204 protein-coding genes, 2 pseudogenes and 1 riboswitch (1 of these 207 cut by a window edge) are annotated in these 226,136 nt (G+C 65.0%); of the genes and pseudogenes, 107 read left to right on the forward strand and 99 right to left on the reverse strand.

Going from position 1 to position 226,136, the window contains the following annotated elements:
• Window positions 1-94: 94 nt before the first annotated feature.
• The 6 genes from P7F60_RS08090 to P7F60_RS08115 all read left to right on the forward strand — a co-directional run bounded on the left by P7F60_RS08090 (window position 95) and on the right by P7F60_RS08115 (window position 6,098).
• The gene (locus P7F60_RS08090) at window positions 95-1,450 is read left to right on the forward strand and encodes an IS1380-like element IS1247 family transposase (RefSeq protein ID WP_006473457.1); all 1,356 of its coding nucleotides are present in this window, start codon (window positions 95-97) and stop codon (window positions 1,448-1,450) included.
• A gap of 238 nt (window positions 1,451-1,688) precedes the next feature.
• Window positions 1,689-2,762: an extracellular solute-binding protein gene (locus tag P7F60_RS08095; RefSeq protein ID WP_277917220.1), complete on the forward strand. Its 1,074-nt coding sequence runs from the start codon at window positions 1,689-1,691 to the stop codon at window positions 2,760-2,762.
• Window positions 2,752-3,669 carry an ABC transporter permease gene (locus P7F60_RS08100; protein WP_277917221.1) on the forward strand — a complete coding sequence of 306 codons (918 nt, stop codon included), beginning with the start codon at window positions 2,752-2,754 and terminating at the stop codon, window positions 3,667-3,669. Before P7F60_RS08095 ends, P7F60_RS08100 begins: the two co-directional genes overlap by 11 nt.
• The gene (locus P7F60_RS08105; protein ID WP_277917222.1) at window positions 3,666-4,445 is read left to right on the forward strand and encodes an ABC transporter permease; all 780 of its coding nucleotides are present in this window, start codon (window positions 3,666-3,668) and stop codon (window positions 4,443-4,445) included. The genes P7F60_RS08100 and P7F60_RS08105 overlap by 4 nt, the downstream gene beginning before the upstream one ends.
• A complete protein-coding gene (locus P7F60_RS08110; protein WP_277917223.1) occupies window positions 4,432-5,499 on the forward strand; it encodes an ABC transporter ATP-binding protein in 1,068 nt (355 codons plus the stop codon). Before P7F60_RS08105 ends, P7F60_RS08110 begins: the two co-directional genes overlap by 14 nt.
• Window positions 5,496-6,098 carry a cysteine hydrolase gene (locus P7F60_RS08115; RefSeq protein WP_347276858.1) on the forward strand — a complete coding sequence of 201 codons (603 nt, stop codon included), beginning with the start codon at window positions 5,496-5,498 and terminating at the stop codon, window positions 6,096-6,098. The genes P7F60_RS08110 and P7F60_RS08115 overlap by 4 nt, the downstream gene beginning before the upstream one ends.
• A gap of 72 nt (window positions 6,099-6,170) precedes the next feature.
• Here P7F60_RS08115 and P7F60_RS08120 read toward each other — a convergent pair whose 3' ends face one another.
• The 7 genes from P7F60_RS08120 to P7F60_RS08150 all read right to left on the reverse strand — a co-directional run bounded on the left by P7F60_RS08120 (window position 6,171) and on the right by P7F60_RS08150 (window position 14,613).
• Entirely contained in the window at window positions 6,171-6,986 is an 816-nt protein-coding gene (locus P7F60_RS08120) for a ferredoxin--NADP reductase (RefSeq protein WP_277917224.1), read from the reverse strand.
• A gap of 39 nt (window positions 6,987-7,025) precedes the next feature.
• Window positions 7,026-8,783, reverse strand: coding sequence for a hydantoinase B/oxoprolinase family protein (locus P7F60_RS08125; protein WP_277917225.1), 1,758 nt, complete (start codon window positions 8,781-8,783; stop codon window positions 7,026-7,028).
• A 3-nt stretch (window positions 8,784-8,786) separates the two neighbouring features.
• Complete coding sequence (locus P7F60_RS08130) at window positions 8,787-10,829, reverse strand: hydantoinase/oxoprolinase family protein (RefSeq protein ID WP_277917688.1); 2,043 nt, start codon at window positions 10,827-10,829, stop codon at window positions 8,787-8,789.
• A 192-nt stretch (window positions 10,830-11,021) separates the two neighbouring features.
• The gene (locus tag P7F60_RS08135) at window positions 11,022-11,606 is read right to left on the reverse strand and encodes an amino acid synthesis family protein (RefSeq protein WP_277917226.1); all 585 of its coding nucleotides are present in this window, start codon (window positions 11,604-11,606) and stop codon (window positions 11,022-11,024) included.
• Window positions 11,603-12,187 carry an amino acid synthesis family protein gene (locus P7F60_RS08140; protein WP_277917227.1) on the reverse strand — a complete coding sequence of 195 codons (585 nt, stop codon included), beginning with the start codon at window positions 12,185-12,187 and terminating at the stop codon, window positions 11,603-11,605. Before P7F60_RS08140 ends, P7F60_RS08135 begins: the two co-directional genes overlap by 4 nt.
• Window positions 12,180-13,106 carry a UPF0280 family protein gene (locus P7F60_RS08145; protein WP_277917228.1) on the reverse strand — a complete coding sequence of 309 codons (927 nt, stop codon included), beginning with the start codon at window positions 13,104-13,106 and terminating at the stop codon, window positions 12,180-12,182. The genes P7F60_RS08140 and P7F60_RS08145 overlap by 8 nt, the downstream gene beginning before the upstream one ends.
• Window positions 13,107-13,119: 13 nt before the next feature.
• On the reverse strand, window positions 13,120-14,613 hold the full coding sequence (locus P7F60_RS08150) for a 6-hydroxynicotinate reductase (RefSeq protein WP_277917229.1): 1,494 nt from the start codon (window positions 14,611-14,613) through the stop codon (window positions 13,120-13,122).
• A 183-nt stretch (window positions 14,614-14,796) separates the two neighbouring features.
• Here P7F60_RS08150 and P7F60_RS08155 point away from each other — a divergent pair, with 183 nt between their 5' ends.
• From P7F60_RS08155 to P7F60_RS08170, 4 genes are all read left to right on the forward strand, one after another.
• The gene (locus P7F60_RS08155; protein ID WP_277917230.1) at window positions 14,797-15,249 is read left to right on the forward strand and encodes a MarR family winged helix-turn-helix transcriptional regulator; all 453 of its coding nucleotides are present in this window, start codon (window positions 14,797-14,799) and stop codon (window positions 15,247-15,249) included.
• Window positions 15,250-15,530: 281 nt separating this feature from the next.
• A complete protein-coding gene (locus P7F60_RS08160) occupies window positions 15,531-16,031 on the forward strand; it encodes a (2Fe-2S)-binding protein (RefSeq protein WP_277917231.1) in 501 nt (166 codons plus the stop codon).
• Complete coding sequence (locus P7F60_RS08165; RefSeq protein WP_277917232.1) at window positions 16,028-19,576, forward strand: molybdopterin cofactor-binding domain-containing protein; 3,549 nt, start codon at window positions 16,028-16,030, stop codon at window positions 19,574-19,576. Before P7F60_RS08160 ends, P7F60_RS08165 begins: the two co-directional genes overlap by 4 nt.
• 141 nt (window positions 19,577-19,717) lie before the next feature.
• Window positions 19,718-19,951: a DUF4189 domain-containing protein gene (locus P7F60_RS08170; protein ID WP_277917233.1), complete on the forward strand. Its 234-nt coding sequence runs from the start codon at window positions 19,718-19,720 to the stop codon at window positions 19,949-19,951.
• 21 nt (window positions 19,952-19,972) lie between these two features.
• Here P7F60_RS08170 and P7F60_RS08175 read toward each other — a convergent pair whose 3' ends face one another.
• The 3 genes from P7F60_RS08175 to P7F60_RS08185 all read right to left on the reverse strand — a co-directional run bounded on the left by P7F60_RS08175 (window position 19,973) and on the right by P7F60_RS08185 (window position 21,333).
• Window positions 19,973-20,608 (reverse strand): trimeric intracellular cation channel family protein, encoded by a 636-nt coding sequence (locus P7F60_RS08175; RefSeq protein WP_277917234.1) that lies wholly within the window; start codon window positions 20,606-20,608, stop codon window positions 19,973-19,975.
• Window positions 20,609-20,681: 73 nt separating this feature from the next.
• On the reverse strand, window positions 20,682-20,996 hold the full coding sequence (locus P7F60_RS08180; RefSeq protein ID WP_277917235.1) for an XRE family transcriptional regulator: 315 nt from the start codon (window positions 20,994-20,996) through the stop codon (window positions 20,682-20,684).
• A 19-nt stretch (window positions 20,997-21,015) separates the two neighbouring features.
• Complete coding sequence (locus tag P7F60_RS08185; RefSeq protein WP_277917236.1) at window positions 21,016-21,333, reverse strand: hypothetical protein; 318 nt, start codon at window positions 21,331-21,333, stop codon at window positions 21,016-21,018.
• Window positions 21,334-21,516: 183 nt separating this feature from the next.
• Here P7F60_RS08185 and P7F60_RS08190 point away from each other — a divergent pair, with 183 nt between their 5' ends.
• Both P7F60_RS08190 and P7F60_RS08195 read left to right on the forward strand, forming a co-directional pair.
• Window positions 21,517-21,720, forward strand: a complete 204-nt coding sequence (locus tag P7F60_RS08190; protein WP_277917237.1) for a CsbD family protein — start codon at window positions 21,517-21,519, stop codon at window positions 21,718-21,720.
• Window positions 21,721-21,942: 222 nt separating this feature from the next.
• Window positions 21,943-22,662 (forward strand): hypothetical protein, encoded by a 720-nt coding sequence (locus P7F60_RS08195; RefSeq protein ID WP_277917238.1) that lies wholly within the window; start codon window positions 21,943-21,945, stop codon window positions 22,660-22,662.
• Window positions 22,663-22,696: 34 nt separating this feature from the next.
• Here P7F60_RS08195 and P7F60_RS08200 read toward each other — a convergent pair whose 3' ends face one another.
• Window positions 22,697-23,455, reverse strand: coding sequence for an IclR family transcriptional regulator C-terminal domain-containing protein (locus P7F60_RS08200; protein WP_277917239.1), 759 nt, complete (start codon window positions 23,453-23,455; stop codon window positions 22,697-22,699).
• 167 nt (window positions 23,456-23,622) lie between these two features.
• On the opposite strand from P7F60_RS08200, the gene P7F60_RS08205 reads away from it, so the two are divergent.
• Both P7F60_RS08205 and P7F60_RS08210 read left to right on the forward strand, forming a co-directional pair.
• Window positions 23,623-24,330 carry a 3-oxoacid CoA-transferase subunit A gene (locus P7F60_RS08205; protein ID WP_277917240.1) on the forward strand — a complete coding sequence of 236 codons (708 nt, stop codon included), beginning with the start codon at window positions 23,623-23,625 and terminating at the stop codon, window positions 24,328-24,330.
• A complete protein-coding gene (locus P7F60_RS08210) occupies window positions 24,327-25,022 on the forward strand; it encodes a CoA transferase subunit B (protein WP_277917241.1) in 696 nt (231 codons plus the stop codon). Before P7F60_RS08205 ends, P7F60_RS08210 begins: the two co-directional genes overlap by 4 nt.
• Window positions 25,023-25,057: 35 nt before the next feature.
• Here the strand turns inward: P7F60_RS08210 and P7F60_RS08215 are convergent, their stop codons facing one another.
• From P7F60_RS08215 to P7F60_RS08240, 6 genes are all read right to left on the reverse strand, one after another.
• Complete coding sequence (locus tag P7F60_RS08215) at window positions 25,058-26,128, reverse strand: helix-turn-helix transcriptional regulator (protein ID WP_277917242.1); 1,071 nt, start codon at window positions 26,126-26,128, stop codon at window positions 25,058-25,060.
• A 110-nt stretch (window positions 26,129-26,238) separates the two neighbouring features.
• Window positions 26,239-27,159 (reverse strand): ABC transporter permease, encoded by a 921-nt coding sequence (locus P7F60_RS08220; RefSeq protein WP_277917243.1) that lies wholly within the window; start codon window positions 27,157-27,159, stop codon window positions 26,239-26,241.
• A complete protein-coding gene (locus P7F60_RS08225) occupies window positions 27,159-28,226 on the reverse strand; it encodes an ABC transporter permease (RefSeq protein ID WP_277917244.1) in 1,068 nt (355 codons plus the stop codon). The genes P7F60_RS08220 and P7F60_RS08225 overlap by 1 nt, the downstream gene beginning before the upstream one ends.
• A complete protein-coding gene (locus P7F60_RS08230; protein ID WP_277917245.1) occupies window positions 28,210-29,760 on the reverse strand; it encodes an ABC transporter ATP-binding protein in 1,551 nt (516 codons plus the stop codon). Before P7F60_RS08230 ends, P7F60_RS08225 begins: the two co-directional genes overlap by 17 nt.
• A 305-nt stretch (window positions 29,761-30,065) precedes the next feature.
• Window positions 30,066-31,160, reverse strand: a complete 1,095-nt coding sequence (locus P7F60_RS08235; protein WP_277917246.1) for a BMP family ABC transporter substrate-binding protein — start codon at window positions 31,158-31,160, stop codon at window positions 30,066-30,068.
• Between the two features lie 48 nt (window positions 31,161-31,208).
• A complete protein-coding gene (locus tag P7F60_RS08240) occupies window positions 31,209-31,976 on the reverse strand; it encodes a GntR family transcriptional regulator (protein WP_277917247.1) in 768 nt (255 codons plus the stop codon).
• Between the two features lie 204 nt (window positions 31,977-32,180).
• Between P7F60_RS08240 and P7F60_RS08245 the strand changes: the two genes are divergently transcribed.
• The 5 genes from P7F60_RS08245 to msuE all read left to right on the forward strand — a co-directional run bounded on the left by P7F60_RS08245 (window position 32,181) and on the right by msuE (window position 37,148).
• Entirely contained in the window at window positions 32,181-33,047 is an 867-nt protein-coding gene (locus P7F60_RS08245) for an aromatic ring-hydroxylating dioxygenase subunit alpha (RefSeq protein WP_277917248.1), read from the forward strand.
• A 34-nt stretch (window positions 33,048-33,081) separates the two neighbouring features.
• Window positions 33,082-33,987, forward strand: a complete 906-nt coding sequence (locus P7F60_RS08250; protein ID WP_277917249.1) for an aromatic ring-hydroxylating dioxygenase subunit alpha — start codon at window positions 33,082-33,084, stop codon at window positions 33,985-33,987.
• A 33-nt stretch (window positions 33,988-34,020) separates the two neighbouring features.
• Window positions 34,021-35,784 (forward strand): Rieske 2Fe-2S domain-containing protein, encoded by a 1,764-nt coding sequence (locus tag P7F60_RS08255; protein ID WP_277917250.1) that lies wholly within the window; start codon window positions 34,021-34,023, stop codon window positions 35,782-35,784.
• Between the two features lie 10 nt (window positions 35,785-35,794).
• Window positions 35,795-36,442, forward strand: a complete 648-nt coding sequence (locus P7F60_RS08260; RefSeq protein ID WP_277917251.1) for a glutathione S-transferase — start codon at window positions 35,795-35,797, stop codon at window positions 36,440-36,442.
• A gap of 136 nt (window positions 36,443-36,578) precedes the next feature.
• A complete protein-coding gene (gene msuE, locus P7F60_RS08265) occupies window positions 36,579-37,148 on the forward strand; it encodes an FMN reductase (RefSeq protein WP_277917252.1) in 570 nt (189 codons plus the stop codon).
• A gap of 7 nt (window positions 37,149-37,155) precedes the next feature.
• On the opposite strand, the gene P7F60_RS08270 is transcribed toward msuE, so the two are convergent.
• Entirely contained in the window at window positions 37,156-37,821 is a 666-nt protein-coding gene (locus P7F60_RS08270) for a 4'-phosphopantetheinyl transferase superfamily protein (RefSeq protein WP_277917253.1), read from the reverse strand.
• Complete coding sequence (locus tag P7F60_RS08275; protein ID WP_277917254.1) at window positions 37,818-41,885, reverse strand: Pls/PosA family non-ribosomal peptide synthetase; 4,068 nt, start codon at window positions 41,883-41,885, stop codon at window positions 37,818-37,820. The genes P7F60_RS08270 and P7F60_RS08275 overlap by 4 nt, the downstream gene beginning before the upstream one ends.
• 643 nt (window positions 41,886-42,528) lie before the next feature.
• Here P7F60_RS08275 and P7F60_RS08280 point away from each other — a divergent pair.
• From P7F60_RS08280 to P7F60_RS08360, 17 genes are all read left to right on the forward strand, one after another.
• Window positions 42,529-44,400, forward strand: coding sequence for a heparinase II/III family protein (locus tag P7F60_RS08280; protein WP_277917255.1), 1,872 nt, complete (start codon window positions 42,529-42,531; stop codon window positions 44,398-44,400).
• A 4-nt stretch (window positions 44,401-44,404) separates the two neighbouring features.
• Window positions 44,405-44,842 (forward strand): hypothetical protein, encoded by a 438-nt coding sequence (locus P7F60_RS08285; protein ID WP_277917256.1) that lies wholly within the window; start codon window positions 44,405-44,407, stop codon window positions 44,840-44,842.
• The gene (locus tag P7F60_RS08290) at window positions 44,839-47,058 is read left to right on the forward strand and encodes a glycosyltransferase (RefSeq protein ID WP_277917257.1); all 2,220 of its coding nucleotides are present in this window, start codon (window positions 44,839-44,841) and stop codon (window positions 47,056-47,058) included. Before P7F60_RS08285 ends, P7F60_RS08290 begins: the two co-directional genes overlap by 4 nt.
• Window positions 47,055-48,197 carry a hypothetical protein gene (locus P7F60_RS08295; RefSeq protein WP_277917258.1) on the forward strand — a complete coding sequence of 381 codons (1,143 nt, stop codon included), beginning with the start codon at window positions 47,055-47,057 and terminating at the stop codon, window positions 48,195-48,197. The genes P7F60_RS08290 and P7F60_RS08295 overlap by 4 nt, the downstream gene beginning before the upstream one ends.
• 132 nt (window positions 48,198-48,329) lie before the next feature.
• The gene (locus tag P7F60_RS08300; RefSeq protein ID WP_277917259.1) at window positions 48,330-49,583 is read left to right on the forward strand and encodes a twitch domain-containing radical SAM protein; all 1,254 of its coding nucleotides are present in this window, start codon (window positions 48,330-48,332) and stop codon (window positions 49,581-49,583) included.
• Between the two features lie 99 nt (window positions 49,584-49,682).
• On the forward strand, window positions 49,683-51,758 hold the full coding sequence (locus tag P7F60_RS08305; RefSeq protein WP_277917260.1) for a caspase family protein: 2,076 nt from the start codon (window positions 49,683-49,685) through the stop codon (window positions 51,756-51,758).
• 125 nt (window positions 51,759-51,883) lie between these two features.
• A complete protein-coding gene (locus tag P7F60_RS08310; protein WP_277917261.1) occupies window positions 51,884-52,414 on the forward strand; it encodes an OmpA family protein in 531 nt (176 codons plus the stop codon).
• Window positions 52,415-52,605: 191 nt separating this feature from the next.
• Window positions 52,606-53,937 carry a type VI secretion system ImpA family N-terminal domain-containing protein gene (locus P7F60_RS08315; RefSeq protein ID WP_277917262.1) on the forward strand — a complete coding sequence of 444 codons (1,332 nt, stop codon included), beginning with the start codon at window positions 52,606-52,608 and terminating at the stop codon, window positions 53,935-53,937.
• Between the two features lie 73 nt (window positions 53,938-54,010).
• The gene (gene tssB, locus P7F60_RS08320; protein WP_277917263.1) at window positions 54,011-54,553 is read left to right on the forward strand and encodes a type VI secretion system contractile sheath small subunit; all 543 of its coding nucleotides are present in this window, start codon (window positions 54,011-54,013) and stop codon (window positions 54,551-54,553) included.
• 20 nt (window positions 54,554-54,573) lie between these two features.
• Window positions 54,574-56,064, forward strand: coding sequence for a type VI secretion system contractile sheath large subunit (gene tssC, locus P7F60_RS08325; protein WP_277917264.1), 1,491 nt, complete (start codon window positions 54,574-54,576; stop codon window positions 56,062-56,064).
• A gap of 170 nt (window positions 56,065-56,234) precedes the next feature.
• Window positions 56,235-56,723, forward strand: a complete 489-nt coding sequence (locus tag P7F60_RS08330; RefSeq protein WP_277917265.1) for a type VI secretion system tube protein Hcp — start codon at window positions 56,235-56,237, stop codon at window positions 56,721-56,723.
• Window positions 56,724-56,946: 223 nt separating this feature from the next.
• Window positions 56,947-57,492, forward strand: coding sequence for a type VI secretion system baseplate subunit TssE (gene tssE / locus P7F60_RS08335; protein WP_277917266.1), 546 nt, complete (start codon window positions 56,947-56,949; stop codon window positions 57,490-57,492).
• The gene (gene tssF / locus P7F60_RS08340) at window positions 57,489-59,429 is read left to right on the forward strand and encodes a type VI secretion system baseplate subunit TssF (RefSeq protein ID WP_277917267.1); all 1,941 of its coding nucleotides are present in this window, start codon (window positions 57,489-57,491) and stop codon (window positions 59,427-59,429) included. Before tssE ends, tssF begins: the two co-directional genes overlap by 4 nt.
• Window positions 59,426-60,421: a type VI secretion system baseplate subunit TssG gene (gene tssG, locus P7F60_RS08345; protein ID WP_277917268.1), complete on the forward strand. Its 996-nt coding sequence runs from the start codon at window positions 59,426-59,428 to the stop codon at window positions 60,419-60,421. The genes tssF and tssG overlap by 4 nt, the downstream gene beginning before the upstream one ends.
• A gap of 64 nt (window positions 60,422-60,485) precedes the next feature.
• Window positions 60,486-63,101, forward strand: a complete 2,616-nt coding sequence (gene tssH / locus P7F60_RS08350) for a type VI secretion system ATPase TssH (RefSeq protein WP_277917269.1) — start codon at window positions 60,486-60,488, stop codon at window positions 63,099-63,101.
• Between the two features lie 395 nt (window positions 63,102-63,496).
• Window positions 63,497-65,809, forward strand: coding sequence for a M23 family metallopeptidase (locus P7F60_RS08355; protein WP_277917270.1), 2,313 nt, complete (start codon window positions 63,497-63,499; stop codon window positions 65,807-65,809).
• A 201-nt stretch (window positions 65,810-66,010) separates the two neighbouring features.
• A complete protein-coding gene (locus P7F60_RS08360) occupies window positions 66,011-66,226 on the forward strand; it encodes an I78 family peptidase inhibitor (protein ID WP_277917271.1) in 216 nt (71 codons plus the stop codon).
• A gap of 44 nt (window positions 66,227-66,270) precedes the next feature.
• Here P7F60_RS08360 and P7F60_RS08365 read toward each other — a convergent pair whose 3' ends face one another.
• Window positions 66,271-66,714, reverse strand: coding sequence for a PPC domain-containing DNA-binding protein (locus P7F60_RS08365; RefSeq protein WP_277917272.1), 444 nt, complete (start codon window positions 66,712-66,714; stop codon window positions 66,271-66,273).
• A gap of 127 nt (window positions 66,715-66,841) precedes the next feature.
• Between P7F60_RS08365 and P7F60_RS08370 the strand changes: the two genes are divergently transcribed.
• From P7F60_RS08370 to P7F60_RS08385, 4 genes are read left to right on the forward strand one after another with little or no spacing between them, the layout of a single operon-like run.
• Entirely contained in the window at window positions 66,842-67,354 is a 513-nt protein-coding gene (locus P7F60_RS08370; protein WP_277917273.1) for a 2Fe-2S iron-sulfur cluster-binding protein, read from the forward strand.
• Window positions 67,351-68,367 carry a xanthine dehydrogenase family protein subunit M gene (locus P7F60_RS08375; protein ID WP_277917274.1) on the forward strand — a complete coding sequence of 339 codons (1,017 nt, stop codon included), beginning with the start codon at window positions 67,351-67,353 and terminating at the stop codon, window positions 68,365-68,367. The genes P7F60_RS08370 and P7F60_RS08375 overlap by 4 nt, the downstream gene beginning before the upstream one ends.
• Window positions 68,368-68,380: 13 nt before the next feature.
• Window positions 68,381-70,633, forward strand: a complete 2,253-nt coding sequence (locus tag P7F60_RS08380) for a xanthine dehydrogenase family protein molybdopterin-binding subunit (RefSeq protein ID WP_277917275.1) — start codon at window positions 68,381-68,383, stop codon at window positions 70,631-70,633.
• A complete protein-coding gene (locus P7F60_RS08385; RefSeq protein ID WP_277917276.1) occupies window positions 70,630-71,805 on the forward strand; it encodes a catalase family protein in 1,176 nt (391 codons plus the stop codon). The genes P7F60_RS08380 and P7F60_RS08385 overlap by 4 nt, the downstream gene beginning before the upstream one ends.
• Before the next feature lie 117 nt (window positions 71,806-71,922).
• Here P7F60_RS08385 and P7F60_RS08390 read toward each other — a convergent pair whose 3' ends face one another.
• Together P7F60_RS08390 and P7F60_RS08395 are read right to left on the reverse strand one after the other, a co-directional pair.
• Complete coding sequence (locus P7F60_RS08390; protein ID WP_277917277.1) at window positions 71,923-72,510, reverse strand: cysteine hydrolase; 588 nt, start codon at window positions 72,508-72,510, stop codon at window positions 71,923-71,925.
• 13 nt (window positions 72,511-72,523) lie between these two features.
• Window positions 72,524-74,629 carry a catalase gene (locus tag P7F60_RS08395; RefSeq protein ID WP_277917278.1) on the reverse strand — a complete coding sequence of 702 codons (2,106 nt, stop codon included), beginning with the start codon at window positions 74,627-74,629 and terminating at the stop codon, window positions 72,524-72,526.
• A 123-nt stretch (window positions 74,630-74,752) separates the two neighbouring features.
• Here P7F60_RS08395 and P7F60_RS08400 point away from each other — a divergent pair, with 123 nt between their 5' ends.
• A complete protein-coding gene (locus P7F60_RS08400) occupies window positions 74,753-75,466 on the forward strand; it encodes a DUF72 domain-containing protein (RefSeq protein WP_277917279.1) in 714 nt (237 codons plus the stop codon).
• A 10-nt stretch (window positions 75,467-75,476) separates the two neighbouring features.
• Here the strand turns inward: P7F60_RS08400 and P7F60_RS08405 are convergent, their stop codons facing one another.
• The 4 genes from P7F60_RS08405 to P7F60_RS08420 form a co-directional block, all read right to left on the reverse strand.
• The gene (locus tag P7F60_RS08405; RefSeq protein WP_277917280.1) at window positions 75,477-77,486 is read right to left on the reverse strand and encodes a methyl-accepting chemotaxis protein; all 2,010 of its coding nucleotides are present in this window, start codon (window positions 77,484-77,486) and stop codon (window positions 75,477-75,479) included.
• 301 nt (window positions 77,487-77,787) lie between these two features.
• On the reverse strand, window positions 77,788-77,937 hold the full coding sequence (locus P7F60_RS08410) for a DUF1127 domain-containing protein (protein ID WP_277917281.1): 150 nt from the start codon (window positions 77,935-77,937) through the stop codon (window positions 77,788-77,790).
• Window positions 77,938-78,145: 208 nt separating this feature from the next.
• Window positions 78,146-78,331 carry a hypothetical protein gene (locus P7F60_RS08415; RefSeq protein ID WP_277917282.1) on the reverse strand — a complete coding sequence of 62 codons (186 nt, stop codon included), beginning with the start codon at window positions 78,329-78,331 and terminating at the stop codon, window positions 78,146-78,148.
• A 70-nt stretch (window positions 78,332-78,401) separates the two neighbouring features.
• Complete coding sequence (locus P7F60_RS08420; protein ID WP_277917283.1) at window positions 78,402-78,860, reverse strand: low molecular weight phosphatase family protein; 459 nt, start codon at window positions 78,858-78,860, stop codon at window positions 78,402-78,404.
• Between the two features lie 273 nt (window positions 78,861-79,133).
• On the opposite strand from P7F60_RS08420, the gene P7F60_RS08425 reads away from it, so the two are divergent.
• Window positions 79,134-79,355, forward strand: a complete 222-nt coding sequence (locus tag P7F60_RS08425; protein WP_277917284.1) for a DUF2061 domain-containing protein — start codon at window positions 79,134-79,136, stop codon at window positions 79,353-79,355.
• Window positions 79,356-79,423: 68 nt separating this feature from the next.
• Window positions 79,424-79,954, forward strand: a complete 531-nt coding sequence (gene tsaA / locus P7F60_RS08430; RefSeq protein ID WP_277917285.1) for a tRNA (N6-threonylcarbamoyladenosine(37)-N6)-methyltransferase TrmO — start codon at window positions 79,424-79,426, stop codon at window positions 79,952-79,954.
• Here tsaA and P7F60_RS08435 read toward each other — a convergent pair.
• Together P7F60_RS08435 and P7F60_RS08440 are read right to left on the reverse strand one after the other, a co-directional pair.
• Window positions 79,912-80,802 carry a LysR substrate-binding domain-containing protein gene (locus P7F60_RS08435; protein WP_277917286.1) on the reverse strand — a complete coding sequence of 297 codons (891 nt, stop codon included), beginning with the start codon at window positions 80,800-80,802 and terminating at the stop codon, window positions 79,912-79,914. The genes tsaA and P7F60_RS08435 overlap by 43 nt on opposite strands.
• Complete coding sequence (locus tag P7F60_RS08440) at window positions 80,802-81,716, reverse strand: LysR substrate-binding domain-containing protein (protein WP_277917287.1); 915 nt, start codon at window positions 81,714-81,716, stop codon at window positions 80,802-80,804. Before P7F60_RS08440 ends, P7F60_RS08435 begins: the two co-directional genes overlap by 1 nt.
• A 113-nt stretch (window positions 81,717-81,829) precedes the next feature.
• Here P7F60_RS08440 and P7F60_RS08445 point away from each other — a divergent pair, with 113 nt between their 5' ends.
• The 5 genes from P7F60_RS08445 (at window position 81,830) to P7F60_RS08465 (ending at window position 85,258) form a co-directional block, all read left to right on the forward strand.
• On the forward strand, window positions 81,830-82,504 hold the full coding sequence (locus tag P7F60_RS08445; RefSeq protein WP_277917288.1) for an isochorismatase family cysteine hydrolase: 675 nt from the start codon (window positions 81,830-81,832) through the stop codon (window positions 82,502-82,504).
• Entirely contained in the window at window positions 82,501-82,803 is a 303-nt protein-coding gene (locus P7F60_RS08450) for a GYD domain-containing protein (protein WP_277917289.1), read from the forward strand. Before P7F60_RS08445 ends, P7F60_RS08450 begins: the two co-directional genes overlap by 4 nt.
• Before the next feature lie 128 nt (window positions 82,804-82,931).
• The gene (locus P7F60_RS08455) at window positions 82,932-83,765 is read left to right on the forward strand and encodes a transporter substrate-binding domain-containing protein (protein ID WP_277917290.1); all 834 of its coding nucleotides are present in this window, start codon (window positions 82,932-82,934) and stop codon (window positions 83,763-83,765) included.
• Entirely contained in the window at window positions 83,762-84,448 is a 687-nt protein-coding gene (locus tag P7F60_RS08460) for an amino acid ABC transporter permease (protein ID WP_277917291.1), read from the forward strand. Before P7F60_RS08455 ends, P7F60_RS08460 begins: the two co-directional genes overlap by 4 nt.
• A 99-nt stretch (window positions 84,449-84,547) precedes the next feature.
• Window positions 84,548-85,258 (forward strand): MBL fold metallo-hydrolase, encoded by a 711-nt coding sequence (locus P7F60_RS08465; RefSeq protein WP_277917292.1) that lies wholly within the window; start codon window positions 84,548-84,550, stop codon window positions 85,256-85,258.
• 56 nt (window positions 85,259-85,314) lie between these two features.
• Here the strand turns inward: P7F60_RS08465 and P7F60_RS08470 are convergent, their stop codons facing one another.
• Window positions 85,315-86,883: an NAD(P)/FAD-dependent oxidoreductase gene (locus P7F60_RS08470; protein WP_277917293.1), complete on the reverse strand. Its 1,569-nt coding sequence runs from the start codon at window positions 86,881-86,883 to the stop codon at window positions 85,315-85,317.
• A 141-nt stretch (window positions 86,884-87,024) separates the two neighbouring features.
• Here P7F60_RS08470 and P7F60_RS08475 point away from each other — a divergent pair, with 141 nt between their 5' ends.
• Window positions 87,025-88,611 carry an NAD(P)/FAD-dependent oxidoreductase gene (locus tag P7F60_RS08475; RefSeq protein ID WP_277917294.1) on the forward strand — a complete coding sequence of 529 codons (1,587 nt, stop codon included), beginning with the start codon at window positions 87,025-87,027 and terminating at the stop codon, window positions 88,609-88,611.
• A 20-nt stretch (window positions 88,612-88,631) separates the two neighbouring features.
• Here P7F60_RS08475 and P7F60_RS08480 read toward each other — a convergent pair whose 3' ends face one another.
• The 8 genes from P7F60_RS08480 to P7F60_RS08515 all read right to left on the reverse strand — a co-directional run bounded on the left by P7F60_RS08480 (window position 88,632) and on the right by P7F60_RS08515 (window position 96,533).
• A complete protein-coding gene (locus P7F60_RS08480; RefSeq protein ID WP_277917295.1) occupies window positions 88,632-89,294 on the reverse strand; it encodes a DUF2625 family protein in 663 nt (220 codons plus the stop codon).
• Between the two features lie 401 nt (window positions 89,295-89,695).
• Window positions 89,696-90,289, reverse strand: a complete 594-nt coding sequence (locus tag P7F60_RS08485; RefSeq protein ID WP_277917296.1) for a VOC family protein — start codon at window positions 90,287-90,289, stop codon at window positions 89,696-89,698.
• 98 nt (window positions 90,290-90,387) lie between these two features.
• Window positions 90,388-91,200, reverse strand: coding sequence for an ABC transporter ATP-binding protein (locus P7F60_RS08490; RefSeq protein WP_277917297.1), 813 nt, complete (start codon window positions 91,198-91,200; stop codon window positions 90,388-90,390).
• Window positions 91,201-91,210: 10 nt separating this feature from the next.
• Window positions 91,211-92,071: an ABC transporter ATP-binding protein gene (locus P7F60_RS08495; RefSeq protein WP_277917298.1), complete on the reverse strand. Its 861-nt coding sequence runs from the start codon at window positions 92,069-92,071 to the stop codon at window positions 91,211-91,213.
• Window positions 92,068-92,973, reverse strand: coding sequence for an ABC transporter permease (locus P7F60_RS08500; RefSeq protein ID WP_277917299.1), 906 nt, complete (start codon window positions 92,971-92,973; stop codon window positions 92,068-92,070). The genes P7F60_RS08495 and P7F60_RS08500 overlap by 4 nt, the downstream gene beginning before the upstream one ends.
• Window positions 92,966-93,973 (reverse strand): ABC transporter permease, encoded by a 1,008-nt coding sequence (locus tag P7F60_RS08505; RefSeq protein ID WP_277917300.1) that lies wholly within the window; start codon window positions 93,971-93,973, stop codon window positions 92,966-92,968. The genes P7F60_RS08500 and P7F60_RS08505 overlap by 8 nt, the downstream gene beginning before the upstream one ends.
• Window positions 93,974-94,181: 208 nt before the next feature.
• Window positions 94,182-95,714 carry an ABC transporter substrate-binding protein gene (locus P7F60_RS08510; protein ID WP_277917301.1) on the reverse strand — a complete coding sequence of 511 codons (1,533 nt, stop codon included), beginning with the start codon at window positions 95,712-95,714 and terminating at the stop codon, window positions 94,182-94,184.
• A 384-nt stretch (window positions 95,715-96,098) separates the two neighbouring features.
• Window positions 96,099-96,533, reverse strand: a complete 435-nt coding sequence (locus tag P7F60_RS08515; protein WP_277917302.1) for a GNAT family N-acetyltransferase — start codon at window positions 96,531-96,533, stop codon at window positions 96,099-96,101.
• Window positions 96,534-96,665: 132 nt separating this feature from the next.
• Between P7F60_RS08515 and P7F60_RS08520 the strand changes: the two genes are divergently transcribed.
• From P7F60_RS08520 to P7F60_RS08535, 4 genes are all read left to right on the forward strand, one after another.
• The gene (locus P7F60_RS08520) at window positions 96,666-99,581 is read left to right on the forward strand and encodes a DUF1217 domain-containing protein (protein ID WP_277917303.1); all 2,916 of its coding nucleotides are present in this window, start codon (window positions 96,666-96,668) and stop codon (window positions 99,579-99,581) included.
• A 108-nt stretch (window positions 99,582-99,689) separates the two neighbouring features.
• The gene (locus P7F60_RS08525; RefSeq protein ID WP_277917304.1) at window positions 99,690-100,454 is read left to right on the forward strand and encodes a 5-oxoprolinase subunit PxpA; all 765 of its coding nucleotides are present in this window, start codon (window positions 99,690-99,692) and stop codon (window positions 100,452-100,454) included.
• A 5-nt stretch (window positions 100,455-100,459) separates the two neighbouring features.
• Entirely contained in the window at window positions 100,460-102,055 is a 1,596-nt protein-coding gene (locus P7F60_RS08530) for a 5-oxoprolinase/urea amidolyase family protein (protein WP_277917305.1), read from the forward strand.
• Window positions 102,052-103,767 carry a biotin carboxylase N-terminal domain-containing protein gene (locus tag P7F60_RS08535; RefSeq protein ID WP_277917306.1) on the forward strand — a complete coding sequence of 572 codons (1,716 nt, stop codon included), beginning with the start codon at window positions 102,052-102,054 and terminating at the stop codon, window positions 103,765-103,767. Before P7F60_RS08530 ends, P7F60_RS08535 begins: the two co-directional genes overlap by 4 nt.
• A 60-nt stretch (window positions 103,768-103,827) precedes the next feature.
• Here P7F60_RS08535 and P7F60_RS08540 read toward each other — a convergent pair whose 3' ends face one another.
• Window positions 103,828-105,327 (reverse strand): DegQ family serine endoprotease, encoded by a 1,500-nt coding sequence (locus P7F60_RS08540; RefSeq protein WP_277917307.1) that lies wholly within the window; start codon window positions 105,325-105,327, stop codon window positions 103,828-103,830.
• Between the two features lie 157 nt (window positions 105,328-105,484).
• Window positions 105,485-105,910: a hypothetical protein gene (locus tag P7F60_RS08545; protein WP_277917308.1), complete on the reverse strand. Its 426-nt coding sequence runs from the start codon at window positions 105,908-105,910 to the stop codon at window positions 105,485-105,487.
• A gap of 341 nt (window positions 105,911-106,251) precedes the next feature.
• Here P7F60_RS08545 and P7F60_RS08550 point away from each other — a divergent pair, with 341 nt between their 5' ends.
• The 4 genes from P7F60_RS08550 (at window position 106,252) to P7F60_RS08565 (ending at window position 111,591) form a co-directional block, all read left to right on the forward strand.
• Window positions 106,252-107,505 carry an efflux RND transporter periplasmic adaptor subunit gene (locus tag P7F60_RS08550; protein WP_277917309.1) on the forward strand — a complete coding sequence of 418 codons (1,254 nt, stop codon included), beginning with the start codon at window positions 106,252-106,254 and terminating at the stop codon, window positions 107,503-107,505.
• The gene (locus tag P7F60_RS08555) at window positions 107,502-110,657 is read left to right on the forward strand and encodes an efflux RND transporter permease subunit (RefSeq protein ID WP_277917310.1); all 3,156 of its coding nucleotides are present in this window, start codon (window positions 107,502-107,504) and stop codon (window positions 110,655-110,657) included. The genes P7F60_RS08550 and P7F60_RS08555 overlap by 4 nt, the downstream gene beginning before the upstream one ends.
• A 62-nt stretch (window positions 110,658-110,719) precedes the next feature.
• Entirely contained in the window at window positions 110,720-111,070 is a 351-nt protein-coding gene (locus tag P7F60_RS08560) for an antitoxin Xre/MbcA/ParS toxin-binding domain-containing protein (RefSeq protein ID WP_277917311.1), read from the forward strand.
• A 2-nt stretch (window positions 111,071-111,072) separates the two neighbouring features.
• On the forward strand, window positions 111,073-111,591 hold the full coding sequence (locus P7F60_RS08565; RefSeq protein WP_277917312.1) for an RES family NAD+ phosphorylase: 519 nt from the start codon (window positions 111,073-111,075) through the stop codon (window positions 111,589-111,591).
• Window positions 111,592-111,594: 3 nt separating this feature from the next.
• Here P7F60_RS08565 and P7F60_RS08570 read toward each other — a convergent pair whose 3' ends face one another.
• Window positions 111,595-112,164 carry a histidine phosphatase family protein gene (locus tag P7F60_RS08570; RefSeq protein WP_277917313.1) on the reverse strand — a complete coding sequence of 190 codons (570 nt, stop codon included), beginning with the start codon at window positions 112,162-112,164 and terminating at the stop codon, window positions 111,595-111,597.
• A gap of 99 nt (window positions 112,165-112,263) precedes the next feature.
• Window positions 112,264-112,326: riboswitch (cobalamin riboswitch) on the forward strand.
• A gap of 52 nt (window positions 112,327-112,378) precedes the next feature.
• Between P7F60_RS08570 and P7F60_RS08575 the strand changes: the two genes are divergently transcribed.
• From P7F60_RS08575 to P7F60_RS08585, 3 genes are all read left to right on the forward strand, one after another.
• Window positions 112,379-112,588, forward strand: a complete 210-nt coding sequence (locus P7F60_RS08575; protein ID WP_277917314.1) for a CbtB-domain containing protein — start codon at window positions 112,379-112,381, stop codon at window positions 112,586-112,588.
• A 12-nt stretch (window positions 112,589-112,600) separates the two neighbouring features.
• Window positions 112,601-113,344, forward strand: coding sequence for a CbtA family protein (locus P7F60_RS08580; protein WP_277917315.1), 744 nt, complete (start codon window positions 112,601-112,603; stop codon window positions 113,342-113,344).
• A 99-nt stretch (window positions 113,345-113,443) separates the two neighbouring features.
• Window positions 113,444-114,064, forward strand: coding sequence for a hypothetical protein (locus P7F60_RS08585; protein ID WP_277917316.1), 621 nt, complete (start codon window positions 113,444-113,446; stop codon window positions 114,062-114,064).
• A gap of 22 nt (window positions 114,065-114,086) precedes the next feature.
• Here P7F60_RS08585 and P7F60_RS08590 read toward each other — a convergent pair whose 3' ends face one another.
• The 5 genes from P7F60_RS08590 to P7F60_RS08610 form a co-directional block, all read right to left on the reverse strand.
• Window positions 114,087-114,596, reverse strand: coding sequence for a cupin domain-containing protein (locus P7F60_RS08590; protein ID WP_277917317.1), 510 nt, complete (start codon window positions 114,594-114,596; stop codon window positions 114,087-114,089).
• Between the two features lie 14 nt (window positions 114,597-114,610).
• Window positions 114,611-114,904 (reverse strand): DUF3175 domain-containing protein, encoded by a 294-nt coding sequence (locus P7F60_RS08595; protein ID WP_277917318.1) that lies wholly within the window; start codon window positions 114,902-114,904, stop codon window positions 114,611-114,613.
• Window positions 114,905-114,969: 65 nt separating this feature from the next.
• Window positions 114,970-117,222: a xanthine dehydrogenase family protein molybdopterin-binding subunit gene (locus P7F60_RS08600; protein WP_277917319.1), complete on the reverse strand. Its 2,253-nt coding sequence runs from the start codon at window positions 117,220-117,222 to the stop codon at window positions 114,970-114,972.
• On the reverse strand, window positions 117,212-118,270 hold the full coding sequence (locus P7F60_RS08605) for a xanthine dehydrogenase family protein subunit M (protein WP_277917320.1): 1,059 nt from the start codon (window positions 118,268-118,270) through the stop codon (window positions 117,212-117,214). The genes P7F60_RS08600 and P7F60_RS08605 overlap by 11 nt, the downstream gene beginning before the upstream one ends.
• Window positions 118,267-118,764: a (2Fe-2S)-binding protein gene (locus P7F60_RS08610; RefSeq protein WP_277917321.1), complete on the reverse strand. Its 498-nt coding sequence runs from the start codon at window positions 118,762-118,764 to the stop codon at window positions 118,267-118,269. Before P7F60_RS08610 ends, P7F60_RS08605 begins: the two co-directional genes overlap by 4 nt.
• Before the next feature lie 143 nt (window positions 118,765-118,907).
• On the opposite strand from P7F60_RS08610, the gene P7F60_RS08615 reads away from it, so the two are divergent.
• Window positions 118,908-119,486 (forward strand): TetR family transcriptional regulator, encoded by a 579-nt coding sequence (locus P7F60_RS08615; RefSeq protein WP_277917322.1) that lies wholly within the window; start codon window positions 118,908-118,910, stop codon window positions 119,484-119,486.
• A 106-nt stretch (window positions 119,487-119,592) separates the two neighbouring features.
• Here the strand turns inward: P7F60_RS08615 and P7F60_RS08620 are convergent, their stop codons facing one another.
• Both P7F60_RS08620 and P7F60_RS08625 read right to left on the reverse strand, forming a co-directional pair.
• Window positions 119,593-121,056: a sorbosone dehydrogenase family protein gene (locus P7F60_RS08620; protein WP_277917323.1), complete on the reverse strand. Its 1,464-nt coding sequence runs from the start codon at window positions 121,054-121,056 to the stop codon at window positions 119,593-119,595.
• Window positions 121,056-121,493 (reverse strand): DUF2231 domain-containing protein, encoded by a 438-nt coding sequence (locus P7F60_RS08625; protein WP_277917324.1) that lies wholly within the window; start codon window positions 121,491-121,493, stop codon window positions 121,056-121,058. Before P7F60_RS08625 ends, P7F60_RS08620 begins: the two co-directional genes overlap by 1 nt.
• A 279-nt stretch (window positions 121,494-121,772) precedes the next feature.
• Here P7F60_RS08625 and P7F60_RS08630 point away from each other — a divergent pair, with 279 nt between their 5' ends.
• From P7F60_RS08630 to P7F60_RS08640, 3 genes are all read left to right on the forward strand, one after another.
• The gene (locus tag P7F60_RS08630) at window positions 121,773-122,783 is read left to right on the forward strand and encodes an ABC transporter substrate-binding protein (protein WP_277917325.1); all 1,011 of its coding nucleotides are present in this window, start codon (window positions 121,773-121,775) and stop codon (window positions 122,781-122,783) included.
• Window positions 122,784-122,918: 135 nt separating this feature from the next.
• The gene (locus P7F60_RS08635) at window positions 122,919-123,704 is read left to right on the forward strand and encodes an ABC transporter ATP-binding protein (RefSeq protein ID WP_277917326.1); all 786 of its coding nucleotides are present in this window, start codon (window positions 122,919-122,921) and stop codon (window positions 123,702-123,704) included.
• Between the two features lie 20 nt (window positions 123,705-123,724).
• Complete coding sequence (locus P7F60_RS08640; RefSeq protein WP_277917327.1) at window positions 123,725-124,570, forward strand: ABC transporter permease subunit; 846 nt, start codon at window positions 123,725-123,727, stop codon at window positions 124,568-124,570.
• A gap of 17 nt (window positions 124,571-124,587) precedes the next feature.
• Here P7F60_RS08640 and P7F60_RS08645 read toward each other — a convergent pair whose 3' ends face one another.
• From P7F60_RS08645 to P7F60_RS08685, 9 genes are all read right to left on the reverse strand, one after another.
• Complete coding sequence (locus P7F60_RS08645; protein WP_277917328.1) at window positions 124,588-124,806, reverse strand: hypothetical protein; 219 nt, start codon at window positions 124,804-124,806, stop codon at window positions 124,588-124,590.
• Between the two features lie 49 nt (window positions 124,807-124,855).
• Window positions 124,856-125,854, reverse strand: a complete 999-nt coding sequence (locus P7F60_RS08650; protein WP_277917329.1) for an ABC transporter permease — start codon at window positions 125,852-125,854, stop codon at window positions 124,856-124,858.
• Between the two features lie 52 nt (window positions 125,855-125,906).
• The gene (locus P7F60_RS08655) at window positions 125,907-127,421 is read right to left on the reverse strand and encodes a sugar ABC transporter ATP-binding protein (RefSeq protein ID WP_277917330.1); all 1,515 of its coding nucleotides are present in this window, start codon (window positions 127,419-127,421) and stop codon (window positions 125,907-125,909) included.
• Window positions 127,422-127,512: 91 nt separating this feature from the next.
• On the reverse strand, window positions 127,513-128,598 hold the full coding sequence (locus tag P7F60_RS08660; protein WP_277917331.1) for a substrate-binding domain-containing protein: 1,086 nt from the start codon (window positions 128,596-128,598) through the stop codon (window positions 127,513-127,515).
• Between the two features lie 229 nt (window positions 128,599-128,827).
• A complete protein-coding gene (gene rpiA / locus P7F60_RS08665; protein ID WP_277917332.1) occupies window positions 128,828-129,550 on the reverse strand; it encodes a ribose 5-phosphate isomerase A in 723 nt (240 codons plus the stop codon).
• Between the two features lie 20 nt (window positions 129,551-129,570).
• The gene (locus P7F60_RS08670; RefSeq protein WP_277917333.1) at window positions 129,571-130,413 is read right to left on the reverse strand and encodes a MurR/RpiR family transcriptional regulator; all 843 of its coding nucleotides are present in this window, start codon (window positions 130,411-130,413) and stop codon (window positions 129,571-129,573) included.
• Complete coding sequence (locus tag P7F60_RS08675) at window positions 130,410-131,096, reverse strand: HAD-IA family hydrolase (protein WP_277917334.1); 687 nt, start codon at window positions 131,094-131,096, stop codon at window positions 130,410-130,412. Before P7F60_RS08675 ends, P7F60_RS08670 begins: the two co-directional genes overlap by 4 nt.
• A 10-nt stretch (window positions 131,097-131,106) precedes the next feature.
• Window positions 131,107-132,636 carry a xylulokinase gene (xylB, locus tag P7F60_RS08680; protein ID WP_277917335.1) on the reverse strand — a complete coding sequence of 510 codons (1,530 nt, stop codon included), beginning with the start codon at window positions 132,634-132,636 and terminating at the stop codon, window positions 131,107-131,109.
• 3 nt (window positions 132,637-132,639) lie between these two features.
• On the reverse strand, window positions 132,640-134,115 hold the full coding sequence (locus tag P7F60_RS08685; RefSeq protein WP_277917336.1) for an NAD-dependent succinate-semialdehyde dehydrogenase: 1,476 nt from the start codon (window positions 134,113-134,115) through the stop codon (window positions 132,640-132,642).
• Between the two features lie 278 nt (window positions 134,116-134,393).
• Here P7F60_RS08685 and P7F60_RS08690 point away from each other — a divergent pair, with 278 nt between their 5' ends.
• The 3 genes from P7F60_RS08690 to P7F60_RS08700 are packed head-to-tail and all read left to right on the forward strand — an operon-like array spanning window position 134,394 to window position 137,261.
• The gene (locus P7F60_RS08690; protein WP_277917337.1) at window positions 134,394-135,539 is read left to right on the forward strand and encodes a fumarylacetoacetate hydrolase family protein; all 1,146 of its coding nucleotides are present in this window, start codon (window positions 134,394-134,396) and stop codon (window positions 135,537-135,539) included.
• Window positions 135,536-136,489, forward strand: a complete 954-nt coding sequence (locus P7F60_RS08695; protein ID WP_277917338.1) for a C-terminal binding protein — start codon at window positions 135,536-135,538, stop codon at window positions 136,487-136,489. The genes P7F60_RS08690 and P7F60_RS08695 overlap by 4 nt, the downstream gene beginning before the upstream one ends.
• A 10-nt stretch (window positions 136,490-136,499) precedes the next feature.
• Window positions 136,500-137,261 (forward strand): SDR family oxidoreductase, encoded by a 762-nt coding sequence (locus P7F60_RS08700; protein ID WP_277917339.1) that lies wholly within the window; start codon window positions 136,500-136,502, stop codon window positions 137,259-137,261.
• Between the two features lie 272 nt (window positions 137,262-137,533).
• Here P7F60_RS08700 and P7F60_RS08705 read toward each other — a convergent pair whose 3' ends face one another.
• Both P7F60_RS08705 and P7F60_RS08710 read right to left on the reverse strand, forming a co-directional pair.
• Window positions 137,534-138,181, reverse strand: coding sequence for a 3-oxoacid CoA-transferase subunit B (locus tag P7F60_RS08705; RefSeq protein WP_277917340.1), 648 nt, complete (start codon window positions 138,179-138,181; stop codon window positions 137,534-137,536).
• Window positions 138,181-138,897: a CoA transferase subunit A gene (locus P7F60_RS08710; RefSeq protein WP_277917341.1), complete on the reverse strand. Its 717-nt coding sequence runs from the start codon at window positions 138,895-138,897 to the stop codon at window positions 138,181-138,183. The genes P7F60_RS08705 and P7F60_RS08710 overlap by 1 nt, the downstream gene beginning before the upstream one ends.
• A gap of 76 nt (window positions 138,898-138,973) precedes the next feature.
• Here P7F60_RS08710 and P7F60_RS08715 point away from each other — a divergent pair, with 76 nt between their 5' ends.
• Complete coding sequence (locus P7F60_RS08715) at window positions 138,974-139,573, forward strand: PAS and helix-turn-helix domain-containing protein (protein ID WP_277917342.1); 600 nt, start codon at window positions 138,974-138,976, stop codon at window positions 139,571-139,573.
• 17 nt (window positions 139,574-139,590) lie between these two features.
• On the opposite strand, the gene P7F60_RS08720 is transcribed toward P7F60_RS08715, so the two are convergent.
• Window positions 139,591-140,451 carry a DMT family transporter gene (locus P7F60_RS08720; protein ID WP_277917343.1) on the reverse strand — a complete coding sequence of 287 codons (861 nt, stop codon included), beginning with the start codon at window positions 140,449-140,451 and terminating at the stop codon, window positions 139,591-139,593.
• Between the two features lie 149 nt (window positions 140,452-140,600).
• Between P7F60_RS08720 and P7F60_RS08725 the strand changes: the two genes are divergently transcribed.
• From P7F60_RS08725 to P7F60_RS08750, 6 genes are all read left to right on the forward strand, one after another.
• Window positions 140,601-142,016: a PLP-dependent aminotransferase family protein gene (locus P7F60_RS08725; RefSeq protein WP_277917689.1), complete on the forward strand. Its 1,416-nt coding sequence runs from the start codon at window positions 140,601-140,603 to the stop codon at window positions 142,014-142,016.
• Between the two features lie 98 nt (window positions 142,017-142,114).
• Window positions 142,115-143,161 carry an acyltransferase gene (locus P7F60_RS08730; RefSeq protein ID WP_277917344.1) on the forward strand — a complete coding sequence of 349 codons (1,047 nt, stop codon included), beginning with the start codon at window positions 142,115-142,117 and terminating at the stop codon, window positions 143,159-143,161.
• A gap of 222 nt (window positions 143,162-143,383) precedes the next feature.
• A complete protein-coding gene (locus tag P7F60_RS08735; protein ID WP_277917345.1) occupies window positions 143,384-144,832 on the forward strand; it encodes an NCS1 family nucleobase:cation symporter-1 in 1,449 nt (482 codons plus the stop codon).
• A gap of 211 nt (window positions 144,833-145,043) precedes the next feature.
• Window positions 145,044-146,915 (forward strand): sigma-54-dependent Fis family transcriptional regulator, encoded by a 1,872-nt coding sequence (locus tag P7F60_RS08740; protein ID WP_277917346.1) that lies wholly within the window; start codon window positions 145,044-145,046, stop codon window positions 146,913-146,915.
• Window positions 146,916-147,077: 162 nt separating this feature from the next.
• On the forward strand, window positions 147,078-148,151 hold the full coding sequence (locus P7F60_RS08745) for a 2,3-butanediol dehydrogenase (RefSeq protein WP_277917347.1): 1,074 nt from the start codon (window positions 147,078-147,080) through the stop codon (window positions 148,149-148,151).
• Window positions 148,152-148,217: 66 nt separating this feature from the next.
• A complete protein-coding gene (locus tag P7F60_RS08750; protein WP_277917348.1) occupies window positions 148,218-150,017 on the forward strand; it encodes an NAD(P)/FAD-dependent oxidoreductase in 1,800 nt (599 codons plus the stop codon).
• A gap of 97 nt (window positions 150,018-150,114) precedes the next feature.
• Here the strand turns inward: P7F60_RS08750 and P7F60_RS08755 are convergent, their stop codons facing one another.
• The 7 genes from P7F60_RS08755 to P7F60_RS08785 form a co-directional block, all read right to left on the reverse strand.
• A complete protein-coding gene (locus P7F60_RS08755; RefSeq protein ID WP_277917349.1) occupies window positions 150,115-151,086 on the reverse strand; it encodes a quinone oxidoreductase in 972 nt (323 codons plus the stop codon).
• A 190-nt stretch (window positions 151,087-151,276) separates the two neighbouring features.
• Window positions 151,277-151,951 carry a 2-oxo acid dehydrogenase subunit E2 gene (locus P7F60_RS08760; RefSeq protein WP_277917350.1) on the reverse strand — a complete coding sequence of 225 codons (675 nt, stop codon included), beginning with the start codon at window positions 151,949-151,951 and terminating at the stop codon, window positions 151,277-151,279.
• Window positions 151,952-151,964: 13 nt separating this feature from the next.
• Window positions 151,965-152,828 (reverse strand): class II fructose-bisphosphate aldolase, encoded by an 864-nt coding sequence (locus P7F60_RS08765; RefSeq protein WP_277917351.1) that lies wholly within the window; start codon window positions 152,826-152,828, stop codon window positions 151,965-151,967.
• Between the two features lie 30 nt (window positions 152,829-152,858).
• Complete coding sequence (locus P7F60_RS08770; RefSeq protein ID WP_277917352.1) at window positions 152,859-154,523, reverse strand: glycerol-3-phosphate dehydrogenase/oxidase; 1,665 nt, start codon at window positions 154,521-154,523, stop codon at window positions 152,859-152,861.
• A 77-nt stretch (window positions 154,524-154,600) separates the two neighbouring features.
• The gene (locus P7F60_RS08775; protein ID WP_277917353.1) at window positions 154,601-154,843 is read right to left on the reverse strand and encodes a biotin/lipoyl-containing protein; all 243 of its coding nucleotides are present in this window, start codon (window positions 154,841-154,843) and stop codon (window positions 154,601-154,603) included.
• Window positions 154,840-155,862: a transketolase C-terminal domain-containing protein gene (locus P7F60_RS08780; RefSeq protein WP_277917690.1), complete on the reverse strand. Its 1,023-nt coding sequence runs from the start codon at window positions 155,860-155,862 to the stop codon at window positions 154,840-154,842. The genes P7F60_RS08775 and P7F60_RS08780 overlap by 4 nt, the downstream gene beginning before the upstream one ends.
• A 5-nt stretch (window positions 155,863-155,867) precedes the next feature.
• A complete protein-coding gene (locus P7F60_RS08785; RefSeq protein WP_277917354.1) occupies window positions 155,868-156,872 on the reverse strand; it encodes a thiamine pyrophosphate-dependent dehydrogenase E1 component subunit alpha in 1,005 nt (334 codons plus the stop codon).
• Between the two features lie 264 nt (window positions 156,873-157,136).
• Here P7F60_RS08785 and P7F60_RS08790 point away from each other — a divergent pair, with 264 nt between their 5' ends.
• The 3 genes from P7F60_RS08790 (at window position 157,137) to lipA (ending at window position 160,663) form a co-directional block, all read left to right on the forward strand.
• Entirely contained in the window at window positions 157,137-158,096 is a 960-nt protein-coding gene (locus P7F60_RS08790; protein WP_277917355.1) for a sugar-binding transcriptional regulator, read from the forward strand.
• 124 nt (window positions 158,097-158,220) lie between these two features.
• Window positions 158,221-159,678 carry an FGGY-family carbohydrate kinase gene (locus P7F60_RS08795; RefSeq protein WP_277917356.1) on the forward strand — a complete coding sequence of 486 codons (1,458 nt, stop codon included), beginning with the start codon at window positions 158,221-158,223 and terminating at the stop codon, window positions 159,676-159,678.
• 25 nt (window positions 159,679-159,703) lie between these two features.
• Window positions 159,704-160,663: a lipoyl synthase gene (gene lipA / locus P7F60_RS08800; RefSeq protein ID WP_277917357.1), complete on the forward strand. Its 960-nt coding sequence runs from the start codon at window positions 159,704-159,706 to the stop codon at window positions 160,661-160,663.
• Between the two features lie 44 nt (window positions 160,664-160,707).
• Here lipA and P7F60_RS08805 read toward each other — a convergent pair whose 3' ends face one another.
• Window positions 160,708-161,637: a LysR substrate-binding domain-containing protein gene (locus P7F60_RS08805; protein ID WP_277917358.1), complete on the reverse strand. Its 930-nt coding sequence runs from the start codon at window positions 161,635-161,637 to the stop codon at window positions 160,708-160,710.
• Window positions 161,638-161,755: 118 nt separating this feature from the next.
• On the opposite strand from P7F60_RS08805, the gene P7F60_RS08810 reads away from it, so the two are divergent.
• From P7F60_RS08810 to P7F60_RS08845, 9 genes and pseudogenes are all read left to right on the forward strand, one after another.
• Window positions 161,756-162,802 (forward strand): aromatic ring-hydroxylating dioxygenase subunit alpha, encoded by a 1,047-nt coding sequence (locus tag P7F60_RS08810; protein WP_277917359.1) that lies wholly within the window; start codon window positions 161,756-161,758, stop codon window positions 162,800-162,802.
• A 12-nt stretch (window positions 162,803-162,814) separates the two neighbouring features.
• Entirely contained in the window at window positions 162,815-163,903 is a 1,089-nt protein-coding gene (locus tag P7F60_RS08815; protein ID WP_277917360.1) for a 2Fe-2S iron-sulfur cluster-binding protein, read from the forward strand.
• Window positions 163,904-163,935: 32 nt separating this feature from the next.
• Entirely contained in the window at window positions 163,936-165,045 is a 1,110-nt protein-coding gene (gene hisC / locus P7F60_RS08820; protein WP_277917361.1) for a histidinol-phosphate transaminase, read from the forward strand.
• A 111-nt stretch (window positions 165,046-165,156) separates the two neighbouring features.
• Window positions 165,157-166,206: pseudogene (locus P7F60_RS30820) on the forward strand (DUF2817 domain-containing protein); the annotation flags it as partial.
• 114 nt (window positions 166,207-166,320) lie between these two features.
• Window positions 166,321-167,121: an ATP-binding cassette domain-containing protein gene (locus P7F60_RS30825; RefSeq protein WP_347276865.1), complete on the forward strand. Its 801-nt coding sequence runs from the start codon at window positions 166,321-166,323 to the stop codon at window positions 167,119-167,121.
• Between the two features lie 53 nt (window positions 167,122-167,174).
• The gene (locus P7F60_RS08830; RefSeq protein WP_277917363.1) at window positions 167,175-167,972 is read left to right on the forward strand and encodes a transporter substrate-binding domain-containing protein; all 798 of its coding nucleotides are present in this window, start codon (window positions 167,175-167,177) and stop codon (window positions 167,970-167,972) included.
• A 78-nt stretch (window positions 167,973-168,050) separates the two neighbouring features.
• Window positions 168,051-168,758 carry an ABC transporter permease subunit gene (locus P7F60_RS08835; protein WP_277917364.1) on the forward strand — a complete coding sequence of 236 codons (708 nt, stop codon included), beginning with the start codon at window positions 168,051-168,053 and terminating at the stop codon, window positions 168,756-168,758.
• A 3-nt stretch (window positions 168,759-168,761) separates the two neighbouring features.
• Window positions 168,762-169,472: an ABC transporter permease gene (locus P7F60_RS08840; protein WP_277917365.1), complete on the forward strand. Its 711-nt coding sequence runs from the start codon at window positions 168,762-168,764 to the stop codon at window positions 169,470-169,472.
• A 119-nt stretch (window positions 169,473-169,591) separates the two neighbouring features.
• Entirely contained in the window at window positions 169,592-170,998 is a 1,407-nt protein-coding gene (locus P7F60_RS08845) for an FAD-binding oxidoreductase (protein ID WP_277917366.1), read from the forward strand.
• Between the two features lie 126 nt (window positions 170,999-171,124).
• On the opposite strand, the gene P7F60_RS08850 is transcribed toward P7F60_RS08845, so the two are convergent.
• Window positions 171,125-171,298: a hypothetical protein gene (locus P7F60_RS08850; RefSeq protein ID WP_277917367.1), complete on the reverse strand. Its 174-nt coding sequence runs from the start codon at window positions 171,296-171,298 to the stop codon at window positions 171,125-171,127.
• A gap of 207 nt (window positions 171,299-171,505) precedes the next feature.
• Here P7F60_RS08850 and P7F60_RS08855 point away from each other — a divergent pair, with 207 nt between their 5' ends.
• Entirely contained in the window at window positions 171,506-171,976 is a 471-nt protein-coding gene (locus P7F60_RS08855) for a MarR family transcriptional regulator (RefSeq protein WP_277917368.1), read from the forward strand.
• Between the two features lie 39 nt (window positions 171,977-172,015).
• Here the strand turns inward: P7F60_RS08855 and P7F60_RS08860 are convergent, their stop codons facing one another.
• The 11 genes from P7F60_RS08860 to P7F60_RS08910 all read right to left on the reverse strand — a co-directional run bounded on the left by P7F60_RS08860 (window position 172,016) and on the right by P7F60_RS08910 (window position 183,202).
• Window positions 172,016-173,203 (reverse strand): M24 family metallopeptidase, encoded by a 1,188-nt coding sequence (locus P7F60_RS08860; protein ID WP_277917369.1) that lies wholly within the window; start codon window positions 173,201-173,203, stop codon window positions 172,016-172,018.
• Window positions 173,200-174,210 carry an NAD(P)-dependent oxidoreductase gene (locus P7F60_RS08865; RefSeq protein ID WP_277917370.1) on the reverse strand — a complete coding sequence of 337 codons (1,011 nt, stop codon included), beginning with the start codon at window positions 174,208-174,210 and terminating at the stop codon, window positions 173,200-173,202. The genes P7F60_RS08860 and P7F60_RS08865 overlap by 4 nt, the downstream gene beginning before the upstream one ends.
• A 67-nt stretch (window positions 174,211-174,277) precedes the next feature.
• Window positions 174,278-174,601, reverse strand: coding sequence for an antibiotic biosynthesis monooxygenase family protein (locus P7F60_RS08870; protein ID WP_277917371.1), 324 nt, complete (start codon window positions 174,599-174,601; stop codon window positions 174,278-174,280).
• 76 nt (window positions 174,602-174,677) lie between these two features.
• A complete protein-coding gene (locus P7F60_RS08875) occupies window positions 174,678-176,333 on the reverse strand; it encodes an ABC transporter ATP-binding protein (protein WP_277917372.1) in 1,656 nt (551 codons plus the stop codon).
• Window positions 176,334-176,365: 32 nt separating this feature from the next.
• The gene (locus tag P7F60_RS08880; RefSeq protein WP_277917373.1) at window positions 176,366-177,277 is read right to left on the reverse strand and encodes an ABC transporter permease; all 912 of its coding nucleotides are present in this window, start codon (window positions 177,275-177,277) and stop codon (window positions 176,366-176,368) included.
• The gene (locus P7F60_RS08885) at window positions 177,274-178,272 is read right to left on the reverse strand and encodes an ABC transporter permease (RefSeq protein WP_277917374.1); all 999 of its coding nucleotides are present in this window, start codon (window positions 178,270-178,272) and stop codon (window positions 177,274-177,276) included. Before P7F60_RS08885 ends, P7F60_RS08880 begins: the two co-directional genes overlap by 4 nt.
• A 42-nt stretch (window positions 178,273-178,314) precedes the next feature.
• Window positions 178,315-179,898 carry an ABC transporter substrate-binding protein gene (locus tag P7F60_RS08890; protein WP_277917375.1) on the reverse strand — a complete coding sequence of 528 codons (1,584 nt, stop codon included), beginning with the start codon at window positions 179,896-179,898 and terminating at the stop codon, window positions 178,315-178,317.
• 354 nt (window positions 179,899-180,252) lie between these two features.
• Window positions 180,253-181,032: an acetoin reductase gene (locus P7F60_RS08895; protein WP_277917376.1), complete on the reverse strand. Its 780-nt coding sequence runs from the start codon at window positions 181,030-181,032 to the stop codon at window positions 180,253-180,255.
• 24 nt (window positions 181,033-181,056) lie between these two features.
• Window positions 181,057-182,109 (reverse strand): FUSC family protein, encoded by a 1,053-nt coding sequence (locus tag P7F60_RS08900; protein ID WP_277917377.1) that lies wholly within the window; start codon window positions 182,107-182,109, stop codon window positions 181,057-181,059.
• A 3-nt stretch (window positions 182,110-182,112) separates the two neighbouring features.
• The gene (locus tag P7F60_RS08905) at window positions 182,113-182,802 is read right to left on the reverse strand and encodes an LrgB family protein (RefSeq protein WP_277917378.1); all 690 of its coding nucleotides are present in this window, start codon (window positions 182,800-182,802) and stop codon (window positions 182,113-182,115) included.
• Entirely contained in the window at window positions 182,795-183,202 is a 408-nt protein-coding gene (locus P7F60_RS08910; RefSeq protein ID WP_277917379.1) for a CidA/LrgA family protein, read from the reverse strand. Before P7F60_RS08910 ends, P7F60_RS08905 begins: the two co-directional genes overlap by 8 nt.
• An 89-nt stretch (window positions 183,203-183,291) precedes the next feature.
• Between P7F60_RS08910 and P7F60_RS08915 the strand changes: the two are divergent.
• From P7F60_RS08915 to P7F60_RS08930, 4 genes and pseudogenes are all read left to right on the forward strand, one after another.
• A pseudogene (locus P7F60_RS08915) lies at window positions 183,292-184,149 on the forward strand (LysR family transcriptional regulator); the annotation flags it as partial.
• A gap of 249 nt (window positions 184,150-184,398) precedes the next feature.
• Window positions 184,399-185,379, forward strand: coding sequence for an ABC transporter substrate-binding protein (locus P7F60_RS08920; RefSeq protein ID WP_277917691.1), 981 nt, complete (start codon window positions 184,399-184,401; stop codon window positions 185,377-185,379).
• Window positions 185,380-185,470: 91 nt separating this feature from the next.
• Window positions 185,471-186,289: an ABC transporter ATP-binding protein gene (locus P7F60_RS08925; protein ID WP_277917381.1), complete on the forward strand. Its 819-nt coding sequence runs from the start codon at window positions 185,471-185,473 to the stop codon at window positions 186,287-186,289.
• A 13-nt stretch (window positions 186,290-186,302) separates the two neighbouring features.
• The gene (locus P7F60_RS08930) at window positions 186,303-187,172 is read left to right on the forward strand and encodes an ABC transporter permease (protein ID WP_277917382.1); all 870 of its coding nucleotides are present in this window, start codon (window positions 186,303-186,305) and stop codon (window positions 187,170-187,172) included.
• Between the two features lie 45 nt (window positions 187,173-187,217).
• On the opposite strand, the gene P7F60_RS08935 is transcribed toward P7F60_RS08930, so the two are convergent.
• The 3 genes from P7F60_RS08935 to P7F60_RS08945 all read right to left on the reverse strand — a co-directional run bounded on the left by P7F60_RS08935 (window position 187,218) and on the right by P7F60_RS08945 (window position 190,468).
• Window positions 187,218-188,618, reverse strand: a complete 1,401-nt coding sequence (locus P7F60_RS08935) for a sensor histidine kinase (RefSeq protein ID WP_277917383.1) — start codon at window positions 188,616-188,618, stop codon at window positions 187,218-187,220.
• A 2-nt stretch (window positions 188,619-188,620) separates the two neighbouring features.
• Window positions 188,621-189,286: a response regulator gene (locus tag P7F60_RS08940; protein ID WP_277917384.1), complete on the reverse strand. Its 666-nt coding sequence runs from the start codon at window positions 189,284-189,286 to the stop codon at window positions 188,621-188,623.
• A 162-nt stretch (window positions 189,287-189,448) separates the two neighbouring features.
• Window positions 189,449-190,468: a LacI family DNA-binding transcriptional regulator gene (locus P7F60_RS08945; RefSeq protein ID WP_277917385.1), complete on the reverse strand. Its 1,020-nt coding sequence runs from the start codon at window positions 190,466-190,468 to the stop codon at window positions 189,449-189,451.
• Window positions 190,469-190,764: 296 nt separating this feature from the next.
• Between P7F60_RS08945 and P7F60_RS08950 the strand changes: the two genes are divergently transcribed.
• The 7 genes from P7F60_RS08950 to P7F60_RS08980 all read left to right on the forward strand — a co-directional run bounded on the left by P7F60_RS08950 (window position 190,765) and on the right by P7F60_RS08980 (window position 199,241).
• Window positions 190,765-191,811 carry a sugar ABC transporter substrate-binding protein gene (locus tag P7F60_RS08950; protein WP_277917386.1) on the forward strand — a complete coding sequence of 349 codons (1,047 nt, stop codon included), beginning with the start codon at window positions 190,765-190,767 and terminating at the stop codon, window positions 191,809-191,811.
• A 69-nt stretch (window positions 191,812-191,880) separates the two neighbouring features.
• Window positions 191,881-192,702 carry an ATP-binding cassette domain-containing protein gene (locus P7F60_RS08955; RefSeq protein ID WP_277917387.1) on the forward strand — a complete coding sequence of 274 codons (822 nt, stop codon included), beginning with the start codon at window positions 191,881-191,883 and terminating at the stop codon, window positions 192,700-192,702.
• Complete coding sequence (locus tag P7F60_RS08960; RefSeq protein ID WP_277917388.1) at window positions 192,699-193,943, forward strand: sugar ABC transporter permease; 1,245 nt, start codon at window positions 192,699-192,701, stop codon at window positions 193,941-193,943. The genes P7F60_RS08955 and P7F60_RS08960 overlap by 4 nt, the downstream gene beginning before the upstream one ends.
• Window positions 193,944-193,967: 24 nt before the next feature.
• Window positions 193,968-194,696 carry an SDR family oxidoreductase gene (locus tag P7F60_RS08965; protein WP_277917389.1) on the forward strand — a complete coding sequence of 243 codons (729 nt, stop codon included), beginning with the start codon at window positions 193,968-193,970 and terminating at the stop codon, window positions 194,694-194,696.
• Window positions 194,697-194,789: 93 nt separating this feature from the next.
• On the forward strand, window positions 194,790-196,421 hold the full coding sequence (locus tag P7F60_RS08970; protein ID WP_277917390.1) for an FGGY-family carbohydrate kinase: 1,632 nt from the start codon (window positions 194,790-194,792) through the stop codon (window positions 196,419-196,421).
• A 390-nt stretch (window positions 196,422-196,811) separates the two neighbouring features.
• Window positions 196,812-197,663, forward strand: coding sequence for an alpha/beta hydrolase (locus tag P7F60_RS08975; RefSeq protein WP_277917391.1), 852 nt, complete (start codon window positions 196,812-196,814; stop codon window positions 197,661-197,663).
• Between the two features lie 33 nt (window positions 197,664-197,696).
• Window positions 197,697-199,241, forward strand: a complete 1,545-nt coding sequence (locus P7F60_RS08980; RefSeq protein ID WP_277917392.1) for an ABC transporter substrate-binding protein — start codon at window positions 197,697-197,699, stop codon at window positions 199,239-199,241.
• A gap of 101 nt (window positions 199,242-199,342) precedes the next feature.
• On the opposite strand, the gene P7F60_RS08985 is transcribed toward P7F60_RS08980, so the two are convergent.
• The 6 genes from P7F60_RS08985 to P7F60_RS09010 are packed head-to-tail and all read right to left on the reverse strand — an operon-like array spanning window position 199,343 to window position 205,553.
• Window positions 199,343-200,080, reverse strand: a complete 738-nt coding sequence (locus P7F60_RS08985) for an MOSC domain-containing protein (protein ID WP_277917393.1) — start codon at window positions 200,078-200,080, stop codon at window positions 199,343-199,345.
• A 3-nt stretch (window positions 200,081-200,083) separates the two neighbouring features.
• Window positions 200,084-200,917 (reverse strand): alpha/beta hydrolase, encoded by an 834-nt coding sequence (locus tag P7F60_RS08990; protein ID WP_277917394.1) that lies wholly within the window; start codon window positions 200,915-200,917, stop codon window positions 200,084-200,086.
• Between the two features lie 32 nt (window positions 200,918-200,949).
• On the reverse strand, window positions 200,950-202,611 hold the full coding sequence (locus P7F60_RS08995) for an ABC transporter ATP-binding protein (protein ID WP_277917395.1): 1,662 nt from the start codon (window positions 202,609-202,611) through the stop codon (window positions 200,950-200,952).
• Between the two features lie 4 nt (window positions 202,612-202,615).
• On the reverse strand, window positions 202,616-203,449 hold the full coding sequence (locus tag P7F60_RS09000) for an ABC transporter permease (protein ID WP_277917396.1): 834 nt from the start codon (window positions 203,447-203,449) through the stop codon (window positions 202,616-202,618).
• Window positions 203,446-204,387, reverse strand: a complete 942-nt coding sequence (locus P7F60_RS09005; RefSeq protein ID WP_277917397.1) for an ABC transporter permease — start codon at window positions 204,385-204,387, stop codon at window positions 203,446-203,448. The genes P7F60_RS09000 and P7F60_RS09005 overlap by 4 nt, the downstream gene beginning before the upstream one ends.
• Window positions 204,369-205,553, reverse strand: a complete 1,185-nt coding sequence (locus P7F60_RS09010) for a C45 family peptidase (protein ID WP_277917398.1) — start codon at window positions 205,551-205,553, stop codon at window positions 204,369-204,371. The genes P7F60_RS09005 and P7F60_RS09010 overlap by 19 nt, the downstream gene beginning before the upstream one ends.
• Before the next feature lie 167 nt (window positions 205,554-205,720).
• Here P7F60_RS09010 and P7F60_RS09015 point away from each other — a divergent pair, with 167 nt between their 5' ends.
• Window positions 205,721-206,620 carry a GntR family transcriptional regulator gene (locus tag P7F60_RS09015; RefSeq protein ID WP_277917399.1) on the forward strand — a complete coding sequence of 300 codons (900 nt, stop codon included), beginning with the start codon at window positions 205,721-205,723 and terminating at the stop codon, window positions 206,618-206,620.
• A gap of 87 nt (window positions 206,621-206,707) precedes the next feature.
• On the opposite strand, the gene P7F60_RS09020 is transcribed toward P7F60_RS09015, so the two are convergent.
• A complete protein-coding gene (locus tag P7F60_RS09020; RefSeq protein WP_277917400.1) occupies window positions 206,708-207,211 on the reverse strand; it encodes a hypothetical protein in 504 nt (167 codons plus the stop codon).
• Between the two features lie 103 nt (window positions 207,212-207,314).
• Window positions 207,315-207,701 carry a hypothetical protein gene (locus tag P7F60_RS09025; protein WP_277917401.1) on the reverse strand — a complete coding sequence of 129 codons (387 nt, stop codon included), beginning with the start codon at window positions 207,699-207,701 and terminating at the stop codon, window positions 207,315-207,317.
• Window positions 207,702-207,996: 295 nt separating this feature from the next.
• Between P7F60_RS09025 and P7F60_RS09030 the strand changes: the two genes are divergently transcribed.
• Together P7F60_RS09030 and P7F60_RS09035 are read left to right on the forward strand one after the other, a co-directional pair.
• The gene (locus P7F60_RS09030; protein ID WP_277917402.1) at window positions 207,997-208,860 is read left to right on the forward strand and encodes a hypothetical protein; all 864 of its coding nucleotides are present in this window, start codon (window positions 207,997-207,999) and stop codon (window positions 208,858-208,860) included.
• Window positions 208,861-208,870: 10 nt separating this feature from the next.
• A complete protein-coding gene (locus P7F60_RS09035) occupies window positions 208,871-209,449 on the forward strand; it encodes a HutD family protein (RefSeq protein ID WP_277917403.1) in 579 nt (192 codons plus the stop codon).
• A gap of 44 nt (window positions 209,450-209,493) precedes the next feature.
• Here the strand turns inward: P7F60_RS09035 and P7F60_RS09040 are convergent, their stop codons facing one another.
• From P7F60_RS09040 to P7F60_RS09070, 7 genes are all read right to left on the reverse strand, one after another.
• A complete protein-coding gene (locus P7F60_RS09040) occupies window positions 209,494-210,666 on the reverse strand; it encodes a LysR substrate-binding domain-containing protein (protein ID WP_277917404.1) in 1,173 nt (390 codons plus the stop codon).
• A 140-nt stretch (window positions 210,667-210,806) separates the two neighbouring features.
• The gene (locus P7F60_RS09045; RefSeq protein ID WP_277917405.1) at window positions 210,807-211,751 is read right to left on the reverse strand and encodes a LysR family transcriptional regulator; all 945 of its coding nucleotides are present in this window, start codon (window positions 211,749-211,751) and stop codon (window positions 210,807-210,809) included.
• Between the two features lie 46 nt (window positions 211,752-211,797).
• Window positions 211,798-212,250, reverse strand: coding sequence for a hypothetical protein (locus P7F60_RS09050; protein ID WP_277917406.1), 453 nt, complete (start codon window positions 212,248-212,250; stop codon window positions 211,798-211,800).
• A 132-nt stretch (window positions 212,251-212,382) separates the two neighbouring features.
• Window positions 212,383-213,060, reverse strand: a complete 678-nt coding sequence (locus P7F60_RS09055) for a DUF1028 domain-containing protein (protein WP_277917407.1) — start codon at window positions 213,058-213,060, stop codon at window positions 212,383-212,385.
• A gap of 11 nt (window positions 213,061-213,071) precedes the next feature.
• Window positions 213,072-213,491 carry a RidA family protein gene (locus P7F60_RS09060; RefSeq protein ID WP_277917408.1) on the reverse strand — a complete coding sequence of 140 codons (420 nt, stop codon included), beginning with the start codon at window positions 213,489-213,491 and terminating at the stop codon, window positions 213,072-213,074.
• Window positions 213,492-213,576: 85 nt separating this feature from the next.
• On the reverse strand, window positions 213,577-215,097 hold the full coding sequence (locus tag P7F60_RS09065; protein WP_277917409.1) for a 4-hydroxyphenylacetate 3-hydroxylase family protein: 1,521 nt from the start codon (window positions 215,095-215,097) through the stop codon (window positions 213,577-213,579).
• Window positions 215,098-215,264: 167 nt separating this feature from the next.
• Entirely contained in the window at window positions 215,265-216,398 is a 1,134-nt protein-coding gene (locus tag P7F60_RS09070) for a branched-chain amino acid ABC transporter substrate-binding protein (protein ID WP_277917410.1), read from the reverse strand.
• Between the two features lie 266 nt (window positions 216,399-216,664).
• On the opposite strand from P7F60_RS09070, the gene P7F60_RS09075 reads away from it, so the two are divergent.
• The 5 genes from P7F60_RS09075 (at window position 216,665) to P7F60_RS09095 (ending at window position 221,770) form a co-directional block, all read left to right on the forward strand.
• On the forward strand, window positions 216,665-217,582 hold the full coding sequence (locus P7F60_RS09075; RefSeq protein ID WP_277917411.1) for a branched-chain amino acid ABC transporter permease: 918 nt from the start codon (window positions 216,665-216,667) through the stop codon (window positions 217,580-217,582).
• 3 nt (window positions 217,583-217,585) lie between these two features.
• On the forward strand, window positions 217,586-218,776 hold the full coding sequence (locus P7F60_RS09080) for a branched-chain amino acid ABC transporter permease (protein ID WP_277917412.1): 1,191 nt from the start codon (window positions 217,586-217,588) through the stop codon (window positions 218,774-218,776).
• Entirely contained in the window at window positions 218,773-219,564 is a 792-nt protein-coding gene (locus tag P7F60_RS09085) for an ABC transporter ATP-binding protein (protein WP_277917413.1), read from the forward strand. Before P7F60_RS09080 ends, P7F60_RS09085 begins: the two co-directional genes overlap by 4 nt.
• Complete coding sequence (locus tag P7F60_RS09090) at window positions 219,557-220,258, forward strand: ABC transporter ATP-binding protein (RefSeq protein ID WP_277917414.1); 702 nt, start codon at window positions 219,557-219,559, stop codon at window positions 220,256-220,258. The genes P7F60_RS09085 and P7F60_RS09090 overlap by 8 nt, the downstream gene beginning before the upstream one ends.
• A gap of 120 nt (window positions 220,259-220,378) precedes the next feature.
• Window positions 220,379-221,770: an aspartate ammonia-lyase gene (locus P7F60_RS09095; protein ID WP_277917692.1), complete on the forward strand. Its 1,392-nt coding sequence runs from the start codon at window positions 220,379-220,381 to the stop codon at window positions 221,768-221,770.
• Window positions 221,771-222,347: 577 nt separating this feature from the next.
• Here P7F60_RS09095 and P7F60_RS09100 read toward each other — a convergent pair.
• Together P7F60_RS09100 and P7F60_RS09105 are read right to left on the reverse strand one after the other, a co-directional pair.
• Window positions 222,348-224,393, reverse strand: coding sequence for a S8 family serine peptidase (locus P7F60_RS09100; RefSeq protein ID WP_277917415.1), 2,046 nt, complete (start codon window positions 224,391-224,393; stop codon window positions 222,348-222,350).
• The gene (locus tag P7F60_RS09105) at window positions 224,383-225,285 is read right to left on the reverse strand and encodes a trypsin-like peptidase domain-containing protein (RefSeq protein WP_277917416.1); all 903 of its coding nucleotides are present in this window, start codon (window positions 225,283-225,285) and stop codon (window positions 224,383-224,385) included. The genes P7F60_RS09100 and P7F60_RS09105 overlap by 11 nt, the downstream gene beginning before the upstream one ends.
• 270 nt (window positions 225,286-225,555) lie before the next feature.
• Between P7F60_RS09105 and P7F60_RS09110 the strand changes: the two genes are divergently transcribed.
• Window positions 225,556-226,136, forward strand: the 5' end (the start) of a protein-coding gene (locus P7F60_RS09110; RefSeq protein WP_277917417.1) for a hypothetical protein. The gene runs 6,649 nt beyond the window's last position; only the first 581 of its 7,230 coding nucleotides appear in the window; it begins with the start codon at window positions 225,556-225,558; its stop codon lies off the right edge, out of view.

Genomic DNA, 226,136 nt, shown 5'->3' on the forward strand with positions numbered 1-226,136 from the left:
CCCACATTTCCCAAGTAAGGCGCTGATTTCGCTGTCCTGACCATTATATTTCCTATATAAAACATGGTGTTGAAGGCTGCGAGGGGCGCGTTTCATGGATCACCCAGAGGGTGCGGGCTTGCAACGGGCAGATCGGGTGGATTTCGACCCTCGCGTGCGGCTGGAATTTCGCGGCACGCAGCTCAGTTCCGACGGCGGCCTTCTGGTGATGCGCGAGCTTGATGACGCGCTCGGGTTGTCCGATTTGGCGTCAGCGGCGCTGCGCGATACTCGCTCTGGCAAGAACACGGTCCATCGGCTCGACGGCCTGTTCCGGCAATCAGTCTTTGGGCGGCTGGCCGGATACGAGGATGTCAACGACGCCAACCGTCTCGCCTGCGATCCGGTCATGCGCCAAGTTGTCGGCGGCAGAGCGGTCGATGCACAAGCGGCCTCGGCATCGCAGATGGGACGGTTCGAGACCGAGACGCTGGCTCTGGCCGGGAACCGTGCCGCGCTGGCCGACCTGAACGGGCAATGGATCGACCGGTTCCATGACCGTAACGGGCTGAAGTACATCGTTCTGGACATGGACAGCTCGGTCAGCCCGACCCATGGCGACCAGGAAGGGTCCGCCTGGAATGGCCATTTCGACTGTAGCTGCTATCACCCCAACTTTCTGTTCAACCAGTTCGGGATGCTGGAACGCTGCGCCCTGCGCCATGGCAACGTCCACAGCGCCGATGGCTGGCGTGATGTTCTCGACCCCGTAATTGCGCGCTACGCGGAGCGCGACCTTGGTGGCAGGTTCTTCCGGGCCGATGCTGCCTACGCGATCCCGGCGATCTATGAGCGATTGGAAGAAGCGCGGTTCTTCTACGCCATCCGGCTGCCCGCAAACGCGGTCCTCAAGGACAAGATCGCGCATCGGCTAACGCGCCCTGTCGGGCGGCCGTCACTGACCAAGGTCAAGCGGTTCTTCGAGGAATTCGAGTATCAGGCGGCGTCCTGGGACAAGGAACGCCGGGTGATCGCCAAGATCGAATGGCATCCGGGCGAACTGTTCCCGCGTGTCGGCTTCATCGTCACCAACCTGCCGATGGAGCCGGACTGGGTGGTGCGGTTCTACAACCAGCGCGGCACCGCCGAGCAGCACATCAAAGAGGGCAAATACGCCTTTCGCTGGACGCGGCTGTCGTGCCGGAAGTTCCGCGACAATGAGGTGCGGCTGCAACTGCACGCCCTGGCGTACAACCTGGCCACCTTCTTGCGCTGCATCGAGCTGCCCGAGGCCATGGCCGACTGGTCGTTGACCAGCCTGCAACTGAAGCTGATCAAGATCGGGGCACGTGTGGTCCGTCACGCCCGCACCATCACCTTCCAGCTGGCCGAGGTCGCTGTCACCGGCACGATGGTACGCGCCATCCTCGCCGCTATCCGCCGATTGCGAGCGCCACCGCTATGCGCATGATCGCGATCCACGCTCAAACTGAACGAAAGCGGCTGGACAGATCTGTCCGCTGCGCTGAAAAACGCCGCCCCTGGGCAAGGAAACAGCGGCTTCGCGGTCTGATCCGTCCAGATCCAGCAGTCTGCGCGACCGCAGGTGCCGCTTGCGGCAGAAAATCCTTGTCTAGCGCTCGGATACAGGCGATCTTCACCTCAAACGACACGCCACTTGGGGAATGCAGGATGAGAGGGAGATTGCAATGAAAACGACACGTCGTCAGACACTTGGGCTTATTGGCGCCGGCGCCTTGGCCGCCGCCCCGCTGCCCTTCCTGGCGCGCCCGGCCCGGGCGGCAACCAAGATCACGGTGCTGAACTGGCAGGGCTACGGCACCGACGAGAAATGGGCGCTCGAAGCCTTCCAGAAGAAGACCGGCATCGAGGTCGTTCACGACTATTTCAGCTCCGAACCGGAAATGCTGACCAAGCTGCGCACCAATCCCGGCGCCTATGACGTGGTGCTGATCAACAGCGCCCGCACCCAGCAGGCCGCCGGCGAAGGGCTGATCGAGCCGATCGATTTCGCCAAGGTGCCGAACGCCGCCAACCTGTCGCCGGAACTGAAGGACCACCCCAACATCAGGTTCGAGGACAAGACCTTCGGCGTCGCCTGGGTCTGGGGCATCACCTCGCTTGCCATCACCGAAGGCGCCGCCAGGCCGGACAGCTATGCCGCGCTGGGCGATCCCGCCTACAAGAACAAGGTGGCGCTGTTCGACGACGCCGTGACGGCCGTCGCCATCGGCGCGCTTCTGACCGGCCAGGACATGAACAACCCGTCCGATCTTGCCGCCGTGACCGAAAAGCTGAAAGGCTTCAAGGACGACGTCAAGCTGCTCTGGTCGAGCGAGGACCAGTGGAACAAGTCCTTCGCCGCCAAGGAATTCGATCTGTCCGTCTATTGGTCGGGCGCGGCCGTGCGCTCCAAGCGCAACAGCAAGCTGCCGGTGGAATTCGTCGTTCCGAAGGAAGGCGGCATCGGCTGGCTCGACAATCTCTGCATTCCGGCGAGCGCGCCGAACGCGGATGCGGGCCTGGCCTTCATCAACCACATGATCGACCCCGACTTCTATGTTGAATGGGCGACCAAGGTCGGCGCGCCGGCTTCGGCCAACGCCGCCGCCATGGAGAAGCTGCCGGCCGACGACCTCAACCGCAAGATCCACGATCCGAGCTACCTGAAGACCATGACGATCCAGTCGGCCCTGCCGGACGATCGCCGCGAGGCTTTCAACAATCTCTGGCAGGAAGTCAAAGCCTTCTATGCCGGCTGATACGCTCGTCCGTCCCGCAGCTTCGCCGCCCGGCGCGGCTGCGGGGCACCGCCTTCCGTCCTGGTTTTCGACGGCGGCCCTGCTCCTGCCGACCTATGGCTGGTTGCTGATCGCGATCTTCCTGCCGCTCTGCACCATGCTCGCCTTCAGCTTCATGAACGCGACGCCCATGGGCCGCGCGCCCGTCGTCTTCACGCTGAAACATTACAAGGCCTTCGTCACCCAGCCCTATCTCGTCGGCATCGCCTGGGATTCGCTGGTCATCGGCTTCTGGACGACGTTTCTGTGCGCCGTGCTTGGCTTCTTCGCCGCGCTGGCGCTGGCGCGGGCGACGGCGGGGCGGGCGCGCGAGACCTTGCTGATCCTCATTCTCCTGCCTTTCTGGACGAACGGGCTGGTGCGCGTCTTTTCCTGGACGATGGTGCTGCGCGAGGGTGGTTTCCTCGATGTGCTGTTGCATTCCGTCTGGCCGGGCGCGGGCTCGATCGGTTTTCTTTATACGCGGCCGGCCATCGTGCTCGGCCTCGTCCACGGCTACCTGCCCTATATGATCCTCACCTGCTATATCGCGCTGGTCACCATCGACGACGCGATCATTGAGGCGGCGCAAAGCCTGGGCGCCCGCTGGTGGACGATTCTGACCCGCGTGCTGCTGCCGATGGCGCTGCCAGGGCTGACGACCGGGGCGATCCTCACCTTCGTGCCGGTGATCGGCTCATTCATGGAGCCGCGCATCCTCGGCGGGCGCGTCGGCGTCACCATGGGCACGGTCATCGAGGACCAGTTCACCCAGGCGTTCAACTGGCCGCTGGGGGCGGCGCTGTCCTTCACCATGCTGGCGGTCATCCTGGCGATCTTCGCCACCTTTTCCGGCGTCCTGCGCCGCAGCACGGGAGGGATGGCATGACGGCGCTGGCCCGCTTCTATCTCCTGGCGATCCTCGTCTTCCTCTATCTGCCCATCGTGGTGATGATGGCGATGGGCTTCAACGAGTCGGCACTCTATGAACTGCCTTTCCGCTTCTCTACCCGCTGGTACGAGGCGCTATCGGGCAACGGTCAGCTGATTTCCGCCGGCGTCAATTCGGTGGTGATCGCGCTGATCACGGCGGTGATCGCGACGCTGGCCGGCACCATGGCCGCCGTCGCGCTCGACCGGCACGCGGTGCGCGGGCGCACGCTGCTGCAATTGCTGCTGCTGCCGCCGATCGCCATTCCCTGGCTGATCACCGGCACGGCCATGCTGGTCTTCTTCTTCTGGACCGGTATCGGGCGCGGGATGCATGCGCTGCTGATCGGCCATGTGGCGCTCGCCATTCCCTACGTCGTGCTGGTCGTCGGCACCGGGCTCAAGACCATTCGCTCCGATCTGGAGGAGGCCGCCGTCAGCCTCGGCTCGACGCCGCTGCACGCCTTCTTCGCGGTGACGCTGCCGCTTCTGGCGCCCAGCATTCTTGGGGCGGCGCTGTTCGCCTTCGCGGTGTCGCTCGACCAGTTCGTCATCTCCTACTTCCTGTCGACACCCGGCTTCGCGACGCTGCCGGTGCAAATCTACTCGGCAATCCGCAAAGGCTTCACGCCGGAGATCAACGCCATCTCCACCATCCTGCTTCTCGGCTCGATGAGCGTCATCGTCGTCTTTGCGATCTTTGCCCGCCCCGGAGGCAGCCGTGACAAACGTTGATATCACTTCCGTCGCCAAGACCTACGGCCAGACGCCGGTTCTGGCCGACATCACCACCCATTTCGCCGAGGGCTCGTTCACCAGCCTGCTCGGGCCCTCGGGTTCGGGCAAGACGACGCTGCTGCGCATCGTCGCCGGCTTCATCACCCCAGACAGCGGCAAGGTAGCCATCGGCGGCGCCGACGTCACCGATACCCCTGTTTATGCCCGCAATATCGGCATGGTCTTCCAGTCCTACGCACTGTTTCCGCATATGACGGTGGCGCAGAACGTCGCCTTCGGCCTTGCCCGGCGCGGCATTCGCGGCGCCGAGGCCCGCAAGCTGGTCGACCGGGCGCTCGAGATGGTGCGGCTTCCCGGTTTCGGCGAGCGCCGCCCGAAACAGCTTTCGGGCGGCCAGCAGCAGCGCGTGGCGCTGGCCCGCGCCGTGGTCATCCAGCCGAGCGTGCTGTTGCTCGACGAGCCGCTCTCGGCGCTCGACCGCCGGCTGCGGCAGGAAATGCAGGTGGAACTCAAGCGCATCCAGCGCGAGACCGGCCTGACCACCATCTTCGTCACCCACGACCAGGAGGAGGCACTGGCGCTCTCCGACAAGGTCGCCATTCTCGACCGGGGCCGCATCGTGCAGATGGGACCGCCGGCCGAGGTTTACGAGCAGCCGAAGACCCGCTTCGCCGCCGAATTCCTCGGCGACACCAATTTCCTGAAAGGCACGGTCATCGATGGGGCCCTGCGGCTCTCCGACGGCACGCTCATCCGCACCGGCGCGCCCCTGCCGGCGACGGGCGCGGCGGCTATGGTCGCCGTGCGGCCGGAAAAGATGCGCATCGTCGCAGCGGACGGCGCGGGCGACGGCGCGGAAAACCGTCTCTCCGCCCGCATCGACCATGTCATCTATGCCGGGCCGGCGCTCACCTATGCGCTGACCGCCAGCGACGGCACGGCGCTCAAAATCTTCGCCCAGAACAGCACCGGCGCGATCCATGCCGAGGGCAGCGACGTCTCGCTCGTCTGGCAGCCGGCCCATACGATCCCGATGGAGGACGCGGCGTGAACGACGGCCGGACGATGCATGTGGTCATCGACATGCAGCGGCTCTTCGCGGAGGACACGGTCTGGCACACACCTTCCCTCCACGACATCCTGCCGAACGTGCTGCGCCTGTGCGCGGCCTTTGAGGCGCGGACGCTGTTTGCCAAGTTCATGCTGCCGGAGACGCCGGATCACGCGCCGGGCCGCTGGCAGGCCTATTACCGGCGCTGGTCGATGCTCACCGGATCGGCCGTCGATCCGGCCTGCCAGGATCTCGTCGCGCCGCTGGCCGCGCTCGCCGCGCCGGAAGTGCAGGTGGAGAAATTCACCTATTCGGTGTTCAAGGCGCCGGGCTTTGCCGAGCGCCTGCGGGCGGACGGCATCGAGCGGCTGGTGTTCAGCGGTGTCGAGACCGACGTCTGCGTGCTCGCCAGCGTCTTCGACGCCGTCGATGCCGGCTTCCACGTCGTCGTTGTGTCCGATGCGGTCGGCAGTTCCGACCCCGCCGCCCACCGCGCCACCCTCGACCACATCCTCGCCCGCCTGCCGGAGCAGATCGACATCCTCAGCACGGCCGACATTGTCGCCGGGCGGTCGGCGGTGCAATCGGCCTTGGAATAAAGGCATTGCCCCAAAATCCCTTCTCCCCGAAGGGAGAAAGGGTTTTGGGCACCGGCTGGCGCCGCAGCCATTCTATCCCACGAAGGCCCGTTCCACGACGAAACTTGCCGGGGCGTTGTTGGCACCTTCGACGAGGCCGAAGCTTTCGAGGACGGATTTGGTCTCGTTCAGCATCGCCATCGAACCGCAGATCATCGCGCGGTCGGTCTCGGGGGCGATCGGCGGCAGGCCAAGATCGGCGAAGAGCTGGCCGGAGCGCATCAGATGGGTAATCCGGCCCATGCGTGGGGAGGTTTCGCGCGTGGTGGTGGTATAGAGGCGCAGCTTACCGGCGGCGGCGTCGCCGACCAGCGGGTCGTCCTTCAGGCCCGCGACCAGTTCGGTGATATAGGTCAGCTCCGCGACCTCCCGACAGGTCTGGACGAGGATGACCTCCTCGAATTTCTCGTAGGTCTCGAGATCGCGCACCAGGCTGGCGAAGGGCGCGACGCCGGTGCCGGTCGACAGAAGATAAAGCCGCCGGCCGGGCATGAGCGCATCGAGCACCAGAGTGCCGGTCGGCTTCCTGCGCATCAGTACGGTGTCGCCGGGCACGATCTTCTGCAGATGCTCGGTCAGGGGCCCGTTTTCCACCTTGATCGAGAAGAACTCGATTTCCTCGTCCCAGGCAGGACTGGCGATGGAATAGGCGCGGAACACCGGCTTTTCCGCATTCGGCAGGCCGATCATCACGAATTCGCCGGAGCGGAAGCGGAAGCTCGCCGGCCGGGTGATGCGGAAGGCGAACAGCCGTTCCGTATAGTGCCGGACGCTGACGACCGTCTCGGCAAAGACGTTTTCGGGGATGGGATAGGCCGGCCGGGCGACGTGGGTTGCAGCTGCGTCCATTGCGGTCTCCTTGATCGTTGCTCGTCTGTGGCTGGCGTATCAGGCGGCGCTGGCCGGCGCGCGTATTGAGGCGGTGCCGGCCGCATCGACGCCGCCCGCCGCGTCCAGCACGACGCCGAACATGGCCTGCGCGGCGGCGCGGCTGTAGCGGCCGAGGCGCACGTCCTCGGCGACCGCCTGCGGATCGCGGGCCAGCGGATCGCCGTAGCCGCCGCCGCCCGGCGTCTCGACGCGCACGCGGTCGCCCTGCTTCAGCGGAATGTCCTGCGCCTTCGACAGATGCTCCGGCGTCATCGCGACGCCGTCGCGGGTGACGGTGACGCGGTTGGGCGCGCCGTCGCGACCGCCGAGCGCGCCGGGCGGGCCGAAGCGGCCGTGATCCATGACGAAGCTCGCCGTCGCCTGGCCGCGCCGCAGCTCGATCTCGTAATCGAGCCCGAAGCCGCCGCGATGGCGCCCGGCCCCACCCGAGCCCTCGCGCAGCGCATAGCGATGATAGAGCACCGGATATTGCTGCTCCATGATCTCGATCGGCGGCGCCTTGGAAATGCCGATGGTCGAGCAGCCGTTGGCAAGGCCGTCGTGATCGGCATTGCCGCCATAGCCGCCGCCGGAGATCTGGTACATGACATAGCCCTGGCCGCGCTCGGGATCGAAGCCGCCGAGCGCAAAATTGCCCGACGAGCCCGCCGGCGAGGCGGTGACGCGCTCGGGCAGCGCCGCCACCAGCGCGGCGAACACAGCCTCGGCGATGCGCTGGCTGACCTCCGCCGCACAGCCGGAGACGGGGCGCGGATAATGGGCGTCGAGAAACGTGCCTTCCGGGCGGATGACGGTCAGCGGCTCGAAGGCGCCGGCCGAGATCGGCACGTCCGGGAAAATGTGGCGCATGGCGAGATAGACCGAGGACAGCGTCGTCGCCAGCACCGAGTTCATCGGCCCCATGCAGGGCTTCGAGGAGCCGGTGAAATCGAAGGTCAATTCGCCGTCCTCGGCGGTCACCGCCAGGCGGATCTCCAACGGCTCGTTGACGACGCCGTCGCTGTCGACATAGGCGGTGGAGCGATAGACGCCATCGGGGATCAGGCGGATATTGGCGCGCATCTGCTCGGCGGCGCGGCGGCGCAGCTCCGCGATGGCATCGGTCACGGTGGCGTCGCCGTAACGGTCGAGCAGGCGGCACAGGCGCTTTTCGCCGACGAGAAGTGCTGCGGCCTGCGCCTTCACATCGCCGATGCGCTGGTCGGCGACGCGGATGTTGGAGCAGATGATGGCGTAGATTTCCGTATCGAGCACGCCCTGCTTGAACAGGCGCACCGGCGGCAGGCGCAGGCCCTCCTGCTCGACCGCCGTGGCCGAGGCCGAAAAGCCGCCCGGCACCGCGCCGCCGGTATCGGGCCAGTGGCCGGTGTTCGAGAGCCAGCAGAAGATGGCGCCGTCGCGATAGACCGGCATGGCGAAGCGCACGTCCATCAGATGCGTGCCGCCGAGATAGGGATCGTTGACGATATAGATGTCGCCGGGCTGCGGCGCGGCGGCCTTGGCCGTAGCGATCATTTCGATCAGCACTCGCGTCGAATATTGCATCGTGCCGACGAAGACCGGCAGGCCGCTCGCCCCCTGGGCGATCAGCGCGCCGTCGTCAGCCGAATAGATGCCGTCCGAGCGGTCGTTGGCCTCGGCGATGACCGGCGAGAAAGCGGCGCGGGAAAAGGTGAGATCCATCTCGTCGCAGACCTGCTGCAGGCCGGACTGGATGACCGACAGCGTGATGGGATCGATGCTCGCGGTGCCCATTCCTCAGCCTCCGATGGCGATGATGATGTTGCCGTCGCCGTCCTGGCGGGCGACGTCGCCGGGCTCGATGACGATGGTGGTGTCCATCTGCTCGACGATCGCCGGGCCGTGGATGACGGCGTCGGCCGGCAGGTGGTCGCGCCAGTAGACCGGCGTTTCGATAAAGCCGCCGAACCAGACCGGCCGGCGACCGGTCTCGGCCTCGGCCAGCGTCGCCTTGCGCCCGGCGGCGTCGATCAGCGCCGAAAGATCGATCTCGGCGCGGCGGCCGATCACCGAAGTGTTGACGTTGACGAGATTGGCGCGGATTTCCGGCAGCTCCACATGGAAACGGGCGAAATAGGCGTCCTCGAAGCGGCGCTGGAGGTCTTCCCGGCTCGGCTTGCCGTCGGGCAGGGCCACGCGCAGCACATGCGTCTGTCCGATGAACTGCATGTCGACGGAGCGGATCTCGCGGACCTCGCGGATGGCGACCGCCTCCTTGGCGATCAGGCGGCGGCCCTCCGCGCTCTGGCGCGCAAACAGCGCATGCACGGCCTCGATATCGGCGACGGCCAGCGGCCGGTTGACCGTCTGCACGAAATCGTGCCTGAGATCGGCGACGACGCAGCCGAGCGCATTGGTGATGCCCGGCCGCGACGGGGCGAGCACCCGGGGAATGCCGAGCTCGCGGGCGATGGCCGAGGCATGCAGCGGGCCTGCGCCGCCGAAGGCGAACAGCGCGAAATCGCGCGGATCCTCGCCGAGGCTGACCGAGACCATGCGCACCGCATCCGACATGCGGGCATTGGCGACGCGGATGACGGCCGCGGCCGCGCCGATGGCGTCGAGTCCGAGGGGCTCGCCGAGGTCGCGGCGGAAGATCGCCTCGACGTCCTGAAGCGTGATGCCGCCCGGCACCCTGGCGAGGCGGGCCGGATCGAGCCGGCCGAGCAGCAGGTTGGCGTCGGAGATCGTCGGCTTCGCGCCGCCGCGCCCGTAGCAGATCGGGCCGGGCGTGGCGCCGGCGCTGTCCGGGCCGACCTGCAGCAGGCCGGCGGCGGTGATGCGGGCGATGGAGCCGCCGCCCGCCCCGACCGTGCGCACGTCGACCATCGGCACATGGATCGGCATGGCGTATTCGACCTCGATCTCGTTGGAGACGGTCGGCTCGGCATTGCGGATCAGCGCGACATCGGTCGAGGTGCCACCCATATCGTAGGTGATGAGATTTTCCATGCCGGCGCGCCGGCCGGTATAGGCCGCCGCCATGACGCCGGAGGCCGGGCCGGACATCACCGTCTTGGCCGCCTCGTTCGCCACATGCCGGGCCGAGACCATGCCGCCATTGCCGTTCATCACCAGCACGTCGTGGCGATAGCCGCGCCCGGCCAGCGTATCGGCAAGCCGCTCGACATAGCGGCGCAGCAGCGGCTGCACCGAGGCATTGACGGCGGCGGTGACGCCGCGCTCGTATTCGCGGCTTTCCGACAGCAGCGCATGGCCGAGGGTCACGTTGCCGTTCGGCCAGAGCGAACGGGCGATCTCGCCGGCGCGCAGCTCATGCGCCGGATTGGCATAGGCATGCAGGAAATGGATGACCAGCGCCTCGCAATCCTGGTCGATCAGTGCGGCGATGGCGTCGCGCAGCGCCGCCTCGTCCAGCGGCGTCACCACCGCGCCGCGCGCATCCATGCGCTCGGGGATTTCGAGGCGCAGGTCGCGCGGGATGATCGGGCGGAAATCGCCCTTCATGCCGTAGGCTTGCGGGCGCGTGCGCCGGCCGAGCTCCAGCACGTCGCGAAAGCCCATGGTGGTGATCAGCCCGGTCTTGCAAAGCCGGCGCTCCAGCACCGCATTGGTGGTGGTCGTCGTGCCGTGGACGATGAGGTCGAGCGCGGCGAAATCCGCCTCAGCCGCCTCCAGCGCATGAATGACGCCATGCGACTGGTTGTCGAGCGTCGTCGGCGTCTTGGCCAGCCGCACCGTGCCCCGGCCGGCATCGAACAGCACCAGATCGGTAAAGGTGCCGCCGACATCGACGCCCGCGACCACCGACTGGGCCACGCCCGGTTGCGGGGCGGCGGGCGGAGTCCGGACGTCTGTCGCCGAAGCGGGAGGCTGTGACACGGCTGTTCCTCGGTATTTTTGTTTGTATACAAATGATATTGTCAGCGCGTCCCGCGCCTGTCAAGCGCGGGTCTTTTTCCATGGCCGGCACGTTTCCCTGACGTTATGGCCGCGCCCGCAGGCCAAGCCTCAGCGAAGCCCGTCCTTGCCCTGCACCTCGGAGACTGTCAGGCCGCCGATGCGCGGGAGGGGGCGGCCGCTGTCGGTGACCGCCACGGCGACCATGATTTCGTCGGCGCGCGGGCTGTCGTTGAGCCAGACTTCCATGCCGTCGAAATGCGAGCGGACATAGGCGGCGTCCTTGTGCCCCAGGGGAATGTCAAGCACCTGTCCCGGCCCGCCGCGCTTCTTGGAGGAGGGCACCAGCGCTGCGCCCTTGTCCACCGCTTCGCGCAGCGGCTTGCCGAGCGCGGGATGCAGGATGGCGGCGGCATGTTCCAGCTCGCCGTCCTCGCCGACCATCGCCGCCTTGCCGTAGCTTTCGGCCGCCTGCGGGGCGATGTCCAGCGCCTCGACGCAGCGTCGGCCGAGCAGGCTGCCGAGCTCGGCGCCGATCTCGATCAGCTCGGACAGGTCCTCGACATAACGGCCTGCGAAGGGATTGCGGATGACGGCGACGGCCGCCGCCTTGCGGGTCGGCGGATCGACCGGCCGGTCCATCTCGCGCCGGGTCTCCTCCACGAAGACGGTGAGCTTGCGGATGCGCGCCTTCACCGCAGCCCGTCCTCGCCCTTGACGTCCTCGGCCTTCAGGCCGCCGATGCGGGCATGGATGCGCGCGCCTGTCGTCATCACCAGCGCCAGCACGAGTTCATTGGCGCGCGGCGCATCGGCGACGCCCACTTCCATGGCGTCGAAATGGCTGCGCACATAGGAGGCGTTGATATGGGTGACGGGAACATCCAGCCGCGTGCCCGGCCCGCCGACCTTTTTGGTGGAGGGCACGATGGCCTTGGCTTCGCCCAGCGCCCCGCGCATGGCATAGCCGCCCGGCACATGCCAGAGCGCGCCATGCTCGAGCTCGCCGCCCTGGCCGACGATGGCGCCCTTGCCGTATCCCTCGATCGCGCCTGCTTCGCCGCCGAGCGCATCGATCAGCCTGCGGGCCATGTCGAGGCCGAGCGGTTCCAGATCTGTCATGAAGCCGGCGATGTCCGCCTCGTAGCGGCCGGCGAAGGGGTTTTCGATGACGGCGAGCACGGCGCCGCGCTTCAGTGGTGTGTCGCGGACCGGGCCACCTTCGTGGAAGACGTCCTCGACGATGGTGACGAGCTTGCGCAGCTTGGGTTCAGGCATGATGTCCGGTCTCCGGTTTGGGAAGGGCTGGGGAAGCGGCAGGCGCTACGATGCGCCCCTGTCCGCGCAGGAAAAGCGCGGCGCGGTCGATCAGCCCGCGACGGCGCAGGGTCTCGGCGCGGTCCGCGCCGGCATCGAGGGCTTCGGCGACCGTGTCGTCGTCCAGCCGGCCGAGGCCGGTGACGACCGGCAGGTCGCCAAGATCGCTGCCGTCGATGACGCTGCGCGCCGGCCGGCGCTCGACTGCGGGATGGCCGGGCAGGTCGACGCCATTGGCGACGATGCTGGCGGCGGCATCGGCCTCGGCCGCCGTCGCGGCCAGCACGGTGACGGCATCGGCGATGCCCAGCGATAGCGACCGTCCGCCCCGGCCTGATGTGGCAATGCCGCGCACGGGCGAACCCGTATCGATGGCGAAAGCGCCGAGATCGGCGCCGTCCTCGCGGGCGATGGCGATGCGGTATCCGGCGCCGGGGCCAAGATGCAGCGCGATGTCGCCGCCATTGTTGACATAAAGGCGGGCGGGGCGCTCGTCCGGCGCAAACCCGGAAAGCATGGCGGCGAGCATTTCGTCGGCCACCGCCCCGGCCACGGCCGCCATCGGCGTGATGAAATGTTCGGCGGCAAACGGCAGCACGGCATGGTGCATGCGCCGGGCAATCGCACCCTCGGGAACCGGCGAGGTTGCGGTCACCGGCGTTTTCAGCAGCGGCAATTCGCCGACCAGTTCATCGAGCACGCTTTGAAAGCGCCGGCGGGCCATCGCGAAGGCATGGGCGCGCAGGGCGGTTTCCCGCTCCGGCGCGGGCGCGCCGCCTCGACTTCCGTCAAGACCTATAACGAGATCGATGGGGCCGTGCTGCAGATGCAGCCGGCCGTCCGCATGTCCATCGAGATAGGCCGCGACGGGTCCCGTCATGCCGTTTCCGCCCTCAGGCGCCCCATTTGAAATTGCGCCCGGCCGTCGGCCAGGGGCTGGCGGTTATCGGGGCGATATGGCGCTCGGCCAGCGCCACCGCCCGTTCGACCGGAACGATCGCCTCCATATGGCCGCCGAGGGCGCGATAATCCTCCAGGCGCATGGTGAATTCGATCGGCGCGACGATGGCGGGCGTCGGCACGTAGCCGAAGCTGTTGGTCGGCATCTGCGTCACGTCCACCATCACGGTGATGCCGCCGCCCGGCCAGACATAGGCCGGCGCGCCGCCGCAGGAGACATGGGTCAGCGCCGCCTTGACCGAGCGCGTCAGCCGCACCGGATTGGTGGTGACCCCGGCGCGCAGGCTGCCGCCCGCCCCGCCGATGAACAGCACGGAGACCATGGCCGGCTCGCAGTTTTCCGCGACGATGCCGACGCTTTCCAGCACCGGCGCGGGCAAGGTCGTCTGCAATTGCGGCTTCAGATCCTCGTCCAGGATGTAATAGCCATATTGCTCGCCGGTGGTCGAGACCATCAGCAGCCTCAGGCCCGGATAGGCGGCCTTGGGGTCGAAATCGCCGAGGATGGCGAGCGGATCGGAAATATCGGTGCCGCCCCAGCCGGTGCCGGGCGCGGCCACCTGGAAATAGCGCCCCGGCGTCGAGCGCCGGCCCTTGATGCGGATACCTGTCGGGGGAATGCCGAGCAGCTTGCCGGCCTGATGCTCCGACAGCACGCCGGTGATGTGATCGTCGACCACCACCACCTCGTCGACCATGTCGCGCCATTGCCGGGCGAACATGCCGATGGTCGCCGAGCCACAGCCGACGCGCATGCGGCTTTCCTCGACGCCGTCGATGACCGGCGGCCGGCCGGCCTGCAGCGACAGGGCCGCGCCGCCATCGACCGTCATCTCGACGCGCTCGCGATTGCAAAGCCGCATCAGCGCCTCGCAGGTGATCCGGCCTTCCTTCTTGGAGCCGCCGGTCAGGTGATGCACGCCACCGAGCGACAGCATCTGCGAGCCGTATTCGCCGGTTGTCACATGGCCGACCGGCTCGCCCTCGACGCGCACCGCCGCCGCTTCCGGGCCGATGAAGCGGTCGGTGTCGATCTTCACCTTGGCGCCGCAATAGGAAAATATTCCCTCGGTGACCACCGTCACCATATCGATGCCGTCATGGGTCTGGGAGACGATGAACGGCGCCGGCTTGTAGTCGGGATAGGTGGTGCCGGCACCGACCGCCGTGACGAAGGGCGTGCCGGCATGGACGATGTCGCCGTCCCATTCGTTGTCGGCCTGGCCGGGCATGAACGGGACGACTTTGCCGCCGGCCGTCGCCGTGTTCTCGATCACGGTCAGCGGATCGACCCGGATCAGCTCACCGGCGATATTGGCGTAACGGTCGCAGGCGCCCGAGCGCCCGTCGGCGATGTAACACATCACGGGACAGGCGTCGCAACGGATTTTGCCGTTGACAGCACTTTCGACTGGCTGCTTGACCATGGCGACATTCCCCTTCGGCTCAGACGATCGCCGTTCTTGTTTATTTGTATACAAACAATTATCGGAGCCTTGGAGCGAGCTGTCAAGCGGGCTGCGCCCTTCATGGCGCCGTTGACAAACGATGCGCGCGAATTAAACCGGAGGGCGAGGGCAGGGTGACGCTGTCTTTCGATGGGAGCGCAGATGCCGGCGGAAACAGACAGGAAAAAGACATCCGGGGAGCCGGCGGCCTATCGTGTCGACCAGCAGATCGGCTTTCTGCTGCGTCAGGCCAACCAGCGCCATGTGGCGATTTTCAACGCACGGATGGGCGACCGCTTGACGACGACGCAATGGTCGGCCCTCACCAAGCTGCAGGACATCCAGCCGACCTCGCAGAACCACCTCGGCCGCGAGACCGCCATGGATGCGGCGACGATCAAGGGGGTCATCGATCGGCTCGTGGCGCGCGGTTACGTCGAAACCTCGCCTGACCCGGAGGACGGCCGCCGGCTTATCCTGTCGCTGACCGAGGAAGGCGATGCCGTCATCGCGCGCAATCTGGATGCCGCCCGCGCGGTATCGGAAGAGACGCTTGCCGCTCTCGATCCCGGCGAGCGGCGCTTGCTGCTCGATCTCATCCGCCGGCTCTCCTGAGGCTTGCTCATTCGGGCATGACCAAAGGAAGCGGTGCCCGTTTCCGATCAAAACGTCGAAAAAACAGAAGGTTGGCGATTCTTCGCCGCATGGGAGAAACGGCGGCGCAGGCGCAGGGCGCGCGATAATTCATTTGCACGCGAATGAATTATCGCTATCATCCGCCACATGGATGCGATCGACAAAAACCAAAAGGGGAACGCCGCAATCCTGACCCACGCCCGATTTGCGGGCGGCAGGGCCAGTCCTGCGCGATGTCCCGCCGCAATGGCAGGCATAAGATGGCCGCGCCTTTCCTGACCCTTTCCGTCAACGGCGCGCAGCGTCGCTTCGACCTGCCGGGCGATACGCCGCTTCTCTATCCGCTGCGCAATGATTGCGGCCTGAATGGGCCGAAGTTCGGCTGCGGTCTCGGCGAATGCGGGGCCTGCGCCGTGCTGGTCGATGGCCGGCCGGTGCGGTCCTGCACCACGCCGCTCGCCGCCGTCGCCGGGCGGGCGGTCGTCACGCTCGAGGGCCTGTCGCGCGATGGCGTGCCGCACCCCGTCCAGCAAGCCTTCACCGAGATGCAGGCCGCCCAGTGCGGCTATTGCCTGAACGGCATGATCATCGCCACGGTCGGTCTGCTGTCCCGCAAGCCGAATGCCAGCGAAGCGGAAATCCGCGCCGCCTTGCGCCGGCATCTGTGCCGCTGCGGAACGCATGTGGAGATTCTTGCCGCCGTGCGCCGCGCCCGCGCGCTGATGACGGTGTCCACTGGCAAGGAGGCGGGTGCTGCATGACCGGACCGCGCGAAACCAGCCGGGAGCTCTACCTCGAGCAGCCCGACGTGCTGCTCGTCCTGAAACCCGGCGGCGCGAACGCGCCGGAGATCTATCTGGCCGTGACGGCGGACGGCGAGGCTGTGGCGTTCAACGGCCATGTCGATCTCGGCACCGGCATCCGCACGGCGCTGGCCCAGATCGTCGCCGAGGAACTCGACCTGCCGCTGGAGCGGGTGCGCATGGTGCTGGGAACCACCAGCGCCGCGCCCGATCAAGGGCCGACGATCGCCAGCGAGACCATCCAGGTCACCGCCGTTCCGTTGCGGCTGGCCGCCGCCACCGCGCGCCGCCATCTCGTGGCGCAGGCGGCTGCGCTGTGGGCCGTTGCGGCCGATGAAATCGCCGTCGCGGACGGCGTTCTCAGCCATGGCGCGAACCGGATCGGCTATGGCGACCTCGTTCGCGGGCAGCACCGCCGCATCGATATCGACACGACGGCTCCGGTCAAGTCCGTTGAAGCCTATCGCATCGTCGGCAAATCGCTTGCGCGCGCCGATATCGCCGCCAAGTCGACGGGCGACTGGACCTATGTCCATGACGTGCGCGTACCCGGCATGCTGCATGGCCGGGTCGTGCGCCCGCCCTATGTCGGCTACGATCACGGCGAGGGGGTCGGCAGCAGCCTGATCTCCGTCGATCCCGGTCCGGTCTCGCATATGCCTGGCTTCGTCGCCGTGGTTGCCATCGGCGATTTCGTCGGTGTCGTCGCCGAGCGCGAGGAACAGGCGGCCGCGATCGCACGGTCTCTCAAGCCCGTCTGGCACGCGCCGCCGCGCCGGCCGGATCTCAATGCGCCGGAGCAGGCGCTGCGCGACAATCCGGCCATGCGACGCGTGCTGAAAGAGGAGGGCGACGTCGAGCGCGCCCTGGCTGCGGCTTCGCCGCGCATGGACCGGACCTATGTCTGGCCCTACCAGATGCATGGTTCGATCGGGCCGTCCTGCGCGGTCGCGGACTGGAGCGCGCAGCGCCTGATCGTCTGGTCCGGCACGCAGAATCCGTACTTCATGCGGCGCGACCTTGCCCGGCTGCTGGATATGCCGGAGGAGGCGATCGTCGTCGAGCGCCATGAAGCGGCGGGCTGCTATGGGCGCAATTGCGCCGACGACGTCACCGCCGACGCGGCCTTGCTTTCCCGCGCGGTGGGCAGGCCGGTGCGCGTGCAATTGACGCGTGAGCAGGAGCATGGCTGGGAACCGAAAGGCGCGGCGCAGGTCGTCGATGTGCGCGGCGGGCTCGACCTTGCCGGCGGTCCGATCGCCTATGATTTCGAGACGCGCTATCCCTCGAATCTTGCACCGACGCTGGCCCTGGTGCTGACCGGCAAGGTAACGACCAACGAAACGGTGGAGATGGGCGACCGCACGGCGATCCCGCCCTATGCCGTTCCCAGCATGCGCATCGCCGTCCAGGACATGCCGCCGATTGCCCGCGCCTCGTGGTTTCGCGGCGTTTCCGCCATGCCGAATTCCTTTGCCCATGAGAGCTTCTTCGACGAGCTGGCCGCCGCCGCAGGCGTCGATCCGGTGGAATATCGCCTGCGTTATCTGACGGATCCGCGCGCCCGCGATCTGGTGCGCGCCGTTGCCGACCGCGCCGGCTGGCATGCGCGAACGCGCTGGGGCAGCGAAGGCGGCGAGGGCGAGCTGCTGTATGGCCGCGGCTTCGCCTATGCCGTCTATGTGCATGGCAAGTTTCCGGGAACGCCGGCGGCCTGGTCGGCCTGGGTCGCCGATGTCGCGGTCAACCGACGCACCGGCGAGGTGACGGTGACGCGGGTCACGGTGGGGCAGGATTCCGGGTTGATGATCAATCCCGATGGCGTGCGCCATCAGATCCACGGCAATGTCATCCAGTCCGTCAGCCGGGTCCTCAAGGAAAAGGTGAGCTTCACCGAAACGGCGGTGGAAAGCGCCGAATGGGGCGGCTATCCGATCCTCACCTTCGAGGAGGTGCCCGATATCGACGTCCTGATGGTGCCGCGTCCGCACGAGCCGCCGTTGGGCGTCGGCGAATCCGCCTCCGTGCCGAGCGCGGCGGCGATCGTCAATGCCGTCTATGACGCGACCGGCCTGCGTTTTCGCGAATTGCCGTTGACGCCGGATCGAATCCTCGCCGGCCTCGAAGGCCGGTCGGAAAAGGAGGACGGAAAGGCCGGACAGGCGGGGCGCAAACGGCGCCGCTGGCTCGGCGGTTTCGGGCTGGCCGGCCTTGCGGGCATCGCGGCCTGCGGGCTGGCGACGCTCTCGCCGCTGCGCCCGTCCGTTGCCGCGATAGAGCGGCCGGACCCGGCATCGTTCGGTGCGGCGGCCATCGAGCGCGGCCGGCTCGTGGCTGCCGCCGGCGCCTGCGATGCCTGTCACGCCGGAGCCGGGGGCCAGCCTCTGGCGGGCGGACGGGCGTTTACGACGCCGTTCGGAACGGTATTCGCCGCCAATATTTCGCCTGACGAAAGCCATGGCATCGGCAACTGGTCCTATCCGGCCTTCGTCCGGGCGATGCGCGAAGGCATCAGCCGAAACGGGACGCATCTTTATCCCGTTCATCCATATACGTCCTTCGTGAACGTATCCGAGGGCGATCTCCAGGATCTCTATGCCTATCTCATGGCCTCACCAGCCGCGAAAAGCCCGGCGCCGCCGGCCCGGATGACGCCTCCCTTCAACATGCGTGGCCTGATGGCCGGCTGGAATGCGCTGTTTCTCGGCTCGAACGCCATTGCCTACGACCCCGCCAAGGGCGAGGCGTGGAATCGCGGCGCCTATCTGGTCGAAGGGCTCGGACATTGTTCGGCCTGCCATACGCAACGCAACCGCTTCGGAGCGGAAAAGTCCGGCGCGGCGCACCTGTCGGGCGGTCTTGCCGACGGCTGGGAAGCGCCCGCGCTCGGACATGCCGCGAAAGGCCCTGTCGCCTGGACGCAAACGGCTTTCTTCGACTATCTGCGAACCGGTCATTCCGCCGATCACGGCAGCGCCGGCGGGCCGATGGCAAAGGTCGTCGCTTCGCTTTCGGCATTGCCGGATGCCGATATCCAGGCGATGGCGACCTATCTGGCCAGTCTTTCGGGCACGCCCGCAGCCGCCGGCGGCATCGCCGAGCAACGACGCGCGGCGCTGGCCAGTGCGCAGGCGGCGGCATGGCCGGCGGCGCGCCTATCCCCACGCGGCGAGCGCCTGTTCGAAGGCGCCTGTTCGGCCTGCCATGGTCCCGACAGCCCGCTTGCCGATCTCGCGCTCAACACCAATCTGCATAGCGACCGGCCCGACAACCTGCTGCAGACCATTCTCGCGGGAGCGCCGGCCCCGGCAAGCCTTGCCCGCCGCAATCCCGGTGAAGTCATGGCGATGCCGGCCTTCGGCGATACGCTCTCGGATCGCCAGATCGAAGACCTCGCGCATTATCTGCGTGCGCGCTTTGCACCGGAAAAGCCGGCCTGGAGCGATGTTTCCAGCGTGCTATCCCATCTGCGGCAAACACCTTCCCCGACCGGCGGCCATTAGGCGGTATCCAGCCGGAAGGGGATTGCACGATGCCGCCTGTGAGTATTTTTGGGCAGGCGCAGACCGGGCTTGCAATCTCGGCCGGGATTGGTCCTATCTGGGGCATGGTGCGTTTCGCACCGGCTTCAGAGGGGATTATTCATGACGACCAGGATTCGCGTGGCTTTGGCCGCGCTGAGCTTTTCGGCTGCGGTGACCGCGTCGAGTTCCGTTTTCGCATGGGGATGCGCGGCGGTTTCCGACCAGGGGACATATGGCTACAGCTACTCCTATGCCGACGAGGACTCGGCGCGGGAGCGGGCCTTGAACGAATGCGCCAATCGGACGAGCGAAGACAGCGTCTGCGAGATCACCGAATGCGAGGAAGGCTCCTGATCGGGCGCGGATGATTTTTCGTTACATGAGGTCGTCGGGATGACGGCCGGGGCGGGGCTTGTAGACGGGGAAGCGCCAGGCAAAAAGCAGGGCGCCGCCCCGCACGGCAAAGGCCGCCCCGGCGCCGATCGCCGAGGCTGCCGGCAGCGGCACGCCGGCAACCGTCGCCGCCGTGAAGGCGGCGGCGCCGATGAGCGCGGCAGTGATATAGATTTCCGGCCGCAGCAGCACGGAAGGCTCGTTGGCCAGCAGGTCGCGCAGGATGCCGCCGAAGCTGGCGGTCAGCACGCCGGTGGTGATCGCCACGGTCGGCGAGCCGGTGGCGACGAAGCCCTTGGCCGCGCCCATCACGCAATAGGCGGACATGCCCATGGCATCCAGCCAGAGCAGCAGGCGATAGCGCGATTCGATGCGGTGCGCGCCGACGAAGACGACGAGCGCGGCGGCGACGCAGACGATCAGATAGGTGGGGTTCACCACCCAGAAAACCGGCGTGGCGCCGAGGACGACGTCGCGGAACGTGCCGCCGCCGATGCCGGTCGCCGCCGCCAGGAACAGGAAGCCGATGAGATCGAGCTGCTTGCGCGAAGCCGAAAGCGCCCCGGTGGCGGCAAACACCGCCACGCCGGTGTAATCCAGCAATTCCAGGATCGACACGTTTCCCTCCCTTGCCGGCCATGCAGCGCCCTGCATAGGGCGGATCGCTTGCCGGAGCCTTGCGTGGCGCGCGTCAGCCGCCCGAGCCGGTCGAGGCTTCCGGGGAGAGGAATTCGGGGTATTGCACATAATCCTTGAGCGTCCCCTTCGGCGTGGCGGCGGACAGGCGCAGGCCAGGCCCGCCGGCAGGCGAGGTTTCGGCCTCGGCGATGAAGATCACGCCGGCATTTTCGAGCGCGGCGCGCAGCGTCGCGCCGATCTCCGCCGGCATGTCCTCGCCATCCTCGAAGGCGGCAAGCGTGGCGGGCGCGACGGCGGCCTGCGCGGCGAACTCTTCCCGCTCGAGGCCGAGCATGGCGCGGGCGGCTCTGCATTGGGCTGGGGTCATGGGGCGCGCCTTTCTGTGTCTATACGCGGATACGGATGTCGAAGAAGGATTTCAGCGCATGCTCCTGCTCGATCGGCCCGAAATAGCACAGCGACATGTCGCCGGGATCGAAGGCGACGAGAATGTCATGGGCGCGGCTGAGATCGGCGGTGACATGCGCGCCGAATTCGGGCGTCAGCATGGTCGATTGCGTCATGAAGAACGACAGGGATTCACCCCAGAAGGCGGCCTGACCGCGCGCGCGTTCGATGACCGAGCGGTGCCTGTCTTCCGGCCGCAATCCGGCGATGGTGAGGGGAGCGATGCGAAATGAAACGAAGTAAGTCGAAAACGTCACCGTTCACTCCTTCAGCAGAACGCCTCGCGATCGCTGCCACGAAAGAAGTCACGACAGATCCGGCGTTGCATTGTGAAGTTATGGCGTCGAAGAACTTGCGCAATATGCAAAGCAGACTTGTGTGAAACATTTTTGGTGCGCAAGCGTTCCTTCCCCGGTGTCAAAAATTCGAAGGAGGATACCATGGACTGGAATCGTGTCGAAGGAAACTGGAAACAGGTTAAAGGCAAGATCAAGGAGCAGTGGGGCAAGCTGACTGACGACGATCTTGACCGCATCGACGGCAAGCGCGATCAGCTCGAAGGCAAGATCCAGGAACGCTACGGTCTCGCCAAGGATCGCGCCCGCCAGGATATCGACGACTGGTACGGCCGCCAGGACTGGTAAGGCCTGTCATCGAAAATGCGCCGCCTGCCCGGAGGGGTGGGCGGTTTTTCTTTGCCTGCACGCGGCGGACATGTCCCGGAACGATGCAAGCCCCGCACGCTTTTCCCGTCATTGTAACCATTACCTAACCACCGCACGCACTTCCAGCGTGCGTCCGGAAACGCTTGCTCGCTTTCGCGATTTTCCAAATACCCGGCACGTCGCCGGAAACAGGAGGAAGTCATGAAAAACATCAAGCTTGGATTGTTCCCGGTGTTGATCGCCGCCAGCCTCGTTCCGTTTTCTCTTGCGCAGGCGCGTGACGGGGTCGGCGTCGGTGTGTCGCTCGGCGGCGACCGGGGCGTGAATGCCGGGGTCGGCGTATCGCTGGGCGGACGTGATGGCGTCAATGCCGGGGTCGGCGCGTCGGTTGGCGGCGGGCGGGGCGTGAATGCCGATGTCGGCGCCAGTGTCGGCGGCAGCCAGGGCGTCAACGCGGGTGTCGGTGCCAATGTCGGTGGCAGCCAGGGCGTGAATGCGGGCGTCGGCGCCAGTGTTGGCGGCAGCCAGGGCGTCAATGCCGGTGTCGGCGCGTCGATCGGCAATGGTGTCAATGCCAATGTCGGCGCTTCGGTCGGCGGCAATGGCGGCACGGGCCTTGGTCTCGGCCTCGGCCTTGGCGGCACCGGCCGCACAGGCGGCGGCACCGGTGGCGGTACACCCGGCGGCGGCTCCACCGGTCCGGGGGGCAATTCCGGCACCGGTGGCGATACGCCGACCGCGACCGGCCCCGGCGATGACGGCGGCAAGGTATCACCGCGCACACCGCCCACCCGCAGCTTCAACCGCCTGTCGGCGAGCGACCAGCGCAAGCTGAAGGTGCGCTGCCGCGACATCGCCAGCTCCGGCAATTACGACGCGCAACTGGTGATGCTCTGCAAGATGCTGCAGGCCAGCCGATAAACCATGCCCGGCCGCATCCGGAAACGGGTGCGGCCTAAAGCAGGATCTTGCGCAGCTCGGCTTGCGTAGATTGCAGCGCCGGAAGGTAGCGCGCCACCAAGTCGCCGACACTGGCCTCGGCGGCGGCGAGGCCGAGATTGAGGGCGGCGATCGCGCGGCCGCGGGAGGTGAACAGCGGCACCGCGATGGAGCGCAGGCCGATTTCCACCTCCTGGTCGTTGATCGCATAGCCCTTCGTCCGGACATCGGCGAGGATCGTCATCAGGGCGTCGAGATCGGTCACGGTGTTTTCGGTGCGGGGTGCGCGATCGGCCTTTTCCAACTGCCGGCGGGCATCCTCGGGAGCGAGCGCCGCTAGCAGGATGCGGCCCATAGAAGTACAGAAAGCCGGCAGGCGAGAGCCAGGCATCAGGTTGATCGACATCACTCGCCGTTGAGCGGCGCGCGCGACATAGACGATCTCGCTTTCGTCGAGGATCGACACCGACGTGCTCTGGCCGACCTCTTCCGACAATGTATCGAGCCAGGGCTGGACCAGGCGCGGCAGCGGCATGGCCGCCAGGCAGCCGGTGCCGAGACGCAGCACCCGCGGCGTCACCGTGAAATACTTGCCGTCGTAATCGGCATAGCCCAGCTCGGCCAGCGTCAGCAGGCAGCGGCGCGCGGTGGCGCGGTCGAGGCCGGTGATGGCGGCCGCGTCGGCGATGCTGAGGCGTGGATGCTCGGCCGTGAACGCCTCGATCACCTTCAAACCCTTGGCAAGGCCGCCCATCAGGTCGCGCTGTTGCGTCATGTCTCTGTCTCCAGATCATCTTCGCGTTGAAAAATCGGTGCGTTCGGCTTCAAGGCAGGATCTTTCGTGCGATAATCGAACAAAGTGACGATATCGCACAATTCGATTGCGGTCCAGTCGAGCCTTGGCTTAGATCCGCGCCCAAGGGGCTTTCGAAGGAGGTTCGGATGGACAAGAGACTGGAGAGCGCACACGCAGCGGTCGCCGAGATCGGCGATGGCGCCACGGTCATGATCGGCGGGTTCGGCGGCGCGGGTGCGCCGATCGAACTGATCCACGCGCTGATCGACAAGGGATCGCGCGAACTGACGGTGATCAACAACAATGCCGGCAACGGCCATATCGGCATCGCCGCGATGATCGATGCCGGGCGCGTCGCCAAGATGATCTGCTCCTTCCCGCGTTCGTCCGATCCGCGCGCCTTCACCGAGGCCTATCTCGCCGGCAAGATCGCGCTGGAACTGGTGCCGCAGGGAACGCTGGCCGAGCGCATTCGCGCCGGCGGCGCCGGCATTCCCGCCTTCTACACGCCGACCGCCTATGGCACGGAGCTGGCAGAGGGCAAGCCGGTCGCCGAATTCGATGGCCGCATGTATGTGCAGGAGCGCTGGCTGAAGGCCGATTTCGCGCTGATCAAGGCGCAGCTCGGCGATATCAACGGCAACCTCACCTACAACAAGGCGGCGCGCAATTTCAATCCGCTGATGTGCATGGCGGCGGCGCGCACGGTGGCGCAGGTTACCCGCATCGTTCCCCTGGGGGGCATCGATCCCGAGCATGTGGTGACGCCCGGCATCTTCGTCGACGGTGTCGTCGAAATTCCCGATCCGCAACAGGAAGAAGCCCTCATCCGCGCCGGAGTGACCTATCCATGAGCATCGATACCCGCGAGGACATCAAGCTTTCCAACGCCCAGATCGCCTGGCGCGCCGCGCAGGACATCCATGACGGCGCCTATGTCAATCTTGGCATCGGCTTTCCGGAAATGGTGGCGCGCTACCAGCCGGCCGGGCGGCAGGCGATCTTCCACACCGAGAACGGCATCCTCGATTTCGGCGAGGCGCCGAAGCCCGGCGAAGAGGATTGGGATCTGATCAACGCCGGCAAGAAGGCGGTGACGCTGAAGCCGGGTTCGGCCTTCTTCCACCATGCCGACAGTTTCGCCATGGTGCGCGGCGGTCATCTCGACATGGCGATCCTCGGCGCCTATCAGGTGGCCGAGAACGGCGACATCGCCAACTGGCGCGTCGGCTCCAAGGGCGTGCCGGCGGTGGGTGGGGCGATGGATCTCGTGCACGGCGCCAAACAGGTGGTGGTCATCACCGAACATGTCACCAAGAACGGCGAACCGAAGCTGGTGGAGCGCTGCAGCTTCCCGCTGACCGGGGCCAATTGCATCACCCGCGTCTATACCAGCCATGCTGTCATCGATATCGTCGAGCGCCGCTTTGTGCTGCGCGAAAAACTGGCCGCCATGACGCTGGACGAATTACAGGACATGACCGGCGCCCGCCTGCATCTCGACGGCCCTGTCGCCGATCTCGTGGTGCCGGCGCTGACGGCGTAGCCGTCGCCAGCGGGCTCGATCCCATGCCGGCCTTTCTATCGAATGCCGGAAAGCAATGCCACGAGTTCGCCCTGGCGGTGGGTTCCTGTCTTGGCGAAGATCGCCTTCAAGTGTGAGCGCGCCGTATCCTTTGAGATGGCGAGGAGCTTGGCCGCATCGTCAAGCGACCGCCCGCTGGCAAGAAGCGAGGCGACATGCGCCTCCGCCTGCGTCAGGTCGAAGGTCTGCATCAGGATCGTCCGATCGGCGATGGCTGGCGGCGCGATCTCCCTGATGCTGACAAGGATGGACGCACCGAAGAAAGAACACCGCACGACCGGATGCAGCTTTGAAAAGCGCAACAGGAGCGAATGCTTGTTGATGCGCGGCACGATGACGAAGCCGCCGTCATGCACCATGTCCACACAGGTCTGCAAAGCCGATGCGAACTGCGCGGCGGCGCGTTTGTCCTCGATGACGATTCGCCGGTTGCGGATGTCGAAGTCGCGGTCGAGCAGCTTTTCGGCATTCATATTCCAGTCGAGGATCCTGCCGTCGTCCGTCATGCAGACTGCGGCATGCGACAGGCTTTCGAGCGCGGAAAGGGTCGCGCTGATCGTCTCCTTCTGCATTCCGTCGAGCAGCCTGCCGAGATGGCTTAAGGTCGGCTGCAGGCCTTCGAAAGTCGCCTTGTCGTCGGTTGTGAATTTCTTCCCGCCGGTGCCGCGCTGCACGGCGAGGCAATAGAAGTTTTCGCCGCTATGAAAATCGGCGCCCATCCACCAGGTGAAGCCGGCCTGCGGCAGGAGTTCATTGAAGAAGGGAGAGGTTCTGATATCGTCCGGTGTCACCACGTCGTCGTCTATCAGCACCTGGCCTTGGCGCAAGCGGGACAGCCCTCTTCGCCGCGGGTCGAGCGCCTCCCAGCCATCCTTGAAATAGGCTTCGAACGGCTCCGCCAGATCCCTGTTGACCAGCCATCCCAATTTTGGATTGGGAGACAGAATGCAAGCGCCGATCCCATCCATGGCTGCTCCCAGTTGCCCGAGAGCATCGCTCCATCGCGACGGTTCGATCGCAGCCTCGCACAAAGCCGAGGCAGCCAGCGCGAGCGGTTGTGTCTTCATCCTAAGGGCCCCCATCCCGTGCAAATCATAACGCAGGATGAAGGCCTTCACAACGCTTGCGGGTCAGCCGAACAGGGGCTTCCCGGACGGTTTGGGCGTTCCCGAACGTTCTAGCTCGCCGGGCGAAAGGGCCTTGCGAGCGAGGCGGGGAAATGCAGCGCCAGGATCTGCCGGTTGCGGGAGATGACGACCAGCACGACGATGGTGGCGATATAGGGCAGAGCGGAGAGCAGTTCCGAGGGAACGGCGAGGCCGAGCGCCTGCCCCTGCAATTGCAGGATGGTCATGCCGCCGAACAGCCAGGCGCCGAGCAGCACGCGCAGCGGTCGCCAGGTGGCGAAGACCACCAGCGCCAGCGCGATCCAGCCCTTGCCCGCCGTCATGTTTTCCACCCAGAGCGGCGTATAGGCGACCGAGAGATAGGCCCCTGCAAGTCCCGCCATCAGCCCGCCGAACATCACCGAGAGATAACGGATGCGGATCACCGGATAGCCGATGGCATGCGCCGTCTCAGGCGATTCGCCCGTGGTGCGCAGGATGAGGCCCGCTTTGGTTCGATAGAGGAACCAGGTGATGAGGCCGAACAGCAGCAGCGCCAGATAGACCATGGGGTCGAAGCGAAAGAACATCGGCCCGACGACGGGGATGTCGGACAGGCCTGGAATTCGAATACGCTTCAGGGCATCGATGGGGGCGGAGCCGAAGCCGCGACCGAGAAAGGCCGAGACGCCGGAGCCGAAGATGGCAAGCGCCAGCCCGGCCGCATATTGATTGGTGAGGAAGGTCAGCGCCAGCACGCCGAACAGCAGCGAGGCGACGACCCCGGCCAGCGCCCCACAGAGGATGGCGACCGGCATCGGCAGGCCGGCGATGACCGCCCAGAAGGCGAAGGCCGCGCCCATCAGCATCATGCCTTCGATGCCGAGATTGAGGACGCCGGATTTTTCGACCACGAGTTCGCCAAGCGCTGCATAGATCAGCGGCGTGGCGGCAATGATCGTGCCGGTGAAGATGGCGATGAACAGATCCATTACGCGTGCTCCGGAATGCGGCGAAGCCGGTAGAAGATGAAGAAATCGGCAGCCAGCAGCAGGAAAAGCAGGATGCCCTGGAAGATACGGGTCAGCGAGGCGGAAAGGCCGAGGGTCATCTGCACGCTTTCGCCGCCGAGAAACAGCAGCGACATCAGGAGGCCGCCGAGCACGATGCCGAAGGCATTCAGCCGGCCGATGAAGGCGACGATGATCGCGGCAAAACCATAGCCCGGCGAAATCTGCGGCGACAATTGCCCGAGCGGCCCGGACAGTTCCGCCATGCCGGCGATGCCGGCAGCGGCCCCGCCGGCGAGCAGCCCGATCCACACGGCGGAGGACTCGGCAAAGCCGGCGTAACGCGCCGCCAAGGGGGCCGCGCCGCTGACCGACATCTTGTAGCCGAGGAAGCTGCGATCGGTGAACAGCCACATGGCGAAGACGGCGACGACGGTGATGAAGACGGAGCCGTTGAGACGATAGGCATAATCGAAAGGCTCGAACATCGCCGTCGCCGGCAAGAGCGCCGTCTGCGGATAGTTGAAGCCAGCCGGATCGCGCCAGGGGCCATGCACCAGCCAGGAGAGGAACAGTGTCGCGATATAGGTCAGCATCAGCGTGACCAGGATCTCGTTGGTGCTCATGCGGGTGCGCAGGAAGGCGGGGATCGCCGCCCAGGCCATGCCCGCGAGCGCGCCGGCCAGCATCATCAACGGCAGCAGCAGCCGGCTTTCGGGATCGGGATAGAACAGGCCGACGCCGCAGGCGGCGATGGCGCCGATGACGAGCTGCCCCTCCGCACCGATATTCCAGACATTGGCGCGGAAACCGACCGCTAGCCCGCAGGCGATCAGGATCAGCGGTGAGGCCTTCAAAAGCAGTTCCGACAGGCCGTTGATCGAATTCAGCGGCGCGAGGAAGAAGGCGGAGAGCGTCGCTAAGGGATCGTAACCCAGGACGGCGAACAGGATCGAACCGACGATCAGCGTCAGCGCCGTCGCAATGATCGGGGCGGCGACGCGCATGGTCGCCGAAGGCTGTGGCCTCTGCTCAATTCTGAAGCGCAATGGCGTCTCTCCCCATGCTGATTTCGCCGCGTTCGCTGCGCTCGGTGCGCGTCATCATCAAACCCACCTCCTCGCGGCTGGTGCGGCTGCGGGCGAGCGATTGCGACACCTGCCCCTGGCAGATGACGTAGAGCCGGTCGCAGATTTCGAACAATTCATCGAGTTCTTCCGAGATGACCAGAACGGCAGCACCAGCGCGGGAAAGATCGATGATCGTCTGGCGGATGAAGGCCGCCGCGCCGACATCGACGCCCCAGGTCGGCTGCGCAACGAGGAAGAGTTTCGGGGCCAGCTCGATCTCGCGGCCGACGATGAATTTCTGCAGGTTGCCGCCAGACAGGCTCTGGGCGGTGGATTGCGGCCCGTTGGCCTTGACCTTGAAACGCTCGATGATGCCTTTTGCGAAATTGCTGGCGCGGCTGCGGTCGACGAGGCCGTGGCGGGTGAGGCCGGCGCGATGGGCGGTCAACACAGCGTTTTCCCAGAGCGCATGGGTCGGCACCGCGCCGCGCCCCAGCCGCTCCTCGGGCACGAAGGCGAGGCCGAGCTTGCGGCGCTCGCTGGCGTTCAGATGGCCGACCGGCTTGCCGTCGATGCGGATCGTTTCGCTCCGGCGCAATGTGCGCTCGCCGCTGAGCAGGGCGATCAGCTCCGCCTGCCCATTGCCGGAGACGCCGGCCAACCCAACGATCTCGCCGCCATGGACGGAAAGCGAGATGTCCTTCAAATCGACGCCATAGGTATCGGCAGGCGAGGCGGAGAGGGCGGCGACCGAAAGCACCGGTTTTTCGCCGGGGGTCGCCGGGCTCATATGCATTTCCGGCAGTTCGGTCCCGACCATGAGACGGGCAAGTTCGTGCGCGCTGGTTTCCTTGGGCCGCGCGGTCCCGGTGACGCGGCCGTTGCGCAGCACGGTGGCGCTGTCGCAGAGCGCCTGCACCTCGTCCAGCTTATGACTGATATAGAGGATGGAACAGCCTTCGGCGGCGAGCTGGCGTAGCGTGCCGAACAGCTTTTGCACCGCCTGCGGCGTCAGCACCGAAGTCGGCTCGTCGAGGATCAGCAGTTTGGGGGTCTGCAGGAGACAGCGGACGATTTCGACGCGCTGGCGCTCGCCGACCGAGAGATCATGGACGCGCCGCTGCGGATCGATCGGCATGCCGTAGCGGTTGGAAAGTTCCGAGATCTGCCGTGACAGTCCGGCGAGATCGAAGCTGCCGGCGACCGACAAAGCGATGTTTTCCACCACCGTCACCGACTCGAACAGGGCGAAATGCTGGTAGACCATCTCGATGCCGAGTGCGCGGGAGACGGCCGGTGTATGCGCCGGGATCGGCTTGCCGTCGCAAAGGATCTCGCCGGCATCGGCCTGCACCGCGCCGTAGATGATCTTCATCAGCGTCGATTTGCCGGCGCCGTTTTCGCCGAGCACGGCATGGATTTCCCCCGGCATGATCGACAGCGAGATATCGTCATTGGCGACGATGCCCGGATAGCGTTTGGTGATGGAGCGCAGTTCGAGGCGCGGTGTCATGGCCGGTCCTGAGGGTGCGGGGTGGAGCAGGGAAGGGCGACCGTCGGAGGGTGCCGACGGTTGCCTGTCATGCGAATGGCGCAATCACATATGGAACAAGGCGTTGCCACAATGCCCCTTCTCCCCTCGGGGGAGAAGGTCGCGGCAGCGGAATGAGGGAGATGCCGAAGGCAAGAACCACAAGGATTCCATGCGCTTCGCGCCCCCCTTATCCGACCCTTCGGGCCACCTCCTCCCCCGAGGGGAGAAGGGACTTTCGGAGCCGGCGTGCCTCATAAGCGATTGCCCGGGTCAATGCGGGCCGGTCAGCCGAGCTTGCCGATCATGCCCTTGACGAACCAGTTCATGCCGCGAATGTCGGCATCGGCCAGAACCGCGCCGCTGGCGACCTTGACGTTGCCGTCCTGGTCCTTCAACTCGCCGGCGTAAGGATGAACCTTGCCGGAGCCGATATCGGCCTCGAGCTGCTTGAGCTTGGCGACCACATCGGCCGGGATCTGCTCGTTATAGGGCGCCATCTTCACGACGCCGCCGGCCAGGCCGTCCCAGCGCGCTTCCGGCTTCCAGTTGCCGTCGACGACACCCTTGGCGGCGCGCAGATAGTCGCTCGACCAGTCGAGGGTGAAGGCGGTGAGGTGCTTGCCGGAGCCGAATTTCGACATGTCGCTGGCATAGCCGATCGACCAGGCGCCGCCTTCGCCGGCCACTTGCACACCGGTGGCCGTATCGGTCATCGAACAGATGACGTCGCAGCCCTGCGACAGCAGCGTGTTGGCGGCTTCCTTTTCCTTGCCCGGATCGAACCAGGAATTCAGGAACAGCGCATTGCAGGTGATATCGGGATTGACGCTCTGGGCGCCAAGCAGCAGGGCATTGGCCGGGCCGACGATATCGGGGATCGGGAAGCCGCCGATGAAGCCGATCTTGGCCGATTTGCTCATATGCGCGCCGGCAGCACCCGCGACATAACAGCCCTCGTAATACTTGGCCTCGAAGGTGCCGAGATTGGCGGTATGGACGATGCCCGAGCAATGCTCGAAGGCGACCTTGGGGAAGCGCGGCGCGACCTTCTGCAGCGGCGTGCCATGCGAGAAGGAGGTGCCGAAGATCAACTGGTTGCCGGAGGCGGCGAGCTCGCGGAATACGCGCTCGGCATCCTGCGGCATGAAGATGTTGTCGAGGACGGTGATCTCCACCTTGTCGCCGAACTCCTTCTTCACCGCCTCGACGGCAAGGCTGTGCTGCTTGGTCCAGCCGATTTCGGCAATCGGCGAGACATAGACCACGCCGATCTTCAGCGGCCCTTCGGCCCTTGCCGCACCGGCAAGGCCGCCGGTGGCGAGCGTTGCACCGGCAGCACCGGTATATTGCAGGAATTTGCGTCTGTTGAGATTAAGCATGTTCGATAACCCTCTGTTGGTCGATGCGCGCCCAGCTTTTTGCCGGGTCTACTTAGCGGCATGAACGTGGGTATGCACCCCCGTCCTGCCTTTTTCACCCGTCTTGTTTTTGGTCTGTATCTCCGGCGTCTGGCCGGCATTGAGCAAGTAAGGTTCCAGCGCCTCGCGCGGCGTCAGCTCGGGAAAGACCTGCCGGTCCATGATGTAGCCGCGCACCACCTGGCGGTGATGGGCATCGATCATGTCCATGGCCTGTTTCAGCCGGCCCTTTTCCAGAAGCTCGATCAGGCGCGCATGGTCGTCGAGCAGGTTGCAATAGTCGAAATCGGCGGTGATCAGCGCGCGCAGCAGCGTCGTGCGGCGCACGAGCTGGGCATGCATTTCCTGCATCACCTTGTTGCGGCTCAACCGCACGAAGACGGTGTGGAACTCGGCGCCGAGCACATCTGCCAACGCATGGTTGCCGCTGGCGACCGCCTGGCGCTGGCGCTCGACATGCTGGCGCAGCTCCGCCCAGCCGGCGGGGCCGAGGCGGTCCATTAGTTGGGCGGCGACGCCCTGCTCGACCAGCGTCAGCGCGTCATAAATCTCCATCGCATCCTGCATGGAGGGCCTGGCGACGAAGGCGCCGCGATTGCGCTCGATCTGCGCCAGCCCGTCATCGGCCACCCGGATGAGCGCCTGGCGGATGACGATGCGGGAGACGTTGAAGATCTCCGAAAGCTCGCGCTCGCCGAGCTTGCAGCCGGGCACCAGCCGGCGATCGAGGATCGCTCGTGTCAGGATGTCGGCAATGGCCTGGGAGCGGCTGCTCATGACATGGTCTCCCGCACGGGTCACTTGGTCCTTCGCCTTTCGGACGCCGGACATGCCCTTATCGGTAGCCAATCCGTTTTTGCTGTCAATCAAAATTCTTCTTTGGATATGCAAATTTTCATTGATTGATATCCAATCCTGTGTTTCCTGTAGAACAGGACGAGAGCTAGGTTCATGGGGAAGTGCTAGCCGAACGAAGGTGCGATGATCATGTCGGCCCTTTGCAGCGATCGTGTTCTTCTTGACGACTGGCATGTGGTGGCGGATCTCGCCAACCTGAGCCCGCAGGCGCCGTTTCGCACGCGCCTGCTCGGCGTCGACCTGACTATCCGATGTCGGCAAGGCGATATCAAGCAGGTGGTGCGCAACGATAACGGGCAAAATGTCCGCGCCACCGAGCGTTACGGCTTTCTCTGGGCCTGCCTTGGCAGCCCGGCGCGCGACATCGTCGCTGTGCCGGAGGCGCTGGAGGACGACCGCCATTTCGTGACCGGCGGCTCGATCGCGGTGCGCGTTTCGGGCCTGCGGGCAGTCGAAAACTTTCTCGACATGGGCCATTTCCCCTTCGTGCATACCGGCTGGCTCGGCGACGAGCCGCATACGGAAGTCGCGCCCTACAAGGTGGAGCTGACGCCGGATGACGAGTTGGTCGCCAGCGAATGCAAGTTCTACCAGCCGATTGCCTCGCCGACCGCCAAGGAAGGCTTCATCGTCGAATATATCTACAAGGTGATCCGGCCCTATACGGTTGCGCTCTACAAGAGCAATCCCGTGCAGAAGGACAGGCTCGACGTCATCACGCTGTTCGTGCAGCCGGTGGACGAGGACAATTGCATCGCCCATCCCTTTCTCTGCTATCTCAAGGACGGTATCGACGCTGCGACGGTGCGCGCCTTCATGCAGCTCATCTTCGCGCAGGACAAGCCGATCCTCGAAAACCAGGTGCCGAAGCGTCTGCCGCTCGATCCCCGCGCCGAGACCCCGATCCGCGCCGATGCCGTCGCCGTGCTCTACCGGCGCTGGCTGCGCGACAAATCGGTGACCTACGGCGCGATCCCCGCGCGTTCGTGAGGCACCGGGAAGACCTTAAGGAGACCTAAAAGCCATGACTTCGACCAAATGCACTGACAAGGTGATCCTCGACCTGTGGCATCCGCTGGCGGCGCTGTCGGAAGTGCCGGCCGGCACGGTTTTCGACACCGTGCTGCTGGAGGAGCGCCTGAGCTATGCGACCGATGGCGCGGGCGACGCCGCCGTCTGGCGCGACCGCCGCGACCTGCCCGAGGGCAGCCCGGTGGAGATTGCGACGCTTACCGATACGCTGCCGGTCAAGCTTGCCTATGGCTATATCTGGACGACGCTCAGCGACGCGCCGGCCGATCTCTTCCCCATTCCCGAATTTGCCGAAAACGATCGGCGCAAGCTGAATGCGGCGACGCTCGGCGTCAACATTTCCGCCCCGCGCGCCATCGAGAACTTTCTCGACATGGGGCATTTTCCGTATGTCCATACCGATATCCTCGGCGCCGAGCCGCATACGGAGGTCAAGGAATACGATGTCGAGATCTCGGTCGAGCGCGACGAGATTCTCGCCACCCGCTGCCGCTTCTTTCAACCGATGGCGTCGACAGCCTCGACCGGCGGCGCCGATGTCGATTACATCTACCGCGTACCGCATCCCTATTGCTCGGTGCTCTACAAATCCAGCCCGCTCGACGAGTCGCGGCTGGATGTCATCGCCGTCTTCCTGCAGCCGGTCGATCAGGAGCATATCCGCGCCCATATGATGCTCTGCGTCCTCGACGACACCAATGAGGACAAGGTCATCAAGCGCTTCCAGCAGACCATCTTCGGGCAGGACAAGCCGATCCTCGAAAACCAGTTCCCGAAACGCCTGCCGCTCGATCCGCGCGCCGAAACCCCGATCCGCGCCGACAAGTCGGCCATCGCCTATCGCCGCTGGCTCAGCCAGAAGGGCATCACCTACGGCGTCATCCCCGCCGCGACGTGATCGCCGCGCCCCCGTTCCAGTTCGGAGAGACCCATGCTCGATACCGCCAAGACCAGATGGCATCCCATTGCCGCGCTGCACGACCTGCCGCTGCGCCACGTCTTCCATGCGCAATTGCTCGGCCGCGAGTTCGCCGTCTGGCGGGCCGATGACGGCTTCGTCAACATCTGGGAAAACCGCTGCCTGCATCGCGGCGTGCGCCTGTCGATCGGCATCAATGACGGGCGCGAGCTGAAATGCCAGTATCACGGCTGGCGCTATTCGAACCGCACCGCCGGCTGCACCTATATCCCCGCCCATCCGGCCGATGCGCCTGCCCGCACCATCACCAACCGCACCTTCCCTGCCGTCACCCGCTACGGCCTCGTCTGGACGGCGGAGGAGCCGGAAGGCGAAGTGCCCGATATCGCCGGCCTGCCGGGCGAAGGCCTGCTCACCTTGCGCGGCCTGCCGGTCAACGCCCCCGCCGACCGTGTGGTCGCGGCGCTGAGAGACTATCGTTTCCAGCCAAGCGGACAACTTGACGGTGCGGATGCCACGGTCGAGGTCGATGGCCAAAGCGCCTTCTCTCTCTGTCTGCGCGCCCGCGCGGGCGAGGCGGAAACACTGGCCGTCTTCTTCGTGCAGCCGGTGGATTCCAACCGCTCGGTGATCCGCGGCGTGCTCGATGGCGCGCCCGACAGCGCGCGCCTTGCCGTGCTGCGCCATCACAATGCGCGGCTGTCGAAACTGCGCGAGCGCATCGAGCGCGAGGCGCTCGCTGTGCCCACCCCCGCGCCGCTGGTGCCGGAGATCGAACGCGTCTCGCCGGAACTGGCGGAAATGCCGGAGGAAACCGTCCATGGCCGCAAGGCGACGATCCGGGTGAGCGTCGCGCGCAAATGGGACGCGGCGGACGGCATTGCCGGTTTCGAGCTGCGGCCGTTGCGCGGGTTGTTGCCGACCTTCCAGCCCGGCGCCCATATCGACGTGCATCTGCCGAACGGCCTGATCCGCCAGTATTCGATCACCAACGGTCCCGGCGAAAGCGACCATTATGTCATCGGCGTCAAGCGCGAGGCGGCCTCGCAGGGCGGTTCGCTCTGTCTGCACGAGACGGTGCGCGAAGGCGATGTGCTGGCGATTTCCGAGCCCCGCAACAATTTCCCGCTGCGCCGCGATGCGGTGAAAACCGTCTTCATCGCCGGCGGCATCGGTATTACGCCGCTGCTTTCCATGGCGCAGGCGCTGGCCAACCAGCAGCTGGCCTTCGACCTGCATTACTTCGCCCAGAATGCCGGCCAGCTCGCCTTCCCGGAAAAGACCGCCGGCCTCGGCGCCGCGCTGAAGCCGCATCTCGGCCTCACCCCGGCCGAAACCGGCGCGCGGCTGGCCGAAATCCTCTCCGATTACCGGCCGGGCACGCATCTCTATCTCTGCGGCCCCGGGCCGATGCTGGAGGCGGCGCGGACCATCGCCGCCGAAAGAGGCTGGCCGGAGACGGCGGTGCATTTCGAATATTTCAAGAACACCAATGTCATCGACGACAGCTCCAGCTTCGAGGTGGCGCTGGCGCGCTCCTGCATGACGCTGACCGTTCCCTCCGGCAAGACCATCCTCGACGTGATGCGCGAGGCCGGCATCGACATGCCGTCCTCCTGCGAGCAGGGTGCCTGCGGCACCTGCATCGCAACCGTGATCGAAGGCGAACCCGACCATCAGGACGTCTATCTCAACGAGGCCGAGCGCCGCGCCGGCACCAAAATCATGACCTGCGTGTCGCGCGCCAAATCGGCCCGCCTCGTGCTCGATCTTTAAGAGGCTGACGATGATCACGCTCTACGACTACGAACTCTCCGGCAATTGCTACAAGATTCGCCTGCTGATGAGCATACTGGGCCTCGACTATACGGTGGTGCCGGTCGATTTCTATCCCGGACGCGAGCACAAGTCGGACTGGTTCCTGGCGATCAATCCGCTCGGCCAACTGCCGGTGATCGACGATGACGGTTTGGTGCTGCGCGATGCGCAGGCGATCCTCGTCTATCTCGCCGCAAAATATGACGCCGGCAATAGCTGGTATCCGCGCGAAAACGCGGACCTGCTCGGCGAGATCGGCCAATGGATGGCCTTTGCCGATTCGATCACCGCCACGGCCTCGGCCGCCCGCCTGCATGACGCGCTGTTTTACGATCTCGACGCCGAGGCAGCGCGCGCCGGTGCCCACCGGCTGTTTCGCATCCTCGACGAACATCTGTGGTTCGGCGAGCAGGAGGGCCGCGACTGGCTGTGTTCCGCCGCCCATCCCACCGTCGCCGATATCGCCTGCTTCCCCTATGTCATGCTTTCGGAAGAGGGCGGCATTTCCCGGCAGGATTATCCGGCCATCCGCCGCTGGTGCGACCGGGTCAAGCGCATCAAGGGGTTCACCGTCATGTCTGGCGTCTTTCCCGCCGGCCCGGCGAAGGCGGCCTGAGGCGGTCTCGCGCCGGCGCCATCGTCCGGGGCTACAGGTTTCGAAGGATTTTCCAGACAATGGCGTGGATGTGATCAATTTTTTCTTTAGTCTATAGATTAGATAGACAATTATAAGGGCAACCAGAGGAGTTGCCATGTCCCAGACCCCGAAGAACCGCCTTGTCGGCATTGCCGGAAGCTTCAGCCGACCGTCCCGCACGCTCAGCCTCGTGCGCACGGTCGGCGAGCGCGCCGAGAATCTCTACGATTTCGACAGCGTCTATTACGACCTGCACGATCTCGGCCCGTCTCTCGGCGCGGCGCAATGGCGCAGCCAGCTCGATGCGCAGGCCGAGCGTGTGCTCGCCGATATCGTCGCCGCCGATCTTCTGGTCGTGGGCTCGCCGACCTACAAGGGATCCTATCCCGGCCTGTTCAAGCATCTCATCGACCTGATCGATCCCGCCGAACTGCGTGGCAAGCCGGTGGTGCTGACCGCCACCGGCGGCGGCGACCGCCATGCGCTGATCGTCGAGCATCAGTTGCGGCCGCTGTTCGGCTTCTTCGCCGCCCATGCGCTGCCGACCGCCGTCTATGCCTCGGATCGCGATTTCACCGACTATGCCGTCTCCTCGCCCGCCTTGTCGGCGCGCATCGACGATGTCGTCTCGGAGATCGGCATTCTGTTTCCGGCGTTGAGCCAAGCTCGGGTCGCCGCCGAATAATCCCCCGTCATCGATCTGCGCGGGCGTCCGCCTCGCATATGGCCAGCACGACAATGCGCGGCGCGAGGCACCAGGAAAGCCGCGCCCGCCGGCCCAGCGACGTCACGCCCTTTGCATTGGCAAGATCGACGGCGATATGCTCGTAGCCGAGGATCTGACGGTCGAGAGGGAAGCTTGCCTTGTACACCGCCTCCTTGGCCGAGAACAGCAGGCGGTCGGCGAGGGTGGGGTCGATGCCCCCGGTAACATCGCCTGGCGTTCGGACCACGGCGGCGATCTCTGGCGGCAACGGTTCGGCAGGTTCGACGTCGATCCCGATTGCGGCGATCCCGGCGGCAAGCGCGGCGACGGCCATCTGCTCGTCATGGGCAAGCGAACCGGAAAACCCCGCCGGCCATAGCGGCTCGCCGGAGGCGGCGCGGGGAATGACGGCCCCGGTGATGCCACGACTTGAAAAAAGCGTGCGGGCGGCGGATCGCGCCGCGCCGCTGGCCCGTCGCGCAGCCGGCTGGCGGGCGGAAATCGAGCGGGACTCTTCCGGCAGCAGCCGGTTTTCGTCGCCCGGCCGGATCAACCTGCAGGCAAGCGCGACGCCCGGCGGTGCCATCTCCGCCATGGCAATCGAAAGAGCGGCCTCCGCGGCAAGCGCGGAGGTCTCGTCTTGGAAGATCACGCCGCCTTGACCGGGCGGACGAAGCGGTGCAGCTTGGCCGGGTTGCCGCGCCACACCGAGTTCGGCTCCAGCACCTCGCCCTTCATCACGAAGCTGTCGAGATCGGCGATGGAATTGTCGCCCATGGTCACGCCGTAATGGACGAAGGCGGCCGGCCCGAGGGTGCAGCCGTTGCCGATGCGGATATAGTCCGACTTGAAGGCGCCTTCCTCCAGCGAATGCGCCTGGATGACGCAGTTTTCGTTCAGCGTCGCGTCGTCGCCGATCTCGACCAGCGAGCGTTCGGTCAGGTTGGCGCCGCCGTCATAGACGCGCCGTCCGACCTTGACGCCGAGCGCGCGCAGGATCATCGGGCGGAAGGGCGTGCCGGCGAACAGGCGGGTAATCGGCGAATCCGAAAGCTTCCAGTGGCGCTCGTGCTTCCAGAAGGCGACGTCGTAGATGGTGGTCATCTGCGGCTTGAGGCGGCCGAAGCCGAGGCTGGCCCGCTCCATGAAAACGTAGAAGGGAATGGTGATCGCCGCCGTCAGGACCACGGCCGTAAACAGCGCCACCTCGGCCCATTCGGTATAGTAGTTGAGCGCGCGGTCCCAGATCGCCAGCGTCGCGAACAGCATCGCCCATTGGGTGGCGAGGAACATCGCGGCGGTCGCGAGATTGTGGCGATTCTTGTGCGGCAGGCGGGCGCGGCGGTCCTCTTCGCTGACCCCCTGGATCAGCTCCTTGTCACGCTTGACCATGCGCGGGATTTCGAAGGGCGGCGAACCGAGCAGGCCGACATTTTCACGGATGGGTCCGTCGATCGGCACCATCACCTTGGTGCCGAGCAGCACGTTGTCGCCGGTGCGGCCGTCCGGCGGATAGAAGATGTTGTTGCCGAAGTAGTTGCGCTCGCCCACTTTCGTATGCTCCAGCCGGAAGGCGGAAGCCGACTTGTGGACGTTGATCATGAACAACCCGTCCGAGACCATCGTGCCGGTGCCGATTTCGCACAGCAGCGGATTGTCCTGCTGCTGGTTGCTGCCGAAGTTCGAGCCGGTCTGGACCACTTCGTTGAGGTTCCAGCCAAGCGCGCGGATGTAATGGACGATGGCCGAGCTGTCGCCGAACAGCAGGTTGACCAGCCGCACATTGGTGCAGACCTCGACGATCGACTGCAGCCAGAAATGGAAGCCGTAGAGCGAATAGGTCCTGCCGGGCTTCAGCACCAGGCGGAACAGGCGTGGCAGCACCAGCGCCGCCAGCATGGTCACGGCGATATAGCCGATCAGCGTGATCGTCGTGCCGACGGCGACGATGCCGATGCTTTCCTGGTAATCGTCGGAAACATCCTGCCAGTAGCTGTGGAACAGCAGCGGGAAGGGCGTGACGATGACGAACATGGTGATGAGCTGCACCGCTTCGTAGAGGATGCGGCGTGTCTTCGACAAGGTCACGCTCGGCACCTTGCAGTAATCGGCATTGGTGGGCACCGCCGGCGAGCCGTGCCAGTGGGCGTCGTCGGGAATATGCTGGCCGCGCTGCAGCGACGAGGCGTGGCCGAGCTGGGCGCGGTCGCCGATCGAGGTGTCGATGTCGAGCACGCAGCCGACGCCGACATGCGCCTCACGGCCGATGGTGATCGACCCGGTATGGATATAGCCGGCCTCGGCGCGATAGCCGAGGATCATCGATTCCTTGCGCAGGATCGAGTTCGCGCCGATGGAGATCAGATCGGTGCAGACCGGTATGGTGCGGCATTCGACGGCGGTGTTGCGGCCGAGCCGGGCGCCGAGCAGGCGCAGGTACAGGCTGTAAAGCGGGCTGCCGCGGAAGAGCACGACGGGCGCGGTGCGGATCAGCGTCTGCACCACCCAGAAACGATAGTAGCGCAGGCCCCAGATGGGGAAGGATTCCGGCTTCCAGCGGCCGACCAGCAGCCATTTCATCGCCACCGCGAAACCGGACATGCCGAAGAAGGTCAGGGCCGAAAGCGCTACGCAGCGCAGATAGAGGTTCACCGGCTCGTCCAGCGCGTCATAGACCCAGTTGAGGCCCTTGTTGAACAGCCAGAGGCTGACATAGCTGTAAAGCGCATAGAACAGCGCCTGCGCCGCGCCGCAGCTCCAATAGGCGAGCGACGAGGCGCGATGGGTGAGCATCGGCTCCTCGACCGCCTCCGCCACCTCCTCGGGACCGCGCAGATGCCGGGCAAGGCCGGCGACGGTCGGGAACAGATAGATGTCGCGCATGGACGCGGTCGCCCACTCCTTGCGGGTGCGCAACCTGGCGCAGAAGCGGGCCATCAGCAGCGAATTGGCGCCGAGATCGTCGAAGAAATGATCCTCGACATAGATGTCGTCCATCTTCAGCACGTCACGCAAGGCGTCGGTCAGGAAATGCTCGTCGTCGGTGGAAGGCAAGACCTCCTTGCGCTCGGCGCCGAGCCTGAGGCTGGTCGGTTTCGGCAGCTTGCGGGTGTCGACCTTGTCGGAGACGGTCATCGGCAGTGCCGGCAGCTCTTCCAGATAGGACGGCACCATGTAGTCCGGCAGGCGGCGCTTCAGCTCGCCCGCGAGATCGGCGCGGGCAATCGCGGCCATCCCGGACTTCAGCGCGTAATACCCGACGAGTTCGACGCGGCCCGGCTCGATTTCCCAGGTGGTGACGGCGGCTTGCGCGATGCCCGGCTGGTCGAGCAGCACGGCCTCGATCTCGCCGAGCTCGATGCGGTAGCCGCGGATCTTCACCTGCGTGTCGATGCGGCCGTGATATTCGATCTCACCCTCGGCATTGATGCGGGCGAGATCGCCGGTGCGATAGATGCGGTGCGAGGGATTGTTGGGCAGGCCGATGAAATCATGGATGAATTTCTGGGCCGTCAGATCCTCGCGGTTGAGATAGCCGGCGGCAAGGCCGATGCCGGCGATGCCGAGCTCGCCGAGTTCGCCCGGCGCGACCAGCCTGGGCTCGTCGGCGTCGAGGATGGCGATGGAATAGGTAGGCAGCGGCGCGCCGATGGTCACGGGGCGGTCGGGCGTCAGATAGCCCATCGTGGCGGTGACGGTCGCTTCCGTCGGGCCGTAGGTGTTGAGGATCTGGCGGCCGGGCTTCGACCAGCGGGTGACGAGATTGTGCGGGCAGGCCTCGCCGCCGACCAGGATGGCGCGCAGGCTCGGCACGTCGCTTTCGATGGAAGAGAGCAGCGTCGGCGAGCAGGCCATGCAGGTGATGGCGTTGGCGCGCAGGAAATCGGCCAGTTCCTCGCCGACCAGCGTCAGCTTGCCCGGCGCGGGTACGACGGTGGCGCCTGCGGCGAAAGGCACCCAGATCTCTTCCGTCGAGAAATCGAAGGCAATGGTCATGCCCTGATAGACGCGGTCGCCGGGGCGGTATCCATAGGCGTCAGCCGCGACGCGCACGAAATTGCAGATGCTCTGGTGGCGCACCGCCACGCCCTTCGGCTTGCCGGTGGTGCCCGAGGTATAAAGAATGTAGCAGATGTCGTCGGTGGAGGCGGCGATATCGAGCGGGGCGCCGGACAGGGCGGCAACCTCGGCACTGGCGCTGTCGATCACCACATGCGGCACCGAAAGCCCTGCTGCGCGCTCGGCATAACCGGGCACGGTGACGACCAGCGACACGCCGGCATCCTCGACGATCAGCGCCATGCGCTCCTGCGGGAAGGCGGGCGCCAGCGGCACGAAGGCGGCCCCGGCCTTCATCACGGCGAGGATGGCGATGTAGGTCTCGGCGGCGCGGTCGAGAAGCAGCGCCACGCGGTCGCCGGGCTTGACGCCGCGTTGCGCGAGCAGCCGGGCGAAACGGTTCGCCTGCGCATCCATTTCGGCATAGGTCCAGTGACGGCCGCCATCGATGACGGCGGTGGAGGGGCCGAAGCTCTGCGCAAGCCCCTCGAAGACGCGGGACAGCCGCTCGCCGGGACGCCCGGCCCTGTCGAAATCCCTGCCTGTCAGCACCGGCGGGTGCGCGGGAGAGGGGGAGATGTCGTCTGCTGCGCGCCCGATGTCGACCGAGTCGTCGTCGGCCTCGGCAAGAGCGCCCGAATGTGCTGCCGTATCCATTGCCATGCTTTCCAAAAAAATTCGCCGAGCGGGGCGAATCGCACGCCCGCCGCGCCGGCGCATCGCCGTCTTCGGGCGAGCTTTGATCCTGTCTCTTGGCGGGATTGTGACGGAAATCCGCATTGCGCAACCAGGAGGGGGCGAAATTCACGCTTTTATTTGCGCTCGTGCGATTTTGACACAGGCGAGGAATGCCGGCGCGCCCGGTGCATGGGTCGCCGCATCGAGGCGCGACGGCTCGCCGGGCCGGCCGCTCGGGATGCCCGGTCCGCCTGCGGTGACAGCTTCCGGACATCATCCGGCGAAAATGGCCTCCGACATGTAACTTTGCCGGCGATATTTGCATCCGGCAGTAGTTGTCGTGTTGACAAGTTTTATAAGGAAAGCTCTACTGCCTTCTATTCTATAGGCGCATGAACGGTGTCGATGGAGGGCGACGTGACGAAGTATCTCACCGCGAAATGGGGTGCCCTTGCGGCGCTGGTCTCCTCGTCCTTTCTCCTGCACGGCTGTCAGACCGAGGCCGGTCGGCCGACCATTTGTGCCTCCGGCAGCCAATCCGCCCAATGCAAGGTTTCGAAGAAGAATTCTGCTGCGGCTCATGCAATGCATAGAGCTTCCGCCCGTCATTACTGATCCTTGAATGCTGACGATCACCGTCGAAACGCTCCGCGCCACCGCAGCGGGTTCCGATTTCGCGCGCGGTGTTGCGACCCATGTGCTGGCCGCGTGCGAAGACATTCACCGGACGCCGTTGATCTCGATCGAGAAGGAGGCCGGGCGCGATGTGATGCTGCCGACCGCGCGACGGTTGTTTTCGCGGGTGACCACGCTTGCCATCAGCGATTGCCTGGCAGGCGGCATGAAGAACCGATTGCGCGGCGGGCGGGAGATCCTGGCCGCCACCGGCTTTCCCGACTGGAATCCCGGCCATTTTCTCGATACGGCGGAGATGATGACCGCCGTGGCGCTGGGATATGGCTGGTTCGGTGCGGTCATGACGGCTGCCGACCGGAAGAGGGTGCGCGAGGCGCTCATCGACAAGGGTCTGCGGCCCGGCCTTGCCGCCATCGAGGCCGACGCCTTCTGGGTGACGGCGCGGCACAACTGGAACACCGTCTGCTGCGGGGGGATGATTGTCGCGGCGCTGGCCCTGCGGCAGGAAGCGCCGGCGCTGTGCGACGCCGTTCTGGACCACTGCCGGCCGGCCATGGCGGCCGGGCTTTCGGCCTATGGCACGGATGGCGGCTATCCCGAGGGACCATCCTATTGGGAATTCGCCACGCGTTATGCCGCGCTCGCCCATGCCGCGCTGCTGGAGGCCGGCCTGATCGAGCAAGTGCCGCCGGCCCTGGCGGGAAGCTGGCGCTTTTCCCGCGACATGACCGCGCCCTCCGGCGAAGTCTTCGATTGCGGCGATACCGATGCGCGGGTGCCGCGCTCGCCGGTGCTCGGCTGGCTGGCGCGCATTTCCGGCGATGCCGAGGCCGCCGTCTGGCAACGCGTGGCGCCGGGCGAGCCCTCCGCCCTCGATCTTCTCTGGTGCGGCGCCGACGCCGCTCCCAAGGGAATGCCGTCCTTGGCTTTTTCCCCTTCTCCCCTTGGAGGAGAAGGTCCGGGCAACGGGATGAGGGGGGTGCCGCAGGCACAAAATTCCGGGAATTCGCTCGTCTCATCCGGCCTCTCATGCCGGGAAGGCGAACCACGGATTTCACCTGCCCCGCGGCCGAATGAGGGAAGAAGGGAAAGTGCGAAGACGGCCTATGCCGATAGGGGTGCTGCCCCGTATGTTCACGCTTATGAACCGGCTGGCATGGCGGTGTTGCGCTGCGGCCGGGGCTGGGCGGGTCTCAAGGGCGGGGGCAACGCGGCCAACCATGCCCATCTCGATCTCGGCGTCTTCCTCTATGAAATCGACGGCATCCGCTTTGCCAGCGATCTCGGGCGCGAAAACTATGCCGTACCGGGATATTTCGACCCGAAAAGACGCTTCTCCTATTTTCGCACCCGGACGGAAGCGCATGGCACGCTGCGGTTCGGCGATCGCGAGCAAACGCTGGCGATGCGCGGTCGCCTGCTCGGCACGGCGGCGCGACCGGAAAGGCTTGGCGTCGCCTATGCGCTGGAGGATGCCGGCGGCGTGGCCTGGCGGCGCGGGCTGCAATTGCGCGACGACGGCCGGCTGGCGGTCGTCGACGAGGTGGAGGCGCGGGAGCGCCTCACATGGCAGGTCTATACCCTGGCGCAGGTGACGATTGCCGGGCGGAAGGCGATGTTGCGGCGCGGCGGCGTCAGCGTGTCGGCCGCCATCGTCGAACCGGAGGAGGAGGCGTGGCAGTCAGCACCCACCTGTTCGCCGCCGGGTGAAAGCGACAATTCCGCCTACACCCGCCTGTGGTTCGAGACGCAGCATCCGGGCCGGCTGCGGGTGGATTTTTCGCCCGAGGGGGCGGGGGAGGCGGGCGCCATCGCGCCCATCGCCGAATGGGGGCTTTCGATGCCGGCGGGAGGTTAAGGCGATGAAGCTTTTCGATTGGATCGCGGAGCGGCGGCGCGGCAAACCGCCACCGGAGGGGGAAGCGCCGCCGACCCTGCATATCTATGCCTCGCAGCCGGCGGTCACCACCATGCTGGTGACGCTGATCGGCGTCGAGGAGGCCCATATCGACGGCATCATCACCGCGACCACGGCGAAATTCGGCAGCAGACATCGCATCGTCTATGTCACCGACAGCCTCGATTTCATGCGGTTCCGCCATCGCAACGCCCTTTTCGAATATCTGCCCTCGATCCTGGAGCAGACCCTGCACGCCGCCGAAATGCCGTGGGATTCCTACATGGCACGGCGCTGGCAATTGCTGCTCTCCAAATGGAAGCCGCTGCATATCTTCAGCTACGGTCAGAATATCGATACTTTCCTGGCGGCCGCGCCGCGACTGGCGACGGGTGGCGGATGAGCCTTGTCCTCGATATCGTCTTCGTCGCCGATGTCCGTTTCGAAGGCGGCACCTCCACGGCATTGGCAACCGAAATCATCGCCGCCGCCCGCGCCGGCCTGCGCACCGGGCTGCTGGCGGTCAAGGGGCCGCTGCTCGGCCTGCCTTTTCCCATGCATCCCGATCTGCGTCGGCTGATCGACCACGGTTTTACCGAACGCATCGACCCTGACATGCCGGTCAGGGCCGGCATGGTGCAGATCCACCATCCGACGATCATCGAGAACCGGCCGGACCGGCGCATCGCCATCACCTGCGACGTGCTGTTGATCGTGCTGCACCATCCGCTCTACGACGCCGCCAAACGCAGGCAATACGATCTCGAGCGCGTGGTGCGCCATGCGCAGGAGGCTTTCGGACGAATGCCGGTGCTCGCCCCCGTCAGCTCCGTCGTTCGCCACAGCCTGACCTGGACGCTGCCGCCTGACACCTCCGTGCTGGAAGAGGATTGGCCGAACCTGATCGACACCGACGACTGGCCGCGCCGGCCGGATCGCCCGGTGGGTTCTCCCATCGTCATCGGCCGCCATTCGCGCCCCGATCCGCTGAAATGGCCGTCGCGCGAGGAGGTGGGGCAGGTCTATCCGGTCGATGGCAAGCGTTATCGCATCCGTATCCTCGGCGCCGGCGATTATCTCGCGGCGAAATACGGCACTGTGCCGCACAATTGGGACATGCTGCCCTTCGCCTGGGAGGGTATCGCCGATTTCCTGGCGACGCTGGATTTTTACGTCTATTTCCACGATCCCGCCTGGTCGGAAGCGTTTGGGCGCACGATCCTGGAGGCGCTGGCCGTCGGGCTGGTGGTGGTCCTGCCGCCGCATTTCGAGCCGCTGTTCGGGGAGGCCGCGGTCTATACCGTCTCGGCCCATGTCGAGCGGGTCATCAACCGCTTCATCGACGATCCTGCGTTGTTTCGCGAGCAGGGGGAGCGGGCGCGAAAATTCGTCGAGACGCAGCATGGCGCCAGCCTTTATTCCGTCCGCATCGCGCGGGTGATGGCGCTGCTGGCGGAAACGCCCGCGCATGACAAGGCCCCGGTTCGGCCCGTGCCGCCGCTGCCGATGCGCAATGTGCTGTTCATGTCGTCGAACGGCATCGGCGTCGGCCATGTGGCGCAGCAGCTCGCCATCGCCAAGCGGCTGCCATTGCGCCTGAAACCGGTCTTCGCCACCATGTCCTATTCGATGCGGGCGGCGGTGGAGGCGGGATACCAGGCGCATTTCCTGCCGCATCACCGTATCCTCGATGCCACGCCCGACGACTGGAACGATGCGCTGGCGGAAGAGGTGTTCGAGTTGATCGCCCATCTCAACCCCGCCGTCTTCGCCTATGATGCGACGGCTGTGTTCGAAGGGGTGACGCGGGCGCTGGAGATGTTTCCCGGCCTGTTCAAGGTCTGGGTGCGGCGACCGCTCTGGCGCGAAAGCCATGCGGTCTTCCTGCAATTTGCCGATTGTTTCGATGCCATTGTCGAGCCTGGGGAACTCGCCGAGGATTTCGACCACGGGCCGACGGAAGCGTTCCGCAAGGAGGTGCTGCTGGTGCCACCGGTTCTGCATCTCGATCCCGCGGAGCGGATGCGGCGCGAGGATGCGCGCGCCGCCCTCGACATCCCCGAGGATGCGCTGGTGGTTGCCGTGCAGCTCGGCTCCGGCGCCAATTTCGACATGACCGGCGTGCGCCGCCGGCTGATCGCGGAAGTCTTGCGCCATCCGCAGGCGCTGGTGCTGGAAATCCGCTCGCCGATCGCGGCGGAAGCGGAAACGGCGGAGACGCTCGGCGAACGACACCGCATCGTGTCGCTGTTCCCGAGTTTTCGCTACAGCCGCGCTTTCGACGCGGCGATTTCGGCCGCCGGCTACAATGCCTTCCACGAGCAGGTGCTGGGCGGCATCCCGACGCTGTTCGTGCCCAACGAGGCTGACGAGATGGACCTGCAGGTCAAGCGTGCCCGCTGGGCGGAGCTGACCGGTCATGGCTGGCTGCTGCGCCGCGATTTCGACCTGTCGCTTGCGCCCCGGCATATCGAACGGCTGCTCGATCCGGCCGAGCGCGCGACTATCGCAAAACGCTGCGCCGCCATCGCATGGGAAAACGGCGCCACCGAAATCGCCCGCTATCTCGAAGACCATGCCAGGCTGGTGCGCACCGACCGGGATGTGACCAGGCCATGACGGGCGAAACCCCCATCCGCTCGTTGCGCGACGACGCCCTGTTCGTTTCCGCCAACGGCATCGGCCAGGGACATCTGACGCGGCAACTGGCCGTGGCGCGCCGCCTGCCGACGGGCGTGACCGCCGCCTTCCTGACCATGAGCTACAGCGCCTCCATCGTCCGCGATCTCGGTTTTGCCGTGCATGTCCTGCCGCATCATCATCTGACGGGCGAGGCGCCGGACGTCTGGAATGCGCGGCTGGCCGAGGAGATCGAACTGCTGCTCGATGCCCGCGCCAGCCGCACGCTGATCTATGACGTCAATTTCGTCTTCGATGGCGTCATCGAGGTGTTGCGAAGACGGCGCGACCTGCGCTCGGTCTGGATCCGCCGCGCCATGTGGCCGCAGCACCACGCCGCCTATCTCGGCGCCGGCGTGCATTTTTCAGAGATCGTCGAACCCGGCGAATTCGCCGAAAGCTATGACAACGGCCCGACGGTTCTGGCACGCGAGCGGGTGACGGCTGTTTCGCCGGTGCTGCTGCTCGATCCCGACGAACGCATGGAGCGCGAGGCGGCCCGCGCCGCGCTCGGCCTACCGCCCGAGGCGACCATCGTGCTGCTCGACATCGCCCGTGCCTCCAGCCAGGCGCTTTCGGAACGGCACCGGCAGATCGACGCGTTGCTCTCGCAGCATGGCGTTCATGCGGTGGAGTTGAATTCGGCCTTAGCGGCCGCCGCGGAGCGCACCAGCCACCGCCCCGGCCATAGCCGGTTGACGCTCTATCCGGCCTATCGCTTCAGCCGCGCCTTCGATGCGATGATCGTCCGCGCCAGCTACAACACCTTCCACGAGAACATCGCAGGCGCCATCCCGACGCTGTTCGTGCCCGACGAGGCGGTGGACATGGACCGGCAGGTGGACAGGGCGCGTTTCGCGGCGGATAATGGGCTTGGCCTGCTCTGCCGCCTCGATGCGCCGGAAGCAGGGATGCGGGCGGCAGTCGCGACGCTGCTTGATGCGGATGCACGGGCGCGGTTGACGGCGGCTTGCGCGGCTTTTGTCGCCGAGCGCGGCGGGTGGCAAAATGGCGCAGATGATGTCGCGGGCATGATCATGCCGCCCTCAGTGCAGGAGCGTCTGCGGCCCGTGAAATGAAGCCCTGCCGAAAACCCCTTCTCTCCTTGGGGGCGAAGGGGGAACGGCGTCTTAAATCGATTTGCGACTGTCCTGCCGTTGGGAGGGAGGTTGCTGCATCGATGTCTGGAACAGGAGGCGTAGAAAAGATCCATGCCATTGCCGGACAGCCTCTGTCTGATGCCCTGGATCCACGCGCATGTGGATGCGCAGGGCCTGCGTGGCCTCTGCTGCATGGACATGCGTCGCTTCGATGGCCCCGTGCATAACCATTCCGTCGAGGATTACTGGAATGGCGAGGAGATGCGGGCGATCCGCCGGCAGATGATATCAGGGCGCCTGCCGCCGCGTTGCGCTGCCTGCAAGGGCGACGGCAACCGGGCGTTGAGCCTCAAGGACGAGGTGACCGCCCGCTGGCCGGATTGGGCCGAGATCGTCGTCGGCGAGACGGCGGAAGACGGCAGCACGACGCTGCGCCCCTTCACCTTCGATTACCGCAACTCCGTCTGCAATCTCAAATGCCGCACCTGCGGCCCGCATTCCTCCACCACCTCCGAAGCCGAGGCCCGTGCCGTCGAGGCCATCGGCGCCATCGAGCGCGATGCCGGTCGCTGGGACCAGGCCTATCGCGCCAAGCGCGACGCCGGCCATGACAGCGCTCGCAACGAGTTGGTCGCCGCCGCCCGGCAAGGACGCATCCGCCAGCTTTATTGGGCCGGCGGCGAACCGCTGTTCGATGCCACCCATTGGGAGGTAATGAACGCGCTTGTCGAGGGCGGCCATGCGCAGAATGTCGATGTCGCCTATAACAGCAATCTCACCCTGCTCTCCTTCAAGGGGCAGGGGGTGGAAGACCTGTGGCCGCGCTTCCGCTCCGTGCATGTGCAGGCCTCGGTCGACGGCCTCGGCAAGGCCGGCGAATATATCCGCAGCGGCTTCCGCACCGAGACTTTCGTCCGTCATGTCGATACCCTGCGCGATCTCACGCGCGAGGTGCCGGCCATCCGGCTGACGCTGGATGTCACAGTCACCTCGCTCGGCCTGCTGTATCTCGGCGATCTCATGCAGTTTTCCGTGGAGCGGCGGCTGGAGACGACGGCCAAGCTGATGGCGCCGCGCCGCATCAATTATTACCTCGCCGTCGATGCCCTGCCGCCGGAGGTGGCGCGCGACTGGTCGGACCGTTGGATGACATGGATCCTGCGCCATGATCATGAGGGGCTGCTCGGCAGCGTCTATGACGTGCTGCTGCACCATCGCAAGCGCGAGGTGAGGCCCGATCCGGCGCTGCTTTCGCAGTCGGCCCACACGATCGCCGCTTTCGAGGCGGCGCGCAAGGAGGCCGGCCTGTTCCGGCAGCTCTGCGCCGTCGATGCGCGTCTGAAGGATTTTGCGGTTCCGGCGTGAACGGCCAGGACAATTGCCTTGAATTTCCGGCAAACTGGTCGCAAGACTTGATGGCTGGAAAGAAAAGGCCCGGTTCCAATCTGCTGAAAGGCGTGGGACATGCTTCGATCGATCGTTCTTGCCGCCTGTCTTGTCTTCCTCGCCGGCCCGCTCCGGGCGGAAAACCGCATTGCGCTGGTCATCGGCAATGGCGGATACCAGCAGCTCGCGCGCCTGCCGAATGCGGTCAGCGATGCGCAACTGATCGACAAGTCGCTGACCTCGGTCGGCTTCAAGACCATCCTCATCACCGATGGCACCCGCCAGCAGATGGTGCAATCCATGAAGACTTTCATGGAGGCGGTGACGCCGGAGACCAGCGTGCTGGTCTATTATGCCGGACACGGCATCCAGTTCGGCGAGGAGAATTACCTGATCCCCACCGACAGCCAGCTATCCTCGGCCTCCGACCTGCCGCTGGAAGCCTTTTCGCTGCGCATGATCACCGAACAGCTCGAGCGCGCCCATCCGCGCATCGCCATCCTCGTGCTCGATGCCTGCCGCAACAATCCCTTGAAACGGAAAGGCGCGGCGCGCGCCGGCGAGGACCAGCCGGCGCCCGGTCTTGCCAAGGCGACGGGGCCGCTCGGCACCTTCATCGCCTTCGCCACCGCCCCCGGCCAGGTGGCGACCGATGGCGCCAAGGGCAACAGCCCCTTCACCCGGGCATTGGCCGACCTGATGACCGCCCCTGGTCTGCCCATCGAGCAGGTGTTCAAGCGGGTGCGCGAGCGCGTGATCGACCAGACCTTCGGCAAGCAGGTGCCCTGGGACAATTCCTCGCTGACCCGCGACTTCTTCTTCGTCGAGGCCTTTGCCGGCCTGCCGAAATTTAACCCCGAGGCCAGCGCCGACGCCCAGGCCTGGCAGGTGGCCGCCAACGAGGACATCGCGACCTCCTACGAGACCTACCTGAAATCCTATCCGCAGGGGCTGTTTGCCGATCTGGCGCAGATGCGGCTCGATTCCTTCCGCCAGGACGTCAAGCCGAAGGCGGAGCAGCAGGTGGCGTCGCTGGCGCGCGACCGCAAGATCAACGCCTCCGACGACCTGACCACCTGGAACGCCATTCCCGAAAAGGGCCGGCCGGAGCAGTATCGCGATTACCTCGAAAAATTTCCGGACGGCGTGTTTTCCAAGCTGGCGCGGCTGCGGCTGGAAGATGCCTCGCGCTCCAACCTTTCGGAAATGACCAGCATCACCACCAAGATCACCCCGAATTACGAGGAGTTCGCGGAAAACCCGCTCTATCCCGAAATCACCGATTGCGACCGCGAGGCCGGGCATGTGCAGGAAATCGCCGATCCCTCGGTGGGTGTCTATTTCAAGCAGATCGTGCCTGAGCGAGCGGTGCCGGCCTGCCTGAGCGCCCTGAAACAATATCCCGACAGCCTGCGCATCCTGATGAATTACGGCCGGGCGATCGATGCCGCCGGTCGCCATGACGAGGCGCGCGAGATCTACAAATCGGGCGCCGCCGCCGGTTTCCCCATCGCCTTCCGCTCGCTCGGCGACGTCTATCGCGACGGGCGCGGCATCGAGAAGAACCTCAACGAGGCCCGCTACTGGTATGTGCTGGGCGCTGCAAAGAAGAACGTCTTCGCCGAATTCAACCTCGCGGTCATCTATGAGAACGGCATGGGCGTCGAGGCCAATCCGCAGAAGGCGGCCTATTGGCTGTGGCGCGCCGCCAAACAGGGCTTTGCCCCAGCCATGGAAAAGCTCTCCGCCTATTATCTCGATGGCAAGGTGCTGACCAAAGACCCTGTGCAGGCCGAACTTCTGCTGCAGGGCGCCTCGGAAATGGGCCATATCTATGCCGAATACCAGCTCGGCAATCTCTATGTCGACGGCAATCTGCTCAAGCGCGATCCCGATGCCGGCCTGCGCTGGATCACCCAGGCCGCCCGCCAGGGCTATAACGAAGCGCAATATCGGCTCGGCACGCTCTATAAAGATGGTGTCGGCGTGAAGAAGGATCCGGCCGCCGCGCTCAACTGGTTCACGCTCGCTCGGGCGAACGGATTGGAGAAGGCCGGCGAACCGGCGGATGCGCTGGCGAAGTCACTTGGCAAAAGCGCCTCGCGCAAGGCCAAGCAGTTCGCCATGGAATTTAAACCGGTCGTTGTAAAGTAATCACCCGAACGGGTGAGTAAAACCGGTCGCTTCGAGCGGAGAATACCAGGCCGGGCAGAATATGAATCTTGACTGAAACAAGGCAGACCGGTAGGTTTGTGATCAAGTGCCTGGAGGGTGTTGCTATGCGTCAATGGCTATACTGTCTCGCAGTGTTAGGACTATTTTCCGTTCCGCAGGCCGGCGTTGCGCAATCGGCGACGACGGCCGGCTATTCCCGCGACGATGTCGTCAACTTCCTGATCGAGCAGGCCGATCTCGGCCAATCGCGTGCCGTGTGCATGGGTACGAAATCCGAATGCGCGGCCAAGACGAAGCCCAAGGGTTTCGACATGCTGCTGACTTTCGACCTGGATTCGGCCAGGCTCAGCGAAGCGGCGCAGAAGAACCTCGACATCATCTCGCAGGCGCTGATCGACGGCCGCCTCAAAGCCGCGAAATTCCGCGTCGAAGGTCATACCGACGCCCGTGGCGGCGACAAGTACAACATGGCGCTCTCGACCGAGCGCGCCGATGCGGTGGTGAGCTATCTGGAGAAGAAGCAGGTTCCCGCCGACCGCCTGCAGGCCATCGGCTTCGGCAAGAGCGTGCCCCGCACCAGCAACCCCTTCGACCCGGAAAACCGCCGGGTGGAGCTGAAGCTGTCGACGGAGTGATTTGAACAGGCGCCGGCGAATGTTTTTGGAATGAGGCTTTGGCCCCAAAACACCTTCTCCCTCGGGGCAGAAGGCAAGGAGCGGCATCGATATGCGCTCCCGGCTGCGCGTTGGGAGATGATGATGAAGACCGCGTCAGCCACAAAAGACGCGGCGAATGTGTGTTTCTCCGCGTGCGAAACGAGCCGGCCATGGATATCGACGGTCTTCTTTCCCCGATCAATGACGAGGCCCCTTGCGGGCCCGACCTCGATGGCGACGGCGACAACGATTATTTCAACTACACCCTTGCCGCAGAAAGCCGCCTGCCGGAAACCTTCTTCAATTTCAAGACCGAGAAGATCTTCGACCGGACCACCATCAAGCTGGACGACGAAAGGCGCAAGCTCAACGAATTGCTCGGCCGCTCGCGCGACCTGCGTCTTCTGGTGCTGATGGCGCAGTTTTATGCCAGCGCCGGCGATTTTTTCGGATTTTGCCGGACAATCGACACGGTCGCGGGGCTGCTTTCCAGATACTGGCTCGACGTCCATCCGCAGGCGCAGGATGGCGATCTGGAAATGCGGCGCGTGGCGCTGGAAGGGCTGAACGACCGCGCCAAGGTGGTGATGCCGCTCATCCATGCGCAGCTTTTCGCCGATCGCCGTGCCGGCGCGGTCTCGCTGCGCGCCTGGCAGGTGGCCCAGAGGCCGGAAATTGCCTACAGGGACGAGGAAAAGCCGAATCCCGCGCTGTTGCGCGAAGCGTTTTCCGTCGCCGAAAACCGCGTCGGCGTCAATGCGGCCTTCGAGGCCGTCAATGGCGCCAATCGGCGGCTTGGCGAGATCCGCGGCCGCTTCCAGAGCGAGGGCGCCTTCGAACAGGCGCCGGTTTTCGACGAGCTCCTGACGACCCTTGCCGATATTGGCAAGCTGCTGATCGACAATGCCCCGCATCTGCAGGCGGTTGCCGCCGCTGCGCCGGAGCCGCCACCCGAGCCTTCCCCGGCGGAAACGTCCGTCGCGCCGGCGGCATTCCCAGCTCCCGTCCGGCCGCCATCCGCAGCGGGCATCCACAGCCATCGCGAGGCGCGCGCCGCGCTTTCGGCGCTGGAAACCTATTTCGCCGAAAACGAGCCGTCTTCTCCGGCGCTGATCCTCGTTCACCAGGCGCGGCTGCTGATCGGCAGGCCGCTGGTCGAGGCGCTCGCGGCGCTGGCGCCGGCGCAGGCCGGCGGCGCGATGCTGATGGTCGATCCCGCCTCCGGCTTCTGCCTCGACATGGAACGGATGAAGCAACTGACCGTCGCCGTTCCCGCCGAGGACGGCGCCGGCCCGGGCATCCTGCGGCGACTGGCGGGGCCAGAGCCCGGGATGCGCGACCGGGGCGAGGCGCTGGCGGCCATGCTCGGCATCGAAGAGTTTCTGGCTGCAAGGGAGCCGTCCAGCCCGGTCACCATGCTTCTTTCGCGTGCACGCGCCATGATGGGCAGCAACTTTCCGGCATTGCTTCGGGAATTGCTTCAGGAGGAGAAGAAATCCTGATGCCTGCTCTATTGGATTATTTGACAAACGGAACGCATTCTGAGCTTCTATCAAGAGGCGAATGGAGGAAGACATGAGTTCTGACAATGGCCAGCGCTTCATCAAGCGTAACCGCCCGCCTCGTGTGCAGATTTCCTATGAAGACCCGACCAATGCCGAGCGGCTGGTCGAGCTGCCCTTCGTGATGGGCGTGCTCTCCGATCTCTCCGGCAATGCCTCGCAGGTGGAAAAGCCGCCGATGGCCGACCGGAAATTCTCTGCCGTCAGCATGGACAATTTCGACGATTACATGCGCAGCGTCGAGCCGGCCATCGCCATGCGGGTCAAGAACCGTCTCGATCCGGACGGACAGAACGAGAAGATCGGCGTCAACCTCACCTTCCGCCAGATGGCCGATTTCGAGCCGGCGGCGGTCGCCCGGCAGGTGCCGGCGTTGCGCGCGCTCCTGGAGGCGCGCGAACAACTCGCCAACCTGCAGCGCTACATGAACGGTCGCGTCGATGCGGAAAACAAGCTGCGGGAATTGCTGTCCAATCCCGAGCTGATGCGGGCCTTGAACGACCGGCAGGCGGCGACGCGGCAGGACGAGCCCGCCGCCGATGACGGCGGCCGGTGATTTCGAGAGGGAACGGTCAGATGGTCGGGGAAACGGCAAGTCTCAATCAGCCGGCGGAGCAGGCGACCAGTGAGGTCGATGAATTCGCCGCGATCCTCAAGCAGAGCTTCAAGACGCGCACCGAGCGGGCGGCGACCGAGGTCGACAACGCCATCGGCACGCTGGTGCAGCAGGCGCTGGCCGATGCCGACGTCATCAAGGACGACGTGCTCGACACGATCAACGAGATCATCGCCCGGCTCGACGAAAAGCTTTCGGCCCAGATCAACGAGATCATGCATGCCAAGGAGTTCCAGTCGATCGAGAGCGCGTGGCGCGGCCTCAACTACCTGACCAGCAATTCCGAGACCGACAGCACGCTGAAGATCAAGGTGATGAACGTCTCGCGCAGCGAATTGCTTTCGGATTTCAAGCGCTTCGCCGGCGCCAAGTGGGACCAGAGCCCGCTGTTCAAGAAGCTCTACGAATATGAATACGGCGTGCTCGGCGGCGAGCCCTACGGCGCGCTGGTCGGCGACTACAATTTCGACCATACGGCGCAGAGCGTGTCGCTGCTGCGCGATCTCGGCAAGATCGCCGCCGCCGCCCATTGCCCGTTCATCTCGGCCGCCGACCCGACGCTGTTCGGCTTCGACGAATGGAGCGAGCTGGTCAATCCGCGCGATCTCGGCGAAATTTTCGATGCGCCGGATTATGCCGCCTGGCGCTCGCTTCGCGATTCGGAGAATTCCCGTTACGTGGCCCTGTGCATGCCGCGGGTGCTGGCGCGCGAGCCCTATGGCGAGAAATCGATCAAGGTCGAGGAATTCGCCTTCGAGGAGGAGACCAGCGGCCACAATGCCGGCAATTACGCCTGGATGAACGCCGCCTATGCCATGGCGGTCAACATCAACCGGGCGCACAAGGAATATGGCTGGACGGTGCGCATTCGCGGCGTTCAGTCGGGCGGCGAGGTCATCAACCTGCCGCTGCACACCTTCCCGACCGACGACGGCACCGTCGACATGAAGTGCCCGACCGAGATCTCGATCACCGACCGGCGCGAGGCGGAGTTGTCCAAGGCCGGCGTGCTGCCGCTCGTCCACCGCAAGAACAGCGACAAGGCCGCCTTCATCGGCGCGCAATCGCTCTACAGGCCCAAGAAGATGACGACGGACGAGGCGACGGCCTCGGAAAACCTGTCCTCGCGCCTGCCCTACATGTTCGCCTGCTCGCGCTTTGCCCATTATCTCAAATGCATGGTGCGCGATGCCGTCGGCGACACCAAGGAACGCGAGGATCTGCAGCGCTGGCTGCAGGGGTGGATTAACCGCTATGTCGATGGCGATCCGCGCAACTCCACCTCGATCGTCAAGGCCAAGAAGCCGTTGGCCGGCGCCAAGGTGGATGTCTACGAAGATCCGGAAAATCCCGGCTACTACGCGGCGAAGTTTTTCCTGCGACCGCATTACCAGCTCGAAGGCATGGATATCGGGCTCAGCCTGGTCTCGAAACTGCCGGCGGAAAAGTAAGGCGACGCGATCATGCCCGCTGCGGATGGTTCGCAGCGGTGAATTGCAACCGGATGCCGGGAAATGCCCTGACGGAAGCGGTCCTCTCACGATAATGCGACGCGAACGCGTCCGCTTCACCGATCATCGATTTTTCGCGGTGTTCAAACCGACCAGGTGAGGGACGTGTCATGCCGACAAACATGCATCTGAAAATCGACAGCATTCCGGGAGAATCGCGCAAGAAGGGCCATGACGACCAGATCGAGCTTTTGAGCTGGTCCTTCGGCATGGACCAGCAGGCCTCCGTCGGCCATGGCCACGGATCGGGCGCCGGCCGCGTCAAGGTTCACGATCTCGTCGTGACGAAATATCTCTGCAAGGCGGATTCGGCGCTGATGAAGCATTGCTGCAACGGCAAGCACATTCCGGAAATCACGCTCTACGCCGAAAAGGCGGGCGGCGAGGATCCGGTCGAATACGTCAAGTTCGTTTTCAAGCAGGTTCTGGTCACCAACCATACCATCAGCGGCGCCGAGGACGGCGACCAGGTGCTGGTGCAAGTGGCGCTGAACTTCGCCGAATACGTCTTCACCTATAAGCAGCAGGAGGCTGAGGGCACCGCCGGTTCCGACGTCACCCAGGGCTGGAACATCGCGCAGAACGCAGCCGCGGCCTGAGTTTTCAGCGGGTTCAAGAGGCAAGGCTGCCGCCGCGTCGGACGATGCGGCGGGCAGGCGCGATGCCGCGGGACGTTTGTAAGCCAGGAAAGCGGTTGCCGCCTATTCCATTCTCTCCGCTGGGAGAAAGTGTTTGCGGCATCGGCGTGCCGTATCGGGCAGGTCCCGCGCTGTCGGGAAAGAATGTGTTCGAGGGTGTGGAAAAAGACGAAAGGCCGAGGTCATGGCGGAAGAGGTCCGGTATCATGTGCCGCTGATGCACGCCTTTCGCGATGCCTACCGCAAGGGCGATTCCCGCCGTTCGCCACGTGACGACGGCGAGGATCGCGCCCCGTCCGAAGCCGAGGCGGTGCGTCGACGCGGCCTCAGCGAGACGCAGATCCGCGATACTGTGCTCGAGGATATCGGCGCCATCCTGTCGACCGTCGACCTGCAATCGGCCGTCGAGATCGACGACCTGCCGCATGTCTCGCGCTCGATCCTCAATTTCGGCCTTTACGACATCATGCATCTGACCAGCGAGGACTCGCGGGTCTCGGAAATCGAGCGCAACATTGTCGCCGCCCTTCTGTGCTACGAGCCGCGCATCCGCCGCGACAGCCTGCAGGTGGAATGGTCGCAGCGCATCGACGACGTGCAGCAGAAAATCCGGCTCAGCATTTCCGCCGAAGTCGACAGCCGCCCGGTGAACATACCCGTCGATTTCACGGCGGAAGTCGATCTCAGCGCCTGCACCGCCGTGATCGCGCGAGGGGCGGAGCGAAAATGAACCGCGAATTCCTGGAATTCTACGACCGCGAACTGAAAATCCTTTATGAGCGCTCGCAGGAATTCGCCGAGGAATTTCCGGGCGTCGGCAAGCGCCTGGGAGCGCTGACCGAGGAGAAGATCGACCCTGCCATTGGCGGCTTGCTGGAAGGCGCCGCCTTCATGGCCGCGCGCGTGCAGCTGAAGCTGAAAAGCGAATTCGACACCTTCACCGTCGAGCTGATCGAGCAGCTGCTGCCCGGCTTCCTCGCGCCGACGCCCTCGTTCGCCATTGCCCAGGCGCGGCCGGATTATGCCAATCCGGCGCTGAAGAACGGCATGCGTCTCAAGGCCGGGCAATATATCGAGACCGCCTTCATGGAGCGCGAGCGCCGCGTCGCCTGCCGTTATCGGCTGGTGTCGGATATCCATCTCTGGCCCTATGCGGTGGCCTCGGCCAGCTACCATCCCTCCGCCGCGCCGCTGCAGGCGCAGGGCTTCGATTGCGGCCCGACGGTCGCCTCGGGGCTGCAGATCGATCTCGAACTGCGCGACAATGCCGAGGGCCAGCCGCGCGCGGCCGATCTCAAGGTTTCCGCCTCGCCGGCCGACGAATTCACCTTCCACCTCACCGGGCCGATGAGTGATGCGGTGTCGCTGTGCGAGCAGGTGTTTTCGCGGCTGGAAAAGGTGGCGATCCGCTATCTCAACGCGGCGGGCGACCCGCGTTTCATCCTTGTCGATCCCGCAAGCATCGAGCCGGTTGGCTTCCGGCGCGGGGAATCGCTGTTTTCCCATGACAACCGTTTTTTCGGCGGCTTCAACCAGTTGCGCGAATATTTCGCGTTTCCGGCCAAATATCTGGGCTTTCGCATTTGCGGGCTGGAGCGGCTGCTGAAAAACGTCGATGCCTCGGGCGTCTCGCTGCTCTTGGCCTTTTCCGATGTCGTGCCGCGCCTCGCATCGATGGTGAAGGGGGCGTGGTTCGCGCTCTATGCAGCGCCGGTGACCAATCTGTTCGACATGGTCTGCGCGCCCGTGCCGGTGCGCAGCCAGGAGGACGAATTTCCGGTGATTCCCGACCGCAGCCGCACGCTGGATTACGAGGTCTACAAGATCCTCGACGTCACGGCGCAATTGCCGCGCAGCAAGGAAGCGGTGCGGGTCTTCCCGCTCTATTCCGCCCCGACAGACAATGTGCCGCTGGCGCATGCGCCCTATTATTCGGTGCGGCGACTGGAGCGGCAGCGCACCAATCGCGAACGCCGCTTCGGCATGCGCAGCACCTATCTCGGCACAGAAACCTTTTTGTCGCTGCGCGAGCCGCCCGGCGGCATCGACGGCGAGCATGTGCGCACGCTGAACGTGCGGGCGTTGGTCACCAACCGCCATCTGACCGACCAGTTGCCGGTTCGGCGCGGCAGCCCGGATTTCTTCCTGCTCGACGACACCACCATCCAGTTCGATTGCATCGCCGGGCCGACGCCGCCGCGCGAATCCGTGCTGGTCGGGGCGCGGCGCGGCAAGAGCAGCGAGTCCACTGGCGCACTCCTCTGGAAGCTGGTCAGCCTGCTGCAATTCAATCATCTCGGCCTTGCCTCGCGCCCCGGCAAGCAGCCGGTCAATGCGCTGCAGGAGTTGCTGATGGTGTTTTCCGACACCGCCAATGCCTTCATCGAACGCCAGATCAGAGGCATCCTCGATGTCGCCGTGCAGCCGGCGGTGCGCAAGGTGCGCCTGCAGGATCGCTATGCTGTGGCGCGCGGGCTGGAAGTGACGGTGACGCTGGACGAAAACGCCTTCGAAGGGCAGGGCGCCTTCCTGATGGGCATGGTGCTTAGCCGTTTCCTCACCGAATATGCCGGGCTCAACAGTTTCGTGGAAACCGTGATTGTCTCCAAGCAGCGGGGCCTGCTGAAACGCTGGCCGCCGGAAATCGGCGAAAGGGCCGCGCTATGACCCTGCCGAAGGAGCTGGAAACCGAGCCGTATCGCTTCAACCTCTTCAGCCTGCTGCGACAGCTGGAGCGCGAGACGCCGGGCAAGCCGCGCATCGGCGACAGCTCGACCTTGGCCGAGGAGGTGGTGGCGTTGTCGCAGGATCCGTTCCTCGCCTTTCCCGCCGCCAATATATCAGGCGTTTCGCAGACGCCGCATGGCGTGCCGCGCCTGCATACCCGCTTTCTCGGCATGTTCGGGCCGCAGGGGGCGCTGCCGCTGCATGTGACGGAGGAGACCTATCGCTGGTCGCTGCGCGATCCCTCCTTCGCCCGTTTCGTCGATATCGTCTCGACACGCTTCCTGCAGCTCTTCTACCGCGCCTGGGCCGATGCGCGGCCCATCGGCCAGGCGGAGCGGCCGGCCGAGGACCGCTTCTTCGCCTTCGTCGGCAGTTTCGAGGGCATCGCGACGCCGGCCATGCGGCAGGTGGATACGGTCAGCGATCTTGCCAAGACCCCGTTTGCGGGGCTCGCCAACATCCATGTAAAAAGCGCCGCCGGGCTGGAGCAGTTTCTGCGCGGGCTGTTCGGCCTCGAGGCCGAGGTGCAGCAATGGATCGGAAGCTGGCTGACCTTCGAGGAGCGGGAGCGCATGCGCTTCGGCGGCGGGCAGGCGGGGCTCGGCCTCAATGCCTATCTCGGCCAGCGGGTGCATACCATCTGCGAGCGCATCCGGGTGCGTATCCGCTGCCGCGACAAGCGCCATTACGAAAGCCTGCTGCCCGGCGGGCGGCAGTTCCGGCCGCTGGCCGATGCGCTGTTCTTCTTCTGCGGCTATCGTCACGAGATCGAGGTGGAGCTTGGCATTCCCGCGCCGCAGGCGCCGGGCGTGCGCCTTGGCGGCGAGGGCAGGCTTGGCTGGACGTCCTGGGTCGCGCCCCGCGACGACGCCCCGGAAAACGGCTATTATTTCGAGGCCCGTTTCGATCCCATGATGCGGCGGGAGGCCTAAGCAATTCCAGCAGAAGTGTGAAGCGGTTTTGCGTCCGGAATTGCGACAAAAAGAGGAGGGTGACGTGAGCGACATCAGTCTGGAGACCGTCACGGGCAAGCTGAACCCGGTCGGCTACGAAACCTTCATGAAGGCGCTGCGCCATGCCAAGGTGGCGGGCAATCGCAATGTCGAGCTGGCGCACTGGTTCCTGCATATGCTGCAGAACGACCGCTCGGACATGTCCTGTATTCTCGACCAGATGAAGCTTGATCGTGGCCGGATGCTCTCCGATATCACGGCCGCACTGGGCGCGCTTCGCGGCAACCAGACGGAAATGCCCAATATCGCCCCGCATGTCTTCGACCTGCTGGACCGCAGCTGGCATTATGCGACGCTGCAATTCGGCGAATTGCAGATCCGCACCGGTCATATCCTGCTGGCGGGCCTGAAATCGCTGGAGATTGCCCGGGCGCTCACCACCCTTTCGCCGCTGTTTAGCAAGGTCAATCCGGACCGCATCACCGTCGAATTTTCGGCGCTCACGGCCGATTCCGCCGAGCGCGATGCTCGCCCGGTCGATGGTTCGGGAACGATCGCCGCCGGCGGCGCGCTGGCCGAGGGCGCGCCGAAAGGCACGACGGCGCTGTCGCGCTTCACCATCGACATGACCGAGCAGGCCGCCTCCGGCAAGCTCGATCCCGTGGTCGGCCGCGACGAGGAGATCCGCCGCATCGTCGACGTCTTGTCGCGGCGGCGGCAGAACAATCCGATCCTCACCGGCGAGGCCGGCGTCGGCAAGACGGCGGTGGTCGAAGGCTTTGCCCAGCGCATCGCCAGCGGCGACGTGCCGCCGCCTTTGAAAAACGTGCGGCTGCTGGCGCTGGATATCGGGCTGATGCAGGCCGGGGCCTCGATGCGCGGCGAATTCGAGCAGCGGCTGCGCTCGGTCATCGACGAGGTGCAGGCCTCGCCCACCCCGATCATCCTGTTCATCGACGAGGCGCATACGCTGATCGGGGCCGGCGGCGCGGCCGGAACCGGGGACGCCGCCAACCTGCTGAAGCCGGCGCTGGCGCGCGGCACGCTGCGCACCATCGGCGCCACAACCTGGTCGGAATACCGGCAATATTTCGAGAAGGATCCGGCGCTCACCCGTCGTTTCCAGCCGGTGCAGGTCGATGAGCCCTCCATCGAGAAATGCTGCACCATGCTGCGCGGCATCCTCCCTTCCATGGAAAAGCATCATGGGGTGCGCATCTCCGATGCAGCGCTGACCGCCGCCGTCGAGCTTTCGGTGCGCTACATCCCGGCGCGGCAATTGCCGGACAAGGCGGTGAGCCTGCTCGACACCGCCTGCGCCCGCGTCGCCATCAGCCAGAATACGACGCCAGCGATGGTCGCCGACCTGCAAGTCTCCATCGAGGCGGCGGAAAAGGAGCTGGCGGCGCTGGAAAACGACCGCGAACTCGGCGGCATCGACCAGCAACGGCTCGACGAACTGACCGGTCTGATCGAGGCCAAACGCGCCGAACTGGCCGAGGCGGAAGCCGAGCTTGCCCGCGAAAAGGCGCTGGTCGATGCCGTCATCGCCGCCCGCGCAAGGGCGCGCGAGGGCGGCGACGGCTCGGAACTGGCGACGCTTGCCGGCGACCTCGACGCCATCGATGCCGACCGGCGCATGGTTTATGCCCATGTCGACGAGCAGGCGGTGGCGGCCATCGTCTCGGCCTGGACCGGCATTCCCGTCGGGCGCATGGTGCGCGACGAGGTGCAATCGATCCTTAACCTGCCCGAAGTCCTGAACCGCCGCGTCATTGGCCAGAGCCACGGCCTGGAGCTGATTGCGCGGCGCATCGCCATCAGCCGCGCCAGGCTCGACAATCCGAACAAGCCCATCGGCGTCTTCATGCTCTGCGGCCCCTCCGGCGTCGGCAAGACCGAGACGGCGCTGGCGCTCGCCGAGGCGATCTATGGTGGCGAGCAGAACATCGTCACCATCAACATGTCGGAATTCCAGGAGGCGCATTCCGTCTCGCTCTTGAAGGGCGCGCCGCCCGGCTATGTCGGTTATGGCGAGGGCGGGCGGCTGACCGAGGCTGTGCGGCGAAAACCCTATAGCGCCGTGCTGCTCGACGAGGTGGAAAAGGCCCATCCCGATGTCCACGAGCTGTTCTTCCAGGTATTCGACAAGGGCCGCATGGAGGACGGTACCGGCCGGGCCATCGATTTCAAGAACACGCTGATCATCCTCACCTCGAATGTCGGCACCGACGTCATCATGGAGATGACCGATTCCGGGCGCAAACCCGCCGATGTCGAGGCGCTGAACGCGGCGCTGAGGCCGCATCTGCTCGCCGTCTTCCCGCCGGCGCTGCTTGGGCGCATCACGATCATCCCCTATGTGCCGCTGTCGCCGGATATGCTCGGCCGCATCGTGCGCCTGCAACTCGGCCATGTCGGCAAGCGGGTGGAGGATGCCTACGGCGCCCGCTTCGATTACACCGACGCCCTCGTCACGGAAATCGTCTCGCGCTGCACAGAACCGGATTCCGGCGGGCGCATGATCGACAACATCATCATGAACCAGCTTCTTCCCGATCTGGCCCGGGCGTTTTTGCAGAAATCGATGGAAGGGACGGAGCCGTCGCGGGTGGAGATCGATGCGAAAGAAGGAGCGTTTGCCTACACGATTGAATGATCTGAACAGGGCGGATTTGCATTTGTCACTTGCCCGTCGCCCCGTCGGACCTCTGCCGGCTGAGAGAGGAGCGTGCCACACCAGCGGCCCTTTTTTAGGAAGACCGGTGCATCAAGACCCCTTCTTCCCTCAAGGAGAAGGTCGTGCAGCGGAATGAAGTGGATATGGCGGCACAGTATCGATGAGGCTGCTCGGCTGCGCCGTCCCCCTCATCTGGCCCTTCGGGCCTGCTTCTGCCCCGAGTGGAGATGGGAGTTGCGGCATCGGCATGCCTAATTCGTGCGCCTGTCGCAGGGGAGGAGACGCAATTTTGGAGTAATGCATTCACCGGATATCTTTGCAGGGCGAGCGGAGGTGAAGCGCCCATCATGACATCGATTCGGCGGTAGCCAGCCATGCATGAGATCGACGACAGTTTCCGCCGCAGGAAGGAGGCCGGTGCGCTGGCGAAGCGCCGGCGGCGGATGCGGGCGCGACTGACATGGGTGGGGATCAGCGTCTGCCTTGCCGGGCTCGTGCTGGCGGGCCTCTGGTTCCTGCGCCCGCCGTCACCGGGGCCGCCGCCGGAGGAAGCGGCGGACGAGGCGCCGCCGCCTGCCTTCACCGCCATCATCCTCGACATTCCCGGCGATCCCTTGCGCATCGAGATCGGCGGTGCTGGAGCAGAGGCCGCCGCCCGCATCACGAAGCCCGCGCCTCCCGAGACCGGCCTTTCCGGCGAGGTTACCATCCTCCACGAAAAAATCCTGCCTTCCAGCCAGAAGCTGGTGACAGCCATTCCCTCGACGCCGCAGGATTTTGCCTTTTTCCAGGCCCAGCGCGCGCCCGCCTCGACGCCGGCGGAGCCGGAACCGGCCGACGACACGCCGGACCTGCAGCCGGTCGAGCCCGCCCCGGAAACGCCGGCAACACCCGCCACCTCCAACGGCGGCTGGAGCGATATCGATGCCGCCGATCTCGAAGGCAGCGATGCCGGCTTCCGCAAGACCACGATTGCCGACAACACATCGACCGCCGTCCTCATCGACGATGCCGCGCGCGCATCGCGCACCGAGGACGATTTCCGCCGCGTCATCGCCGTCAGCCCGGTCGAGGATTTCTTGCGCGCCAACGGGCTCGGCGAGGCGGAAGCCAAAGACATCGCCGGAAAATTGCAACGCGATATCCATCTCGAAACTTTCGCCGCCGGGGCGCTGGTGGCGACGCGCACCCTCAACGACCGCACGACCACGCCGCCGCGCAAGAAGCTGGTGCAGATCGCCTTTTACGAGCCGGAAAAATTCCTCGGAGCTTATGCGGTGGATGACGACGGCGCCTTCGTCGCCGCAGCCGACCCCTGGGTCAGTACCGATCTATTCCAACTTCTCGACGCCCCGCAGGAGGATGTCGCCGCCCAGCGCTACCGGCTGCTGGACGGCATCTATTCCGTAGGGCTTCGCAGCGGCATTTCCACCGCCGTCATCGGCGAGGCGATCATGTATCTGTCGCGCGGCCACGATCTCGGCGAATTCGCCGCGCCCGAGGACGTGCTGACGCTGGTCTATGCGCAGGAAGGCCGACAGTCCGGCACGAGCCAGAACCGGGTGCTCTATATCGGCGTCGCCGGGCCGAATGTGTCGATCCGCTGCTTCGTCTACAAACCGGAAGGGGCGGGCGATTTCGCCTGCCTCGACGAGAACGACCGCTCCGGCACCATCGAGATCACCAACGGCATGGTGACGCCGGTCGCCGGCGTCATGACCTCCGGTTTCGGCCCGCGCCGTCATCCGATTCTCGGCAAGGTGCTGATGCATGAGGGGGTGGATTGGGCTGCGCCCGTGGGCACGCCGGTGCGCGCCGCCTTTGCCGGAAAGATTTCCTATGCGGCCGACAAGGGCACCTTCGGCAATTTCGTCCAGATCGAGCACCAGAACGGCCGCGCCACCGGCTATGCGCATTTGAACGGCTTTGCCAGCGGCATCAAGCCGGGCGCGACGGTACAGGCAGGCGACGTCATCGGTTATGTCGGCACCACCGGCCGCTCCACCGGCCCGCACCTGCATTTCGAACTGTATGCCGGCGGCAAGTCGATCGATCCGTTGCAGATGACGGTCGCGTCCGGCGATTCCGGCGGCGAAGCGGTGGAGGCGCTGGTCGAGCGCATCGTCGGCGTCGAAAGCGGCGGCAATGCCTCCGCGAAAAACCCGCTCTCGACCGCCACCGGCCTCGGTCAGTTCATCGAATCCACCTGGCTTCGGATGATGCAGACCTACCGGCCCGATCTCGCCCGCGCGCTCGACCGCGACCAGTTGCTGGCGCTGCGGCTTGATCCGACGCTGTCGCGCGAAATGGTCGCCAACCTGGCGCGCGAGAACAAATCCTATCTGGAGGCCGGCGGCCAGCAGGTGACGGCAGGTCGGCTCTATCTCGCCCATTTCCTCGGTCCGGAGGGTGCGCGCCTGATCCTCGCCTCGGCCGATACAATGCTTCTGGAAACCGTACTCGGCAGCGCCGTGATCCGCGCCAATCCCTTCCTCACCGGCCGGGATGTCGCCTATGTCAAGAACTGGGCCGAAGCCAAGATGCGCCATCGCGGCGGCGGCGTGAGTTTGCCGGCGACGGTCACAAAGAAGGTTGCGGAAGCCTCCGCCGAATTCGTTGCCTATCGCAAGGCGATGCTGGCGCTGGTGGGGGAAGCGGACGGAAAGGCTTTCGCCATCGCCAAATAGTGACGGCAACCTTGCATTGCAGAACTTTACCGGAAAACGCGCGTGAGCCTTGCGCGCGCCGCAATCGTCTGCTTGTCTGGATTTTACCGAAAATCTTGCAGGAAAGGTCGTCATTTGAGTCATTCACGCTTTCTTGCCGCGGTCGCGGCCGGCGGTTTCCTTCTTGTCGGCGCTGGATGCCAGAAGGCCGCGGAGCCTCCCGTGGCACAGGCCGGCGGACTCTGCCGTCCCGAGGCGGCAGCGTCCCTGGTCGGCAAGCCGAGGGTCACGGATGCGCAGGCCATGCAGCTTACCGGCGCCACCATCGTGCGCCAGATCAAGCCCGGCGATGCCGTCACCATGGATTTCCGCCAAGAGCGCGTGACCGTCGAGACGGATGCCGGAACCGGCAAGATCACCCGCGCCATGTGCGGCTAAGTCCAAGCGGCAAAGCCGAAGCGGCAAAGCCGCCGGCCCGCCGGTCATTCATCGAGATCGATCAGCGCGATGCCGAGTTCCGGCCGTTTGCGGCGGCGTAGGCGTGCCGGGGTTTCGCGCAGCATCACTTCCAGCGTCGGGCGCACATGGCCCTCGAGAAAATGGCCGCCACGGGTGGTGCCGTCGGAAAGGCCGAGCACCACATGCAGATGCAGGCTGGCCTTGCCCTCGTCATCGACGGCGATGTCGCCAATCATGCTCAGCACCTCCGATTGCACCTCGACCGGGATCGGCGCGTAAGTCTTCGTGTCGAATTCGAAGAAGGCGATGCGTGCGGCGCGAAAGGCGCCGATGGCGGTGATCGAGGCGGCGGCGATCGCGTTTTTTCCGGCGAAATCGCGAATGGTCGCAAAGGCTTCCTCACCTTCGTCGAGCACCAGGATGAAGCTGCGCTCGCCGGCATCCTCGACCAGAAGTTTGTGTTTCATGACCTCGCTCCTTCGCTGTTGCCTCCCGACGGAAAGGCGCGGGCGCGCGCTTCGGTTCCGCCACGGCAGGAACAAAGCCCATTCTGCTCCGTTAGTCGTTCATCCCTGCCCATGAAAGGCTGCACCGATGGACACCTCCCGCACCGCCCTGTGTGCCGTATCGCTCGCCGTCAACGGACGGCATTTCTCCTTCGACATTCCCCCCTGGGTCACGCTTCTCGACCTGCTGCGCGGCGACATGGAACTGACCGGCACCAAGAAGGGCTGCGATCACGGCCAATGCGGCGCCTGCACCGTGTTGATCGATGGCGAGCGGGTGAATTCCTGCCTCAAGCTGGCGGTGACGCTGGATGGTGCGGAGATCACCACCATCGAGGGGCTCGGCACGCCGGATGACATGCACCCGATGCAGAAGGCCTTCGTCGAGCATGACGCCTTCCAATGCGGTTATTGCACGCCGGGCCAGATCTGTTCCGCCGTCGGCCTTGTCAACGAGGGTCACGCCCGTTCTCGCGAGGAGATCCGCGAGTTGATGAGCGGCAATCTCTGTCGCTGCGGCGCCTATACCAATATCGCCGATGCTATCGAGGACGTGCTCGCCGAGGAAACCGCCCTTCCACATCGGGAGGCCGCCGAATGAGACCCTTTGCCTATACCCGCGCCGAAACCGTCGGCGAAGCCGTCGCCGCCCTTGCCGCCGATCCGGACGCGCAGATTCTTGCCGGCGGCACCAATCTTGTCGACCTGATGAAATACGACGTCGCCAGGCCCGGCGCAGTCGTCGATATCAATCGCCTGCCGCTGAAGGAGATCGAGGAACTGCAGGACGGGGCCCTGCGCATCGGGGCGTTGGTGAGCAACACGGCGGTCGCCTATGACGAACGCGTCCGGGAAAAATTCCCGTTGCTTTCCAGCGCCATCCTCGCCGGGGCTTCGCCGCAACTGCGCAATGCCGCCACGACCGGCGGCAACCTGCTGCAGCGCACACGCTGCTATTATTTCTACGATCCCTCCACCCCCTGCAACAAGCGCCAGTCCGGCTCCGGCTGCGGCGCCATCGGCGGCGTGAACCGCATCCATGCCATTCTCGGCGCCAGCGAGCATTGCATCGCCGTGCATCCTTCCGACATGTGCGTGGCGCTGGCGGCGCTCGAAGCCATCGTCGAGGTCGAAGGCCCGGAGGGGCCGCGCGAGATCGCATTCGCCGATTTCCACCGCCTGCCCGGCGACATGCCGGAGCGCGACAACACGCTGGCGCAGGGCGAGATGGTCACCGGCATCCGGCTTGAAGCCAATCATTTCGCCCCCCACCACACCTATCTGAAGATCCGCGATCGCTTGTCCTATGCCTTTGCGCTGGTTTCGGTCGCCGTCGCCATGGAGATCGATCGCGGCCGCATCGTCGACCTCAGGCTGGCGCTCGGCGGCGTCGCTCACAAGCCTTGGCGCGATCCGCTGGCGGAAGCGGAGTTTGCCGGCGCCACCGCCGACGAAATGACCTTCGGCCGCATCGCCGAACGGCTGCTGACCGGCGCGAAAGGCCAGGGCGGCAATGATTTCAAGATACCGCTCGCCGAAAAGGCCATCATTCGCGCCCTGAAACAGGCGGCCGCCGGCCGGCCGCAGGACCAGACGATCAAGGCGATCCAGTAACAGGAGGCCCGCCATGCTGCATCATTCCAAAGTCGTCGGCCTTCCGGTGTCGCGCATCGACGGACCGCTGAAGGTCACGGGGACGGCGCATTACGCCACCGAACATGCTGCTCCCGGCATGCTCTACGGTTACGTGGTTCCCGCCACCATCGCCACCGGCCGCATCCTCGCGGTCCACACGCACGAGGCGGGATCCTTCCCGGGTGTCGTCAAGGTCTATACCCATGAGAACCGGCCGAAGGCCGCCTTCCGCGACGCCAAATGGAAGGACGAGGTGGCGCTGCCCGGCCATCCCTTCCGCCCCCTGGAAAACGACCGGGTGCTGTTCGACGGCCAGCCGGTCGCTTTCGTCGTCGCCGAAAGTTTCGAGGCGGCGCGCGATGCCGCCGCGCTGATCCGCGTCGACTATGCGCCGGGCGAGGCGAAGACGGATATCTGCGCCGAGCGCCATAACGCCTATGTGCCGCCGGTGCCGCGCATGCCGCAATTCATGCCGCCCAAGCCGCGCGGCGATGCCGAAACCGCCTTCGGCCTGGCGCCGCATTCCGTGTCCAACGATTACGTCATCGAGGGCGAGCACCACAATCCCATGGAGCTGTTTGGCACGACCGTCATTCTCGGCCGTGACGGTGACCTGACCATTCACGAGAAAACCCAGGGGTCGCAGAACTCGCAGGCCTATGTCTGCGGCGTCTTCGGCCTCGATCCAGAGCGGGTGGTCGTGCGAAACCGTTTCGTCGGCGGCGCTTTCGGGCAAGGGCTGCGGCCGAAGCATAATCTGTTCCTCGCGGTCATGGCGAGCCTCGATCTCAACCGCTCGATGAAGGTGGAGATGAGCCGGCGCGAGATGTTCTATCTCACCTGGCGGCCGTCCTGCGTACAGACCGTCTCGCTCGCCGCCGATGGCGAGGGGCATCTGCAGGCGGTGCTACATCATGCCGTCCATGCGACGTCGCGGCATGAGGACTACCAGGAAAACGTCGCCAACTGGTCCGGCCTCGCCTATGCCTGCGACAATGTGAAGATCGAATACGAAATCGCCAAGCTCGACATGGCGACCCCCGGCGACATGCGCGCGCCCGGCGCGGCCAGCGGCCTGACGGCGCTGGAAGCGGCGATGGACGAGCTGGCCTATGCGGTCGGTATCGATCCGCTCGAATTGCGTATCCGCAATTTCGTCCACCGCGACCAGAACCAGGACAAGGACATCACCTCCAAGGCCCTGCATGCCTGTTACCGCGAGGGCGCGGAGCGTTTCGGCTGGGCGAGCCGCTCGCCGGAGCCGGGCTCGATGCGCGAAGGCAACGAGCTGATCGGCTGGGGCATGGCGGGCGGCATCTGGGAAGCGCAGATGTCGCAGGCCGAGGCCCGTGTGCGGCTGTTTGCCGATGGCCGGGTGACGGTCAGCGCCGCCGCCTCCGATATCGGCACCGGCACCTATACCATTCTCGGCCAGCTCGCGGCCGAGGCCTTCGACATTCCCGTCGAGCGGGTGACGGTGGCGATCGGCGCTTCCGACCTGCCGAAGACCGGCGTCGAAGGTGGGTCCTGGACGGCGGCCACCAGCGGCACCGCTGTGCAGAACGCCGCGAAGGCGGTGATAAAAACCCTGCTCGACCATGCGAGGAACATGGAGAATTCGCCGCTTGCCGATGCAAGCGAGGAGCAGGTGGAAATTTCGGAGGGGCGGCTGGTGCTGGAAACCAACCATCAGGCAGGCGTCGCCATTTCGGATATCATGGCGTCCGCCGGTCTGCCTTTCATCGCCGAGACCGGAAAGGCCGCGCCCGACAAGGCGATCATGGCGAAATTCTCCGCCTATACCCATTCGGCCGTCTTCGTCGAGGTGCGGGTCGATGTCGAACTCGGTGTCGTCAGGGTGACGCGGGTGGTCAGCGCCGTCGCGGCCGGACGCATCCTCAACCCCAAGACGGCGCGCAGCCAGATTCTGGGCGGCGTGGTCATGGGCATCGGCATGGCATTGCATGAAGAAGGCATGATCGACCACCGCAGCGGCCGGATCATGAACCACAACATCGCCGAATACCACATCCCCGCCCATGCCGACATTCACGACATCGAGGTGCTGTTCGTCGAGGAAGACGACGACAAGGCAAGCCCGATCGGCGTCAAGGGGCTGGGCGAGATCGGCATTGTCGGCGTCGCCGCCGCCGTCTCGAACGCCATCTTCCATGCGACCGGCAAGCGCATCCGCCATTTCCCCATCACCCTCGACAAGATCCTCGAAAGCGAGATCAATCCATGAGCGAGACCACCGCCGAAACCCACGCCTTCCGTCCCGTGCGCTTTTCGCAGGATGTCGAGACCGTCCAGCCGGACGAGCCGCAGGTCGCTCGCGAGCTTGCCGAGACCATGTTGTCGATCGCCCGGAAGACCTATGCCGATACGGGCCACGCCATGCGCGCGGTCCACGCCAAGAGCCACGGCCTGCTGCAGGCGCGGCTGGAAGTCCTTGACGACCTGCCGCCCGAACTGGCGCAGGGGATTTTCGCAAAACCGGGCAATCATGACGCGATCATCCGCCTGTCGACTTCGCCCGGCGACCTGCTGCATGACGGCATCTCGACCGCGCGCGGGCTGGCGCTGAAGATTCTCGACGTCGAGGGCGAGCGGCTGCCGGGCGCCGAGGAGGCGACCAGCCAGGATTTCGTCATGGTCAACGGCAAGGAGTTCAACGCCTCCTCCGGCCGGCAATTCCTGACGACGCTGAAGGGGCTGGCTGCGACCACGGACCGTATCGAAGGCGTCAAGACCTGGGTCTCCAAGGCCTTCAAGGGCATCGAGGCGGCGCTGGAGGCGGTCGGCGGTGAAAGCGCGACATTGAAGGCGCTGGGCGGGCATCCCGACACGCATATCCTCGGTGACAGCTTCTTTACGCAACTGCCGCTGCGCCATGGCGACTACATCGCCAAGCTGGCGATCGTGCCGATCTCGGAAAACCTGAAGGCGCTGAACGGCGCCAGGCTGGACACCGAGGACGACGAGGACGCCATCCGCCACGGCGTGATGGATTTCTTCGAGAACAATACGGCGATCTGGAACCTGCAGGTGCAGCTCTGCACCGATCTGGAGGACATGCCGGTCGAGGGCGTGCAGGCCTGGGACGAGAAGAAAAGCCCCTTCGTGACGGTGGCGCGGCTGGTCGCCGGCCCCCAGACGGCCTGGAGCGAAGAGCGCGCCGAACAGGGCGACGACGGCATGGCCTTCAGCCCCTGGAACGGGATTGCCGACCACCGCCCCCTCGGCGCGATCATGCGTCTTCGCAAGCTCGCCTATGAACGCTCCGCCGCCTTCCGCTCCCAGCGCAATTTCATCCCCGTCACCGATCCCCGAGTTTGTCCTTTCGGCCACGGCCGCAGCGGCGGGCGTGGTGCGGCGTTCAATGATGCGAAAGAAGGACTCTCGCTCGGAGAATGAAGGCTTTGCGCCCAGGCTGCAAAGCGCAGGGCAACCGGATGCGGAACGAAAGCATCGTCGCGAAACCCCTTCTTCCCGGCGGGAAGAAGGGGTTTTCGGCATGGGCGCGCGAAAATCCTATTGCTTTTCGGAATCCAGAAAATCCGCTGTCGTCGCCAGTTCGACCTGTGTGGAAAAGCGGGCGCCCAGCAGCTTGATCGAGGCGTCATGCGTGGCGTCGGCGCTGGAGCAGACGCCGTCGGTGAGCACGATCACCCGGTAGCCGTGGTCGATGGCCCCGAGCACGGTCGCCAGAACGCAGACATCCGTCTCGCCCCCGGTCATGACAAGCGTCTCCACCGCCTCCGCCTGAAGGGTGGCATGCAGCCGGCCGTCGAACCACGGCGAATAGCAGGGTTTTAAGAAGCTGCGGGCCGGCGGCATGAAGCGGGCGAGCGCGGCGACCACCTCCGTCATTTCCGCCGGCAGGTGCTCGCCGGTCATCATCCACCATTTGCGATAGTAGTCACGCCACTGGCCCGGCATGTCCTCCGGCGTCCGGGGCGGCATGAAGCGGGTGAAGATCGTCCGCTCGGCATGCCGCCCCGTCATTTCCTCGATCTGCGGCAGGACGCGGTCGAACCAGGCAAGCCCCCAGGGCGTCTCCTCGCCGAACAGGCGCTGCATGTCGACGCACAGATGCCGCCATTGTCCGAGCCGGCCCATATCAGCCCTCCGTTTACGCCGAAGCCTTCGGCTCGCGTGCCCAGAACCGTAACTGCCCGAGCTTGCCGACGAAGGCATCGACATCCTTCGCCCCCGACAACGCCGTCACGCCTTCGTCCGGCGCATCGATGCCGGCCTTGGCGAGCAGGGACGCGGCCTCGGGACTATGGGCGATGAACTTGCAATGGACGAAGGCATCGGCGAGGAAATCCCGCGCAGGCGGCGCGACGGCCAGCATCCCAGCACCTTCCGCGCCGGGCAGCACGGCGACGGCATCATAGAGCACCGAGGGGCCGCCATCGAGCATCTGCTGCGCCGGCAGCCGGTTGCCGTCCGACAGCGTCACGCCGCCGACCTTCGGCGCGATGATTTCCACCGTGCCCTTTTCCTTCTCGATCGCCCGCATCAGCTTCTTGAGCAGCGCCGCATCCGTGCCGTCGGTGACGAGGATGCCGAGCTTGCGGCCCTCGAACCGCTGCGGCCCGCGATTGACGATGCTGAGCACCGGCGACGCGTCGAGATCGGTGCGCGGCTTCACCGCCGCATCCGCCGGCTTCGGCAGGCTGACGATGCCGAGATTGTCGGCCACCTTCTGCGCCAGCCCCTGGTCGATATTCATGAGATGCGAAACCATGCGTTCGCGGATGACGGGCGTCTCGACCTTGCTGAGTTCGAAGGTGAGCGCGGCGGCGATATGGGCCTGCTCGATATCCGTCTGGCTGATGAAGAATTGCCGCGCCTGGCTGTAATGGTCGGCAAAGCTTTCCGGGCGTAGCTGCACCTTCTGGCCCTGCTCTTCGGAAGGGAAATGCTTGTAGCCGCGCTCGGGGGATTCGCGTGGGCCTTGGTCCCAGGAATTCGGCTCGTAATTGGCGCGGCCCACGGGATTGCGCATCGCCATGTGCCCGTCCTGTTGGAAATGATGGAAGGGACACTTCGGCGCATTGATCGGCAGATGGGTGAAATTCGTGCTGCCCAGCCGCTTCAGCTGCGTGTCGAGATAGGAGAAATTGCGCCCCTGCAGCAGCGGATCGTTGGAAAAGCCGATGCCAGGCGGCACGTTCTGGGTCATGAAAGCCACCTGCTCGGTCTCGGCGAAGAAATTGTCTGGCATGCGGTCGAGCACCAGTCGGCCGATGGGTCGCACCGGCAGCACCTCCTCGGGGATGATCTTGGTCGGATCGAGAATGTCGAAATCGAAGCTGTCGGCGAAATCCTGGTCGAAAAGCTGCACGCACAGCTCCCATTCCGGGAAATTGCCGGACTGGATCGCCTGCCAGAGATCGCGACGATGGAAATCCGGATCGGCGCCGTTGATCTTCACCGCCTCGTTCCAGACGACGGATTGCAGGCCGAGCTTCGGTTTCCAGTGGAACTTGACGAAGGTGGAGGCGCCCGCCGCATTGACGAAGCGGAACGTATGGACGCCGAACCCTTCCATGAAGCGGAAGGAGCGGGGAATGGCGCGATCCGACATCACCCACATGATCATGTGCATGCTTTCCGGCGTCAGGCTGATGAAATCCCAGAAATTGTCATGCGCCGATTGCGCCTGCGGGAAGCCGCGATCCGGCTCCGGCTTCACCGAATGGATGATGTCGGGAAACTTGATCGCATCCTGGATGAAGAACACGGGAATATTGTTGCCGACCAGATCCCAGTTGCCCTCCTTGGTGTAGATCTTCACCGCGAAGCCGCGCACGTCGCGGGCGAGGTCGAAGGATCCCTTGGAGCCGGCGACGGTCGAAAAGCGCACGAAGGCCGGAGTCTTCTCACCGGGTCGCTGCAGGAAATCGGCGCGGGTGACGTCCGACAGCGAGTCGTAGGTTTCGAAGAAGCCGTGGGCGCCATAGCCGCGGGCATGGACGACACGCTCGGGAATGCGCTCGTGGTCGAAGTGGAAAATCTTCTCGCGGAAATGGAAATCCTCCATCAGCGCCGGGCCGCGCGCGCCGACGCGCAGCGTGTTCTGGTCGTCGGAGACGGGAGCGCCGAGCGCGGTGGTCATGACCGGACAGGTTCCCCCGGCGGTCTGGTGCAATTCCCCGCCGGCGCCGCGACGAAGCTGCTGGTCGTGGATGGTGGCGGGCTTGTCCTTGGGCGGTTGCGTTTTCGGCATGACGATCTCCCTGTTGAGGTCGGCTGCATAACGAATACGGCCAGCGGTTGTTCCGTTGCCGGAACCGCAGCGGCTGCCGCGCCGTTTCGCTTCTTAAACCGCAATTGAGGGGAGATCGCCTCCATGCCGATCATCGCCACGGCCGCATGGTCGATCTCGAAAGCCGTTGCGGCGCATTTTCCATCCGCCGGATCGGGCCTTGCCCGTTATGCCGCCCGCTTTCCGGGCGTCGAGGTCAACACCACCTTCTATCGCCGCCACCGGCCGGATACGTTCGTCCGCTGGGCCGCCGATGTGCCTGAAGATTTCCGCTTTGCGATCAAGATGCCGAAGACTATCAGCCATGAGCACCGGTTGAAAGGGATCGAGGCCGAGTTGGACCTGTTCCTGGCCGATATCGCCGGCCTCGGCAAGAAGCTCGGGCCGCTGTTGTGCCAGTTGCCGCCGAACTTGCGCTTCGATGCCGATGTGGCCGAGGCCGCCTTCGCGGCGATGCGGGCGCGCCATTCCGGCCCAATCGTGCTCGAGCCGCGCCATCCGAGCTGGGCCGGAGCCGAGGCAGGTGCGCTGATGCGACGGCACGGCATCGACCCGGTGCTGGCCGATCCGCCGGTCATCTGGAAGGCGGTCGATTTCACCCTTCCGCCACGCTATATCCGCCTGCACGGCACGCCGAAAATCTATTACTCCGCCTATGACGACGCGGAAATCGACGCCTTCATCCGGCTGCTGCCGCCCAACGGCTGGTGCGTTTTCGACAATACCGCCTCGGGGGCAGCGACAAGCAATGCGCTGACGGCGCTGTCGCGCCTGCCGGCTGCCTCGCGGGAAGCGTGATCGCGCCGGATCAGAACTCGTCCCATCCGGCATCATTGGTCGGGGCGGGTGAGCCGCCGCCGAAGGCGTTGGCGAGCTTGTCGACCATGCGCTTGGCCGGCGAGGCGATCCGTGGCGAGGCGGTGCTGGCCACCTTCAGGCGCGGGCGGACCGCAGCGGCGACCGGCGCAGGGGCAGGACGCGAGGCGGGGGGCGCCGCAGCGAAGGCGCGACCGCCGGCGACTGCCGCGTCACCCACCTGAAACTTTCCGACGAGCTGGCGCAGCCTGTCCGCCTCCAGCGCCAACGAGGAACTCGCAGCCGTCGATTGCTCGACCATCGCCGCATTCTGCTGCGTCGTCTGGTCCATCTGGTTGACCGCCGCATTGACCTCCGCCAATCCCACCGATTGTTCGCGCGCCGAGGTGGCGATGGCATCGAGCTGGACGTTGATGTCGTTGACATGCTGGCCGATCACCTTCAGCGCCTCGCCGGTCTCGGTCACGAGGCGGACGCCGCCCTCGACCTCGCCGGCGGAATGGCGGATCAGCTCCTTGATTTCCCTTGCAGCCTGCGCGGAGCGTTGCGCCAGTTCGCGGACTTCCTGGGCGACGACGGCAAAGCCCTTGCCGGCTTCACCGGCGCGGGCCGCCTCGACGCCGGCGTTGAGCGCCAGCAGATTGGTCTGGAAGGCGATCTCGTCGATGACGCCGATGATGTTGGAGATCTGCCCGGAGGACTCCTCGATGCGCTGCATGGCGGCAACGGCTTCGGACACGACCTTCGCCGAACGGTCAGCCGAGGAATTGGCTTCCGATGCCTTACTGCGGGCCTCTTCGGCGCGCTTCGAAGACTGCGAGACGTTGGCGGTGATCTCATCGAGCGCGGCGGCTGTCTCTTCCAGCGCGGCGGCCTGCTGCTCGGTGCGGCGCGACAGGTCGCTGGCGGCTTGGCTCAGTTCCCGCGAGCCGCCGTCGATGGAGACGGTGACCTCGGAGACGGCCTGCAAGGTGGTGCGGAGCTGGGTGACGGCGGCGTTGAAATCATGGCGCAGGGTTTCGAACTCCGGCGAGAAGGACTGGGTCAGCTCGAAGCCGAGATCGCCATTTGCCATGCGCTTCAACCCTTCGGCAAGGCCACCGGTCGCCTGGGCCATGGCGTTGGCGCGCACCCGTTCGATATCCGAATTGCGCTCGCGTTCTGCCTCGACGGCAGTCCGCTCGGCCTGTGAAGAGGCTTCGAGCGCGCGGGTGCGCAGGCCATTGTCCTTGAATACCTGGACGGCGCGGGCCATGCCGCCGATTTCGTCGCGGCGCTCGGTTTCGGCGATGGCAACGTCGAGGTTGCCGTTGGCAAGCGTGGTCATGGTGCCCGAAAGCGTATCCAGCGGCCGGGCGATCCAGGCGCGCACGGCAAAGAAGCCGGCGACCAGCATGACGGCAAGGCCGGCGACGACACTCACGATGGTGGTGATGATCGTGTCGCGGGTCGTGTCGACGAGTCCGGCGTGACGTGTTTCGGTGAGGGCGGTGATCTTGCCGATCTCGTCGGTGATATCGTTGATCGCGATGGTGAAGGACGGGCGGCAGGTCGTGGCGAAATCCGCCTGGGTGCGATCGACTTCGGTCTCGGCCAGCGCGATGCTGGCAGCGGCAATCAGCGGGCCGCATTTGTTTTTCAGCGCATCGACAGCTTCAGCCTTGATCGCGGCGATGCGGGCATTGTCGGGCGCGCTGGCCATCGCCGCATCGATCTGCGTGGTGAAGAAGCCTTCGCTCATCTTCATGTCGGCCACGGCGGCCTTCTTGTCGGCGTCATCGCGCGCAATCAGGATATCGGCAATGGCGGAACGGATCGACACCAGGCTGCGGCTGGCGCGCGCCAGCATCAGCGTCGCGTTGGATTCCTTCTCCAGCAGCGCGGTGTAGGACGTATCGATGAACGATATGCGCGAGCTGCTATAGGCCGTGACGCCGGCCACGAACAGCCCGAAGGCGCAGAGAATGACAAGAAACTTGCCGATGACGGGAATATGACGCATGGCGGCGGCCTGTTCTGGAAAACTGCCGCCTGGGTTATCAGGATATCGTTATGTTTCGCTTAATATTTTCATGGTTGCGCCGGGAAGGTTTCACACGCGGCGCGCCCGCTGGCGAAATGGCGAACGGCCGTATACAGGCATCGCGTGTCGGCCGTCATTGCAAGAAAATGTAGGGAAGGTCGTTCACAACCGGCCAGCCTGGGGCGCCTGTCGGCGCGGGAGGCTGGCGGTGGTCTACTGCCCGATCGTTCTCGGGAAGCGTATCGGCGGGGCGGTGTGCCCGGCTGGCAATCCGGTCGGTTCAGCCGAAAACCAGGAAGCCGGAAACGGCGGCGCGGATGTTTTCACGCGAGATGCCGAGGTCGCGCAGGGCGCGGTCGTCGAGGGCGTTCAGTTCGCGGGCGGCGCGACGTTCGGCTGCATTCTTCTTGAGCTTTGCGAAAACGTTCATGATCAACTCCTTTGTGTTGCCCAGTAGATAGGCAATTTCGTGCCTGGGAAAAAGGCACAAGTTTGCACCGGAGGCATGCCGGCCTTGCATGGCGGCGACCGGTGCTTCGACATGCAGCCAGCGCCGGCACCCATCGCGCGCATCGTCTCGTTATGGCTCATCCACCGCTTGCGTGCCGTTTCGATCGGCATGGAGGCTGGAATGCTTCTCAACCCGCACCCGGATTGACGCTCTTCTCCTTAGCGTCCGGCAGCGTACCGGCGCCCGGCGTCTTGCTTTCGTCGGTGAGGCGCTCCTTGGCGTGAGGGCCGGCGGGGGGCGGAGGCTTTGCGCCGGCGGGGGCGTCGCGGGTTTTTTCGACCGCCTTCTGCGCCTGCTTGTCCTCGTCCGTCATGGCTCTTCTCCTTGAAGGGTTAGACACCTTTCTCCAACGCGAGGCGGGCGGAACCGGTTCCGGGAAAAGCTCAACCCTCGGCAGGCGCGCCGAAGCGTTCGATCATGCGATTGCGGATCTGGTCGCGGGCCGCGCGGTAGAGCGCAAGCGTCGCCTCGCGTCCGTCGGCCTGGCCGACAGGATCGGAAATCGGCCAGTATTCCACCTCCAGCGCGGCGGTGCGGGCCATGTCCATGGCCAGGCGCTGGCTGGTGGGCGAAAGCGCAACCACGAGATCGAAGCTGCCGAGATGGTCGCCCCAATCCTGCATCTCCTCGAACGAGCGGCAGCGATGGCGCACCAGCTCGACGCCGATCTCGTTGCAGACGGCGATGGCGAAGCCGTCGACTTCCCTGTCATGCCGGACGCCGGCGGATTGCACATAGGCGGCGCGGCCGTAAATCTTCTTCATCAAGCCTTCGGCCATGGGAGAGCGAACCGAATTGTGATCGCAGCAGAAGAGGATGGAGCGGGGGATAGGCTTGGACAAGGAGAGCTCCGGTTGGATTTGAGGATCTCGGCGGCGGATTTTCAGGAGCGGACGGCCGACCGCCGGGGCGCTTGCGACCGAGGTCCGGCAGCGATGGACGGCTTTCGGCAATCCCACCACACTCCCCCTGCCGGCGCAAGACGGGCGGGCCTGTCCTCCCTTCCCGGCAGAATAGTGGCGGGATGTGACAGCTTTTGTCGCGATACGATTCGACAATCGGTCCCGCGAGTGCTCTAATCGCGTGGGGTCAATTCAGGTGCCAGCCATTCTACGATGGACACGCATAAACGCAGCATAGTGAAAGCGCTCTCGTGGCGCGCGACGGGATCCGTCGATACCATCCTGATTTCCCTGGTCATTACCGGCAGCATCAGGCTTGCGGCCACGATCGGTTTCACCGAGGTCGTTACCAAATCCCTGCTTTATTATTTTCACGAGAGAGTCTGGCTTCGCGTGCCCTTCGGCCGCGCCAAGCCATCCGACGGTATCTCGTGACGATGGTGCGTTCGCTCGGTGCGGCCGGGCCGCCTCTTCGGGCAAGTCGTGGCGGGAGGAGCAGGCTTATGGTGCGGGAAAACGAAATCCGGGAAAACGAGGTGGCGGTCGAGCCGCCGCCGGCGGTAGATGCCGGGCTTGTGTTCATCGGCCGCATCGAAACCCCTTGGGTCTCGCGGCTGGAAACGCCACGACAGGGCCGTCAGGACGGGCCGGTCTGCATCATCGAGGTGTTCGAGCCCTGGGTGGCGGCGCTGCGTGGCATCGAGCGCTTCCAGCGGCTGGAGATCCTCTACTGGCTCGATCGCTCCCGCCGCGACCTCGTGCTGCAAAGCCCGGCCTCGAACGGCGAGACCCATGGCACGTTTTCGCTGCGCTCGCCGGTGCGGCCGAACCCGATCGGCACCTCGATCGTCATCCTGGAAAAGGTCGAGGGCGCGCGGCTTTTCGTCAAGGGCCTCGATTGCCTCGACGGCACGCCGCTGATCGACATCAAGCCCGACCGCTGCCTGTTCACGCCCGTCGCCCCGCCGCAGAAGGGCGACTTCGAGACCGCTCACGGTCCTGACGATTCACCGATCAGCCAGTTGATGAAATAATCGATCTCGGCGCTGTCGCGCTTGGCCTCAGGGCACAGGCAATAGTAGTTGTGGAGCGCGGCGACGCCGATTTGCAACGGCTGCACGAGCCTGCCCTCGTCGAGATCGCGGGCGGAGACCACCTCGTCGCTCAGCGCCACGCCGAAGCCGTCACGAGCGGCCTGGAGGACGATGCCGAAACTGTCGAAATAGACATCCGACTCGCCGCCCCAGGCAATGCCGGCCTGCGCCTGCCAGCGCCGCCATTGCGCACCGTCGTCTTCATGCAGCAGGCGGTGATAGGCAAGGTCGGAAGGCTGGCGGATAGCCTTCGGTCCACGCAGCAATTGCGGGCTGCAGACCGGCGTCATGCGGATGCCATGCAGCAGATGCCACCAGAAGCCCGGCCAGGGCGGCACGCCATAGATGACGGCGACATCGGTCTTGCGCCAGTCGATGCCCTGGAAATAGCTCGAGGTCACGACGTTCAACTGGAAATTCGGGTTCTCGTCCATGAATCGGAAGAGACGCGTGGCGAGCCAGGCCGTTCCGTAGACCTGGGGCATGGAGATCCGCAAGCTGCGCCTTGTCTCCTCGTCGTGGCGCGCGGCGGCGACCTGGCGCACGCCGGTCTGGATCGCGTCCATGGCGGTGGCGACCGAGCGCTGGAGCTGGGCGCCGCTCCGGGTCAGGGCGAGCTGACGGCCGCGCTTCTGGAACAGCTCGACGCCGAGCCCCGTCTGCAGGGCGCGGATCTGCTGGCTGACCGCGCCCGGCGTCACATGCAGCTCGGCTGCGGCCGCGCCGACATTGCCGAGCCGGGCGACGCTTTCGAAGACACGAAACGCATGCAGGGGAGGAAGGGCCATCATGTCTCTCTTTCGCGGGAGGCTCTCGTCGCGCCGGGGTGCAGATGCTCGATCAGCCGGTCGGCCAGCGCCCGCAGGATCGGCTCGCCGGCCCGCTCCACCGGGCTGACGATGTAATATTCGCGCGCCGCGTTGATCGTCGTCGGAAACGGTTGGATCAGCCGGCCTTCGTTGAGGGAATTGCGGGTCAGCACGTCCGAGACCAGCGCAACGCCGCGCCCCTGGATGGCGGAGGCGATCGCCTGCGCCACCGAATTGACCCGCACATGCGTATTGCCCTCCAGCCCGATGCGGGCGGCGACCGACCATTTCGCCCATTCACCGCCATCGTCTTCATGCAGCAGCGTCACGGCGCTAAGCTTGCGCTCGCGGTTGCGCAGGTCGAGGCGGGAAAGAAGCGTCGGCGCGCAGACGGCGGACAGGCGGACTTCGCCGAGCAGGCGCCAATGCTTGCCGGTGAAGGGCGGGTTGTCATAGACGACGGCGATGTCGTTGCGGGTCCAGTCGACCTCGGCTGCCGTCATCGCCTCATCGATCGACAGTTTCGAGATGCCATGGCCCTCGGCAAAGCCGATGATCGCTGCCGTCAGCCAGGCGATGCCGAGCGCCGTCGGCACCGAGACCGACAGCGACACCGGCTGCTCGCCGGCCGCCGCCCGGCGCGAGGTGCGCGTGGCCGTGTCGATCTGCCCCAGCGAAATGGCGACGGCTTGCGAAAAATCCCGCCCGGCCTGGGTCAGCACGACATTGCGGCCCGACTTGCGAAACAGCGCGATGCCGGTGGCCTCGCCAAGCTTCTTCAATTGCAGCGAGACGGCGCTGGGGCTGAGGTTCAGTTCCCCGGCCGCCTGCCGCACGCTGCCGAGCCGCGCCGCCGCCTCGAAGGCAGGCAGATATTGCAGGTAGGGCAACATGCGCGACATTTCCGGACCGCCAATTGTTTCAATTCATCAAACGATACTGGCGATATTAAATTGATTTTTTCGAACTGTTAAGAGTGCTACCCCTATGGAAAAGGAGGAACGTCATGATTTCGGCAAGACCATTCGATTTTCCCTATGACGGCAATCTCGATCCGGCCAGGACGGCGCTGATCGTTATCGACCTGCAGGACGATTTCCTGTCCTCGACCGGTTACTTCGCCAGGCAGGGCTACGATCCCGCGCCGCTGCGCGCCATCATCCCCGCCGTCAACCGCTTGATCGGCGCCTGCCGCAGCGCCGGCATCCGCGTCATCCACACCCGGCAGGGCTACCGCGCCGATCTCGCCGACATGACGCCCTATGAGAAATGGCGTCGTCAGCGCTCCGGCCTCGACGGCACCACGGCGTTGCTGCGCTCCAGTCCGGGCTTCCAGATTTCGGCCGATATCGACGTCGGCCCCGAAGACATCATCGTCGACAAGACCTGCAACGGCGCCTTCACCTATACGGATTTCGAGCATGTGCTGCGCGCGCAGGGCATCACGCATCTGCTGTTTTCCGGTTGCACCACCGATGTCTGCGTCCACACGACGTTGCGCGAGGCCTGCGACCGCAATTTCCAGTGCCTGACGATTTCCGACGCCTGCGCCAGCGGCGACCAGTATGCCCATGAGGCGGCCCTGCACATGGTTACCGTCGAGAACGGCATTTTTGGCGCGCTGACCGACAGCGCGGCGGTTCTCGAGGGTCTGGGCCGGCTGGAGCGAGCGAAGGCATGAGTGGCCAGCAGACCTACGTCTCCCTGATGCGCCTGACGCAGAAGGGGCTCGACGAACTGACCGACAGCGCCCGCCGCCGCAAGGTCAGCGAGGATCGCGTTGCCTCCCTCGGTGGCCGCTCCATCGCCTTCTACGCCCTGCTCGGGACTTACGATTTCCTGCAGGTCTTCGAGATGCCGAGCAATGAGGCGATGCTGCAATACGTGCTGACCGCGCGGCGCGACGGGCATGTCGAGCCGCTGATCATGCCGGCCTTCGACACCGGGGCCTATGGCGGAATTCTCCAGGCGATGACATAGGAACGGCACGGTTCGGGGGGGCGGATAATCGTTTAGTTTTCATGCGGTTTTCAGGCGAAAACAATTAGCTTGTCTGCACTTGGCTTTTCTATACCACTTCAAAAACGCAACAAAAAAGGGAACGGATTATGATGAAGAACCAGTCTGGACTGAAATCGGCGCTGATCGCGGGCGGCCTGCTGGCCGCGCTCATGGGCCAGGCGCAGGCGGCCGGGCAGAAACCGGACTTCGTGTCCGGCGGCGTGCTGAAAGTCTGCACCAGCGGCGAATTCCCGCCGATGGAATATTACGAAAATCCCGGCGACAAGGATCTCGTCGGCTTCGAGATCGACCTGCTGGACGCCATCGCCAAGCGCTGGGACGCCAAGGCGGAATATGTGGTCGGCGATTTCAAGGGCCTGCTGCCGTCGCTGGATTCGAAACGCTGCGACCTCGTCGCCAGCGGCATCCTGATCACCCCGGCGCGCCTCGAGAAATATGACGGCATTCCCTATTTCGGCTCGCATATCGTGCTGGTGACGGCGGCGAGCGACAAGGAGACGAAGGCGCCGGCCGATGTCAGCGGTAAGGTGATGGCAATCGAGGCCGGCACGTCCTACGAGAAGATCGTCGCCGATCTCAATACCGAGTTGGAAGCTGCCGGCAAGCCGCCCGTGCAGGCCCAGACCTATCCTTCCGCCGCCGGCGTCATCCAGCAGATCCTCGTCGGCCGCGCCACCGCGACGATCACCCAGGATACCACGGCCGCCTATCGCATGTTGCAGGTGCCGGGCAAGCTCAGCATTCCCTACACCTACGACCAGAGCGAAAATTACGGCATCTACCTGCGCAAGAGCGCGGGTGACCGCGAGATGCTGAAGCAGGCGATCGAGGCGCTGCAGGCAAGCGGCGAGATGAAGGCCATGCTGAAGAAATGGAACCTGCCGGAAACGGCGACCGACGTTTCGCATGACGTGAAGTGACGGCTTTGTTCCAGCTCGATCTTTTCGTCCACGCGGTCTTCAGCGCTGCCCTGTTCCAGGGGGCGCTGCTCACCGTCGGCCTGTCGCTCTGCGTCATGGCCGTGTCGCTGGTTCTGGGCATGGGGCTCGGCTCCATGGCCGGCTCGCCGCGCCGGGCGGTGCGGTGGATCGTGACGGTCTATGTCTGGCTGTTTCGCGGCGCGCCGGCGCTGCTGGTGCTGCTGTTCGTCTGGAACGGCCTGCCGCAGATTTCGGATGTGTTCCGTGCCGATTGGTTCACGCCGTTCTTCGCCGCCTTCCTGGCGCTGTCGCTGATCCAGATCGCCTATCTCGCCGAGATCCTGCGCAGCGCCTTCGCCGCCGTGGGTCAGGGGCAGCGGGAAGGGGCGGCAGCGCTCGGCCTGCATGGATGGCAGATCTTTCTGCTCGTCACCATGCCGCAGGCCCTGCGCATCGCGGTGCCGGCGCTGATGAACGAGTTCATCTCGCTGCTGAAGACCACCTCGCTGGCGACGGTGATCTCGCTGAAGGAACTGATGACGGTCTCGCAGTTCGCGATCGCCACGAGTTTCCGTTTCCTCGAATGGTATGGGGCGGCGCTCGTTTATTATCTGGTAATCGTTTCGCTGCTGACATTCGCCCAGGGTCGAATCGAATACCGGCTTTCGCGCGGTTATCGCTGAAGCAGGAGGGGCTGCAAGGTTGGATCGTATGAACATAGTCTCGGCCCCGGCGCGCAACCGCCGCTTGCCCGGCAAGCGGCTGCATCGACGGAGGCGGAAATGACCCCCTGGTTTTCGACGGAACCGCTCTCGAACCGCCTGACGCGGATCAGCGAGCCGCATGTCCACAGCTTCTTTCGCGCCAACGTCTTTCACGTCATCGGCCGCGATGCCGATCTGGTCGTCGATTTCGGCATGGGGCTGGCGTGCCTGCGCGAAACCCTGCCCATCCGTCCGGGAAAACCGGTGCTGGCGGTGGCGACGCATGTGCATGTCGACCATGTCGGCGCGTTCCACGAATTCGAGACCCGCATGGGCCATGCGGCGGAGGCGGAGGCTTTTGCCGGGATGCCGGATGCGGCCACCCTTGCCGGCTATTTTCGCGCCCAGCCGCAGGCGCTGGCGCAGGCCGCGCCAAACGGCATGACCGCCGCAGACTACTGCATCGCGCCGGCGCCGTTGACCCGAATCCTGCACGAGAACGACGTGATCGATCTCGGCGATGCCGCTTACACCGTGCTGCATCTCCCCGGCCATTCCCCGGGTTCCATCGGGCTTCTGGACGAGAGGACCGGCGAATTCTTCGCCGGCGATGCGATCTATGAGGGGCAATTGGTGGACGACCTGCCGGGTTGCGACCGGCAGGCCTACCGCCGGACGATGAGCCGGCTGGCAGGCCTCGATGTCGGCGTGGTCCATGGCGGCCATGGCGCCGAATTCGACAGGGAGCGGATGCAGGCCATCGCCCGATCCTATCTCGACGCCGAGTGACGCATTCCATCGTCCGGCCGGAACGGCGGCCATCGCCGACCGGCCCGATGGCCCGCTTACTTGCCCAGCATGTCCGCCAGCATGAAGCCCGAACCCGCCCCCGTGCCGGCCCCCGGCCATGTGGCCGCGCCGCAGCAATAGAGCGACTTGACCGGCGTCGAATAGCGCGAATAGCCGGCGACCGGGCGGAAGAGAAAATTCTGGTCGAGATGATGGCTGCCGCTCAAATTGTCGCCGCCGATCAGGTTGGGGTTTTCCCGCTCCAGGTCGAGCGGCGAGAACACCGAGCGCCCGAGGATTTTCGCGCGCAATCCCGGCGCATAGGTTTCCAGCAGCGCCAGAACCCGGTCGGCATAGGCCTCCTTCGCGCCATCCCAATCCGTGGCGGCGATTTCGCCGCCGGCATCGCCGCGAATCTGCGCCGGCAACACGCGCACCTGCACCCAGAGGACGTGCTTGCCATCGGGCGCGCGCGAAGAATCGAGAGCGGTGGGCTGGCCGACGACCAGTGCCGGCTCGCTTGGCAACAGCCCGTCCATCGCCTGCGCATAGACGCGCGACATCATCTCGAAATCCGGGGCGACATGCACATAGGCGAAGGATTTCAGCGCCTCGCCCGCACGCCAGTCCGGCAGGCCGTCCAGCGCCAGATGGATCATCATCGTTCCCGGCCCCGCGCGAAACGCCTCGATCTTGCGCTCGTAAGCCGCACGGCCGGTATCCTTCGGCAACAGCTTGCCGAAGACCAGCTTGGGATGGACGTTGGAAATCACCGCGCGGCGCGCCTCCAGCACCCGGCCGTCGGCGAGCCGCACGCCGCTGGCCTTGTCGCCAGCGAGCGTGATCGCCTCGACCGGCGCATCCAGAAGCAGCGTGCCGCCCTTGGAAGCGAACAGGCCGGTCATCGCCTTGATGATCGTATCGGCGCCACCCTTTCCGATAACCATGCCGAAGGCCTGGTTGGCCATGGATTCCAGATAGGGGAACAGCGCGCCGCCGGCAACATCTGGCGCGAAATCGAGATGCAGACCCCAGGCCGCCATCATCGCCTTGACCTTGGGGTGTTCGAAACGGCTGTCGAGGAAATCGCGCGGCGAGGCGAGCAGCAGGCGCGCGATGTCGTAAAGCCAGCCCGTCCCCTTTTCCCGCCAGGCCTTCCACGCGACCTTCGCCGATCGCCAGGAAGGCATGGGCGCGCCGAGCAGGCCGAAGATATGCGGTGCGTCGCTGCCGAATTCGGCCAGCATCTGCCGCCAGGCCGCCGCATCCTTTTGCGAGAGCGCGGCGATGCGGCCGGCGGTCTTTTCCAGATCGGTGCTGACGCCGAGGAACGTGCCGTCGCGAAACACGCTGGCGAAGCAATCGGCGGCCGGAACGAGGCCGAGGCCCTGGGCTGTCAGCGCATCCTTGTTGGCGGCGAAGAAGGCGGAGCCGGCGAACATCGAGAGATTCATGGCCGCGAGGTCATGGCGGAAGCCCGGCAGCGTCACTTCGCGCGTCTTGACCGCGCCCCCGGCTTCCGCCTTGGCCTCGACCACAGCCACCGACCAGCCGCGCTTTTGCAGTTCGATGGCGGCGGCGAGGCCGTTATGGCCGGCGCCGATCACGATCGCATCATAGGTCATCGTTATTCCCCATTCGATTATACCTATATGCATACATTTTTGCGCCGACGCCGCAAGCCGGCATGGCGCACGGCGCAGGGGATTGCTTGCAATTTCATATTTTGTTTCATAGGCTCGCGCCAAAAGCATCGAGGGGCGTCCATGGGCAATTTCGACTACATCATCGTCGGCAGCGGCATCAATGCGCTGGTGGCGGCGGCCATGCTCGGCAAGAAGGGCAAGCGTGTGGCTGTGCTGGAGCGCAATCCCGAAATCGGTGGCTGCCTGCGCACAGAAGAGATCACCGCGCCGGGCTTCGTCCATGACGTGATGGCGACGACCATGGTGCTGTTCCTGACCTCGCCCGCCTATGGCGCGCTCGGCAAGGATCTGGAAGCGCGCGGGCTGGAATTCGCCCATGCGGATCTGCCGACCGGTGTGCTGCGCCCGGACGGTTCGCATGTGATCTTCTCCAAGGACCGCCAGCGCAATGTCGCGACCTTCGAGGCGCTGGCGGCCGGCGACGGCAAAGCATTTTCGTCCGAGATGGATAAGCTCGGCGCCGATGCGCCGTTCCTGTTTTCCCTGCTCGGCGGCGCGCTCTGGTCAGGCTCGATCGCCAAGACGGTGGCCAAGGAGGCGTGGAAGCGTGGCCTGCGCAATCTCGCCGGCTGGTTCGGCGAGGCGCTGATGCCAGCGCGGGCGCATCTGGAAGCAACCTACCGCTCCGAGGAAGCGCAGGCACTCTGGGCGCCTTGGGTGCTGCATTGCGGGCTGGGGCCGGAAAGCGCCTATTCGGCCGAAATGGTCAAGGTCATCGGTTTCGCCATCGAGCTTGCCGGCTGCCCGGTCGCCAGGGGCGGGGCACGCACGCTGCTTTCCGCCTTCGAAAAACTGATCACCGATACCGGCGGCACGATCCGCACCGGGGCCGATGTCGAGGCGCTGGTGCAGGGGCCGGGCGGGAAGGTTACCGGTGCTCGCCTTGCCGGCGGCGAGACGCTCAGCGCCACCAGCGGCGTCATCGCCTCCGTCACGCCGAACCAGCTTTACGGCCGCCTGCTGAAGGATTGGCCGGCGCCGCCGGCCGAGGTTTCCGAAGGCTTGCGCTCCTATCGCTACGGCAAGGGCAATATGCAGATCCACTACGCGCTGGACCGCCCGCCGCAATGGAAGGGCAATGCCGAACTCGGTCAGGTGGCGCTGCTGCACCTCACCCCCGGCCTCGACGGCGTGTCGCGCGCCGCCAACGAGGCCGAGCGCGGCATGCTGCCGGCCGTCCCGACCATCTGCGTCGGCCAACCCGCCTCCTTCGATCCCTCGCGGGCGCCGGAAGGCAAGTCGATCCTCTGGCTGCAGCTTCCCGAAACGCCGCGCCACATCAAGGGCGATGCCGCCGGCGAACTGGATATTCCCGCCGACGGGCGCTGGACAGAGGCTCTGCGCGAAGCCTATGCCGACCGCATCGAGGCGATCCTTGCCAACCATATCGAGGGTTTCGCCGAAAGCGTCATCGCCCGCAAAGCTTATTCGCCGGCCGATCTGCAGGCGATGAACATGAACCTCGTCGGCGGCGATCCCTATGGCGGCTTCTGCGGGCTGGACCAGTTCTTCCTCTGGCGCCCCTTCAAATCCTCCGTCAACCACCGCACCCATGTGCCGGGCCTTTACCACATCGGCGCCTCCACCCATCCGGGGCCGGGACTGGCCGGCGGCTCGGGTTTCCTTTTGGGGTCGTCGCTGAAGTAGCAGCCGAAGGTTTGCTCGTTTCAGTCCGTTGCGAAGCCCACCAGTTCGAGGCGCATCGCCGCATGCTCGTTCGCCGGCACAAGCCGCGAACTCGGCGGCGCCCTGCGCGCCTCCGCGCTCCATAAAAACGGATAGAAGGAATAGACGGCATCCAATTCCGGATAGGGCTGGCGATCGAAGACATCCAATTCCGCCAGCGGCGCGTAGACCGCCATGAAGTCACCCGTCAGGCACCAACTGAGAAAATCCGTATACCCGACTTCCAGGGACGTCCAGAGACTATCATCCGCGCCGAGATAGAAGATGTCGCCGATGCTGGTCGCATCCAGACCGCCGCCGTTCAAGGCGAACAATCCGCCCAGCACGTCGTCGGCGACCAGAACAATCTTCGGATTGTCGCTGGCGAGCAGGCCGATGGCCTCATTGCTTCGCAGCAGGGATCGCCCCGTGCCCGAACCGAGAAGGCGCAGGAAACCATTCCGGACCGTGATCCCGCCGGTTTCATAGACCACGGCCCCGAGCAGCGACCGAGTGGTCACCTGCAGGCGCAGCAGCGTCGCCTTCGCCAGGTCTTCGTCGCGTGGAAGCAGGCGTGCGCCCGCTGCCTGCGGGGATTGCATCCATTCCCGGATCAAAGGCAGGCCGGGATCGTCCGTATCGATCAGTTCCTCAAGCGTGCGCATACCGCCTCATTCCTCGAAGCCGTCAGCCATGCCGGCCGGGGCAAATTCTCGGCACGCAAAAGCGCATCCAGCTCCAGCCGCGACATGCGCCGCAACGCCCGTTCCATATCCCGCGAAGAGGTTCGGTTCTTGACGTCTCTGTGCGGGGCGACCGACCTGGCGCAGGTATTGTTCGATCTGCTCCGCCATGACGGCACGTCTGTTGTTTTTCATCCGATACCTCACCCGTTGCGGCTGCGTATTGCGATGAAGCGACGACGGGCTTCATTCCGTTCGACGGGCAAGGATAGCAATCAATGCGACCGGACAATGACAGAGCCGGCGATGAAGTGACGCAGGCGAGGCCTCGGGAAGAGGCGATTGCGGCGGCGACGCTTTTGCGCCGCCGCCCGCTGGCGATGTCACTTGGCCGGGTTCTTCGGATCCCACAGCACCGTCTTGGCATCCTTTTCATAGGCCATGCCCTTGGGATAGCTGATCGCCTCGAACTGCATGCCCCAAGGAGCCTGGAAATAGAGGATGGTCTGGCCGGCGGCGGGGCCTTCGCTGATGGGCACTGGGCCCATGCGGGTGGCGACGCCCTTGGAGACCAGATACGCCTTGGCGGCGGCGACATCGTCGACATAAAGCGCGATGTGGAAGGCGCCGATATCGCTATTCTTGGCCTTGAGGTCGCGCTGATCTGCGGCCGTATACTGGAACAGCTCGATATTGGAGCCGAAGCCGCAGCGGATCTGCGTGATCTCGTGGATGACCGCCTTGGCGTCGACGCCGACGAGATCGGTCATGAAGGTGCCCTTGTCATCGGCAAATGGGCCAAAGGACATGGCCTTTTCGCAGCCGAGCACGCCGGTGAAGAAATCCACCGCCTGTTTCATGTCCGGGACGGTGACGCCGGTATGATCGTGGCCGCGCAAGCCCGGCAGGCCCTCGGCCATGACCGGGCCGGAGAGAACGGCGAGCATGGCCGCCGTCAGAAGTGTGGCAAGTTTCATCGCATTTCCCCTTTTTGGCGGGCATGCAGGAGCGTTCGCCGGAAGCCCGCAGTTCCGGCGATGTGGTGGGATGGATTGTCGGCGGACCACGTTTTGGGTTACGCGGCGTCTTCGACGCCGGCTTTCGAATCCAGCCAGCCCGGCGTGATTTCCGGCAACGGGATGGCGTCGAGCAGCAGGCGGGTATAGGCGGAACGCGGATTGGCGAAGACTTCGGCGCAGGCGCCTTCCTCCTCGATTTTTCCGAACCGCATGACATAGACGCGGTCGCAGACCGCGCGGATGACCGAGAGATCGTGGCTGATGAAGGCCATGGAGAGGCCGAGATCGGCCGATAATCCCTTCAGCAGTTTCAATACCTGCGCCTGCGTCGAGACGTCGAGGCCGGAGACGATCTCGTCGGCGAGCACGAAATCCGGCTCCAGCAAAGCGGCGCGGGCAATGCCAACGCGCTGGCGCTGGCCGCCGGAGAGCTCGTGCGGATTGCGGTCGAGACAGACGGCAGGAAGCGAGACGCGCTCCAGCATCTTCGCGACCCGCGCTTCCGTCTCGGCCGCCGTCTTCGCCAGTCCGTGCAGCTTCAGCGGTTCGGAGAGGATGCGGCGGATGGTGTGGCGCGGATTGAGCGAGGCCATCGGATCCTGAAAGATCATCTGGATGCGGCGGCGAAGCGGACGCATCTCTCCCTCCGGCAGCCGGGTGATATCGCGGCCGTCGAAGCGGATGCTGCCGGCGGAGACATCCACCAGCCGCAACAGCGCCCGGCCCAGCGTCGTCTTGCCCGAGCCGGATTCGCCGACGATGCCGACCGTTTCGCCACGACAGATGGAGACATCGACGCCATGCAGCACCTTGATGCCGTTGCCGTAGGTGACTTCGATGCCGGTGGCGTCGATCAGGGTTTCGTTCATCTCCACCTCCTCAACTGAGGCCGATTTCGGCGCGCAGCGCCTCGAAGACGGAAGGCGGCACCGGCTCCAGCCCGCTATCCGGCCGGTCGTAGCGCGGGCCGGCGGCCAACAGCGCTTTCGTGTAAGCGTGGCGCGGTGCGGTCAGCACATCGGCGGTGCGGCCGGCCTCGATCACCTTGCCGGCATAGAGCAGGGTGACGCTGTCGCAGATTTGCGCGACGACGCCGAGATCGTGGGTGACGAAGATCACCGCCGTGCCGTGAGTCCTCTGCATGTCGCGGATGAGGCGCAGGATCTGCTTTTGCACGGTGACATCGAGCGCCGTCGTCGGCTCGTCGGCGACCACCAGCTTCGGTTCCAGCGCGAAGGCGCTCGCGATCAGCACGCGCTGGCGCATGCCGCCGGAAAGTTCATGCGGATAGGCGCGCAGCACCCGCTCGGGATCGCGGATATGCACTTCCTGCAGCAGCTTCAACGCGCGCGCCCGTGCCTCTTTCGAGGAGAGGCCGCGGCGCAGGCGCAACGCATCGGTCAATTGCGCCTCGATGCGGCGGCCGGGGTTCAGCGCCGTCTGCGGATCCTGCGGGATGAGCGCGATATGCGTCCCGATGAGATCGCGAAGCGCGCGCGACGGCATGGTCATGAGGTCGCGGCCTTCAAAGCGGATGGCGCCGCCGGTCACCTGCACGGTGCGCGGCAGGATGCCGAGCAGCGCCTTGGCGATGGTGGATTTGCCCGCCCCGCTTTCGCCGACGAGACCACGCACCTCACCGCGCTCCAGTGTCAGCGAGACGTCGCGCAGGATGGGCGCGCCATTTTCGCGGGTGGAGACGGCCGAGAGGTTTTCGATGGAGAGCAGGGGGGCGGTCATCGGCGCATCACCGGATCGAGGGCGCGGCGCAAGCCGTCGCCGAGCTGGTTGAAGGCAAGCACGGTGGCGAACAGGACGGTGAGCGGCACGACCAGCACCCACCAGCCCTGATAGACGATCTGCCGCCCCTGGGCGATCATGCCGCCCCAAGTCGGCGTATCCGACGACACCGACAGGCCGACGAAGGAGAGGATCGCCTCGACGATGACGGCGATGCCCATTTCGAGGCTGACCAGCGCGATCAGCGCCGGAGCGACATTCGGCAGGATTTCCCGCAACAGGATATGCAGGCGCGAAAAGCCGATGGTGCGGGCGGCGACGACATAATCCATGCTGGCCTGCGCCTGCGTTTCGGCGCGCACCACGCGACAGAAGCGGGTCCAGTCGATGATGACGATGGCGGCGATGACGGAATGGATGCCGGAGCCGAGCACGGCGACCAGCAGGATCGACAGCAGCACCGGCGGAAAGGCCATCCAGATATCGACGAGGCGGGAGATGATCCGGTCCGCCCAGCCGCCATACCAGCCGGCGATCAGCCCCAGTGCCGTGCCGATCAGCCCCGCCAGCCCGGCCGCGACGAAGGCGACGGTGAGCGCGACGCGGGTGCCGTAGAGCACGCGCGAGAGCACGTCGCGGCCGAGATCGTCGGTGCCGAGCCAGTACCCCGGTTCCGCGCCGGCATAGCCGGCGGGCGGCAACGTGCCGAGCATCAGATCCTGTTCCAGCGGATCCTTCGGCGCCAGGAACGGCGCGAAGATCGCGACAAGCAGCAGCAGCAGGATAAATCCGCCGCCGATCGCCACCCTGGGCTCGCGCAGCATCGCCTTCAGATGTCGTGCGAAGGCGGAACGGCGAGGGGCGGGCAGGGCGAGCGGCGGGGAAGCGGTGACGTCAGCCATGGCGCAGCCTCGGATTGAACGCGACGACCAGCATGTCGACCAGCAGGTTGATGAGAATGAACAGCGCGCCAAAGGCGAGCACGAGACCCTGGATCAGCGGCAGATCGCGATTGATGACCGCATCGATCGCCATGTTGCCGATGCCGGGATAGGCGAAGATGCGCTCGACGATGACGGTGCCCCCGATCAGAAAAGTGAACTGCACCCCGGTCAGCGCAATGGTCGGGCCGATCGCGTTTCGCAGCGCCTCCTGCAGCACGAGGCGCAGGCTGGACATGCCCTTGAGGCGGGCGAGCAGGATATAGTCCTGCACCATCGCCTCCATCAGCGCCCCCTTGAGCACGCGGGCGATGATTGCCGCCAAGGGCAGGCCGAGCGCCAGCACCGGCATGACCATATGCGCGGCGATATCGGCAGCGGTGGAGAAGCGCAGGCGTAGGAGGCTTTCGAGCAAGTAGAAAGGGGTGGCGAAATCCACCTGGTGAACCGGATCGATGCGCCCCGACAGCGGAAACACCGGGAAGGCGACCCCGAGCAGCAGCACCAGCGCCAGGGCCCAGACGAAATCCGGCACCGCCAGAAACAGGCCGTTGATCGTATCGAGCACCGGTTCGCCCGGCGTGCGCCGGAGCAGCGTGCCGGCCACCGCCACCGCGCCGCCGAGCAGGATGGCGAGGACAAGCGCGGCAAAGGCCAGTTCCAGCGTCGCCGGCAGGCGCTCGGCGAGCAGGCCGAGCACGTCGCGCCGCAGCGAGATAGAGGTGCCGAAATCGCCGGTTGCGACCGCCTTGAGCCAGACGAGGAATTGCATGGGAAGGCTGGCGTCGAGACCGTATTGCGCTCTGAGCGCCGCGATGCTTTCGGGACTCGCGCCCGGCGAAATCATCATCGCGATGGGATCGCCCGGCACGACGCGCAGCAGAACGAACACGATCACCGCGACGCCGAACAGCGTGATCGCGGCCATCGCCAGTCGTTTGAGGATCGAGAAGGCAATCATGAATGCATCATTCCCTGACCGCGCCAGGCAACAAGCCTAGCGGCGGGGATTTAGGCTGGCAAGCGGGCAAGGGGTTGCCCGGAAAAGTTCTGGATCGTTGCCCTGTCTGCGCAGGACGATCGATTTGGAGCGAAGCGGTTGCCTCAAAACCCCTTCTCCCCCGAGGGGAGAAGGGAAATGTGGCGACGGTTGCGCCGCGATCCTGCGATCAGCCCGGCGAAACCAGCGTCGGCTGCAGTGCGCCGGAAACATTCGGCGTCACCTTCAGCGTCGACTTGTAGAGGATCGGCTGGGCATATTGCAGCAGCGGAATGACATATCCCTGCTCGGCGATATACTTGCTGACCGCCTTCCAGCCGGCGATGCGCTTGTCCTCGTCCTTTTCGCCCCAGAGCGGGATGATCATATTGTCGAGGTCGTCGGTATTCCAGACCGAATGCGGCGAGGGGCCGAACATGGCGAAGCCGGTCGAGGTCGTCGGGTCGCCGATGGCGTTGCCCCAGTTGTAGAAGGCGGCGGGCGCCAGTTGATCGGCGGCGCGCAACTCGTAGTGCTTGGCGATCTCGTAGACCTCGATCTCGGCGTCGATGCCGACCTTGCGCCACATGCCGACGATGGCCTGGACCATTTCATAGTCCTTGGGCTTCAGGCCGCGCGTCGTCTGGATCTTGAATTTCGCCGGCTTGTCCGGGGAATAGCCGGAGGCGGCGAGCAGCGATTTCGCCTTTTCCGGGTCGTAGCCGACCTTGATCGACGGATCGTAGGCCAGATATTCCGGCGTTTCCAGCGTGTCGATCGGCACGCCGTAGCCGCGCAACAGGCGCTTGACGATCGCGTCCTTGTCGATGGCGTGATGGGCGGCGAGGCGCACGTTCTTGTCGAGCATCACTTCGATATTGTTGATGAACAGCATGCCGATATCGGAGATCGGCGTCGCGACACCGGCAAAGCCCGCCGTGCCCTTCAGGCGGTCGAATTCGTCGTAGGGAATTTCCAGGGTGATGTCGGACGAACCGGATTCGAGTTCGGCGACGCGGCTGGTGCCGTCCGGCACGAACTTGAAGACCACGGTGTCGAAGGCCGGCTTGCCGCCGTAATAATTCGGATTGGCCTTGAGCCGCAGGAAGGCGTTGCCTTCATAGGCATCGACCATATAGGGCCCGGTGCCGATCGGCTTCTTCTCGAAACCTTCCGCACCGACCTTTTCGTAATAGCCCTTCGGCATGACATAGCCGGTGAGGAAGGCGGCCCATTTGAAGAAGGTCGGTTCGAAGCGCAGTACGTCGCCGGTGATGCGCTTGCCATCGATCTTGTAATTGCCGGCGGTCGACCAGACGAATTGCGCGGGATTGCCGGTCTTTTCGTCGGCGGCGCGGGTCAGCGACCAGACCACGTCCTCCGGGGTGAACGGCGAGCCGTCATGCCAGGTCACGCCCTCGCGCACATCCATCCACAGCTTGGTCTTGTCCTCGTTCCAACCCCAGTCGGTGAGCAGGCCCGGCTGGAAGGACAGGTCGGGGCCCTGGCCGACATACTGATCGAAGATCGAGCGATAGATCGCCTGGATGGTCGGATTGACCGCCGAGGGACCGACCGTCGGGTCGAAGGAGGGCAGGTTGACATTGTAGGCGATGGTCAGCGTTCCGGCCTCGGCGGCCGAGACGAGGTTACGGCCGGAAAATACCCCGGTCAAAAAGGCGGCAGCACCCAGGCCCAGCGCCTGGCGTCTGGAAAACATCATGATGGACTCCGTCGTTCCCTCGGTTCCCGCCAGCACGTCGTCCCGGACGACTGGTCGGGTAATTTTTATGGATCGGAATGCTTTAATCCTAAAATAAGCCCGCTCCGCTTGCAAGCGCTTTTCTTGCTTCTATATGCCGATGCATAGAAATTCCCCCAAGCGGCGAAAATGCCGGATGAGGCCGGTATTTTAGCAATAGCGGCCAATTCTGGCGCCGTGTTCAGTGTGCTTCGGCGACCTTTTCGACATTAAATATGATTTTGCAATTATTTTATAGCGGATGATGATCACGCAGGGCGAGGCAATTCGGGATGCGGTCGAAGCGTGCGCCCCTGCAGAAAATCATGGGCCACGGTGCCTCTTTCGCCCGGTCAGCCACGGGGCCTAGAATTTCTTCTTCAGGAAATAACGCGGCGTCGCGCCGTTGCCGCCTTCCAGTTCCCCGAACAGGGCGAAACCCTGTTTTTCATAAAACGGCCGTGCCTGGAATTCGAACGTATCGAGCCACAAGCCGATATAGCCACGCGCCCTTGCGATGGTTTCCGCTTCCGCCAGCAGCCGCGTGCCGAGCCCCAGGCCGCGATAGCGGGCCGGCACCACCAACAGGAGGATCAAGGCCCAGCCATAGCCATCGACGGCATATAACCCGCCGACGACTTCGCCGTTCTCCGGATCGCGCAACGCAATGGCGAAATCCGACGGTTCCGGCGCGAAGGCGCGCATCTCGGCATTATAGGCGGTAAGGGCGGCATCAATGACCTCCTTTATATCCGGAGCCGGATTGTCCGCGATGATTTCGATGATCGGTGGCTTGAACATGACCTTCCCGCCGGTCGCGACCGGGAACCCCTGCACGCTGGAGCTTCGATTTACGGTAAAACAACCTGAAGTCAGTTTTGCACAACCCAGGTCCCTTACGCGTCGGCATGAATGCGAACCAGGGGTGGTGCGATGGTTTCGACCTATTTGAGCTACAATCTCGTCGTGCGCGACATGAAGGCAAGCATGGCGCGCACGGCCAACGACGCCATGGTGAAGCGCGACGGCGAATATTACAAGGCCAATATCGGCAAGGTTCGCTCCGTCGATGAATTCCTGAAAGACCATCGCCTCTATACCTATGCGATGCGCGCTTATGGCCTGGAAGACATGGCCTATGCCAAGGCGTTCATGAAGAAGGTGCTGGAAAGCGATCTCGGCGACACCAACAGCTTCGCCAACAAGCTGACCGACAGCCGCTACCGCGATTTTGCCTCCGCCTACCAGTTCGGCACCGGCACGAAGATGCCGCAGACCGAGCACCAGACCGAGGAAATGATCGACCTCTACACCGACCGGATCGAGCAGAACGACCGCGCCGTCACCGCCGAGACCAGCTATTACGACGCCATGCTGACGCGCGTGAAGAGCGTCGACGAGTTCCTCGCCAATCCGCGCCTGCGCGACTACATGTTCAAGGCCTACGATATCGACGGCCGCAATTACGACCGCGCCTTGATCCGCGGCCTGCTGGTCAGCGATCCCAACGATTCCGCTTCCTTCTTCAACACCCAGATCCTGCCGAAGGTGGTCGATGCCAAGGCGGCGATCGAGGATGTCGCCCCGATCCTCGACAAGATCGGCAAACGCGACGCCTATCTCAAGAACGTGGCGAACCTGCAGGGCACCATCGAGGATATCACCGGCATGCGCGCCGAGATCGCCGGCATCCAGGGGCAGATGGGCACCGGGCTGGACGACGGTATGCTGCAGGCGCAGATCAACACGCTGCAGCGCAAGATCGAGGCAACCTTCACCACTTTCGTCGGCGACAAGGTCGGCGCGCTGAAGGGCCGGATCGCCGGCCTCGAAGCGCAGAAGGCCGAGCCCGGCGCCGATGTCCCGGCCCTGCAGACGCAGATCGACGCCATCCAGGCCGATGTCGACCATTGGCAGGCCGATTACGACAGCCGCGTCTCGATCTTCACCAAGAAGAACGAGGTCGCCGCACTGGAAATCCAGCGTCTGGAACCCGGCGCCGACACCGCCGCCATCGACCAGCAGATCGCCGCGCTGCAAGCCGAGATCGGCGGGCTGGAGGCCGGGCTCGAAGCGGTCGACCTGCCGCAGGTCGCCCAGATGCGTGACGACCAGCAGGCCGCCGCCGATGCCATCCCCGGCCTGCCGCTGCCCGGCGCCGATACGCAAGCGTTGAGCGCCAAGCTGACCGAGCAGAAAAATCGCGCGGCGAACTATCTGATCGTCGCGGCCGGCTATGAGAAACTCGCCAGCGCCTATGACTTCGGCGCCGATGGCTCCGTGCCGGCCGGCGGTGCCCAGACGGATGCGAACCGCAAGATCGCCACTGGCAATTACGTCTCCAAGCAGGAGCGGCTGACGCGCGCCGGCGCGCTGCTCAACGACCAGTATTTTCGCGAGACGGTCAACAGCTTCACCAGCGCCAGCCAGATGCTGGAGGATTCGCGCATCGTCTCCTACCTCAAGGCGGCCTTCGGGCTCTCCACCTATGGCGCCATCGTCACCTCGACACTGGAAAACGCCCTGACGACGCCGGCTTCCGAAGCGGATCTGGAGGATCCTGACAACTTTATCCGCAAAAACTATTCCGGCCGCCCCTACTACAACAACCTGATTGCGCTATCGCGCGCCTTCAATTTCAACAGCGACGGCACGCTGCCGGCCGGCAAATATCCCGTCGACGCCGACAAGCTGCTGTCGTTGTCGAACGGTTATTTCTCCGGCTACAACGACGTCGTCGAAGCCGCCGACGAGCGGGCGATCACCGGCCTGAAAAAGGCATTGGGGGCATTCAACACCACGGCGGGCAAGATCGCCAATGTCGACCATCTGGTCAACAACGCCGCCGTCTACGAATTCGCCATGAAGGCGGTCGGGCTCGATGTGAACGAAGTCTCCAAACGGATCATGAAGAACGTCCTCAAAAGCGACCTCCAGGATCCCAAAAGCTTCGTCTACACGCTCAAGGACGACCGCTACCTGCAATTCGCCAAACTGTTCAATTTCGACAAGGACGGCAAGCTGACCTGGGCACGCATGGCGCAATCGGAAGAAAGGATGAAGAACACCGCCAAGGATTACATCATCCAGAAGATCCGCTTTCTCTCCGGCACCGAGAAGAAGACGGCGAAGGCGGCGGCGGAGAAGGAAGCCGAACATTACACCGACAAGCTCGGCAAGATTTCCACCCGCAAGGAGTTGCTCGCCGACCGCCGCCTGATCGACGTCGCCCTGGTGGCGCGCGGCATCGATCCCAAGAAGGTGACCAACGACTATATCCGCAAGATCTTCGAATCCGACCTCGGCGATCCCAAGAGTTTCGCCAATACCGAGAAGGATTATCGCTTCGCCGAAATTGCCGCCTCCTACAATTTCGACAGGAAAGGCAATGTCATCCGCACCTCGAGCGAGGTGATCCAGACCGCCGGCGGTATTCTGGAAACGACCAACCTCTATCTGCGCCAGACGATCGAGAGCACGCAAGGGGAGGAGAATGCCGGGGTGCGCCTGGCGCTCTATTTCGAGCGCAAGGTGGCCGATATCACCTCTGCCTACGACATCCTCAGCGACAACGCCCTCTCCGAAGTGTTCCGCACCGTCTTCAGCCTGCAGGACGAGGTGGCGGCCATGGATGTCGACCAGCAGGCCAAGCTGGTGGACAAATACATGAAGCTCAGTGAGCTGAAGAATCCTGACAAGCTGGCGGCGATGCTGCGTCGCTTCACGGTCATGTACGACCTGAAGAACAACAGCACAGGCTCGCTTGCGGCCACCCTGCTCAGCGGCGCCGGCGCCACCATTACCGCCGACACGCTGATGGCGATCGCGCAATTGCGCGGGCGGCGGTGAGGGGCGCAGCGCCGCTTCTCGCACACATAAAAATTCCGGCATGCGCCCTCCCGGACCCTGCCGACCATGCTATATCGCTAGCATATCGGTGAAGACGGGGAGAGCGACATGGCGGCCATCGACCTCAACAGCGATCTCGGCGAGAGTTTCGGCGCCTGGCGCATGGGGGATGACACGGCGATGCTGGATATCGTCTCCAGCGCCAATATCGCCTGCGGTTTCCATGCCGGCGATCCCGCCGGCATCTTTCGCACGGTGAAAGCGGCGGCGCAGCGCGGTGTCGCCATCGGCGCCCATGTCTCCTACCCGGACCGGGTCGGCTTCGGCCGCCGCGATCTCGACGTGACGCCTGAGGAACTGATCGCCGACGTCATCTACCAGATCGGGGCGCTGAAGGGCATGGCGACGGCCGCCGGCACAGCCGTGCGTTACGTCAAGCCGCATGGCGCGCTCTATAACCGCATCGCCCGTGACGCCAGGCAGGGCGGAGCGGTGATCGAGGCGATCCGGGCCGTCGATCCCACGCTCGTCCTGATGGGCCTCGCCAATGCGCCGATCCTCGATCTTGCCCGCCGGGCCGGGCTTTGCGCCGTGGCCGAGGCCTTCGCCGACCGCGCCTATGCGCCGTCGGGCGATCTCGTCTCCCGCCGCGAGCCGGGGGCGGTGCTGCACGATGCCGGGAAGATCGCCACGCGCATGGCCGGCCTTGCCCGCCACGGTACGCTGGAAGCGGTCGATGGCAGCCTCATCCCCGTCGAGGCGCAATCGATCTGCGTGCATGGCGACAGCCCCGACGCCGTCGCCATCGCCCGTGAGATCCGCCGCCGCTTCGAGGCGGAAGGAATTGCCATCCGCTCCTTCCGGCCCGAATGACGCCGATGCGCGTCCTGCCCGTCAATTTTTCGACAGTGCTGGTCGAGCTTGCCGGGCTCGACGAGACGCTGGCGCTGTTCGCCTCGCTTCAGGCCGCGCCGCTCGACGGCATCGTCGAGACCATACCGGCGGCGCGCACGCTGATGATCCGCTTCCGGCCGGAGCGGATATCGGCCGAAACGCTCGCCGCTCGCATCGCCGCCCGCGATCTTTCGGCCCGGCCGGCGGCCTGTCAGCGAACGGTGGAAATTCCGGTGCGTTATGACGGGCCGGATCTCGCGGAGGTCGCCGAACTCACCGGTCTGAGCATTGCCGAGGTGATGCGCCGTCACAGCGAAAGCCTGTTCACCGTCGCCTTCTGCGGCTTCGCGCCCGGTTTCGGCTATCTCGTCGGCGGCGATCCGGCCTTGCATGTGCCGCGCCGGCAAAGCCCGCGCACCCGCATTCCCGCTGGCTCCGTGGCGCTGGCCGGGTCGTTCAGCGGTGTCTATCCCAGCGAAAGCCCTGGCGGCTGGCAGATCATCGGCACGACGCCGTTGCGGATGTGGGACATTTTTCGCGAGCCAGGCGCGCTGCTGCAGCCCGGATTTCGCGTGCGCTTCATCGACATGGATAAGGCACAGGTGACCGTTCCAGCCGCAACGCCCGCGCCGGCGAAACCTTCTGTTGCGGCGGATGCGCCGCAGTTCAAAATCCGCGCCGCGCCGATACCGGCGCTGTTCCAGGATGCCGGGCGCTCCGGGCGCAGCGGCCAGGGGGTGTCCGCATCCGGGGCGCTGGACCGCAGCGCGTTTTTCGCCGCCAACCGCATCGTCGGCAATCCCGCCGACACGCCCTGCCTCGAATTGACGGGAGGCGGCTTTTGCTTCGAAACCACCGCCCGCGCCGTCATCGGCCTTGCCGGGGCGACTTGCCCGGTGACGATCCGCGACGCCGCCGGCCGCGCGCGCGTGTTCGACAGTTGGCGGCCCGTGCCGCTGGAACCGGGCGATGTCGTGACGGTCGGGCCGCCGGATGCGGGAATGCGCGCCTATCTCGCCGTGCGCAACGGTTACGAGGTGGCGCCGGTGCTGGGTAGCGCGGCCACCGATACGCTGGCGAAGATCGGCCCGGATCCGGTGGCGGCCGGCGTCGCTCTGGCGCTGCGTTCGGAGACGCTGCCGTTGGATAGTGTCGCGCTTCACGAAGCGCCCGCCTTTGCGCTGCCGACGCCCGGCGATGTCGTGACGCTCGATATCGTGCTCGGCCCGCGCGCCGACTGGTTCACCCCGGCAGGCCTTGCGGCGCTGAGCGGACAGGATTGGCGGGTGACGCCGCAATCGAGCCGCGTCGGCATTCGGCTGGCCGGCGAGAGATCCATCGAACGCAAGGACAGGGCGGAGCTTGCCAGCGAAGGCACGGCCACCGGCGCCATCCAGGTGCCGCATGACGGCCAGCCGGTGCTGTTCCTTGCCGATCATCCGCTGACCGGCGGCTATCCGGTCGTCGCCACGGTCGCCGAATACCACCTCGATCTCGCCGGGCAACTCCCCGTGGGGGCTGCCGTCCGCTTCCGCCCGGTCGGCCCCTTCGCCGAGATCGCCATCGGAGTGCCCCCATGAAAAAAGTGCTGATCGCCAATCGCGGCGAAATCGCCGTGCGCATTATTCGCGCCTGCCGCGATTACGGGCTTGCTTCCGTTGCCGTCTATGCCGATCCGGATGCGGAGGCGCCGTTTGTGCGTCTTGCCGACGAGGCCTATGGGCTGGACGGCATACGTCCGGCCGAGACCTATCTCGATATCGAAAAGCTGGTCGCCATTGCCCGCCGCGCCGGCGCGGATGCCGTGCATCCGGGCTACGGTTTCCTGTCGGAACGGGCGGAATTCGCCCGCGCCGTCATCGCGGCCGGGCTGACATGGATCGGCCCCGGCCCCGATGTGATCGAGGCGCTGGGCGACAAGGTCGAGGCGCGGCGCATCGCCGCCCGCGTCGGCGCGCCGCTGGTGGCCGGCAGCGACGGACCGGTTTCCTCTGCCGAAGAGGTGATCGCCTTCGCCGAGGCCCATGGCCTGCCGGTGGCCATCAAGGCGGCGCATGGCGGCGGCGGGCGCGGCCTCAAGGTGGCGCGCACGCTCGACGAAATCCCCGATCTCTATGCCTCCGCCGTGCGCGAGGCGACCGCCGCCTTCGGCGAAGGCACCTGTTTTCTCGAACGTTTCCTCGACCGTCCGCGTCATATCGAGGCGCAGGTGCTGGCCGACAGCCATAGCAAGGTGGTCGTTCTCGGCACCCGCGATTGCTCGCTGCAGCGCCGAAACCAGAAACTCGTCGAGGAAGCGCCGGCCCCTTTCCTGTCGGAGGCGCAGCGCGCGCGCATCCACGCGGCGGCGAAGGCGATCTGCGCCGAGGCCGGTTACTGCGGCGCGGGCACGGTGGAATTCCTGCTGGGCGGCGATGGCGCCATCTCCTTCCTGGAGGTCAATACGCGCCTGCAAGTCGAGCATACCGTCACCGAGGAGACGACGGGCATCGATCTGGTGATCGAGCAATTGCGCATCGCCGAGGGTCTGCCGCTCGCCTTCGACGAGGCGCCGCCGCCGCGCGGCCATGCAATCGAGTTTCGCATCAATGCCGAGGATCCCGGCCGCGGTTTCCTGCCGACGCCGGGGCGCGTCACGCGCTTCGATCCGCCCGCCGGTCCCGGCATCCGGCTGGACAGCGGGGTTGCGGAAGGTTCCACCGTTCCCGCGGCTTACGATTCCCTGCTGGCCAAGCTGGTCGTCACCGGCGCCACCCGCGCCCAGGCGATTTCTCGCGCCCGGCGCGCCTTGAAGGAGTTCGTCGTCGAAGGTGTGGCGACCGTGTTGCCCTTCCACCGCGCTGTGCTGGAGGCGCAGGATTTCATCGGCGCGGAAGAATTCGGCGTGCATACGCGCTGGATCGAGACCGAATTTTCCGCCATGCCCGAAGCCATGGCGCGGCCGGAGCCGGCGGACGAGCCGGCGCTGATCCGCACCCATGTGGAATTTGACGGCAAACGGGTCGCGCTCGCCCTGCCGGCGCTGCTGCTGGCCGGCTTCGCCGCTGCGCCGCCTGCCCGTCCCGCCGGGGCGGCGCTTGCCGATGGCATCGTCGCCCCGGTCTCCGGCACGCTGCAGGCGATCCGCATCGAGGACGGAGCCGAGGTCGTCGAGGGCGAACTGGTGGCGGTGATGGAAGCGATGAAGATGGAAACCCAGGTCTTTGCGCCGAAATCCGGCCGCTTGCGGCTCACCGCCCGGCCGGGGGATTTCGTACCGGCCGGAACACTGCTGGCGCGGTTCGAGGAATAGACCCGCGCCCGCCGGATGGAGCGGGCGCGAGAGTTTCTGCAATTGGATCGTCCCCAGGCTTCAGCCGACCGAGAAGGGCACGGCGACGAAGGTCTGCTCGTCGCCGCGCTGGACCAGCAGAAGCACCGACTTGCGGCCGGATTTGCCGGCCTCGGCGATCGCCGTGCGGGCTTCCTTGGCCGATTTGACCGGCGCCTGGTTGACCGAGACGATGACATCGCCGGTCTGCAGCCCGGCATCGGCCGCAGGCTTTGAGGGCGAGACGCTCTCGATGACCGCGCCGGTCTCGCCGCGCGGCAGGTTCAGCGCTTCGCGCACATCCGGGGTGATGTCGGCGAGGCCGACGCCGATGGTGGCGACCTGTGCTTCCTTGGCGCCCTTGCCGGGCTCGGCTGCGGCCTGTTCGGTGCCGGTGTCGTTGCCGCCGATGGTCATGGCGAGTTCGCGGCTTTCGCCTTCGCGCCAGACGGTGAGCTTGGTCTTCTCGCCCGGCGAGAGGTCGGCGACCTTGCGCGACAGGTCGCGCGGCGCTGTCACCGGTGCACCGCCAAGCCCGGTGATGACGTCGCCGGCGCGCACGCCGGCCTTGGCGGCGGGGGTATCGGGCTCGACCTTGGCGACCAGCGCGCCTTCGGCCTTGGCAAGCCCGACCGCATTGGCGACGTCACCGGTCACCGGCTGGATCTGCACGCCGATGAAGCCATGCTTGATCGAGCCGTCCTTCATCAGCTTGGCGACGATCTTCTGGGCCTGGTCGGAGGGAATGGCGAAACCGACGCCGACGCTGCCGCCGTTCGGCGAATAGATGGCGGTGTTGATGCCGACCACCTTGCCGTCGATATCGACCAGCGGCCCGCCGGAATTGCCGTGGTTGATCGGCGCATCGATCTGGATGAAATCGTCATAGGGCCCGCTGTGAAGGTCGCGTCCGCGCGCCGAGACGATGCCGGCAGTCACCGTCGTGCCGATGCCGAAGGGATTGCCGATGGCGAGGATCTGGTCGCCGGCCCTCAGGCGGTCGGAATCGCCCCAGGTGACGGTGGTCAGCGGCTTCGGCGCGGTAACCTTGACGACGGCGAGATCGGATTTGGCATCGGCGCCGATCAGCTTGGCCGACAGTTCCGTGCCGTCGTCCAGCGTCACCTTGATCGTCTTGGCATTGTCGATGACGTGGTTGTTGGTGACGATGTAGCCGTCCGACGAAATGACGAAGCCGGAGCCGAGCGCCATCTGCTCGCCGCCGTTTTGCGGGCGCTGTGCCTGCGGCGGCAGGGGAATGCCCTGCTGGCCGAAGAACTGGCGGAACTGCTCGTCGAAGGGCGAGACCGTGCCGTCATCGGCATTCGGATCCGCTTTCATCGTGGTGGTGATGGTGACGACCGCCGGCTTGTCGGCGGCGACGATCCCGGCATAGGAGCCGCCGGGTGCGGAAAGCCCGCCGGCCGCCTGGGCAAAAGCGGTGGTGTGGTTGCCGGGCAGTGCCGAAAGCGCCAGCGGCGTCGCGAGAATGGCGGCGCCGACAAGGGCGGCAAGGCGATGCTTGTGAAGCAGGGAGGACATGGTTTTTTCCTTTCGAAACGGGGCTGACCGGGACATGACGGGACGGCGGCGGATTGCCTTTGTGGCCGCCGGTCGCGTCAGGCCGCGTGGGTTGAGCAGGCAGGGCGGGCGCATCGTGAGGCATGCGCCCATCCGCGACCGCCCTGCCGAATATGTGTCAGGCCATGCGGGTGATGCTGCGATCGAGGCGCCTGATATCGTGCTGCAGGGCGGCGAATGTGGCGCCGGGAAGGCGTCCATGATGCGTCGCGGCGATACTGAGCGCCTCGCGGCGGATGCCTGCGGCCTGCATATGCAGCCGGCGGGCGGCGGCAGGCGTCAGCCGGCCTTCATGGCGGTCCATGGCGATGCGGTGCTGAGCCACGCGAACCTCGTGCAGGACGGCGTCGAGGCGTGGCCGCATGACAGGCGCGGCCCGGAAGGCCACCGGCATCGTCGGTGCGACGCTGTCGACATAGGGTTCGTCGGCGGCGCGGGCCTGGCGTCCGGGATGCATTCCATCATGGGGTGCGGCCTGGGCGAGGCCGGCGAGGCCGGCAACGGTGAAAGCGGTAATGGTGAGAGTCTTGAACAACGAGCGCATGGGGCGCCTCCTTGGTCATCGGAATCGAAAAGCGTCCGAATCGGCTGTCTCGCATCGTCGCGTCGCGGTGTCTTGGAACCGCCGGCGTTGCTCAGCCTGGTTGAAGGTCTAAACCCGACAGGCGGGGGCCGTCACGTTAACGTTGTGTAATCTGATGGCCCGCGCTCACTGCATTTCGGGCTAAGCCCTTGACTTTTCGGTACAAGAGGGTGCGACATGCTTTCCATTACAGATTTGTAAGATGCATTTGCCGGCGTTTGGATGTCTTGTGATCGGGAGTTCCTGCCGCGTTTCGCCACGACAGGAAGCATCCTGCTTCTCTTTGCGGACTCTTTGACATCATGAAGCGTTTCTGGATCATCGCCTGCGTTGTCGCCATCGCCGCCGTCGGAGCGTGGAGCTATCGCTCCGGCCTCGGCCCGGTCGAAGCGTTGTTCGGTCTCAAGCCGCAGGCCGCCTCGACCGGCATGCCGCGCACCGCCGATGCCGGCGGCGCGGATGCTGCGGACAAGGGGGGCCACAAGGGCGGCGGGCGCGGCAATGGCGGGCCGCCGGCCGTGAAGGTCGTCGCGGCCACGGCCGATCGCCTGCCGATGGACGTGCAGGCGACCGGTTTCGCCGTTGCCGCCGACACCACCAACATCGCGCCGCTGCAGGCCGGTCTCGTCGCCTCGATCGCGGCCAAGGACGGCCAGACGGTGAAGCAGGGCGACCTCATCCTGCATCTCGATGATCGCATCGCGCGCGCCGCCGTCGACAAGGACAATGCCGATATCGCCGCCGACCAGGCGGCGCTGGCCCAGGCGGAGGCCGCCTTCCAGCGCGCCGGAAACCTGGTCAGGCAAAGCGCCCAGCCGCAGCAGACGCTGGACCAGGCGCGCGCCGCGCGCGACAGCGCCGCCGCCAAGGTGGATGCGGACAAGGCGACGCTCGCCGCCGACCAGGTGGCGCTGGAGCATATGGATATCCGCGCGCCCTTCGACGGGCGCATCGGCGATATCACCGTCAGCCCCGGCGCTTATCTGAGCGCCGGCGTCACCGTCACCACCGTCACCCGATACGATCCGATCTGGGTCGCCTATCGCCTGCCGCAGCGCTACCTGCCGGACCTGCGCCATGGGCTTGCGGCCAGGACCGCAGTCGATGTCGATCCCGCCGCCACCGGCGGCGAGGCGCTGAGCGGCACGCTCGGCTTCTACGACAACCAGGTCGATCAGGCGACCGGCACGGTGCTGGTCAAGGCCGAATTCGACAATGGCGGCGGCCTGCTCTGGCCCGGCCAGACGGTCAACGTCACCACCCGCTTCCGGCCGGAAGGCGAGCTGGTCGTCGTGCCGACGGTGGCGGTGCGTCCCGGTCCATCCGGCGATTTCGTCTATACCGTCGATGCCGACAAGCATGTGCATGTCACCCCCGTCGAGGTGGCGCGCGCCAATGGCGACCGCAGCGGCATCGCCAAGGGCCTGAAGGCCGGCGACGAGGTGATCGTTGAGGGGCAGTCGCAATTGACGGACGGGCAAGCGGTCAATCCCTCGCAGGAGGATGCCGCAGACAAGGTGGCCGAGGCAACCGGCGTGCAGGGAGCCCAGCCATGATCCCGTCCTTCTGTATCAACCGCCCGGTCGCCACCACGCTGCTCGCCATCGGCCTGATGCTGGCCGGCCTTGCCGGCTTCCGGCTGCTGCCGGTCGCGGCCCTGCCCAAGGTGGATTTCCCGACGATCAACGTCACCGCCTCGCTCTCCGGCGCTTCGCCGCAGAGCATGGCGACCTCGGTGACCACGCCGCTGGTCAAGCAGTTCGAGACCATTCCCGGCATCAGCGAAATCAGCGCCACCAACACGCTCGGCAACACGTCCATCGTGCTGCAGTTCGATCTGAACCGCGACATCGATGCCGCTGCCGCCGACGTGCAGGCGGCGATCTCGCGCGCCCAACGGCAATTGCCGACCAATTTGACGACGACGCCGAGCTATCGCAAGTCCAACCCCGCCGATGCGCCGATCCTGCTGATGGCGGTCAACAGCCCGGAACTGCCGTTGAGCAAGGTGGACGAGATCGCCGAGGACGTCATCTCGCCGCTGCTTTCGACGCTTCCGGGCGTCGCCCAGGTCAATATCTTCGGCCAGCAGACCTATGCCGTGCGCGTCGGGCTGAAGCCGGAGGAATTGCAGGCGCGGGGCCTTGGCGTCGATACCGTGACCACGGCCATCGCGCAGGCCAACAACCAGGCCCCGGTCGGCTCGATGCAGAACGGCCCGCAACTGCTGACCATCACCGCCGATACCCAGCGCACCAATGCCGAGGAATTCCGCTCGCTTGTGATCGCCAACAAGAATGGCGCCTCGGTGCATCTCGGCGATGTCGCCACCGTGCGCGACAGCGTCGACAATCCCTATGCGGGAAGCTGGTTCGACGGCAGCCAGGCGATCATCCTCGCCGTGCAGCGCCAGCCGGACGCTAATACGGTCGACGTGGTCGATTCGATCAAGGCCAAGCTGCCGGCCCTGCAGCAGCAATTGCCGGCCTCGATCAAGCTCAACGTCATGAACGACGCCTCGACCGCCATCAAGGCCGCCGTCGACGACGTACAGTTCACTTTGTTCCTGACCATCGGCCTGGTCATCGCCGTCATCTATCTGTTCACCGGCCATTTCAGCGCCACGGTCATTCCGGGTCTTGCGGTGCCGATGTCGCTGGTGGCGGCGCTCGGCGCCATGTACCTGCTCGGCTATTCCATCGACAATATCTCGCTGCTCGGACTGACGCTGTCGGTCGGCCTCGTGGTCGACGACGCCATCGTCATGCTGGAAAACATCCTGCGCCTGCATGAGGAGGGCCTGCCGATGCGCGAGGCGGCGCTGAAGGGCTCGGCGGAGGTCAGCTACACCATTCTCTCCATGTCGGTGTCGCTGGTCGCGGTCTTCCTGCCGATCCTGCTGATGGGCGGCGTGGTCGGGCGGCTGTTCAACGAATTCGGCATGGTGGTGACGCTGGCGATCATGGCCTCGGCGCTGGTGTCGCTGACGGTGACGCCGATGCTGGCCTCGCGCCTCTCCGGCCAGACATCGCGGCCGCCGCTTGTGATACGCTGGTTCGATGCCGGGTTTTCGCGCACGCTTGCCGGCTATGACCGCTCGGTGCGCTGGTGCCTGAACCACCGCGCCATCGTCATGGCCGCCTTCATGGCCTCGGTCGCGGCGTCCGGCTGGCTCTATCATACGCTGCCCTCCAGCTTCTTCCCGCAGGAGGATATAGGCCAGCTCTCGGTCTCCACCCGGGCGCGCGAGGATATTTCCTTCGCCGCGATGAAGGATCTGCAAGGGCAGGTGGCCGCGATCATCGCGAAGAACCCGGCCGTGATCCACGTGACCTCGATTGCCGGCGGCAACAGCCGCAACCCGATGAACAACGGCTCGATGTTCGTGCAGCTCAAACCCAAGGATCAGCGCCCGCCGCTGAACCAGACGCTTGCGGACCTGCGGCGCGAGACCGCCGGCGTTGCCGGCATTCGCACCTATATCACGCCGCAACAGAGCCTGCGTTTCGGCGGGCGCTCCTCCGCCAGCCAGTACCAGCTCGTCGTGCAAGGACTGAATGCCGATGCCACCAGCGAATGGTCGGGCAAGCTGATGGCGGCGATGCAGCAGGATCGCTCCTTCCAGGCGGTGACCTCGGATGCCCAGAACGGCGCCATCGCCGCCTCCGTCGTCATCGACCCGGAAAAGGCGGCGCAATTCGGCATCACCAACGACCAGCTTCGCAAGACTCTGGAAATGTCCTTCGGCGGCTATACGGCGGCGCAGATCCAGTCGACCGGCGACAGCTACAACGTCGACGTCGAATTCGACAACAGCCGCCCGTGGAGCGACGACATCCTTTCCGACATCAACGTGCTCTCGGCCAAGACGGGCGCGCTGGTGCCGCTGTCGAATTTCGCCACCGTCCAGCGCGTGCCGGCCCCGGTCACCATCAACCAGACCGGCCAGCTCGTTTCCACCACCATCTCCTTCAACCTGCCGGACGGCGTGGCGCTGTCCGACGCCATGGCCCGGATCGATGCGATCAAGGCAAGCCTCGGCATGCCATCGGACGTCTTTACCACCTATGGCGGGGCGGCGGCGATCTTCCAGCAGTCGCAAGGCAATACCGGCCTTCTGATCCTCGCCGCCGTGCTGACCATCTATGTGGTCCTCGGCGTGCTCTATGAGAGCTTCGTGCATCCGCTGACCATCCTCTCCGGCCTGCCCGCCGCCGCCTTCGGGGCGCTGCTGGCCCTGAAGCTGGCGGGGCTGGATTTCTCGCTGATCGCACTGATCGGCCTGTTGATGCTGATCGGCATCGTCAAGAAGAACGCGATCATGATGATCGACGTCGCCGTCGAATTGATGCGCGAGAAGGGCGAGACGCCGATCAAGGCGATCCACGAAGCTTGCGTGCGGCGTTTTCGTCCGATCCTGATGACCACCTTCTGCGCCATGCTTGGGGCTCTGCCGATCGCGCTCGGTTCCGGCGCCAGTTCCGAGCTGCGCCAGCCGCTCGGCATCGCCGTGGTCGGCGGCCTCGTCGTCTCGCAATTGCTGACGCTGTTCATCACGCCCGTCATCTTCATCGAGCTGAACACGTTCGGCGGCTTCCTCACCCGCCTGTTCAATCGCTCGTCCAGGCCGCAGGCGATCAACGAGGCGAGCGCGATGGCGCAGGAGGCCGCGCCGGTGGCCGAGACACGGCGCAAGGCCCATGGTTGAAAGCCGCGGGATATGACGCTATATTGCGTCATATCGAGTGGCAAGACGCGGAAAGATGACCCATGAGCCTCGCCCAATATGCCGATGGCGGCCTGTTTGCGCCGCGCAAGATCGCGGAAGTGTTGCGCACGACCAGCGAGGACATCGCCCGCGCCGCCGGTCTCGGCCGTGATGCCGTCCAGCGCAAGGACCGCATGCGCTCCGACAGGACGCAGCGGCGGCTGCGCGAGATGATCGAGGTTCTCAACAAGGTCGAGCCGCGCTTCGGCTCGGCGCTGATGGCCTATGCCTGGTATCGCTCGGAGCCGCTGGCCGGCTTTTCCGGCCAGACGGCGATGCAGCTCGTGCGCGGCGGCCACGCCGACGACGTGCTCGACTATATCGACGCCGTCGATGCCGGCATCCACGCCTGAGCATGGCGGTTTCCTATCGTGGGCCGCTCTACCGGGCGCTGAACCCGATCTATGCGCGCGAGCCGCTGTCGGGACGCGGCGCCGAGCTTTACGGAGGCCGGTTCAATCCGAAGGGCGTGCCGGCCCTCTATGCCTCGCTCTCGGTGCTGACCGCACTGCGCGAGGCCAACCAGGTCGGTCACCTGCAGCCGACGACGCTGGTCTCCTACCAAGCCGAGATCGAAAACGTCTTCGATGCCGGCGACGCCGCCGCGCTGGCCGCCGCCGGCATGGATGCGGAGCATCTGCATGACGCCGGTTGGCGCGACCAGATGAAGGCCGATGGCGAGGCGCGCACCCAGCGTTTCGCCCGCCGGCTGATGGCCGAGGGCTACAACGCCCTGATGGTCCGCAGCTTTGCCCCGGGCGCCGGTCCCGGCGATCTCAATCTCGTCCTCTGGCGCTGGGGCAACGCCGCTCCCGCGCGCCTGACCCTCATAGACGACGAGCACCGGCTGACGCCGCCGCCCGGCCAGCCCTGACGATCAGGCGCCGAGGCTGTGCAGCACCCAGCGCCGTCCGTCGTTGCGCAATTCGCTGACGGCAAGCGGATCGATATCGATCCGCCAGAAGGCGGCGAGCGGGGCGTCCAGCACGGCCAGCGCCAGTGCCCTGATGACCGCGCTATGGGTGACGGCGGCGATATGTCCGCCGCGACCGCCCTGCGCCGCCAGCCAGCCCTGGGCGCGGCGCTGCAGGCGGCCAAGCGATTCCCCGCCATGTGGCGCGGCCTGCGGATCGTGCAGCCAGGATTGCAGAGCGGCGGGGTCGGCCTCTGCGAGCTGCATGAGGTTCTTTCCGGTCCACCGGCCATAATCGAGATCGGCCAGCGCCGGTTCGATGGCGAAATCCTGGCCAAAGCCGCCCGCCGTTTCGCGCGCGGCCGCTTCCGGCGCGCTGACGATCATGTCCGGCCTTGGCGTGACGGCGGCGAGGCGCAAGGTGGCACGAACCGCCTCCTGCGGCAGCAAGGACGCGTCGAGACCGAAGATGCTTTTGCGGTTGGCCTCGGTCGCGCCCCGGCAGACGAGGGTGAGGCGTGTCAACTTGCTCAAATCTGGTCCCTTTCCGGCCGATGCATGTCGTTTCCTAGCATGCCCATGCCGTGTTGACAGTGCATTCTGACCGCTGTTACATCTTGAGCGCTGTTTTCAGGAAGCCAGTGAGAATCTGGCGCGGTCGCGCCACTGTCACCGTATGCCATACGGAAGCCAGACCCTGAACGCCGCAAAGTCCGTAATGGAACGCGCAATTCGAGGAGGGACTTCATTGTCTGGCATTACTTATTCCACCGGTTCCGTCACCACCCCCATTCCCGTGGCCCAGATTTTCCCCTGGGCGCTGTTCGGCGGGCTGCTGATGCTGCTGGCGCTTTATTTCATCAGCACCGAAGAGGGTGCGATGCGCCTCGCTTCCGGCCTTGAAGTCCACGAATTCGTGCATGACGGCCGTCATCTGCTCGGGTTCCCCTGCCACTGACGGGAGGCTCCCTTGGTCGGACAACTTTTGCTACGCGGCATGATTGCCGGCGTGATCGCTGGCCTGTTGGCATTCGGCTTCGCCCGGGTGTTCGGAGAGCCGCAGGTCGACAGGGCCATTGCCTTCGAGGAGAAGATGGCGGCTGCGGCGGGTGAGCCCGAGGAACCGGAAGTCGTGAGCCGCGCCACCCAGGCCGGCATCGGCCTGTTCACCGGCGTCATGACCTACAGCGTCGCCATGGGCGGCATTCTCTCGCTGGTCTTCGCCAGCCTTTATGGCCGTGCGGCCGGGGGCCTGAGCCCGCGGGCGCTGTCGGCCTGCCTCGGCGTGGTCTTCTTCCTGGCGCTGATCCTGGTTCCGGACCTGAAATATCCGCCGAACCCGCCGGCGGTCGGGAACCCCGAGACGATCGGCATGCGCACCGAGCTGTATTTCGCCATGCTCGTCGCCTCCATCGCCGGTGCGGTGCTCGCCTTTGCGCTGGCGCGCAATCTCGCCCATCGCTGGAGCGGCTGGAATGCGGCTATCGTCGCCGGCATCGCCTATGTCGTCTTCATCGCCATCGTCCAGGCCTTGCTGCCCTCGATCAACGAAGTGCCGGAGAATTTCCGCGCGCTCGACCTGTATAATTTCCGGCTGGCGACGGTCGGCTTGCAGGTCACGATCTGGACCGTGCTGGCGCTCGCCTTCGGCTTCCTCGCCGAAAAGCAGCTTCGCGCACAGGGCCTCTATCGCCTCGGCGCTTCGGCGCGTTGACATCGTTCCTGCGGGTGCCGCATCCGGCATCCGCAGGCTTTCAAGCGATTGTGCCTGGCGATTGCGCCTGGCGCGACCGCTTCAGCGGAGGTTGATCCCATGCATCGGATGCGGGCCGCCGCCGCCTTTCTCCTCCTGCTTCTCGCCTTTGCCTGTCCCGCCGCCGCCCATTCGAACCGGCCCGTCGCCAGCGGCAGCGGTCTCGGTTTTCCCAGCGCCAGCCATGGCGAATTGCTGGTTCTCTCCGCCTATCGCGCCGAAATTCTCGCGCTCGCGCGCAGCGTCGTCGAGACCGATCCGGATTTCCGCCGGCTGATGAATTATGCGGCCATCGAGTTTTCCTATTGTGGCTGGGGCCTGGCGCCGGGGGCGATCAGCGACGAGTCCAGCCCTTTCAACGAATGTTCGCATGCCTATCTTTCGGCCGAACGGGCGCTGCTCCTGCATATGCGCGGCATGCCTTCGGTGGCGGATCGGGCCGGCGAACTCGCCTCGCGCATCGATGCCGACATGGTGCAGCACGGCGCATCGCTGATCGGCTGCGTCTATTCCGGGGAAGGCTTCAATACCGCCGACTTCGTCACCCCCCATTGGGAAAACATCTGGACACATGCTCCCTCGGCCGTGACCGCCGGCGCAGCCATCGTTTTCGGCGTGGTCTTGTCGGCAGCCTGTCTGGTCCCCTGGCCGGTCATGCGGCGGCGGATGAAGAGCAGTTGACGACGACAATCCTGAAACCCCTTCAGGCCCCTGCCTTTCGCCAAAGCCGCATCAACGGCCCATCCGGGCCATACAGCGGATCGCTATCCGGCAAGGGCAGGATGCGGATGCGGTCGCGGCCCTCGGCAGAGGGGGCGCTCTTCTGGATGTCGGCGTGTTGTCCAGGCGGATAGGCGCCGACGACGAGGAAATCGTCGCTGGCTGCAAGGCGCATATGCCCGGTTCCGGCCGGCAACACCAGGCAATCGCCGGCTTGCACCTCCAGCCGCGCGCCATCGGGGCCGCCGATCAGCACCAGACCTTCGCCACGGGCGATGCCCAGCACCTCATGCGCGCCAGTGTGATAATGCTGGTAGTTGAAAATGCCGTTGCGCCACAGCCCTGTCCAGCCGGCCTTCTCGAACATGGACTCGAATGCGTCCGCGCGGTCGCGCTGCGGCGACAGGGCATGACGATAGAGCAACACCGGCAGCATGGGATGGTTCGGCACCCAGTCGCTCTCGGAAAACAAGTAGGTCTCCGGTTCGGTCATGATTTTCCGCCCTGTCAATGTTTTGCCTTCGGTTTTCTGCCGAAGGCCTTGCGCAATTCGTCCTTGGCCTTTTCCAGCGTCGCGCGGCGGCTGTCGGAAAGCTGGTCGCCGGCGCGGTTGATATAGAATGTCAGCATCGACATGGCCGAGCGGAAGGGGCTGGCCTTGCGCCGGTCGCTGTCCTCGGCGGAGCGCTTCAGGGATTGCGCAATCTTTTTCGCGCTGCCTTGCCGGAAAACGCCCCTTCTCAGGTCCAGCGCATCGCTATGTTCGGTAACGTCCTGCGACCACTTCCTCGCGTTTGCCATGGTCCATTCCTCCGTGTCGAACGTCTCGCGGGTCTAATCGCGCGACCGGCGCGATTGTTCCGGATCTACGCTGCCAGGAAATCCTCGATGCGAACCGGGAAACGCCGCACCCGCACGCCTGTCGCATGCCAGATGGCATTGGCGATGGCGCCGACTGTGCCGGTGACGCCGATTTCGCCGACGCCCTTGACGCCGATCGGATTGACGTAGGCATCGTCCTCCGGCACGAGGATGGCCTCCAGCGACGGCACGTCGGCATTCACGGGCACATGGTATTCGGCGAGATCGGCATTCATGATTCGCCCGGTGCGATGGTCGGTGACCGCCTCCTCATGCAGCGCGAAGGAGGCGCCCCAGATCATGCCGCCGTAATACTGGCTGCGCACGGTCAGCGGATTGATGATCCGCCCGGCGGCGAAGGCGCCGACGAGGCGCGTCGCCCGGATCTGCCCGAGATCGGGGTCGATGGTCACCTCGGCGAAGACGGCGCCATGCGAATACATGGCATGCGCGGCGGCGACCGCCGGATCGCGCGCCGATTTCGCCGTGCCGACCACCTCGCGCGCCCCGGCGCGGGTGAGGATGTCGGCATAGGCTTCGCTGCGCGCCTCGTCGTCGCGGCGGTGCAGGCGACCGTTGCGGGCGGTGACGCCAATATTGCCGGCGCCGTAAAGCGGCGAGGCGGGGTCGTTGAGCGCAAGCTCCGTCAGCCGGGCGATGGCGTCGATGCCGGCTTCGTGCAAGGCCAGGCCGGCGCTGGCGGTATGGCCGGAACCGCCGGCGACGCCGCCATCCGGCAAGGTCGAGAGGCCGGAATGGAACTCGACCTGATCTGGATCGAGGCCGAGCGCCTCCGCCCCGATCTGGGCCAGCGCCGTCCAGGCGCCCTGGCCCATGTCGGCGCCGGCGGTCTCGATCAGGGCGCTGCCGTCGGCGCGCAGTGTCGCCCGCGCCGAGGCCGGGAAATGCGGGCAGGGAAACACCGCCGTGCCCATGCCCCAACCAAGCAGGAAACCGTTCTTGTCGCGCATCTGGCGCGGCTGCAGCGGGCGCTTCGACCAGCCGAAGCGTTTCGCGCCCTCGGCATAGCATTCGCGCAGCGCCTTGGAGGAGAAGGGCCGGCCGCTGCCGGGTTCGGTTTCGGCGTAATTGGCGAGGCGAAAGGCGAGCGGATCCATGCCGCAGGCCTCGGCCGCCTCGTCGATGGCGATTTCGAGCGCCGCCGAGCCGCTGGCTTCGCCGGGCGCGCGCATCGGCCCCGGCGTGCCGGTGTCGAGGCGCAGGCCCTCATGCTCGACCAGGATCGCCGGGCTGGCATAAAGCGGCAGCGCGGCATTGGCGGCGGGTTCGAGGAAATCATCGAAGCGGGAGGTGGCGGAGAGCGAATGGTGATGCAGCGCCGTCAGTCGCCCGTCCTTGTCCATGCCGAGGCGCAGCGATTGCCAGGTTTGGCCGCGATGGCCGACCGGACCGTACATCTGGGCCCGACTGAGCGCCAGCTTGACCGGCCGGCCGAGCTGGCGCGCGGCGAGGATGGCCAGCAGTTGCGGGCCGTTGAGGATCGCCTTGGAGCCGAAGCCGCCGCCGAGGAAGGGCGAGCGGATGACGACGTTTTCGGCGGGAATGCCGAAATAGGCGCCATAGGCCGCGCAGCTCAGCGCCATCGCCTGGTTCGGCATGTCGATCGTCACCTTGTCGCCGTCCCAGGCGGCGACCACGGCATGCGGCTCCATGGCATTGTGATATTGTGTCGGCGTCTCGTATTCGGCAGCGACGATGCGCGCGGCGCGGGCAAAACCGGCGTCGAGATCGCCATGGGCCGTGCGCGGCGGGCCGCCGACGCCGACGGCCGGCGGCGCATAGCGCTCGCCGCTGGCGCGATCGGTGCGGGCGGTCTCGGCCGCATAGCGGGGCGCAAGCAGCACGGCCGCTTCCGTCGCCGCCTCCAGCGTCTCGGCGACGACCAGCGCGATCGGCTGGTTGACGTAGCGCACGCCGTCATCCTGCAGCACCTCGACGCGGAAGCCGAAGGGCGGCATCTTCTCCTCGGGATCGTGAAACAGCGGCGGCCGGTTGGCCGGCGTCATCACGGCAACGACGCCGGGATGGGCCTCCGCCGCCGCCACATCGAGGAAGGTCACCCGGCCGCGGGCGATGGTCGAAACGGCGGTGACGGCATAGAGAAGGCCGTCCGGCGTATTGTCAGCGGCATAGGTGGCGCGGCCGGTCACCTTCAGCACGCCGTCGCGGCGGGTCAGCGGCTGGCCGGCATTCGAGCCGTAGCGGCCGGTGCTCATGGGAATGGCGTCAGGCGACATGGCGATCTCCCGTATGGGTCGAGAAGGGCGAGGCGGGCAAAGCGGGCATCACCGCCGGCGTGCCTTCCATCGCAAGGGTCAGCGCTCGCACAAGGATGCGGCGCGCCAGCTCGATCTTGAATTCATTGGCGCCGGAAGGCTTTGCCTCGGCCAACGCCAGCGCCGCCGCTCCGGCGAAAGCTTCCGTATCCGGCACGGCGCCTATGAGCGAGGCTTCCGCCGCCCGCGCCCGCCACGGTTTGGCCGCGACCGCGCCGAGCGCCAGCCGCGCTTCGCGGATGCGCCCATCCTCCACCGTCAGCATGGCCGCGGCCGAAACGACGGCGAAGGCATAGGACATGCGCTCGCGCAGCTTCAGATACCGCGCCTTGGCCGCAAAAGCCTTGGCCTCGGCCGGCAGGCGCAGGCCGACGATCAGTTCGCCGGGAAGCAAGGCGTTTTCCAGTTCGGGCGTATCGCCAGGCAGGCGATGCAGTGCATCGAGCGCGATCTCGCGCGGCCCTTGCGGCCCCTCGATCTCGACCACGGCATCCAGCGCCACCAAGGGCACGCAGACATCCGATGGGTGGGTGGCGATGCAATTTTCGCTCCAGCCGAGCACGGCATGCAGCCGATTTTCGCCGTGCAATGCGTCGCAGCCGGAGCCGGGAACGCGGCGATTGCAGGCGCTCGCCCCGTCCTGGAAATAGGCGCAGCGGTTGCGCTGCATCAGGTTGCCGCCGAGCGTCGCGGCATTGCGCAATTGCGCAGATGCGCCGGAAAGCAGCGCTTCGGCCACCGCCGGAAAGGCGCTTGCAAAGCGGATATCATAGGCGAGATCGGCATTGCGCACCAGCGCGCCGATGCGCACCGACCCATCCTCCAGCCAGTCGATGCGGTCGAGGCCGGGCAAGCGGGAAATATCGACGAGCCGTTCCGGCCGCGAGACGCCGATCTTCATCAGGTCGACGAGATTGGTGCCGCCGGCGAGATAGGCGGAGCCGAGCTTGCCGCCCTCGGCAATGGCCTCAGTCAGGCCTGTGGGTCGGAGGAAATCGAAGCGGTTCATGCCGCGTCCCTCCCAGTCTCGGCGGTCATCTCGCGCTGCGCCTGGAGCACTGCCTCGGTGATGCCTTTGTAGGCGCCGCATCGACAGAGATTGCCGCTCATCAATTCGCGCACCCGCTCGGCATCGTCGCCGGCATGGCCCTCCGATATCAGGCCAACGGCGCTCATGATCTGTCCGGTCGTGCAATAGCCGCATTGGAAACCGTCACAGGCGATGAAGGCGGCTTGCACCGGATGCAGCGCCTCGCCCTCGGCGAGGCCTTCGATGGTGGTGACGCTTGCGCCGTCAAGGGTGGCGGCCAGCGACAGGCAGGCATTGATGCGCCGGCCGTCGACCAAGACGGTGCAGGCGCCGCATTGGCCGCGATCGCAGCCCTTTTTGGTGCCGGGCAGGTGAAGGCGCTCGCGCAACAGGTCGAGTAGCGTCACGCGCGGGTCGTCGAGCGCGATGGCGCGCGGCTGGCCATTGACGGTGAGGCTGATGGAGAGTGTCATGGGGATACTCCATTCAGAGAAAGTGCTATGAGGGATCGAAGCCGCGGGGAGCGGCAGGCGACGGGCTTTGCGTCGTCGCGATGCAGGCGGCAATATACGGAGGGTGCCTCCGTTTAGCAAGAGGGCAAGCTTTTTTCAGTCAGATGGAACACGAGACCGCAAAGACAAGACGCAAGCCCCGTGCCGATTCGCTGCGCAACCGCGAGCGGCTGCTGGCTGCCGCCGCCGAGATTTTCAGCGCCGGCGCCGGGCAGGCGAGCCTGGAGGCAGTGGCGCGGGCGGCGGGCGTCGGCATCGGCACGCTCTATCGGCATTTCCCGACGCGCGACTCCCTGTTCGAGGCCGTCTATCGCCACGAGGTCGATCTGCTCGGCGAACTCGCCGAAAAGCTGGCGGGTGAGGCCGATCCCGTCGAGGCGCTGAAAACCTGGCTGCAGGCGAATATACGGCTGGTGGCCGCCAAGAAGGGCATGATCGAAGCCCTGCAACTCGCCGCCCACGGCTCCTCCGACCTCAAGGCCTATAGCTACGAACGCATGCTCGGCGCACTGCGCACCCTGCGCGACCGCGCCGTCGCCGCCGACGCCATCCGCGACGACATCCCCGCCGAAGATCTGTTGCGGACGTTGCTCGGCATCTTCTACGCCCAGAGCAGCCCGGACTGGCATCCGGCGGCATTGAGGATGGTGGATGTGTTTGTGGATGGTCTTCGGCGGCGGTAAGAAAAGTCCTTTCTAACCAGACGGGACCACGCCGCCATCGCCTTCTCCCCCGAGGGGAGAAGGGGCCTTGGAGCGGCCGGCTTGCTTTATAGGCGATTGCCCTGCCTCACTGCGGCAGCGTCGCCGGCGCGACGTTGGTCGGCGAGGGCGGGTTGACGCTGCCGTCGCCCTCTGACGGGGCGGCCGGCATTGCCTCGGCAGGGCTCGGTTGCGGTATCTGGTCGGTGCCGACGGGGGCGGGGGTCACCTTGCCGTCGGCGGAGGAGACGCGCCAGACGGTGTTGCCGGCATCGTCGGCGATCAGCAGCGCACCGGTGCCGTCGATGCCGAGGCCGACCGGGCGGCCGCGGGCCTTGTCGCCCTGCAGGAAACCGGTGACCACATCCTGCGCCTTGCCATTCGGCTTGCCGTTCTCGAAAGGCACGTAGACAACCTTGTATCCGTTGAAGATCTTTCGGTTCCAGCTTCCATGCTCGCCGACGAAGGCGCCGTTGGCATAGGCGGCGGGCAAGGCGGAGCCCATGGAAAAGGTGAGCCCCAGGGCCGCGACATGGCTCGACAGCGCATAATCCGGTTTGATCGCCTTCTCGACCATATCCGGCCGTGGCGGATGCACGCGGGCATCGACGTGATCGCCATAATAGCTCCACGGCCAGCCGTAGAACGCGCCGTCCTTCACCGAGGTCATGTAGTCGGGCACCAGGTTCGGACCCAACTCGTCGCGCTCGTTGACCACGGCCCAGAGCTGGCCGGATTGTGGATTGAAGCTCAACCCGTTCGGATTGCGCATGCCGGAGGCGAAGACGCGGGCCGCGCCCGTGGCGCGATCGACCTGCCAGATGGCGGCCCGACCCTTTTCCGCCTCCAGCCCGTTTTCGACGATGTTCGAATTCGAACCGACCGAGACATAAAGCAGCTTGCCATCCGGGCTGAGCGCCAGATCCTTGGTCCAGTGGTGGTCGATCGGGCCGCCCGGCAATGGCGTCAGCACCTTCGGTTTCGCCTTGATCTCCGTCTGGCCGAGTTCGTAGGGGTAGGCGAGGATGGCGCTGGTGGTGGCGACATAGAGCGTATTGTCGGCCCAGGCGACGCCGAAGGGCGAATCGAGTTTGGTCAAAAGGTCGTGACGTTCATCGACGGTGCCGTCGCGATTTCCGTCGCGCAGAAGGGTTATGGTGTTGCTCTCCTTCTTGGGGCCGCCGTCGCCATGCGACAATGCCATGATCCAGCCGCGCACGGCATCCTTCGGGCGCGACAGCGGCTCGCTGTCCGGCCCGCGCGACTGCACGACCAGCACGTCGCCGTTCGGCAAGGTATGGACGGTGCGCGGATTGGCGAGATCCCTGGCATAGGCGGCAATCGCCAGACCCTCGGGAACGCTTGGCGCCTCGCCTTCCTTCCAGCCGATCACCTTGGCGACCTTGTTGTCCGGCACCAGCATCAGGCTGGGCTCGGGCAACACCGGATCGGGTCCGATCTGCTGTGAAATGTCGAAATCCTCGGCGAAGGCTGCGCCCGCCGTGAGGGCAAGCGCCAGCGCGGAAACGGAAAACAGGGGCGAGACGGTCATCAAACCCTCCAGGCGAGCTTGGCATAACGGCCGGCGGACACGCCGACCGCCAGCACGATGAGAACGAAGGTGACCGCCGACAGCGCCAGCCCATAGGGCACCACCGCCGTCCAGCCGTCGCCGGCATGGATCAGGCTGTTGAGCACGGCGAGCGCCAGAATGATCAGGTAAATAAGAACGGCGCCGAAGCCGGGGCGCAGGGGCCTCGTGCGCGGCCGCATGAGATCGATCAGCCCGGCAACAAGCGCCACGGCCCCGAATACCAGTCCGGCAAACAGCAGCCAGGCGGAAAAATTCTGCCACATCACATTCGCCGTCTGGGAGAAGGCGATATCGGTCACCAGCGCCAGCGGGAAGCAGACGAAGGGGAAGGGAAGGAAGACCGATTGCAGCGGCATGGCGGCGGCATCGGTCTGGCGCGGCGTAAAGAACCCCATGGGCGGTACTCCGGGCGTTGGCGGCGGGTCTGGCGACAATACCCGCAAACACCCGCTTTTGTTCCATCGCTGGGCGGCCAATGGGCAGATCCGCCTCGTGCCCGCGCAAGGGCGAAGACCGGCGCTGCGGGAAACTCGACACCGTGTTTCTCCGGCGCGGCGAATTTTTGTTTCCCAGGCCGGACGAAAATGAAACGCTGATTTCTATAAAATCTATGGATTAATATCATTATTGAAGTCGCCTGCTGGACAGGCTGATCGAACCAAGGGGCGACATCCATGCGCAAGAAACTGTTTCTCTCCATCCTCGGCCTGCTCGTGACGGGCATTCTTTCCGATGCCGCCGCGGCCGACGCCAGGAAAGTGGTCGTCGCCTATCAGACGGGTGCTTCGCCCTATGTCGTCGGCATCGCCAATGGCGATCTCGCCCGCCAGACCGGCTGGGATATCGAGTTCCGCCGCTTCAATTCCGGCGCCGAGATCTTCGCCGCCATCGCCTCGGGCGACGTGCAGATCGGCGATGTCGGCTCCAGCCCCTATGCGGCCGCCGCCAGCCGTGAACTGAAGGTCAAGGGCGTCTATATCACCGGCGGCTCGGGCGAGGGCGAGGCCTTCGTCGTGCGCCCGGATATCAAGGGGCCGGCCGATCTCAAGGGCAAGAAATTCGCCGCGGCCCCCGTCTCCACCGACCATTACCAGCTTCTCGCCGTGCTGAAGCAGGAGGGGCTGACCGAGAAGGACACCCAGGTCATCGCCATCCCGCAGCCGGAAATCGTCGCCGCCTGGAAGCGCGGCGATATCGACGGCGCCTTCGTCTGGGATCCGGCGCTGTCGGAACTGAAGAAGGGCGGCCATGTGTTCCTGACCTCGGGCGAGGTCGCCAAACGCGGCGCCCCGGTCTTCGGCGCGCTGGTGGTGACCGATGAATTCGCTAGAGACAACAAGGAATTCGTCAGCAAATATGTCGGCTTGATCGACCAGTATTATACCTCTTACGTCAACGACCCCAAGAGCTGGGGGCCGGAGTCCGAAAACGCCAAGCTGATCGCCAAGCTGCAGGGCGGTACACCGGCCGAAAACGCCGAGCGCCTAAAGGCGACCGTCGCCGTGCCGCTGCGCGAGCAGGTGACCGATGCCTGGCTCGGCGGCGGCGAGGCCGGCGGCGTCGCCAAGACGCTGAAGGACACCGCCGCCTTCCTTAAGGAGCAGCGCAAGATCACCGCCGTGAAGGAGAGCTATGCCGGGTTTGTCGACCCGCAATATGCGGCGGCGGTGCTGGCTTCCGAATAAGGTTATGCCCTCGCCCAATCCTTCTCCCGCGGGGGAGAAGGTTTGCGGCAACGGCATCACCCACAAGGAATGTCTCATCAAGCCGCGAAGAATGCACAGGCAAGGCCCGTCGCCTCCCGCACAAAGGAAAACGCCATGCTCGATATCCGAAACGCGACTGTCCGTTATGCCGCCGCCGATGGGCAGGAGGTCCACGCCCTCGACCGGGTGTCCTTTACCATTCCCGCCCGGTCGATCGTCGTGGCGCTTGGCGCGTCCGGTTGCGGAAAATCGACGCTGCTGAACGCCATCGCCGGCTTCCTGCCGCTGACAGACGGTAAAATCCTGCTCGATGGACAGGAAATCCACGGCCCTGGCGGCGATCGCGGCGTCGTCTTCCAAAAGGATACGCTGCTGCCCTGGTCGAGCGTCGCCGACAATGTGGCGCTGGGCCTGCGCTATCGCGGCGTGCCGGCCCGCCAGCGGCGCGAGCGCGCGCACGAGCTTCTCGATCTCGTCGGTCTTTCCGGCTTCGAGGACAAGTCGCCTTATGAGCTCTCCGGCGGCATGCGCCAGCGCGTCGGCATTGCCCGCGCGCTGGCCACCGATCCGCGTATCCTGCTGATGGACGAGCCCTTTGGCGCGCTCGACAGCCTGACCCGCGAGACGATGCAGCAATTGCTGGCCTCGATCTGGGCGAGCACCGGCAAGCAGGTGTTCTTCATCACCCATTCCATCGAGGAAGCGTTGCTGCTCGGCACCCATATCCTCGTCATGTCGCCTCGCCCCGGCCGCATCGTTGCCCGTTACGACGCCGATTTCGTGCGCCGTTTCGCCGAAACGGGCGAGGCCGACGACATCCTCGCCGATCCCGCCTTCATCGCGCTGCGCAGCGAATTACGCGCCCTCATCCACGCCGCGCCCGAGGCGCGCGCCGCTTGATCCCCTACGGAGGACGATCCATGAGTCTCGCCCTGGAAACCAATGAGACCCTGCGTGACGCCGATGCGCCTCCGCGTCCGCAAAAACCCCGACGCGCACCCCGCACCGGCACCGCCGTGATCAGCACGGTGACGCTCGCCGCATTGATCGGCCTGTGGTTCGCCGCAAGCCAGCTCGGCCTCGTTTCGCCGCTCTTCCTGCCTTCGCCGCTGGAAGTGCTGCATCAGTTGCAGTCGATCGCCATTGACGGCTATGCCGAGGGCACGCTCACCGACCATATCCTCGCCAGCGCTGGCCGCATCGGGGCGGCGCTGGCCTTCGGTATCGTGCTCGGCATTCCCCTCGGCCTCGCCATGGGCCTCAATCGCTGGGCCAGGGGCATTTTCGGCGTGCCGATCGATCTCTACTGGGGCCTGCCGCCGCTTGCCTATCTGCCGCTGCTGATCATCTGGCTTGGCATCGGCGAGGCGTCGAAAATCCTGCTGCTCAGCCTCGCGACCTTCGCGCCGATCTGCTACGCGGCACAGGCCGGCGTCCGCTCGGTGCCGGTGGAGCGCATCAACGCCGCCCGCTCGCTCGGCGCCACGCCGCTGCAGGTGTTTTTCACCATCGTCTTTCCTTCGGCCTTGCCGGAAATCTTGACCGGCGTGCGCATCGCCATCGGCGCCAGCCTGTCGACACTGGTCGCGGCCGAACTCATCGCCGCCCGCTCCGGCCTCGGCTACATGATCATGTCGGCCGCCAATTTCCTCGCCACCGATGTCGTCTTCGTCGGCCTCGTGGTCATCGCCGCCTTCGCCTTCATCCTGACCACGCTGATGAAATGGGCCGAGCGGCGGCTGGTTCCCTGGAAAGGCAAGATCTGACGGCATCGTTTCGCCGGTCAAGGCATCCGGCGGAACGTCCATTTGACGACATAATCGCCATTGCTTTTCGTTTTGATCTTGATCTTCACCTTGACCGGCCCGCCAAGCCGCGCTTCCGCCGCCTCGAAAGCGCGCCGCGCCTCGGCGATCGCCTGGTGATAGGCGCTGTTGTCTCGCTTCGGCGTGTCGGCCAGTGCCTTGAGCAGCATGGCCATGTCCGGTTTCTCTTCGCTCATGCCGCCCGCCTACACCAGGCGGCGGGCATCTTTCAAGGACGGGTGCGCCTTATCCGAAATACCGCACCCTGACGGCATCGATGGCGACGGCGATGAAGATCATGATGCCGCCGATCATGCCGACATAGAAGGAGGGGACGGAGATGATGGCGAGGCCGACCTGGATGACGGTGAGCAGCAGCACGCCGCCGAGCACGCCGATGACGCTGCCGCGCCCGCCGAAGACCGAGACACCGCCGATGATCGGCGCGGCGATGGCATAGAGCAGGTAGCTGGCGCCCTGGTTCGAGGTGATCGCCATCTGCCAGGACGCCAGCAGGTATCCGGCGACGCCCGCCAGGAAGCCGGCGATGGTGTAGGACAGGATCTTGACCCGGTCGACGCGGATGCCGGCGGAATTCGACGCCACCTGATTGCCGCCGACAGCGAAGATCGAGCGGCCGAGCACGGTATGGCGAAGCAACACATACATGCCGAGAATGGCGAGCACGAAGACGACCGGCATCACCGGCCAGCCGCCGACCGTTTCCTGCCCGATCCAGACATAGCCGGGGCTGAGGCTGGTGATGGTGCGCCCCTGCGTCAGCGCCAGCAGCGCGCCTTGCAGGATGATCATCATCGACAGCGTCTGGATCAGCGACACCATCTTCAGCTTGGTGATGCAGACGGCGTTGAAGAAGCCGATCAGCGTCGCAACCGCAATGCCGATCAGCGCCGCCAGGAAGAAGGGCAGGCCGAGATCGGTATTGGCCATCGCCCCGATGGCCGAGGAAAAGCCGACATTGGCCGGAATCGACAGGTCGATTTCCGCCACCAGCAGCGGCAGCGCCATGGCGAGCGCGATCATGCCGAGCACGGTCGCCTGCACCATGATGTTCTGCAGATTGAACAGGGTGAAGAAATACTGGTTGAACAGGCCGAAGATCACGACCAGCGCGATCAGCCAGATCCACACGACATTGTGGAGGATCCAGCCCGCCGCCGAGCTTCTGCGGGATTTGGCGGTCTGCGGCTTCGGCGCGCTGTGGGTCATGGCGATATCACTCACTTGAATGTCTCCTCTCGTCCGCAGGGCCCTATGCGGGGGCGCACGCGGCTTCTCATCCGAGATTGCGCAGACGGCTGCGCGAAATGGCCTCTCCCGCCAGTTCCTCGCGGATGCGGCCGTTCTGGAAAACCAGCACGCGGTCCACGGCGCGCACCAGTTCGTCGGTATCGGTGGAAATGATGATGACCGAAACGCCGGTGCGGCTGAGCTCGTCGACGATGCGCAACACGTCCTGCTTGACGCCGACATCGATGCCGCGCGTCGGCTCGTCCAGCATCAGCAGCTTCGGCTGGGTGGCGAGCACGCGGCCGAGGCAGACCTTCTGCTGGTTGCCGCCCGACAGCGTATCCACCGCCACCGAACTGTTCGGCGCCTTGATGCCGAGCGAGGAAAAATAGCGCTGCGACAGCGCCCGCTCCTGCTCCGCGTTCATGAAGGCGCCTCTGGCGAGCGCCACTTCCGCCGACAGCGAGATGTTTTCGGCAATCGACATCTGCGCGATCGAGCCGTCGCGCCGGCGGTCGTCGGAAAGATAGGCGATTCCGGCGGCAAAGGCCTCGGCCGGGTGGGCGGGAAGCGTGCGCTCGGCTCCATCGGCAAAACGGATGCGGCCGGAAGCGGCCGGCTGCAGGCCGAACAGGGTGCGAGCCAACTCCTTGCCGCCGCCGCCCGGCAGGCCGGTGACGCCAACGACCTCGCCGGCGCGGATGGCAAGCGACGGCAGGTTGAGCACACCGGAGCGGATATCCATCAAGTGGATGGCCGGCGCCTCGGCGGAGAAGGTCGGGCGCTGGCGCTCGAAGAGAACCAGTCCGCGCCCGAGCACCAGTTCGGACAGATCCTCCGATGTCATGGCTCCGACATCCTCGGAGCCGCCGGCATAACGCCCGTCGCGCAGCACCGAGACGGCATCGCAGATTTCGAGGATCTCGTCGTTGAAATGCGAGATGAAGATGAAGGTGACGCCCTGCGCCTTCAGCCGGCGCATGAAATCGAACAGCTGGGCGCGGTCGTCGACGGTCAGCGCCGCGGTCGGCTCGTCGAGGATGATGACCTTGCCGCCGGAAAACATGGCGCGCAAGATGTTGAGCTTGCGCCGCGCCACGGCATCCAGGCTGCCTGCCAGCGCCGAAGGATCGATGCCGGTGCCATCGAGCATTCGGGCGGCGTCCAACGCCAGCTTTCGCCAGTTGACGAAGCCGAAGCGGCGTTTCGGCCAGATGCCGAGCATCAGGTTTTCGGCCGCACTGAGATGGTCGATGATCATCGGCTCCTGGGTCACCAGGAAGACGCCGGCCTCCTCCATCGCCCGCACGTCGACCGGCGGCAAAGGTTTTTCGTCGAGATAGATGGTGCCGGAGGTCGGCTGGCGCTGGCCCGACATGATGCCGACCAGCGTCGACTTCCCGGCGCCGTTTTCGCCGAGCAGGCCATGAATGGTGCCGGTCCGGATCGACAGGTCGACGTCGCTCAAGGCAACCACGCCGCCATAGGTCTTGCCGAGCCCTTCCACGCGCAGCACGATGCGGCTTTCGGTTTCGGGCTTCAAGCTTTGGGCTGCTGTCATCAAAGGGTTCCTCACGCGCCTGATGGACGATGCCGCCAGAGGCGCCATCGTCCCGTTCATTCCGCTTGGGCGGAAACGGCCTTGGGAGGCATCAGGTATAGGGGATGTTCCATTCCTTCTCGGCGATGTATCCCCAATGGCGCTTGTCGTCGGCATTGGAGGGATCGATGACGAAGGGCGGGATGATCAGGGTCGGGCCAGTCTTGCCGGCGACGATCTCGCCCTTTTCCCAGAAATATTTCTTGTTTTCATAGGCGCCGACCGGCACCGCTTCCTTCTTCATGGCATGCTTGGCCAGCATTTCCACGGCGATTTCGCCATAGGCAATAGGATCCTGCGAGACGCAGCCGTCCATATAGCCTTCCTTGATCCAGTTCAGCGCCACCGGTTCGCCGTCGATGTTGACGAAGATGACGTGACCGTCCTCGCCGATCTTCTTCCAGCGACCCTTCTGCTGCAAAGCTGTGACGATGCCGCGCGAGGGACTGTCGGAGGGGGCGTGCACGGCGTCGAGATCGGGGAATTCCGAGAGCGTCGAAAGCGTCACCGCCAGCATCTGGTCGAGCGCGCCTTCGGTCGGGCGGGCCAGATACTTGATGTCGGGATATTTGGCGAATTCCTCGTCCATGCCTTCCTTGCGCTGGCGCCATGCGACGGATTGCAGGGCGCCGAAGCAATTCAGCACCGTGCCCTTCGGGCTGCCATGCTTCTTGGTCAGCCCCTTGATGATCTCCTGCGCCGCCATGACGCCGCCGAGATGGTTGTCGAAGCTGACGGTGATGTCGACCTCGCCGCCGTCAGCCGGCGTGTCGATGATCGCCACCGGAATGCCTTGCGCCTTATAGCGGTTGATGACCGAGACAATCGCCTGGCTGTCGATGGGGTCGGAGACGATGCCGGCGGGGTTCTTCAGCATCAGGCTCTGCCACTGCTCCAGCTGCTTGGTGTTGTCGAAGCTGGCATTGGTCGCCTGGAATTCCCAGTCCTGGGCCGCGACCGCGCGCTTCACCGCCTCCTCCTGGATGACGAAGAAATAATAGTCGAGGCTCTTGTTGCTGTAGGGCACGAAGGGCTTGGCCTGTGCAAAGGCCATCTTGCCGCCGGCCAGGCTGGCGACGCCCAATGCCGCGCCGGCCTGCAACAGGTGGCGACGGCTCATCTTGATATCTGCGCTCATCTCGTTCCTCCCTCTAGAAAACTAGTGATACTAGATTTGTCACTGTGCCGCCGTGCTGTCAAGCGTGATTCACGCCATTCAAATCGGGAAAGGAGCCATCTTCGCTAGGCTTTCGGCGGTCATATCTAGTGCGCGAACAATGGCATTTTCGCTAAAAATCGGCGCATCCTCCCCGGAGATGGCAAATACGGCCTGCCATCTCCCTCTCTGGCTGCAATCAGAGATGCAACTACGTTGTTTTACTAGATTTACGCATCTCGACATAGGTCGAGCCATCAAATTTTCCGACGACCATGCCATCGGATTCACGCGTGAACAGGCCATTTTCCACGACGCCGGGGATGCGGTTCAACGCGATCTCCAGCCTTGCCGGCTCGGAAATGGCGATGCAGTGGCAGTCGAGGATGAAATTGCCGCTGTCGGTGACGACGGGCTGGCCGTCGCGCATGCGCCGTTCGATGCGGATGCCGGAAATGCCGTGGTCGGCAAGGGTCTTCTGCACCATGCGCTCGGTCTGCTTCCAGGCGAACTGCACAACCTCGACCGGTAGCGGAAAGCCGCCGAGGCGGTCGACGATCTTGCTCTCGTCGCAGATGGTGATCATGCGCTTCGAGGCGTGGGCGATGATCTTTTCCCAGAGCAGGCAGGCGCCGCCGCCCTTGATCATGTTGAAGTCGCGGTCGATTTCGTCGGGGCCGTCGATGGTCAGGTCGATCTCGCCGATCTCGTTCGGCTCGGTGATGCGGATGCCGACCTCGCGGGCGACGTCGATGGTCGAGCGCGAGGTGGTGGTGCAGGTCAGTTTCATGCCTCCGGCGACATGCTTGCCGAGTTCGCGCACGAAGAAATGCGAAGTCGTACCCGAGCCGAGGCCGAGCTTCATACCGTCACGCACGAATTCCTCGATGACGCGGCGTCCCGCCGCCTTCTTGGCTTCGTCCTGGATGCTCATGGTAAAGAAATCCTTGTTTTCTAAATCTTGTCGGTTTGCCAGCTATCGAGGGCCGGCAACTGGTCGGGAAATTCGGAGCCGCTGATCACCGCCATCGAGGTGACCAGCATGTTGACGACGAGGTGATGATTGAGCCGCGAGGCGAGCGGCGTCAGAAGCTCGGTGCGCTCATAAGGAGTGACGGCGATCAGCACGTCGGAAATGCACGCCAGCGGACTGTCGGCGGCGGTGACCGAAACGACGCGAGCGCCGCCGGCGCGCACGGCGGTCGCCACCTCGACCATCTGCTTGGTATGGCCGGATTGCGAGAAGATCAGCGCCACCTCGCTCGGCCGTGAGGTCTCGGCATGCAGCCATTGCTTCTTGCGGCCGATCAGGGCGGTGCAGCGAAGCCCGAGGCGCTGGAACTTGTGTTCGGCATCCAGCCCGGTGATCTCGGAAATGCCGCTGGCATAGATGCCGATCCACACCGCCTCGTTCAGCAGCTTGGCGCCGGCCTCGATCTGCGCCGGCACGATGTCCTCCAGCCCGCGCTGGATGGCGTTCAGCGAATTGCGCGCCGTCTTGCGCACGATGTTCTCGACGGAATCGCCGGCGACGATCTGCTCATAGGCGAAGGGGGCCGAGGGCACGAGGCTCTGGGCGAGGTAGAGCTTGAAATCCTGATATCCCTGAAACCCGAAGCGGCGGCAAAAGCGCATGATCGTCGGATCGCTGACGCCACACTCCTCCGAAAGCCTCGCCATGCTCATATGGATGACCTGGCTCGGATGGGCGCTGACGAAACGGGCGACACGCGCCTCGGCGCTCGCCATGTCGGGGCTTTCCTGCAAAATGCGTTGCAACAGGCTTTCACTGCTCATGCCTGAATGTCTCCTTGCGTGACCGGTTGGCGCAGGGACGTCAGATCCGAAAGCCGGGTCAGGCGACAGTCGGCCGCGACGTCGAGATGCCGGCCGGTTCCCCAGGGAACCGCGTAGAACGGCACGCCGGCGCGCGCGGCAGTCGTCTGGTCGACGGTGGTGTCGCCGACATAGACCCAGCGCCCGGGCTCAAGCCTCATGCGCGTCGCGACAGTCAGGAGATGAATCGGGTCCGGTTTGCAAGCAGGCACGTCATCGGCCCCGGCGACGGCGGTGAAGAGTTGGCCGATGCCGAGGATATCGAGGATGCGCAAGGTCAGGCGATGCGGCTTGTTGGTGCAGATGCCCATGCGGAAGCCATGATCGTGAAGCAGATGCAGATCCTGCTTCACGTCGTCATAGAATTTCGTGTGGCGCGAGGGGGTGCGCTCATAGGCGGCGAGGTAACCCTTGACGGCGCGATCGACGCTGTCGTCATCGCTGGGAAGGCCGAGTTCCAGCATCATGTCGAGGAGGAGCCGGCGCGGGCCGTTGCCGATGAAGCGCTCGACGAACGCGACCTCCAGATGCGGCCAGCCCTGTTCGGCGAAATAGTCGTTGACGCCGGCGGCGATATCCGGCGCGCTGTCGATCAGCGTGCCGTCCAGATCGAAGATCAGCCCTTCGCAATCGCGTATGGTCATCGCCCGCCCCCTATGCCTCGATGTCGTCATGAGCACGCGCCAGCGCGTGCATGCTGTCAGCCAGCGCTGGATAGAGCGCCTGATAGACCGAAAAGCCCGGCGAAAGCGCTGCCCGTCCGGCCGCATCCGCGCTTTCGCGGGTGAGGGGGCGGCAGAGGTTCGCCGCCTGCTCCGGTGTTTCGAAAATGCCGAGCCCGAGGCCGGCGACGAGGGCGGCGCCGAAGGCGGCCCCTTCCGCAGCACCCTCCGTCGTCACCACGTCACAGCCGAACAGATCAGCCTGCATCCGCCGCCACAGCGCGGAGCGCGCTCCGCCGCCCGACGCCTTGACGACATGGGCCTCGATGCCGGCCCGCCGCATGACCGAAAAGATGTCGTAGAGCGCGAAGGCGACGCCTTCCATCACCGCCCGGGCCATTTCCGCCGGGCCATGCAGTCCGGTCAGGCCGATGAAGGCGCCGCGCGCTTCCGGATCGGAATGCGGCGCGCGCTCGCCGTTGAGATAGGGCAGGAAGACGAGGCCGCGGCTGCCGGCGACGCTCTCAGTGGCGGTGGCGACAATCTGCTCGTAACTCCAATCCTTGTCACCTGCCAAGCCGCGCAGCAGGCGCTGGAACCAGCTCATCGCAAAACCGGCATTCAGCGTCACGCCCATGGCGTGCCATTTGCCCGGCGCGACATTGCAGAACACCTGCAGCCGGCTCTCGGGATTGTCGATGGCCGCATCCAGCGCCGAGGCGACGATGCCGGCCGTGCCGATGGTGGTCTGCACGTCGCCCGGCGCGATCACGCCCGAGCCGATGGTCTGGATGACGCTGTCGCCGCCGCCGCCGACCACCGGAATGCCTTGCCTGAGGCCGAACAATTCCGCCCCGGAGCGGCTGACGAGGCCGGTGATTTCAGGCGATTCATGGCAGGCCGGAAACAGATTCTGGTCGATGTCGAGCTTTTGCATCAGCGGAAAGCTCCACTGTCGTGCGCGGACGTCGAACAGGCCGGTGCCGGAGGCATCGGAGACTTCGGTCGCTTTCTCGCCGGTCAGCACCAGCCGCAGGTAATCCTTGGGGTTCAGCACATGGCGCAAGCGGGAAAACAGATCCGGCTCATGGGCGCGCATCCAGGCGACCTTGCCGCCGGTATAGCCAAGCAGCATCCGGTTGTTGGTGTAGCCGCGCAGGGCCTCTTCGCCGCCGGCCTTTTCTGTGAGCGCGGCACATTCCGCGCCGTTGCGCTGATCGTTCCAGAGCAGGGCCGGGCGCAACACGCGATCCTCTGCATCGAGCGGCGTCAGCCCGTGCATCTGGCCGGAAAGGCCGATGGCGCGGATCTCCACATCGCCGTGACCGGCGAGCAGTTGTCCTACGGCGCGGCGCGCGCCCTCGATCCACAGCGCCGGATCCTGCTCCGTCCAGCCGGGGCGCGGTTGGGCGAGATCATAGGTCGCGGTCTCGCTGCCGAGCAGCGCGCCGTCCGTGGAGAGTAGCAGCGCCTTGCAGCCCGAGGTTCCGATATCGATCCCGAGAACGGCCTCCCGCGCCATGGCTCAAAACCCTTCCGGCTGGTCGAGGCGGATGCGGATATGCTTGAAATGGAAATATTCCAGCAGCCCCTCGCGGCCGTGCTCATAGCCGACGCCGCTCTGCTTGCGCCCGCCATAAGGCGCGTTCATCACGCCGGCATCGACATTGTTGACGGCGACATTGCCGTAATCCAACCGCCGCGAGATGGCGCGGATTTCCGCCGCATCCTGCGTGTAGAGATAGGAGGCCAGCCCATAAGGCGTGTCGTTGGAGAGTGTCACCGCCTCCTCCAACCGGTCGAAAGGCATGACGCCGACCAGCGGCCCAAACGTTTCCTCGGTCATCACTTTCATCGTATGATCGCAATCGGCAACCACGGTCGGGCGGAAGAAATGGCCCTTTTCGAAGGCCTCGCCCTGCGGACGGCTGCCGCCGGCAACCAGCTTCGCGCCCTTGGAGAGCGCATCCTGGAGATGATCGACGGTCTTGTTCAGCGGCTCGGCCGAGGCCATGGCGCCCATGTCGGCATCCGGCGCGTCCTGCCCGTTTGCGACGGTCAGCGCTTCCGCCGCCTTTGCGAGGCCGGCGACGAAAGCGTCATAGACCGGCCGCTCGACATAGATGCGGTTGATGGCGATGCAGATCTGGCCGTTGTTGCGGAAGGAGCGGCGTGCAGCCCCCTTGATGGCGGCGGCGAGATCGGCTTTGGCGGTGACGATCATCGGGCAATTGCCGCCGAGTTCCAGCGACAGGCGCTTGATCTTCGGACACGTCTTCTGGATATGCAGGCCGACGGCGGAGGAGCCGGTGAAGGCGATCTTGTCGACATCCGGATGCTCGACCAGCGCCTGACCGACCGTCGAGCCGGAGCCGGTGACGACATTGACGACGCCGGCCGGGATGTTGGCCTCCTTCGCCTTGGCGGCGATGGCAAGCGCCGTGAACGGCGTCAGCTCCGCCGGCTTGATGACGATGGTGCAGCCGGCGGCCAACGCCCCGCACAGCTTCCAGCCGATCAACTCGGCCGGATAGTTCCACGGCGTGATGGCGCCGACGACGCCGATCGGCTCGCGCACCACATGGCTTTCGCTGTCGGTCGTATCGTTGGGCACGATCTCGCCATGCACGCGCACCGCCTCTTCCGCATAGAAATGGCAGGCCTCGGCGAGCTTGAGGATCTCGCCGCGCGCCTCGTTGACCGGCTTGCCCTGTTCCAGCGTCATGACCTTCGCCATGGCATCCGCATCTGCGGCAATAGCATCGCCCATGCGATGCAACGCCGCCGCGCGCGTCTTCGCCGGAACCGTCGACCATGTCTCGAACGCCTTGCGGGCTGCCGCGACAGCGGCGTCGATTTCCTCTTGCGTCGCCAGCGGGATCGTGCCGATCTCGTCAAGCGTCGCCGGATTCTCCACCCGGATCGGGCGGCCGCGCCCGGTCACGAAAGCGCCGTCGATAAACAGTTTGCCGCTGAGTTGTTCGAGCATGTCATCCATCATGTCAGGATTTTCCGGAAAGGCGCCCCAAGCGCCGGTCGAGATCGAATATATAGTTATACTAGCTTCACGCAAGCGCTATTTTTGATAGCTCCCTGCTGTCCGCCGTTAGGGATTCTGCTGCGATGCTGAATCAAATGCTGTTATATATATTGAAATAAAACAACTTTTCTGACGATCAGGAGCAAATGCGCGCTGCCGACCCTGAAAACCGATGGAATTCGCGATTGACGCGTTGATGAAGCAATACTAGTAATTGCCCACCCAAGGAGGACTTCTTCATGAGCATCGATTTTCCCGAGAATGCGCGCCTGATCGGCCGCGTCTGGCGCCCCGAACTGGAAGGCCCGTCCGTGGTCATCATCCGCGACGGCGTGCTGTTCGACGTCACGCGCGAGGTCGCGACCGTCGCCGATTTTCTCGATGGCGACAGCGTCGCTACCTATGATTCCCTCAAGGGAGACCGCCTCGGCCCGGTCGACGATTTTCTGGCAAGCCCCGCCGAGATGGGCAACGGCGCGACCCGCGCCTGCCTGCTCGCCCCTTGCGACCTGCAGGCGCTGAAGGCCTGCGGCGTCACCTTCGCCCGCTCGATGATCGAGCGCGTCATCGACGAGCGCACCGCCGGCGATCCGGCCCGCGCCGAGGCGATCCGCACCCGCATCGGCGATCTCATCGGCGGCAGCCTCACCAATGTCCGCGCCGGCTCCGAGGCATCGGACCATGTACGCGGCGTGCTGCAGCGCGAGGGCCTGTGGTCGCAATATCTGGAGGTCGGCATCGGCCCGGATGCTGAGGTGTTCACCAAGTCGCAGCCGATGTCGGCGGTCGGCCATGGGGCGCTGGTCGGCGTCAACAAGATCTCCAACTGGAACAATCCCGAGCCGGAAATCGTGCTGGCGGTGAATGCGCGCGGCGAGATTCGCGGCGCGACGCTCGGCAACGACGTCAACCTGCGCGATGTCGAGGGCCGTTCCGCCCTGCTGCTCGGCAAGGCCAAGGACAACAACGCCTCCTGCGCCATCGGCCCCTTCATCCGCCTGTTCGACGAGGGTTTTTCCATCGCCGATATCGAGAAGGCGGAACTGTCCATGTCGGTGCGCGGCACGGATGGCTTCGAACTTTCCGGCCGCTCCAACATGGCCGAGATCAGCCGTGCGCCGGCCGAGCTGGTGCGCCAGACGCTGTCGAGCCATCAATATCCCGATGGCTTCATGCTGTTCCTCGGCACCATGTTCGCGCCGACCCAGGATCGCGGCACGCCCGGCAGCGGCTTTACCCATCACGAGGGCGATGTCGTCGAGATCGCCACGCCGCTGCTCGGCACGCTCTCCAACACCGTCACCTCCTGTGAGAAAGCCGCCCCGTGGACGTTCGGCGCCCGCGCCCTGATGCGCAATCTCGTCAAGCGCGGCGTGCTGGCATGAGCCGGGTCGTCGTCACCGATCACGCCTTTTCCGGTGTGGCGCGGGAGCGCGCGGCGGCGCAAAGTGCGGGCGCGGCGTTTTCCGAGCACCAGTGCCGCAGCGAGGCGGAAACGCTGGAAGCGGTCGAAGGCGCCAATGTCGTCTTCAACAATTTCGCGCCGATGAACGCGCGCACCATGGGCGTCATGGCCAAGGGCGCGACCGTCATTCGCTACGGCGTCGGGGTCGACAATGTCGATCTGCCGGCTGCGAAGAACCTCGGCATCCACGTCTGCAACGTGCCGGATTACGGCGTCGAGGAGGTCGCCGACCACGCGAGCGCCATGGCGCTGTCGCTCGCGCGCAAGCTCGGGCGCTACGATGCCGGCATCCGCGCCGGCGAATGGAAGATCGGCGCCATGGTCGATCATGTGCGTTCGCTCAGCCAGTCCACCGTCGGCCTCGTCGGCTTTGGCCGCATCGCCCGGGCGCTGGCGCGGCGGATGCAGGCTTTTGGCGCGACGGTGATCGCCTACGATCCCTATGTTTCGGCCGAAGACGCCGAGGCCGCGCAGGCGAAAATGCGGACTCTGGCGGAGGTCATCCGCACGGCCGATATCCTCTCCCTGCATGTGCCTCTGACACCCGAGACCCGGCATATGATCGGCCGCGCCGAACTCGCCACCATGAAAAAGGGCGCGATCCTGATCAACGTCTCGCGTGGCGGGCTGGTCGATGAGGCGGCACTGGCTGAGGCCCTGGAGAATGGCCATCTCAGCGGCGCCGGCCTCGATGTCTTCGAAAAGGAGCCGCTGCCGGCCGATGCCGCCCTGCGGAGCGCGCCGCACACCATCGTCTCCCCCCACGCCGCCTTCTTCTCCGATGCCTCGGTGAACCGCCTGCAGCAACTGGCGGCAGAGGAAGGTTTGCGGGCGCTGAAGGGCGAGCCGCTGCGCTGCGCCCTGACTTGAGGATTTTGCGATGAGCTACCTGAAACAATTCGACCTTTCCGGCCGCACCGCGCTGGTCACCGGCGCGGGGCAGGGCATCGGCGCCGAATGCGCCACGGCCCTTGCCGAGGCCGGCGCCCATATCCGTTGCACCGACCGCGACGGCGACCGCGCGAAGGAAACGGCAAAACGCCTGACGGCCGCCGGCTTCAACGCCAGCGCCCATACGCTCGACGTCACCGATACGGCCGGGCTGGAAAAACTGGCGGCGGAGCTGCCGCCGCTCGATGCGCTCGTCTGCAATGCCGGCATCGTCACCAACACGCCGGCCGAGGACATGACCGACGACGAATGGGAGCGGGTGATCGGGGTCAACCTCACCGGCGTCTTCAAGACCTGCCGCGCCTTCGGCCGGCGGATGTTGTCGGCCGGGCGCGGTTCCATCGTCAATATCGGCTCGATGTCCGGCGATATCGTCAACACGCCGCAGCCGCAATGCCACTACAACGCCTCCAAGGCCGGGGTGCATCACCTGACGCGCTCGCTGGCCGTGGAATGGGCAAAGCGCGGCGTGCGCGTCAACGCGGTCGCCCCGACCTATATCGCCACGCCGCTGCTCGACAAGCTGAACGAACAGCCGGAACTCATCCGCCGCTGGCTGGACCTGACCCCGATGGAGCGCATGGGAAAGCCATCGGAAATCGCCGCCGTCGTCCTGTTCCTCGCCTCGGACGCCTCCAGCCTGATGACCGGCTCGATCGTCACGGCGGATGCCGGCTATACGGCGATCTGATCGCGAAATGTAAAAAGGCGCGGGCGCTTTCGTTCGCCCGCGCCTTCAGGCTGCTGACAAAGCTCCAAACCTCTCCGCCGTCATGCTCGGCCTTGTGCAGAGCATCCAAGCACGCAAAATAATCCATTTCCGTCAACGGCTTGTCGAGCGTGAGCAGATCCTTGGGACAAGCCCGAGGATGACGACGGAGTGTGGGCAAGGTTTGTCAACAATCTGAAGGCGCGGGCGTTTTTAGTCGCCCGCGCCTTTCATCCTGTCGAAACGGCCGCGCCTCAGCCGGTGAGCGCCACCGAGAAATCCGCCTCCGTCTTGGCGCGGACGTCGTCGACGCTGACGCCGGGGGCGAGCTCGATCAGGGTCAGGGCCGTTTCGCCGCGCTTGGCGACGGTGAAGACGGCGAGATCGGTGATCACGAGATCGACGACGCGGCTGCCGGTCAGCGGCAGGGTGCAGCGCTTCAGCACCTTGGATTCGCCGCGCGCCTCATGTTCCATGACGACGACGACGCGCTTGACGCCGGCGACCAGATCCATGGCGCCGCCCATGCCCTTGACCATCTTGCCGGGGATCATCCAGTTGGCGAGATCGCCGTTTTCGGCCACCTGCATGGCGCCGAGGATCGACAGGTCGATATGCCCGCCGCGGATCATCGCAAAACTGTCGGCGCTGGAGAAGAAGCTGCTGCCCGGCAGCTCGCTGATCGTCTGCTTGCCGGCATTGATCAGGTCGGCATCCTCTTCGCCCTCGTAAGGGAAGGGGCCCATGCCGAGCATGCCGTTCTCGCTTTGCAGCGTCACATGCACGCCTTCCGGGATGTAGTTGGCCACAAGCGTCGGAATGCCGATGCCGAGGTTGACGTAAAAGCCGTCCTGCAATTCGCGTGCGGCGCGCGCCGCCATTTCGTCCCGCGTCCAGGCCATCAGTTCGCTCCCACCTGTTCCCGTGCGCGCACGGTGCGTTTCTCGATCCGCTTCTCGATGCCCTTCACCTCGATGAGGCGCGACACGAAGATGCCCGGCGTATGGATATGGTCGGGATCGATGCGGCCCGGCTCGACCAGGTGCTCGACCTGGGCGACGGTGGTGTGCGCGGCGGTCGCCATGACCGGGTTGAAGTTGCGCGCCGTCTTGCGGAAGACGAGATTGCCGTCGGTATCGGCGGTATGGGCATGCACCAGCGCCAGATCGGCGAACAGACCGGTTTCCATGACGTAGAGTTCGCCGTTGAACTCGCGCACGTCCTTGCCCTCGGCGATCTCGGTGCCGACGCCGGTCTTGGTGTAGAAGCCGGGAATGCCGGCGCCGCCGGCGCGGATGCGCTCGGCAAGCGTGCCTTGCGGGTTGAATTCGATCTGCAGCTCGCCGGCGAGATATTGCTGGGCGAACAGCGCGTTTTCGCCGACATAGGAGGAGATCATCTTGTCGATCTGGCGCGTTTCCAAGAGGCGGCCGAGGCCAACGCCGTCGATGCCGGCATTGTTGGAGATCACCGTCAGGCCGCGCGCGCCGGATTCGCGCACCGCCTCGATCAGCACTTCGGGAATGCCGCACAACCCGAAACCGCCGGCCATGATGGTCATGCCATCCTTCAGCAGCCCGGCCAGGGCTGTCGTGGCATCTGAATAGACTTTCCGCATACTGCCTCCCGCAGGTTCGTTTCGCGCCGGAGGTTACGCCTTGAAAGCCAGGCCCTGTTAGCCGTATTTATACGGCATGACGCGAAATGCCATACCGATCGAGAGCTTTGCCAGGGACGCGGAACCGCGCTTTTCCCTGAACGAGATTCCCGTGCCCATGGTCTATGCCACGCATCGCATCATCCGCGATTGCAACGACGCCTTCGCCGAGTTGTTCGGCTACGAGCGCGCCGACCTGATCGACAAGAGCTTCGCCGTCCTCTACCCGAAAATCTCCGATTTCATCCGCACCGGAAAGGTGTGGCTGGAGCACCTGCCGGGCAGCCGCAGCTATTACGACGAACGCATCATGATGTCGGTGACCGGGCAGCGCTTCTGGTGCCAGGTGAACGGCAAGAGCTTTCAGCGTGACGATCCCTTCGCCCACGCGCTCTATTGCTTTCAGCGGCTGAACCGGCCGACCGCCAGCCCCCGGCTGGCGCTCACCGAACGCCAACACCAGATCCTCACCCTCGTCTCGCAGGGCAAGACCAATGCCCGCATTGCCGGGGAGCTCGATCTCTCGGTCCGCACCGTCGAATCCCACCGCGCCCGGCTGATGAAGATCACCGGCTGCGCGAATTCCGCGCAGCTGATCTCCTGGTTCCTGCATGCGCCGGAGACGCAGGATCGCTGACAGCGCCGTCCTTCTCCTCAGGCGAACCGGCGGGCGAAGGCGACGCAGGCGACGATGACGGCGGTGACCGCGACCATCGAGGCGGCCACGGGCTCGCCGAGCAGCAGCCCGGCCAGCGCCAGCCCGAAGAAGGGTTGCAGCAATTGCAACTGCCCGACGCTGGCGATGCCGCCGCGCGCCAGCCCGCGATACCAGAACACGAAGCCGACGAGCATGCTGAACACCGAGACATAGGCGAGCCCGGCCCAGGCCGGCCAGCCGATGGCCTGCCATGAGCCCGGCAGCGTCATCAGCGTGACGACCGCCATCAGCGGCGCCGAGAGCACCAGCGCCCAGGAAATCACCTGCCAGCCGCCGAGACGCCGCGACAGCGCCGCACCTTCGGCATAACCCAGCCCGCAGAGCACGATGGCGGCGATCATCAGCAGGTCGCCGGCCGGCGACGACGCGCCGCCGTTCAGCAAGGCGAAGCCGACCACCGTGGCGCTGCCGAGCCCGGAAAACAGCCAGAACAACGGCTTCGGCCGCTCGCCGCCGCGCAGCACGGCAAAGACCGCCGTCGACAACGGCAGCAGGCCGATGAAGACGATGGAGCGGGCCGAGGTGATATGCTGCAGCGCCAGCGCCGTCAGCAGCGGAAAGCCGACGACGACACCCAGCGCCACGACGGCCAGCGACTGGAGATCGCGCCGCCCCGGCCGCGCCTGCCGCAAGACGGCGAGCAGCGCCGCCGCCAGTGCCGCCGCGATCAACGCCCGCGCCGAGGTCAGGAACAGCGGCGACAGATCGGCCACCGCCACCCGCGTCGCCGGCAGCGAGCCGCTGAATATCACCACTCCGAGCAGTCCGCTGCCCCAGCCATCGATCGATGTCTTCATCGTGTCCTCATGATGCCGAGCGAGGGCGATCGCCCCGCTTTTATTGATGATACTATCGGTAAAGCGCTGGCCAAGTCAGATACGGATCAATACAATCCTCCTAAACTGTATGGGTCATGAAAGGCACACACTTGAGCGAACCCGAACACATGCCGACACGCGCCAGCCGCACCCTCGACGTCATGAAGGCAATCCGGGCCAAGATTGCCGGGCGCGCCTTGTCGGCGGGCGACCGGCTGCCGTCGATCCGTGCTTTCGCCGCCACCATGGGCGTTTCGCCTTCGACGGTGGTCGAGGCCTATGACCGGCTGGCGGCGGAGGGCTTGATCCGGGCGAGGCCGGGTTCGGGCTTTTATGTCTCGGCCGGCGCCCTGCCGCCGCTGTCGCTGGCCGGGGACCGGCCGCAGCAGGATCTCGCCGTCGATCCCTTCTGGGTGTCGCGGCAATCGCTGGATGCCGATCCCGCGGCGCTGAAGCCCGGCTGCGGCTGGCTGCCGGCCGAGTGGATGCCGGCCGAGGCGCTGCGCCGGGCCTTTCGCGCCGTGGCGCGCGGCGGCGACGGCCTGCTGGCGGAATATGGGGCGACGCGCGGCGCACCGACGCTCAGGCGCATCCTGATGGGCCGTTTTGCCGAGGAGGGGCTGGAGATTGCGCCCGACCAGGTGCTGCTGACCGGCTCGGGCACCCAGGCGATCGATCTCGTCTGCCGGTTGCTGCTGCGACCCGGCGATACGGTCCTGGTCGACGATCCCTGCTATTTCAATTTCCGGGCGCTGCTGCGCGCGCATCAGGCGAAGATCGCAAGCATTCCCTATACGCCTTCCGGGCCCGATATCGCCCGGTTCGAGGCGGTGCTCGCCGCCGAACGGCCTCGCCTCTACATCACCAATTCCGCCTTGCACAACCCGACCGGCGCGACGCTTTCGCCCCGGACCGCGCACCGCCTGCTGACACTCGCCAGCGCCCACGACCTCGTGATCGTCGAGGATGATATCTTCGCCGATTTCGAGCCGGAGCCGTCCGCCCGGCTGGCCTTGCTGGACGGCCTGAGCCGGGTGATCCGCATCGGCAGCTTTTCCAAGACCCTGTCCGCCTCGGTGCGGTGCGGCTATATCGCCGGCCGTGCCGACTGGATCGCCGAACTGGTCGACCTGCAGGTGGCGACCAGCTTCGGCGGCCCGAGCCCGGTGGCGGCGGAGCTGATCGCCGGCGTCCTCGCCGGCGGCGGCTATCGCAAGCACATGGAGGAACTGCGCCGCCGCCTGTCGCGGGCCAGGCGCGAAACGGCCGAAAAGCTCGCCGGCCTCGGCATCGTGCCCTGGCTGATGCCGCGCGGCGGCTTTTACCTGTGGTGCCGCCTGCCGCAGGACGTCGATTCCGCCGCGCTTGCCCGCGCCGCCATCGCCGACGATGTCGTGCTGGCGCCGGGCAACGTCTTCAGCGCCTCCCGTTCCGCCGCCGGCTTCATGCGTTTCAACGTCGCCCAGTGCGGCGACGCCCGGGTGATGGCCACCTTGCGCCGGGCGATGGCCGCTGCCCCGTCGGCGCCGGATACGGCGAATTAACCTGCAAGGCGCAGAGTGCGGTGCGGGTCTTCATGGCCGTGGCATTGCAGGCCGGGCAGCAAGTGCCGAACTAAGAAGGGGCTGACGAGATGCGCAGAATGGTTTGGGTGGACGCGGCCAAGGGTGTCGGCATCATCCTCGTTTGCTTCGGTCATGTCTGGCGCGGTCTCGACAATGGCGGCCTCCTGGCCAATGCGGCGCTTTTCAGGGCCGTGGACGTGGCGATCTACCTGTTTCACATGCCGCTGTTCTTCATCCTGTCCGGCGTGCTGTTCCAGAAATCGGTGGAGCGCAAGGGCATTGCCCGTTCCGCGGCGCTGCGCATCGAAACGCTGATCTATCCGCTGATCCTCTGGGCCTATGTGTTCGCCGCGTTTCTGTATCTGGCGGCGTCGGTCACCTCGCGGCCGCCGCTCTCGGGCTGGGAAATCGCAACCTTTCCCTTTCCGCCCAAGGATATCTTCTGGTTCGTCTGGGCGCTCTTCCTGGTGCAGATCGTCTCGCTGCCGCTGACCCGTCTGGGAACGGGCGCGCTGGCGACCGTCCTCGTCGCCGCGATCGCCCTGGTGTTCGCCACGACGGAGCACGAAATCCATTCGACGGTTCAGCCGGCGATCCGGCATCTTCCCTATTTTCTCGTCGGCATGATCTGGGGCCGCCTGCTGGCGCAGCCGCCGCACGACCGGCCGAAAGCGGCGATGGCCGGCCTTGCGGTTACGGCGTTCCTTGGCGCGGAGGCCTGGATCCTCGCCTATCCGCAGATGCTGCCGACGGCCTGGGGTTTCGTCGGCGGCGGCATCGCGGCGGCGGCGGTCTGCTATGTCGCCTTCGCGCTCGCCCGCTTTCTGCCGGCCAGGGTCGCGGCCGGCCTGGAATTCCTCGGCGGCGCGGCGATGGCGATCTACCTGACGCATATCTTCTTCCTGTCGGCGACGCGGCTGGTTCTGGTCAAGCTCGGCATCGCCTCCGCGCCCGTGCATCTGCTGGTCGGCACGGCGGCGACCCTTCTCGGGCCGCTGGCGCTCTATTGCATCGCCCGCCGATTCGGCCTGATGCGTCTGGCCGGCTTCGGCCCGGCGCCGCGCGCCGCCGAAAAAGCGCCGCCGCCGGCAGCAGGCCTGCCGATATCCACCTCGATACGCTAAAGCGCGTCGCGATCCCGCAGGCTCGCTCCTGCGCCTAGATCTTTGATTTTTCGCATGTCGCTGTCGCAAAACCGCCGCGCACTTCTGCGCGACATGCCCTCGCGTTTCGGAACGCCACGGCGATTCCTAAACTTGTCTGACGAATTATTTGTAAGATGCCCGAAAAGAGAGCACACTCTCCTGCGGGCCGAAAGCTCGGCCCCTTGAAATTGGAGGGGTGGAATGACAGTCAAGAATCCGTCGCCCTCGTTGTACAACGAGGATCTCGCGCCCGCCGAGGAGCGCAAATGGGGTGCCTTCAGTATCTTCAACGTATGGACCTCTGATGTCCATAGCCTGTGGGGTTATTATCTCGCCGCCAGCCTGTTCCTGCTCTGCGGCAGCTTCGTCAATTTCGTCATCGCCATCGGCATCGGCTCGCTGGTGATCTTCGTGCTGATGAGCATGGTCGGCAATGCCGGCGTGCGCACCGGCGTGCCGTTCCCGGTGCTGGCGCGCGCTTCCTTCGGCACGTTCGGTGCCAATTTCCCGGCGATCGTGCGCGCCATCGTCGCCTGCTTCTGGTATGGGGCGCAGACGGCGGCGGCCTCGGGCGCCATCGTGGCGCTTCTGATCCGCAACGACTCGATGCTCGCCTTCCACCAGAACAGCCACATGCTCGGCCATTCGACGCTGGAAGTCATCTGCTACGTCATCGTCTGGGGCCTGCAACTTCTGATCATCCAGCGCGGCATGGAAACCGTGCGCAAGTTCCAGGACTGGGCCGGTCCTGCGGTCTGGATCATGATGCTGTTCCTGTCGATCTATCTGGTCGTCAAGTCCGGCACCTTCTCGTTCGGCTCGGAAATCCCGCGTGACGTGCTGATCGAAAAGACCAAGGATGCCGGCGTTCCGGGCGAACCGGGCTCGTTTGCCGCATTGGCCGCGGTGGCCGCCACCTGGATCACCTATTTCGCCGCGCTCTACCTGAATTTCTGCGACTTCTCTCGGTATGCCACCAGCGAAAAGGCCTTGCGCAAGGGAAATCTCTGGGGCCTGCCGATCAACCTGCTGGCCTTCTGCCTGGTCGCCGGCATCACCACCACGGCGGCCTATGCGGTCTATGGCGAGGTGCTGCTGCATCCCGACCAGATCTCGGCGAAATTCGACAGCTGGTTCCTGGCGCTGCTGGCAGCGCTCACCTTCGCGGTGGCGACGCTCGGCATCAACGTGGTCGCCAACTTCGTCTCGCCGGCCTTCGATTTCGCCAACGTCTTCCCGCGCCAGATCAATTTCAAGCGCGGCGGCTACATCGCGGCGCTGATCGCGCTGGTGCTCTATCCCTTCGCTCCCTGGGAGACGGGGGCTGCGCATTTCGTCAACTTCATCGGCTCGACCATGGGTCCGATCTTCGGCATCATGATGGTGGATTATTACCTGATCCGTAAAAGCCAACTGGATGTCGAGGCGCTCTATCACGAAGACGGCGAGTTCCGCTTCCAGAACGGCTGGCACGGCAATGCCTTCATCGCCTTTGCGGTGGGCGGGCTGTTTTCATCGATCCTGCCGACCTTCACCACCATCCTGCCGGACTGGTGGGCCACCTATGGCTGGTTCTTCGGCGTCGGCATCGGCGGCGGCGTCTATTACCTGCTACGCATGGGCGCCCGCCGCAACCCGGCCTTTGCCTGAACGACAAGGGGCGAGGGGCCTTGCGCCCCTCGCTCCAGATTGCGACCGGCCAGATCGCCGGAAAACGCACCGCGTCCTCGAACTTTCCGAATGCGTAATCTGTCTTATGGAACTGGAGCCGGCATCGGCGGCGAAGGTATCCGGTGCGCCATAGAGAGGACGATTGTCGATCGGCGCATCCTGTGCGATCCTGCGCATGGAGGAATTCGGGATGGCGTCGACCCTATCGCATATACGGGAGATCGAGCGTGTCGGCATGGGCGTCGTCAGCCCGCGTGATGCGCCGGTGATAAAATCCTGGCTGCGCTGCCTCAACGACTACAAGCTCGACCCGGCGATTGCGCAGGAAGCCTATATCGTTCCCGAACCGAAGCTGCGCGAGCACCGCGAGCAGGCGGAAGAACTGATCCGCATCGGCCGTTCCGGTCTCGAAGGGCTTTTCAATCAGGTCGCCGGGCAGAATTATGTGCTCTTGCTGTCGGATGCGCGTGGCGTTACCGTCGATTTCATGGGCGATCCCACCTTCGACAACCAGTTGCGAAAAGCGGGTCTCTATCTCGGTTCGGAATGGTCGGAGAACCGGGCGGGCACCTGCGCAGTCGGGGCCTGCATCGTTTCCGGCGAACCCGTCATCATCCATCAGGACGATCATTTCGACGCCAGCCATATCGGGCTGACCTGTACGGCCGCACCCGTTTTCGACACGCTCGGCGATCTCACCGCCGTGCTCGACATTTCCCAGCTCCGCTCGCCCACCGTCAAGGCGAGCCAGCAGCTCGCGCTGCATCTGGTTTCCGCCACGGCGCGGCGCATCGAGCTCGCAAACCTCATGACCCGCACCCGCAACGACTGGGTGCTGCGCCTTGCCCGCTCGCCGGAGTTTCTGGATGTCGATCCGGACGCCGCCATCGCGCTCGACGGTTCCGGCCGCATCACCGGCATGACCCATGGCGGTTTCGGCGCGCTCGCCCGCGCGATGAACATGCGCGGCCTTTCGACGCGCGATTTCCTCGGCCTGCCGATTTCGCAGGTCTTCGACATGGATATCGACGACCTGCCGCGCTTCATGCGCGGCCGGCCGAACGGCGAGCGCCTGTTGCGCGCCAGAAACGGCCTGGTGCTCTTCGCCAGCGCCATCGCCCCTGCCGTCAGCCTGCGCAAGCCGCTGCCGCCGGAGACGCGCCTGCCGCGAGCATTGCGTGACCTGAGCAATGGCGATGCCGCCATGGAGCGGGTGCAGGCACGCGCAGCGAAATTTTCGGCGCGCGATATCCCGATCCTCATTCAGGGCGAGACGGGCAGCGGCAAGGAGTTTCTGGCCCGCGCGATCCATGACAGCTGTGGCGGCGGCGGCAATTTCGTCGCCGTCAATTGCGCCGCGATCCCGGAACATCTCATCGAATCCGAACTCTTCGGCTATGCGCCCGGCGCCTTCACCGGCGCCAGCCAGAAGGGCAAGCGCGGCCTGATCGAGGAAGCAAGCGGCGGCACGCTGTTCCTCGATGAGATCGGCGATATGCCGCTTTCCCTGCAAAGCCGGCTGCTGCGTGTCCTCTCGGAAAACGAAGTGCAGCCTGTCGGGGCGCTGAAGGCGCGCCCGGTTCGGCTGCGCGTGCTCTCCGCCTCGCACCGCGATCTTGCCGAACTGGTGAAGGAGGGACATTTCCGCCAGGATCTCTACTATCGCCTCAACGCCGCGACGCTGAGCCTGCCGCCGTTGCGCGCGCGAACGGATCTCGATTGGCTGATCGACCAGATTCTCGCGCGCATCGGGACGGAAGCCGGTGAGAGCTACCGCCTCGATGTCGCCGCGCGGGCGGCGCTTTGCGCGCATGACTGGCCGGGAAATTTCCGTGAGCTTTCCAATGCGCTGCGGGTGGCCGTCGCGCTTGCGGAGGGCGGTGTCATCGGTCCCGATTGTCTGCCCGACCATCTCCTGACGGCGCCAGCCGCCCTCCCCGCCGGCGGTGACGACGATCTTCGGCGCGCGCTCGGCGAATGCGGCGACAATGTTTCGGCGCTCGCCCGCAAACTCGGGGTCAACCGCTCCACCATCCACCGCCGCCTCAAACGCCTGAACTGACGCAACGCCTGCAACACCTGTTGCACGCTTTCTGTCGCACTGCGCCCAACCCCAGATCCGTTGGCGCCGCAATCTCTTGATAATGCCTGCGGATCCGGCTCATCCGCGATCTGGCACGCCGCTTGCTGCTCCTCCTGTGCAAGAATGACAGGAGGAGACATCATGAAAGCTCTACGCTTCCACGCCGCCAAGGATCTGCGCATTGAGGAGGTCGATGCGCCGCCTCCGCCCGGACCGGGCGAGGTGGTGGTCGAAAACCGCTTCTGCGGCATCTGCGGCACGGATCTGCATGAATATGCCTACGGGCCGATCTTCGTGCCGCGGGAACCGCATCCCTTCACCGGCGCCCATGGCGCGCAAATCCTCGGCCATGAATTCGGTGGCGTCGTCAAGGCCGTGGGCGAGGGTGTAACGCATGTCAAACCAGGAGACCGGGTCTCGATCCAGCCTCTCATCATGCCCCGCCAAGGCGACTATTATGCCGATCGCGGGCTGTTTCATCTGAGCGGAAAGCTCGCCCTTGCCGGTCTTTCCTGGCATTCGGGCGGCATGGCCGGGGCCGCCCTTCTCAACGACTACAACGTGCAGCCCATTCCCGATACGCTGAGCGATCAGGAGGCCGCGCTTATCGAGCCGACGGCGGTGGCGGTCTATGCCTGCGACCGTGGCGGCGTGACCGCCGGCAACAGCGTGCTCGTCACCGGCGCCGGGCCGATCGGCATCCTCGTGGCGATGGCCGCGCGCGCGGCGGGCGCCTCGCAGATCTTCCTGTCCGATCTCAACGACACGCGTCTGTCGCTGGCGCGCGAAGCGCTAGGCGAGGTGCGCACGATCAACCCGAGGACGGAAAAGGTGGGAGACGTCATCCGCGCCGAAACCGAAGGCGGTGTCGGCTGCGACGTCGCCATCGAATGCGTCGGCAACGAACATGCGCTGAAAAACTGCGCGGATGCGGTTCGCAAGCAAGGCGTCGTCGTTCAGACCGGGCTTCACCCCGGCGAAAATCCGCTGAACTGGTTCGACGTGACGTTCAAGGACATCGATATTCGCGGTTCCTGGGCCTATCCCACCCATTACTGGCCGCGCGTCGCAAGGCTGATCGCCAGCGGCCAGATTCCGGCAAGCCGCATCGTCACGAAATACGTCTCGCTCGACGAGGCCGTCGCCGAAGGGTTCGACCAGTTGCTCGATCCCGGCGGCAAGCAGCTGAAAATCCTGATCGACCTTTCCCGATAGGCCGATCCGTCATGCGGGACGGTTGAGGAGCCGTTCCGCCTTTCATCTGAGCAGGAGGAGAAAAAGATGCTCGACAAAACCCCCACCAGCCGCGTTCAGGCGCTTCTCGATACGTTCGGCGCCGCGCTCGAGGCCGGCCGCATCGACGATGCCGTCAATCTGTTCGCGGAGGAATGCTACTGGCGCGACCTCGTCGCCTTCACCTGGAACCTCAAGACCGTCGAGGGACGGGACCAGGTGCGCGACATGCTGCAATCGCAACTTTCCACCGCCAGACCCTCCAACTGGCGCGTCGCGGCCGGCGAGGCGGCGACGGAGGCTGAAGGCGTGCTGGAAAGCTGGATCACCTTCGAGACGGCGACCGGGCGTGGCTACGGCCTGGTGCGCTTCAAGAACGGCCTGATCTGGACCCTGCTGACCGTGCTTTCCGAGCTGAAGGATCATGAGGAGAAATCAGGCTTCACCCGTCCGCTCGGTGCGAAACATGGACAGAACCTCGGCGCGAAGACCTGGAAGGAGGAGCGCGAGGAAGAGGAACGCACGCTCGGCTACGAAAAGCAGCCCTATGTCGTCATCATCGGCGGCGGCCAGGGCGGCATCGCGCTCGGCGCGCGGCTGCGCCAGCTCGGCGTGCCGACCATCATCCTCGAAAAGAACGACCGGCCGGGCGATAGCTGGCGCAAGCGCTACAAATCGCTCTGCCTGCACGATCCCGTCTGGTACGACCACCTGCCCTATATCGATTTTCCGAAGAACTGGCCCGTCTTCGCGCCGAAGGACAAGATCGGCGACTGGCTGGAATTCTATACCAGGGTGATGGAGCTGAACTATTGGACGCGCTCCACCGCCAAATCCGCGAAATGGGACGAGTCCACCAAGGAATGGACCGTCGTCGTCGACCGCGACGGCGAGGAGGTGGTGCTGCGGCCGAAGCAACTCGTGTTCGCCACCGGCATGTCCGGCAAGGCGAACATCCCGGATTTCAAGGGCCGTGAGCGCTTCCAGGGCGAGCAGCACCATTCCTCGCAGCATCCGGGACCGGATGGCTACAAGGGCAAGAAGGTGGTGGTCATCGGCTCGAACAATTCGGCCCATGACATCTGCGCCGCGCTCTACGAGGCTGGCGTCGACGTCACCATGATCCAGCGTTCGACCACCCATATCGTGCGCTCCGATACGCTGATGGATATCGGCCTCGGCGCGCTCTATTCCGAACAGGCGCTGGCGAACGGCGTGACGACGGCGAAAGCCGACCTCATCTTCGCCTCCCTACCCTACCGCATCATGCATGAGTTCCAGATCCCGCTCTACGACAAGATGCGCGAACGCGACGCCGACTTCTACGCCGCGCTGGAAAAGGCAGGTTTCCAGCTCGACTGGGGCGCGGACGGTTCGGGGCTGTTCATGAAATATCTCCGCCGCGGCTCCGGCTATTACATCGATATCGGCGCCTCGCAGCTCATCATCGACGGCAAGGTGAAGCTTGCCGCCGGGCAGGTCGAGGAGATCACCGAGAATTCCGTAAAGCTTTCCGATGGCAAGGAAATCCCGGCCGACGTCATCGTCTATGCGACGGGCTACGGCTCGATGAACGGCTGGGTCGCCGATCTCATCGACCAGGAGACGGCCGACAGGGTCGGCAAGGTATGGGGGCTGGGCTCAGATACGCCGAAGGATCCCGGTCCCTGGGAGGGTGAGCAGCGCAACATGTGGAAGCCGACACAGCAGGAGGCCTTGTGGTTCCACGGCGGCAACCTGCATCAGTCGCGCCACTATTCGCAGTATCTTTCCTTGCAGCTGAAAGCCCGCATGGAAGGCATCCCGACGCCGGTCTACGCCCTCCAGCCGGTACATCACCGGAAGTAGAGCCGGCACGCGGCGCACCATGCCGGAATGCGCAAGGTTCGGCATGGTCGGCGTCCCGCGCACGGCGGCCATGGGCAGGCTCCGTGGCCGCCGCCTGTCACGGCAGCAGGACGATACTGCCCGTCGAGCGGCCGGATTCCATTTCCGCATGGGCGGCGGCCACCTCGTCCAGCCGGTATTCGGACCCGACCTGGGAAACGATGCCGGCCTCGATAGCGCGCAGGGCGCTGATCGCCGCCTCCCGATAGCGGGCGACATCGGCGCACCATGCCATGATGCTCGGATGCGACAGGGATTTTCCGGGGCGCAATTCCTCGACCGCGATCGGCGGGATAGGACCGCCTACCTGCCCGATGGTCGCGGCCGTCCCGAAAGGACGAACCGACCTGACGGTCTTCACCAGCATGCCGCCGCCGATCCCGTCATAGGCGACGTCGACACCCCTGCCCCCGGTCAGCGCGTGCACCTCGGCGACCAGGTCGGCATCCCGGCCGACGATCAGATGATCCGCGCCGGACGCCAGCGCCGCCGCGGCTTTTTCCTGCGAACCGACGGTTCCGATGACCCGGGCGCCCCGCGCCTTGGCGCCGCGCACGAGAAGACCGCCAAGCCCGCCGGCGGCCGCATGAACGAGAATGGTGTCGCCGGCCTTCACCGGATAGGTCTTCTCGAGCAGCATGTAGGCGGTCATGCCTTTCAACAGGGAGGTGGCCGCGGTCTTGACGGCGACGGCATCGGGAAGCTTGACCACCCTTTCGGCCTCGACGATCCGCCAGGAGGCATAGGCGCCGACCGGCGGCCCCGCATAGGCGACCCGGTCGCCCTCGGCAAACTCCAGAACGCCGGAGCCGACCGCCTCGACGATGCCCGCCGCCTCCACGCCGATCACCGCCGGATAGGAAGGCAAAGGATAGAGTCCCTTGCGGTGATAGATATCGAGGAAGTTCGTGCCGATGGCCTGATGCCGGATGCGGATCTGGCCTTCGCCGGGTTCGACCAGGGCCTGATCCCGTATTTCGAAATGCCCGTGCTCACCGGGCGCAACCAGCAGCGCAACTTGATTTGTCATGGCATGTCTCCTTCTGGAGACAACATGCGCCCTGCCCGATTGCTTGAATATTCCCTATTTCCGCCCAATCAATGGGAAGAAATTCACATATCCTGATTGCGATGAGGCTGTGGCTTCCATTCGAAATCGCAAGCGCAGCAGCGGCGGCCGATATATCGTCATGGCCGCGACCGATTGCGTCTGTTTCGGATCAGTGGTCGACGTCTGCTTCGAGCCTGCTCTTCAGGTCGTTCAGGAACGCGGCTGCATGCGCGCCGTCGACCGCGCGGTGATCGCTGGTCAATGTCAGCTCGGCCATCGGGCGCCAGTCCGGCTTACCATCGTGCCATACCTGCCGCCGGACGGTGCTGCCGACGGCAAGGATTGCGACCTGCGGCGGATTGATGATCGCCGTGAAGCGACTGACGCCGAGCATGCCGAGATTCGAAATCGTGAAGGTTCCTCCCGTTACCTCGGCGATACCGATCCTTCCGCTGCGGACCTTGTCGACAAGTGCCTTGCGTTTCCCGGCGATCTCGGCCAGGGACAAGGCTTGCGCGCGATGAATGACAGGGACGGTGAGGCCCCTGTCGGAGGCCACGGCGAGACCGAGATTGACGTCGTCATACTCGACGACACCCTCGTCCTGCCAATGCGCATTCAAGCCTGGATGTTTCGCAAGCGTTGCCGCGCAATGCAGCAGGAGGATATCCGTCACGGTCGCGCCCGCCTGGCGCCGCGCAAGGGCGGCGGTCATGTCCACTTCGACCGTGATCGGAAACATCGGTATGGACCAGGCGGCGTTCATGGCCCGGACCATCAGACGTTGCGTCTTCGAAAGCTCCCGGCGCCGGAAACCCGCTTCGGCGGTTGCCGTCTCGACCATCCCCCAGTCCTCCTCAGGCGGCCTTCGCGAGCGGGGCTGCGCCCGCGCAGCCATATTGGCGCATCTTCATCATGGTCGCTTCGATCATGCGAGAGCGGCCCTCGGCCATGGCTTCCTCCAACTGGCGGTCGCCCTGCGCGAAAACGGCCTCCAGACCGGCGCGGAAGGCATGCCGCAGATCGGTGTCGGCATTGAATTTATGGATGCCCGCAGCCCTGGCTTCCTGGATTTCCCGGTCGCTGAGACCCGAAGCACCGTGCAGAACCAGCGGAATGCCGGTCGCGGCCTTGATTTCACGAATGCGCTGAATGCTGATCGGCGCCTGCGGAATTCCGGGGATGACGCCATGGACGATGCCGACCGAGATCGCCAGATAGTCGATGCCCGTCTCGGCGACGAAGCGGCGCGCCTCTTCCACATCGGTGTAATAGTCTTCCCAGTTCACACTTTCGCCGGCATCCGGGATCTTGCCGAGTTCGGCTTCGACGGGAATGCCATAGGCATGGGCGATTTCGACGAGCCTGCGGGTGGTGGCGATATTTTCCTCGAACGGCAGGTGCGCGCCGTCATACATGACGGAGGAGAAGCCGAGGCGGACGGCTTCCAGCACCTCATCCCAGGAGCCGTGATCCAGGTGGATCACATATTTCGCATTCGAGCGCTCGGCGACACGCCGCGTCATCTCGAAAGCCCGGCGCACGCCCATGTGCGGGATGATGGCGCGGCCCACCTGAAGGAAAATCGGCGATTGCGCCCGCTCCGCCGCCCATACGAGCGCCTCGGTCGTTTCCTCGTTATGCATGTTGTAGGCGCCCACGGCATAGCCGTTGCGCCGTGCATGTTCGATCAATTGCTTCGGATCGGCCTGCGGGGTCATGATGTGCTTTCCTCCAAATTCGCGTTTGTTTCACTCTGCCGCCATGTCGGACGTCTGCCGCGGTTTGCCGGCGACGTCGAAACGGCGGATGTAATTGAGATAATCATCGATCTCGCGCTGCTTCCGGTCTTCGTCCCACCCTTGGCGGGTAGCGAGAATACCGGCCGCCGCCTTGAGAGACCGGCGCCCGCAATTGCCGTTCAGTCCGACCATGATGCGGCGGATCAGCGCGTCCGTCAGGGTGCGGCAGAATTCGTTCTCGAAGGTGAAGACCAGTTCCGCGCCGATCGCGCCGCTGTCCTCATCGATCTTTGCGAGCAGATCGGCGTCCGCGCGGCCGAGGGCGAGAATGTCGCCGGCGCGGGAACCGTAGATATCGACCAGGCGGTCGACCGTCGCCCGGTCGACACCGCCGGCTTCGGCGAGTTCCTGGCGGAGACGCTGCCAGTCTGCGATCCGGGCTCCGGGAAACGGCACCGAGGCTGTATGGCAAGGCGGAGGCTTGCGCCCGAGCCGTCGGAAGATCGCATCGACCGTCTCTTCCGCCAGGCTTCGATAGGTCGTCAGCTTGCCGCCGATGATCGACAGCAGGCCCCGGCATTCGGGCGCATGGTCGTGAATGACATGGCTGCGCGGCACCTTCCACTCGGATTTCGCCGGCACATATGGGAGCGGCCGGACACCGCTATAGGTGTAGAGGATATCGTCGCGCGTCAGCCCTGCCTGCGGAATGAGACTGTTGACCTCGCCCAGAAGGTAGTCGATCTCGGCATCGTCGGCGACGGCGGTATCCGGATCCTCGTCGAACTTCTTGTCGGTCGTGCCGATCAGATAGCGCCCACCCCAGGGAATCACGAGAACGAGGCGACCGTCCACGCGCGACTCGTAATAGACCACATCCGGCGGTGCCCCGGGAAAGGGATCGAGGACGAGATGGCTGCCCTTCGCGCCGCCGATGTGCCGCTTCCCGCCGGCGGCCTGCCCCTTCAATACCGTATCGACCCAAGGCCCTGCGGCATTGACGGCCATGGCGGTGGAAAGCGTATGGCGGGTGCCGGCCAGAAGATCGGTGCAGGTGACCCCCGTCAGTGTACCCCCTTCCTGAACGAAGCCGTCGACGCGGCAATGAGTGAAGATGCGGCATCCTTCGGCTGCGGCCGACAAGGCGACCTCGGTGCACAGGCGCTCGGACCAGACGACCTGTCCATCCATGAAGATGGCGCAACCCTCGAGCCCGTCGCCGTCCATTTCGGGGAAGCGGCGAAGCGTTTCGGCGCGCGACAGGATGGTATGCGAGGCCGTCGTCTTGTCGAAGGACAGGATATCGTAGGCGATCATTCCCAGCCGCAACATCCATCGCGACCGGCGGTTATGGCGGTAGAACGGGATCATCAGCGGGACGGGCTTGACCAGATGCGGGGCGAGGCGGAACAGTCTTTCCCGTTCCCGCAGGGATTCGCGCACCAGTGCGATATCGCCCTGCTCCAGGTATCGAAGGCCGCCATGAATGAGCCGCCCCGACCAGCTGGAGGTGCCGCTGCCGAGATCCTCCTTCTCGACCAGGGCGACGCGCAAACCCCGTGCGGCCGCATCCCGGGCAATGCCGATGCCATTGATGCCGGCGCCGATGACGACGAGATCGAAGATCTCGTCCACCCCTGGCGGCGGCGGTGCCGGTTGGCCGTTGACGCTCATGATGATCGCTCGCGTTCGGTTTGCGGATGGTGTCCTGGCGGGTCCCGGTTGCCGGCCGGGGCCAGACCGGACCGGCTTCAGTCCCCGGTTTCGATGATCGCGATCACCGAGCGCACCTGGGCCTCCTGCCCTTCCTGTACGAGAATTTCGGACAGGATGCCGGTCGCCGGCGATTCGAGTTCCTGCGTTGCCTTCTCCGCCTCGATCTCGGCAAGAGGTTCGTCCTCCTTGACGTGATCGCCGACCTTCTTCAGCCAGCTGGCTACGGTCCCCTCGCTCATTCCCATGCCCCACTGCGGCAAAAGCACTTCAACCTTCATCGTCCGGCCCTCCGGGTTCTGGTGTCCAACTGGTCCGCGCTGACCGCCTCGATCGCCGCCACGATCCGCTCGGTCGTCGGATACATCTCGGCCTCAAGCACGGGGTTGAACGGGATCTGCATGTTGAGCGCCGCGACGCGCTTGATGGGTGCGCGCAAGGCGTGATGCGCCTCATCGGCGACGACCGCCGCGATTTCGGCCGCAGCGCCGCATGTCCGATGCGCCGGTTCGGCGATCACCAGCCGCCCTGTCTTCAGGACCGACCGCACGATGGCGCTGGTATCCAGCGGCACCAGGGTTCGCGGATCGATGACCTCGCAGGACACCCCGCGCGCCTCCATCTGCCGGGCTGCCTCCAGCGCCAGCGGAACACAGCCGGATATGCCGACGACGGTCACGTCGCTGCCTTCGCGGCGGGTGCGCGCCACGCCGAAGGGTATCTTGTACTCGCCGTCCTCGACCTCTTCCTTCGTGCCCCACAGGCGCACGGCCTCGAAGATCAGAACCGGATCGTCGCTGTCGATGGCCGTTCGCAGGAGCCCCTTGGCGTCGCTGGCGGAGGCCGGGGCCACGACCTTGAGGCCCGGCACGCCCATGAACATCGGATAGGGCCGATCCGAATGGTGGGCGCCGGTCGCAAGCCCGTAGAACATGGCCGAGCGGAAGACGACCGGAATGGATGACTGCCCGCCGAACATGTAGCGGTTCTTGGCCGCCTGGTTCACGAACTGATCCATCGCCATGTAGAGGAAGGAGGAATAGGACAGGTCGACGATCGGCCGCAGGCCGGTCATGGCGGCGCCGATGGCCGCGCCGACGATCGCCTCTTCCGAGATGGGAGTGTTGCGGATGCGCGAGCGGCCGAACTGCTGGACGAAGTCGCCCTGCTGCGCACGTTGCTTGCTTCCGCCTGTGGTGCCGTAGACATTGGCCTCGACATCCTCGCCAAGGATGACGACGCGGGGATCGGCCGCCATGGCCTCCTGCTGGGCCGCGCCGATGGCGCCGATATAGGTCATGATGCTCAAAGCACATCCTCCAGAAGATAGGCGTCGGAGTAGAGATCGGCGAAAGCGACGGAACGATCGGGATCGGGGCTCTCGGTGGCGAAGGCAACGCAATCCTCGACCTCCTGCGCGATCTCCGCCTCCACGGCATCCATCTCTGCGGCGGATGCGATGCCGCGTTCGATCAGCATGGTGCGGAAAAGGGCGACCGGATCGCGCGAGAGCCAGAATTCCCGTTCATTCGCATCGCGATAATCGGTATTAATGCGCAGCCCTTCGGAATGTTCGCGGAAGCGATAGGTCATGACCTCGACCAGGCTGGGGCCTTCGCCGCGCCGGGCCCGCGCGACGGCTTCGGCGACCGCATCGTAGACCTCCAGGACATCCTGGCCGTTCTCGACGCGGATGCCGGGCATGCCGAAACCGAAAGCGCGGTCGACGATCCGCCCGCCTGTCACGGTATGGGCCGGGGTCGACAGGGCGTAGTGATTGTTTTCGCACAGGAAGATGACAGGCAGCTTCCAGGCCGAGGCCATGTTCATCGACTCGTAGAGCACGCCCTGGTTGGCGGCGCCGTCTCCGAAGAAGGTCAGCGCGACGCGCTTTTCATCCATCACCTGCGCGGAAAGCCCGGCGCCCACGGCAATCGGAATGGACGATCCGGTGATGCCCGACTCGCCGAGGCTGCCGACGGCGTAATCGGCGAGATGAAGCGAGCCGCCCTTGCCCTTGCATACGCCCGTGGCCTTGCCGACGAGCTCCGCCATCAGAGGCCCGAGCGGAGAGCCCATCCCGATCGGATGGCCGTGCGAACGGTGATTGCCGGTCATGTGATCGCCCTTTGCCAGAGCCATGCAAGCACCCACGACCTGCGCTTCCTGGCCGATGCTGGTATGCACGGTTCCGGGAATGAAGCCGCGCTTGACCATCTTCGAGGCGCGTTCGTCAAACAAGCGGATGCGCAGCATGCGACGCTGCATCTCCAGCAACAGGTCCTTGTCGAGGCTCGCTGATAACGTCATCGGATTTTCCTAATGGAACCATTTGTTCAAGATATGCGCTTTTGTATCAATCGATGAATTCGTTGACAAGAACCAAATCATGCTGCGTCGCATCAAATCGATTTTCATGACATATTTCCGTGAGTTAATCCCCCGAAGCGCTCGGTTTCCACCCGTCGGATTCAGGTTGCAACTCGTGTTGCAGACAAGCTATCAATGGTAATGGAAACGTTGCTGCTGCATTTCTGCTGCGCGATGAACAAATGAAGACATCGGGAGTGGTGCATGAACGAACTGGACACCAAGGCCACGGAACTGGCCCGAGCAGCCTGGCTCTACTATGTGGAAGAGCTCACGCAGAGCCAGATCGCGGACAAGCTTGGCGTCAGCCGCAGCACGGTGATCCGCCTGCTGCAGCGCGCCCGGCAGAGCGGGCTCGTCACCATCTCGCTCGGCGTCAGCCCGGAAACCTTCGAGGCCGAGCGCGATCTCGAAGCCTTTTACGGCCTGAAGAAGGTTCGTATCGTGCCGAAGGCGGACAACGGCGCGATGCAGCGACGCTGGCTGGGTCAGGTGGCGGCCGAGACGCTTCAGGAAATGGCGCGTGAAAATTCCATCGTCGCCATCAGCTGGGGTCGCACGCTCCAGTCCATGGCCGATTCGCTGCATGGCGAATATACGGTGCCGAACATGCAGATCGTCGCCCTGATCGGCGGACTGCACAATGCGCAGAAGGGCACGAACCCGCACGAGGTCGCCGAGCAGGTCGGACAATTCTTCAAGGCGCCGGCGCGCGCGCTCTATGCGCCGGTCTATGTGCGCAACGCCGAGACGGCGGCCGGCCTGATCAGCGATCCGGGCTTGAACGAGACACTGGATATGGCCCGGCGGGCCTCGCTGGTCGTCTTCAGTATCGGCGGACTGACGGACGAAGCGACAATGCTTCAACTCGGCTATGTGAACCCGACGGAGAAGGAGTTCCTCTCACGCCGCGGCGCCGTCGCCGATATCGCCTGCCGCTGGATCGACGCCAATGGCGAGCCGGTCGAACTGCCGCCGACGATTCATCCGATCGGAATCTCCCTCGGCGAATTGCGCACCATTCCCGACCGCCTGATGGTGGCGGGCGGCGCATCCAAGGCCGAGGCGATCCTGGCCGGCGTGCGCGGCGGCTATGCGACCCATCTCATCACGGACGAGAGCGTCGCCGTGCGCCTGCTCGCCGACGCACGAAACAAGCCATAGACGCACGGAATATTCGCATTCGATAAATGGAGCACTTGCGCAAAGTCTGAACATATGCATCAAATGACGTCGACACGGGAACTGCCGCCGTCTCCGGACGCGGCATATGCATTCGGGAGGGAGCATGATTCTCGGTATCGACCTCGGCACGTCGATGGTAAAGGCGGCGTGCTTTTCGCAGACGGGGGACTGTCTTGCCGTTGCCGCGCGACGCAGTTCGCCGACACCGCTGGGGGGCGGGGCGGTGGAACAGGATTTCGAGGAAATCGTTCGCGCCGTCAGTGACGTCGTTCAGGAAGCCTGCCGGGAGTGCCCGACGGTGGATGCGATCGGCATCACCGGCCAAAGCGATGGGCTGTGGCTGCTCGACGAGCAGGGTTTCGGGGTGGGGCGCGCAGTGTCCTGGCTCGACGATCGCGGCAATCCCTATCTGCAGGACTGGATCGATCGCGGCGTGTTCGAGGCCGTCTTCCGGCGCAATGCCAATGCGATCTTTCCCGGCAGCCACGCTCCGTTGCTTGCCGCCCTGCGTGCGACCAGGCCCGACCTGATCGCGGCAGCCCATACGGCGAGCTATCTCAAGGACGGCATTCTCCAGCGGCTGACCGGTGTGCGTTTCACCGATGCCTCCGATGCCTCGCTGCCCTTCCTCGATATCGAGGCACGCGACTACGATCCCGAGATCCTTCGCCTTTTGGGCCTGGAAGAAATGGCCCGTCTTCTGGCCCCGGTTCTGCCGGCGCCGGGACGCGCATTCCCCCTGGACGCCAGAGGCACCGCCCTGATCGGCCTGCCCGTCGGCACTCCCGTTCATGCGGGGCCGTTCGATCTGGTGGCCTGCCCCATCGGTGCCGGCGCGAACCGGGTGGGAGACGGCCTCATTATTGTCGGCACGACCCTGGCTTGCGAGGTTCTGACCGATCGGGTCGACCGCAGCGGCCCGCCTGTCGGCATGACCCTTTGCATGCCGGCGGGCGGGCGCTGGATCCGGTCCATGCCGGCGACGGTCGGCACCGCCACGCTGGATTGGGTGCTCGAAATGATCGGCGCCTGCCACAGCGAGGTCGACAGTCTGATCGCCCGGAGCAGGCCGGGGGCGAACGGCGTCACGGCGCTCCCGTTCTTCTCGGCGACGGGAGAACGCGCGCCCTTCGTGGACGTTCGCGCAAGAGGGCAGCTTTCGGGCCTCAACACATGGACGACAAAGGCGGACCTGGTGACGGCCGTTTGCGAATCGGTTGCCTATGCGGCGCGCCACTGCATCGAGGCGGCTGGCCTGACGGGCGATGTGTCGATCTGCGGCGGCGGGGCGAATTCGCAGATCTGGAGCCAGATGGTGGCCGATGTCTTGCAGCGCCCGCTCAAGATCGCCCGGCGTCCCGAAGTCGGCGCGCGCGGTGCGGCGATCGCCGCCATGGACGCCGCCGGCATCGCCTACGATTACGAGGCCTGGACGAGGCCGGAAACGGTGATCGAGCCGCGGCAGGAGGCTGCGGAGCATTATCGCAACGGCTTTGCCCATTATCTCGAAACGGTCGAGAGCGCCCGCGGTCTATGGAACAGTCCACATCGCAAATGCTGAATCAATCAAATCCTGGCGAAGACCTATGAAAAGAGATCTGACCAATCCCGCCGAAAGGCATCCGGAAAAGGCGAACAAGGCCGATTCCCCACGCCTTCCTAGACCCGACTGGATCCGCGTTCGCGCCCGCGCCGGCGCCGGCCGGCAGGCCACCGAAGACGTGGTGCGCGGCAGCAGGCTGAAGACGGTGTGCGAGGAGGCCGGCTGCCCGAATCTCGGCGAGTGCTGGGACAAGGGGCACGCCACCATGATGATCATGGGCGATATCTGTACGCGCGGCTGCACCTTCTGCAACGTCGCGACCGGCCGGCCGGACGCGCTGGATATGTTCGAGCCGGCGCGCGTGGCGGATGCCGTGAAGAAACTGGACCTCAAGCATGTGGTGATCACATCGGTGGATCGCGACGATCTGGAGGACGGCGGCGCCGAGCACTTCGCCAGGACCATTCGCGCCATCCGGTATCACGCGCCCAATACCACGATCGAAGTGCTCACCCCCGATTTCCTCAAATGCGGGCCGGGCGCCCTGCAAGCCGTGGTCGCGGCAAGGCCTGATGTCTTCAACCACAATATCGAGACCGTGCCGTCGCTATATCGGGACGTCCGGCCGGGAGCGCGCTATTTCCACTCCTTGCGCATTCTGCACCGGGTCAAGGAACTGGACCCGTCGATCTTCACCAAATCGGGCATCATGGTGGGACTCGGCGAAACGCGTGGCGAGGTCCTGCAGGTGATGGACGACATGCGGGCCGCCGATGTCGACTTCCTGACGATCGGCCAATATCTCCAGCCCACCCCGAAACACCATGCGGTGGCCCGCTATGTCCATCCGGATGAATTCGCATCATTCGAAACGACGGCTTTCGCGAAGGGCTTCCTCATGGTCTCGGCCGCGCCGCTGACCCGCTCGAGCTATCATGCCGGCGACGATTTCGCCCGCTTGCGCGCGGCGCGCGCGCATCGAATGAAGACGGGTCCGAACTGAGCGGGGCTTTCCAGATTGCCGCACTCCTGGGCTTTGTCCATCGGCTAGGCGGGATTCGCGTTCGGCGAAGAAACCGCGTCCTGCTGTCTTGCGACACCCAGCAGCCATTTGTGGAACCTCAGTCCGAACGGCTTTTCGAGGGCGGTTCTGTCCCATGCCAGATAATAGCTTTCGGGCAACCGCATGCGGATGTCGAAGGGGACGATCAGCGTGCCGGCTGCGACCTCTTCCTGCACCATCGAAAGCTGTGCAAGCACGAAGCCCCTTCCATTTGCGGCCGCATCGATAGCGCTGCTCGACAGGGTGAAGGAAAGACCCGAAAACGTCTGATGGCCGTCAGCGGAGATCAGCTTCGCCCAATCCTTCCATTGCGGAGAAGCCTTGTAGTCAGCCTCCCATTCCACGTTGAGAAGCGGGAAGGTGAGAATGTCCTGCGGACATTGCGGAACGCGGCTGGAAATCAGCGCGGGCGAACAGGCCGGAACGACCCAGTCCGTGAACAGATGTGCAACGTGTTCATGCACATGGGAGCGTCGGCCATAGGTGATGCGGAAGTCCACTTCTTCCGCACCGAGTCGAGGTTCCTGTTCCTGCCCGAGAATGCGCACGTTCGAGTCTGGACAGAGAGATTGCCAATCGAAGATTTTGCGGCTGATCCATCTGCTCGCCACCGATGACAGAGCGCTGAGCACGACGCCGCTCTCATTCCTGGCGCGCGTCAGCACGTTTGCGGCATGGGAGAGCTGCTGAAACCCCTTGGCGACTTCACGATAATAAAGTCGCCCCCAGGCGGACAGTTCCACGCGCCGGCCGCGACGCTCCAGGAGCGTCAGTCCCAGACATTGCTCCAGGTTGCGAACCAGTTGGCTGATCGCCCCCGGCGAAACGTCGAGATCGGCCGCGGCCGCACTGACCGAGCCGCAACGCCCGATCGCCTCAAAGGCTTGTAGGCCGCGCAGGGACGGCTTGGACATCAAGGTCTCCTTGTCAGAAATGCAATTTAGAATTTCTAAAAAAGAACGCAGGTGCTGGCAACTTGTTGACGCGAAAAAAACAGCGAACATGCCCTTACCAAAAAGCAAGGAGAGCGAAATGTTTCTCAAGAACGCCTGGTATGTCGCGGCCTGGGATCACGAGATCGGCCGCGAGTTGAAGCCGGTTACCATCCTCGGCGAAAACATCGTCCTCTATCGCCTGCAGGACGGCCAGCCCGCAGCACTTGAAGACGCCTGTCCGCATCGCAAGCTGCCGCTGTCCATGGGCCGCATCAAGGGCGACGATGTCGAATGCGGCTATCACGGCCTGACCTTCGACTGTTCCGGCACCTGCACCCGCGTGCCCGGCGCCGAGCGTATTCCGCATGTCGCCAAGGTGCGCTCCTATCCGGTTCACGAGCGCTACGGCCTGTTGTGGATCTGGATGGGCGAGGCCGAGAAGGCGGATCCGAAGGATATCTTCGAGGTCGAGTATTTCGGCGATCCCGCCTGGGGCGTCAATCGCGGCGAGTCGATGACGCTCAACTGCAACTATCTCTACATGACGGACAATCTTCTCGATCCGTCGCATGTCGCCTGGGTCCACCAATCGTCCTTCGCAAGCTCGGCCTGCGAGGAAACGCCGCTGGAAACGACCGTGAAGGACGACGGCGTGACGGTGTGGCGCTGGATGATCGATTCCGAGCCGGCGCCCTTTTATGCACCCTTCCTGCAATTCGAGGGCAATACCGACCGCAAGCAGCATTACGAGGTGCGCTACCCCAGCAATGCGATCATCAAGGCGATCTTCGCGCCCGCCCATACCGGCGGCGAAGGCAAGGCGCTGCCGGAAAATACCTTCCTGATGGACAGCTACAACTTCATGACTCCGGTCGACGAGAACCGCACCAAATATTACTGGTTCCAGATGCGCAATTTTGCGCCCGACGACGCCGACGTCTCGGCCCGCTTCGCCAAATCCGTGCGCGGCGCCTTCGAGGAGGACCGGGTGGTGCTGGAGGCCGTCCATCACGGCATGGCCACCATGCAGACGCCGAACCTCGATCTCAAGATCGACGTCGGCCCGATGCGCTTCCGCCGCAAGCTGGCGCAGATGATCGCCGCCGAGGCGCAGGCCGCCACGACGGCCGCCGCCGCAGAGTAAGGACCGCCCCGGATGAGCGACGCCGCGGCCTCGCGCTTCCGCCCCTTCGAGGTCGTCTCGAAGAAACGCGAAAGCGCCACCATCACCTCTTTCCGCCTCGCGCCGCTGGATGGCGGGCAGTGGCGGCCGTTCGAGGCGGGACAGTTCCTCACCCTGCGCATTCCCGACGGCAAGGGCGGATACGCCCTGCGCAACTACACCGTCTCCTCCTCGCCGCGCGAGGAGGGCAGCTATCGCATCACGGTGAAGCGCGAGGCCGCCCCCTCGGACGAGGTGCCGCAGGGCCTGAGCTCCTGCTGGCTGCATGACGCGGTCGAGCCGGGCGCGGTCATCGAGATCGACACGCCGCGCGGCGGCTTCAAGCTCGATGCGGCGAGTACACGGCCCGTGGTCCTGCTGTCCGGCGGCGTCGGGCTGACGCCGACGGTCTCGATGCTCAACGTGCTGGCGCGGGAAAGCGAACGGCCCGTCTGGTTCATCCATGCCTGCGACAGCGCCGAGGTCCATGCCCTGCGTGACGAGGTCGAGGCGCTGGCGGCCTTACGCCCCGGCATCTCCGTCCATTTCTGCTACCGCTTCGCCGGGGATGGCGACCGCTGCCATTCCAAGGGTTTCGTGTCGCGCGCCACGCTGCAAAGCCTGCTACCGCTTGACGATTACGACATCTACATGTGCGGGCCGCCGCCCTTCATGGAGGCGCTGTATGGGATCCTGACCGGGCTCGGCGTGGGCAAGGAGCGGATCGCCTATGAGTTCTTCGGCCCGGCGAGCCTGCTGACGGCACAGGGCGAAACGCCCGCCCGGAAGGCACCGCCGGCACCCGCGCCAGTGGCGGCCGAGGACGGCGGCGTAAAGATCGTCCTCGAAAAATCGGGCCGCAGCTTTGCCTGGGATGGGGCGAGCGAATCTATCCTCGCCTTCCTGGAAGCGCAGGGTATCGAGCCCGCCTTCTCCTGCCGGGCCGGCGTCTGCGGCACCTGCGAGCAGGGCCTCGTCTCCGGCGAGGTCGATTATTTCGAGGAGCCGCTCGACGACATGCCTGCCGACCGGGTACTGCTCTGCTGCACCCGCCCGAAATCCTCCGTCGTGCTCGATCTTTGAGCATGGCGCCCGCATTTCCCGAAGGAGGCCCCGTGACGACACCGACCCGCACCGAAATTCCGCTCAATCCGCATGTATCGAGCCTGCCGCCCTACAATGCCGGGATGAACATTGCCGCCGCGAGGCTGCGCAGCGGCCGGCAGGATATCGCCGCACTCGCCAGCAACGAGAACCCGGACGGCTGCTCGCCGAAGGTGGCGGCCGCGCTCGCCGGCCTCAACCCGGCGCGGTATTGCGATCCGGCCTGCACGGCCTTGCGGACCGCACTCGGCGAAAAGCTGGGCATCGCCACGGATCGCATCGTCGTCGGCAACGGTTCGGAGGAAATGATCGCGGCGGTCTGCCGGGCGGTGCTGCGGCCCGGGGCCGTCGTCGCCACCATCTGTCCCGGCTTCGGCCTGCACGAGATCGAGGCGCTGGCCAATGGCGCGACCGTCGAGAAAGTCGCGATGCGCGCGGATCTGGATTTCGATATTCCGGCGATCCTGACCATGCTCGAAAAGGCGCCGGCGATCTTCTTCCTGTCCTCGCCCTCCAATCCTGTCGGCCCAGCGCTCGATCGTGACGGCCTTGCCCGCATCGTCGCGGCCGTGCGGCCCGAAACCTTGCTGGTGCTGGACGAGGCCTATTTCGAATTCACCGACGACGGCCTGCCGGACGGCCTTGCCGCGCTTTGCGCCTCGCCCCTCTCCTTCGTGGTGCTGCGCACCTTTTCCAAGGCTTATGGGCTGGCGGGCCTGCGAGTCGGCTATGCCGTGACCTCGGATGCGCGGCTGGCGCGCGCCATGACCGCCGCCAAGACACCGTTCAACGTCAATGCCGCCGCACAGGCTGCGGCAGTCGCAGCGCTGGAGGACGAGGCGTGGATGCGCGCATCGGTCTCGGCACTGAAGGCCGAGCGGGCGCGGGTCGCCGCCGCCATTGCCGCGATGGGCCTGCCGGCAGCGCGTTCGCAGACGAATTTCCTGTTCCTCGACGTGTGCCGCGACAGCCAGGCGGCGATGGAGCATTTCCTGTCGAACGGCATCATCGTCAAGCCGTGGAAGGAAAAGGGCTTCGAAAGCTTCATCCGCGTGACCATCGGCACGCCATCCGACAACGACCGTTTTCTCGATGCGCTTCGCGCTTTCGCCACGGGGTGACGCTGGCCGGCGTCCCCCACCAAACAGAACAGGGACCGGACCACGGTCCCATGGGAACGAACAATGAGCGGAAACGCAATTCTGCACACGACAAACCGGGAGCACTGTCGCATGTCCCCTTCGACGCCGTCCGGGCTTTTCGCCGGTGACTTTTCCGCGCTCCGCACCCGTTTCCTGGCCGCCGCGCGGCAGGCGGGCGCCGATCTCGTCGAATACCTGCATCCGCTGCACGGGCCGAACGGCGAGCGCCTGGCGACCGACGTCGCCTATCTCGGCCGCAACGATGCGAAAAAACTGCTGGTGCTGATCTCGGGCACGCATGGGGTCGAAGGCCCCTTCGGCTCTGCCTGCCAGACAGCCTGGCTGTCGCAGAATTCGCCCTGGCAGCTTGCCGACGACACCGCCGTGCTGGCGATCCACCTCATCAATCCCTGGGGCACGGCCTGGCAACGCCGGGTCAACGAGGACAATGTCGACCTCAACCGCAATTTCATCGACTGGCAGAAGGGCGCGCCGAAAAACGAGCGCTATGCCGCCCTTCACGACGCGCTGGTCTGCCACGCCTGGGAAGGCCCGGAACGCTACCGGGCGCAGGAGGCCTTCGAGGCCGCCAAGCGGCAGCATGGCGGCTATGCTGGCCTTGCCCCGATCATCGAGGCCGGGCAATACGATTTCCCGGACGGCCTCTTCTATGGCGGCGACGGCCCCGTCTGGTCCAACCGCACGCTCAACGAGATCCTCTCGACCTTCGCGCAGCAGGCCGAACAGGTCGTTGTCTTCGACCTGCATACCGGCGCCGGCCCCTATGGCTATCCGGCGCTGCTGTCGGTCGCCGAAAACGAACATGCCGGGCTCGATTGGGGCCGGCAGATTTTCGGCCCGGCGCTCTCCGTCGTCGTGACCGGCACGAACGCCACGACCGGCACCGGCATCGCCGCGACGGCGACCGGTTATGTCTCGGCCGCCGTTCGCCATGCCCTGCCGCAGGCGCGCGTCCTGCCGCTGGTCGTCGAGTGCGGCACGCTGGACGGCGCCACGGTTTCCGACGCGGTGCAGGCCGACAACTGGCTGCACCTGTTCGGCAAGGTCGACTCGCCGCTGGGTGCGAAGATCAAGCAGACATTGCGCGCCGCCTTCATTCCCGAGGATGCCGATTGGCAGGGCACCTGCCTTGCGACGGCGCTGCGCCATTTCGACCGCGCCTTTGCCGACCTGAAGGCAGTCGGCGGCGCCGGCGAAGAAAAGCCCCTGCCCGCTGCCGCCGCCGTCTCCGTCGTGCCGCATCCGGAAACGGCGACCCCACGCGCCAGTGAGCGCCCGGCGCTGGAGGTGCAGGACATCCACAAGCGGTTCGGCCCGCTCTCGGTGCTCAACGGCGTCAGCCTGACGGCCCGGCCCGGCGAGGTCGTGTCGATGATCGGCTCCTCCGGCTCCGGCAAGAGCACCTTCCTGCGCTGCCTCAACCTGCTGGAACAGCCGAACGACGGGCGCATCGTCATCGACGGCGAGGAAATCCGCATGAAGAAGGCGGCGGACGGCAGCGCCACCCCGGCCGACATGCGCCAGGTCGAGCGCATCCGCTCGCGCGTCGGCATGGTGTTCCAGAACTTCAACCTCTGGCCGCACATGACCGTGCTCGAAAACATCGTCGAAGCGCCGCTGCATGTGCTGAAGGAGAGCAAGCAGGAGGCCGTCGACCACGCGCATGCGCTGCTGAAGAAGGTCGGCCTGTCGGAAAAACATGCGCAATATCCCGGCCAGCTCTCCGGCGGCCAGCAGCAGCGCGCCGCCATCGCCCGCACGCTCGCCATGCGCCCGAAACTCATCCTGCTGGACGAACCGACCTCGGCGCTCGATCCCGAGCTGGTCGGCGAAGTCCTGCGGGTCATCCGGCAACTGGCCGAAGAAGGCAATACGATGATCCTCGTGACGCATGAAATGCAGTTCGCGCGCGAGGTCTCACACAAGATTCTCTTCCTCCACCAGGGAAAGGTCGAGGAAGAGGGTGCGCCGGCGGAGATATTCACCAATCCGCGCTCCGAACGCATGCGCCAGTTCCTGGCCCGTACGCTCTGACGCCCGCCAGCTTTTTCCGCCCAACAACGAAGCTCAACATGGGGAACCAGAACATGAAGCTGAAAAGTCTGTTGCTCGCAACGCTGTTCGCCGCCGGTCTCACGACGGCGCAGGCGGCCGAAGGCGAATTGTCGATCGGCACCGAAGGCGCCTATCCGCCGTGGAGCATGGCCGATGCGGCCGGGAATGTCACCGGCTTCGACGCCGATGTCGGCAACCTGCTCTGCGCCAAGCTGGAAGTGAAGTGCCAGTTCGTCGTCCAGGCCTTCGACGGCCTGATCCCGGCGCTGAAGGCCAAGCGTTTCGACGTCATCATCTCCGGCATGTCGATCACCAACGACCGCAAGAAGGAAATCAACTTTTCCATCGGCTATGCCGAGCTTGCCAACATGTTCGTCGCGCCGAAGACCTCCGATCTCGCCGGCATCAAGGATTTCGACAGCCTGATCAAGGCGCTCGACGGCAAGAAGGTCGGCGTGCAGGCCGGCACGACCCACGCCCACTACCTCGAAAAGAACGTGCCGAATGCCGACCTGAAGACCTACGACACGCTCGACCAGATGCAGATCGACTTGGCCAGCGGCCGCGTCGATACGGCCTTTTCGGACGCCTCCGCCCTGGAGGATTTTCTCGCCAAGCCTGAAGGCAAGGATTTCCAGCTCATCGACGTCAAGATCGCCAGTTCCTCCGATCCGACGCTCGGCGAAGGCATCGGCGTCGGCATCGCCCAGGAGAACACCGAGCTGAAGGCCCGCATCGACAAGGCGCTGTGCGAACTGGTCGCCGACGGCTCGATCGGCAAGGCCAGCCAGACCTGGTTCAAGACCGACATCTCCCGGCCCTGCAAATAAGACCAATGCGGCGTCTCCCGGAAAGCATCCGGGAGGCGCTGTCTCCGACAGGACAACAGACAGGTTTGGGCTGCTGCGATGGAATTTGGATTATGGCAGGTATGGGAGGGCGGCTGGATCGGCGCCATCCTGCGCGGCGCGGCGATCACCGTCGCGCTCGGGCTGGCGAGCATGGCCTTCGGCATCGTCATCGGCACCGCCTGCGGGTTGATAAAATGGGCGCGGATTTTTCCGCTGACGTTGGTCGTCGATTTTTACACGTCCATCGTGCGCGGCGTGCCGGAACTGCTCATCATCTATCTGCTGTTCTTCTCCTCGGTGGAGTTCGTGGCCCGTGTCGCGGCCGCCTTCGGTTACGCGGGGCTGGCCGGTAACGGCTATGCCTTCGTCATCGCCGTCGTCGCCATCGCCGCGATTTCCGGAGCCTATTCGACCGAGGTGGTGCGCGGCGCGCTGGCGGCCATTCCCGCCGGCCATATCGAGGCGGCGCGGGCGCTCGGCATTCCCGGCAGGCGCATCTTCCGCCGCATCATCGCGCCGCAGATGCTGCGCATCGCCGTGCCCGGCATGAACAATGTCTGGCAGACCACGATCAAGGACACCGCACTCGTCTCCGTGGTCGGGTTGCAGGAGCTGATGCGCGCCGCCTTCGTCGGCGCCGGCTCGACCCGGCATCCCTTCATCTTCTATTTCATCGCCGCGGTCGTCTATCTCGCGATCACGCTGGTCAGCCAGGGAGGCTTCGACCGGGTCGAGCGCCTGCTGCGGCTTCGTTCGGGGAAATAGGCCATGGATTTCGAACTCGTCCGCCTCGCCGTTCCGACGCTTGCCAAGGGCCTGTGGCTCACCGCCCTGCTGACCGTTACCTCCGTCGCCATCGGCTTCAATCTCGGGCTGGCGCTCGCCGTCATGCGCCTGTCGAAGAACAGGCTGCTCAGCGGCTTCGCCAAGGGCTACAGCACCGTGTTTCGCGGCACGCCGCTGCTCGTCCAGCTCTTCCTGTTCTATTACGGCCTCGGCCAGCTGCCCTTCGTGCGCGACAATCCCGTGCTGTGGTGGATCATCGGCGACGGCGTCCATTGCGCGGTGATGGCGCTGGCGCTCAACACCGCCGCCTATACCTCGGAAATCCTGCGCGGCGGCCTGCTGTCGATCCCGGCCGGGTTGATGGAGGCGGCGCAGGCCTGCGGCATGTCGCGGCTCCTGTGCTTCCGCCGCATCGCCTTTCCGCTGGCCATCCGCCAGGCGCTGCCGGCCTATGGCAACGAACTAGTCCTCGTCGTCAAGGGCACCAGCCTCGCCTCGACGATCACGGTGCTCGAAATCACCGGCCACGCGAAGCGGCTGATGAGCCAGACCTACGCGATCCTCGAGATCTTCGCCATCGCCGGCTTGCTCTATCTGTTCATCAATCTGGTGCTCATCACACTCATCCGGCTACTTGAGGCACGACTGACCCGTTACCTGCCCTATCGATCCGGGGCGAGGCGCGCCGCGTGACGGAGCCAGACCGTCTGCACGATCTTCCGCCCTGAACGCCGCGGCTAACTCGCTCGGCCGCTGAACGCCCGTTTCGCCAGCCTCCCACCATTTTCGATATGACCGACAGGGATCGTCCAATGCACCGCCTGCCCCCCGCATTTACCGCCGAACTTCGCAACATCGTGGGGGATGGAAATTTCAGAGAGGGCGAGGCCGTTGCGTCGATCGACTATGGCGTGACGCCTGAAAACCTCAGAGCCGGCGCCGTCGTTCTTCCTGCAACGACCGGAGAAGTTGCCGCTGTCGTCAAATGTTGCCTTGCCCATGGTGTTCCGATCGTCACGCATGGCGGGCGAACCGGGCTCGTGGGCGGAGGGATGTCGAAGTCGGGCGAAGTGGTGCTTTCGACCGCCCGCCTCAGTCGAATCCACCATATCCTCCCCGTCGAGCGCGTGGCGGTCGTGGAAGCTGGCGTCACACTCCAGGCGTTACAGGTTGCGGCTGCGCAACATCGCCTTGAAACGGGGATCGACCTGCCGTCGCGCGGTTCGGCGACCATCGGCGGCATGGCCTCGACGAATGCCGGCGGTATCTCGGCCTTCCGGTTCGGCGTCATGCGGCATCGTATTCTGGGCATGGAAGCCGTGCTTGCGGATGGCTCGATCTATTCCGACCTGACGCGGGTGGTGAAAAATGCCGCGGGATACGATCTCAAGCATCTTTTCATCGGTGCGGAAGGAACGCTCGGTGTCATAACGCGTCTCGCCGTCAAGCTCGAACCACAGCCTTTGGCCACGGCAACGGCGCTGTTCGGACTGGCGTCCGTGGACGCCGCGCTCGAGACGGTTCGCCGGGGGCTCGATGCCGAATACGGGCATCTGCGCGCCGCCGAGGCCATCTGGAACCGCTATTTTCATCTGACGTCCAGGCATCATCGCTGGTCGGCAACGGATTTCGCGGCCGATCACCCCGTCAATCTTCTGATGACGCTCGGCGGCGCGGAGGAATCGGCCCTGCAGTCCGAACTCGGGCGGATCTATGAGGCCGTGGCCGCCGTTCATCCCGATGCCTCCGCCGTGATCGCGTTTTCCGGTGCCCAGGAAGCGGATCTCTGGCGGCTTCGCGAAGACACGGACCTCATCTACCGAAACCATCCGGGCGCGCCGTCCTATGACGTTTCCGTCCCGCTTTCACAGGTCGCCTCGTATCTCGAACGCTGCCTTGCCGATCTGAAGGCGATAGACGGCACTCTCGATCCCTATGTCTTTGGCCATCTTGCCGACGGAAACCTCCACATCGTTCTCAACAAGGCCGGCACCGACATTCCGCTCGAAAAAGCGAGCGCTCTCGACCAGGCGGTTTACGGCACGCTTTCGGAAACCGGCGGGTCGTTTTCCGCCGAGCACGGGATCGGCCTCAAGAGGGTGTCGTCGCTGTCGCGCCTGTCCGATCCGTCGAAGCTGGTTCTCATGCGACGGATCAAGGAGTTGCTCGATGCGCCGGCGCTTCTCAATCCCGGAAAGGTGCTGCGGGCCGGCCCGTGACCCCGTCGAGATAACCGGCAACCCCTTCGAGGCAGCCAGCCTGTCGGCACGCGCGACCGTCACAGTCGATACCCGACCTCCCCTTTGCGCCCAGGCGATTGCGCACGATTGGAACCGTTCAAGAATTCAATTCAACGGCAGGTCCAGTTGCACGCCGCCGCGTGGAAGATATTTCGGCACCCGCATCAATTCGATACGGGCCAGCCGCTGGCGGCGATCCTCCATTTCACGCTCGCGCTGCGCCCTGCAACGCTTCACGAGCGCCATTGCGTCTTCAATGACCTGCTCCGTTCTCGTCATGGCCTTCTCCATGCTTGTTCACTATATGTTCTAATAATTTCCTCGCTTTGTCAACGTTCGGAAACCTTTCGGCCAGGCACAATCATGGGTAGCATACAGGAACGAGAAGATTGAGAATGTATTTGAGTTCCGTGACGCTTTTTGAGCGATTTCGGATGGACTCTCCCGATGAGATAGTGGAATATTCCTCGAATATGTGAGGAAAAAATGACCAACGATATCCAAGAGACCAGGTTCAAGCTTGCCGATGAGAACTTCGAGTTCGAAAAATGGCCTTTTTACAATATGTCCAGGCTGATTTCCCTGTATCATAGGCGACTTGACTCGGCATTGAAGCCTCTCGGACTCGATGCCACCCGCTGGAGAATTCTCAGCATTCTGAGCAAACGCAAGACGGCGAGTGTAACGGAAATCGCCGAGGAGTCCACAGCTCTCCTTTCGACGACGGCAAAGGCCATTCAACGCATGGTCGCACAGGGATTATTGCAAACGCGGACGTCCACGCGTGATGCGCGCTCGATCCAGGTCAATTTGTCCGACAAGGGAAAGACCGCGTTTACCGACGCGGAGCGCAAGGTGTCGCTCATCGCCAGCCGGGCTTTTCATGGTGTCGGCGAAAGTGAAATCGACGCTCTCAACTTCATTACCCGCCGCATTTACGGGAACCTGGAGCTCTAGAATACGGCCGGTCTGATCGCTTGGCTGGCAGCCAGGCGATCAGACTTCGAAAACGCGTTCTTCCGTCTTGTGGATCCGCCTGGCTTTGCCGGTTTTGTCCAGGAGGAAATTGTCGCACACGACGGCGAATGTCGTCGTTCCGTCCGCAAGGGTGGGGTGGACCGCGAGATTCATGTTGGCGGCGAGCACCATCGGCTCGTCGTCACGAATGATCGGCCGTTCCACCAGAAAATACCCCTGGCCATGCGCGAACACCCGGTTTTCCGCCTCAAGTCCAAACGCGGCGCGCTGGGCGTTGTGGCGCGCGAAGATCTCCGGGCAGGACGCACCGGCCACGATCTCCGGCAAGATCCGGTTGCGCAGGTCGAGGGCGGTTCCGCTTGCATCGATGAGGCATTGCTGCGCCTTTCCAAAGGAAATATTGCGGGCAATCTCGGTGAAATATCCGGCCGGGCCGGCATTCTCGATCAGCAACGACACGTAGTCGCCCTCCCCGATCACACGGGCCTGGTTGAACGGGCTGTTGAACGGCGCGAAGCTTCCTTGCGGAGCCGAGCCCGCCAGGATGACGCCGCCTGCCCCGCCAAGGCGCAAGGAGGCGGCCCTGGCGACGGCCGTGACGTCGATCTCGCGCATTCCGGGGCGGAGATGGCGCAAGACCTCGGCAAAGACCTGGTCCTGTAACTCTGCCGCGGCGCGGATCAGGTCCAGTTCCTCGGCGCTCTTGACGACCATCATCGCATCGACGGCGTCGGTCACATCGATGAACGCGGCCCCGTCCAGTTCCCGTCCGAGCGCTTGGACGAAGGCATGCGGCATCTGCAGCAGCCCGGCAATGCCGATGCGCCGCAAACCATGACGGCGCAGCGCGGATGCGAGCGACACGGCCTCGCAATCGCTGGTGAAGGCCGCGGACTGGAAGCTGGCCACGGTGTGAATCTCGAACACGCCCCGATAGCTTTCATCGGCCGGATCGTGATCCGAGCGGCCTCCGCGCGAACCGTGTTCGACGACACTCATCCCCTCGCCCGGAAGGTAGGCGACGGCCGTCCGGTAGGAACTGACGGGCTCGTCGGTGAACCAGCGCACATAGCCGGACATGTCGTCCTCGTTGCCGAGGGTCACGATCGCGCCCAGCCGGTGCAAGGCGCACAGATCGGCCAGCAGTCCGTGTCGGCGAGCGATCTCGGCCGCCGACACACGGGCGAAGCGTTGCGCGTGGTTCATCGCGCGTCACCTGCCCATTTCGCCGACCACGAGGGGGCCACGGCGGGGTTCAAGGTGAAACGCGGGGCTTTCGCGTCGAGCACGTCCAGGACGTTCTCCAGCAGCACCAGCGGCATGCGGTCGAAGGTGTCGCAGGTGTGGCCCACCATGTGCGGCGTCAGGATCGCATTGGGCAGCGCCCGCAAGGGGCTTGCCGGGTCCAGCGGCTCGGGGTCGAACACGTCGAGGGCAAGGCGCATGCCGGTGCGTTCCTTCGCCAGGGCGGCAAGCGCCGCATCGTTCGAGATCGCGCCGCGCGCGATGTTGACGAAGACCGCGTTCGGCTTCATCAAGGCAAGCTTGTCGGCGCCCAGAAGCCCTCGGGTATGTTCGTTGAGTTCCGTAGCAACCACGACGACGTCGCTGGTTCGCAACAGGTCGTCGAGGCCCACCGGGCGGATCCCCTGCCCCAGATCGCGCGGGGTGCGAACATAGGCCTGCACGTCGCAGGCGAAGGGTTGCAGTCTCTCGGCCACCGCCATGCCGATCTTGCCGAGCCCGATGATGCCGACCGTGCGGCCGCGCAGCATCCTTGCCCGGGGATAGCCGGGCCGGCTGGACGGATCGTCCATATAGGTGATCGCCTTGTCGAATTCGTAGAGGGAGGCAAGGATCAGCATGACCGTCGCTTCGGCCATGCTGGTATAGTTCTCGACCGTCTGGCCGTTGGCGATGAGGATATTGCGGGCGGTCGCGGCGGCATGATCGAATTCCTCGGTTCCGATCACCGGCGAGATCAGCGCGCGCAGGCGCGGGGCGGCGTCCATTTCGGCGGCGCCGACCTGGAGCACGTCGACATCCACCAGAACGTCAACCCGGCCGAGCCGGCCCGAGGCCAGATAGTCCGATGCGTCGGCGAAGCGGCCGACGTCATGTCCCCTGGCCCGCAATCCGCGGATGGCGTCTTCGAAAATGCCGCCGAAATCGTCGGGGCCAAGGAAATCTATGGTGCTCGGGGATTGAGACATGCGTTTTGCTTTCGATATCGGGGAAACGCCCGGCCCGAAGCCGGGCCGGGAAGCGAGGCGTCAGGGTTCAGCGTTCGTTGCTGGTCGCAACGCGGGTCAGCATGGGCTGCATGCTCTTGGCATAGGCGTCCATCTTTTCGTAATAGACCTGCGTGTCGGGATGGTTGCGCGAGCCGTCCAGGGCGGCCTCGCTCTCCCACTGCGCGTAGTTGATGACGCGGGTGCCATCGAGGCTGCGATGCACGCTCGACGAAATGAAGCCGTCCAGCTTCGAAATGACCGCCTCGGTGGCCTCGACGAACATCGAAACGACCTTGTCGCAATCTGCAGGGTCGACCTCGACGACGTTGATGAGCGTCAGGATATCCTTGCTGGGATCGATGGTAACCATGTCTTTCTCCTTGGTGATGATGGGGTGGAAAGCGGAAGCTGCGCGCTCTCGTTTTTTCGAAGGACCTGCCGGCCGATTAGACGTGCGGCGCTTCGCCCGGCGGCAGATCGTGCACTGCCTCCAGAAGAGCGCGGGTGTAGGGATCGCGGGGATCGGCGAAGACCGCGCCGGTTTCGCCGCGCTCGACGACGCGCCCGTGGCGCATGACGATGGTCGAGTGCGCCAGCGCCCGGACCACGGCAAGATCGTGGCTGACGAACACCGTCGCAACGCCATTTTCGCGGGCCAGATCCTTGAGAAGATCGAGGATCGCCGCCTGCACCGACACGTCCAGCGCCGAGGTGATTTCATCGCAGAGCAGCAGCAGCGGCCTGGCGGCGAATGCGCGGGCGATGGCGATGCGCTGCTTCTGCCCGCCGGACAATTCGGACGGAAACCGGTCGATCAGGCTGTCCGGCAGGCGGACGGCCGCGAGCAGACGGCGGATTTCGGCGGTTTCGTCGCCACGGCGCACGTCCGGGCGAAACAGCCGGATCGGGCGCGTCAGGATGGAGCGCACCGTCTGGCGCGGATTGAGCGAGGAATCCGGGTTCTGGAAGATGAGCTGGATCTCGCCGCGTGTGCGCACCGGGCGTTTCGACACCAGCGGCGCCAGTTTGTCGCCCTGGAAATCGATGCTGCCGGCGGTCGGCGCCATCAATCCGGCGATGGCGCGCAGCAGGGTGGATTTTCCGCTGCCGCTCTCGCCGATGATGCCCAGCGTCTCGCCGCGTGCGACCTCGAGGTCGATGCCGTGGACCGAAGGCTCGCCTGCGCCCGGATGCGTGCAGACCACGGCGCGGGCGCGAAGCACCGGCAGCGCATCGGATGCCCCGGCGGCCGGCGTCGGCAGATTTGCCGTGCCGATGCGCGGGGCGGCCGCCATCAGCGCGCGTGTATAGGGATGACGGCCGCGCACGACCACGTCATCGGCCGCACCCGTCTCGACGATCCTTCCGTCAAGCATCACGGCGATGCGATCCGCCAGGGCATGAAGCAGGCCGAGATCGTGGCTGACATAGATGACCGCCACGTTCCGCTCGCGCACCAGAGCGCGCAACAGATCGGAGATCCGCGCCTGCGTGGTGGCGTCGAGCCCGGTCGTGGGCTCGTCCATGACCAGTATCTCGGGATCGCAGGACATGGCCAGCGCGATGGCGATGCGCTGCTGCTGCCCGCCGCTGAACTGGAAGGAATAGCGCCGCAGCGCCGCTTCGGGATCGGGCAGGTCGACCATACGCAGCAATTCGACCTGCCGGTCGTGCAGGGCCTTTCCGGCCAGCGCCATGTGTTTTTTGAGGGGTGCGGCGAGCTGCGCGCCGATCCGCAGCGACGGATTGAGCGCCAGACTTGCCTGTTGCGCGACGAAGCCGATACGCCGGCCCCAGATGGTGCGGAGCCTGGGAACATCGAGGGTCAGCAGATCGGTGCCGCCCAGCAACACTTCGCCGCCGCCCACGCGGACATTCGGACTGCGATAGCCCATCGAGGCGAGCGCGGTCGTGGATTTGCCGCTGCCGCTTTCGCCGACGATGCCGAGAATCTCTCCGCGCCGCAGGTCGAGGGACACCTCGTGTACGACCGGGTTCAGCTCGCCATCGGCTCCTTCGTAGGAAAGCGAGAGATCGCGCATGCTCAGCACGACCGGGATCGTGTCGGGACCGTTGCGCCCGGCAGGGCTGGCGATGGGCATGGACATATCGGTTCGGGGGGAAGCCGGATGGATCACAGCGGTACTCCCGGTTGGCCCGACGCGGGATCGAGATGATCGGCCAGCGCGTCCGCGATGAGGTTGAGCGCGACGGAAAGCAGGGCGATTCCGGCTGCGGGCGCCAGGACGGCGATCGGCGAAACGGTGATGTAGGGCCGCGCCTGCGCCACCATCAGGCCCCAGTCGCTCGACGGCGGCTGGGCGCCCAGCCCGAGGAAGCTCAAGGATGCGACGAAGATGATTCCCCAGGTCATGCGCAAGGCGAATTCCGCGATCGCCGTTGCGGCGATGTTCGGCAGCACCTCGCGCAAGAGAATGTAGCTGAGGCTTTCTCCCCGTGCCTGCGCGGCGGCGACGTAATCGCTGGTGACGACCGCCTGCGTGGCCCCGCGCAGGATGCGGCCGGTGCGCGGAGCGAAGATCGCCGCGACCGACAGGATCAGCACCGGCGGCGAGGTTCCGAAGCCGGCGATGAGCACCAGCGCCAGAAGCAGCGGCGGCAAGGCCAGCGCGAGATCGAGAAGACTGGCGATGCCCTGGTCGATCCAGCGCAGCCGCGGCTGGATTTGCGCATAGGCGCTGACGATTCCAAGCCAGCCGCCCACGACGGTGGACAACACCACGGCCACGAACGGAACCAGGATTACCGACCGGCCTCCGACCAGGAAGCGGCTGAGAATGTCGCGGCCGAGGTCGTCGGTGCCGAACGGATGCGCCCATGTGGGAAACTGGTTCGGCAGACCGAGGCCGATCTGCGTCGGCGGATAGGGTGCGAGCCAGGGCCCGAGCCCGATGACCGCCAGCATGATCGCCGCGAGAGCGAGCCCCAGCCGTCCGTTGCCGCTGGATGCGAGGCTGCGCCACAGACTGCGCCGGGCGGCGGTATCCTGCTTGTCGAAGGAGAATGCGGGTGCGATGGGGCTCATTTGCTGCGCAGCCTCGGATTGACGATGGCGGCCGCCATGTCGGCGATCAGCGTGATGGCGATGAACATCGCGCCCATCACGATGGCGATCGCCTGCACCGTCTCGATGTCGCTGGTCGTGATGGCCTCGACCAGACGCCGGCCGATCCCGGGAAAGGAAAAGACGTTCTCGATGACGACCACGCCGCTGATGAGATAGACGAGATTGAGCGCCAGCGTGTTTATGATCGGGACCGCCGCGGGAAGAACCGCATAGAGCGCCACCACCCGCCGCCGCGACAGGCCCGCCAGAACCGCCGTACGGGTGTGCGGCGCAGACAGGGATTCCCGGATCGCCGAGCGGGCGATGCGGATCGTGTAAGGCGCACTCACCAGCAGCATGGACAGCACGGGCAGCACATAGGAAGCCCAGGCGCTCCATCCGCTCTGGAAGTTGAGCGCCGTACTGTCGATCGGCAGCCAGTGCAGAGCGACGCCGAAGACGAGAATGAGGGCCATGCCCGTGACGAATTCGGGCAGGGCCGTCAGCACCGTCGTCGATGACAGAAGCATAAGATCCTGCCATCGCCCGACATGCAGCGCCATGTAGACGGCCAGCCCGAGCGACACGGGCAGGCTGATCGCCAGTGTCAGCGCGGCAAGCACGAGCGTGTTGCCCAGCCGCGGCATCACGTCGTCGCGGACGTTGCGGCCGGTGACGGTCGAAGTGCCGAAATCGCCCCGCACGAAATCGCCGAGCCAGGCCGCGTAGCGCACGACCACCGGCCGGTTCAGGCCCCGATCGGCGATGAAGCGCTCCAACTGCTCATTCGTCACCTCGCGCCCGAGGGCGTTGCGGGCGACATCGACCGGGCTGGAACTGGTCGCCGCGAAGGTGATGATCGACATCACGAGCAGGGTCATGGCCGCCCATGCGATCTTGATGGCGATCACACGGGCAAAGACCATCCGTCCGATGCCCTCGCGGGCACCCTCAAGTGCAGGCTCTCGAATCAAGGCACAACTCCGATCAATCCGTTTTCAGGCCGCAAGCCCGCGTCAGACGAAATAGGCGTCGTGGAACTGGAGATTGTCGCCGCTGTGCGTTCGCACGTCACGGATATTGTTGCTCATGCCCCAGAGCACGTTGAGCGAGAAGGCGACGCTGGACCCCGATTCGTCGGCGACGATCTGCCATGCCTTCCGCAGAAGCGCGTTCTGCTTGTCGACGTCGAGCGATGTGCGCACGTCGCCGAGGATACGGTCGATCTCGGGATTGTTGAGCTTGGTTTCCGCAAAGGCCGGCTTGGTCGCGTAGAGATTGCTCAGCATCGTCACCGGCGGCCGCGCCTGGCTATAGCTGACATACATCGGCTTGACCTGCCAGATCTGGCTCCAATAGGTGCCCGCGTTCTCCTGCCGGATCGTCACGTTGATGCCTGCGGGGCGGACGATCTCGGCAAAGGCCGTCGCCAGTTCTACCATGCCGGAAAGGCTCGGCGAGGTGAACAGTTCCAGCTCGATCCCGTTGGGATGGCCGGCTTCCTCCAGAAGCGCCTTGGCCTGCGCCAGATCCTGGGCGCGAATTCCGAGGTTCTCGGGATAGGTGGGATGGCCGGGCCAGATATGGACGTCGCTCGTCAGCGTGCCATAGCCCTGGAAGACGACGTTCAAGAGCGCCTGCCGGTCCACCGCAAGCTTGATCGCGCGCACGACGCGGGGATCGTCGAAGGGCGCCTGGGTGAGGTCCATGACCACATACATGAAGGCCGAGTTCTCGCTGACGGCGACATGGGCCTTGTCCGAGGCCTCGATCAACTGCGCCTGGGCCGGCCCGACCTGGCCGATGACATTCGAATTGCCGGAGAGCAGCGACTGGATCAGCGTCGCGGATTCCACGATGTTCACCTGGCGGATGCCGTCCAGATACGGCAGATTCGGGCGCCAGTAATGCTCGTTGCGCACCATCTCCCAGCTTTCGCCGGGGGCGAAGCTGGTCAGGCGGAAGGGACCGGACCCGATGGCGGTTTCAACGGTGAATTCGGAGGTGCCCTTTTTGACGATCGCGAAGTTGCGCGCGGCGATCTGCAACGGGAACTGGCTGTTGGGCTCCTTGAGATTGAAGGTGATCGTCCTGTCGTCGACGACCTGGATACCTTGCGGGTCGAGCGTCTGGGCAAGGCTGGCCTGGCTGGGGGAGGCCGTGGCCGGGTCCAGCACGCGGGCGAAGCTGTAGGCCACGTCGGCCGTGGTGAGCGGCGTGCCGTCCGAGAAAGACAGGCCCTCGCGCAGCACGAAGGTCCAGGCCGAACCCGCTTCGTTCGACGAATAGTTTTCGGCGAGCTGGTTGGAGATCGCGAAACCGTTCTCGAGCCGGATCAGCCTGTCATAGATGTGCGCGCAATAGATCGTGTCGTTGCCCATGCTGGCGCGCGCGGGATCGAGCGATTCCCGCACCGTTCCGCTGGTATAGGCCATATTCAATGTTCCGCCCTTTTTGGGCGTGGCCTCCTGCGCGTTGGCTTGGCGGACGAGGCCGCCGCCGAATGCCATCACGGCAATACCCGCAACCGCGCCCCGGAGCATCGTGCGCCGCTTGAGTGGCGATATCGCGAATTGCGTCGTTCCATTCCTGTCGCTCATCTGTGACTCCCGGTTTGTTAGTTTCCAGTTCGCTGGAATTTTCCCCTATTTCTTATAAATAGCAGAGCCGGCCCGAATTGAGAAGCGTTATTTTCGAAAATCCTGCGGCACTGCATTGCCGGGAGGGCGGCTGCCGATCGTCTCCGTCCTCCTCGAACCGTGACCGGAGGAAAGGATGACCCGGCATTTTGCGCGGCGCGACAAGCGGGTCGCTTCGGCGAGCCGGTCGGGGCTCGGCGCTGCCATATGTCCGGGGCGCGAATGCAGGTGAGTCAGGCGGTATTTCGCGGCCGCAGCGAGTGTCAGGTGATCGCGGCGGAGCGATCCGCCGCGACCCAGGATGTCGAGGATCGCTTAGCGATAGACAATGCCGCCGTCGGTCAGGATGGCCTGGCCGGTGATATAGTCGGAATCGTCCGAAGAGAGGAATGCGACCAGCGCGGCCACGTCTTCTGGTGTCTGGGCACGGCCGAGGGCGATCCCTTCGACATATTTCTTGTATGTCTCGCCTTTCGGCGTTCCGGTGATCTCGGAAAAGCGTTCGTCGATCTCGACCCACATGTCGGTGCCGACGATGCCGGGGCAATAGGCATTCACCGTAATCTGATGCGAGGCGTATTCCTTGGCCGCCGCCTGGGTGAGCGCCCGCACCGCAAATTTCGTCGCCGAATAGACCCCGAGCATCGCAAAGCCGTCATGGCCGGCGATGGAGGAGGCGTTGATGATCTTGCCCTTGTGGCCGCGTGCCTTGAACTTAGCCGCCGCTGCCTGAGTGCCCCAGACGACGCCGTCGACATTGATGCGGAAGATGCGGTCCAGATCGTCCGGGCGGACATCGTCGAGCGGCTTCACCTGGGCGATGCCGGCATTGTTGACGATGACGTCGAAGCCGCCCAGTTCCTTTTCGGCGTGCTCGACGGCGGCAAAGACCTGGTCGCGGTCGCTGACATCCGCCGTGAAGGTCGTGGCCTTGACGCCATGCGCCTCGACCTCGGCCTTTACGGCCTCGAGCTTGTCGGCCTTGATGTCGACCAGTGCCAGATTGGCGCCGTCCCTGGCCAGCCGCAGCGCTATGCCGCGACCGATGCCCTGGCTGGCGCCGGTGACCAGAATGACTTTTCCCTTGACGGACATGACGTTTCCTTTCGTTGCCTGGGATCAGGATGCTAGTTCCGCTTTGCCGACCTTTTGATGACGGCCGGGTAACGCGTTTTTCCGAAGAATTTCGCTGAGGATGCGCAGCGATGAAACGACCGGCATCCAGTCCGGCGCGATCGTTTCGAGTTGTGGCGAAGAATGGCCGGGATATGCGAGGGGACCGGTCGCCTTGCCGCTGGAAAGCGCGGCCAGCGCCCGAAGGCTGCTTTCCAGTTCGCCGGGAGGCCGTTTGCCCTGCAACAATGCCTCGCGCAGACCATCGGCGAGCAGCAGCGCCGCCGCGCAGAGGCGGATCGCGTCATGCTCCGCATCGTCGGCGGCGGAGATGACCGAGGCAGCGGCCAAGCGCCCGCGAAGCGACCACCGGGCGGAATAGCGCGCGCCATCGGCGCCCGCGCGCAGCAGCGCCAGATCCTCCTGCGCCCTCAGCATCAGCCCGAGCGTCGTCTGGGCGCGGCGCGGATCGGCCTTGTGCAAGGCCTCTGCCGCTGCTTCCAGCCCGGCGCCGATCCGCAGCAGCAGATGAGCCATGGCGCTGTCGATCTGGCGCAGAGGGTCGGGCGTCAGCAGGATCTGGCTGAACAGCAGGCCCGCGCCTGCGCCGACGATTACGTCCTCCATCCGGTGCCAGCCCGCGTTTTCCGCCCCCATGGCCAGGACAAGGACGGCGGAGACGCCTGCCTGGATCGGCACCACGGCCGGCAGGCCGAAGACCGAGGCGATCAGGATCGAAAGGAAGACCGCAGCCGACATGCGCAAAAGCGCCAGGGGTTCGGCCTCCAGCATGGTCTCGGGAATTTGCAGCGCCAGTTCACCCATGAGAATGCCGATCGCCACGCCCAGCATCAGCCCGGTCGCCTGCCGGCCGTGATTGGGCAGGCCGGGCGCGAGGCAGACAATGGCCGTCACGATGGCAAAGACCGGATGCGGATGGCCGAGGAGCCAGTTCGCCAGAAGCCAGGCCAGGGCGCCCGCAATGGCCGTGGCAAGCGCATCGCGCCAGGCGGCGTTCATGCGTTCCAGCGACAGGCGTATACGGGTGACGATGCTCATGGTTCACCTCAGCAGCGCGACAAGCGGGGCCATCAGCACATTCAACAGCCCGACGAGAACCATGACAAGCCCGGCGACGGCTCCTTCCGTGGCGCCGATCTGATGCGCCCGGGCGGTGCCCGCGCCATGGGCGCCGAGGCCAAACAGCGAGCCGCGCGCCAGCGCCGAGGCAATGCGGAACCTGGCGAGGATCAGATCGCCCATGACCGCGCCCGCGATGCCGGTAACGACGACGAAGACCGCCGTCAGGTCGGGAATGCCGCCGATCTCGGACGAGACTTCCATCGCAAAAGGCGTGCTGATGGAACGCGGCAGCAGGCTCAACCTGATCACCCCGTCTAGCCCCACCAGGCTCGCCAGAGCCCAGCTCGACAGGATCGACACCAGGCTGCCGGCCAGCATCCCGGCCAGCAGGATGGGCCAGTAACGCCGGATCAGCGCGCGCTGTTCATAGATCGGAATGGCGAAGGCCACCGTCGCCGGTCCGAGCAGCAGCACCAGCCAATGCGTGCCGCCGATATAATCGCGATAGCTTTCATGCAGGGAGACGACCACGAGCAGCAACAGCAGCGGCGTCACCGCCAGCGGCATCAGCCACCAGCGCGGCCAGCGGCGATAGACCTGTTTCGAAATCCAGTAGAATCCGATCGTCAGGCCCGACCAGAAGAGCGTATGCAGGAAGGCCTCAGGCATGCTCCCGCTCCTTTCTGTCACCCAGATATTTCCAGCAGCGATCCACGGTGAAGGCCGTGGCGAGCATGACCAGCGCCGTGCTGGCGAGAATGACGAAAAGAATCTTCAGCCCGGTCAGGCCGAAGAGTTCCGGGTGATCCAGCACGGCAAGCACGGCCGGCACGAAGAACAGCAGCATATCCGACAGGAACCAGCCCGCCCCGCGCCGCATGCTGAGCGTGCTGATCCGCCGCATGGCCAGCAGGACGAGCAGCAGCCCGAGACCGACGATGCCGCCAGGCAGCGGGATGCCGAGAACGCGCACGAGAGCTTCGCCGATGAGCCAGAAGCTGAAAACGGTCAGCACCTGGGCAACCGGGTGGTGATGCAGAAAACGGGCGGACCTGTGATGAACAGACATGGCGAATTCCTTTTTCCCGAACATAAGCGCCCTCTTGCTATTCGAGAAATGAATTGATTGAATAAACAATATTCCAAAGAGGACTTGATATGGATTTTCGCCCGTTGCGTGCTTTTATAGAGGTCGTGCGTCAGGGCGGCTTTTCCAGCGCCGCGAAGACCGTTTGCGCTACGCAATCGACCGTCAGCAAGGCCGTGAAACAGCTCGAGGACGAGATCGGCTTGCGGCTTCTCGACCGCATCGGCCATCGCAGCGTGATGACCGCGGCGGGAGAGGTGGTGTATCGCCGGGGCCTGAAACTCTTGGCCGATCGTGACGACCTGATGGCCGAGATCGACGAAATCCGCGGCGTCCGGCGCGGCGCGCTGCGGCTCGGCCTGCCGCCTGTCGGAAGCAGCACGATTTTCGCGCCGCTGTTTGCCATCTACCGCCAGCGTTTTCCCGGGATCGAGGTGCGGTTGACGGAATATGGCAGCGATCAGTTGGCGTCGGTTCTGCATGCGGGGGAGATCGACTTCGCCGGCGCGTTGCTGCCCGTTTCCGGGGAGTTCGAGTTCCAGCCCGTGCGCCGCGAACCCCTCGTCGCGCTGCTGCCGCCCGGCCATCCCCTGGCCGACGCCGCCTCCGTGACGATGCTGGACCTGAAGGATACACCCTTCGTCCTGTTCGCTTCCGGCTTCGCGCTGCACCGGATGGTCATGGATGCCTGCCGTCGCTCGGGTTTCGAGCCCGATATCGTGGCGCGAAGCGGCCAGACCGACTTCATGGTTGAACTGGTCGGCACGGGCCTGGGCGTCACCTTCCTGCCCCGGATGATTGCGGCCCGTTATAAGGTGCGCGGCCTGTGCCATGTCGCCCTGGACGAGCCCGACGCGGAATGGAACATGGCCATGGTCTGGCGGCGGGGCGCCTGGCTCTCACCCGCCGCACAGGCTTGGCTGGATCTGGTACGGGAGACTCATGGCAGAGTTTCCTGGCCAGATAACTCGCCTGCCACAGAAAGGAATTCACTCCGGGATATGAGCGAAAGCGGTCATTTCGCTATACCGGGAGTCAATGAAAGCTGACTGAAAGCTGCGCGTGTTAATCCTTTCCCAGGACACCGGAGAGGAGATGCGTTCGGGAGAGCGCGCACCGGTGCCACGCACAGGGAGGAATTCATGCGGTTTCATCGCGGTTTTGCACGCGCTCTTTCCATGTCGGCCATTGCGGTCGCCGGCCTGCTGTCGGCAACCTCGCTTGCGGGCGCGGCCGACAAGATCACCATCATGGTCGGCGGTTATGAGAAGCAGATCTATCTGCCGGCCAAGCTGGCGGAAGCGCTGGGCTATTTCAAGGACGAAGGGCTCGACGTCGAGCTTCTCAACGAAGCCGCCGGCGTCGATGCCGAAAACCAGCTTCTCGCCGGCGCGGTGCAGGGCGTCGTCGGCTTCTACGACCATTGCGTCGACCTTCAGGCCAAGGGCAAGTTCGTCGAATCCGTCGTGCAGTTCAGCCAGGCGCCGGGTGAGGTCGAGATGCTTTCGGCCAAATATCCCGATGTCAAATCCTTCGCCGACCTGAAGGGCAAGACGCTCGGCGTCACCGGCCTCGGCTCCTCGACGAATTTCCTGACGCTTTACATGGCGTCCAAGGCCGGGCTGCAGCCGGGCGACATCGTCACCGTTCCGGTCGGCGCGGGCGGCACCTTCATCGCCGCCATGCAGCAGGACCAGATCCAGGCGGGCATGACCACGGAGCCGACCATCTCGCGCCTGGTCAAGACCGGCGAAGCCACGGTTCTCACCGACCTGCGCACGGTCGAGCAAACCCGCGCCGCCCTCGGCGGCACCTATCCGGCCGCCTCGCTCTACATGGAAACCTCCTGGGTCGATGCCCACAAGGAAGAAGTCCAGAAGCTCGCCAACGCCTTCGTGAAGACGTTGAAGTATATCGGAACGCATAGCGGCGCCGAGATCGCGGAGCAGATGCCGAAGGATTTCTACGTCGGCGACAAGGAGGGTTACATCAAGGCCCTCGACGCGGGCAAGGGCATGTTCACGCCCGATGGCGTCATGCCGGAGGATGGACCCAAGACGGTGCTCGCCGTCCTTTCCGAATTCTCCAAGAACGTCAAGGGCAAGCAGATCGACCTCGCCAAGACCTATACGAGCGAATTCGTCAAGAACGCCAAGTAATTACTCCTTCCTTCGCCCGTTCCCGACGCTCGGGAGCGGGCCTGTCGAAACGTCACTCGCGCGCCATCCCCCGCCGCGGAAAGGATGTCCCATGGCTGCCAGTCAGGGCCGAGAGCCGGCCATCGAACTCATCAATGTGACGCGCCGCTTCGTCTCGCCGACGGGCAAGAGCCTGACGGCGCTCGCCGACTTCAACATGACGGTGGAGCGCGGCGAATTCGTCGCCGTCGTCGGACCGACCGGCTGCGGCAAGTCGACGACGCTCAACCTGGTCACCGGTCTTGCCAGGCCGTCCGCCGGCGAGGTCCGCCTGATGGGCGGGCCGGTGAACGGCATCGATCCGCGCGTCGGTTTCGCCTTCCAGAAGGATGCGCTGTTTCCGTGGAAGAACGTCATCGACAACGTCATGGCCGGCCCGCTGTTTCGCGGCCGCTCGCGCAGCGAGGCGGAGAAATCGGCCAAGGACTGGCTGGCGCGCGTCGGGCTTTCCAAGTTCCTGCACCATTATCCCCACCAGCTTTCCGGCGGCATGCGCAAGCGCGTGGCGCTGGCCCAGACCTTCATCAACGAGCCGGAAATCCTGCTGATGGACGAGCCCTTCTCGGCGCTCGACGTGCAGACCCGCACCGTGATGCACGAGGAACTGCTGAAGCTCTGGGCCGAGCGGCAGGCTTCGGTCGTCTTCGTCACCCACGACCTCGAAGAGGCGGTGGCGCTGGCCGACAAGGTCTACGTTCTGACCGCAGGCCCCGCCACGGTGAAATCGGTTTACCGCATCGACCTGCCGCGCCCGCGCGTCGTCTCGGAAATCCGCTACGAGCAGGCCTTCATCGATTATTGCAAGACCATCTGGGAAGACCTGCGCCAGGAAGTCGAGACCAGCTATCGCCGCGCCAGCGAAGCCGCCTGAGGAGGACGGGACCATGACAGACATCACGATGGCCGCCGGCTACCGCCCGGGCACCAGCGACACGGAAATCGAGGCGGCGGCACAGGCCCGCATCAGGCGCCGCAAGCAGACCGTGCTTTTCTGGCAGATCGCCATTCTCGTCCTTCTCCTCGGCCTGTGGGAACTGGCTTCCGACATGAACTGGATCGATCCGTTCTTCTATGCCAGCCCCAGCGCTGTCGTTGCCCGCCTGCAGGACTGGGCGCTCAACGGCACCACCGAGGGATCGCTGTGGTACAATCTCGGCGTGACGATGGAAGAGGCGCTGATCGGTTTCGTCACCGGCTCGGTGGCCGGCGTCGTCGTCGGCATCGGGCTCGGCCGCAACCAGATGCTCTCCGATATCTTTTCGGTCTACATCAAGGCGATCAACTCCATTCCGCGTGTCGTGCTGGCGCCGATCTTCATCATGATCATGGGCCTCGGCCTCGCCTCCAAGGTGGCGCTCGCCTTCGTAATGGTGTTCTTCGTCGTGTTCGCCAATGCCTTTCAGGGCGTGCGCGAGGCCGACCGCGACATGATCGCCAATGCCCGTATCCTCGGCGCGTCCAACTGGCAGGTCACCCGCACCGTCGTCATTCCCTCGGCGATGAGCTGGATCTTCGCCAGCCTGCATGTCTCCTTCGGCTTCGCCATCATCGGCGCCATCGTCGGGGAGTTCGTCGGCGCCCGCTTCGGCATCGGCCAGCTGATCTCGATCGCCAAGGGCACCTTCGATGCCGCCGGCATGTTCGCCGCCATCGTCCTCGTCATGGTCGTCACGCTGGCGGCCGAATATGTGATGACGGTGATCGAGAACCGACTCGCCAAGTGGCGGCCGCAGCAAAGCCTCGACACCCATTGACGCTCGGGAACGGACACTGAAACAGGGGGCGAAGGCCCCCTGTCCTCATTGGCGGGGCAGGCGGACGACCACCGACAGGCCACCAGCCGCGGCCGTTGCGAGCATGACGCTGCCGCCGGCCCCGTCCACCACTTCGCGAACGATGGCAAGCCCCAGGCCGCTGCCCTCGGCCTGCGTGCCCATGATGCGATAAAATCGCTCGAACACCTGCCCGCGTTCGCCTTCGGGAATGCCGGGGCCGGAATCTTCAACGGTCAGCACGACCTCGTCACCCTCACAGCGCACGCCGACGGTGACCTCGCCGGGAGCCGGCGTGTAGCGCAAGGCGTTGTCGACGAGATTGACGATCATCTCGCGCAGCATGGCTCCGTCGCCGACGACGGGCGCCGGGCCTTTCACCTCCAGGCCGATGTCGATGTTCCGCCGCAACGCCTCCTCGGCATGTGCTTCCAGCACCGCGCGCGCCGCCTCGGCCATGTCGATCCGCTCGGCGCGCGGCGCGCGACTGCCCGGCTCGGCGCGGGTCAGCGCCAGCAATTGCTCCGCCAGGCGCGAAGCATGCCGGGTACTGCGGGTCAGCGACTGCAGGGCTTCGGTGCGGCTTGCCAGATCGGTTTCGCGCGCGGCGACGGCGGCCTGCGTCATCAGCAGGGTCAACGGTGTGCGCAATTGATGGGCGGCATTGGCGACGAAGCGGCGCTGCGCCGCCATCTGCTTCTGGACGCGGTCCATGTAGTCGTTGAGCGCGTGGACGAGCGGACGCAACTCCATCTGCACGCTCGCGGGATCGAAAGGCTCCAACCGCTCGCGCCGGCTGGCCAGCACCGCGTCGCGCAGCCGCAGCACCGGCCCAAGTCCCCGTTGAAGGCCGAGAAGCGTTACCAGCCCCGCCACGGCGACGAGGACGAACTGGTACATGAAATCGGATAGCCAAAGGCGGCGGCGCAACGCCTCCTCGCCATTGCGGGTGACCGCAACGACGACCTCGACCACGCCGTCTTCCCCCAGGCCGACGACCGGATGATCGATCGCCAGGGCGCGAATATCCATGTCGCGAAAACGCATGTTCTGGCCGGCGCCGCGCCGGTCGGGCATGGCCAGTGTATCATAGCCGGCAACGATATTGCCCCACGGGGTCGCCACCCGGTAATAGACGCGGTCGCCGTATCCGGTGTTGAAGATTTCCAGCGCTGCGGGCGGAATGTCGACGGCGATCATTCCGCCGGCGTCGACACGCACGGCCTCCGCAATGACGCGGGCGGAGCCGAGCAGCATGTTGTCGGTGACGATATCGGCGGTTTCCTGCGCCTGCTTGAGGCCGAGAAACAGGTTGACGCACAGCACGGCGGCAAGCGTCGCCGTGACCCAGGCTAGAAGCTGGGCGCGCAAGCTGAAGCGCAGCCCATTGAAAAGAGAATGCCGTTCGGCTGAAGATGAGAGCGCCATCGTCAAACCGCCCTCAGCATGTATCCAAGGCCTCTCAACGTCGCGATCTGCACGGTCCCGCCCTCCAGCTTCTTGCGGACGCGATGCACGTAGATCTCGATGGCGCTCGGGTCGGGGTCGGCGTCGAAACCGAAGACGCTTTCGTGAAGCGCCGCTTTCGTCACCGTGGTCCCAGCCTTCATCATCATATATTCGAGAACCGAATGCTCGCGAGGCGTCAGTTGCAGCGGCTCACCCTTGAGGGTGAATTGCCGCGTGGCGCCGTTCAGGACCAGATCCCCCACTGCGATCTCGGGGCTGGCAAGGTCGTTTCCCCTGCGGATCAACGCGCGCAGGCGCGCCTCCAGCTCGGCGAGTTCGAACGGCTTGGCGAGGTAGTCGTCCGCGCCGGTGTCGAGCCCGGCCACGCGGCCGCCGAGCGAGGCATTGGCGGTGAGGATGATGACCGGCGTCTTGTTTCCGGCGCGGCGGATATGGCGCAGCAGCGTCATGCCGTCGACCTTCGGCAGCGAAAGATCGAGCACGACGGCGGCATAGTCCGCCACGGCAAGCAGATGCCCCGCCTCCTCGCCGTCATGCGCGACATCGACCGCGTAACGCGCCTGCACCAGCGCCTTGGCCAGCCAGCTGGCGAGTTCGCGGTTGTCCTCCACGATCAGCAACCGCATCCGTCCCCGTCCCCTTGCGATTTAGCGCCTCCGCGCGAGGCTGCGCTTCTTTTTCGCATATTTCCGCAGCCGGAAGAAGCATGGCGCGCCGTCAGTGCCGGCGGTCGGTCCCCCGGGGATCACATTCCCGTCCGCGCCCGAACGGACGGTGCCCGCGACGGCCTAATCGACCCCGCCGATGATCGGCGGCACTTCGACCACGGAGAAGTCGCCTGCGCCGGAATCGATGATGCCGAAGACCGCCTCCAGCATTTTCGGCACGTCCTGCCGCGCCATCTCGATATGGTCGCCGAGCATGGCGACGAAAGGATCCCAGTCGAAGCAGCCGAGATGCGGCATGCCGTCGCTATAATGGCCGGAATAGCGAATCCAGCGCATTACCCCTTCCAACGAAATCGTCGAATTGACGAACAAGCCGCGCGGCAGGGTGCTCGTCCGCGCGGCAAGCTGCCTCATGGCGTTTTCCGCCTTTTCCGGCGCATAGCCGCAGGCCTGTATCATGGCCTCGTCGACCGCAATGCCGGCCTCTGCATGGGCGTCGCGGAAACCGCGCACGCGCTCCATCGTGTTGTGGTCCGTGCCGCGGCCGCCGACGAAGAACAGCGGCGCCTTGACGCCGTATTCGCGCCGGCAATTGGCAAGCACCCGCCGCGTCAACTCCAGCGCGCCGCCATAATTGTCGGAGATCACCGAAGGCGCCCGCGCGCCCGGCAGGTCGAGGTTGATGGTGCGTACGCCGGCTCCGGCGCAGAGATCGGCAATGCGGTCGGGGTCGGTCGCGCCCGTCGCGATCAGGCAATCGACCTGATAGGACAGCATCGTCCGCGCCGCCTCCACTTCCAGCTCCGCATCGCGCATCGTGCAGGTTATGATCGGGAAGAGACCGCGCTCGCGGGCTCGCACCTCGAACTGTTCGACGATGGAGCCGAAATAGCGGTTGTCGTATTTCGGCACGATCATGCCGATGATTTTCGAACGCTCGCGGCGCAGGACGCTTGCCTGCATGTTGACGGCGTAACCCTGCTCCTCCGCGAGCTTGGTGATCCTTTCCGCAAGCTTTGCGCTGATGCGCCGCTTCTTCCAGTTGCCGTTGAGAACGGCGCTCACCGCGCTGGCGGATGTGCCGGCCAGTTCTGCCAGATCATAGATGGTCGTCCTTTTCGCGGGCGTCGTGCGATTCACATGTCATCTCCGTTTCGTGCGCCACCTTGACACCAATGGAGTTTGGTGGCAATTCATGCTTCATCGATTGAGCAAGCCTGCTCCATCGATGAAGTTGCCCAAACAGCAAGGCTGACCCAAGGGAGGAGTCAGACGGAACATCGACGAACCGGACGTTGCGGCATCGCTGCGGCGAACGGTGATCTGCGCGCTCGAAGTGCGCGTAGGCGGTCGGTTCTGTCGCCCTTGGCGGCTTGAGGTCGCCGGCGAACGTGACTGCGAACATCAACCGTGCCAAATCAATGTGGAGGAACCCAATGAAGACGCTTACCACCCTGCTCGCCTCGACCGGCCTCGTCCTGTCGCTCGGCGCCGCCGCTTCCGCCCAGGAAAACGCGACCGTCGCCTTCCTGATGCCCGACCAGGCCTCGACCCGTTACGAGCAGCACGACTATCCCGGCTTCAAGGCCGAGATGGAAAAGCTGTGCGCGTCCTGCACAGTGATCTACCAGAACGCCAATGCCGACGTCTCGCTCCAGCAGCAGCAATTCAATTCCGTGATCGCCCAGGGCGCCAAGGTCATCGTTCTCGACCCCGTCGATTCCGCAGCCGCCGCAGCGCTTGTCGAGATCGCCCAGTCGCAGGACGTCAAGGTCATCGCCTATGACCGCCCGATCCCCGACAAGCCGGCCAACTATTACGTCTCCTTCGACAACCAGGGCATCGGCAAGGCCATCGCGCAATCGCTGGTCGATCACCTGAAGGCCAAGGGCGTTCCCGATGGCGCAGGCGTGCTCGAGATCAACGGTTCCCCGACGGATGCGGCCGCCGGCCTCATTCGCGACGGTATCCATGAAGCGCTTTCCGCTTCGTCCTACAAGACGCTCGCCGAATTCGACACGCCGGAATGGGCGCCGCCCAAGGCGCAGGAATGGACCGCAGGCCAGATCACCCGCTTCGGCGACCAGATCAAGGGGATCGTCGCGGCCAACGACGGCACCGGCGGCGGCGCGATCGCGGCGCTGAAGGCCGCCGGCGTCAAGGACATGCCGCCGGTGACGGGCAACGACGCGACGATCGCCGCGCTGCAGCTCATCATCTCTGGCGACCAGTACAATACGATCTCCAAGCCTTCCGAAATCGTGGCTGCGGCTGCCGCCAAGGTCGCCGTCGCCCTGCTCAAGGGCGAGACACCGGAAGCGACCCACAAGCTCTACGAGACGCCTTCGCAGCTTTTCGTTCCGGCGGTCGTGACGGCGGAGAACATCAAGGCCGAAATCTTCGACAAGGGCATCAACAAGCCTGAAGAAGTCTGCACCGGCGAATATGCCGACGGTTGCCGCAAGCTCGGCATCATCAAGTAAAATCGCCGTCATGTCCGGCCGCGCCTGTCGCGGCCGGACATCCAGACCAGTCGAAAGGGGCCGAGGGCCATGACAGCCACGCTTCAAACTGCTCCCGCCAAAGGCGAACCGGTGCTGCGCCTGCGCGGTGTATCCAAGAATTTCGGGGCCGTATCCGCGCTGACGGATATCGAGCTCGACGTCAAGGCCGGCGAGGTCGTCGCCCTCGTCGGCGACAACGGCGCCGGCAAGTCGACGCTGGTCAAGGTGCTTGCCGGCGTTCACCAGCCCTCTTCCGGCACCATCGAGTTCTGCGGCCAGCAGGTTTCGCTCGACAGCCCCGCCGAGGCGCTGGGCATGGGCATCGCCACGGTTTTCCAGGATCTGGCGCTGTGCGAAAACCTGGATGTCGTCGCAAATCTCTTCCTCGGCCACGAGCTCTCGCCCTGGGCGCTCGATGAAGTCGCCATGGAAGTGCGCGCCTGGACGCTGCTGCGCGAGCTTGCCGCGCGCATCCCCTCCGTGCGCGAGCCGATCGCCTCGCTGTCGGGCGGCCAGCGCCAGACCGTCGCCATCGCCCGTTCGCTGCTGCTCAATCCGAGGCTCATCATGCTCGACGAGCCAACGGCGGCCCTCGGCGTCGCCCAGACGGCCGAAGTGCTGAACCTGATCGAGCGCGTGCGCGACCGCGGCCTCGGCGTCATCATCATCAGCCACAACATGGAGGACGTGCGCGCCGTTGCGGACCGCATCGTCGTTCTGCGTCTCGGCAAGAACAACGGCGTCTTCACGCCGGATTCGTCCAATCAGGAACTCGTTTCCGCAATCACCGGCGCCACGGACAATTCCGTCTCGCGCCGTGCCGACCGCAAGGCCGGTCATGCGGCAGAAAGCCATGGGGGAGCAGCATGAGCCAGAATTCGTCCCAGCCGATGCTGGACCGCAGCGACGAGCGCGTGCGTCACGACGACAGCCTCGCCGCCATGGCCAAGGGCTTCATCGACCGCGTGCGCTCCGGCGATCTCGGCATGCTGCCCGTCGCCGTCGGGCTCGTCGTCATCTCCATCGTATTCTCGGCGCTGAACCCGATCTTCCTCGCGCCCAACAACCTCGTAAACCTGCTGTTCGATTGCGCCACCGTCGGCGTCATCTCGCTCGGCATCGTCTGCGTGCTGGTGCTCGGCGAAATCGACCTCTCTGTCGGATCGATGAGCGGTCTGGCGTCGGCCATGGTCGGCGTGCTCTGGGTCAACCAGGGCTGGCCGATCGTCGGCGCCGTGATTGCGGCGCTGGTCGTCGGCGCCGGCGTCGGCCTCCTCTATGCGACGCTCTATAACCGGCTGGGCATGCCGAGCTTCGTTGCCACGCTTGCCGGGCTGCTCGCCCTGCTGGGCATGCAGCTTTACATTCTCGGCCCCACCGGCTCGATCAACCTGCCTTACGCCTCGGCGCTGGTGCGTTTCGGCCAGATCCTGCTCATGCCGGACTGGCTGTCCTACACGCTGGCCCTCGTGCCCGGCCTCGTCATGATCGGCAGGGGTCTGCAGACCCGCAAACAGCGCCTTGCCGCCAACCTGTCGGCCCAGCCGATGCGGGCGCTGATCCTCAAGGCCGCAGTGCTGACCGTGGCGCTGGAAGCGGCCGTCTTCTATCTCAATCTCGGCCGCGGCATTCCGTGGATGTTCGCCCTCTTCGTCGCACTCGCCGTCATCCTCAATTACGGGCTGACGCGCACCCAGTGGGGCCGCTCGATGTTCGCCGTCGGCGGCAACAAGGAGGCGGCGCGCCGCTCGGGCATCAATGTGCGCCGCATCTATATGAGCGCCTTCATGCTCTGCTCGACGCTCGCAGCACTTGGCGGCATCCTCTCGGCGTCGCGCCTCGCCTCATCCAGCCAGCAGGCCGGCACCGGCGACGTCAATCTCAACGCGATCGCGGCGGCCGTGATCGGCGGCACCAGCCTCTTCGGCGGTCGTGGCAGCGCTTATTCGGCCCTACTCGGCATCATCGTCATCCAGGCGATCTCGAACGGCCTGACGCTGCTCAACCTGTCGTCCTCGCTGCGTTACATGATCACCGGCGGCGTCCTCGCAATCGCCGTCATCGTCGACTCGCTCGCCCGTCGCTCCCGCGTCAGCCACGGCCGCGCCTAACCAGACTGGAATGGAGTTCAAACCATGGCTGACCTCATGAAGGGCAAGATCGCTGCCATTACGGGCGCCGCCTCCGGCATCGGCCTCGAATGCGCCAAAACCCTGATCGCCGAAGGCGCGAAGGTGGTTCTCGTCGACCGCGCACAGGACAAGCTCGAACAGCTCTGCAGCGAACTTGGCCCCAACGCGCTGCCGCTCGTCGTCGATCTGCTGAAGCCATCCGACGTCTCGGGCATGCTGGCGCGCATCCTCGACGTCGCCGGCGGGCTCGACGTCTTCCACGCCAATGCCGGCGCCTATATCGGCGGTCCCGTGGCCGAAGGCGATCCGGATGCCTGGGACCGGATGCTGAACCTCAATATCAATGCGGCCTTCCGCTCGGTTCATGCAGTTCTGCCCTACATGATCGAAAAGAAAACCGGCGATATCCTCTTCACCTCGTCGATCGCCGGCGTCGTGCCCGTCGTCTGGGAGCCGATCTACACGGCCTCGAAATTCGCGGTGCAGGCTTTCGTGCATTCGACGCGTCGGCAGGTGGCGCAGCATGGCGTGCGCGTCGGCGCTGTTCTGCCCGGACCGGTGGTCACCGCATTGCTCGACGACTGGCCGAAGGAAAAGATGGACGAGGCGCTGGCGAACGGCAGCCTGATGCAGCCGAAGGAGGTGGCGGATGCCGTTCTCTTCATGCTCACCAGGCCGCGCAACGTCACGATCCGCGATCTCGTCATCCTGCCCAACAGCGTCGATCTCTAGAGCATTTCCGTCTCTCCCGGACATGTTACAGAGGCCGGGCAAACGGCCTGGCGCCGTTTGCCCATGTCATTTCTCCTTGAAGGCAATGGTCCCATGAACACTTCAGTCACCGCAGGGTCCACAGGCGCCGGACCTTATCTGATCGGCGTCGATGTCGGCACGGGCAGCGCGAGAGCCGGTCTCTTCGATCTCTCGGGCCGGATGCTGGCCTCGGCAAAACGCGACATTTCGCTGTTTCGCGGGCCGGGCGCGATGGTGGAGCAATCGAGCACCGAGATCTGGGCCGCCGTCTGCGCCTCGGTGCGCGAGGCGATGCAGAAGGCCGCCGTCGCGCCGGAGGCCGTCGCCGGCATCGGTTTCGATGCAACCTGCTCGCTGGTGGTACTTGGAGAAAAAGGCAAGCCGCTGCCGGTCGGTCCATCAGAAGATCCGGAGCGCGACATCATCGTCTGGATGGACCATCGGGCGGTGGATCAGGTCGAGCGCATCAATGCCGGCGGATACGACGTTCTGCGCTATGTCGGCGGCATCATCTCGCCGGAGATGGAAACGCCGAAACTGCTGTGGCTGAAGGAAAACCGGCAGCAGGTCTTCGATGCCGCCTGGCAATTCTTCGACCTCGCCGATTTCCTGACCTGGCGCTCGACCGGTGACCTCGCCCGCTCCACCTGCACCGTCACCTGCAAATGGACCTATCTTGCCCATGAAAAACGCTGGGATCCGGGCTATTTCCACGGCATCGGCCTCGGCATGCTCGCGGACGAGGATTTCGCACGCATCGGCCAGCGTGTCGTCGAGCCCGGCACGCCGCTCGGCGAGGGACTGACGCAGCAGGCGGCGGCCGAACTCGGCCTTGTCGCGCGCACGCCGGTCGCCGCCGGGATGATCGATGCCCATGCGGGCGGCATCGGCACGGTCGGCGTCGACGGCCCGCCGGAAAACAATCTCGGTTACGTCTTCGGAACCTCCTCCTGCACCATGACCTCCACCCATGAGCCGGTCTTCGTGCCGGGCGTCTGGGGGCCGTATTTCTCCGCCATGGTGCCGGGCATGTGGCTCAACGAGGGCGGGCAGTCGGCCGCAGGCGCGGCTATCGAGCAGCTTCTCTCCTTCCACCCGGCGGCGGGCGAGGCCGGGGAACTGGCAAAATCGCGCGGTCTGTCGCTGCCGGTCTTGCTGGCGGAGCTGGCCGTGGAAAAAGCCGGCGGATTCTCCGAGGCGGCAAGGCTCGCGGATGGCTTGCATATCGTGCCGGAATTCCTCGGCAACCGCGCGCCCTTTGCCGACCCGCATGCCCGCGCGGCCATCGTCGGCCTCGGCATGGAACGGGATATCGGCAATCTCGTCGCCCTCTACATCGCCGGCCTTTGCGGCATCGGTTACGGCCTGCGCCAGATCATCGATGTGCAGGCGGCCGCCGGCGCGCCGATCGACAGGATCGTGATCAGCGGCGGCGCCGGCCAGCTCGATCTCGTGCGCCAGCTTCTCGCCGATGCCACGGGCAAGCCGCTTCTCGCCACCCGGTCGGAGGAGCCGGTGCTGCTCGGGGCCGCCATTCTCGGCAGCGTCGCCGGCGGGGTTTTCCCGGATATGCGCGCCGCCATGGCCGCCCTGTCCGCGACCGATCGCACATACCGGCCCGCCGGCAGCGATACCGCCGCCCTGCATGCCAAACGGTATGATGCCTTCCAGCGGCTACAGACCCTGGCCCGCGAAATCCGCTAGATCCTGTTCGAGGACATAGGTCTGGTTCGGTCTTCGGGAGGCAGCGAGCTGCCTCCTTTCCCCTGAATGAAAGGTCGAATGCCGCAACGTCCTCAAGCGGGCGGCGGCTGTTTCCGGTGCGGGTTGTTCAGCGACAGCGCCCGCGATGCAGGGAACCTGCTGCCGCGATATGCGACAGACCACATCTTCTTATCCGACAAATTCAGAATCCGGTTTCCAGTCGACCTGCGCATGGCGCCGGCGGCCGGCGCCGTCGCTTCGACAGGATCAATTTCATCTCTCCAGACATGCTTCCCAATCATGCACGACGACATCGGCCACAATCAGCTAAAAAGCTTTTCATGCACATAAAATTATGAAATAGTCTCTTCAACTGGAGGGAACACACGCATGCGCAAAGTCGGCGGTCACGGTCAAAAGCTTTCCTATTACGATTTCGGGCATACCACGGTTTACGCCTCACGCTTCGATCAGCGTTTTCCCTATTGCGCATATGTTCCCGACGATTACGAGGAAGATGGCGAAAAGACCTATCCGCTGGCGGTCATCGTTCATGGGACGGAGCGCGGCATGCTGGCCTATCGCGACGCCTTTGCCGATTTTGCCGAGGCCAACGGCGTCATTGTTCTCTGCCCGCTCTTTCCAGCGAACATCTGCTTTCCCGGTGATCTTTCGTCCTACAAAATGCTAAGGGCGGGTGATCTGCACTACGATGCCGTCATGCTCGATATGATCGCCGAGATTCAAGAGAAATACCGCATCGAGGGCGACCGGGTGATGATGTACGGTTTTTCCGGCGGCGGGCATTTCACCCATCGTTTCCTGTATCTGCATCCCGAACGCCTTCTCGCCGCCTCGATCGGCGCGCCGGGCGTGGTGACGCTGCTCGATTTCGACCATGATTTCTGGGTCGGCGTGCGCGATTTCGAAAAGGTCTTCGGCAAGGCGGTCGATCTCGAGGCGATGCGCAAGGTCGCGGTGCAGATGGTGATCGGCGGCGACGACCTCGAAACCTGGGAAATCACCATCAAACCCGGCGATGCCTGGTACATGCCGGGCGCGGATCTGGCCGGCGCAACCCGCAACGACCGCATGCGCGCGCTCAAACGCAGCTTCGAGCAGTACGGCATCGCCGTGCGCCACGATATCGTTCCGGGCATCGCCCATGACGACCGCGAACTGATCGGCCAGGTGAAGGACTTCTTTGCAGAAACGCTGGGCGCGAACCGCGCGCGCTCCTGACGACAACGAAGCGGGGAACAATCGGAGACGACCATGAACCGGATATTCTTGATTTCGACGGCGCTGGCGGCGGGATTGCTGTTTGGCGCCGCCGCGCAGGCCAGCACCCTCAACATTCGCATCAACGCCGATATTCGCGGCGTCGAGGGGCTGAACCGCGACGCCAATACCGACACCGTGCTGCACCACATCTTCGAGACCCTGGTCGGGTTTCGCGACGACCTGACGATCGGCCCGGTGCTGGCCGAATCCTGGACGGTGTCCGACGACGGCAAGACCTACACCTTCACGCTGCGCGACGGCGCGACCTTCCACAATGGCGACCCCGTGACCTCGGCGGACGTCAAATGGAACTGGGATCGGCGTGTCGCCGCCGGCGCGGCCTGGTTCTGCAATGCGTTCTTCGATGGCTCACAGGGGCTGAAGGTCGAGGCAGTGGAAACGCCCGATCCGCGCACCGTCGTCTTCAAGATCAACGAGCCGAATGCGCTGTTCCTCGCCCAGCTTGCCAATATCCAGTGCAACGCCTGGATCGCCAGCCCGAAGAATGTCGGCGCCGATGGCAAGTGGATCGGCGACAGCGCCATCGGCAGCGGCTCGTTCAAGCTGAAGGAATGGCAAAAGGGCCAATACGTCACGCTGGAAAAATATGCCGGCTACAAGCCGCTGAAGGAAAAGGCGAGCGGCTACGCGGGCGACCGCACCGCATTGGTCGACGAGGCCAAATTCATGATCATCCCGGATACTTCGGCCGCCGAAACCGCCCTGTTTGCCGGGGAAATCGACGTGCTGGAGAATTTCGAATCGCAGCGCATCGAGGAAGCCAAGGGACGCGGCGTGCAGGTGATGACCACCGCCGGCCTGTCGCTGACGCCGCTTCTGATCCAGACGAACGATCCGCTGATGTCGAACGTCAAGCTGCGCCAGGCGATTGCCCATGCCATCGACTTCAAGCAGATCGCTGCCGCGCGCACGGCCGGCCTTGCGGAGTTCAATCCGTCCGGCGTGCCGCAGGCCAGCGCCTTCTTCGATCAGGATTTCCTGAAATGGCCGGATTACAATCCCGAAACCGCCAAGGCGCTGTTGGCCGAGGCCGGCTACAAGGGCGAAACGATCAAGATCCAGACCAACACCCGCTACCAGGGCATGTATGAAAACAGCGTGCTGGTGCAGGCGATGCTGGCGAGCGCCGGCATCAATGCCGAGCTGGAAGTGCTGGATTGGGCGGCCCAGCTCGACAATTATCTGGCCGGCAAGTTCCAGATGCAGTCCTTCGGTTATTCCGCCCGCCTCGATCCCTCGCAATTCTACGGCATCATCATCGGCGACAAGAAGACCGACCTGACGGCGCAGTGGGACAATCCCGAGGCCAACCAGTTGCTCCTGAAATCGACGAAGACGACGAATTTCGAGGAGCGCAAGGCGATCTTCAAGCAGATCCACGAATTGATGGCCAGGGATGTGCCAATCCTCGGCATCTATTACGAGCCGGTCGTCGCCGCCGTCGGGGCCAAGATCGAAGGCTTTGCCGTGTGGCCGGCCGACAAGGAACGCGCCTGGGGCGTCAAGAAGAACTGAGCCTCTTTCCCATCGAGATGAAAGGCGGGCAAACCCGCCTTTTTTCATGGGCGTTTTGCCGCTTCGGGAGAGCTTGTAAAAGGGTATCGCCGGCGTGCCGGTTACCTGTCCGCGAAACCGATGGTGTCGCCGACACGAAGGGTCGCTTCGCCGTCCACGGTGCACAGCGCGCCAAAACCGCCCTCGCCATGCTGGCTGATCTTGTGCAGCACGGCTGGCATGAAGGCCAACTCCCCTTGCGCCAGCGCAGTGAAGGTACAGCGCGCGCAGGGCTCGGAAAAGGTGACGATCGCATCGCCGATGGCGAGCTTGCGGCCGATCAGCCGTTGTTCGACCAGGCCGGTGAATTCGGGATCGGTCTCGACGACGATATTGGGGCGGAAGCGGCGCGGCTGCACCTCTTCCGGCCTGCCGAGAAGGTCGCCCAGCTCGCGCAGGGAGGCGGTGGTCAGCAAGTGAATGTCGGCACGCTGGTAGCGTGGCGCGATCCTGCCCTCAGCCTCCGAACCATAGGGCAGATGCGGGCGAAAGGCGGCCGGAAAGCCGAGGAAGCGGCTGGCCATCTCCGCCGCCTCGGCGGAATCGACGGGGAGCCAGGCGCTGTCGCCGTCGCTGACCTCGATGCCATCAGGGCCGATGCGCGAATGCAGGTTCGGCAGCGGTCGCCAGGGCTTGCGGTTTTCCGGTGCGGCGATTTCGCCGCTTTGCGCCTCGACGATACCCCACAGCCGGTCATGTTCGAAACCGCCGGGCGAAAGCCGTGCTTGTTCCAGACGTTCGCCGCTCATGGAACTGACGGGATAGCGCCAGAGTTCGATAACGCGGCCGAAGGATTGCATGTCTCATCCCTTTCTTGAGGAGGCGAGAACCGTGGAGAACCAGTGCTGTACCACCGACACCATGGCCCGGCCATCATGGCCGGCGCCGGGAACGATATCGTGGCGCACGGCAATACCACAGGATTCAAGGCTTTCGCGCAAGGCCGCCATGCGCTGCAGCCGGTTGGCCTCGGCCAGGCTTTCGGCGCCCGGCATCCACCAGCTGTCTTGCGGTGTCAGGCGAATTTCCCAAGTCTCCTTGTCCTCGCCGCCGATCACCATCTGCACGGGAACCCGACGCATGGCCTCGATATCCAGCGCCGTGCCGAAGATCGCCTCGAAATTGCGCACGCCGACCCAGAAATCATGATCCGGGTCCAGCAGCGTCACGATACCCGGGGCGCCGATGGAAACGCCCATCAGCCGCTCGGGATGGATGTAGAGAAAACGGTGCGCAAAATGGCCGCCGCCGGAAAAGCCGTGCAGCAGGAAGCGATCCGAACGCAGGCGATAGCGCTCCGCCACCTCCGCCACCATGTCGAGCAGCACCAGGTCGTAGGCGATGCCGCCATCCCTCATGAGCTTGTAGCTGGACAACTCGCCCGGTGCCGACATGCCGGCGGGGAAAAGCGGGGCCAGGATGATGGCGCGCTCGCGTTCGGCGAAGTCTTCAAAGAAGTTGCGATAGGTTTCCGCCGAGCGCGCCGTGCCATGGACGAGCACCACCAGGTCGAATGCTTCCCCTCCCTGCCCGTCGTATTCGCGCGGAACATAGAGGCAATAGCAAAGCCGCGGCTCCATGCGGCTGGCGAAATAGGGGGTACGGCCGCGATCGTAGAAGCCGAGGCGGCCGGCCATGCCACCTTCCCGGAGCGGAGGCGGCGCGAAACTCATGATCCCGCCGCCTGCCTCTGCGCCGCCTCGCCGGCAAAGGAGCGGTCGAGCAGCATGGCCGCGTCGAGCAGCCGGCGGGTATAGGCCTGCTGGGGCCGGTCGAAGACGTCGTCACGCGCACCGATTTCGACGATGCGGCCGTTTTCCATCACCGCAACGCGGTCCGCCACCTGTTCCACCGCGCCGAGATCGTGGGAAACGAACAGGCAGGCGAAACCGTATCGTGCCTGCAGGTCGCGAAACAATTTCAGGATCTGTTTCTGCACGGTCATGTCGAGCGCCGAAACCGGCTCGTCGGCGACCACGAAGGCCGGCCGGCCGACGATGGCGCGGGCAATCGCCACGCGCTGGCGCTGGCCGCCCGAAAGTTGATGCGGAAAACGGTCCGCGAACTCAGGCGCGAGGCCGACTTCCGCGAAAACCTCCCGCACCCGCTCCTGCCGCTTGGCGCGATCCAGGCCTGGGTCGAGCTTCAGCGGCTCGCCGACGATATCGGCGATGCGCTGGCGCGGATCGAGTGAGGAATAGGGATCCTGGAAGACGATCTGGATTGCCTGCCGCAGGTTGCGGCTCGTCGCGGCCCGGTCATAAGCGAGCGGCTGGCCGCGAAACGCCATGCTGCCTTGCGAAGGCGTCACCAGCCCGACGATGGCGCGGCCGAGCGTCGTCTTGCCCGAGCCGGAGGCCCCGACCAGCGCCAGCGTTTCGCCCCGGTTGACCGTCAGGTCGACACCGTGGACGGCGCGTTTTCCCGCTGTCTTGCCAAACAGTTTCGCGCGGCCCGGATAATCGATGACGATATCCTTCAGCTCGATCAGCGGCTCGACGGCAGTGTCGGCCAGACGAATGCCGCCGGCGCTGCGGCGCGGCAGGGCATCGACGAGGCGTCTGGTATAATCATGCTTGGGCGCATGCAGAACCTCGGCGCTGCCGCCCTGCTCGACCGCCTTACCCTTGTGCATGACGACGACATTGCGCACGTAATGGGAGACCATGCCGAGATCGTGGCTGATCAACAGCACCGACGTGTTGTTTTCCTGCGTCAGTTCCACCATCAGGTCGAGGACGTCGCGCTGGATCAGCGTGTCGAGCGCCGTGGTCGGCTCGTCGGCGATCAGCAATGCCGGCTTGAGCAGCATGACCGAGGCGAGCATGATGCGCTGACGCATGCCGCCGGAAAATTCATGCGGATAGGCGGCGAGACAACGCTGCGGATCCTGAATGCGGATGCGCTCCAGCATGGCGAGGCTGCGGTCGCGGATCTCGCCCTTGCCGAGCTTGCGGTGCAGCGCCAGTCCCTCGGCCATCTGCTGGCCGATGGTCATCGACGGGTTGAGCGACACCATCGGCTCCTGGAACACCATGCCGATCTCGGCGCCCCTGATCTCGCGAAGCTTGGCCGGCGGCAGCGTCGTCAGATCGATGCCCCGCAGGCGTATCCGGCTTTCCGGCGCCACCTCGAACGGCGGCGGCAGCAGGCCGAGCACCGAGCGCGCCGCCATGGTCTTGCCGGAGCCGGATTCGCCGACCAACGCCAGCATCTCGCCGGCCGGCAGCGCAAAGCTCAAATCGTCGACGACGGTGAAGCCGCTGCGGTCTATCCGCACCGAGAGGTTTTCGACCGAGAGGATGGTCTCTTTTTCGTCTGCAACGGCCATGGGGTCAATCCTGCATCTTCGGGTCGAGCCAGTCGCGCACCGCATCGCCGAGGAGATTCACGCCGAGCAGCGCAATCGAGATGCAGAGGCCGGGCAGAATAACGATATGCGGCGCCTGATTGATGTAAGGCCGGCCGGTGGAGAGCATATTGCCCCAACTCGGCGCCGGCGGCGGTACGCCAAGCCCGAGGAAGGACAGCGCGCTTTCCGACAGCACCACCCAGCCGAACATCGTCGTCGCCAGCACCATGACCGGCGCCACGCAATTCGGCAGCACATGCCGCAACATGGTGACGATCTCGCTATTGCCCATCACCCGGGACGCCTCGACATATTCCCGCTCACGGATCGAGAGGACCGTGCCGCGCACGACGCGGACCGCGACCGGCATATAGGCGATGCCGAGCGCGACGATGATGCCATTTCGACTGGCGCCGAACACGGCCATGAAACCCAATGCCAGCAGCAGGCCGGGAAAGGCAAGCAGCGCATCGTTGACCATCATCAGTAGGCGATCCGTCCAGCCGCGCAGGAAACCGGCGAGAATGCCGAAGATCGTGCCGAAGACGATGGCGAAGATAACAGTGGAAAAGGCGATCCAGGCGCTGGTGCGCGCGCCATAGATCAGCCGGCTGAGGATATCGCGGCCGAATTCGTCGGCGCCGAGCAGGTGATCTGGCGACGGCCCCTTGAGGCGGGCGAGAAGATCGAGCTTCAGGGGATCGTAAGGCGCAAGCCACGGACCGAAGATCGCCACGAACAGCAGCAGGCCGACGACGACGATGCCGATGAGGCCGTTGAACCTTATGGCCGGAATGCGAAGAGCCCGTGCGATCATGCCGTCACCCTTGGATCGAGGAGCGGATAAAGGAGATCGACCAGCAGGTTGACCACCACATAAATAAAGGCCGTAAACAGCAGGCAGCCCTGCACGACGGGATAATCGCGGGCATAGATGCCGTCCACCAGCAGGCGACCGAGGCCGGGAATGGTAAAGACGGTCTCGATGACGGCGATATTGGCAAGCAGGCTGCCGAGAACCAGCCCGATCAGCGTCAAGGTCGGGGCAAAGGCGTTCTTGAAAGCATGGCGCCACATGACCGCCGCCTCCGACAGGCCTTTGGCGCGCGCATGGGTGATATATTCCAGCCGCGCCACTTCGATGGTGCTGGCCCGCGCCATGCGGGTGATCGAGCCGGATTCGACCAGAACCAGCGTGACGACGGGCAGGATGATATAAAGCAATGCGCTGCCGAAATCGCGGCTGAATGGCACATAGCCGACGACCGGCAGCCAGCCGAGCTTCAATCCGAAGATCAGAAGCAGCATCAACCCGGCCCAGAAACTCGGGATCGACAGCAACAGCGTGGAGGCCGCGATCACGGCGATATCGCCGCTGCGGTTCTGCCGCCAGGCGGCGAACATGCCGGCCGGCACGGCGATGACGGTGGCGAACAGAACGGCCACGAGAACGATGGTCGCCGAGACGGAGAAGCGTTCGAGGATCAGCGGCAGGACGGCCTGGCGAGTGGAGATCGACTGGCCGAAATCGCCGGTCAGCACATTGCCGAGCCAATAGAGATATTGCAGCGCGATCGGCCGATCGAGGCCCATTTCGGCGCGCAAGGCCTCCACCTGTCCCGGCTGGGCGAGATCGCCCAGCATCAACGCCGCCGGATCGCCCGGAATCATGCGCATCAGCACGAAGACGATGATCGAGACCAGGAACAGGGTCGGGATCGACGAGGCGATCCGGGTCAGGATGAAGCGGACCATCGGCTCTCCTCCTCGGTTCTGTCCGGGCAAGCGCCGGCCGCGCGGGCAAGCGCGCCCTTCTCCATCGTCAGGTCGTAACGCGTGAACTCGCGGTTGATCGCCGGCAGCGGCGCGACCTCCATGATACCCTTGGCCGGTTCGCAGAGGATCATCGCCACCGTCGCCGAGAGATTGCCGCCCTCCTTGGCCATCGGCGCGCGGCAGACGCAGAACGGGGCGGCGAAATCGTCGAAGAAAGCACGCTTGAGATCGTCGGCGGTCAGCTTGCCGCCGGTTTCCGCCAGGACTTTCTGAACGCGGTGGTCGCGGTAGAGACTGTCGGGAACGCTGGCAAGGCCGGTTTCCTTCAGCTTCGACAGCGCGATCGCGCTTTGCCAGTGGTTGGCATGCACGATCATGCCGTTTTGTGGATAGATCGGGAAGGCCTCGTCCGGCGCGCATTCGAGATCGACCGCATAGCCCTCGGCCGTGCTCAACATCATGTTGTTGGAGCCGGATTTCGGCGTGATGGCGACGACGCGCAACGCCAGGGCGAAATGTTGCGCCTCCAGCGCCCGGCGGCGGATGAAGGGCAAGGGAATGCCCATGTCGCGGTAATCGCGGTCGCTTTCCAGATAATTGGCGGTGATGGTGATGCCGGCGGCGTTGAAGCCGCTGCGCGCCAGGCCGCCGGCCTCGGTGAAGGTCAGGATATCCGGCCCGTCCTCACGCAGGATGCGCAGCACGATGGAAGTATCGGCGCATTCGGCGCGCCAATCCCAGTTCTGGCCGTGGATGACGGTGCCGTCGCGCGTCACCTCCGGCAGCAGCACGGCGCCGGTGCAGCCATCCGGCTCCTCATCGGCGACGCCGGCCTCCAGCCGCGCCAGTTGCAGCACCTCGGTGCGGGCATTGACGAGCACGATGGCTGAGAGATCGACACCGGCGCCCTCGGCAATGCCTTCCATCTCGGTCACCAGATCAGGCGCCCAATCGCGGATGCGCGGCAGGAAGGCGGTGACCAGGCGCTCGATATTGGCATCGTCGAAGCCAAGGCGATGCAGTTGATCGGTGTAGAGCCCGGCCGAAAGCCGGATGCGTTCGCGCGCTGTTTCGCCATAGATGCGCCCGCGCTGACGCGGCGCGCCGCTGATCTCGATGAGGGGAAAGGGAGTGATCTTTGCCATATACGCTGCCTTCGGTTCCGTCATTCACCGAAGCATAATGCATTTTGTCGATATGAAAAGCAATAAATTCGAAAAATGCGGAGTCGCATTGCGCCGCAGGCGCGCTATAATGCAAGAGCGAAACAAGGGGCGTCTTGGACGACATGGATTTATCGGAAACCGGACAAGTGGATGGTCCGAGCACGCTGCAGCTCGATCTGGCGCGGCGGATCATCGACCGCATTCGCGACGCGGATTTGCGCGTCGGCACGCGTATCTCGGCGCCGGAACTGGCGCGGCTGTTCGGCGTCTCGCGCTCGCCGATCACGGGCGCGCTCGATCTCCTGGTGGAAAAGGGCGTGCTGCAGCCGATGGAAAAGCGCGGGCTCAGGGTGGCGCGCGATGTCTCGACGCTCGATCTTGGCGAAATCCTGCCGAATTCGCCGATCGAGGAACTCTATCGCCAGATGCTGCGCGAACGGGCGCAGAACGAGCTGCCGCAGGAAGTGTCGGAAGCCGAGCTCATTCCCCGCTACGGCGTCTCGCGCGGCATCGTGCGCAAGCTGCTGATGCGTTTTGCGGCGGAAGGCCTGGCGCAGCGCCTGCCCGGCCATGGCTGGCGCTTCGTCGATACGCTGGATGGCGACGAAGCCTATCGTGAGAGCTATGAATTCCGCGCCATCGTGGAATGCTCGGCGCTACGCACCCCGAACTTCAACGTGGATGCCGAGATCGCCGCCCAGATCCGCCGCGCCCATGAACGCATCCTGAGCGATCCCGCCAGCCGCTCGGGCAGCGACGAATGGTTCCGCGTCAACGCCTTTTTCCATGAAAATCTGGCCGGCTTTTCCGGCAACCGTTTTTTAACCGATGCGATCCGTCACCAGAACAATCTGCGCCGCATGCAGGAATCCGCCGCCTTCTTCGAACTACCGGCAGAGCGGATCGAGCAATCCTGTCGCGAACATCTCGCCATCCTCGACGCCGTCGAAAGCGGCGACCTCGAATGGGCCGAGGCACTGTTGCGACAGCATCTGAAGCAGGCATCGGAATACGGATTGGGCGGCAAGGCGAACGCCCGCGCCTGATGCGCGGGCCAACCGGCAGGTCCCGTTCCTGTCGAGTCATTCATGTCGCGCACCCCTCGTGCGGGCGTTCTCCCTTGCCGCAAACCTTCATTTCCATTCGTAGGCGCGCTCGCCGTGATACGGGCGTTCGGCGACATAGGCGGAGCCGTCGCCATCCTGCGATACGAAGGCCAGGGCGTCCGCCGCATCGTTGAAGCCGACGAATACCATGAGCATGGCGCGAGCGGCTGGGTGACCCTTCTTGCGGTAGGAAAAATGGACTGCGCAATGCGGATAGCGGGGATCCACCGTGGCGGCGCCCGACCGATCACCGGTCAGGGCGATGAACTGGTCCAGCGCGAAGAAGCGGTCGATGGCGGCGAAGGCGGTGGCCTGCGAGACTTGTCGGTTGGCGCCGCCATCGGCGGGGCGGCCGTAATACAGGGCGTCGGTCTGGCCCTTGCGCCGTTTCGTTTCATAGACGATCAGGCCGCCGGCTGCGGCCAGTTCCAGATGAACGTCGAATGTCTGGAAGCGTTCCGGCTGACGATCCAGTTCCGAAAAAAGTGCTCTCAGCTCGGCGATATAGTCGGCATAAAGTGCAGCGGTCATGGGGCCTCGCAGGAGCGGTTTCTTCGCCGCGCTGTAGCATGGCCCTGCTGTTGCCGATACCGGATTCGTGCAGGGCCGCCCTTTTGGCGGCCCTGCCCAAGGATCAATAATTCGACCGCTCGACCCGGTCGAGAATCTGCAGCAGCAGATCGGCGCACACCTTCATCGGCTCGTTCTCGGCGCATTTGACGTCGATCTTGGTATCGCCGGTCTTGATGTGGAAATGCGCGGCCCTGGACGGCGGCGGTGGAGGCGGCGGTCGATGGCCTTCCGGCCGCATGTGACCGTGTTCCCGGGCGTCGCGCGGCGGCGGAGGCGGCGGCGGTGCGGCATCGTCATTGTCGTCGGCATCGACGCGCGGCAGCGGTGCATCGTCGGGGGAAGGTGCTGCCTGTTCCGCGCCCGGCGGTGGCGGTGGTGGCGGCGTCTGGGCGATGGCGGTTCCGGCAAGCGCGGAAAGCGCGAGGCCTGCGAGGAGAAAGCGCTTCATGTTTCGTCCTTACTGTGTTTGAGGCGCTTCAATAACGAGGAAATGAGCCGGAAGTTCGGGGAACCGGAAAAAATACGCCGGAAACGACCGAAGCCTTCGAGAAGCCTCGGCGTTCCGCCTGGTCGCCACGTTCGCGCTTCTAAGTGACATGCAAGCATCGATCGCGCGCGGAAAATGCGACGGCGCGCTTCCGTGAAGCTGCCGAGGATTTCCCGATGCAATGGTACGAAACATCGGATTTTCGCGCGCGAGCGCCGGACGCTAGTGTCGGGGGTCTCAACAGGAGCGCGATAAGATGGGCGCGATGATATCCGCATTGCCGCTACCGCACCATGCGCAAGGCATGCCCGCCATGGTCGAGGATCGTCTCGATGCCGATCATCCTTTGCGCGGCGCCGTCCTTGCGCTCGGCAATTTCGACGGTTTCCATCTCGGCCATCAGGGGCTGGCGCGGATGGCGCAGCGGCTTGCCGCCGGCCGGCCGGTGGCGGTCATGTCCTGCGAGCCGCATCCGCGCAGCTTCTTCGGCAAGGAAACCGCGCCTTTCCGGCTGGCGACACCGGCGGCCCGGCGCGTGCAACTCGGCCAGCACGGCGTGGATTTCATCTATTCGCCGCGCTTCGACCGGGCCTTTGCCAGCCTCAGCCCGCTGGAATTCGTCGACCGCATCCTCGTCGAGGCGCTCGGCGTCGCCCATGTGATCGCCGGACCGGACTTCCGCTTCGGCAACCGGCGCGCCGGCGACATGGCGCTGCTGTCGGAACTGGGCGCCGCCCGCGGTTTCGGCGTCGGCATCGCCCCTGACATCACCCATGCCGGCGTGCGCGTCTCCTCGACGCTGGTGCGGGCGGCAATCGAGGCCGGCGACCTCTCCGGCGCCGCCCGGCTGATGGGGCATGGCTGGCTCGTGGAAACGGAGCGCACCGCCGATGGCCGCCTCTGGCTGCACCCGACGCTCTGTCGGCCCCGACCGGGACGTTATCTCGCCTGTATCGAGGGGCGGAACGAGTGGTTGCACGTCGAAATTACCGGCGATGGTGAGTTCCGGCCGCTCGGGCCGCATTCGCTGCAGGCCCCACCGCAACTCTGGCGTCTGGAGCGACAAATGAACGGGTGCTCTTCGCTCGCCGGCGGGGGGCCGCTGGCGCCCGCTGTTTGAAAGGAAAACCATGACGATACGATACCTGCCCGCCACCGGCTATGTGTCCATGCCGTGGAAGAACGGCACGGGCTCCACCGACGAGATCTGCCTGCTGCCGCCCGATGCCTCGCGCGATGCCTTCGAACTGCGGGTCAGCCGGGCGATCATTGCCACATCCGGCCTCTTCTCCGCCTTTCCCGGCGTGGAGCGGACCATCACCGTGATCGAGGGCGAGGGCCTGGCCCTGGAATTCGACGACCACGACGTAGACCTGACGACAGGCCAGCCCCACCGCTTCGATTCCGGCCTGACGCCGGTCGGCGTGCCCAAGGGCGGGACGGTGCGCGTCGTCAATGTCATGGCGGCGCGCGATGCCTGGCACCTCGCCCCGGCCGAAATTCTCACCGCAGGCACGCTTGTGCAGCCCGAGCCGCATGGGCTGACCATCGTTTTTGCGTTGCGCGGCGCATCCGAACTGTCGGATTCGCAGGCAACCGTCACTCTCGGCCAGGAGGATTGCGCCCTGCTGGACGCACCCGCCCGGTTCGTGCCGGAAAACGGTTCCGCCCTGCTTGTCGTGCCGCTTCGCCGGGCGTCGGGCGCCTAAGCCATGTCTTGCGCGGCAGGCCTTTCGGCCTGCCGCGTGATCGGTCAGGCGGCCGATGGGCTCTTCCTGAAAACCTCAAGGCAGCATTCGATGAAGCGCCGGGCCGGGCCGGAAAGCGCCTCGCCCTTGCGGTGGGCGATGACGATCGACGAAGGAAGCGGCTGGCCGACCAGGGGCCGCGCCACCAGCTTCAGACCGTCATAGGTCATGTCCGCCGCCGGCTTGGTGGCGAGAAGCGCATAGCCGAGGCCATGGCCGACCAGGCCGCGCACCATTTCGAAGGAGATCGAGCGATAGGCGATCAGCGGCTCGACGCCGGCAGCGCGCATGACGCCGACGAAGTAGTCGGCGCTCGGCGGCGCATCGAGCAGCACCATCGGCTCTTCCGCCAGCTCCGTCGCCTCGATCTCCGTCTGCGCGGCGAGGCGATGGCCGTCGGGCAGCAGAACGTAGGGGAACAGATGGTCGAGCGGGATCTTTTCCAGTTCGTCGCCGAGGTCGATGTCGTAGAGCAGTGCCAGCTCGCTTTCGCCGGCGCGCAGGCTTTCGCTCAGCCGACGCTGGTCGCCCTCCACCAGACGGATGCCGATGCCTTCCATGCGCTGGATCAGGCGCGGCATGATGAACGGGCCGAAGGTGTGGAAACAGGCGACCGACAGCCGGCTTCCGGCATTCGCCCGCGCCGCCGTCAGCGACCGGGCGCCGTCGATCCGCATCGAGGCGCCATAGGCGCGGTTCGCATAGATGAGCGGCGAGCCCCCGCCGGAAACATGCAGCTCGCGCACCTCGCACAGGAAGATATAGTGGGTTCCGACCTTTTCCGAGGAGATGAGCCGGCAATCGAAGGCGACGAGCGGATCGACGATGCGCGGCGCGCCCGAAGGCATCGACACCCATTCCGCACATTCGAACTTGTCGTTCACCTCGTCCTTGAAGCGGCCGGCAAAGGTGTCGGAAATATAGGACTGGTCGTCGCGCAGCACGTTGACGCAGAGAACGCCGTTCTCGACGATCCTTGCCGCAGCCGGGCTGAGGTGATGCACGCAGACGAGCATGGTCGGCCAGGTGCTGTCGGCCGATACCGAGGCCATCGCCGAGACCGTCACGCCGGCGCGGCCCGCCTGGCCGTCCGTGGTGACGATGTTCACCGTGCAGGCGGCATGGCTCATTCCTTCGAGAAACTTAAGCCGAATGGTCTGTTCAGTCTTTGCGTCCACGCCCGGCACTCCATCGTTCTAATTGGTTGAATGGCACCGCCCGAGGCGGAAGCACGCGTGCATTGTTCCAAGACGGCGGGCATTGGAAAAGAATGCTTTTCTGGCGTTCTGCCTCAGGAAAAACTCGGAAAGGCGACTTGTCAGCCCGCGCAGGACGATTGCGGAATCGGAACCATGCCGGGCAGGCTGCCTTCGCGGATCAACTCGCGGCAGAGGTCCTCCAGAGCTTCCGCCACCCGGGAGCGCTTCAATTCCTTGAGGCTGGCGAGGCCGAGTTTCATCGGCGGATAGTCCTCCTGCAATTCGACATAGGCGAGCGGATAGCCGTTCTCGGCGCTCATGTTGCGCGGCCGCACCGTCATCATCGAAAAGCCGATGCCGGCGCCGACATAGGAGCGGATGGCGGCGGGAAGGCTGGTCTCGGCAACTACCCTCGGCGCGATCCCGGCCCGTTCGAACAGCGACAGGAAATATTGCCGGGTGAGCGGCAGGTCGAGCAGGATGAACGGCTCCTGCTCCAGGTCGCTCAGCTTCAGCCTCGGCCGCGTCGCCAGCGGATGGTCGGCAGCCAGCAGGATATAGGTCGGCAATTCGGCGAGCGGCACGAAATTCATGTCGGACGTCAGGCTCAGTTCATAGGTGAGCGCCACATCGATGCGGGCGTTGCGCAGGCCTTCCAGCAGCTCCGCCTCGCTGCCCTCGGTCACATGCAATTGCACCTCGGGATGGCGCGTGACGAAACTCTTCCACAATTCGGGAACGATCAGCGGCGTGAAGGTACGGAACGAGCCGAGATTGATCGGCCCGGCCACCACGCCCATGGCGGAGTTCACCACGTCGTAGAGTCCCTGCGTGGTGCGCAAGGCCTCCTTGGCGGCGACCAGCAGCCGCTGGCCGGCGGGCGTCAGCGACAGGCCCTGCGCATGATGGCGCACGAAGAGCTGGGCGCCGAACTCGACCTCGAGATGCAGGATCGCCGCCGAGATCGACGGCTGGGAAATGTTCACCTGCTCGGCGGCGCGGGTGACGCTTCCGGTCTCGGCGGCGGCGATGAAATAGGTCAGTTGACGAAGGGTGAAGCGCATGCGGTCTTCCTGTTCGGGCCGCGATCCGGCCACAAGGCCGAGAGCGTTATGATGCGTGCGCGGCGGCGCTCTCCATGGTCAGCGCGGCATATTCCGCCGCATTGGGGCAGAAATCCACATCTTTCGCGCAGGGCTTCGAGGCAGCGTAGAGCGCGCGGGCGCATTTCCTCTCATGCGGGCAATGGTCGCAGGTGCGCGCCATCTCGAACAACTGGTAGCGTCCTGCCGACTTCAGAGCGCCGTCGGCGCCGTGGATCTCGGCCATCCGCGCCAGCCGCTCCAGCACGTCCGCCCGCTGATGCGCCGCCTCCGCGACGTCGGCCGCCGTCGCGCCAAAATCCGCAGCACCTGCCTGTGTCAGCGCCGACAGGTTCCAGCGGTTCGCCAGCTTCGTCCTGAGAGTGCGGGCCATTCGATCCATTCCGAACATCGTCTTCTCCAACCGTGCGTGATCGTTCATCAGAGATGACCACGTCCCGCCCGAAAAGAAAAACAGCATCTTCGGAAGCCCGGCTTCAGGATTTCCGATGCGCCCTCGCGGCCCTGCGGCGAGGGCCTCCGCCAGCCGGTCCAAAAGAACGGGGCGTGCCCGGCACGCCCCGTTCTTGTCCGGGAGGACCGTTGCCGAGGACTAAAGGTCGCCCGGCACGCCGTAGCTCGGCGCCTCCGACGGGTTGAGGGCGCGGGAGACATAGGCTTCCATCTCGCCCTTCCAGCGCACCCACAGCGCCGCCAGTTCGCCGATCGGATCCTCGTCGGCCCAGTCGACACGCAGGTCGGCAATCGGCCAGGCCTGGTCGCGCACGAGGATCATGCCGACCGAATGGACCGGTCCTTCCTCGCCGCCTGCCGCTTCCGCCGCGCGCATGGCGGCCAGCAGCCGGTCTCCGAGGCTCTGCCCGGCAGCGGCGTTAAAGGCCGCCACCATGGCTTCGGGGACGCCGGGATCGGACAGAAGGTTGCCGGCGGCAACCACGCCCGGCCCGGTGGCGACGCGGTGGGTGCCGAGCGTCCTCGCCCCCGAGAAGGAGGCAGTGCGGCCCTCGGCATCGACCAGCGCCAGCTGGCGATAATCCAGATGCGGCGCATCGCGCTTCAGCGCTTCGAGCGCATCGGGCGCCGACAGGCCGCTCGCCATCAGGTCGAGCCCCTTGGGGCCAAGGCGCGGATCGGTGATGTTCTGCGTCGCCACCGCGCCGACGCCGGCCCGCGCATGGGCGCAGCGCGCCGCCACGCAGGGCGAGGACGACGACACGGCGACGCCGAACATGCCGGTCTCAGGGCAATGCGCGGAAATCGAGAAGGTCATCGCGGCCTCCTTCAGGCCGCGTCGGGAATGACGGCGGTCACTTCGATCTCGACCACCCATTCCGGCCGCGCCAGCGCCGGCACGACGAGGCCGGTCGAGCAGGGATGCACGCCCTTCATCCACTTGCCCATCTCCTGGTAGACGGCCTCGCGATAGCGGATATCGGTGAGATAGACGACGATGCGGCAGATATGGCCCATCTCGCTGCCGGCTTCTTCCAGCAGCATCTTGATGTTTTCCATCGTCTTGGCGGTCTGCTTGCCGGCGTCGCCGACATGCAGGCTTTCGCGGGTGTCGAGATCCTGGGCGACCTGGCCGCGCAGGAAGACCATGGTGCCGCGCGCGACGACGCCCTGGCTGAGGTCGTTGTCGAGCTTCTGCTCGGGATAGGTCTGCTTGGTGTTGAAGGGGCGGATGCGTTTATGGATCATGTCTCGTTTCCACTGCTTGACCCGGCCGACCCGGCCGGTGGGATATCCGGAAGCGGGGCAGCCCGCCACGGGCTGCCCCGGTCGATCATTCGGCGGCGGCGCGCTTGGCGTCGGCGGAGAACCAGCTCGATATGGCCGCATCGCCGGGCGTCAGGGTGCGCCCGCCCATCACCCGGTCCGAGAGACCGGCAGCATTCTTGACGAAGGCGAGCGGACCGTCCCAATCGAAGTTGCGGTAGACGGCGGCCAGATGCGCGAAGGGCGGCGACTGGGCGAAAAGCTGGAAAGTCAGCCGGTGGCCGGCATAGTCCGAATTCAGGAGGTCGCGAGCGAAGGCGAGCAGCTTGCGGCGGTCCTCGGCGACCCATTCGTCGTTGATCGTGTAATACTTGTCGAGCCACGGCTTGGTTTCCGGGTTCTCGAAGGACGCCGCATCCGGGGTCACGCAGATCTGGCCGCCGCAGAGTTCGCGGGCGATATGCATCATCTCGTGAAGCTGCGAGCAGGCCAGCACGCGGCCGGTATAGAGCAGCGACTGGTTCGGCATCATCAGGCCGGCCGGCGATTTTTCGCCGAGCGCGATGGCGCCCGTCAGATGCGCATTGATGCCCTCGCGATAGACGGCGAGCTGGGCGAGCTTTTCCTGAACGGCTTGCTGCTTGTCGAGGCCGGTCTGGCGGGCGTTGAACAGCGCGGCGCCGATCATCATGTCCGCGACCTTGAGATTGCGCTGCACGAAGGCGAAGGCCGAATAACGGTGCAGCGTCGCGCGAATGAAGGTCGCCGCCTTGGTGTGGCGGTAGAACAGCACGTTTTCCCAGGGGATCAGCACGTCGTCGAAGATGACGATGGTATCGACCTCGTCGAAGCCGTTGGCCAGCGGATAATCCTTCTGCGGCGCGCGGCCGGCAAAGCCGGTGCGGCAGATGAACTTCAGGTTCGGCGAGCCGAGGTCGCAGATGAAGCCGACCGCGTAGTCGCTGAGCGCATTGTTGCCCCAGTTGGCGATGGTCGGTTTGGTGAAGGCCTGATTGGCATAGGCGGCTGCCGTCTCGTATTTCGCGCCGCGCACGACGATGCCGGCATCGGTTTCCTTGACGACATGCAGCAGCATGTCCGGATCCTGATCCTGCGGCGCCTTGGAGCGGTCACCCTTCGGATCGGTATTGGCGGACACATGGAAGGGATCTTCGCGCAGTACCCGATGGATATGCGTTTCGATATTCCGGGAAAATTGCGGATCGACTTCGTTGAGCACGTCCTGCCCGTCGAACAGCGACCACATCTCGCCGACGGTCTCGTCGCCGACGCGGGTAACGACACCGCCGATCTCGTTCAGCAGATGGTCGGTGGCGCGGCGCTTGGCCCACCAGTCGTTCTGGGTATGCGGCAGGGCGCTGCCGAGCGCGTTGCGCTCGCCGTTTTCGACGACGGTCATGATGTCGCGATGGGCTTCCTCATGCTGCATGTCGAAGATGCGGGCGCGGATATCCACGATCGGCTTGAATTGCGGATGGGTCGTGACATCGCTGACGCGCTCTCCGTTTACCCATATGCGCCGGCCGTCGCGGATCGAGTCCTTGTATTGCTGACCTGTCCTGATCATCGGGGATCCTTTTGGTTTTTCTGGAAAATCGGGCTTCGCCGCCAAGCGGCTCGGGCGCCCCGGTCCGTGGTAACAAGCCGCCGCACGGATCGAAAATATGGGTTTCCGTGGCTGTGCAGCAGTTTTTCCGATGCCGGATCGTGTCTCCGGCACCGGAGGGTCTGCGCTTATTCGGGGCGGGTTTCCCAGGCGCCGTTGCGCACTTCCTTGATCTCGATGGCGACCGGGATCTGGGTCTGGCCGTTGGCGTCGAAGGTCGTCTCGCCGAGCACGCCGTCATACTTGATGGCGCGGATGGCCTTGGCCAGCGCCGCCTTGTCCTCGATCCCGGCTTCCTTGATGGCGGCCAGCAGGATGTTGGTCGCGTCGAAGGCGTATTTCGTATAGGGGCTGGTTTCCTCGGCGAAGCCGCGCGCCTTGTAGTCGGCGTTCATCTTCTCCAGCTTCGGATTGGACTGCGCCGCCGGATAGCTGACCATGGTGCCTTCGGCCGCCGGGCCTGCGAGCTTGACGAATTCCGGGTCGTAGAAGCCGGAAATGCCGATCATCGGCACCTTCAGCCCGATCTCGACCATCTGCTTGCGCAAAATGCCGGCTTCCGCGATGACGCCGCCGAAATAGATCGCATCCGGCGCCGCCTCGCGCAGCTTGGTGAGCGTGGTGCGGAAATCGACGGTGCCGACCGGGAACAGATCCTTGCCGATGATCGAGCCGCCCGCCTCGGTGAAGAAGGTCTCGAAGGCCTCGGTGTTGGCGGTGCCGTAGTCGCTGGTATCGGCGATGATCGCGATCTTCTTGGCGCCGAGCTTCTTGGCGGCCCATTCGGCCAGCGGCTTGTTCTCGGTCACCAGCGTCGGGGTGACGCGGGTGATTTCCGGCAGGTTCTGCTCGGTGATCTTCGGGCTGATCGCGCCCCAGACGATCATCGGCACCTGGAAGCGATTGAAGATCGGCATGGTGGCGAGCGCCACCGGGCTGTTCCAGTGACCGGTCGCGGCGATGACTTCCGGATCGTTGACGAGCTTGAGCGCCGCCGACACGCCGGTCTGCGGGTCGGAGGCGTCGTCGAGCGCCACCGGCTCCACCTCGTAAGGATAGCCCGCGGCATTGGCCTGCTCGATGGCCAGCAGGAAGCCGTTGCGGGCGCCGAGGCCCTGTTGGGCATTGCCGCCGCTGACGGGGCCGATGAAGCCGAGCTTGATGTGAGGCTTGTCCTGGGCCGCCACCGGCATCGCGAACATGGCTGCGGACAGCATGAGGCCGGTCATGAGCGCGCGGCGACGCATCGTCAGTGTCTTCATTCGTTCACCCTCTTGATCTTGTTTCGGCCGGATGACCCCATGGCGTCTCCCGGGGTCGTGCCTGTCTCGGCCACGCCGGAAAGCTGCGGGATGAGGGCCTCATCAGAAAGTCGTAATTTCTGATGGCCTGGATCAGAAAACCGTTGCCAATGGCGGCGAGCTTTCCCTTGCGTCGACGAGGATGACACCAATAATCCCCCGGCACAGCGCTCAGGTCACGAGGGGAACTCGAAAGGCCGCTGTCCAATAATGAAGGGAGAACCTCAATGGACGCTCTGGTTGCGCAGCATTTGCTCAACTGGCTGGTGCTCGCCAGCATCTACACCCTACTCGCACTCGGCTTCAGCCTGCTTTTCGGCGTTCTGGACGTCATCCATTTCTCCCATGGCGACGTCGCCATGGTGGCGCCGTTCGTGGCGCTGCTGGTCGTGCAGACCGTGGCGGGCCTTGCCGCGCCGATGGGCGCGCCGGCCGCACTGGTGCTGGCGATCCTCGTCTCGATGGTGGCGATAGGCCTTCTCGGCGTGCTGCTGGACTGGCTGGTGATCCGGCGTTTCCGCAATGCGCCGGCGATGATGGCGCTGGTCGCGACGGTGGCGCTCGGCACCGTCATCCGCGAGATGATCCGCACCTTCTACCCGCAAGGCTCGAACCCGAAACCCTTCCCATCCATCGCCTCGGGCTCGTTTGCGATCGGGGATTTCGTCATTCCCACCTTCAGCCTGATCGTGATCGGCGTCAGCATCGCCATGGTCGTGGCGCTGTTTGCGCTTCTCACCTATACGCCGGTCGGCATGCGCATCCGCGCCGTCGCCGAGGACCGCAACATCGCCAGGCTGATGGCTATCCGGCCGAGCCGGATCTTCGCCATCACCTTCTTCATCGCCTCGGCGGTCGGGGCCATCGGCGCGGTGTTCTTCGTCAGCCATGCCGGCGTGGTGCGGTTCGATTTCGGCGTCCAGCTCGGCCTGATCGGCTTTTCCGCCGCCGTGATCGGCGGGCTCGGCTCGATGCAGGGCGCCATTCTCGGCAGCCTGCTGATCGCCGGCGTCGACGTGCTCGTGCAGATCGGCGTGCCGGACGGGGCCTCCTACCGGCTCGTCTTCATGTTCGTGCTGACCATCCTGGTCCTGGTGCTCAAGCCCTCCGGCCTCTTGGGCAAACCCGTCTTCGAGAAAGTCTGATCCATGTCGCACACCGGAATTGAAACCGACGTCCCGGCGGTCCGCCAGGGCGGGGCAACCAATGCCGCAATCGTCGCAGCGGTCGAAATCGGCGGCGCCGCATTGCTGGGGGCTTTCCTGCTCTCCGACAAGACGGCGATCATCGTGGCGCTGCTGGCGGGGATGGGCGCCATCTTCGCCGTGCTGCAGCTTCGCCCGCGGGTCGAGGAGCGCATCGTTGCCGCCTTCCGCGACCAGCGCCGCCTTTCCATGGCGCTCGGCGCGGTCATCGTGCTCACCTATCCCTTCTTCATGAACGGCAGCAGCTATGTGCTGCACCTGCTGATCGTGGCGCAGCTCTATGCGGTGCTGGCGCTGGCGCTGAACTTCCAGCTCGGCAGCGCCAATATTCCCAATTTCGCCACCGGCGCCTCCTACGGGATCGGGGCCTATACCTCGGCGCTGCTGGCGATCAATTTCGGCATCTCCTTCTGGTGGACGCTGCCGGCCTCGGCCGTGGTCGCGACCGTCTTCGGCTTCCTGCTCGGCTTTCCCTCGATGCGCACCAAGGACAGCTACCTGGCGCTCGTCACCATCGCATTCGCCATCGTCGTGCATCAGCTCTTGAACAATTTCGCCTGGACGGGCGGCGCCAACGGCCTGGTCGGCATCCCCGCGCCGACGCTGTTCGGCCACTCCTTTGCCCAGCCGATCGTCATTTTCGGCTGGCGCCTGCCGAGCCAGGCCAATTTCTACTATCTGGCGGCGGCGCTGGTCTGCCTGTCGATCGTCGCGGCAAAGCGCCTGCATGAAAGCCGTGTCGGCCTAGCCTGGAATGCGCTGCGCGCCGATCCGCTGGCCGCACGCTGCCAGGGCATCGACATCGTGCGCTACAAGATGCTCGCCTTCGGCGTGGATGCCTTCCTGGCCGCCTTCGCCGGCACGATCTACGCCTTCTACGTCAGCTACATCTCGCCCGACAACTTCACCTTCCTCGTCTCGGTGACGATCATGACGATGGTGATCGTCGGCGGCATGGACAATACGCTGGGCGTCATCATCGGCGCCTTCCTGCTGACCATGCTGCCGGAAAAGCTGCGCATCTTCTCCGATTACCGGCTGCTCTTCGTCGGCGTCATCGTCATCCTCTTCCTCATCCTGCGCCCGCAGGGGCTCTTCCCGCAGCGCGCCCGCAACTACGGAGCCCACCAATGACGAACCCGCTCCTCGACGTTCGCGGCCTGTCGATCCGCTTCGGCGGCCTCGTCGCGGTGGCGGAGGTCGACCTCAAGCTCGCCGCCTCCGAAATCGTCTGCATCATCGGCCCGAACGGCGCCGGCAAATCCACCCTGCTCAACCTGATCTCCGGCATCTACCGCCCGACGGCCGGAAGCGTGGCGCTGGAGGGACGCGACATCACCGGCTGGTCCGTCCACCGCATCGCAGCGGCGGGGATTGCCCGCACCTTCCAGTCGAGCCGGCTGTTCAACGACCTGACGCTGCTCGACAACGTGCTGATCGGCATGCATACCCGCACCAGCGCCGGCGTGCTGCAGGCCCTGCTGCAACCGGCCAAGGCGCGGGCGGAGCTGGAAGCCGCCGCCGAGCGGGCCGGCGAACTGATCCGCTCGGTCTCGCCGCATCTCTATCCGCGCCGCCATACGCTGGCCGGCGCCCTGCCGCAAGCCGACCGCCGGCGGCTGGAAATCGCCCGCGCGCTCGCCTCCGAGCCCAAGGTCATCATGCTGGACGAGCCCTCCTCCGGCATGGACGACCGCGATACCGACGCGCTCATCGCCGATGTGCGCCGGGTGATGGGCGAGCGGCCGGGCCTGTCGTTCCTGATCATCGAGCACGACATGCGGCTGGTCGCCACCCTGCCGGACCGCGTGGCCGTGATCGACTACGGGCGAAAAATCGCCGACGGCGATTTCAGCGAGGTGCGGCTGATGCCGCGCGTACAGGAAGCCTATCTTGGACAAAAGGCGGCCCAACATGCTTGAGATGAATTCCGTAAGCACCAGCTACGGCCCGGTGCCGATGCTGCGCGACGTTTCGCTTCGCGTCGGCCCCGGCGAGATGGTCTGCCTGCTCGGCCCCAACGGCGCCGGCAAGAGCACCACCTTCAACGCCATCTGCGGCCTGTTGCGCAGCGACAAGGGCAGCATCCGCATTGCCGGCAAGGACGTCAAGGAAAGCGGCACCGAGCGTCTCGCCAGCCTCGGCGCCGGCTTCGTACCCGAGGGACGGCGGCTCTTCCCGACGCTGACGGTGCGCGAAAACCTGCGGCTCGCCTTCGACGCCGCCCGCAATCCGGCGCTGGATTTCAAGGCGCAGATCGAGCGCATGGCCGATCTCTTCCCCCGCATCCGCGAGCGGCTGGGGCAGAAGGCCGGCACCATGTCCGGCGGCGAGCAGGCCATGGTGGCGCTCGCCCGGGCGCTGATCGGCGATCCCACGCTGGTGGTGATGGACGAGCCCTCGCTCGGGCTCTCGCCAAAGCTGATCGACGAATATTTCCAGATCGTCGCCCGCATCCGCGACGAGGGCAAGGCCGTGCTGCTCATCGAACAGAATGCGGAAACGGCGCTGTCGATCGCCGAGCGCGGCTACCTGCTGATCCGCGGCCAGATCGTCCTCTCCGGCCAGAGCGCCGACCTGCTCAAGGACGATACCATCCGCCACCTCTATCTCTGACCATCCCGCACAAAGCACAGCATAAGGCCAGACGCCCCGGCATCCCGCCGGGGCGCGGCGGACGCCATTCCAGCACGGGAGCTTCCCTTGTCAGCACCGACCCAGCCAGACCGCATCGAAATGGACTCCCTCGGTCCCGTCACCCTGCCGGCAGACGCTTATTACGGCGCCCAGACGGCGCGCGGCATCGCCAATTTCCCGATCTCGGGCATCCGCATTAGCCAGTTCCCGCATTTTTTGCGCGCGCTCGCCTTGGTGAAGATGGCCGCCGCCCGCGCCAATGTCCGGCTCGGCGCGCTCGAAGCGGGCAAGGGCGAGGTGATCTGCCAGGTCTGCGAGGAGATCGCCGCCGGCCGCCATCACGACGCCTTTCCGCTCGATGTCTTCCAGGGCGGGGCCGGCACCTCGACCAACATGAACATCAACGAGGTCATCGCCAATCGCGGCCTGGAGATCATGGGCCGGGCGCGCGGCGACTATGCCGCGCTGCATCCCAACAACGACGTCAACCTGTCCCAATCCACCAACGACGTCTACCCGACCGCCATCCGCCTCGCCATCCTGTTCTCGCAGGAGCAGCTCGGCAGCGCGCTGGAGCGGCTTGCGGCTGAATTCGAGGCGAAGTCGGACGATTTCGCCGATATCCTCAAGCTCGGCCGCACGCAGTTGCAGGATGCGGTGCCGATGACGCTGGGGCAGGAATTCGGCGCCTTCGCCATTACCCTGCGTGAGGACGTGGCGCGGCTGAAGGAGATCGTCGCGCTCTTCCACGAGGTCAATCTCGGCGGAACCGCCATCGGAACCGGCATCAACACCAGCGCCGACTATCAGGCGGCGGCCATAGACGAACTTCGCCAGGTCACCGGCCTGCCGGTCATGGCCGCCGGCAATCTGATCGAGGCCTGCTGGGATACCGGCGCCTTCGTCCTCTTCTCCGGCATGCTGAAGCGAACCGCCACGAAACTCTCCAAGATCTGCAACGATCTGCGGCTGCTGTCCAGCGGCCCGCGCGGCGGCCTCAACGAGATCAACCTGCCGGCGTTGCAGCCGGGCTCCTCGATCATGCCCGGCAAGGTCAATCCGGTGGTGCCGGAGGTCGTCAATCAGGTGGCCTATCAGGTGATCGGCTACGACCTGACGATCACGCTCGCCTCGGAGGCCGGGCAATTGCAGCTCAACGTCATGGAACCGGTCATCGTCTACAACACGCTGCATTCGCTGGCCTTGCTCACCAATGCGGTCGAGACGCTACGCCTGCGCTGCGTCGCCGGCATCACCGCCAATCCCGACATATGCCGCCGGCACCTTGAGGCCAGCACGGCGGTCGCGACCGCGCTGACGCCGGCCATCGGCTACGAGCGCGCGGCCGAACTGGCGAAGCGGGTGCTCACCACCGGCAAGACGATCCGGGAGGTTCTGGCGGAACAGGACGACCTCTCGGAAGAGCTGATCGCCCAGACCGTGGACCTGCATGTGCTGGTGCGCCCGACCCCGACCCGGCTGGCTTCCTGACCTCGGGTCCCTTCCCTCTCGGCGTGGCGCGCCGAAGCTACCCGCTTCCGCGCCACGTCGATCACCGGACCGGGAATTCGCGTGACAACAGAACCGCGAAGGACTTCCTGGAATTCATCCCGCACCAACCATCATCCGAACCGGCGGTCCCCCGATGTTGGCAATCCGCAAATGCGACCAACCGCTTCTGGACGCCGCCACCGCCATCCGTCACGACGACCGGCAAACCATCCACGAAGCGATGCAGCAATCCAAGGTGTTGACGCGCGAAAGCGACCTCTGGTTGCTCGCCGGATATGTCTGGTGCAGGGGGAACCGGTTATTGCGATATCGGGCGTATCGCCGCCAGATGTCCACAGGACGTTTCTCACATGCCAAGGCCGGATTTCCTGCCTTGTCACGCTTTTTCGTTTGGCGAAGCGCGAGGCAGGCCATTCGGGCCGGGCGACAGCCGCTTCTAAAGCGCCGGCCTCCGGGTCGTTCTCGTGGTTGGGGAGCTGCTCAAGCAATCCGGCTGCAGTTTGTCATCGCAGGAAGCCTGCGTCATCAAGACCGCGAAAAGCGCAGGCCTCGAAACTCATGGCGAGAGGGATTTGAAGACGACATCGCGAACTTCGGAGAGGGGGATCTCGTTTCCGTCAATCGTCAGCTTGCGGTCGGCCGTATCGCGCTGGGTGCATCTTTGCGCGCCCAGCACACCGTCGGAGTCGCTAAAATAATCCACCTTGAGGCCGGATGATGTCTGGATGTTCGGCACGACCTTGAGGATTTCGTATTCGCCGGAGAAATCGACGGCATTGTCCTCGCCGCACAGCGCAAAGAGGGCGTCACGATCCGTTATCCTGCCGAAATGCAATGTCTTGTCCGCCGTCTCGATCACGTCCCGGCGAAGGCTCACGGCCTTGACGGCATTCAGGCGGCCGTTGTTCCAGGATGCTCCCTCCAGTTGCGGGTCGATGTCGGCGGCGGCCAGGATGCGCATCTTGATATCCCTGGGAGTTTCCAGACCGAGCGCATGCACGAGGCCCGCCGTGAAGGAGACCAGCGCGGTCGCCGGCGAAGAGCCGGAATCGGCAACGACGGCGCCGTCGCCGTCCCGTGTGGCGATGCCGCAGCCGGGTGCCGCAAGGTCCACATATTCGCGGGCATAGTGCGAGAACGGCGCTCTCCTGCCGGAAAGGCCGTGGGCGGCGACCGTAATCATGTTCTGCGCGCTGAAGCCGCCGTAGCGGGCGGGATATTGCCGGACGGAGACGAGGTTCTGTCCCGGGCCGCCGCCCTGCCTGTTGCCGGCGGCGACGACGAACAGCATCTCCGTCTTGTCGGCAAAAGAGCGCTTCACGCCGGCATGGTCCTGCTTGCCGGCCAGGCTGATATTGACGATGGCCACCTTGTCGCGCTGCAACTGTTCGATCGCCGTCGGCAGGTTGAGCGGCGCGACCATGCCGCCGCTCAATTGCGAGGAGGCGAAATTGACGATGCGCAGCCTGATCGGCGGACGCGCGCCGCCCCAGCGGGAGACGATGTCCGGTCCGCCGAGCAGCAACGAGGCCATGCGCGTGCCGTGGAACTGCCAGGCCGCCCGTTCGGGGCCGAAGGGCCGGATATCGCCGCCCAGGGGAAAGCCGTTGAGATTGACGCCGAAGATATCGTCAATCGCTCCGTTCTTCGGCGGGTCGTCCTTGCCGTCTTCGCCATTCATCTCCTCCGGCCGGACGAGGAGCACGTCAAGGGTGAAGAAATCGTCCTCCGGTTCCGACAGGCCCGTGTCGATGATGCCGATATTCGTCGTCTCGACCGTGCCGCCCGAAAGCACGCGCAGGCGCGCTTCCGCGTCGAACACGGCCTTGAGAGCGGCCATGTCGATCGGCTCGGGCATGTTCTCCGCTTCCGAACATGGCGTTTGGCCGTCGGCCGAGGCGATCTGCACCGATTCAACCAGCAGGTAGTCGCCCTCGTTGCGCAGCCTTGTCTCTGGTGTCGTCACCTGCTCCGCGATGGCCGCGACCTGCGGCGTCGAGTTTTCCTGCACGATCTGCCGGAAATCCGTGCCCGCCGTGCGCGGAACGAAGATCTGCGGTTCGGCTGCATAGGGCAGCGTGATCTTCTGGCCGACGGTGAGCTTGCGGAAGAACGCCTCGGGGTTGCGCGCCCCGCTCTTGCCGCGGTTGAGCTCGAACGTCTTGCGCAGCGTCACATTGCCGTAAACGCCGGTATGCTCGCGCAGCAGGCTCTCGATCGTATCGCCCTCGCGAACCTCCACATCGACATGACGCTCCAGCTTGACGCAGCTCGGAATGGCGACGGTCTCGCCTGGGACGACGGCATCGTCCAGGGCCTGCAGGCGGTTCAGTTTCAGGGCTTCGGCGGCCAGGGTCTCCGCCACCGCCCGCGGCTGCGCGCCGCAGGTGTCCGCAAGCAGGCTTTCCAGGGTCGTGCCGGGTCCGTGCACGGTGACATAGGAGGGTTCGAAGCTCTGGGCGATGAGTTCCTTGAGCTCGGACGACATGCCATCGACGGCGCGGGACGCATAGACGGGCGCCATCTCCTCGCCGGCGGCGCTGCCCGCTCCGGCAATCAGGCAACCGAGGACGGCGGAAAGAGGCAAGGCTCTAGAGGACATTCGACGCTCCTTCGATCGCGATGATCGAGACCGCGCTGTTGGCCGAGGTCTCGCAGCCGCCGCGGATATGGACGCCGAGGATGGCGCCACGCGCATCGCGCACCCCTGCCCCCGACGACGCGCCGAGCGTGTCGATATCGTCGTAGAAGATGAACGGCTCGGTGCTGCGTGCGGCTGTGCCGACGCCGATCTTCTTCGGCTGGCCCTGCGGGTGCTGGATGATGACCAGCGTTTCGCCGGCTGCCGCCGCGCGCGCGGCGAGCGCGGCCGGCCTGACGAAGGCGCCCGGATAGTTGCCATCCGCATCGGGCGCAAGCTCGACAAGAGCGAAATCGATGCCGCGCTCGGTATAGACCCGCTCGACGATGCGCTCGATGGCGAAACTGCGAGCAACCCGCGCGACATGGGTTTGCGGGTTCACCTGATAGCCGAAGTGGACAAGCTGCAACCGGGCGAGTTGCTGGTCGGAGGCATGGACGATACGCTGCTCGCCGTCGCGCTCGCGCAAATAGGGCGTCGTCCAGCCGGATGCACCGCCGCGCTGGGTCTCGAAGCAATGGCCGGCGGTGAGCACCAGCCGGTCGGAGATCAGCGTGCCGGTGCACCAGGGACGTCCGCCGATGGTTCCGGGCGTATAGCCCGGCAGCTCGCGGCGGATCGCCCGTTCCGGCTTCCACTGGAATTGCACGGTGGAGCCCTGGTTCGCCGCCACGTAGTCCTGCGTCACGCCGAGGCTGCCGTCGTAGAGCTCGACGTCCTGGAGGTCGTTTCGCGGGCCACAGACGGTTTTCGGCTCGATGCCCTCGACAAAGGGAAGGCCGTAGGGCGTGGGATCGATATCCTGCGTCTCGCCGGGCCACGCCAGAAAGACGGCAGAGCCAAACAGCGCCAAGGCCGTGATTAACCTGGAATTACCCCGCCGTACCAAACTGAAACCCCCTCCTGGACAACACAGGGCCGACACACGACCCTCTGTTCATGCTTCCTTGAAGTGTAAGTCTCGTAGAGATGTTTCTATCATAGTTTTATAGCCGCATCTATCGTCGACCTGCGGTTGACAATGGCTGATTATTCATCTTCAATACCGGGTATAGGTCGAAAATAGCATAGCAGTACATGCCCTTCTGGAGCTGGAGAACGCTCGTTCTCGAGGAGGCTGCTCATGTCTCGTGCATTCGGTTTCCTTGCTGCAAGCGTGGCCACCGCCCTCATCGCCAGCATGTCGTGCGGTCAGGCAGCCGAAAAAGGCGACGGGGCGGCCGGGGCGGCGGCGGGATGGTGCTCATCCGTCGATGGAAAACGCACCGTCTGCGCGGATGTCGTCGCTCTCGACCAGACGCTGGTCTACAACCGTTTCGGCTCCTTCAACCCGTTCGGCATGATCTTCGCCCTCAGGCGCGACGTGGTGGCCGCGTCGGAAGGCCCGCAGAAATACGACGCGGATGCCTGCGGCCAGACGGACGGGACGGAAACTTACGGCGATCCCGCCTCGCTCGCGCCCGGCGCGGTGCGGCTGAAGGACTGCAAGCGCCCGCGGCCGATGGTGCTGCGCGCCAATGCCGGCGACGTCCTGCGCATCCGCGTCCAGAACCTGCTGCGCGACAGCCAGCCGCGCTATTCGGAAGATTTCTGCCGGTCGGCGAAGGCGCAGCCGGCCACGGGCCGGATGTGGGAGATGCTGGGCGCGGTTCGCTCCTGGGTCTCGGAAGGCTCTTCCGACCGCACCGCGCACAAGGAGGCGGA

This window comes from Rhizobium sp. YJ-22, assembly GCF_029601685.1.
Taxonomy (GTDB): Bacteria; Pseudomonadota; Alphaproteobacteria; order Rhizobiales; family Rhizobiaceae; genus Metarhizobium.

What these genes read in the sequence shown, in the direction of transcription:
- P7F60_RS08955 (WP_277917387.1), top strand. Translation starts at nt 191,881, where the DNA reads ATGACAGCCACGCTTCAAACTGCTCCCGCCAAAGGCGAACCGGTGCTG.
- P7F60_RS08615 (WP_277917322.1), top strand. Translation starts at nt 118,908, where the DNA reads ATGGAACACGAGACCGCAAAGACAAGACGCAAGCCCCGTGCCGATTCG.
- P7F60_RS08740 (WP_277917346.1), top strand. Translation starts at nt 145,044, where the DNA reads ATGGCGTCGACCCTATCGCATATACGGGAGATCGAGCGTGTCGGCATG.
- P7F60_RS08750 (WP_277917348.1), top strand. Translation starts at nt 148,218, where the DNA reads ATGCTCGACAAAACCCCCACCAGCCGCGTTCAGGCGCTTCTCGATACG.
- P7F60_RS08735 (WP_277917345.1), top strand. Translation starts at nt 143,384, where the DNA reads ATGACAGTCAAGAATCCGTCGCCCTCGTTGTACAACGAGGATCTCGCG.
- P7F60_RS08595 (WP_277917318.1), bottom strand. Translation starts at nt 114,904, where the DNA reads ATGGCAAACGCGAGGAAGTGGTCGCAGGACGTTACCGAACATAGCGAT.
- P7F60_RS08765 (WP_277917351.1), bottom strand. Translation starts at nt 152,828, where the DNA reads ATGACCCCGCAGGCCGATCCGAAGCAATTGATCGAACATGCACGGCGC.
- P7F60_RS08440 (WP_277917287.1), bottom strand. Translation starts at nt 81,716, where the DNA reads ATGTTGCCCTACCTGCAATATCTGCCTGCCTTCGAGGCGGCGGCGCGG.
- P7F60_RS08620 (WP_277917323.1), bottom strand. Translation starts at nt 121,056, where the DNA reads ATGACCGTCTCGCCCCTGTTTTCCGTTTCCGCGCTGGCGCTTGCCCTC.
- P7F60_RS08695 (WP_277917338.1), top strand. Translation starts at nt 135,536, where the DNA reads ATGAGCCGGGTCGTCGTCACCGATCACGCCTTTTCCGGTGTGGCGCGG.
- P7F60_RS08755 (WP_277917349.1), bottom strand. Translation starts at nt 151,086, where the DNA reads ATGACAAATCAAGTTGCGCTGCTGGTTGCGCCCGGTGAGCACGGGCAT.
- P7F60_RS08140 (WP_277917227.1), bottom strand. Translation starts at nt 12,187, where the DNA reads ATGCCTGAACCCAAGCTGCGCAAGCTCGTCACCATCGTCGAGGACGTC.
- P7F60_RS08555 (WP_277917310.1), top strand. Translation starts at nt 107,502, where the DNA reads ATGATCCCGTCCTTCTGTATCAACCGCCCGGTCGCCACCACGCTGCTC.
- P7F60_RS08815 (WP_277917360.1), top strand. Translation starts at nt 162,815, where the DNA reads ATGAGCGACGCCGCGGCCTCGCGCTTCCGCCCCTTCGAGGTCGTCTCG.
- P7F60_RS08230 (WP_277917245.1), bottom strand. Translation starts at nt 29,760, where the DNA reads ATGACACCGCGCCTCGAACTGCGCTCCATCACCAAACGCTATCCGGGC.
- P7F60_RS09065 (WP_277917409.1), bottom strand. Translation starts at nt 215,097, where the DNA reads ATGATCAGGACAGGTCAGCAATACAAGGACTCGATCCGCGACGGCCGG.
- P7F60_RS08560 (WP_277917311.1), top strand. Translation starts at nt 110,720, where the DNA reads ATGAGCCTCGCCCAATATGCCGATGGCGGCCTGTTTGCGCCGCGCAAG.
- P7F60_RS08510 (WP_277917301.1), bottom strand. Translation starts at nt 95,714, where the DNA reads ATGATGTTTTCCAGACGCCAGGCGCTGGGCCTGGGTGCTGCCGCCTTT.
- P7F60_RS08305 (WP_277917260.1), top strand. Translation starts at nt 49,683, where the DNA reads ATGCTTCGATCGATCGTTCTTGCCGCCTGTCTTGTCTTCCTCGCCGGC.
- P7F60_RS08565 (WP_277917312.1), top strand. Translation starts at nt 111,073, where the DNA reads ATGGCGGTTTCCTATCGTGGGCCGCTCTACCGGGCGCTGAACCCGATC.
- P7F60_RS08605 (WP_277917320.1), bottom strand. Translation starts at nt 118,270, where the DNA reads ATGAACCGCTTCGATTTCCTCCGACCCACAGGCCTGACTGAGGCCATT.
- P7F60_RS08995 (WP_277917395.1), bottom strand. Translation starts at nt 202,611, where the DNA reads ATGGCCGTTGCAGACGAAAAAGAGACCATCCTCTCGGTCGAAAACCTC.
- P7F60_RS08745 (WP_277917347.1), top strand. Translation starts at nt 147,078, where the DNA reads ATGAAAGCTCTACGCTTCCACGCCGCCAAGGATCTGCGCATTGAGGAG.
- P7F60_RS09035 (WP_277917403.1), top strand. Translation starts at nt 208,871, where the DNA reads ATGACGATACGATACCTGCCCGCCACCGGCTATGTGTCCATGCCGTGG.
- P7F60_RS08545 (WP_277917308.1), bottom strand. Translation starts at nt 105,910, where the DNA reads ATGCGCTCGTTGTTCAAGACTCTCACCATTACCGCTTTCACCGTTGCC.
- P7F60_RS09050 (WP_277917406.1), bottom strand. Translation starts at nt 212,250, where the DNA reads ATGCTGTTTTTCTTTTCGGGCGGGACGTGGTCATCTCTGATGAACGAT.
- P7F60_RS08290 (WP_277917257.1), top strand. Translation starts at nt 44,839, where the DNA reads ATGAGCCTTGTCCTCGATATCGTCTTCGTCGCCGATGTCCGTTTCGAA.
- P7F60_RS08395 (WP_277917278.1), bottom strand. Translation starts at nt 74,629, where the DNA reads ATGCCGAAAACGCAACCGCCCAAGGACAAGCCCGCCACCATCCACGAC.
- P7F60_RS08485 (WP_277917296.1), bottom strand. Translation starts at nt 90,289, where the DNA reads ATGAAACTTGCCACACTTCTGACGGCGGCCATGCTCGCCGTTCTCTCC.
- P7F60_RS08870 (WP_277917371.1), bottom strand. Translation starts at nt 174,601, where the DNA reads ATGGTTACCATCGATCCCAGCAAGGATATCCTGACGCTCATCAACGTC.
- P7F60_RS08700 (WP_277917339.1), top strand. Translation starts at nt 136,500, where the DNA reads ATGAGCTACCTGAAACAATTCGACCTTTCCGGCCGCACCGCGCTGGTC.
- xylB (WP_277917335.1), bottom strand. Translation starts at nt 132,636, where the DNA reads ATGGCGCGGGAGGCCGTTCTCGGGATCGATATCGGAACCTCGGGCTGC.
- P7F60_RS08125 (WP_277917225.1), bottom strand. Translation starts at nt 8,783, where the DNA reads ATGGGCACCGCGAGCATCGATCCCATCACGCTGTCGGTCATCCAGTCC.
- P7F60_RS08730 (WP_277917344.1), top strand. Translation starts at nt 142,115, where the DNA reads ATGGTTTGGGTGGACGCGGCCAAGGGTGTCGGCATCATCCTCGTTTGC.
- P7F60_RS08260 (WP_277917251.1), top strand. Translation starts at nt 35,795, where the DNA reads ATGATCACGCTCTACGACTACGAACTCTCCGGCAATTGCTACAAGATT.
- rpiA (WP_277917332.1), bottom strand. Translation starts at nt 129,550, where the DNA reads ATGAGCATCCAGGACGAAGCCAAGAAGGCGGCGGGACGCCGCGTCATC.
- P7F60_RS08160 (WP_277917231.1), top strand. Translation starts at nt 15,531, where the DNA reads ATGGCCGCGCCTTTCCTGACCCTTTCCGTCAACGGCGCGCAGCGTCGC.
- P7F60_RS08435 (WP_277917286.1), bottom strand. Translation starts at nt 80,802, where the DNA reads ATGGCCCTTCCTCCCCTGCATGCGTTTCGTGTCTTCGAAAGCGTCGCC.
- P7F60_RS08155 (WP_277917230.1), top strand. Translation starts at nt 14,797, where the DNA reads ATGCCGGCGGAAACAGACAGGAAAAAGACATCCGGGGAGCCGGCGGCC.
- P7F60_RS08645 (WP_277917328.1), bottom strand. Translation starts at nt 124,806, where the DNA reads ATGAGCGAAGAGAAACCGGACATGGCCATGCTGCTCAAGGCACTGGCC.
- P7F60_RS08500 (WP_277917299.1), bottom strand. Translation starts at nt 92,973, where the DNA reads ATGGCTGACGTCACCGCTTCCCCGCCGCTCGCCCTGCCCGCCCCTCGC.
- P7F60_RS09085 (WP_277917413.1), top strand. Translation starts at nt 218,773, where the DNA reads ATGACGAACCCGCTCCTCGACGTTCGCGGCCTGTCGATCCGCTTCGGC.
- P7F60_RS08250 (WP_277917249.1), top strand. Translation starts at nt 33,082, where the DNA reads ATGACTTCGACCAAATGCACTGACAAGGTGATCCTCGACCTGTGGCAT.
- P7F60_RS08625 (WP_277917324.1), bottom strand. Translation starts at nt 121,493, where the DNA reads ATGGGGTTCTTTACGCCGCGCCAGACCGATGCCGCCGCCATGCCGCTG.
- P7F60_RS08380 (WP_277917275.1), top strand. Translation starts at nt 68,381, where the DNA reads ATGCTGCATCATTCCAAAGTCGTCGGCCTTCCGGTGTCGCGCATCGAC.
- P7F60_RS08965 (WP_277917389.1), top strand. Translation starts at nt 193,968, where the DNA reads ATGGCTGACCTCATGAAGGGCAAGATCGCTGCCATTACGGGCGCCGCC.
- P7F60_RS08640 (WP_277917327.1), top strand. Translation starts at nt 123,725, where the DNA reads ATGAGTCTCGCCCTGGAAACCAATGAGACCCTGCGTGACGCCGATGCG.
- P7F60_RS08410 (WP_277917281.1), bottom strand. Translation starts at nt 77,937, where the DNA reads ATGAACGTTTTCGCAAAGCTCAAGAAGAATGCAGCCGAACGTCGCGCC.
- P7F60_RS08600 (WP_277917319.1), bottom strand. Translation starts at nt 117,222, where the DNA reads ATGTCGCCTGACGCCATTCCCATGAGCACCGGCCGCTACGGCTCGAAT.
- lipA (WP_277917357.1), top strand. Translation starts at nt 159,704, where the DNA reads ATGAAAAGAGATCTGACCAATCCCGCCGAAAGGCATCCGGAAAAGGCG.
- P7F60_RS08770 (WP_277917352.1), bottom strand. Translation starts at nt 154,523, where the DNA reads ATGAGCGTCAACGGCCAACCGGCACCGCCGCCGCCAGGGGTGGACGAG.
- P7F60_RS08725 (WP_277917689.1), top strand. Translation starts at nt 140,601, where the DNA reads ATGCCGACACGCGCCAGCCGCACCCTCGACGTCATGAAGGCAATCCGG.
- P7F60_RS08215 (WP_277917242.1), bottom strand. Translation starts at nt 26,128, where the DNA reads ATGAAGACACAACCGCTCGCGCTGGCTGCCTCGGCTTTGTGCGAGGCT.
- P7F60_RS08690 (WP_277917337.1), top strand. Translation starts at nt 134,394, where the DNA reads ATGAGCATCGATTTTCCCGAGAATGCGCGCCTGATCGGCCGCGTCTGG.
- P7F60_RS08780 (WP_277917690.1), bottom strand. Translation starts at nt 155,862, where the DNA reads ATGACCTATATCGGCGCCATCGGCGCGGCCCAGCAGGAGGCCATGGCG.
- P7F60_RS08150 (WP_277917229.1), bottom strand. Translation starts at nt 14,613, where the DNA reads ATGGTCAAGCAGCCAGTCGAAAGTGCTGTCAACGGCAAAATCCGTTGC.
- P7F60_RS08100 (WP_277917221.1), top strand. Translation starts at nt 2,752, where the DNA reads ATGCCGGCTGATACGCTCGTCCGTCCCGCAGCTTCGCCGCCCGGCGCG.
- P7F60_RS08855 (WP_277917368.1), top strand. Translation starts at nt 171,506, where the DNA reads ATGACCAACGATATCCAAGAGACCAGGTTCAAGCTTGCCGATGAGAAC.
- P7F60_RS08505 (WP_277917300.1), bottom strand. Translation starts at nt 93,973, where the DNA reads ATGATTGCCTTCTCGATCCTCAAACGACTGGCGATGGCCGCGATCACG.
- P7F60_RS08840 (WP_277917365.1), top strand. Translation starts at nt 168,762, where the DNA reads ATGGATTTCGAACTCGTCCGCCTCGCCGTTCCGACGCTTGCCAAGGGC.
- P7F60_RS08520 (WP_277917303.1), top strand. Translation starts at nt 96,666, where the DNA reads ATGGTTTCGACCTATTTGAGCTACAATCTCGTCGTGCGCGACATGAAG.
- P7F60_RS08960 (WP_277917388.1), top strand. Translation starts at nt 192,699, where the DNA reads ATGAGCCAGAATTCGTCCCAGCCGATGCTGGACCGCAGCGACGAGCGC.
- P7F60_RS08205 (WP_277917240.1), top strand. Translation starts at nt 23,623, where the DNA reads ATGGACAAGAGACTGGAGAGCGCACACGCAGCGGTCGCCGAGATCGGC.
- P7F60_RS08875 (WP_277917372.1), bottom strand. Translation starts at nt 176,333, where the DNA reads ATGCCCATCGCCAGCCCTGCCGGGCGCAACGGTCCCGACACGATCCCG.
- tssC (WP_277917264.1), top strand. Translation starts at nt 54,574, where the DNA reads ATGGTCGGGGAAACGGCAAGTCTCAATCAGCCGGCGGAGCAGGCGACC.
- P7F60_RS08400 (WP_277917279.1), top strand. Translation starts at nt 74,753, where the DNA reads ATGCCGATCATCGCCACGGCCGCATGGTCGATCTCGAAAGCCGTTGCG.
- P7F60_RS08405 (WP_277917280.1), bottom strand. Translation starts at nt 77,486, where the DNA reads ATGCGTCATATTCCCGTCATCGGCAAGTTTCTTGTCATTCTCTGCGCC.
- P7F60_RS08540 (WP_277917307.1), bottom strand. Translation starts at nt 105,327, where the DNA reads ATGTCCTCCCTGCTTCACAAGCATCGCCTTGCCGCCCTTGTCGGCGCC.
- P7F60_RS09100 (WP_277917415.1), bottom strand. Translation starts at nt 224,393, where the DNA reads ATGTCCTCTAGAGCCTTGCCTCTTTCCGCCGTCCTCGGTTGCCTGATT.
- tsaA (WP_277917285.1), top strand. Translation starts at nt 79,424, where the DNA reads ATGGTGCGGGAAAACGAAATCCGGGAAAACGAGGTGGCGGTCGAGCCG.
- P7F60_RS08220 (WP_277917243.1), bottom strand. Translation starts at nt 27,159, where the DNA reads ATGGATCTGTTCATCGCCATCTTCACCGGCACGATCATTGCCGCCACG.
- P7F60_RS08490 (WP_277917297.1), bottom strand. Translation starts at nt 91,200, where the DNA reads ATGAACGAAACCCTGATCGACGCCACCGGCATCGAAGTCACCTACGGC.
- P7F60_RS08675 (WP_277917334.1), bottom strand. Translation starts at nt 131,096, where the DNA reads ATGACCATACGCGATTGCGAAGGGCTGATCTTCGATCTGGACGGCACG.
- P7F60_RS09075 (WP_277917411.1), top strand. Translation starts at nt 216,665, where the DNA reads ATGGACGCTCTGGTTGCGCAGCATTTGCTCAACTGGCTGGTGCTCGCC.
- P7F60_RS08280 (WP_277917255.1), top strand. Translation starts at nt 42,529, where the DNA reads ATGCTGACGATCACCGTCGAAACGCTCCGCGCCACCGCAGCGGGTTCC.
- P7F60_RS08670 (WP_277917333.1), bottom strand. Translation starts at nt 130,413, where the DNA reads ATGAGCAGTGAAAGCCTGTTGCAACGCATTTTGCAGGAAAGCCCCGAC.
- P7F60_RS08940 (WP_277917384.1), bottom strand. Translation starts at nt 189,286, where the DNA reads ATGCGGTTGCTGATCGTGGAGGACAACCGCGAACTCGCCAGCTGGCTG.
- P7F60_RS08805 (WP_277917358.1), bottom strand. Translation starts at nt 161,637, where the DNA reads ATGTCCAAGCCGTCCCTGCGCGGCCTACAAGCCTTTGAGGCGATCGGG.
- P7F60_RS09025 (WP_277917401.1), bottom strand. Translation starts at nt 207,701, where the DNA reads ATGAAGCGCTTTCTCCTCGCAGGCCTCGCGCTTTCCGCGCTTGCCGGA.
- P7F60_RS08660 (WP_277917331.1), bottom strand. Translation starts at nt 128,598, where the DNA reads ATGAGCGCAGATATCAAGATGAGCCGTCGCCACCTGTTGCAGGCCGGC.
- P7F60_RS08585 (WP_277917316.1), top strand. Translation starts at nt 113,444, where the DNA reads ATGCATCGGATGCGGGCCGCCGCCGCCTTTCTCCTCCTGCTTCTCGCC.
- P7F60_RS08710 (WP_277917341.1), bottom strand. Translation starts at nt 138,897, where the DNA reads ATGCGGAAAGTCTATTCAGATGCCACGACAGCCCTGGCCGGGCTGCTG.
- P7F60_RS09060 (WP_277917408.1), bottom strand. Translation starts at nt 213,491, where the DNA reads ATGATCCATAAACGCATCCGCCCCTTCAACACCAAGCAGACCTATCCC.
- P7F60_RS08355 (WP_277917270.1), top strand. Translation starts at nt 63,497, where the DNA reads ATGCATGAGATCGACGACAGTTTCCGCCGCAGGAAGGAGGCCGGTGCG.
- P7F60_RS09030 (WP_277917402.1), top strand. Translation starts at nt 207,997, where the DNA reads ATGGGCGCGATGATATCCGCATTGCCGCTACCGCACCATGCGCAAGGC.
- P7F60_RS08845 (WP_277917366.1), top strand. Translation starts at nt 169,592, where the DNA reads ATGCACCGCCTGCCCCCCGCATTTACCGCCGAACTTCGCAACATCGTG.
- P7F60_RS08525 (WP_277917304.1), top strand. Translation starts at nt 99,690, where the DNA reads ATGGCGGCCATCGACCTCAACAGCGATCTCGGCGAGAGTTTCGGCGCC.
- P7F60_RS08180 (WP_277917235.1), bottom strand. Translation starts at nt 20,996, where the DNA reads ATGACCCCAGCCCAATGCAGAGCCGCCCGCGCCATGCTCGGCCTCGAG.
- P7F60_RS08240 (WP_277917247.1), bottom strand. Translation starts at nt 31,976, where the DNA reads ATGAGCAGCCGCTCCCAGGCCATTGCCGACATCCTGACACGAGCGATC.
- P7F60_RS08795 (WP_277917356.1), top strand. Translation starts at nt 158,221, where the DNA reads ATGATTCTCGGTATCGACCTCGGCACGTCGATGGTAAAGGCGGCGTGC.
- P7F60_RS08935 (WP_277917383.1), bottom strand. Translation starts at nt 188,618, where the DNA reads ATGGCGCTCTCATCTTCAGCCGAACGGCATTCTCTTTTCAATGGGCTG.
- P7F60_RS08190 (WP_277917237.1), top strand. Translation starts at nt 21,517, where the DNA reads ATGGACTGGAATCGTGTCGAAGGAAACTGGAAACAGGTTAAAGGCAAG.
- P7F60_RS08980 (WP_277917392.1), top strand. Translation starts at nt 197,697, where the DNA reads ATGAACCGGATATTCTTGATTTCGACGGCGCTGGCGGCGGGATTGCTG.
- P7F60_RS08300 (WP_277917259.1), top strand. Translation starts at nt 48,330, where the DNA reads ATGCCATTGCCGGACAGCCTCTGTCTGATGCCCTGGATCCACGCGCAT.
- P7F60_RS08895 (WP_277917376.1), bottom strand. Translation starts at nt 181,032, where the DNA reads ATGTCCGTCAAGGGAAAAGTCATTCTGGTCACCGGCGCCAGCCAGGGC.
- P7F60_RS08165 (WP_277917232.1), top strand. Translation starts at nt 16,028, where the DNA reads ATGACCGGACCGCGCGAAACCAGCCGGGAGCTCTACCTCGAGCAGCCC.
- P7F60_RS08900 (WP_277917377.1), bottom strand. Translation starts at nt 182,109, where the DNA reads ATGAGCATCGTCACCCGTATACGCCTGTCGCTGGAACGCATGAACGCC.
- P7F60_RS08200 (WP_277917239.1), bottom strand. Translation starts at nt 23,455, where the DNA reads ATGACGCAACAGCGCGACCTGATGGGCGGCCTTGCCAAGGGTTTGAAG.
- P7F60_RS08445 (WP_277917288.1), top strand. Translation starts at nt 81,830, where the DNA reads ATGATTTCGGCAAGACCATTCGATTTTCCCTATGACGGCAATCTCGAT.
- P7F60_RS08105 (WP_277917222.1), top strand. Translation starts at nt 3,666, where the DNA reads ATGACGGCGCTGGCCCGCTTCTATCTCCTGGCGATCCTCGTCTTCCTC.
- P7F60_RS08245 (WP_277917248.1), top strand. Translation starts at nt 32,181, where the DNA reads ATGATCATGTCGGCCCTTTGCAGCGATCGTGTTCTTCTTGACGACTGG.
- msuE (WP_277917252.1), top strand. Translation starts at nt 36,579, where the DNA reads ATGTCCCAGACCCCGAAGAACCGCCTTGTCGGCATTGCCGGAAGCTTC.
- P7F60_RS08275 (WP_277917254.1), bottom strand. Translation starts at nt 41,885, where the DNA reads ATGGATACGGCAGCACATTCGGGCGCTCTTGCCGAGGCCGACGACGAC.
- P7F60_RS08880 (WP_277917373.1), bottom strand. Translation starts at nt 177,277, where the DNA reads ATGAGCCCCATCGCACCCGCATTCTCCTTCGACAAGCAGGATACCGCC.
- P7F60_RS08385 (WP_277917276.1), top strand. Translation starts at nt 70,630, where the DNA reads ATGAGCGAGACCACCGCCGAAACCCACGCCTTCCGTCCCGTGCGCTTT.
- P7F60_RS08910 (WP_277917379.1), bottom strand. Translation starts at nt 183,202, where the DNA reads ATGTCTGTTCATCACAGGTCCGCCCGTTTTCTGCATCACCACCCGGTT.
- P7F60_RS08790 (WP_277917355.1), top strand. Translation starts at nt 157,137, where the DNA reads ATGAACGAACTGGACACCAAGGCCACGGAACTGGCCCGAGCAGCCTGG.
- P7F60_RS09070 (WP_277917410.1), bottom strand. Translation starts at nt 216,398, where the DNA reads ATGAAGACACTGACGATGCGTCGCCGCGCGCTCATGACCGGCCTCATG.
- P7F60_RS08315 (WP_277917262.1), top strand. Translation starts at nt 52,606, where the DNA reads ATGGATATCGACGGTCTTCTTTCCCCGATCAATGACGAGGCCCCTTGC.
- P7F60_RS08475 (WP_277917294.1), top strand. Translation starts at nt 87,025, where the DNA reads ATGGGCAATTTCGACTACATCATCGTCGGCAGCGGCATCAATGCGCTG.
- P7F60_RS08720 (WP_277917343.1), bottom strand. Translation starts at nt 140,451, where the DNA reads ATGAAGACATCGATCGATGGCTGGGGCAGCGGACTGCTCGGAGTGGTG.
- P7F60_RS08535 (WP_277917306.1), top strand. Translation starts at nt 102,052, where the DNA reads ATGAAAAAAGTGCTGATCGCCAATCGCGGCGAAATCGCCGTGCGCATT.
- tssB (WP_277917263.1), top strand. Translation starts at nt 54,011, where the DNA reads ATGAGTTCTGACAATGGCCAGCGCTTCATCAAGCGTAACCGCCCGCCT.
- P7F60_RS08830 (WP_277917363.1), top strand. Translation starts at nt 167,175, where the DNA reads ATGAAGCTGAAAAGTCTGTTGCTCGCAACGCTGTTCGCCGCCGGTCTC.
- P7F60_RS08635 (WP_277917326.1), top strand. Translation starts at nt 122,919, where the DNA reads ATGCTCGATATCCGAAACGCGACTGTCCGTTATGCCGCCGCCGATGGG.
- P7F60_RS09055 (WP_277917407.1), bottom strand. Translation starts at nt 213,060, where the DNA reads ATGACCTTCTCGATTTCCGCGCATTGCCCTGAGACCGGCATGTTCGGC.
- P7F60_RS08310 (WP_277917261.1), top strand. Translation starts at nt 51,884, where the DNA reads ATGCGTCAATGGCTATACTGTCTCGCAGTGTTAGGACTATTTTCCGTT.
- P7F60_RS08170 (WP_277917233.1), top strand. Translation starts at nt 19,718, where the DNA reads ATGACGACCAGGATTCGCGTGGCTTTGGCCGCGCTGAGCTTTTCGGCT.
- tssE (WP_277917266.1), top strand. Translation starts at nt 56,947, where the DNA reads ATGGCGGAAGAGGTCCGGTATCATGTGCCGCTGATGCACGCCTTTCGC.
- P7F60_RS08415 (WP_277917282.1), bottom strand. Translation starts at nt 78,331, where the DNA reads ATGACGGACGAGGACAAGCAGGCGCAGAAGGCGGTCGAAAAAACCCGC.
- P7F60_RS08530 (WP_277917305.1), top strand. Translation starts at nt 100,460, where the DNA reads ATGCGCGTCCTGCCCGTCAATTTTTCGACAGTGCTGGTCGAGCTTGCC.
- P7F60_RS08890 (WP_277917375.1), bottom strand. Translation starts at nt 179,898, where the DNA reads ATGAGCGACAGGAATGGAACGACGCAATTCGCGATATCGCCACTCAAG.
- P7F60_RS08865 (WP_277917370.1), bottom strand. Translation starts at nt 174,210, where the DNA reads ATGTCTCAATCCCCGAGCACCATAGATTTCCTTGGCCCCGACGATTTC.
- P7F60_RS08975 (WP_277917391.1), top strand. Translation starts at nt 196,812, where the DNA reads ATGCGCAAAGTCGGCGGTCACGGTCAAAAGCTTTCCTATTACGATTTC.
- P7F60_RS08425 (WP_277917284.1), top strand. Translation starts at nt 79,134, where the DNA reads ATGGACACGCATAAACGCAGCATAGTGAAAGCGCTCTCGTGGCGCGCG.
- P7F60_RS08095 (WP_277917220.1), top strand. Translation starts at nt 1,689, where the DNA reads ATGAAAACGACACGTCGTCAGACACTTGGGCTTATTGGCGCCGGCGCC.
- P7F60_RS08685 (WP_277917336.1), bottom strand. Translation starts at nt 134,115, where the DNA reads ATGATGGATGACATGCTCGAACAACTCAGCGGCAAACTGTTTATCGAC.
- P7F60_RS08295 (WP_277917258.1), top strand. Translation starts at nt 47,055, where the DNA reads ATGACGGGCGAAACCCCCATCCGCTCGTTGCGCGACGACGCCCTGTTC.
- P7F60_RS08950 (WP_277917386.1), top strand. Translation starts at nt 190,765, where the DNA reads ATGAAGACGCTTACCACCCTGCTCGCCTCGACCGGCCTCGTCCTGTCG.
- P7F60_RS09020 (WP_277917400.1), bottom strand. Translation starts at nt 207,211, where the DNA reads ATGACCGCTGCACTTTATGCCGACTATATCGCCGAGCTGAGAGCACTT.
- P7F60_RS08590 (WP_277917317.1), bottom strand. Translation starts at nt 114,596, where the DNA reads ATGACCGAACCGGAGACCTACTTGTTTTCCGAGAGCGACTGGGTGCCG.
- P7F60_RS08810 (WP_277917359.1), top strand. Translation starts at nt 161,756, where the DNA reads ATGTTTCTCAAGAACGCCTGGTATGTCGCGGCCTGGGATCACGAGATC.
- P7F60_RS08970 (WP_277917390.1), top strand. Translation starts at nt 194,790, where the DNA reads ATGAACACTTCAGTCACCGCAGGGTCCACAGGCGCCGGACCTTATCTG.
- P7F60_RS08285 (WP_277917256.1), top strand. Translation starts at nt 44,405, where the DNA reads ATGAAGCTTTTCGATTGGATCGCGGAGCGGCGGCGCGGCAAACCGCCA.
- P7F60_RS08255 (WP_277917250.1), top strand. Translation starts at nt 34,021, where the DNA reads ATGCTCGATACCGCCAAGACCAGATGGCATCCCATTGCCGCGCTGCAC.
- P7F60_RS08630 (WP_277917325.1), top strand. Translation starts at nt 121,773, where the DNA reads ATGCGCAAGAAACTGTTTCTCTCCATCCTCGGCCTGCTCGTGACGGGC.
- P7F60_RS08120 (WP_277917224.1), bottom strand. Translation starts at nt 6,986, where the DNA reads ATGGACGCAGCTGCAACCCACGTCGCCCGGCCGGCCTATCCCATCCCC.
- P7F60_RS08365 (WP_277917272.1), bottom strand. Translation starts at nt 66,714, where the DNA reads ATGAAACACAAACTTCTGGTCGAGGATGCCGGCGAGCGCAGCTTCATC.
- P7F60_RS08210 (WP_277917241.1), top strand. Translation starts at nt 24,327, where the DNA reads ATGAGCATCGATACCCGCGAGGACATCAAGCTTTCCAACGCCCAGATC.
- P7F60_RS08985 (WP_277917393.1), bottom strand. Translation starts at nt 200,080, where the DNA reads ATGCAATCCTTCGGCCGCGTTATCGAACTCTGGCGCTATCCCGTCAGT.
- P7F60_RS08390 (WP_277917277.1), bottom strand. Translation starts at nt 72,510, where the DNA reads ATGGGCCGGCTCGGACAATGGCGGCATCTGTGCGTCGACATGCAGCGC.
- P7F60_RS08465 (WP_277917292.1), top strand. Translation starts at nt 84,548, where the DNA reads ATGACCCCCTGGTTTTCGACGGAACCGCTCTCGAACCGCCTGACGCGG.
- P7F60_RS08480 (WP_277917295.1), bottom strand. Translation starts at nt 89,294, where the DNA reads ATGCGCACGCTTGAGGAACTGATCGATACGGACGATCCCGGCCTGCCT.
- P7F60_RS08370 (WP_277917273.1), top strand. Translation starts at nt 66,842, where the DNA reads ATGGACACCTCCCGCACCGCCCTGTGTGCCGTATCGCTCGCCGTCAAC.
- P7F60_RS08375 (WP_277917274.1), top strand. Translation starts at nt 67,351, where the DNA reads ATGAGACCCTTTGCCTATACCCGCGCCGAAACCGTCGGCGAAGCCGTC.
- P7F60_RS09080 (WP_277917412.1), top strand. Translation starts at nt 217,586, where the DNA reads ATGTCGCACACCGGAATTGAAACCGACGTCCCGGCGGTCCGCCAGGGC.
- P7F60_RS08330 (WP_277917265.1), top strand. Translation starts at nt 56,235, where the DNA reads ATGCCGACAAACATGCATCTGAAAATCGACAGCATTCCGGGAGAATCG.
- P7F60_RS08785 (WP_277917354.1), bottom strand. Translation starts at nt 156,872, where the DNA reads ATGACGTTATCAGCGAGCCTCGACAAGGACCTGTTGCTGGAGATGCAG.
- P7F60_RS08455 (WP_277917290.1), top strand. Translation starts at nt 82,932, where the DNA reads ATGATGAAGAACCAGTCTGGACTGAAATCGGCGCTGATCGCGGGCGGC.
- P7F60_RS08450 (WP_277917289.1), top strand. Translation starts at nt 82,501, where the DNA reads ATGAGTGGCCAGCAGACCTACGTCTCCCTGATGCGCCTGACGCAGAAG.
- P7F60_RS08145 (WP_277917228.1), bottom strand. Translation starts at nt 13,106, where the DNA reads ATGACGGGACCCGTCGCGGCCTATCTCGATGGACATGCGGACGGCCGG.
- P7F60_RS08090 (WP_006473457.1), top strand. Translation starts at nt 95, where the DNA reads ATGGATCACCCAGAGGGTGCGGGCTTGCAACGGGCAGATCGGGTGGAT.
- P7F60_RS09095 (WP_277917692.1), top strand. Translation starts at nt 220,379, where the DNA reads ATGGACTCCCTCGGTCCCGTCACCCTGCCGGCAGACGCTTATTACGGC.
- P7F60_RS08930 (WP_277917382.1), top strand. Translation starts at nt 186,303, where the DNA reads ATGACAGACATCACGATGGCCGCCGGCTACCGCCCGGGCACCAGCGAC.
- P7F60_RS08905 (WP_277917378.1), bottom strand. Translation starts at nt 182,802, where the DNA reads ATGCCTGAGGCCTTCCTGCATACGCTCTTCTGGTCGGGCCTGACGATC.
- P7F60_RS08715 (WP_277917342.1), top strand. Translation starts at nt 138,974, where the DNA reads ATGACGCGAAATGCCATACCGATCGAGAGCTTTGCCAGGGACGCGGAA.
- P7F60_RS08925 (WP_277917381.1), top strand. Translation starts at nt 185,471, where the DNA reads ATGGCTGCCAGTCAGGGCCGAGAGCCGGCCATCGAACTCATCAATGTG.
- P7F60_RS09005 (WP_277917397.1), bottom strand. Translation starts at nt 204,387, where the DNA reads ATGGTCCGCTTCATCCTGACCCGGATCGCCTCGTCGATCCCGACCCTG.
- P7F60_RS09045 (WP_277917405.1), bottom strand. Translation starts at nt 211,751, where the DNA reads ATGCGCTTCACCCTTCGTCAACTGACCTATTTCATCGCCGCCGCCGAG.
- P7F60_RS08920 (WP_277917691.1), top strand. Translation starts at nt 184,399, where the DNA reads ATGTCGGCCATTGCGGTCGCCGGCCTGCTGTCGGCAACCTCGCTTGCG.
- P7F60_RS08860 (WP_277917369.1), bottom strand. Translation starts at nt 173,203, where the DNA reads ATGAACCACGCGCAACGCTTCGCCCGTGTGTCGGCGGCCGAGATCGCT.
- P7F60_RS08705 (WP_277917340.1), bottom strand. Translation starts at nt 138,181, where the DNA reads ATGGCCTGGACGCGGGACGAAATGGCGGCGCGCGCCGCACGCGAATTG.
- P7F60_RS08990 (WP_277917394.1), bottom strand. Translation starts at nt 200,917, where the DNA reads ATGGCCGGCCGCCTCGGCTTCTACGATCGCGGCCGTACCCCCTATTTC.
- P7F60_RS08550 (WP_277917309.1), top strand. Translation starts at nt 106,252, where the DNA reads ATGAAGCGTTTCTGGATCATCGCCTGCGTTGTCGCCATCGCCGCCGTC.
- P7F60_RS09000 (WP_277917396.1), bottom strand. Translation starts at nt 203,449, where the DNA reads ATGATCGCACGGGCTCTTCGCATTCCGGCCATAAGGTTCAACGGCCTC.
- P7F60_RS08515 (WP_277917302.1), bottom strand. Translation starts at nt 96,533, where the DNA reads ATGTTCAAGCCACCGATCATCGAAATCATCGCGGACAATCCGGCTCCG.
- P7F60_RS08835 (WP_277917364.1), top strand. Translation starts at nt 168,051, where the DNA reads ATGGAATTTGGATTATGGCAGGTATGGGAGGGCGGCTGGATCGGCGCC.
- tssF (WP_277917267.1), top strand. Translation starts at nt 57,489, where the DNA reads ATGAACCGCGAATTCCTGGAATTCTACGACCGCGAACTGAAAATCCTT.
- P7F60_RS09010 (WP_277917398.1), bottom strand. Translation starts at nt 205,553, where the DNA reads ATGGCAAAGATCACTCCCTTTCCCCTCATCGAGATCAGCGGCGCGCCG.
- P7F60_RS09090 (WP_277917414.1), top strand. Translation starts at nt 219,557, where the DNA reads ATGCTTGAGATGAATTCCGTAAGCACCAGCTACGGCCCGGTGCCGATG.
- P7F60_RS08195 (WP_277917238.1), top strand. Translation starts at nt 21,943, where the DNA reads ATGAAAAACATCAAGCTTGGATTGTTCCCGGTGTTGATCGCCGCCAGC.
- P7F60_RS08655 (WP_277917330.1), bottom strand. Translation starts at nt 127,421, where the DNA reads ATGACAGCAGCCCAAAGCTTGAAGCCCGAAACCGAAAGCCGCATCGTG.
- P7F60_RS08610 (WP_277917321.1), bottom strand. Translation starts at nt 118,764, where the DNA reads ATGACACTCTCCATCAGCCTCACCGTCAATGGCCAGCCGCGCGCCATC.
- tssG (WP_277917268.1), top strand. Translation starts at nt 59,426, where the DNA reads ATGACCCTGCCGAAGGAGCTGGAAACCGAGCCGTATCGCTTCAACCTC.
- P7F60_RS08775 (WP_277917353.1), bottom strand. Translation starts at nt 154,843, where the DNA reads ATGAAGGTTGAAGTGCTTTTGCCGCAGTGGGGCATGGGAATGAGCGAG.
- P7F60_RS08235 (WP_277917246.1), bottom strand. Translation starts at nt 31,160, where the DNA reads ATGCTTAATCTCAACAGACGCAAATTCCTGCAATATACCGGTGCTGCC.
- P7F60_RS08850 (WP_277917367.1), bottom strand. Translation starts at nt 171,298, where the DNA reads ATGACGAGAACGGAGCAGGTCATTGAAGACGCAATGGCGCTCGTGAAG.
- P7F60_RS08760 (WP_277917350.1), bottom strand. Translation starts at nt 151,951, where the DNA reads ATGGTCGAGACGGCAACCGCCGAAGCGGGTTTCCGGCGCCGGGAGCTT.
- P7F60_RS08495 (WP_277917298.1), bottom strand. Translation starts at nt 92,071, where the DNA reads ATGACCGCCCCCCTGCTCTCCATCGAAAACCTCTCGGCCGTCTCCACC.
- P7F60_RS08470 (WP_277917293.1), bottom strand. Translation starts at nt 86,883, where the DNA reads ATGACCTATGATGCGATCGTGATCGGCGCCGGCCATAACGGCCTCGCC.